Annotated in this window: 205 protein-coding genes, 2 pseudogenes and 2 riboswitches (1 of these 209 cut by a window edge); of the genes and pseudogenes, 113 read left to right on the top strand and 94 right to left on the bottom strand. The window is 71.4% G+C overall.

Going from position 1 to position 224,899, the window contains the following annotated elements; genetic code table 11:
• Positions 1 to 697: the 3' portion of an alpha/beta fold hydrolase gene (locus ACZ7J0_RS06105; protein WP_470884486.1), read on the top strand. 200 nt of this gene lie to the left of the window's left edge; the window shows 697 of its 897 coding nt (coding positions 201-897); the start codon falls outside the window, past its left edge; it ends in the stop codon at positions 695 to 697.
• Here ACZ7J0_RS06105 and ACZ7J0_RS06100 read toward each other — a convergent pair.
• The 4 genes from ACZ7J0_RS06100 to ACZ7J0_RS06085 form a co-directional block, all read right to left on the bottom strand.
• A complete protein-coding gene (locus ACZ7J0_RS06100; RefSeq protein ID WP_470884485.1) occupies positions 660 to 1,079 on the bottom strand; it encodes a CBS domain-containing protein in 420 nt (139 codons plus the stop codon). The two genes, ACZ7J0_RS06105 and ACZ7J0_RS06100, sit on opposite strands and share 38 nt — an antisense overlap.
• Before the next feature lie 182 nt (positions 1,080 to 1,261).
• Positions 1,262 to 1,921 (bottom strand): DUF305 domain-containing protein, encoded by a 660-nt coding sequence (locus ACZ7J0_RS06095; RefSeq protein ID WP_470884484.1) that lies wholly within the window; start codon positions 1,919 to 1,921, stop codon positions 1,262 to 1,264.
• Positions 1,918 to 2,568 (bottom strand): DUF3105 domain-containing protein, encoded by a 651-nt coding sequence (locus tag ACZ7J0_RS06090; RefSeq protein WP_470885145.1) that lies wholly within the window; start codon positions 2,566 to 2,568, stop codon positions 1,918 to 1,920. Before ACZ7J0_RS06090 ends, ACZ7J0_RS06095 begins: the two co-directional genes overlap by 4 nt.
• A 66-nt stretch (positions 2,569 to 2,634) precedes the next feature.
• Complete coding sequence (locus ACZ7J0_RS06085; RefSeq protein WP_470884482.1) at positions 2,635 to 3,039, bottom strand: hypothetical protein; 405 nt, start codon at positions 3,037 to 3,039, stop codon at positions 2,635 to 2,637.
• A gap of 221 nt (positions 3,040 to 3,260) precedes the next feature.
• On the opposite strand from ACZ7J0_RS06085, the gene ACZ7J0_RS06080 reads away from it, so the two are divergent.
• Together ACZ7J0_RS06080 and ACZ7J0_RS06075 are read left to right on the top strand one after the other, a co-directional pair.
• Positions 3,261 to 4,622 carry a glutamine synthetase family protein gene (locus ACZ7J0_RS06080; RefSeq protein WP_468705279.1) on the top strand — a complete coding sequence of 454 codons (1,362 nt, stop codon included), beginning with the start codon at positions 3,261 to 3,263 and terminating at the stop codon, positions 4,620 to 4,622.
• A gap of 127 nt (positions 4,623 to 4,749) precedes the next feature.
• Positions 4,750 to 5,256, top strand: coding sequence for a GNAT family N-acetyltransferase (locus tag ACZ7J0_RS06075; RefSeq protein ID WP_470884480.1), 507 nt, complete (start codon positions 4,750 to 4,752; stop codon positions 5,254 to 5,256).
• Between the two features lie 7 nt (positions 5,257 to 5,263).
• On the opposite strand, the gene ACZ7J0_RS06070 is transcribed toward ACZ7J0_RS06075, so the two are convergent.
• The 3 genes from ACZ7J0_RS06070 to ACZ7J0_RS06060 form a co-directional block, all read right to left on the bottom strand.
• A complete protein-coding gene (locus tag ACZ7J0_RS06070; protein WP_470884478.1) occupies positions 5,264 to 5,695 on the bottom strand; it encodes a VOC family protein in 432 nt (143 codons plus the stop codon).
• 33 nt (positions 5,696 to 5,728) lie between these two features.
• Entirely contained in the window at positions 5,729 to 6,229 is a 501-nt protein-coding gene (locus tag ACZ7J0_RS06065; RefSeq protein WP_470884477.1) for a pyridoxamine 5'-phosphate oxidase family protein, read from the bottom strand.
• A gap of 76 nt (positions 6,230 to 6,305) precedes the next feature.
• Complete coding sequence (locus tag ACZ7J0_RS06060; RefSeq protein ID WP_470884475.1) at positions 6,306 to 8,465, bottom strand: PIG-L family deacetylase; 2,160 nt, start codon at positions 8,463 to 8,465, stop codon at positions 6,306 to 6,308.
• Positions 8,466 to 8,793: 328 nt separating this feature from the next.
• Between ACZ7J0_RS06060 and ACZ7J0_RS06055 the strand changes: the two genes are divergently transcribed.
• Positions 8,794 to 11,781 carry a bifunctional [glutamine synthetase] adenylyltransferase/[glutamine synthetase]-adenylyl-L-tyrosine phosphorylase gene (locus ACZ7J0_RS06055; RefSeq protein WP_470884473.1) on the top strand — a complete coding sequence of 996 codons (2,988 nt, stop codon included), beginning with the start codon at positions 8,794 to 8,796 and terminating at the stop codon, positions 11,779 to 11,781.
• 187 nt (positions 11,782 to 11,968) lie between these two features.
• A pseudogene (locus ACZ7J0_RS06050) lies at positions 11,969 to 12,386 on the top strand (amidohydrolase family protein); the annotation flags it as partial.
• On the opposite strand, the gene ACZ7J0_RS06045 reads toward ACZ7J0_RS06050, so the two are convergent.
• From ACZ7J0_RS06045 to ACZ7J0_RS06035, 3 genes are read right to left on the bottom strand one after another with little or no spacing between them, the layout of a single operon-like run.
• Positions 12,370 to 13,299 (bottom strand): phosphatase PAP2 family protein, encoded by a 930-nt coding sequence (locus tag ACZ7J0_RS06045; protein WP_470884471.1) that lies wholly within the window; start codon positions 13,297 to 13,299, stop codon positions 12,370 to 12,372. The pseudogene ACZ7J0_RS06050 and the gene ACZ7J0_RS06045 sit on opposite strands and share 17 nt — an antisense overlap.
• Positions 13,300 to 13,334: 35 nt before the next feature.
• On the bottom strand, positions 13,335 to 14,405 hold the full coding sequence (locus tag ACZ7J0_RS06040; protein ID WP_470884470.1) for a LacI family DNA-binding transcriptional regulator: 1,071 nt from the start codon (positions 14,403 to 14,405) through the stop codon (positions 13,335 to 13,337).
• Between the two features lie 25 nt (positions 14,406 to 14,430).
• On the bottom strand, positions 14,431 to 16,089 hold the full coding sequence (locus tag ACZ7J0_RS06035; RefSeq protein WP_470884468.1) for a glycoside hydrolase family 13 protein: 1,659 nt from the start codon (positions 16,087 to 16,089) through the stop codon (positions 14,431 to 14,433).
• 344 nt (positions 16,090 to 16,433) lie between these two features.
• Between ACZ7J0_RS06035 and ACZ7J0_RS06030 the strand changes: the two genes are divergently transcribed.
• The 7 genes from ACZ7J0_RS06030 (at position 16,434) to pulA (ending at position 29,733) form a co-directional block, all read left to right on the top strand.
• Positions 16,434 to 17,711, top strand: coding sequence for an extracellular solute-binding protein (locus tag ACZ7J0_RS06030; protein WP_470884466.1), 1,278 nt, complete (start codon positions 16,434 to 16,436; stop codon positions 17,709 to 17,711).
• A 24-nt stretch (positions 17,712 to 17,735) separates the two neighbouring features.
• On the top strand, positions 17,736 to 18,746 hold the full coding sequence (locus tag ACZ7J0_RS06025; protein WP_470884464.1) for a carbohydrate ABC transporter permease: 1,011 nt from the start codon (positions 17,736 to 17,738) through the stop codon (positions 18,744 to 18,746).
• 5 nt (positions 18,747 to 18,751) lie between these two features.
• The gene (locus ACZ7J0_RS06020; RefSeq protein WP_470884462.1) at positions 18,752 to 19,615 is read left to right on the top strand and encodes a sugar ABC transporter permease; all 864 of its coding nucleotides are present in this window, start codon (positions 18,752 to 18,754) and stop codon (positions 19,613 to 19,615) included.
• Positions 19,616 to 19,715: 100 nt separating this feature from the next.
• Entirely contained in the window at positions 19,716 to 21,362 is a 1,647-nt protein-coding gene (locus tag ACZ7J0_RS06015; protein WP_470884460.1) for a glycoside hydrolase family 13 protein, read from the top strand.
• Positions 21,350 to 22,426, top strand: a complete 1,077-nt coding sequence (locus tag ACZ7J0_RS06010) for a LacI family DNA-binding transcriptional regulator (RefSeq protein WP_470884458.1) — start codon at positions 21,350 to 21,352, stop codon at positions 22,424 to 22,426. The genes ACZ7J0_RS06015 and ACZ7J0_RS06010 overlap by 13 nt, the downstream gene beginning before the upstream one ends.
• Before the next feature lie 153 nt (positions 22,427 to 22,579).
• Positions 22,580 to 24,289 carry a carbohydrate-binding module family 20 domain-containing protein gene (locus tag ACZ7J0_RS06005; protein ID WP_470884456.1) on the top strand — a complete coding sequence of 570 codons (1,710 nt, stop codon included), beginning with the start codon at positions 22,580 to 22,582 and terminating at the stop codon, positions 24,287 to 24,289.
• 95 nt (positions 24,290 to 24,384) lie between these two features.
• Positions 24,385 to 29,733 (top strand): pullulanase-type alpha-1,6-glucosidase, encoded by a 5,349-nt coding sequence (gene pulA, locus ACZ7J0_RS06000; RefSeq protein ID WP_470884454.1) that lies wholly within the window; start codon positions 24,385 to 24,387, stop codon positions 29,731 to 29,733.
• Between the two features lie 75 nt (positions 29,734 to 29,808).
• Here pulA and ACZ7J0_RS05995 read toward each other — a convergent pair whose 3' ends face one another.
• The gene (locus ACZ7J0_RS05995; protein ID WP_470884452.1) at positions 29,809 to 30,318 is read right to left on the bottom strand and encodes a GNAT family N-acetyltransferase; all 510 of its coding nucleotides are present in this window, start codon (positions 30,316 to 30,318) and stop codon (positions 29,809 to 29,811) included.
• A 29-nt stretch (positions 30,319 to 30,347) separates the two neighbouring features.
• Positions 30,348 to 31,064: a TetR/AcrR family transcriptional regulator gene (locus ACZ7J0_RS05990; protein ID WP_470884450.1), complete on the bottom strand. Its 717-nt coding sequence runs from the start codon at positions 31,062 to 31,064 to the stop codon at positions 30,348 to 30,350.
• Positions 31,065 to 31,102: 38 nt separating this feature from the next.
• On the opposite strand from ACZ7J0_RS05990, the gene ACZ7J0_RS05985 reads away from it, so the two are divergent.
• Positions 31,103 to 31,396 carry a hypothetical protein gene (locus ACZ7J0_RS05985; protein WP_470884449.1) on the top strand — a complete coding sequence of 98 codons (294 nt, stop codon included), beginning with the start codon at positions 31,103 to 31,105 and terminating at the stop codon, positions 31,394 to 31,396.
• A gap of 1 nt (position 31,397) precedes the next feature.
• Here the strand turns inward: ACZ7J0_RS05985 and ACZ7J0_RS05980 are convergent, their stop codons facing one another.
• Both ACZ7J0_RS05980 and ACZ7J0_RS05975 read right to left on the bottom strand, forming a co-directional pair.
• Complete coding sequence (locus ACZ7J0_RS05980) at positions 31,398 to 32,456, bottom strand: PDR/VanB family oxidoreductase (protein ID WP_470884448.1); 1,059 nt, start codon at positions 32,454 to 32,456, stop codon at positions 31,398 to 31,400.
• Positions 32,457 to 32,459: 3 nt separating this feature from the next.
• Positions 32,460 to 33,344, bottom strand: coding sequence for a metal-dependent hydrolase (locus ACZ7J0_RS05975; RefSeq protein WP_470884446.1), 885 nt, complete (start codon positions 33,342 to 33,344; stop codon positions 32,460 to 32,462).
• 93 nt (positions 33,345 to 33,437) lie between these two features.
• Here ACZ7J0_RS05975 and ACZ7J0_RS05970 point away from each other — a divergent pair, with 93 nt between their 5' ends.
• Positions 33,438 to 33,989, top strand: a complete 552-nt coding sequence (locus ACZ7J0_RS05970; protein WP_470884445.1) for a DinB family protein — start codon at positions 33,438 to 33,440, stop codon at positions 33,987 to 33,989.
• Positions 33,990 to 34,240: 251 nt separating this feature from the next.
• On the opposite strand, the gene ACZ7J0_RS05965 is transcribed toward ACZ7J0_RS05970, so the two are convergent.
• The gene (locus ACZ7J0_RS05965) at positions 34,241 to 36,190 is read right to left on the bottom strand and encodes a hypothetical protein (RefSeq protein ID WP_470884444.1); all 1,950 of its coding nucleotides are present in this window, start codon (positions 36,188 to 36,190) and stop codon (positions 34,241 to 34,243) included.
• A 56-nt stretch (positions 36,191 to 36,246) separates the two neighbouring features.
• Positions 36,247 to 37,050 (bottom strand): tyrosine-protein phosphatase, encoded by an 804-nt coding sequence (locus ACZ7J0_RS05960; RefSeq protein ID WP_470884443.1) that lies wholly within the window; start codon positions 37,048 to 37,050, stop codon positions 36,247 to 36,249.
• Between the two features lie 111 nt (positions 37,051 to 37,161).
• On the opposite strand from ACZ7J0_RS05960, the gene ACZ7J0_RS05955 reads away from it, so the two are divergent.
• Positions 37,162 to 37,611 (top strand): hypothetical protein, encoded by a 450-nt coding sequence (locus tag ACZ7J0_RS05955; protein ID WP_470884441.1) that lies wholly within the window; start codon positions 37,162 to 37,164, stop codon positions 37,609 to 37,611.
• A 73-nt stretch (positions 37,612 to 37,684) separates the two neighbouring features.
• On the opposite strand, the gene ACZ7J0_RS05950 is transcribed toward ACZ7J0_RS05955, so the two are convergent.
• From ACZ7J0_RS05950 to ACZ7J0_RS05935, 4 genes are all read right to left on the bottom strand, one after another.
• Entirely contained in the window at positions 37,685 to 39,175 is a 1,491-nt protein-coding gene (locus tag ACZ7J0_RS05950; protein WP_470884439.1) for a DUF1996 domain-containing protein, read from the bottom strand.
• Between the two features lie 117 nt (positions 39,176 to 39,292).
• Positions 39,293 to 39,946 carry a response regulator transcription factor gene (locus ACZ7J0_RS05945; protein ID WP_470884437.1) on the bottom strand — a complete coding sequence of 218 codons (654 nt, stop codon included), beginning with the start codon at positions 39,944 to 39,946 and terminating at the stop codon, positions 39,293 to 39,295.
• The gene (locus ACZ7J0_RS05940) at positions 39,931 to 41,193 is read right to left on the bottom strand and encodes a sensor histidine kinase (protein WP_470884435.1); all 1,263 of its coding nucleotides are present in this window, start codon (positions 41,191 to 41,193) and stop codon (positions 39,931 to 39,933) included. Before ACZ7J0_RS05940 ends, ACZ7J0_RS05945 begins: the two co-directional genes overlap by 16 nt.
• Positions 41,194 to 41,333: 140 nt before the next feature.
• Positions 41,334 to 42,323 carry an NAD-dependent epimerase/dehydratase family protein gene (locus ACZ7J0_RS05935; RefSeq protein WP_470884433.1) on the bottom strand — a complete coding sequence of 330 codons (990 nt, stop codon included), beginning with the start codon at positions 42,321 to 42,323 and terminating at the stop codon, positions 41,334 to 41,336.
• 352 nt (positions 42,324 to 42,675) lie between these two features.
• Between ACZ7J0_RS05935 and ACZ7J0_RS05930 the strand changes: the two genes are divergently transcribed.
• Together ACZ7J0_RS05930 and ACZ7J0_RS05925 are read left to right on the top strand one after the other, a co-directional pair.
• Positions 42,676 to 43,296 (top strand): hypothetical protein, encoded by a 621-nt coding sequence (locus ACZ7J0_RS05930; RefSeq protein WP_470884431.1) that lies wholly within the window; start codon positions 42,676 to 42,678, stop codon positions 43,294 to 43,296.
• 47 nt (positions 43,297 to 43,343) lie between these two features.
• A complete protein-coding gene (locus ACZ7J0_RS05925) occupies positions 43,344 to 44,774 on the top strand; it encodes a PepSY-associated TM helix domain-containing protein (RefSeq protein WP_470884429.1) in 1,431 nt (476 codons plus the stop codon).
• Between the two features lie 41 nt (positions 44,775 to 44,815).
• Here the strand turns inward: ACZ7J0_RS05925 and ACZ7J0_RS05920 are convergent, their stop codons facing one another.
• Entirely contained in the window at positions 44,816 to 45,355 is a 540-nt protein-coding gene (locus ACZ7J0_RS05920; RefSeq protein ID WP_470884427.1) for a winged helix-turn-helix domain-containing protein, read from the bottom strand.
• A 302-nt stretch (positions 45,356 to 45,657) separates the two neighbouring features.
• Entirely contained in the window at positions 45,658 to 46,569 is a 912-nt protein-coding gene (locus ACZ7J0_RS05915; RefSeq protein ID WP_470884426.1) for a DUF6891 domain-containing protein, read from the bottom strand.
• 76 nt (positions 46,570 to 46,645) lie between these two features.
• Between ACZ7J0_RS05915 and ACZ7J0_RS05910 the strand changes: the two genes are divergently transcribed.
• Entirely contained in the window at positions 46,646 to 47,950 is a 1,305-nt protein-coding gene (locus ACZ7J0_RS05910; RefSeq protein WP_470884424.1) for a hypothetical protein, read from the top strand.
• An 87-nt stretch (positions 47,951 to 48,037) separates the two neighbouring features.
• Here ACZ7J0_RS05910 and ACZ7J0_RS05905 read toward each other — a convergent pair whose 3' ends face one another.
• The 4 genes from ACZ7J0_RS05905 to ACZ7J0_RS05890 all read right to left on the bottom strand — a co-directional run bounded on the left by ACZ7J0_RS05905 (position 48,038) and on the right by ACZ7J0_RS05890 (position 52,720).
• Positions 48,038 to 48,799, bottom strand: coding sequence for a polyprenol monophosphomannose synthase (locus ACZ7J0_RS05905; protein WP_470884422.1), 762 nt, complete (start codon positions 48,797 to 48,799; stop codon positions 48,038 to 48,040).
• A gap of 157 nt (positions 48,800 to 48,956) precedes the next feature.
• Positions 48,957 to 49,988 (bottom strand): glutamine synthetase, encoded by a 1,032-nt coding sequence (gene glnII, locus ACZ7J0_RS05900; RefSeq protein WP_470884420.1) that lies wholly within the window; start codon positions 49,986 to 49,988, stop codon positions 48,957 to 48,959.
• Positions 49,989 to 50,093: 105 nt separating this feature from the next.
• Positions 50,094 to 51,272: an ARPP-2 domain-containing protein gene (locus tag ACZ7J0_RS05895; protein ID WP_470884418.1), complete on the bottom strand. Its 1,179-nt coding sequence runs from the start codon at positions 51,270 to 51,272 to the stop codon at positions 50,094 to 50,096.
• Positions 51,269 to 52,720: a hypothetical protein gene (locus ACZ7J0_RS05890; protein ID WP_470884416.1), complete on the bottom strand. Its 1,452-nt coding sequence runs from the start codon at positions 52,718 to 52,720 to the stop codon at positions 51,269 to 51,271. The genes ACZ7J0_RS05895 and ACZ7J0_RS05890 overlap by 4 nt, the downstream gene beginning before the upstream one ends.
• A gap of 202 nt (positions 52,721 to 52,922) precedes the next feature.
• On the opposite strand from ACZ7J0_RS05890, the gene ACZ7J0_RS05885 reads away from it, so the two are divergent.
• A complete protein-coding gene (locus tag ACZ7J0_RS05885; RefSeq protein WP_470884414.1) occupies positions 52,923 to 53,828 on the top strand; it encodes a Gfo/Idh/MocA family protein in 906 nt (301 codons plus the stop codon).
• 71 nt (positions 53,829 to 53,899) lie between these two features.
• On the opposite strand, the gene ACZ7J0_RS05880 is transcribed toward ACZ7J0_RS05885, so the two are convergent.
• The 4 genes from ACZ7J0_RS05880 to ACZ7J0_RS05865 form a co-directional block, all read right to left on the bottom strand.
• Complete coding sequence (locus tag ACZ7J0_RS05880; protein WP_470884412.1) at positions 53,900 to 54,370, bottom strand: hypothetical protein; 471 nt, start codon at positions 54,368 to 54,370, stop codon at positions 53,900 to 53,902.
• A 116-nt stretch (positions 54,371 to 54,486) separates the two neighbouring features.
• Complete coding sequence (locus tag ACZ7J0_RS05875; RefSeq protein WP_470884410.1) at positions 54,487 to 55,173, bottom strand: RlpA-like double-psi beta-barrel domain-containing protein; 687 nt, start codon at positions 55,171 to 55,173, stop codon at positions 54,487 to 54,489.
• A gap of 62 nt (positions 55,174 to 55,235) precedes the next feature.
• On the bottom strand, positions 55,236 to 56,684 hold the full coding sequence (pdxR, locus tag ACZ7J0_RS05870) for a MocR-like pyridoxine biosynthesis transcription factor PdxR (protein WP_470885144.1): 1,449 nt from the start codon (positions 56,682 to 56,684) through the stop codon (positions 55,236 to 55,238).
• 92 nt (positions 56,685 to 56,776) lie between these two features.
• Positions 56,777 to 57,232 carry a MarR family transcriptional regulator gene (locus ACZ7J0_RS05865; protein ID WP_470884408.1) on the bottom strand — a complete coding sequence of 152 codons (456 nt, stop codon included), beginning with the start codon at positions 57,230 to 57,232 and terminating at the stop codon, positions 56,777 to 56,779.
• 59 nt (positions 57,233 to 57,291) lie between these two features.
• Between ACZ7J0_RS05865 and ACZ7J0_RS05860 the strand changes: the two genes are divergently transcribed.
• Entirely contained in the window at positions 57,292 to 58,143 is an 852-nt protein-coding gene (locus ACZ7J0_RS05860; RefSeq protein ID WP_470884406.1) for an alpha/beta fold hydrolase, read from the top strand.
• On the opposite strand, the gene ACZ7J0_RS05855 is transcribed toward ACZ7J0_RS05860, so the two are convergent.
• Complete coding sequence (locus tag ACZ7J0_RS05855; RefSeq protein WP_470884404.1) at positions 58,144 to 58,503, bottom strand: arsenate reductase family protein; 360 nt, start codon at positions 58,501 to 58,503, stop codon at positions 58,144 to 58,146. It abuts the gene before it with no gap.
• Positions 58,504 to 58,660: 157 nt separating this feature from the next.
• Between ACZ7J0_RS05855 and ACZ7J0_RS05850 the strand changes: the two genes are divergently transcribed.
• A complete protein-coding gene (locus ACZ7J0_RS05850; RefSeq protein WP_468705182.1) occupies positions 58,661 to 58,936 on the top strand; it encodes a hypothetical protein in 276 nt (91 codons plus the stop codon).
• Between the two features lie 92 nt (positions 58,937 to 59,028).
• On the opposite strand, the gene glnA is transcribed toward ACZ7J0_RS05850, so the two are convergent.
• Positions 59,029 to 60,438 carry a type I glutamate--ammonia ligase gene (gene glnA / locus ACZ7J0_RS05845; RefSeq protein WP_470884402.1) on the bottom strand — a complete coding sequence of 470 codons (1,410 nt, stop codon included), beginning with the start codon at positions 60,436 to 60,438 and terminating at the stop codon, positions 59,029 to 59,031.
• Positions 60,439 to 60,658: 220 nt separating this feature from the next.
• On the opposite strand from glnA, the gene ACZ7J0_RS05840 reads away from it, so the two are divergent.
• Positions 60,659 to 61,126 carry an RDD family protein gene (locus ACZ7J0_RS05840; protein WP_470884400.1) on the top strand — a complete coding sequence of 156 codons (468 nt, stop codon included), beginning with the start codon at positions 60,659 to 60,661 and terminating at the stop codon, positions 61,124 to 61,126.
• 112 nt (positions 61,127 to 61,238) lie between these two features.
• Here ACZ7J0_RS05840 and ACZ7J0_RS05835 read toward each other — a convergent pair whose 3' ends face one another.
• The 4 genes from ACZ7J0_RS05835 to lipB form a co-directional block, all read right to left on the bottom strand.
• A complete protein-coding gene (locus ACZ7J0_RS05835) occupies positions 61,239 to 61,946 on the bottom strand; it encodes a DUF4191 domain-containing protein (protein ID WP_470884398.1) in 708 nt (235 codons plus the stop codon).
• 10 nt (positions 61,947 to 61,956) lie between these two features.
• Positions 61,957 to 62,169 (bottom strand): SCO2195 family GlnR-regulated protein, encoded by a 213-nt coding sequence (locus ACZ7J0_RS05830; RefSeq protein ID WP_470884396.1) that lies wholly within the window; start codon positions 62,167 to 62,169, stop codon positions 61,957 to 61,959.
• Positions 62,170 to 62,439: 270 nt separating this feature from the next.
• Entirely contained in the window at positions 62,440 to 63,405 is a 966-nt protein-coding gene (gene lipA, locus ACZ7J0_RS05825) for a lipoyl synthase (RefSeq protein ID WP_469118224.1), read from the bottom strand.
• 101 nt (positions 63,406 to 63,506) lie between these two features.
• On the bottom strand, positions 63,507 to 64,316 hold the full coding sequence (gene lipB / locus ACZ7J0_RS05820; RefSeq protein ID WP_470884394.1) for a lipoyl(octanoyl) transferase LipB: 810 nt from the start codon (positions 64,314 to 64,316) through the stop codon (positions 63,507 to 63,509).
• A gap of 231 nt (positions 64,317 to 64,547) precedes the next feature.
• Between lipB and ACZ7J0_RS05815 the strand changes: the two genes are divergently transcribed.
• On the top strand, positions 64,548 to 65,990 hold the full coding sequence (locus tag ACZ7J0_RS05815) for a regulator (protein WP_470884392.1): 1,443 nt from the start codon (positions 64,548 to 64,550) through the stop codon (positions 65,988 to 65,990).
• Between the two features lie 96 nt (positions 65,991 to 66,086).
• Here the strand turns inward: ACZ7J0_RS05815 and ACZ7J0_RS05810 are convergent, their stop codons facing one another.
• Together ACZ7J0_RS05810 and ACZ7J0_RS05805 are read right to left on the bottom strand one after the other, a co-directional pair.
• Complete coding sequence (locus ACZ7J0_RS05810) at positions 66,087 to 67,475, bottom strand: NAD(P)/FAD-dependent oxidoreductase (RefSeq protein ID WP_470884391.1); 1,389 nt, start codon at positions 67,473 to 67,475, stop codon at positions 66,087 to 66,089.
• A 167-nt stretch (positions 67,476 to 67,642) separates the two neighbouring features.
• Positions 67,643 to 68,566, bottom strand: coding sequence for a TIGR01777 family oxidoreductase (locus tag ACZ7J0_RS05805; RefSeq protein ID WP_470884389.1), 924 nt, complete (start codon positions 68,564 to 68,566; stop codon positions 67,643 to 67,645).
• A 33-nt stretch (positions 68,567 to 68,599) separates the two neighbouring features.
• On the opposite strand from ACZ7J0_RS05805, the pseudogene ACZ7J0_RS05800 reads away from it, so the two are divergent.
• Positions 68,600 to 68,944: pseudogene (locus ACZ7J0_RS05800) on the top strand (precorrin-6A/cobalt-precorrin-6A reductase); the annotation flags it as partial.
• Complete coding sequence (locus ACZ7J0_RS05795; RefSeq protein ID WP_470884387.1) at positions 68,941 to 70,497, top strand: serine hydrolase; 1,557 nt, start codon at positions 68,941 to 68,943, stop codon at positions 70,495 to 70,497. The pseudogene ACZ7J0_RS05800 and the gene ACZ7J0_RS05795, both read left to right, overlap by 4 nt.
• 73 nt (positions 70,498 to 70,570) lie before the next feature.
• Here the strand turns inward: ACZ7J0_RS05795 and ACZ7J0_RS05790 are convergent, their stop codons facing one another.
• On the bottom strand, positions 70,571 to 71,224 hold the full coding sequence (locus ACZ7J0_RS05790; protein WP_470884386.1) for a TetR family transcriptional regulator: 654 nt from the start codon (positions 71,222 to 71,224) through the stop codon (positions 70,571 to 70,573).
• Positions 71,225 to 71,332: 108 nt separating this feature from the next.
• Here ACZ7J0_RS05790 and ACZ7J0_RS05785 point away from each other — a divergent pair, with 108 nt between their 5' ends.
• The gene (locus tag ACZ7J0_RS05785) at positions 71,333 to 72,118 is read left to right on the top strand and encodes an SDR family NAD(P)-dependent oxidoreductase (RefSeq protein ID WP_470884384.1); all 786 of its coding nucleotides are present in this window, start codon (positions 71,333 to 71,335) and stop codon (positions 72,116 to 72,118) included.
• A gap of 57 nt (positions 72,119 to 72,175) precedes the next feature.
• On the opposite strand, the gene ACZ7J0_RS05780 is transcribed toward ACZ7J0_RS05785, so the two are convergent.
• Positions 72,176 to 72,694 carry a DUF4240 domain-containing protein gene (locus tag ACZ7J0_RS05780; RefSeq protein ID WP_470885143.1) on the bottom strand — a complete coding sequence of 173 codons (519 nt, stop codon included), beginning with the start codon at positions 72,692 to 72,694 and terminating at the stop codon, positions 72,176 to 72,178.
• Positions 72,695 to 72,793: 99 nt separating this feature from the next.
• On the opposite strand from ACZ7J0_RS05780, the gene ACZ7J0_RS05775 reads away from it, so the two are divergent.
• Positions 72,794 to 73,714 (top strand): SDR family oxidoreductase, encoded by a 921-nt coding sequence (locus ACZ7J0_RS05775; RefSeq protein ID WP_470884382.1) that lies wholly within the window; start codon positions 72,794 to 72,796, stop codon positions 73,712 to 73,714.
• Positions 73,715 to 73,766: 52 nt separating this feature from the next.
• Here the strand turns inward: ACZ7J0_RS05775 and ACZ7J0_RS05770 are convergent, their stop codons facing one another.
• The 6 genes from ACZ7J0_RS05770 to ACZ7J0_RS05745 form a co-directional block, all read right to left on the bottom strand.
• Complete coding sequence (locus ACZ7J0_RS05770; protein WP_470884380.1) at positions 73,767 to 74,729, bottom strand: helix-turn-helix transcriptional regulator; 963 nt, start codon at positions 74,727 to 74,729, stop codon at positions 73,767 to 73,769.
• Positions 74,730 to 74,796: 67 nt separating this feature from the next.
• Positions 74,797 to 77,499, bottom strand: coding sequence for a pyruvate dehydrogenase (acetyl-transferring), homodimeric type (aceE, locus tag ACZ7J0_RS05765; protein WP_470884378.1), 2,703 nt, complete (start codon positions 77,497 to 77,499; stop codon positions 74,797 to 74,799).
• A 206-nt stretch (positions 77,500 to 77,705) separates the two neighbouring features.
• Positions 77,706 to 78,329 (bottom strand): GntR family transcriptional regulator, encoded by a 624-nt coding sequence (locus tag ACZ7J0_RS05760; RefSeq protein WP_470884376.1) that lies wholly within the window; start codon positions 78,327 to 78,329, stop codon positions 77,706 to 77,708.
• Positions 78,330 to 78,442: 113 nt separating this feature from the next.
• The gene (gene sucB, locus ACZ7J0_RS05755; RefSeq protein ID WP_470884374.1) at positions 78,443 to 80,158 is read right to left on the bottom strand and encodes a 2-oxoglutarate dehydrogenase, E2 component, dihydrolipoamide succinyltransferase; all 1,716 of its coding nucleotides are present in this window, start codon (positions 80,156 to 80,158) and stop codon (positions 78,443 to 78,445) included.
• Positions 80,159 to 80,217: 59 nt separating this feature from the next.
• Positions 80,218 to 81,606: a dihydrolipoyl dehydrogenase gene (gene lpdA, locus ACZ7J0_RS05750; protein WP_470884372.1), complete on the bottom strand. Its 1,389-nt coding sequence runs from the start codon at positions 81,604 to 81,606 to the stop codon at positions 80,218 to 80,220.
• Positions 81,607 to 81,891: 285 nt separating this feature from the next.
• A complete protein-coding gene (locus ACZ7J0_RS05745) occupies positions 81,892 to 83,409 on the bottom strand; it encodes a leucyl aminopeptidase (protein WP_470884370.1) in 1,518 nt (505 codons plus the stop codon).
• A 311-nt stretch (positions 83,410 to 83,720) separates the two neighbouring features.
• Here ACZ7J0_RS05745 and ACZ7J0_RS05740 point away from each other — a divergent pair, with 311 nt between their 5' ends.
• The 5 genes from ACZ7J0_RS05740 to ACZ7J0_RS05720 all read left to right on the top strand — a co-directional run bounded on the left by ACZ7J0_RS05740 (position 83,721) and on the right by ACZ7J0_RS05720 (position 90,316).
• Positions 83,721 to 85,769, top strand: coding sequence for a hypothetical protein (locus tag ACZ7J0_RS05740; protein WP_470884368.1), 2,049 nt, complete (start codon positions 83,721 to 83,723; stop codon positions 85,767 to 85,769).
• Between the two features lie 118 nt (positions 85,770 to 85,887).
• Entirely contained in the window at positions 85,888 to 87,411 is a 1,524-nt protein-coding gene (pelF, locus tag ACZ7J0_RS05735) for a GT4 family glycosyltransferase PelF (RefSeq protein ID WP_470884366.1), read from the top strand.
• Entirely contained in the window at positions 87,408 to 88,886 is a 1,479-nt protein-coding gene (locus tag ACZ7J0_RS05730; protein ID WP_470884364.1) for a hypothetical protein, read from the top strand. Before pelF ends, ACZ7J0_RS05730 begins: the two co-directional genes overlap by 4 nt.
• Before the next feature lie 18 nt (positions 88,887 to 88,904).
• The gene (locus tag ACZ7J0_RS05725) at positions 88,905 to 89,522 is read left to right on the top strand and encodes a spherulation-specific family 4 protein (protein WP_470884362.1); all 618 of its coding nucleotides are present in this window, start codon (positions 88,905 to 88,907) and stop codon (positions 89,520 to 89,522) included.
• Complete coding sequence (locus ACZ7J0_RS05720) at positions 89,519 to 90,316, top strand: endo alpha-1,4 polygalactosaminidase (protein ID WP_470884360.1); 798 nt, start codon at positions 89,519 to 89,521, stop codon at positions 90,314 to 90,316. Before ACZ7J0_RS05725 ends, ACZ7J0_RS05720 begins: the two co-directional genes overlap by 4 nt.
• 16 nt (positions 90,317 to 90,332) lie before the next feature.
• On the opposite strand, the gene ACZ7J0_RS05715 is transcribed toward ACZ7J0_RS05720, so the two are convergent.
• Together ACZ7J0_RS05715 and cobS are read right to left on the bottom strand one after the other, a co-directional pair.
• On the bottom strand, positions 90,333 to 91,532 hold the full coding sequence (locus ACZ7J0_RS05715; RefSeq protein WP_470884359.1) for a hypothetical protein: 1,200 nt from the start codon (positions 91,530 to 91,532) through the stop codon (positions 90,333 to 90,335).
• 132 nt (positions 91,533 to 91,664) lie between these two features.
• Positions 91,665 to 92,429, bottom strand: a complete 765-nt coding sequence (gene cobS / locus ACZ7J0_RS05710; protein WP_470884357.1) for an adenosylcobinamide-GDP ribazoletransferase — start codon at positions 92,427 to 92,429, stop codon at positions 91,665 to 91,667.
• A 68-nt stretch (positions 92,430 to 92,497) separates the two neighbouring features.
• Between cobS and ACZ7J0_RS05705 the strand changes: the two genes are divergently transcribed.
• Entirely contained in the window at positions 92,498 to 93,262 is a 765-nt protein-coding gene (locus ACZ7J0_RS05705; RefSeq protein ID WP_470884356.1) for a hypothetical protein, read from the top strand.
• Here the strand turns inward: ACZ7J0_RS05705 and ACZ7J0_RS05700 are convergent.
• The 4 genes from ACZ7J0_RS05700 to ACZ7J0_RS05685 form a co-directional block, all read right to left on the bottom strand.
• Entirely contained in the window at positions 93,189 to 93,911 is a 723-nt protein-coding gene (locus ACZ7J0_RS05700) for a hypothetical protein (RefSeq protein ID WP_470884354.1), read from the bottom strand. The genes ACZ7J0_RS05705 and ACZ7J0_RS05700 overlap by 74 nt on opposite strands.
• Positions 93,908 to 95,701, bottom strand: a complete 1,794-nt coding sequence (locus ACZ7J0_RS05695; protein WP_470884352.1) for a phosphatidylglycerol lysyltransferase domain-containing protein — start codon at positions 95,699 to 95,701, stop codon at positions 93,908 to 93,910. The genes ACZ7J0_RS05700 and ACZ7J0_RS05695 overlap by 4 nt, the downstream gene beginning before the upstream one ends.
• Before the next feature lie 89 nt (positions 95,702 to 95,790).
• Complete coding sequence (gene cobT, locus ACZ7J0_RS05690; protein ID WP_470884350.1) at positions 95,791 to 96,885, bottom strand: nicotinate-nucleotide--dimethylbenzimidazole phosphoribosyltransferase; 1,095 nt, start codon at positions 96,883 to 96,885, stop codon at positions 95,791 to 95,793.
• Positions 96,886 to 96,971: 86 nt separating this feature from the next.
• Entirely contained in the window at positions 96,972 to 98,171 is a 1,200-nt protein-coding gene (locus tag ACZ7J0_RS05685) for a bifunctional adenosylcobinamide kinase/adenosylcobinamide-phosphate guanylyltransferase (RefSeq protein WP_470884348.1), read from the bottom strand.
• A gap of 92 nt (positions 98,172 to 98,263) precedes the next feature.
• Between ACZ7J0_RS05685 and ACZ7J0_RS05680 the strand changes: the two genes are divergently transcribed.
• Positions 98,264 to 98,470: a hypothetical protein gene (locus tag ACZ7J0_RS05680; RefSeq protein ID WP_468705106.1), complete on the top strand. Its 207-nt coding sequence runs from the start codon at positions 98,264 to 98,266 to the stop codon at positions 98,468 to 98,470.
• Between the two features lie 69 nt (positions 98,471 to 98,539).
• On the opposite strand, the gene ACZ7J0_RS05675 is transcribed toward ACZ7J0_RS05680, so the two are convergent.
• The gene (locus ACZ7J0_RS05675) at positions 98,540 to 99,613 is read right to left on the bottom strand and encodes a S1C family serine protease (RefSeq protein ID WP_470884346.1); all 1,074 of its coding nucleotides are present in this window, start codon (positions 99,611 to 99,613) and stop codon (positions 98,540 to 98,542) included.
• A 79-nt stretch (positions 99,614 to 99,692) separates the two neighbouring features.
• The gene (locus ACZ7J0_RS05670) at positions 99,693 to 100,376 is read right to left on the bottom strand and encodes a class I SAM-dependent methyltransferase (RefSeq protein WP_470885141.1); all 684 of its coding nucleotides are present in this window, start codon (positions 100,374 to 100,376) and stop codon (positions 99,693 to 99,695) included.
• On the opposite strand from ACZ7J0_RS05670, the gene ACZ7J0_RS05665 reads away from it, so the two are divergent.
• A complete protein-coding gene (locus ACZ7J0_RS05665) occupies positions 100,281 to 100,514 on the top strand; it encodes a hypothetical protein (RefSeq protein WP_470885183.1) in 234 nt (77 codons plus the stop codon). The genes ACZ7J0_RS05670 and ACZ7J0_RS05665 overlap by 96 nt on opposite strands.
• An 8-nt stretch (positions 100,515 to 100,522) precedes the next feature.
• On the opposite strand, the gene ACZ7J0_RS05660 is transcribed toward ACZ7J0_RS05665, so the two are convergent.
• A complete protein-coding gene (locus ACZ7J0_RS05660) occupies positions 100,523 to 101,119 on the bottom strand; it encodes a DUF3043 domain-containing protein (RefSeq protein WP_470884344.1) in 597 nt (198 codons plus the stop codon).
• A 285-nt stretch (positions 101,120 to 101,404) separates the two neighbouring features.
• Between ACZ7J0_RS05660 and ACZ7J0_RS05655 the strand changes: the two genes are divergently transcribed.
• The 5 genes from ACZ7J0_RS05655 (at position 101,405) to ACZ7J0_RS05635 (ending at position 107,841) form a co-directional block, all read left to right on the top strand.
• Positions 101,405 to 102,208: a PspA/IM30 family protein gene (locus ACZ7J0_RS05655; protein WP_470884342.1), complete on the top strand. Its 804-nt coding sequence runs from the start codon at positions 101,405 to 101,407 to the stop codon at positions 102,206 to 102,208.
• 11 nt (positions 102,209 to 102,219) lie between these two features.
• Positions 102,220 to 102,501 carry a PspA-associated protein PspAA gene (pspAA, locus tag ACZ7J0_RS05650; protein ID WP_470884340.1) on the top strand — a complete coding sequence of 94 codons (282 nt, stop codon included), beginning with the start codon at positions 102,220 to 102,222 and terminating at the stop codon, positions 102,499 to 102,501.
• 105 nt (positions 102,502 to 102,606) lie between these two features.
• Positions 102,607 to 103,863 carry a sensor histidine kinase gene (locus tag ACZ7J0_RS05645; protein ID WP_470884338.1) on the top strand — a complete coding sequence of 419 codons (1,257 nt, stop codon included), beginning with the start codon at positions 102,607 to 102,609 and terminating at the stop codon, positions 103,861 to 103,863.
• On the top strand, positions 103,860 to 104,546 hold the full coding sequence (locus tag ACZ7J0_RS05640; RefSeq protein ID WP_470884336.1) for a response regulator: 687 nt from the start codon (positions 103,860 to 103,862) through the stop codon (positions 104,544 to 104,546). The genes ACZ7J0_RS05645 and ACZ7J0_RS05640 overlap by 4 nt, the downstream gene beginning before the upstream one ends.
• 169 nt (positions 104,547 to 104,715) lie before the next feature.
• Positions 104,716 to 107,841, top strand: coding sequence for an efflux RND transporter permease subunit (locus ACZ7J0_RS05635; protein WP_470884334.1), 3,126 nt, complete (start codon positions 104,716 to 104,718; stop codon positions 107,839 to 107,841).
• A gap of 92 nt (positions 107,842 to 107,933) precedes the next feature.
• On the opposite strand, the gene nadA is transcribed toward ACZ7J0_RS05635, so the two are convergent.
• Complete coding sequence (nadA, locus tag ACZ7J0_RS05630) at positions 107,934 to 109,115, bottom strand: quinolinate synthase NadA (protein ID WP_470884332.1); 1,182 nt, start codon at positions 109,113 to 109,115, stop codon at positions 107,934 to 107,936.
• Between the two features lie 243 nt (positions 109,116 to 109,358).
• Between nadA and ACZ7J0_RS05625 the strand changes: the two genes are divergently transcribed.
• The gene (locus ACZ7J0_RS05625) at positions 109,359 to 109,715 is read left to right on the top strand and encodes a HesB/IscA family protein (protein WP_018848827.1); all 357 of its coding nucleotides are present in this window, start codon (positions 109,359 to 109,361) and stop codon (positions 109,713 to 109,715) included.
• Positions 109,716 to 109,792: 77 nt separating this feature from the next.
• Here the strand turns inward: ACZ7J0_RS05625 and ACZ7J0_RS05620 are convergent, their stop codons facing one another.
• Together ACZ7J0_RS05620 and ACZ7J0_RS05615 are read right to left on the bottom strand one after the other, a co-directional pair.
• Positions 109,793 to 111,286, bottom strand: a complete 1,494-nt coding sequence (locus ACZ7J0_RS05620) for a hypothetical protein (protein ID WP_470884330.1) — start codon at positions 111,284 to 111,286, stop codon at positions 109,793 to 109,795.
• 87 nt (positions 111,287 to 111,373) lie between these two features.
• A complete protein-coding gene (locus ACZ7J0_RS05615) occupies positions 111,374 to 111,574 on the bottom strand; it encodes a hypothetical protein (RefSeq protein ID WP_470884328.1) in 201 nt (66 codons plus the stop codon).
• Positions 111,575 to 111,752: 178 nt separating this feature from the next.
• Here ACZ7J0_RS05615 and ACZ7J0_RS05610 point away from each other — a divergent pair, with 178 nt between their 5' ends.
• Complete coding sequence (locus tag ACZ7J0_RS05610) at positions 111,753 to 112,727, top strand: carbohydrate kinase family protein (protein WP_470884326.1); 975 nt, start codon at positions 111,753 to 111,755, stop codon at positions 112,725 to 112,727.
• Between the two features lie 21 nt (positions 112,728 to 112,748).
• Here ACZ7J0_RS05610 and ACZ7J0_RS05605 read toward each other — a convergent pair whose 3' ends face one another.
• Positions 112,749 to 114,176 carry an aminotransferase class V-fold PLP-dependent enzyme gene (locus ACZ7J0_RS05605; RefSeq protein ID WP_470884324.1) on the bottom strand — a complete coding sequence of 476 codons (1,428 nt, stop codon included), beginning with the start codon at positions 114,174 to 114,176 and terminating at the stop codon, positions 112,749 to 112,751.
• A gap of 272 nt (positions 114,177 to 114,448) precedes the next feature.
• Here ACZ7J0_RS05605 and ctaC point away from each other — a divergent pair, with 272 nt between their 5' ends.
• The 4 genes from ctaC to ACZ7J0_RS05585 all read left to right on the top strand — a co-directional run bounded on the left by ctaC (position 114,449) and on the right by ACZ7J0_RS05585 (position 118,908).
• A complete protein-coding gene (ctaC, locus tag ACZ7J0_RS05600) occupies positions 114,449 to 115,414 on the top strand; it encodes an aa3-type cytochrome oxidase subunit II (protein WP_470884322.1) in 966 nt (321 codons plus the stop codon).
• Positions 115,411 to 117,147, top strand: a complete 1,737-nt coding sequence (ctaD, locus tag ACZ7J0_RS05595; RefSeq protein WP_470884321.1) for an aa3-type cytochrome oxidase subunit I — start codon at positions 115,411 to 115,413, stop codon at positions 117,145 to 117,147. The genes ctaC and ctaD overlap by 4 nt, the downstream gene beginning before the upstream one ends.
• Positions 117,144 to 117,542, top strand: a complete 399-nt coding sequence (locus ACZ7J0_RS05590) for a cytochrome c oxidase subunit 4 (RefSeq protein WP_470884319.1) — start codon at positions 117,144 to 117,146, stop codon at positions 117,540 to 117,542. Before ctaD ends, ACZ7J0_RS05590 begins: the two co-directional genes overlap by 4 nt.
• A gap of 112 nt (positions 117,543 to 117,654) precedes the next feature.
• Positions 117,655 to 118,908 carry a L,D-transpeptidase gene (locus tag ACZ7J0_RS05585; protein ID WP_470884317.1) on the top strand — a complete coding sequence of 418 codons (1,254 nt, stop codon included), beginning with the start codon at positions 117,655 to 117,657 and terminating at the stop codon, positions 118,906 to 118,908.
• Positions 118,909 to 118,910: 2 nt separating this feature from the next.
• Here the strand turns inward: ACZ7J0_RS05585 and ACZ7J0_RS05580 are convergent, their stop codons facing one another.
• Entirely contained in the window at positions 118,911 to 119,312 is a 402-nt protein-coding gene (locus tag ACZ7J0_RS05580) for a hypothetical protein (protein WP_470884315.1), read from the bottom strand.
• A gap of 166 nt (positions 119,313 to 119,478) precedes the next feature.
• On the opposite strand from ACZ7J0_RS05580, the gene ctaE reads away from it, so the two are divergent.
• From ctaE to ACZ7J0_RS05550, 6 genes are all read left to right on the top strand, one after another.
• Complete coding sequence (gene ctaE / locus ACZ7J0_RS05575) at positions 119,479 to 120,099, top strand: aa3-type cytochrome oxidase subunit III (RefSeq protein ID WP_468705068.1); 621 nt, start codon at positions 119,479 to 119,481, stop codon at positions 120,097 to 120,099.
• A gap of 65 nt (positions 120,100 to 120,164) precedes the next feature.
• Positions 120,165 to 120,974: a cytochrome bc1 complex diheme cytochrome c subunit gene (gene qcrC / locus ACZ7J0_RS05570; RefSeq protein WP_470884312.1), complete on the top strand. Its 810-nt coding sequence runs from the start codon at positions 120,165 to 120,167 to the stop codon at positions 120,972 to 120,974.
• A complete protein-coding gene (qcrA, locus tag ACZ7J0_RS05565; RefSeq protein ID WP_470884310.1) occupies positions 120,971 to 122,023 on the top strand; it encodes a cytochrome bc1 complex Rieske iron-sulfur subunit in 1,053 nt (350 codons plus the stop codon). The genes qcrC and qcrA overlap by 4 nt, the downstream gene beginning before the upstream one ends.
• A complete protein-coding gene (gene qcrB, locus ACZ7J0_RS05560) occupies positions 122,020 to 123,648 on the top strand; it encodes a cytochrome bc1 complex cytochrome b subunit (protein WP_470884308.1) in 1,629 nt (542 codons plus the stop codon). The genes qcrA and qcrB overlap by 4 nt, the downstream gene beginning before the upstream one ends.
• A gap of 147 nt (positions 123,649 to 123,795) precedes the next feature.
• Complete coding sequence (gene trpD / locus ACZ7J0_RS05555; protein WP_470884307.1) at positions 123,796 to 124,860, top strand: anthranilate phosphoribosyltransferase; 1,065 nt, start codon at positions 123,796 to 123,798, stop codon at positions 124,858 to 124,860.
• Between the two features lie 91 nt (positions 124,861 to 124,951).
• Positions 124,952 to 125,069, top strand: a riboswitch (SAM riboswitch).
• Between the two features lie 220 nt (positions 125,070 to 125,289).
• Positions 125,290 to 126,696 (top strand): aminotransferase class V-fold PLP-dependent enzyme, encoded by a 1,407-nt coding sequence (locus ACZ7J0_RS05550; protein ID WP_470884305.1) that lies wholly within the window; start codon positions 125,290 to 125,292, stop codon positions 126,694 to 126,696.
• 364 nt (positions 126,697 to 127,060) lie between these two features.
• Here ACZ7J0_RS05550 and ACZ7J0_RS05545 read toward each other — a convergent pair whose 3' ends face one another.
• Both ACZ7J0_RS05545 and ACZ7J0_RS05540 read right to left on the bottom strand, forming a co-directional pair.
• Positions 127,061 to 127,342 carry an Lrp/AsnC family transcriptional regulator gene (locus tag ACZ7J0_RS05545; RefSeq protein WP_470884303.1) on the bottom strand — a complete coding sequence of 94 codons (282 nt, stop codon included), beginning with the start codon at positions 127,340 to 127,342 and terminating at the stop codon, positions 127,061 to 127,063.
• Positions 127,339 to 128,076: a rhomboid family intramembrane serine protease gene (locus tag ACZ7J0_RS05540; protein ID WP_470884301.1), complete on the bottom strand. Its 738-nt coding sequence runs from the start codon at positions 128,074 to 128,076 to the stop codon at positions 127,339 to 127,341. The genes ACZ7J0_RS05545 and ACZ7J0_RS05540 overlap by 4 nt, the downstream gene beginning before the upstream one ends.
• Before the next feature lie 196 nt (positions 128,077 to 128,272).
• Between ACZ7J0_RS05540 and ACZ7J0_RS05535 the strand changes: the two genes are divergently transcribed.
• From ACZ7J0_RS05535 to ACZ7J0_RS05515, 5 genes are all read left to right on the top strand, one after another.
• Positions 128,273 to 128,515, top strand: coding sequence for a hypothetical protein (locus ACZ7J0_RS05535; RefSeq protein WP_468705051.1), 243 nt, complete (start codon positions 128,273 to 128,275; stop codon positions 128,513 to 128,515).
• A 67-nt stretch (positions 128,516 to 128,582) separates the two neighbouring features.
• Complete coding sequence (locus tag ACZ7J0_RS05530; protein ID WP_470884299.1) at positions 128,583 to 129,947, top strand: NYN domain-containing protein; 1,365 nt, start codon at positions 128,583 to 128,585, stop codon at positions 129,945 to 129,947.
• 318 nt (positions 129,948 to 130,265) lie between these two features.
• Positions 130,266 to 131,294, top strand: coding sequence for a C40 family peptidase (locus tag ACZ7J0_RS05525; RefSeq protein ID WP_470884297.1), 1,029 nt, complete (start codon positions 130,266 to 130,268; stop codon positions 131,292 to 131,294).
• A 204-nt stretch (positions 131,295 to 131,498) separates the two neighbouring features.
• Entirely contained in the window at positions 131,499 to 132,533 is a 1,035-nt protein-coding gene (locus tag ACZ7J0_RS05520; RefSeq protein WP_470884295.1) for a C40 family peptidase, read from the top strand.
• 16 nt (positions 132,534 to 132,549) lie between these two features.
• A complete protein-coding gene (locus tag ACZ7J0_RS05515) occupies positions 132,550 to 133,776 on the top strand; it encodes a hypothetical protein (RefSeq protein WP_470884294.1) in 1,227 nt (408 codons plus the stop codon).
• 132 nt (positions 133,777 to 133,908) lie between these two features.
• Here ACZ7J0_RS05515 and ACZ7J0_RS05510 read toward each other — a convergent pair whose 3' ends face one another.
• Complete coding sequence (locus tag ACZ7J0_RS05510) at positions 133,909 to 134,433, bottom strand: PadR family transcriptional regulator (RefSeq protein WP_470884292.1); 525 nt, start codon at positions 134,431 to 134,433, stop codon at positions 133,909 to 133,911.
• A gap of 76 nt (positions 134,434 to 134,509) precedes the next feature.
• On the opposite strand from ACZ7J0_RS05510, the gene ACZ7J0_RS05505 reads away from it, so the two are divergent.
• Positions 134,510 to 135,829: an MATE family efflux transporter gene (locus tag ACZ7J0_RS05505; RefSeq protein ID WP_470884290.1), complete on the top strand. Its 1,320-nt coding sequence runs from the start codon at positions 134,510 to 134,512 to the stop codon at positions 135,827 to 135,829.
• Here the strand turns inward: ACZ7J0_RS05505 and ACZ7J0_RS05500 are convergent.
• The gene (locus ACZ7J0_RS05500) at positions 135,793 to 137,034 is read right to left on the bottom strand and encodes a glycosyltransferase 87 family protein (protein WP_470884288.1); all 1,242 of its coding nucleotides are present in this window, start codon (positions 137,032 to 137,034) and stop codon (positions 135,793 to 135,795) included. The two genes, ACZ7J0_RS05505 and ACZ7J0_RS05500, sit on opposite strands and share 37 nt — an antisense overlap.
• Positions 137,035 to 137,134: 100 nt before the next feature.
• Between ACZ7J0_RS05500 and ACZ7J0_RS05495 the strand changes: the two genes are divergently transcribed.
• The gene (locus ACZ7J0_RS05495; protein ID WP_470884286.1) at positions 137,135 to 138,277 is read left to right on the top strand and encodes a glycosyltransferase family 4 protein; all 1,143 of its coding nucleotides are present in this window, start codon (positions 137,135 to 137,137) and stop codon (positions 138,275 to 138,277) included.
• A gap of 265 nt (positions 138,278 to 138,542) precedes the next feature.
• Here ACZ7J0_RS05495 and ACZ7J0_RS05490 read toward each other — a convergent pair whose 3' ends face one another.
• Positions 138,543 to 140,339 (bottom strand): AMP-dependent synthetase/ligase, encoded by a 1,797-nt coding sequence (locus tag ACZ7J0_RS05490; RefSeq protein WP_470884284.1) that lies wholly within the window; start codon positions 140,337 to 140,339, stop codon positions 138,543 to 138,545.
• 300 nt (positions 140,340 to 140,639) lie between these two features.
• On the opposite strand from ACZ7J0_RS05490, the gene ACZ7J0_RS05485 reads away from it, so the two are divergent.
• The 6 genes from ACZ7J0_RS05485 to ACZ7J0_RS05460 all read left to right on the top strand — a co-directional run bounded on the left by ACZ7J0_RS05485 (position 140,640) and on the right by ACZ7J0_RS05460 (position 145,751).
• Entirely contained in the window at positions 140,640 to 141,395 is a 756-nt protein-coding gene (locus ACZ7J0_RS05485; protein WP_468706209.1) for a metallophosphoesterase family protein, read from the top strand.
• A gap of 118 nt (positions 141,396 to 141,513) precedes the next feature.
• The gene (locus ACZ7J0_RS05480) at positions 141,514 to 141,963 is read left to right on the top strand and encodes an SRPBCC family protein (RefSeq protein ID WP_470884282.1); all 450 of its coding nucleotides are present in this window, start codon (positions 141,514 to 141,516) and stop codon (positions 141,961 to 141,963) included.
• 79 nt (positions 141,964 to 142,042) lie between these two features.
• The gene (locus tag ACZ7J0_RS05475; protein WP_470884281.1) at positions 142,043 to 143,200 is read left to right on the top strand and encodes an ArsA family ATPase; all 1,158 of its coding nucleotides are present in this window, start codon (positions 142,043 to 142,045) and stop codon (positions 143,198 to 143,200) included.
• Between the two features lie 79 nt (positions 143,201 to 143,279).
• Positions 143,280 to 143,735, top strand: coding sequence for a DUF5304 domain-containing protein (locus ACZ7J0_RS05470; protein ID WP_470884279.1), 456 nt, complete (start codon positions 143,280 to 143,282; stop codon positions 143,733 to 143,735).
• A 66-nt stretch (positions 143,736 to 143,801) separates the two neighbouring features.
• Positions 143,802 to 144,743, top strand: a complete 942-nt coding sequence (locus tag ACZ7J0_RS05465) for an ROK family glucokinase (RefSeq protein ID WP_470884277.1) — start codon at positions 143,802 to 143,804, stop codon at positions 144,741 to 144,743.
• A 255-nt stretch (positions 144,744 to 144,998) separates the two neighbouring features.
• Positions 144,999 to 145,751 (top strand): endonuclease/exonuclease/phosphatase family protein, encoded by a 753-nt coding sequence (locus ACZ7J0_RS05460; protein WP_470884275.1) that lies wholly within the window; start codon positions 144,999 to 145,001, stop codon positions 145,749 to 145,751.
• A 48-nt stretch (positions 145,752 to 145,799) separates the two neighbouring features.
• Here ACZ7J0_RS05460 and ACZ7J0_RS05455 read toward each other — a convergent pair whose 3' ends face one another.
• The gene (locus ACZ7J0_RS05455) at positions 145,800 to 146,411 is read right to left on the bottom strand and encodes a hypothetical protein (protein WP_470884274.1); all 612 of its coding nucleotides are present in this window, start codon (positions 146,409 to 146,411) and stop codon (positions 145,800 to 145,802) included.
• Positions 146,404 to 147,183, bottom strand: a complete 780-nt coding sequence (locus tag ACZ7J0_RS05450; protein WP_470884272.1) for an alpha/beta hydrolase — start codon at positions 147,181 to 147,183, stop codon at positions 146,404 to 146,406. Before ACZ7J0_RS05450 ends, ACZ7J0_RS05455 begins: the two co-directional genes overlap by 8 nt.
• 216 nt (positions 147,184 to 147,399) lie before the next feature.
• On the opposite strand from ACZ7J0_RS05450, the gene ACZ7J0_RS05445 reads away from it, so the two are divergent.
• The 5 genes from ACZ7J0_RS05445 to ACZ7J0_RS05425 all read left to right on the top strand — a co-directional run bounded on the left by ACZ7J0_RS05445 (position 147,400) and on the right by ACZ7J0_RS05425 (position 151,476).
• Positions 147,400 to 148,131, top strand: a complete 732-nt coding sequence (locus ACZ7J0_RS05445) for a lysophospholipid acyltransferase family protein (protein WP_468706208.1) — start codon at positions 147,400 to 147,402, stop codon at positions 148,129 to 148,131.
• Between the two features lie 36 nt (positions 148,132 to 148,167).
• A complete protein-coding gene (macS, locus tag ACZ7J0_RS05440; protein WP_470884270.1) occupies positions 148,168 to 149,367 on the top strand; it encodes a MacS family sensor histidine kinase in 1,200 nt (399 codons plus the stop codon).
• Positions 149,367 to 150,044 (top strand): response regulator, encoded by a 678-nt coding sequence (locus tag ACZ7J0_RS05435; RefSeq protein WP_470884268.1) that lies wholly within the window; start codon positions 149,367 to 149,369, stop codon positions 150,042 to 150,044. Before macS ends, ACZ7J0_RS05435 begins: the two co-directional genes overlap by 1 nt.
• A 149-nt stretch (positions 150,045 to 150,193) precedes the next feature.
• The gene (locus tag ACZ7J0_RS05430; RefSeq protein WP_470884266.1) at positions 150,194 to 151,222 is read left to right on the top strand and encodes a 6-phosphofructokinase; all 1,029 of its coding nucleotides are present in this window, start codon (positions 150,194 to 150,196) and stop codon (positions 151,220 to 151,222) included.
• Between the two features lie 80 nt (positions 151,223 to 151,302).
• Complete coding sequence (locus ACZ7J0_RS05425; protein ID WP_470884264.1) at positions 151,303 to 151,476, top strand: CsbD family protein; 174 nt, start codon at positions 151,303 to 151,305, stop codon at positions 151,474 to 151,476.
• Between the two features lie 68 nt (positions 151,477 to 151,544).
• Here ACZ7J0_RS05425 and ACZ7J0_RS05420 read toward each other — a convergent pair whose 3' ends face one another.
• Positions 151,545 to 152,597 carry an SRPBCC family protein gene (locus ACZ7J0_RS05420; RefSeq protein ID WP_470884262.1) on the bottom strand — a complete coding sequence of 351 codons (1,053 nt, stop codon included), beginning with the start codon at positions 152,595 to 152,597 and terminating at the stop codon, positions 151,545 to 151,547.
• 4 nt (positions 152,598 to 152,601) lie between these two features.
• Complete coding sequence (locus ACZ7J0_RS05415; protein ID WP_470884260.1) at positions 152,602 to 153,558, bottom strand: histone protein; 957 nt, start codon at positions 153,556 to 153,558, stop codon at positions 152,602 to 152,604.
• Between the two features lie 227 nt (positions 153,559 to 153,785).
• Here ACZ7J0_RS05415 and ACZ7J0_RS05410 point away from each other — a divergent pair, with 227 nt between their 5' ends.
• From ACZ7J0_RS05410 to ACZ7J0_RS05375, 8 genes are read left to right on the top strand one after another with little or no spacing between them, the layout of a single operon-like run.
• Entirely contained in the window at positions 153,786 to 154,148 is a 363-nt protein-coding gene (locus ACZ7J0_RS05410) for a gas vesicle protein GvpO (protein WP_470884258.1), read from the top strand.
• A gap of 37 nt (positions 154,149 to 154,185) precedes the next feature.
• Positions 154,186 to 154,656, top strand: coding sequence for a gas vesicle structural protein GvpA (locus ACZ7J0_RS05405; RefSeq protein ID WP_470884256.1), 471 nt, complete (start codon positions 154,186 to 154,188; stop codon positions 154,654 to 154,656).
• A gap of 3 nt (positions 154,657 to 154,659) precedes the next feature.
• Positions 154,660 to 155,373 carry a GvpL/GvpF family gas vesicle protein gene (locus tag ACZ7J0_RS05400; protein WP_470884254.1) on the top strand — a complete coding sequence of 238 codons (714 nt, stop codon included), beginning with the start codon at positions 154,660 to 154,662 and terminating at the stop codon, positions 155,371 to 155,373.
• A gap of 12 nt (positions 155,374 to 155,385) precedes the next feature.
• Positions 155,386 to 155,637: a gas vesicle protein GvpG gene (locus tag ACZ7J0_RS05395; protein ID WP_470884253.1), complete on the top strand. Its 252-nt coding sequence runs from the start codon at positions 155,386 to 155,388 to the stop codon at positions 155,635 to 155,637.
• 38 nt (positions 155,638 to 155,675) lie between these two features.
• On the top strand, positions 155,676 to 156,134 hold the full coding sequence (locus ACZ7J0_RS05390; RefSeq protein WP_470884251.1) for a gas vesicle protein: 459 nt from the start codon (positions 155,676 to 155,678) through the stop codon (positions 156,132 to 156,134).
• Positions 156,131 to 157,021, top strand: a complete 891-nt coding sequence (locus ACZ7J0_RS05385) for a GvpL/GvpF family gas vesicle protein (protein WP_470884249.1) — start codon at positions 156,131 to 156,133, stop codon at positions 157,019 to 157,021. The genes ACZ7J0_RS05390 and ACZ7J0_RS05385 overlap by 4 nt, the downstream gene beginning before the upstream one ends.
• Positions 157,018 to 157,233: a gas vesicle protein gene (locus ACZ7J0_RS05380; RefSeq protein WP_470884247.1), complete on the top strand. Its 216-nt coding sequence runs from the start codon at positions 157,018 to 157,020 to the stop codon at positions 157,231 to 157,233. The genes ACZ7J0_RS05385 and ACZ7J0_RS05380 overlap by 4 nt, the downstream gene beginning before the upstream one ends.
• Complete coding sequence (locus ACZ7J0_RS05375; RefSeq protein WP_470885138.1) at positions 157,223 to 157,636, top strand: gas vesicle protein K; 414 nt, start codon at positions 157,223 to 157,225, stop codon at positions 157,634 to 157,636. The genes ACZ7J0_RS05380 and ACZ7J0_RS05375 overlap by 11 nt, the downstream gene beginning before the upstream one ends.
• A 23-nt stretch (positions 157,637 to 157,659) precedes the next feature.
• On the opposite strand, the gene ACZ7J0_RS05370 is transcribed toward ACZ7J0_RS05375, so the two are convergent.
• Both ACZ7J0_RS05370 and ACZ7J0_RS05365 read right to left on the bottom strand, forming a co-directional pair.
• Positions 157,660 to 159,561, bottom strand: a complete 1,902-nt coding sequence (locus ACZ7J0_RS05370; RefSeq protein ID WP_470884245.1) for an anthranilate synthase family protein — start codon at positions 159,559 to 159,561, stop codon at positions 157,660 to 157,662.
• A gap of 90 nt (positions 159,562 to 159,651) precedes the next feature.
• Entirely contained in the window at positions 159,652 to 159,717 is a 66-nt protein-coding gene (locus ACZ7J0_RS05365) for a trp operon leader peptide (protein ID WP_469118904.1), read from the bottom strand.
• Positions 159,718 to 159,811: 94 nt separating this feature from the next.
• On the opposite strand from ACZ7J0_RS05365, the gene ACZ7J0_RS05360 reads away from it, so the two are divergent.
• Together ACZ7J0_RS05360 and ACZ7J0_RS05355 are read left to right on the top strand one after the other, a co-directional pair.
• A complete protein-coding gene (locus tag ACZ7J0_RS05360; protein WP_469118146.1) occupies positions 159,812 to 161,164 on the top strand; it encodes a class II 3-deoxy-7-phosphoheptulonate synthase in 1,353 nt (450 codons plus the stop codon).
• Positions 161,165 to 161,298: 134 nt separating this feature from the next.
• A complete protein-coding gene (locus ACZ7J0_RS05355; RefSeq protein WP_470884243.1) occupies positions 161,299 to 161,595 on the top strand; it encodes a (2Fe-2S)-binding protein in 297 nt (98 codons plus the stop codon).
• Here ACZ7J0_RS05355 and bfr read toward each other — a convergent pair whose 3' ends face one another.
• Positions 161,596 to 162,075, bottom strand: a complete 480-nt coding sequence (bfr, locus tag ACZ7J0_RS05350; protein ID WP_469118144.1) for a bacterioferritin — start codon at positions 162,073 to 162,075, stop codon at positions 161,596 to 161,598.
• Positions 162,076 to 162,230: 155 nt separating this feature from the next.
• Between bfr and ACZ7J0_RS05345 the strand changes: the two genes are divergently transcribed.
• Positions 162,231 to 162,863 carry a sulfite oxidase-like oxidoreductase gene (locus tag ACZ7J0_RS05345; RefSeq protein WP_470884240.1) on the top strand — a complete coding sequence of 211 codons (633 nt, stop codon included), beginning with the start codon at positions 162,231 to 162,233 and terminating at the stop codon, positions 162,861 to 162,863.
• Positions 162,864 to 162,897: 34 nt separating this feature from the next.
• Here the strand turns inward: ACZ7J0_RS05345 and ACZ7J0_RS05340 are convergent, their stop codons facing one another.
• From ACZ7J0_RS05340 to thiO, 6 genes are all read right to left on the bottom strand, one after another.
• Positions 162,898 to 163,473 carry a DUF4396 domain-containing protein gene (locus tag ACZ7J0_RS05340; protein ID WP_470884239.1) on the bottom strand — a complete coding sequence of 192 codons (576 nt, stop codon included), beginning with the start codon at positions 163,471 to 163,473 and terminating at the stop codon, positions 162,898 to 162,900.
• Between the two features lie 76 nt (positions 163,474 to 163,549).
• On the bottom strand, positions 163,550 to 164,404 hold the full coding sequence (locus tag ACZ7J0_RS05335) for a deoxyribonuclease IV (RefSeq protein ID WP_470884237.1): 855 nt from the start codon (positions 164,402 to 164,404) through the stop codon (positions 163,550 to 163,552).
• A gap of 6 nt (positions 164,405 to 164,410) precedes the next feature.
• Entirely contained in the window at positions 164,411 to 166,423 is a 2,013-nt protein-coding gene (pknB, locus tag ACZ7J0_RS05330) for a Stk1 family PASTA domain-containing Ser/Thr kinase (RefSeq protein ID WP_470884235.1), read from the bottom strand.
• 113 nt (positions 166,424 to 166,536) lie between these two features.
• Positions 166,537 to 167,331, bottom strand: coding sequence for a thiazole synthase (locus ACZ7J0_RS05325; protein WP_470884233.1), 795 nt, complete (start codon positions 167,329 to 167,331; stop codon positions 166,537 to 166,539).
• A gap of 3 nt (positions 167,332 to 167,334) precedes the next feature.
• The gene (gene thiS / locus ACZ7J0_RS05320; RefSeq protein ID WP_470884231.1) at positions 167,335 to 167,565 is read right to left on the bottom strand and encodes a sulfur carrier protein ThiS; all 231 of its coding nucleotides are present in this window, start codon (positions 167,563 to 167,565) and stop codon (positions 167,335 to 167,337) included.
• The gene (gene thiO, locus ACZ7J0_RS05315) at positions 167,562 to 168,740 is read right to left on the bottom strand and encodes a glycine oxidase ThiO (RefSeq protein WP_470884229.1); all 1,179 of its coding nucleotides are present in this window, start codon (positions 168,738 to 168,740) and stop codon (positions 167,562 to 167,564) included. Before thiO ends, thiS begins: the two co-directional genes overlap by 4 nt.
• A riboswitch (TPP riboswitch) is annotated at positions 168,738 to 168,850 on the bottom strand. (Overlaps the previous gene by 3 nt.)
• A gap of 51 nt (positions 168,851 to 168,901) precedes the next feature.
• Between thiO and ACZ7J0_RS05310 the strand changes: the two genes are divergently transcribed.
• From ACZ7J0_RS05310 to ACZ7J0_RS05285, 6 genes are all read left to right on the top strand, one after another.
• Positions 168,902 to 169,243 (top strand): avidin-fold protein, encoded by a 342-nt coding sequence (locus tag ACZ7J0_RS05310; protein ID WP_470884227.1) that lies wholly within the window; start codon positions 168,902 to 168,904, stop codon positions 169,241 to 169,243.
• 28 nt (positions 169,244 to 169,271) lie between these two features.
• Positions 169,272 to 170,546, top strand: coding sequence for an NAD(P)/FAD-dependent oxidoreductase (locus tag ACZ7J0_RS05305; protein ID WP_470884225.1), 1,275 nt, complete (start codon positions 169,272 to 169,274; stop codon positions 170,544 to 170,546).
• Between the two features lie 123 nt (positions 170,547 to 170,669).
• On the top strand, positions 170,670 to 171,035 hold the full coding sequence (locus tag ACZ7J0_RS05300; RefSeq protein ID WP_470884223.1) for an Rv2175c family DNA-binding protein: 366 nt from the start codon (positions 170,670 to 170,672) through the stop codon (positions 171,033 to 171,035).
• A gap of 144 nt (positions 171,036 to 171,179) precedes the next feature.
• A complete protein-coding gene (thiE, locus tag ACZ7J0_RS05295) occupies positions 171,180 to 171,830 on the top strand; it encodes a thiamine phosphate synthase (RefSeq protein WP_470884221.1) in 651 nt (216 codons plus the stop codon).
• A 145-nt stretch (positions 171,831 to 171,975) separates the two neighbouring features.
• Positions 171,976 to 172,893, top strand: coding sequence for a methylenetetrahydrofolate reductase [NAD(P)H] (gene metF, locus ACZ7J0_RS05290; protein ID WP_470884219.1), 918 nt, complete (start codon positions 171,976 to 171,978; stop codon positions 172,891 to 172,893).
• A gap of 52 nt (positions 172,894 to 172,945) precedes the next feature.
• Entirely contained in the window at positions 172,946 to 173,800 is an 855-nt protein-coding gene (locus ACZ7J0_RS05285; RefSeq protein ID WP_470884217.1) for a hypothetical protein, read from the top strand.
• A gap of 123 nt (positions 173,801 to 173,923) precedes the next feature.
• Here the strand turns inward: ACZ7J0_RS05285 and ACZ7J0_RS05280 are convergent, their stop codons facing one another.
• The 5 genes from ACZ7J0_RS05280 to ACZ7J0_RS05260 all read right to left on the bottom strand — a co-directional run bounded on the left by ACZ7J0_RS05280 (position 173,924) and on the right by ACZ7J0_RS05260 (position 180,098).
• A complete protein-coding gene (locus ACZ7J0_RS05280) occupies positions 173,924 to 175,405 on the bottom strand; it encodes a phytoene desaturase family protein (protein ID WP_470884215.1) in 1,482 nt (493 codons plus the stop codon).
• Positions 175,406 to 175,437: 32 nt separating this feature from the next.
• Entirely contained in the window at positions 175,438 to 176,055 is a 618-nt protein-coding gene (locus tag ACZ7J0_RS05275) for a DUF4126 domain-containing protein (RefSeq protein WP_470884213.1), read from the bottom strand.
• 389 nt (positions 176,056 to 176,444) lie between these two features.
• Positions 176,445 to 177,053: a TetR/AcrR family transcriptional regulator gene (locus ACZ7J0_RS05270; RefSeq protein WP_468706201.1), complete on the bottom strand. Its 609-nt coding sequence runs from the start codon at positions 177,051 to 177,053 to the stop codon at positions 176,445 to 176,447.
• Positions 177,054 to 177,073: 20 nt separating this feature from the next.
• Positions 177,074 to 179,161, bottom strand: coding sequence for a YhgE/Pip family protein (locus ACZ7J0_RS05265; RefSeq protein WP_470884211.1), 2,088 nt, complete (start codon positions 179,159 to 179,161; stop codon positions 177,074 to 177,076).
• Positions 179,133 to 180,098: an ATP-binding cassette domain-containing protein gene (locus tag ACZ7J0_RS05260; RefSeq protein ID WP_470884209.1), complete on the bottom strand. Its 966-nt coding sequence runs from the start codon at positions 180,096 to 180,098 to the stop codon at positions 179,133 to 179,135. Before ACZ7J0_RS05260 ends, ACZ7J0_RS05265 begins: the two co-directional genes overlap by 29 nt.
• 165 nt (positions 180,099 to 180,263) lie before the next feature.
• On the opposite strand from ACZ7J0_RS05260, the gene ACZ7J0_RS05255 reads away from it, so the two are divergent.
• From ACZ7J0_RS05255 to ACZ7J0_RS05245, 3 genes are all read left to right on the top strand, one after another.
• Entirely contained in the window at positions 180,264 to 180,803 is a 540-nt protein-coding gene (locus ACZ7J0_RS05255; RefSeq protein ID WP_470884207.1) for an SAV_6107 family HEPN domain-containing protein, read from the top strand.
• A 66-nt stretch (positions 180,804 to 180,869) separates the two neighbouring features.
• Entirely contained in the window at positions 180,870 to 181,658 is a 789-nt protein-coding gene (locus ACZ7J0_RS05250; RefSeq protein WP_470884205.1) for a methyltransferase domain-containing protein, read from the top strand.
• A gap of 267 nt (positions 181,659 to 181,925) precedes the next feature.
• Complete coding sequence (locus ACZ7J0_RS05245) at positions 181,926 to 182,318, top strand: DUF3040 domain-containing protein (protein ID WP_470884203.1); 393 nt, start codon at positions 181,926 to 181,928, stop codon at positions 182,316 to 182,318.
• Between the two features lie 99 nt (positions 182,319 to 182,417).
• Here the strand turns inward: ACZ7J0_RS05245 and ACZ7J0_RS05240 are convergent, their stop codons facing one another.
• The 4 genes from ACZ7J0_RS05240 to ACZ7J0_RS05225 all read right to left on the bottom strand — a co-directional run bounded on the left by ACZ7J0_RS05240 (position 182,418) and on the right by ACZ7J0_RS05225 (position 187,988).
• Positions 182,418 to 184,838: a transglutaminase TgpA family protein gene (locus ACZ7J0_RS05240; protein WP_470884201.1), complete on the bottom strand. Its 2,421-nt coding sequence runs from the start codon at positions 184,836 to 184,838 to the stop codon at positions 182,418 to 182,420.
• Entirely contained in the window at positions 184,835 to 186,202 is a 1,368-nt protein-coding gene (locus ACZ7J0_RS05235) for a DUF58 domain-containing protein (protein WP_470884200.1), read from the bottom strand. The genes ACZ7J0_RS05240 and ACZ7J0_RS05235 overlap by 4 nt, the downstream gene beginning before the upstream one ends.
• Positions 186,202 to 187,230 (bottom strand): AAA family ATPase, encoded by a 1,029-nt coding sequence (locus tag ACZ7J0_RS05230; protein WP_470884198.1) that lies wholly within the window; start codon positions 187,228 to 187,230, stop codon positions 186,202 to 186,204. Before ACZ7J0_RS05230 ends, ACZ7J0_RS05235 begins: the two co-directional genes overlap by 1 nt.
• A gap of 215 nt (positions 187,231 to 187,445) precedes the next feature.
• Positions 187,446 to 187,988 carry a beta-class carbonic anhydrase gene (locus tag ACZ7J0_RS05225; protein ID WP_470884196.1) on the bottom strand — a complete coding sequence of 181 codons (543 nt, stop codon included), beginning with the start codon at positions 187,986 to 187,988 and terminating at the stop codon, positions 187,446 to 187,448.
• 393 nt (positions 187,989 to 188,381) lie between these two features.
• On the opposite strand from ACZ7J0_RS05225, the gene rsmH reads away from it, so the two are divergent.
• The 16 genes from rsmH (at position 188,382) to ACZ7J0_RS05145 (ending at position 206,250) form a co-directional block, all read left to right on the top strand.
• Complete coding sequence (gene rsmH, locus ACZ7J0_RS05220; protein WP_470884194.1) at positions 188,382 to 189,335, top strand: 16S rRNA (cytosine(1402)-N(4))-methyltransferase RsmH; 954 nt, start codon at positions 188,382 to 188,384, stop codon at positions 189,333 to 189,335.
• 62 nt (positions 189,336 to 189,397) lie between these two features.
• Positions 189,398 to 189,886, top strand: a complete 489-nt coding sequence (gene ftsL / locus ACZ7J0_RS05215) for a cell division protein FtsL (protein WP_470885136.1) — start codon at positions 189,398 to 189,400, stop codon at positions 189,884 to 189,886.
• Between the two features lie 16 nt (positions 189,887 to 189,902).
• Entirely contained in the window at positions 189,903 to 191,855 is a 1,953-nt protein-coding gene (locus ACZ7J0_RS05210) for a peptidoglycan D,D-transpeptidase FtsI family protein (protein ID WP_470885134.1), read from the top strand.
• 17 nt (positions 191,856 to 191,872) lie between these two features.
• Entirely contained in the window at positions 191,873 to 193,561 is a 1,689-nt protein-coding gene (locus tag ACZ7J0_RS05205) for a UDP-N-acetylmuramoyl-L-alanyl-D-glutamate--2,6-diaminopimelate ligase (RefSeq protein ID WP_470884193.1), read from the top strand.
• A gap of 3 nt (positions 193,562 to 193,564) precedes the next feature.
• Entirely contained in the window at positions 193,565 to 195,010 is a 1,446-nt protein-coding gene (locus tag ACZ7J0_RS05200) for a UDP-N-acetylmuramoyl-tripeptide--D-alanyl-D-alanine ligase (RefSeq protein ID WP_470884191.1), read from the top strand.
• Positions 195,007 to 196,077, top strand: coding sequence for a phospho-N-acetylmuramoyl-pentapeptide-transferase (mraY, locus tag ACZ7J0_RS05195; protein ID WP_468704928.1), 1,071 nt, complete (start codon positions 195,007 to 195,009; stop codon positions 196,075 to 196,077). Before ACZ7J0_RS05200 ends, mraY begins: the two co-directional genes overlap by 4 nt.
• A complete protein-coding gene (murD, locus tag ACZ7J0_RS05190; RefSeq protein WP_470884189.1) occupies positions 196,074 to 197,492 on the top strand; it encodes a UDP-N-acetylmuramoyl-L-alanine--D-glutamate ligase in 1,419 nt (472 codons plus the stop codon). The genes mraY and murD overlap by 4 nt, the downstream gene beginning before the upstream one ends.
• 50 nt (positions 197,493 to 197,542) lie before the next feature.
• Entirely contained in the window at positions 197,543 to 199,105 is a 1,563-nt protein-coding gene (gene ftsW / locus ACZ7J0_RS05185) for a putative lipid II flippase FtsW (protein ID WP_470884188.1), read from the top strand.
• Between the two features lie 6 nt (positions 199,106 to 199,111).
• Complete coding sequence (murG, locus tag ACZ7J0_RS05180; RefSeq protein ID WP_470884187.1) at positions 199,112 to 200,206, top strand: undecaprenyldiphospho-muramoylpentapeptide beta-N-acetylglucosaminyltransferase; 1,095 nt, start codon at positions 199,112 to 199,114, stop codon at positions 200,204 to 200,206.
• Between the two features lie 13 nt (positions 200,207 to 200,219).
• On the top strand, positions 200,220 to 201,017 hold the full coding sequence (locus tag ACZ7J0_RS05175; protein WP_470884186.1) for a cell division protein FtsQ/DivIB: 798 nt from the start codon (positions 200,220 to 200,222) through the stop codon (positions 201,015 to 201,017).
• A 279-nt stretch (positions 201,018 to 201,296) separates the two neighbouring features.
• Entirely contained in the window at positions 201,297 to 202,496 is a 1,200-nt protein-coding gene (gene ftsZ / locus ACZ7J0_RS05170; protein WP_470884184.1) for a cell division protein FtsZ, read from the top strand.
• A gap of 17 nt (positions 202,497 to 202,513) precedes the next feature.
• Positions 202,514 to 203,230, top strand: coding sequence for a peptidoglycan editing factor PgeF (pgeF, locus tag ACZ7J0_RS05165; protein WP_470884183.1), 717 nt, complete (start codon positions 202,514 to 202,516; stop codon positions 203,228 to 203,230).
• A 6-nt stretch (positions 203,231 to 203,236) separates the two neighbouring features.
• The gene (locus ACZ7J0_RS05160; RefSeq protein ID WP_470884182.1) at positions 203,237 to 203,956 is read left to right on the top strand and encodes a YggS family pyridoxal phosphate-dependent enzyme; all 720 of its coding nucleotides are present in this window, start codon (positions 203,237 to 203,239) and stop codon (positions 203,954 to 203,956) included.
• A 124-nt stretch (positions 203,957 to 204,080) separates the two neighbouring features.
• On the top strand, positions 204,081 to 204,704 hold the full coding sequence (locus ACZ7J0_RS05155; RefSeq protein WP_470884180.1) for a cell division protein SepF: 624 nt from the start codon (positions 204,081 to 204,083) through the stop codon (positions 204,702 to 204,704).
• Between the two features lie 69 nt (positions 204,705 to 204,773).
• Positions 204,774 to 205,064 carry a YggT family protein gene (locus tag ACZ7J0_RS05150; RefSeq protein ID WP_470884178.1) on the top strand — a complete coding sequence of 97 codons (291 nt, stop codon included), beginning with the start codon at positions 204,774 to 204,776 and terminating at the stop codon, positions 205,062 to 205,064.
• Between the two features lie 55 nt (positions 205,065 to 205,119).
• Positions 205,120 to 206,250, top strand: a complete 1,131-nt coding sequence (locus tag ACZ7J0_RS05145; RefSeq protein WP_470884176.1) for a DivIVA domain-containing protein — start codon at positions 205,120 to 205,122, stop codon at positions 206,248 to 206,250.
• A 610-nt stretch (positions 206,251 to 206,860) separates the two neighbouring features.
• Here the strand turns inward: ACZ7J0_RS05145 and ileS are convergent.
• Complete coding sequence (gene ileS, locus ACZ7J0_RS05140; protein ID WP_470884175.1) at positions 206,861 to 209,989, bottom strand: isoleucine--tRNA ligase; 3,129 nt, start codon at positions 209,987 to 209,989, stop codon at positions 206,861 to 206,863.
• Positions 209,990 to 210,551: 562 nt separating this feature from the next.
• Between ileS and ACZ7J0_RS05135 the strand changes: the two genes are divergently transcribed.
• The 5 genes from ACZ7J0_RS05135 (at position 210,552) to ACZ7J0_RS05115 (ending at position 215,642) form a co-directional block, all read left to right on the top strand.
• Positions 210,552 to 211,805 (top strand): TraR/DksA family transcriptional regulator, encoded by a 1,254-nt coding sequence (locus ACZ7J0_RS05135; protein ID WP_470884173.1) that lies wholly within the window; start codon positions 210,552 to 210,554, stop codon positions 211,803 to 211,805.
• 79 nt (positions 211,806 to 211,884) lie between these two features.
• Positions 211,885 to 212,451, top strand: a complete 567-nt coding sequence (lspA, locus tag ACZ7J0_RS05130) for a signal peptidase II (RefSeq protein ID WP_470884171.1) — start codon at positions 211,885 to 211,887, stop codon at positions 212,449 to 212,451.
• 30 nt (positions 212,452 to 212,481) lie between these two features.
• Positions 212,482 to 213,423, top strand: a complete 942-nt coding sequence (locus tag ACZ7J0_RS05125; RefSeq protein ID WP_469118106.1) for an RluA family pseudouridine synthase — start codon at positions 212,482 to 212,484, stop codon at positions 213,421 to 213,423.
• Positions 213,420 to 213,926, top strand: coding sequence for a GNAT family N-acetyltransferase (locus ACZ7J0_RS05120; RefSeq protein WP_470884169.1), 507 nt, complete (start codon positions 213,420 to 213,422; stop codon positions 213,924 to 213,926). Before ACZ7J0_RS05125 ends, ACZ7J0_RS05120 begins: the two co-directional genes overlap by 4 nt.
• Before the next feature lie 129 nt (positions 213,927 to 214,055).
• Positions 214,056 to 215,642 carry a Na+/H+ antiporter gene (locus ACZ7J0_RS05115; protein ID WP_470884167.1) on the top strand — a complete coding sequence of 529 codons (1,587 nt, stop codon included), beginning with the start codon at positions 214,056 to 214,058 and terminating at the stop codon, positions 215,640 to 215,642.
• 9 nt (positions 215,643 to 215,651) lie between these two features.
• Here the strand turns inward: ACZ7J0_RS05115 and ACZ7J0_RS05110 are convergent, their stop codons facing one another.
• Positions 215,652 to 216,821 carry a mechanosensitive ion channel family protein gene (locus tag ACZ7J0_RS05110; RefSeq protein WP_470884165.1) on the bottom strand — a complete coding sequence of 390 codons (1,170 nt, stop codon included), beginning with the start codon at positions 216,819 to 216,821 and terminating at the stop codon, positions 215,652 to 215,654.
• A 31-nt stretch (positions 216,822 to 216,852) separates the two neighbouring features.
• Here ACZ7J0_RS05110 and ACZ7J0_RS05105 point away from each other — a divergent pair, with 31 nt between their 5' ends.
• Positions 216,853 to 217,422: a dienelactone hydrolase family protein gene (locus ACZ7J0_RS05105; protein ID WP_469118900.1), complete on the top strand. Its 570-nt coding sequence runs from the start codon at positions 216,853 to 216,855 to the stop codon at positions 217,420 to 217,422.
• 21 nt (positions 217,423 to 217,443) lie between these two features.
• Here ACZ7J0_RS05105 and ACZ7J0_RS05100 read toward each other — a convergent pair whose 3' ends face one another.
• The 5 genes from ACZ7J0_RS05100 to ACZ7J0_RS05080 all read right to left on the bottom strand — a co-directional run bounded on the left by ACZ7J0_RS05100 (position 217,444) and on the right by ACZ7J0_RS05080 (position 223,550).
• Positions 217,444 to 218,439, bottom strand: coding sequence for a zinc metalloprotease (locus ACZ7J0_RS05100; protein WP_470884163.1), 996 nt, complete (start codon positions 218,437 to 218,439; stop codon positions 217,444 to 217,446).
• Positions 218,440 to 218,764: 325 nt separating this feature from the next.
• Positions 218,765 to 220,444, bottom strand: coding sequence for an alkaline phosphatase D family protein (locus ACZ7J0_RS05095; protein ID WP_470884161.1), 1,680 nt, complete (start codon positions 220,442 to 220,444; stop codon positions 218,765 to 218,767).
• A 123-nt stretch (positions 220,445 to 220,567) separates the two neighbouring features.
• Entirely contained in the window at positions 220,568 to 221,383 is an 816-nt protein-coding gene (locus ACZ7J0_RS05090) for a thioredoxin domain-containing protein (protein WP_470884159.1), read from the bottom strand.
• Between the two features lie 74 nt (positions 221,384 to 221,457).
• The gene (locus ACZ7J0_RS05085) at positions 221,458 to 222,141 is read right to left on the bottom strand and encodes a hypothetical protein (protein ID WP_470884157.1); all 684 of its coding nucleotides are present in this window, start codon (positions 222,139 to 222,141) and stop codon (positions 221,458 to 221,460) included.
• Positions 222,142 to 222,224: 83 nt separating this feature from the next.
• Positions 222,225 to 223,550, bottom strand: coding sequence for a DUF2252 domain-containing protein (locus tag ACZ7J0_RS05080; RefSeq protein WP_470884155.1), 1,326 nt, complete (start codon positions 223,548 to 223,550; stop codon positions 222,225 to 222,227).
• Between the two features lie 168 nt (positions 223,551 to 223,718).
• Here ACZ7J0_RS05080 and ACZ7J0_RS05075 point away from each other — a divergent pair.
• Positions 223,719 to 224,899 (top strand): PHP domain-containing protein (locus tag ACZ7J0_RS05075; RefSeq protein WP_470884153.1); only part of this gene is annotated, 1,181 nt, incomplete at its 3' end.

The raw sequence follows: 224,899 nt of genomic DNA, 5'->3' as shown, positions 1-224,899 counted from the left end.
GACCGCCGTCGGGGAGGCCGACCGCATCGCCGCGCTCCTCGACGCGCTGGCCCTGCCCGGCAGGGCCACCGTCGTCGGGCACTCCATCGCCGGCTTCCACGCCGAGGCGTTCGGCCGCCTCCACCCGGACCGGGCGGCCGGGATCGTCCTGGTCGACACGTCCATCGAGGAGCACGCGCGCGTCCCGGCCGCACCCGCCGTACGCACGGCCCTCGCCCGCGGTCTGGGCAGGGCCCTCACCGCCGTCGGCGCGCCCGCCGCGCTCGGCCCGCTCACCCGGCGCGCCACGGTCCGGCTCTCCCGCGCCGGAGGAGGCGACCCGGCCCCCGCCGACCTCGTACGCCGCTGCTACGCGACCTCACGGGTGATGCGCGGCGCCCTCCTCGAGAACACCCACTACCGTGCGGTCGCCGCCGAGCTCCTTGCCCTGCGCGAGCGCCACCCGCTGCTTGAAGACCTTCCCGTCACGGTCCTCGCGGCGCCCGACGGATCACGCCGCTGGGCCCGCCGCCAGTACGCACTGGCCCGACGGCTCGGCGCCCGCTTCGAGGCGGTCGAACCGTCGGGTCATCTGATGATGCTGGACCGCCCCGACGCGGTCGCGGAGGCGATCCTCGCTCAGGAGCCGGGGACCGAACGGCCCCACCGCTCACCCGCGCTCACGGAATCGCGTAGACCTTCTCGACGAACTCCTTGATCTGCTCGTCCGACAGATGCTGGGCGAGATCCGCCTCGCTGATCATCCCGACCAGCCGCTTGTTCTCGATCACCGGCAGGCGCTTGATCTGGTGGCTCTCCATCTCCTCCAGCACCTCGCTGATGTCGGAACTCGCCTCGATCCAGCGCGGCGTCCCCTTGGCCATCTCACCGCAGGTGATCCTTGCCGGGTCACGGCCCTCGGCCACACAGCCGACGACGATGTCACGGTCGGTGATGATGCCGCAGAGCCGTTCGTCCTCGTCGGCGATGGGCAGGGCGCCCACGTTGAGATCCCTCATCAACTGCGCGGCACGGTCCAGGGTCTCGTGCCGGGGGATCCACTGGGCGCCCGGGTGCATGATGTCTTTCGCGGTAGTCATGGGGTGCGTACCTCCGTAGGGCGTCGTACGTCCCCGAGCGCATCCATCATCGTCCGTCGTGCGGGTGCACGCGACCGCTGGCCGGGGCGCGGCCCCCGTGGGGCGCCCCACGGACGGCGAAGGCCGCCGGGAGCGCTGGGCACCCACGGCGGCCGTCACCCTCCGTCAGTCGTCGCCGGACCTCAGCCGCGCGGCTTCGCGCCGCGCCGCTGGAGCAGATCCGCCATCAGCAGGATCTCCGACTCCTGGGCCTCGACCATGCCCTGGGCCAGCTTGCGCTCCACACCGACGGCGCACTTGTCCGCGCAGCCGCGCGCCATGTGCACCCCGCCCTTGTGATGGTCGGTCATCAGCTGCAGGTACAGGATCTCGGCCTGCTCGCCGCGTGCCTCGCGCAGCCGGTCCAGCTCGGTCCTGGTCGCCATGCCGGGCATCAGCGCGCCGTCCGCGGAGACGTCCTGCGCGCCCGCGCCGCCATGACCGCCGTGGCCGCCGCCCATGCCCATCCAGGCCATCGGCTCGCTGTCCGGCGAGACCTTCGGCAGGCTCCACATGTCCAGCCAGCCCAGCATCATGCCGCGCTGGTTGGCCTGGGTGTTGGCGATGTCGTAGGCGAGGCGGCGCACCTCCTCGTCGTCCGTGCGGTCCCGCACGATGAAGGACATCTCGACCGCCTGCTGGTGATGCACCGACATGTCGCGGGCGAACCCGGCGTCCGCCGAGTCCCCCGCCGGAGCGGCGGCCTTCGGCTCGTCGCGCTGCGCCGAGGTGACCGTCGCGGCCCCGGCGAACAGCAGCGCCAGCACGACCGCCGTGACCGCCGCCCAGTGGGTACGGGTCACTGGGCGCCCATTCCCTGCGTGCACGCGGCGCCGGGCTCAGGGGTCTGCGGGCCCTGGACGTACTTCGTGAAGAAGGCGTTGACGCGCGGGTCGTCGGCGCTGTCCACCGTGACCTGCTTGCCCCAGGCGCTCAACATGATGGCCCCGGTCTGGTCCTTGACCGGGCTCATCAGCGTGTACGGCGTCTTGTCGACCTTCGCGGCGAGCTTCTTCACGTCGGCCTGCGGGGCCTTGTCGTTGTACGTCACCCAGACCGCGCCGTGCTCCAGCGAGTGCACGGCGTTCACCTCGGGAATCTTGTCCTTGTAGACGTCGCCGTCGCAGTTCATCCACGTCGGGTGGTGGTCGCCGCCGACCGGGGGCTTCATCGGGTAGGTGACGGCCTGGGTGACGTGGTTGCGGCCCAGCTTCTTGGCGTCCCAGGACTTCTCGTCCTTGATGGGCGCCTTCGCCACCGTCTCTTCCTTCTGCTTCTTCTCCGACTGGTTGTTGATCACGTAGGCGCCGAAGCCGACGAGGCCCGCCACTAGGACGCCGCTGAGGCTGTAGATGATGATGTTGTTGCGGCGCTCGCGGGACTTCTCGGCGCGGCGCATCTCCTCTATTCGGGCGCGGCGGTCGGAGGTGACGTTGCGGTTGGCGGCCATGGTGGTGTCCTTCATGTTCGGAAAGGGCTGGACGGGCATGTACGGGCGGCTGCGGGCGTGGCCCGGCTATGTCCGCAGGACCTGAAGGACGTGAAGATCCGGCGCCCGGGGCCGGGCGCCCACGAGGACCGGCCCCCCGCCGCCGTGCGCGGGGGCGAGGCGCGGCAGCCGCCCGTCCGCATGGAGCGGCGGATCGAGGGGAGGAGCGGTGAGAACGGCGGGGCTGAGCGACGGGAAGAGGCCGCAGTCACCCCTGTCGTACGGACAGACGTAGGAGGTCGAACCGGCCTGCGCCGGACCGGTCGCGGCGGCCGGGAAGGGGCCGGGCATCCCGTGGTGCGGAGCCTCCCCGGCGGCGGCCTCGGTGGCGCTCAGGCACAGCAGGAGCGCGGCGAGCAGCGTCGCCATGGCGCTCACCAGCGCCACGGGACGCGCCGTGCGCGAAGTGCGTATCAGCCGCAGGCCCCCCATGGGGGCCGATCGTAATGGGCGTACCCCCGGCGTACGCCAGACGGGTGAGGATCGTGGCCGGGAATTGGCGGGGGGCGGCCATTACATGCGCCACACCTGAGCAGGCAGTATGGGTCCGCAACCTGGACGAAACCGTGTGGTGGGATGCTCATGGGCCCCCCGGTGTGTGCGTGGCGGTGGGACAGGCGGCCTGACCAGCAAGGATGGGTAGGAACGTAGACATGGACAAGCAGCAGGAATTTGTGCTCCGCACGCTCGAGGAGCGCGACATCCGGTTCGTGCGCCTGTGGTTCACCGACGTGCTCGGCTTCCTGAAGTCGGTGGCGGTGGCGCCGGCCGAGCTGGAGCAGGCCTTCGACGAGGGCATCGGCTTCGACGGCTCGGCGATCGAGGGCTTCGCCCGCGTCTACGAGTCCGACATGATCGCCAAGCCGGACCCGAGCACCTTCCAGATCCTGCCGTGGCGCGCCGAGGCCCCCGGTACGGCCCGGATGTTCTGCGACATCCTGATGCCCGACGGCTCCCCGTCCTTCGCCGACCCGCGCTTCGTCCTGAAGCGGATCCTGGCCAAGACCTCGGACCTGGGCTTCACCTTCTACACCCACCCCGAGATCGAGTTCTTCCTCCTGAAGGACAAGCCCCTCGACGGGACCAAGCCCACCCCGGCCGACAACTCCGGCTACTTCGACCACACCCCGCAGAACGTGGGCATGGACTTCCGCCGCCAGGCCATCACCATGCTGGAGTCGATGGGCATCTCCGTCGAGTTCTCCCACCACGAGGGAGCGCCCGGCCAGCAGGAGATCGACCTGCGCTACGCCGACGCGCTCTCCACCGCGGACAACATCATGACGTTCCGCCTCGTCATGAAGCAGGTGGCGCTGGAGCAGGGGGTGCAGGCCACCTTCATGCCGAAGCCGTTCAGCGAGTTCCCCGGCTCGGGCATGCACACCCACCTCTCCCTCTTCGAGGGGGACCGCAACGCCTTCTACGAGTCCGGCGCCGAATACCAGCTCTCCAAGGTCGGCCGCTCCTTCATCGCGGGCCTGCTGAAGCACGCAGCGGAGATCTCGGCCGTCACCAACCAGTGGGTGAACTCCTACAAGCGCATCTGGGGCGGCTCGGCCCGCACCGCCGGCTCGGGCGGCGAGGCCCCCTCGTACATCTGCTGGGGCCACAACAACCGCTCGGCGCTCATCCGTGTCCCGATGTACAAGCCGGGCAAGACCGGCTCGTCCCGCGTCGAGGTCCGCTCGATCGACTCCGGAGCGAACCCCTACCTGACGTACGCGGTCCTGCTCGCCGCGGGCCTCAAGGGCATCGAGGAGGGCTACGAACTCCCGGCGGGCGCCGACGACGACGTCTGGGCCCTCTCGGACGCCGAACGCCGCGCGATGGGCATCGCCCCGCTGCCGCAGAACCTGGGCGAGGCGATCGACCTGATGGAGCGCAGCGAACTGGTCGCCGAGACGCTGGGCGAGCATGTCTTCGACTTCTTCCTGCGCAACAAGAAGCAGGAGTGGGAGGAGTACCGCTCGGAGGTCACTGCCTTCGAGCTGCGCAAGAACCTGCCGGTGCTGTAGCCCCTCAGGGCTACTGCCCTGCCGCCCACGGCCGTTGGTTCCGGTGCGGTCGCACCGGCCGGCGGCCGTCGGCGTTGGCGGGAAAAGGCCCTGCGGGGCGGTCGGCGTGCGTGATACCTCAGCTGTCATGGACGATCTTGTGACGGCACGTCTCACCCTGCACCCGCTCACCCCCGCCGAGGCGGCCCGTGTCGTGCGGCAGGAGCCCGGGAGCGGGGATCTGTGGGCGGTCGGCTATCCCGCCGAGGGGGACGTGGCCGGGGCGCGGGGGTTCCTTCGGGTCTGTGAGGAGCTGGGCGATCCCCGGCCGTTCGGGGCGTACGAGATACGGCGGCGCGGCGACGGACGGGCCATAGGAGGGATCGGGTTCCACGGCGCTCCGGACGCGCGGCGGCACGTCACCATCGGGTACGGGATGATCCCGCAGGTCCGCGGTCAGGGGTACGCCTCCGAGGCCCTGCGGGCGCTGCTCGCCTTCGCGCGGGAGCGCGGGATCGCCTGTGTGAGGGGCGACGCCGATCTGGACAACGTCGCCTCGCAGCACGTGATGACCGCCGCCGGCATGCGCGTCGTCGCGGAGGACGAGCGGGTGAGGTACTACCGGGCCGAGTGGGCAGGGAGCCCGCGCTTCTGACGCCGGCTCAGCGTGCGGAGAGCTCCGAGGGGGCCTCCTGGACCACCCAGCTGTTGCCGTCCGGGTCCTCGAAGGTCATGAAGGAGTTCCAGGTGTCACCCTTGCCGTCCTCCCAGCCGCTTGCCCCGACGTGCCGGACAGGACTGACGTCCACGCCCCGGTCCACCAACTGCGCGCGCGCCGCCTCGATGTCCGTGACGCACAGCTGAAGACCGTGGAGGGTGCCCGGGGCCATCACCCTGGTGCCGGGCGCCGCCGGCATGTTCTCGAGCATCGCGATCGAACAGCGCGAGCCCGGGGGAGTGAGCTGGATGATGCGCATGCCGGGAGCGACCTCGTCGTCGAGGTCGACCTTGAAGCCGATCCTGTCGGCGTAGAACTCCTTCGACCGGTCCAGATCGGTGACGGGGACCAGGATGACTTCGAGCGTCCAGTTCATGGTCTCTCCTCGTGCAGTCGGGGCGATCGCCGTTCAGAAGGTCCAGCGCGTCTGGCCGAACGACTCGCCCTTGGCGAAGCCGAAGGCCGTGCGGGGCGCGACCGCGAACACCAGGGCCGTGCCGCCGTCGCCCTGGAACGCGCCGTCGCGTACGTCGAAGGTCCAGTCCGGACCGTACTTGGCGACATAGTCCCCGGCCAGCTCCGCCAGCCGCTTCTCGTCCGTCACCCGCACGGCCTCGCCCTCGACCACCACGTCGAAGCCCTCGCCGAGGGTGTTGGCGCCCGTGGTGAGGACGACCTCCCGATTGTGCGCGAGATTCCTCGCCTTGCGCTCGTCGGGGCCGGTGCAGAAATGCAGCGCGCCCCCGGACCAGACGGCGATCAGCGGGGTGACGTGCGGGCGGCCGTCCGGGCGGACGGTCGTCAGCCAGAACACCTCCGCCTCGGCGAGCCGCCCGGCCGCGTCCGACCAGTGGGCGGGCGACGCCGCGGGGTCGCTGTAACGGGAATCCAACGCGGTCTGCGGGTCCATGGCGCGGTCCTCTCGGCATCGGGGCACGGAGCCGTTTCCGTACCGCCGCTATGAGGACCGTGCCACGGCCCGGAACTCATCGGCGCGACGAGATCCAGTGCAGCCGGCCGTCCAGCCCGATCGCCCCGACGCCCTCCGGCACACCGCCGGGCGCGCCCGAGAAGAGGAACGTCCCCTGCTCCCACCGCGGCCGGGCGGCCCCGCCCGGACGCGTCGTCGCCAGTGCACCGGTGCGCGAGCGCACCGCCACCAGTCCCTTGCCGCCGCTCACCGGACCCCAGCCGGCCAGCGGGTTCGCCAGGTCGGTCACCGGCGAGGGGAGACCACTGCCGGAGAACCGGACACTGAGGACGTCGCCCGAGACGGGCTTGCGGAACCACAGCCGCACACCGTCCGCCCGCCCGCCGCCTGCGGGTCCGGCGCCCCGGTCCGCCGACCGACCCGAAGGCGCCGGTCCGCCCGGACGTGCCGATTCGCCCGGGCCGGCCGTGTCGTCCGGGGCGGCGCTCAGCGCGAGCGTCGTCGGCGGCAGCCCCGTCGCGACCGGGCCCGTCAGCGGACCGCCCGGCCTCTGCTGGGCCCACGCCAGGACCGTCTTCGGCGTGCTGGCGAAGACATGGGCACGGCCGGACGCGTCGGTGGAGGCCACCGGGTCGCCGTGCACGTTCTGCCCGCCGGCCGTGCGCCAGGGCGACCAGCCGCCGTCCGCCCGCTGGGCCCTGGAGGTGAGCCGGTAGTGGGCGTCCCGCAGATGGACGGTCATCAGACCCGCCGGGTCCACGGTCACGGCCGGGGCGCTGATGTCGGACGTACCGCTGCTGTCGTCGCGCTCCGGCGTCCCCAGGGAGAGCCACGGCCCGAACGCCCCGCCCACGCCGCGCTGTACCGCCGTCACCACGTCACGGCGGTACTCCCGGGCCGTGGCGCCGAGGGTCGTACGGGTGCCGAACACCGCGATCCGGCCGTCCGGAAGCCGTACCGACGTGATTCCCGCGTCCAGGCCCCCGCCCGCGCCCAGCTCGGGACCGTGCCACGCGCTCTCCTGGAGACCGCCGGGGTCGCCCGCCGCCTTCCGCCACACCGCCAGCCGCCCGTCGAGCACCGAGAACGCCCACAGGGTTCCGTCGCCGCCGCGCTGCACCCAGGAGGTGGAGGTGCCGCGCGTGTAGCGCACCGACTGCGCCCAGCCGTGCCCGGCGGGCCGCGCCGCGACCTTGCGGTCGCCGCAGCCGGCCGCGTCCTCGCAGTAGTCGGTGTGGTCCATCCAGGCGTACGTCCTGAGCGAGCGCAGTTTCTCCTCGGTCGACCGCGCGTCGAGGGTGTGGGGCAGGCCGCCGGTGAAGTACCCGAGGTAGTTCTGGACGCCGAAGGCCGGGCGGCCCGTCTCCCCGGCGTACCGGGCGAGTGCGGCCTGCGCGAACCGCGCGCCGTACATGTGGTCCTGGTGGTCGGCGTACCGTCCCGTCGTCGCGCTGCGCCCGGGCGTCGGGTCCTGCATCCGGACGAAGGTCGGCCGGAAGCGCTTCAGCAGGCCGGTGACCGTGTCGACCACTTGCTCCCGGGTGTACGAGAAGTCCTCGCGGACCGGCGTCCCGGCGGCGCGCTGGGAGGGGAGCGCCTCGATGCGGCCGTCCCACAGCCCGTGGAGGCTCACCGGCCGGTCGCCGCTGATGCTGCCCGCCTCGTGCAACTGCACCCAGACCAGGCTGATCTGCGGCTTCGCCCGCAGGGTGTCCAGCTCGGCCAGGCCGCCGCCCTCGGTCGGGACGGCCGTCCGGTCCCAGGGGCTCGTGCGGTTGCCGGTGGCCATTTCGGCGTAGGCCGCGCGGATGCCGTTCTGCCGGGCCTCCGAGTAGGCCGCCTTGTCCGCGCGGGGCTGGGGGGCGTCGTCCTTGCGGGCGTTGACGCCGTCGGACTCGCCCGCCGTCAGATAGACCGACGTGAGCGTGGAGCCGGACCGGATGGAGTGGCTCGTGTCCGGGTTCATGAAGAACAGGTCGTCGTCCGGGTGGGCCACGACCTGCATCACCGCCGTGCCCGCCGTACGGACCGGCTTCATCGCCGCCTCCACCGGCACGCCCCGGCTCGGCACGTCCGAGGCGTCCGAGGACGTCGAGGTGAACCAGAGGGTCCCGGCCGTGGCGCCCAGCAGTCCGGTGAGGGCGGCCGTGGCGACGAGGGCGGAGCGGCGCGGGCGTATCCGGCCGCGCGGGGAGCGACGGAAGCTCGGGGGCATGGGCGTGGTGCTTTCGTGTGCGGCCGGGGCGGACCGGATCGGGGCGGCGCTGATCCGGGCAGCGCGGACCGGGGCAGCGCTGATCCGGGCAGGGCGGATCGGGGTGGAGCGAGGGGGAAGACGGCGTTTCCATGAATACGGTTCATCGAGGACGAACCACGAAGAACATGGCGTATGTCACCCCCCGCGTCCCGCCCCTCGTCGCGCGACCTCGTCCGTGAGGCGCCGGGGGGCGCGCCGCCCACGGGCGGACCTGCGACTAGGCTCGGTCCTGGACCTTGATCGGAGACCCCGGGCAGCGGGACCCGGCGCGGAGGGAGACGACGGGATGACGGTGCCGGGGCGCAGGAGCAGTACCTTCACCCGCCTGCTGCGGCACGGCTTCACCGACCCGTCCGCCGCCGGACGCCTCCTGGACGCCCCCGAGCTGGCCGCCGTCCGTGACGACTCCGTCCTCCTCGACGCGCTCGGCGCCACCGCCGACCCCGACCTCGCCCTGCGGGGCCTGGTCCGGCTCGCCGAGGCGCAGCCCGCCGACGAGCGGCAGAGCCTGCTCTCCACGCTCATCGCCGCCAAACCGCTGCGCGACCGGCTCCTCGGCGTCCTCGGCGCGTCGGAGGCGCTCGGCGACCATCTGGCCCGCCACCCCCGCGACTGGCGGGCGCTGGTCACCTACGAGGCGTCCGATCTGCACCCCGGTGTCGCCGAGTTCGAGCAGGGCCTCGCCGAGGCGACCGACGCAGTCTCGCTGCGCGTCGCCTACCGCCGCTGCCTGCTGGCCATAGCGGCCAGGGACGTCTGCGGCACCACCGATGTCGCCGAGGCCGCCGCCGAGCTCGCCGACCTGGCCACCGCCACCCTGCGCGCGGCCCTCGCCATCGCCCGCGCCGCCGCCCCCGGCGACGCGGCGCAGTGCCGGCTCGCCGTCATCGCGATGGGCAAGTGCGGCGGCCATGAGCTCAACTACGTCTCCGACGTCGACGTGATCTTCGTCGGTGAGCCGGCCGACGGGGCGGACGAGGGCAGGGCGCTGCAGGCCGCGACCCGGCTCGCCTCCCACCTGATGCGGATCTGCTCCGAGACCACCGTCGAGGGGACCATCTGGCCCGTCGACGCGAATCTGCGCCCCGAGGGCAGGAACGGCCCGCTGGTGCGGACCCTGTCCAGCCATCTCGCGTACTACCAGCGGTGGGCCAAGACCTGGGAGTTCCAGGCGCTCCTGAAGGCCCGGGCGGTCGCCGGGGACGAGGAGCTCGGTGCCGCCTACATCGACGCGGTCTCCCCGCTCGTCTGGCAGGCCGCCGAGCGGGAGAACTTCGTCCCCGATGTCCAGAAGATGCGCCGCAGGGTCGTCGACAACATCCCCGCCGCGCAGATCGAGCGGGAGCTGAAGCTCGGCCCGGGTGGGCTGCGGGACGTCGAATTCGCCGTCCAGTTGCTGCAGTTGGTCCACGGCCGCAGCGACGCGACCCTGCACAGCGGCACCACCCTGGACGCGCTCGGAGCGCTGGCCGCCGGCGGCTATGTGGGCCGCGCGGACGCGGCCCAGCTCGACGACGCGTACCGCTTCCTGCGCGCCATGGAACACCGCATCCAGCTCCACCGGCTGCGCCGCACCCACCTGGTCCCGGAGGGCGAGGCCGATCTGCGCCGGCTGGGCCGCTCGATGGGGCTGCGCACCGACCCGGTCGCCGAGATCACCAAGGAGTGGAAGCGGCACGCGGGCGTGGTCCGAAGGCTCCACGAGAAGATCTTCTACCGGCCGCTGCTCGACGCCGTCGCACAGCTCGCCCCCGGCGAGACTCGGCTGAGCCCCAAGGCGGCGGGGCAGCGACTGGAGGCCCTGGGGTACGCCGACCCGGCCGCCGCCCTGCGCCATCTGGAGGCCCTGTCCTCCGGGGTCACCCGCAAGGCGGCGATCCAGCGGACGCTGCTGCCGGTGCTCCTCGGCTGGTTCGCGGACTCGGCCGACCCGGACGCCGGACTCCTCGGATTCCGCAAGGTCTCCGACGCGCTCGGCAAGACCCCCTGGTACCTGCGGCTGCTGCGCGACGAGGGCGCCGCGGCCGAGAACCTGGCGCGGGTCCTGTCCGCCGGGCGGCTCGCTCCCGACCTGCTGCTGCGGGCCCCGGAGGCGGTCGCGATCCTCGGCGACCCCGAGGGGCTGAAGCCGCGCGGCCGCGACCATCTGGAGCAGGAGGTGCTGGCCGCCGTCGGACGCGCCGACAACGCCGAGCAGGCGGTGGCGGCGGTGCGCGGCGTGCGACGGCGTGAGCTGTTCCGTACGACGGCGGCGGACATCATCGGCTCGTACGGCACCGAGGACAGCCCCGCCGAGGGCGACCCCGGCGCGCTCGTCGACCGGGTCGGCAACGCCGTCACCGACCTGAACGCCGCGACCATCGCAGGCGCGCTGCGGGCCGCCGTGCGCGGCGAGTGGGGGGACGAGCTGCCCACCCGCTTCGCGGTCATCGGCATGGGCCGCTTCGGCGGCCACGAGCTGGGCTACGGCTCCGACGCCGACGTCCTCTTCGTCCACGAGCCGCGCGAGGGGGTCGACGAGCAGGAGGCCGCGCGGGCCGCCAACACGGTGGTGGCCGAGATGCGCAGGCTCCTCCAACTGCCCACGGCCGACCCGCCGCTGCTCATCGACGCCGACCTGCGCCCGGAGGGCAAGAGCGGTCCGCTGGTCCGTACGCTCAAGTCGTACGAGGCCTACTACCGCCGCTGGTCCCTGGTCTGGGAGAGCCAGGCCCTGCTGCGCGCCGAGCCGATGGCGGGCGACTCCGAGCTCGCGGGCCGCTTCATCGATCTGATCGATCCGCTGCGCTACCCGGCCGAGGGGCTCGGCGACGACGCCGTGCGCGAGATCCGGCGCCTCAAGGCCCGGATGGAGACCGAGCGGCTGCCGCGCGGCGCCGACCCGACCCTCCACGCCAAGCTGGGGCGCGGCGGCCTGTCCGACGTGGAATGGACGGTCCAGCTCCTCCAGATGCAGCACGGCTGGGCGGAGCCCGGCCTGCGCACGACCGGGACGCGGGAGGCTCTGGCGGCCGCCCACGCGGCGGAGTTGATCTCCACGGAGGACGCGCAGATCCTCGACGACGCGTGGGTCCTGGCGACGCGCGTGCGCAACGGCGTGATGCTGGTGCGCGGCCGCCCGGGGGACACCTTCCCCTCCGACGGCCGTGAACTGGCCGCAGTGGGACGGTACTTGGGGTATGGCCCCGGACACGTCGGGGAAATGGTCGACGACTACCGCCGGATCACCCGCAGGGCCCGCGCGGTGGTGGAGGAGATGTTCTACGGGGCGTAGGGGCCGCACGGTGGAGCGGGCCGGGCCCGCGGCCCCCGGCAGTGCTCCAGGAACGCCTCCAGGGCCGGCTCGAACGCCGCGTCCGCGCGATTGGGCGCCCACCGCCGCCAGGCCTCGGCCAGGCGGGGGCGCGCTCTCGTCGGGGAGCTCCCACATCGGCTCGGGCGCCGCGAGGTCGAGCGCCGAGCACACCGCGTACACCCGCGCCGACCACACCGACGAATGGCCCAGGAGGCTGGGCGACGAGCGGCCGGCCGGGCCTGGCGCTGCCGGGACCTGCGCGACGCCGGCGCCCACCTCGCCCTCGGCTGCGACTGGCCCATCGCCCACTACGACGCGCGTCAGGTCCTCGCCACCGCATATCGCCCGCGCGGCGCCGCGGCCGCGGGCCGGGGGCTCACCGGTCGCATGGCACTGGGGGGCTGCACCTCGCACGCCGCCCTGGCGGCGGGGGAGAGGCCCGGCCGCGGGCCGGATCGCGAGCGGCTACCGGGCCGATCTCGCCGCGTTCACCGTCGACCCGGTCGAGGCGCCGGCCGACGAGACGGAAAAACGCGCCGGTGCGGCTGACCATGGCCGGAGGCCGCGTCACCTTCTGGAGCTGACCTTCCGCTCCTCGGGGTCCGCCTCCGCCACCGGGGGCGGACCCGCCGGCACGGCGGTCGCCGGACGGCGCCCCACCAGCCTGGGCAGCCGCTGCGGCAGCGAGCCGTACCAGAGCCGGGAGACGAGCAGCCCGAAGGACAGACACATCAGGCCGCCCACCGCGTCCAGCCAGAAATGGTTGGCCGTGGCCACGATCACGACCAGCGTCAGGGTGGGGTACAGCAGCCCCAGGATCCTCGCCCAGGGGGCCGACGCCAGTGCGAAGATCGTCAGTCCGCACCAGGTGGACCAGCCGATGTGCATCGACGGCATCGCCGCGTACTGGTTCGACATGTGCTTGAAGTTGCCCGAGGCCATCGAGCCCCAGGTGTGGTGGACCAGCACCGTGTCGACGAACTGCCCGCCGTTCATCAACCGGGGCGGCGCGAGTGGGTACAGGTAGTAGCCGAGCAGTGCCACACCGGTGGTGGCGAAGAGGACGGTACGGGTCGCCGCGTAACGGCCGGGATGCCACCGGTAGAGCCACACCAGGACACCGATCGTCACGACGAAGTGCAGCGTGGCGTAGTAGTAATTCATCCCCACGATGAGCCATGTGACCGAGTTCGCCGCATGGTTGATCGTCTGCTCGACGGCCATCCCCAGGGAGTGCTCCACCTGCCAGATCCAGTCGGCGTTGCGCAGGGCCGCGGCCTTCTGCTCCGGAACGGCGTTGCGAACGAGCGAGTACGTCCAGTAACTGACCGCGATCAGGAGGATCTCGAACCAGATCCGCGGCCGGCGCGGGGAGCGGGTCCGGTTGAGCCACGAGGAGCGGTCGTCGTCCGGCCGGTCGCCGTGCCCTTCGACCTCGTCGATGGGTGACAGCGGGGCCGTACGGCCTTCCAGAGTTCTCACGGTCGATTCACCCATGGGAGAAGGTTGCCAGTGACGGGTACCCCTACCGATCATCCGTCGGTCGGGTCTTCGGCGCGACCGCTCCGTCTGTCGGATGACCGCTGCCCCTGAGGGCCTGAGGCCGTGGAACCACGAACCACGAGCTCGGGGAGGAACACGAACTCGCTGTGCGGAGCGGGTGTGCCACCGATCTCCTCCAGCAGCGTCCGCACCGCCGCCTGCCCCATCGCCTGCACCGGCTGCCGGATCGTGGTCAGCGGCGGATCGGTGAAGGCTATGAGCGGGGAGTCGTCGAAGCCGACCACCGAGACGTCCCGGGGGACCTCGAAACCCTGCTCGCGGGCAGCACGGATGGCACCGAGGGCCATCATGTCGCTGGCGCACACCACCGCCGTGCAGCCCCGGGAGATCAGGGCCGAGGCGGCGGCCTGACCGCCCTCCAGCGTGTACAGGGAGTGCTCGATCAGCGCCGCCGACTCCTCCGCGGTCAGACCGAGCCGCTCGGCCATGCCGAGCTGGAAACCCTCGATCTTGCGCAGGACGGGGACGAAACGCTTGGGGCCGACCGCCAGGCCGATCCGGGTGTGACCGAGTGCCACGAGATGGGTCACGGCCAGCCGCATCGCCGCCCGGTCGTCGGGCGAGACGAAAGGAGCCTGGACCTTCGGCGAGAAGCCGTTCAGGAGGACGAAGGGAACGCCCTGGCCCCGCAGCTGGTCGTAACGCTGCGTGTCGGCGGTGGTGTCCGCGTGCAGCCCGGAGACGAAGATGATCCCCGAGACGCCCCGGTCCACCAGCATCTCGGTCAGCTCGTCCTCGGTGGAGCCGCCGGGGGTCTGGGTGGCGAGCACCGGGGTGTAACCCTGGCGGGTCAGGGCCTGGCCGATCACCTGCGCGAGCGCCGGGAAGATGGGGTTGTCCAGCTCGGGCGTTATCAGGCCGACCAGTCCGGCGCTGCGCTGGCGCAGCCGTACGGGACGCTCGTAACCGAGGACGTCGAGCGCGGCAAGGACGGACTCGCGGGTGGCGGTGGCCACACCGGGCTTGCCGTTGAGCACGCGGCTGACTGTGGCTTCACTGACCCCCGCCTGGGCTGCGATGTCGGAGAGCCGCGCGGTCATGGGATGGGACTGTACCGCTCGCACGTCAGATTGCCCACCACGTGCAGGAATCGGCGGGAATAAGGGCAGTGCCCCCCTCCGGGCCGTCCTCCGGCCGCTCCTGGGGCTCCCACGGAACGCTGGAGAGCACCCTCCTTCCGGGGCGGGGGAGTTGGATGTCGCGGCCCAGGGTGTTGAGGGTGCAGACGAGGCCCGGACGGGACAGCACCAGCACTCCTTCGGGGCCCGGCAGCCACCGCATCGGGCCGCTGTCCGGTCCGGGCAGGCCGCGGCGCAGGGCGAGCGCCGAGCGGTACAGCTCCAGGGTCGAGAGCGGGTCGCCGGTCTGTGCCGCGACGGACAGGTCGCGCCAGGACTCCGGCTGCGGCAGCCAGCTCCCGCCGGGGCCGAAGCCGTACGGCGCCTCGCTGCCGGACCAGGGGATCGGGACGCGGCAGCCGTCGCGCATCCCGTCCTGGCCGGAGCCGCGGTGGAACGCCGGATCCTGGCGCACCTCGTCGGGCAGCTCGGTGACCTCGGGCAGGCCGAGCTCCTCGCCCTGGTAGATGTAGGCGGAGCCGGGCAGTGCCAGCATCAGCAGCGCGGCGGCCCGCGCCCGGCGCAGACCGGTGACCCCGTCTCCGTAGCGCGTGGTGTGACGTACCACGTCGTGGTTGGAGAGCACCCAGGTCGTGGGCGCGCCCACGGAGGCGGTGGCGGCGAGGGAGTCGTCGATGACGCCCCGCATCGCGGCCGCGTCCCAGGGGCAGTTCAGGAACTGGAAGTTGAAGGCCTGGTGCAGCTCGTCGGGGCGTACGTAGAGGGCGAGCCGCTCGGGAGTCGGAGCCCAGGCCTCGGCCACGGCGATCCGCTCGCCCGGGTAGGAGTCGAGCAGCCGGCGCCAGCCGCGGTGGATCTCGTGGACCCCGTCCTGGTCGAAGAAGGGGAGCACCTGTGTGCCGATCAGGCGGGCCTGTTCGGTGTGGCCGATGTCGGGCAGGCCGGGGGCCTTGACCATGCCGTGGGCGACATCGACACGGAAGCCGTCCACACCGAGGTCCAGCCAGAACCGCAGCACCGACTCGAACTCGTCGCGCACCTCGGGGCAGTCCCAGTCGAGGTCGGGCTGCTCGGGCGCGAAGAGGTGGAGGTACCACTCGCCGTCCGCGACACGTGTCCAGGCGGGGCCTCCGAAGACCGACTCCCAGTCGTTGGGGGGCAGTTCTCCGGCCTCGCCCTTGCCGGGGCGGAAGAGGAAGCGGGACCGCATCGGTGACCCGGGACCCTCGGCGAGCGCCTGGCGGAACCAGGCGTGCCGGTCCGACGTGTGGTTGGGGACGATGTCGACGATGACCCGCAGGCCCAGGGTGTGGGCGGCCCGGACCAGGTCGTCGGCGTCGGAGAGGTCCCCGAAGAGCGGATCGACGGCCCGGTAGTCGGCCACGTCGTAGCCGCCGTCCGCCTGCGGGGAGGCGTAGAAGGGTGTCAGCCACACGGCGTCGACTCCGAGGTCGCGCAGGTGCGGGAGCCGCTCGCGGATGCCCCGCAGATCGCCGACGCCGTCCCCGTCGCTGTCGGCGAAGGACCGGACGTAGACCTGATAGATGACGGCGTCGCGCCACCAGTCCTGTTCCGCTTCCCTGCCGGAGGGGCTCGCGAGGCGCTGGTCCGGCATCGGGGCCGAGGAGGTGAGGTCATGAGTCATGTGCGGTGTCCTCGCTTGTCAGAGCGGCTGACCTTGTAACGACATGAGGGGTGGCCTTGAAACGGTCCTGCAAGTGCTTACGAAAAGGCTTGCAGAGCCTCCCGGGGCCTGGCAACCCCGCCCCGCCCTGTTCAGGCCCGTTCGGGCGCCTCTGTCAAGCTCCCCCATGGCAACCGTAAGGACACGCGGATGTAACGAATCGCTGCCCTTGCAGAAAATTGCCGCAAGGTCTTTCGGCTCATTTGCATCCCTGTTACGTTCCTGGCAACCCGGAGCCGAGGCGGCCCCGGAGGTCCCCCGGGGCGAGGAAGCTTCCGGGGGAGGGACCTGTTGAAGGAGTTCACATGCGGCGTGGCATAGCGGCCACCGCGCTGGTCGCGGCCCTCGGCCTGACGATGGCGGCGTGCGGTGGGGACGGCGACACCCAGAGCGACAGCGCCAAGAAGGGCGGCAAGCTCTCCGGCACCGTCACTTACTGGGACACCTCGAACGAGGCGGAGAAGGGCACCTACCAGGCGCTCGCCGAGGGCTTCGAGAAGCTGCACCCGGGTGTCGACGTCAAGTACGTCAACGTCCCCTTCGGTGACGCGAACTCCAAGTTCAAGAACGCCGCCGGCGGCAACTCGGGAGCGCCCGACGTGATGCGCACCGAGGTCGCCTGGGTCGCGGACTTCGCCAACCTCGGATACCTCGCCCCGCTGGACGGCACCGCGGCGATCGACAAGGCGGAGGACTACCTCCCGCAGGCAGCCGCCTCCACGAAGTTCAAGGGCAAGACCTACGCGGTCCCGCAGGTCATCGACACCATGGCCCTCTTCTACAACAAGAAGATGCTCAAGGACGCGGGTGTCGCCACGCCGCCGGCCACCATCGCCGAGCTGAAGGCCGCCTCCGCCAAGATCAAGGACAAGACCGGCAAGACCGGTTTCTACATGCGCGGCGACGACGCCTACTGGTTCCTCCCCTTCCTCTACGGCGAGGGCGGCGACATGGTCAACGCCAAGGACAAGCAGATCACCGTCGACGACGCGGCCGGTGTGAAGGCGTTCGCCACCATCAAGGACCTCGTCGACTCGAAGGCGGCCATCACCGACGCCGCCGACGGCTGGAACAACATGCAGAACGCCTTCAAGAACGGCGAGGTCGCGATGATGCTCAATGGCCCCTGGGCCATCGAGGACTCCCGCGCCGGCAAGCAGTTCACCGACAAGTCGAACCTCGGCATCGCTGCGGTCCCGGCCGGCAGCGTCAAGCAGGGCTCTCCGCAGGGCGGCTGGAACCTCTCCGTCTACGCGGGCTCCAAGAACCTCGACGCCTCCTACGAGTTCGCCAAGTACATGAGCTCCGCGACGGTGCAGCAGCAGACCACCGAGAAGCTCAGCCTGCTGCCGACCCGTACGTCCGTCTACGCCGCCCCGTCGGTCTCCGGCAACGAGATGGTGAAGTTCTTCAAGCCGGCCGTCGACAAGGCCGTCGAGCGTCCGTGGATCCCCGAGGGCAACTCGCTCTTCGAGCCCCTCAAGGTCGAGATGGCCAAGGTGCTGACCGGCAAGGCGACCCCGGAGCAGGCCGCGAAGAGCAGCGGCGAGGCCTACGGCAAGCTGCTCAAGGACTACAAGTAAGTCACGGGAAGGGCTGACCGACCAATGGCTGTCGAGACCAGCCAGTCGGTGACGCAGGCCGCGGGCGCCCCAGGCGCCCGCGGTCGCGGCCACCGCACTGACAAGAACCCGGGCCGGCTGCGCAGGGCGCTGTCCACCCACTGGTACGCCTGGAGCATGGTCGCCCCGGTGGTGGTCGTGATCGGCTTGATCATCGGCTATCCGCTGGCGCGCGGCATCTACCTGTCGCTGACCGACGCCAACGAGGCCAACGTCGAGCGCACCATCGGCGTCAATCACATCCCGGCGACCTACGAGTACGTCGGTCTCGACAACTACCAGGCCGTCCTCACCGACAGCGTCTTCTGGGACCGGCTCGGCTGGACCGTCGTGTGGACCGTCAGCTGCGTCGCGATCTCCTTCACCCTCGGCCTCGTCCTGGCGAACATGCTCAACCGGAAGATCAAGGGCCGCGGCTTCTACCGCATGGCGCTGATCCTGCCCTGGGCGGTGCCGGCCTTCGTCTCCGTCTTCACCTGGCGGCTGCTGTTCAACGAGCGCGGCGGTCTCTTCAACAAGCTGCTCACCGGCGGCGGCTTCGACGGCGTCTCCTGGCTGAACGACCCCACCTGGGCCAAGATCTCCGTCATCGCGGTCAACGTCTGGCTCGGTGTCCCCTTCATGCTCGTCGCGCTGCTCGGCGGCCTGCAGTCCATCCCCGGCGAGCTGTACGAGGCCGCCGAGATGGACGGCGCGACGGCCTGGCAGCGCTTCCGCCACATCACCCTGCCCGGGCTGCGCTCGGTGAGCAGCACGGTGATCCTGCTCAGCGCCATCTGGACCTTCAACATGTTCCCGGTGATCTTCCTGCTCACCCGGGGCGGCCCCGGTGACGCCACCGAGATCCTCGTGACCTACGCGTACCGGCTCTCCTTCGTCGTCAGCCCCCGCGACTACGCCGGATCCGCCGCCTGGGGCGTGCTGATCCTGCTGCTCCTGTCGCTCTTCGCCGTGGTCTACCGCCGCGCGCTCCGCAAGCAGGGAGAGGTGTGGTGACCTCCATGACCACGCACACGCAGGCCCCGAAGAAGGTCCGGGGGCGCGGTGAACGCTCCCCGCTGGCCTCCGTCGGACTCCATCTGACGCTCCTGGTCGCCTCCGTCATCGCGGTGTTCCCGCCGCTGTGGCTGGTGGTCACCTCCTTCAAGCCGAAGTCCGAGGCATTCGACACCTCGCTGGTCAAGGACTTCACCCTCGGCAACTACAGCCATGTCATCAACGACACCGCGTTCCTGTCCTGGCTCGGCAACTCGCTGATCGTCGTCGGTCTGACCACGGTGATCGGCGTGTTCATCTCCGCCACCACCGGCTACGCCGTCAGCCGCTTCCGGTTCCCCGGGATGCGCCCGCTGATGTGGATGCTGCTGATCACCCAGATGTTCCCGGTCGCCGTGCTGATCGTGCCGCTGTACAACCTGCTCGCGAGCCTCGGCCTGCTCAACCAGCCCATCGGCCTGGTCATCACCTACCTCACCATCGCCGTGCCGTTCTGCGCCTGGATGATGAAGGGGTACTTCGACGGCATCCCCGTGGAGATCGACGAGGCGGGCCGGGTCGACGGGCTCAACCCCTTCGGCACGTTCTGGCGGCTGATCCTGCCGCTCGCGAAGCCAGGGCTCGCGGTCACCGCCTTCTACAGCTTCATCACCGGCTGGGCCGAGGTCGCCTACGCCTCCGCCTTCATGACCGGCGAGGAGAACCTCACGCTCGCCGGCGGCCTGCAGAGCTTCGTCAACCAGTACACCAGCGACTGGGGTTCGCTGACCGCCGCCGCCGTGATCATCGCGGTGCCCGCGGCGATCGTCTTCGGACTCGCCCAGCGCCATCTCGTCTCCGGGCTGACGGCCGGCGCGACCAAGTCCTGACCCCCGCCGCGCCTTTCGCCCGTACGCGATCCACGTCTGCGGTGCCGGTCCGGCCGTCCCCGGGCCGGCACCGCTCCCACTTCCGACCACCAGGGAAGACATGACCCAGCACCTCGCTGCCCCCACCGACCCGACCACCGGGATCCAGCCCGGCTGGTGGCGTGACGCGGTGATCTACCAGGTCTATCCGCGCAGCTTCGCCGACGGAAACGGCGACGGCATGGGCGACCTCGAAGGGGTGCGCAGTCGGCTGCCCCACCTCAAGGACCTCGGCGTCGACGCCGTCTGGCTGAGCCCCTTCTACGCCTCTCCGCAGGCGGACGCGGGCTACGACGTCGCCGACTACCGCGCCATCGACCCGATGTTCGGCACCCTGCACGATGCCGACGCCGTCATCCGCGAAGCTCACCAGCTCGGTCTGCGCATCATCGTCGACCTCGTCCCCAACCACTGCTCCGACCAGCACGAATGGTTCAAGCGGGCACTGGCCGAGGGCCCCGGCTCACCGCTGCGCGAGCGCTTCCACTTCCGCCCCGGCCGCGGCGCCGACGGCTCCGAGCCGCCCAACGACTGGGAGTCCATCTTCGGCGGCCCCGCCTGGACACGCGTCGCGGACGGCGAGTGGTACCTCCACCTCTTCGCGCCCGAGCAGCCCGACTTCAACTGGGACCACCCGGCCGTACGGGACGAGTTCCGCTCGATCCTGCGGTTCTGGCTCGACATGGGCACCGACGGCTTCCGGATCGACGTCGCCCACGGGCTCGTGAAGGCCCCCGGCCTGCCCGACCTCGGCCACAGCGAACAGCTCAAGCTCCTCGGCAACCAGGTGCTGCCCTTCTTCGACCAGGACGGGGTCCACGAGATCTACCGCTCCTGGCGCAAGGTCCTCGACGAGTACTCCCCCCGAGCCTCCGGCCTGGGAGGTGCCCCCAGCGACCGCATCGGCGTCGCCGAGGCCTGGACCCCCAGCGCCGAACGCACCGCGCTGTACCTGCGCCCCGACGAGCTGCACCAGGCCTTCAACTTCCACTACCTGGGCACCGGCTGGGACGCGTCGGCGCTGCGGGCCGCCATCGACGAGTCACTGGACGCGATGCGCCCGGTCGGCGCGCCCACCACCTGGGTGCTCTCCAACCACGACGTCGTCCGGCACACCACCCGGTTCGCCGAGGAAAGCGCCGAGCAGGGCCTGCGCCGGGCGCGGGCCGCCGCGCTGCTGATGCTGGCGCTGCCCGGCTCCGCGTACATCTACCAGGGCGAGGAGCTCGGCCTGCCCGAGGTCACCGAGCTGCCAGACGAGGTGCGCCAGGATCCCTCCTTCTTCAAGGAGAACGGTCAGGAGGGTCTGCGCGACGGCTGCCGCGTCCCCATCCCGTGGACGACGGAGGGCACGTCGTACGGCTTCGGCAGCGGAGGCAGCTGGCTGCCGCAGCCCGACAGCTGGGCCGCGCTCAGCGTCGAGGCGCAGACCGGCGACCCGAACTCGACGCTGGAGCTGTACCGCAGCGCGCTGGCGCTGCGCCGGGAGCTCCGGGCGCTCGGCGCGGGTGAGTCGGTCGACTGGCTGGACGCGCCCGAGGGTGTGCTCGCCTTCCGCCGGGACGACTTCGTGTGCACGGTGAACACCACCGGCGCGGCGATACGGATACCGGCCCCCGGCCGGCTGCTCCTCGCCAGCGCGGAGCCCGGCCTCGCGGACGGCTCCGCCGAACTGCCCGCCGACAGCGCCCTGTGGTGGGCGGTGTGACGATTCCCCGGCCGCGGGGCGCCGAGACGGGCGCCCCGCGGCTCGCGGACATCGCGGCCCAGGCGAATGTCAGCGAGGCCACCGTCAGCCGTGTACTGAACGGAAAGGCGGGCGTCGCCGGCCCCACCCGGCACCGCGTCCTCGCCGCGCTGGACGTGCTCGGCTACGAGCGTCCCGTACGGCTGCGCCGGCGCAGCGCGGGTCTGATCGGCCTGGTGATCCCGGAGCTGACCAACCCGATCTTCCCGGCCTTCGCGCAGGTCATCGAACAGACCCTGGCCGGCCACGGCTACACCCCGGTGCTCTGCACCCAGATGCCGGGGGGAGCCACCGAGGACGAACTGGTCGAGCAGCTGGAGGAGCGGGGCGTCACCGGCATCGTGTTCCTCTCCGGGCTGCACGCCGACACCGCGGCCGATCCCACGCGCTACGCCGAACTGACGGCCCGCAAGGTGCCTTTCGTCCTCATCAACGGCTTCAACGAACGCGTCAGCGCGCCCTTCGTGTCGCCCGACGACCGCGCGGCGGCGCGCATGGCCGTGCGCCATCTCGTGGAGCTCGGCCATGAACGCATCGGCCTGGCCGTCGGGCCGACGCGCTATGTGCCCTCGCGGCGCAAGGCCGAAGGCTTCGTCGCGGCGATGCGCGACCTGCTCCGCGTCGACCGCGACGAGGCCGAACTCCTCGTCCAGCAGACTCTGTTCACCGTCGAGGGAGGCCATGCCGCGGCCGGGTCCCTGCTGGACCTGGGCTGTACCGGCATCGTCTGCGGCAGCGACATGATGGCGCTCGGCGCGGTGCGCGCCGTGCGCGGGCGCGGCCTCGACGTGCCCGGGGACGTCTCGGTCGTCGGCTTCGACGACTCGCAGCTGATCGCCTTCACCGACCCGCCGCTCACCACCGTGCGCCAGCCCGTGCAGGCCATGGCGACGGCCGCCGTCGGCGCGCTCCTCGAGGAGATCGACGGAAACCCCGTGCAGCGCACGGAGTTCGTCTTCCAGCCTGAACTCGTGGTCCGCGGATCGACCGCGCAGGTGAGCCGAGGACGCCGCCAGAAGGGTTGACCGGCGCCCGGGCGGCTCGTACGGTCACGTCTGAAATAAATTTCTGCTGTCTTGCAGAAAGATTTCTCAACCGTTTCACGTGAACGCGCGGCCCCGTGGCCCGGGCGAGCCGCCCCGCACGAGGCCGTATCCCCCTCACGCAGGAGGCTCCACATGGCCCGCAGAAGTGCCAGAGCCCGCATACCGGTCGCCGCCGTCCTCGCCCTCGCGGCGGGAGCGGCGGCCGGAGTGCTGATCCCCGCCCCGGTGGCCCAGGCCGATCCCCCCGGGGGCAAGGACGTCACCGCCGTCCTCTTCGAGTGGAAGTTCAGCTCCGTCGCCCGGGCGTGCACCGACTCGCTCGGTCCCGCCGGCTACGGCTACGTCCAGGTCTCCCCGCCGCAGGAGCACATCCAGGGCAGCCAGTGGTGGACGTCGTACCAGCCCGTCAGCTACAAGATCGCCGGACGGCTCGGCGACCGCACCGCGTTCCGCGACATGGTGAACACCTGCCACGCGGCCGGCGTCAAGGTCGTCGCCGACACCGTCATCAACCACATGGCGGCCGGGCCCGGTGTGGGCACGGGCGGCTCCTCGTACGAGAAGTACGACTACCCCGGCACCTACTCCGGCGCCGACATGGACGACTGCCGCAGCCAGATCGGCAGCAACTACGGCGACCGGGCCAACGTCCAGAACTGCGAACTCGTCGGCCTCGCCGACCTCGACACCGGTGAGGAGTACGTGCGCGGCCGTATCGCCGGCTACCTCAACGACCTGCTGTCGCTGGGCGTCGACGGCTTCCGGATCGACGCGGCCAAGCACATCCCCGCGGGCGACCTCGCGAACATCAAGTCCCGGCTCACCAACCCCGGCGTGTACTGGAAGCAGGAGGCGATCTTCGGCGCGGGCGAGGCCGTCTCGCCCGGTGAGTACACCGGCAACGGCGACGTGCAGGAGTTCCGGTACGCCCGCGACCTCAAGCGGGTCTTCCAGAACGAGAACCTCGCCTACCTGAAGAACTACGGCGAGGCGTGGGGCTATCTGCCGTCGGGCAAGGCCGCCGTCTTCGTCGACAACCACGACACCGAGCGCGGCGGCGACACCCTCACCTACAAGGACGGCGCGAACTACACCCTGGCGCAGGTCTTCATGCTCGCCTGGCCGTACGGCGCGCCGGACATCCACTCCGGCTACGAGTGGACGGACAAGGACGCCGGGCCGCCGGCCGGCGGGACGGTCGGCGCCTGCTACACGGACGGCTGGAAGTGCCAGCACGCGTGGCGGGAGATCGCCTCGATGGTCGCCCTGCGCAACGTCTCGACCGGGCAGTCGGTCACCGACTGGTGGGACAACGGCGGCGACCGGATCGCCTTCGGCCGGGGCACCAAGGCCTACGTCGCCCTGAACCACGAGACGTCCCCGCTCACCCGCACCTTCCAGACCTCCCTGCCGTCCGGCACCTACTGCGACGTCCAGTCGAACACCCCCGTCACGGTCAGTGCCTCCGGCCAGTTCACGGCCACCCTCGCCCCGGACACGGCGCTCGCGCTGCACGCGGGGGCGCGGAGCTGTGGCGGAGCGACGACCGCGTCGGGCGCGTCCTTCGCCGTGAACGCCACGACGACGCCCGGCGAGAACATCTATGTCACCGGTGACCGGCCGGAACTCGGCAACTGGTCCCCGGCGGTCGCCCTGAAGCTGGACCCGGCGAACTACCCCGTCTGGAAACTCGACACGTCCCTCCCGGCCGGGACGGCCTTCGCGTACAAGTACCTCCGCAAGGACGCCTCCGGGAACGTGGTCTGGGAAACCGGCGCCAACCGCACGGCCACCGTGCCGCCGACCGGCAAGGTCACCCTCAACGACACCTGGCGCGGCTGACGCCGGGTGTCCCTCCGACGGCCGCTCCGCGCGCTCATCCCCGCTGCGCGCGGAGCGGCGACTCCTCCTTCTCGTCCCTGATCAGGAGCACCCCTGTGACACAGCCCCCGCGCGGCAGGCGCAGAACCACCGCGGCGGCGCTGGCCGCCGCCCTGTGCGCGGCGCTCGCGCCCGCTCTCCCGGCCGCCGCCGCACCCCGCCCGCCCGCTCCGCCCTCCGACCGCGCTCTCGCCTCGCAGCCCGCGCGGCACGACGTGACCCGGGAGCAGTTCTACTTCGTCCTGCCCGACCGGTTCGCGAACGGCGACCGCGCCAACGACCGCGGCGGACTGACCGGTTCCCGGCTCGAGACCGGGTTCGACCCGGCCGACAAGGGGTTCTACCAGGGCGGCGACCTCAAGGGGCTCACCCAGCGCCTCGACTACATCAAGGGGCTCGGCACCACGTCCATCTGGATGGCGCCGATCTTCAAGAACCGGCCCGTGCAGGGCGCCGACAAGGGGGGTACCTCCCAGGCCGAAGGCTCTGGGGGAGCCTCGGCCGGCTACCACGGCTACTGGATCACCGACTTCACCCAGGTCGACCCGCACTTCGGGACCAACGCGGACCTGGAGCGGCTCATCGACAAGGCCCACGCCAAGGGCATGAAGGTCTACTTCGACGTCATCACCAACCACACCGCCGACACCGTCGACTACGCCGAGAAGACGTACGGCTACCGCCCCAAGGGCTCCCATCCGTACCTGGACAGGAACGGCCGCCCCTTCGACGACCGCACCACCCCGGGCACGGTCGACAAGGACTCCTTCCCCTACACGCCGACCACCGGGACGGACCCCGGCGGCAAGGTCCCGGCCTGGCTCAACGACCCGACGATGTACCACAACCGAGGCGACTCCACCTGGGTCGGCGAGAGCGCCGAGTACGGAGACTTCTCCGGTCTCGACGACCTGTGGACCGAGCGCCCCGAGGTCGTCGACGGCATGAAGAGGATCTACGAGAAGTGGGTCCGCGACTTCGACGTCGACGGTTTCCGGATCGACACCGTGAAACACGTCGACATGGACTTCTGGACCCAGTGGGCGACCGCCCTGGACGCCTACGCCGCACAGCGCGGCCGCGACGACTTCTTCATGTTCGGCGAGGTCTACTCCGCCGACGCCTCCGTCACCGCCCCGTACGTCACCCGCGGCCGGCTCGACGCCACCCTCGACTTCCCCTTCCAGGACGCGGCCCGCGCCTACGCCTCCCAGGGCGCCGGAGCGGACCGGCTCGCCAAGGTCTTCGCCGAGGACTACCGGTACACCACCGACAAGGCCAACGCCTATGAGCAGGTCACCTTCCTCGGCAACCACGACATGGGACGCATCGGGACCTTCCTCCGGCAGGACCACCCCGGCGCCGACGACGCCGAACTGCTGAAGCGCTCCCGGCTCGCCAACGAGCTGATGTTCCTCAGCCGCGGCAACCCGGTCGTCTACTACGGCGACGAACAGGGCTTCACGGGCGCCGGCGGCGACAAGGACGCCCGCCAGACCCTCTTCGCCTCGAAGACCCCCGACTACCTCTACGACGACCAGCTCGGCACCGACCGCACCCACGCCGACGACGCGTACGACCCCGCCCACCCCACCTACCGGGCGATCGCCGCGCTCGCGAAGCTCACGCGAGAGCACCCGGCGCTGCGCGACGGCGTCCAGCGCGAGCGCTACGCCAAGGACTCCGTCTACGCCTTCTCCCGTACGGACACCCGGGCGGGCGCCGGAGCCACGGAATACGTCGTCGCCCTCAACAACGCGACCACCGAGAAGACCGTGACCCTGCCGGTGGACTCCGCCGACTTCCGTGTCCTGTACGGGGGTCCCGGCACCGTCCACGCCACCGACGGGAAGATCACCGTCACCGTCCCGGCCCTGGCGTCGCTCGTGCTGCGCGCCGACAAGCCCGTGGCCCGCCCGGCCTCCGGCCCGTCACTCACCCTCCACGCCCCCGCCGTCGGCGCCACCGGCACCGTCGAGATCTCCGCCGACGTGGACGGCGGCCCGCTCAACCGGGTCGTCTTCGCCGCCCAGGCCGGCTCCGGCGCCTGGAAGGTCCTCGGCTCCGCGGACCACGCGCCGTACAAGGTGACGCAGCACATCACCGCGCCGGAGGGCACCGCCCTGCGCTACAAGGCCGTCGCCGTCGACACCCTCGGCCGCACCGCGAGCGCGCTCGCCGCCACCACCGCCGGCCGGACCCCTCCGCCCGCCAAGCCGGTCGCCGTCGAGCGCGACCACGCCGTCGTCCACTACCGACGGGCCGACGGCGCCTACGACGGCTGGAAGCTGAGGGCCGAGGGCCGGGACGCGGCCTTCACCGGGCGGGACGCGTACGGCGCGTTCGCCTGGGTCAAGCTGCCCGAGGGCGCCACGACCGTCCCGTACACCGTCGAGAAGGACGGGACCGCCGACGGCCCGCGGCGCACGATCACCCTCGCCCGCACCGGCGAGGTCTGGATCGAGCAGGGCAAGGACGGCCAGGCCGACACCGCCCCCGACGGCGCGAAGCCGCCCCAGGACCCGGCCAAGGCCGTCCTTCACTACAACCGCCCCGACGGCGACTACGACGGCTGGGGCCTGCACACCTGGACCGGCGCCGCCCAGCCCACCGACTGGTCCAAGCCGCTGACGCCCGTGCGCGAGGACGCGTACGGAGTCACGTTCGAGGTACCGCTGGCCGACGGCGCGACCTCGCTCAACTACATCCTCCACAAGGGCGACCAGAAGGACCTGCCGAGCGACCAGGCCCTCACCTTCGGCACTCACGGCCGTGAGGTCTGGCTGCTCGCCGGGCAGCCGGCGTACCTGCTCCCGCAGACCGGGGGCACGCCCTCGCTCGACCTGGCCAAGGCCGAGGCCCAGTTCATCGACCGCACGACCGTCGTCTGGAAGGTGAAGGCGACCGAGGCCACGAGCCAGCAGCTCGTGTACGCCCCCGACGGCTCCCTGCGGGTCGTGGACGGGGCGCTCGGCGACGAGGGGCAGTGGCTGCGGCTGAACCCGGGCGCCCTGAGCGACGCCCAGAAGGCGAAGTACCCGCACCTGAAGGACTACCCCGCCTTCACCGTCGACCCGCGCGACCGCGACCGGGTCACGGACGCCCTGCGCGGACAGCTCATCGCCACCCAGCGGGCGGCCAACGGCGCACTGCTGGCCGCCACCGGCGTCCAGATCCCCGGCGTGCTCGACGACCTCTACGACGCGACGGACGCGAAGCTCGGCCCGGTCTTCACCCGGGGTCGCCCGACCCTGTCCGTGTGGGCCCCCACCGCCCGCAAGGTCTCCCTCGACCTCGACGGGAAGACCGTGCCGATGCGCCGCGACGACACCTCCGGCGTCTGGTCGGTCACCGGTCCGCCGAGCTGGCGCGGCAAGCCGTACCGCTACAACGTCACGGTGTACGCGCCCAGTGCGCGGAAGATGGTCACCAACCAGGTCACCGACCCGTACGCCACCGCGCTGACCACCGACTCGGCCCGCAGCCTCGTCGTGGACCTGGCCGACCCGAGGCTCGCCCCCAGCGGCTGGTCGGCCCTGAGGAAGCCCGCGGCCGTCGAGCTCAAGGACGCCCAGATCCAGGAGCTGCACATCCGCGACTTCTCCGTCGCGGACCGCACCAGCGCCCACCCCGGCGGCTATCTCGCCTTCACCGACCGGGAATCGGCCGGGATGAAGCACCTGAAGGCCCTCGCCGACAGCGGCACGTCGTACGTCCACCTGCTGCCCGCCTTCGACATCGGCACCATCCCCGAGAAGGCGTCCGACCAGGCCACCCCGGCCTGCGATCTGAAGGTGTACGCCCCCGACTCCGACGAACAGCAGGCGTGCGTGGCCCAGGCCGCCGCCAAGGACGCCTACAACTGGGGATACGACCCGCTGCACTACACCGTGCCCGAGGGCTCGTACGCCTCCGACCCGGAAGGCACCCGGCGCACGGTCGAGTTCCGGCGGATGGTCCAGTCCCTCAACGGCACCGGACTGCGCGTCGTCATGGACGTCGTCTACAACCACACCGTCGCGAGCGGCCAGGCGGAGAAGTCGGTCCTGGACCGGATCGTCCCCGGTTACTACCAGCGCCTCCTCGCGGACGGCACCGTCGCCACCTCCACCTGCTGCGCCAACACGGCGCCCGAGAACGCCATGATGGGCAAGCTCGTCGTCGACTCCGTCGTCACCTGGGCGAAGGAGTACAAGGTCGACGGATTCCGCTTCGACCTGATGGGACACCACCCGAAGGCCAACATCCTCGCCGTGCGCAAGGCCCTCGACGCGCTCACGGTCGAGCACGACGGCGTCGACGGCAAGAAGATCGTCCTCTACGGCGAGGGCTGGAACTTCGGCGAGATCGCCGACGACGCGCGTTTCGTCCAGGCCACCCAGAAGAACATGGCCGGGACGGGCGTGGCGACCTTCTCCGACCGGGCCCGCGACGCCGTGCGCGGCGGCGGCCCCTTCGACGAGGACCCCGGAGTCCAGGGCTTCGCCTCCGGCCTCTACACCGCCCCCAACTCCTCCAAGGCCAACGGAACCCCAGCCGAGCAGAAGGCCCGGCTGCTCCACTACCAGGACCTGATCAAGGTCGGCCTCACCGGCAACCTCGCGTCCTACACCTTCACCGACACCAGCGGCCGTACGGTCAAGGGCTCCGAGGTCGACTACAACGGCGCCCCGGCCGGCTACGCCGCCGCCCCCGGCGACGCGCTCGCCTACGCCGACGCCCACGACAACGAGTCCCTGTACGACGCGCTCGCCTTCAAGCTCCCGGTGGGCACCTCGCCCGACGACCGGGCGAGGGCGCAGGTCCTGGCCATGGCGACGGCCACCCTGTCCCAGGGGCCGGCGCTCTCCCAGGCGGGCTCGGACCTGCTGCGCTCCAAGTCGCTCGACCGCAACTCCTTCGACAGCGGCGACTGGTTCAACGCCCTTCACTGGGACTGCCGCGACGGCAACGGCTTCGGGCGGGGGCTGCCGCCCGCCGCCGACAACCGGTCCAAGTGGCCGTACGGAAAGCCGCTGCTCACCACCGGCTCGCCGAGCGTCGGCTGCCCGCAGATCGAGGGGGCGTCCGCCGCCTTCCGGGACCTGCAGAAGATCCGTTCCACCGAGAAGGCGTTCGACCTCGCCTCGGCGGCCGACGTCCAGTCGCGGCTCTCGTTCCCGCTCTCCGGGGCGGACGAGACCCCGGGCGTGATCACCATGCGCCTCGGTGAGCTCGTGGTCGTCTTCAACGCCACTCCGGAGACGAGCACACAGCGCGTCCCGGCGCTCGTGGGCACCGGCCACACCCTGCACCCGATCCAGGCGCGGGGCGCGGACCCGGTGGTCAGGAGGGCTTCGTACGACACCGGTTCGGGCACCTTCACCGTCCCGGCCCGCACGGTCGCGGTGTTCACCCGCGACTGACCCACCACGAGGGCGGGGCCCCACGGCCCCGCCCTCAACGGTCACGGCCCGGCCGTGGCCAGCGCCACGGTCAGGTCAGAGGGCCTTCTCGAGCAGTGTCACCCCGTACAGCGTGCCGTCCGCGGCGACCTTCCCCGGCTCCTCGCCGACGACCCGGTATCCCGCGTCCTCGTAGTACGCGCGCAACCTGTGGCCGTGCGCCACGCAATCCAGCCGGGCGAGCGTCCGCCCCGCCGCCGCCATCCGCTCCTCGGCGTGCGCCAGCAGCATCCGTCCCGTGCCGGCGGGCGCCGCCTCCCGGTCGGTCATCAGCCGGTGCACATACCCCGCGACGGGCGGCTGCGGCCCCCATGCCGGCTCGTCGTCCCACCACAGCTCGTACGCGCCGACGACCTGACCGTCCACCTCCGCGAGCCACACCTCGCCCTCGGCGATCCACCGCCGGAAGTGCTCGACGCCCTTGTCACCCGGCTTCCACTGGTCGATACCGAGGCGCCGCATCCAGTGGGCCGCGCCGTCGAAGAGGCCGACCAGCGTGGGGAGATCGCCGTCGCCGGCCGTGCGGAAGGTGAGAGGCAGAGGCATGATGATCACTGTAATCGGCGGCGCCGGCCTCACTGGCCCGTGTGCTGGGCCGGAACTCCCGGGGCCAGTCCGATGAGCCGGCCGACCAGGTCACCGAAGGGGCCGTCGGCGGGTTCGTGCGCCAGGATGCCGGTCAGGATCGACGCCATCTCCCCGTCGTAGGCGGCGCTCACCGCGGCCAGTGCCCCGAAGTCGTGCACCAGCTGCAGTTCCAGCTCCGCGCGCGGAATGCGGCGCCCGTCCAGCCAGATCAGCGCCGTCGACTCGGCGAGCGACACCCAGGACCGTACGACCAGTTCGAGACGGGCCGGAGGGTCGGTGATCCCGATGTGGGCGAGGATCTGCTCGTACGCGGCCTGCCGCACCTCGTCGATCATCGCGTTCGTCGTCGAGGACCCGACGGCCGGGCCGCCGCGCATCAGCGCCGAGAAGCCCGGACCGTGGTCCTCCACGAAGTCGAAGAACCGGCCCATCACCCGCAGCAGCCGTACGCCCAGCGGCCCTTGGTGCGGCTCGACGAACCGGCCCGCCAGATCGTCCGCCGCCCGCCGCAGCGCGGCCTCGTACAGGCTCTGCTTGCCCGGGAAGTAGTGGTAGACGAGCGGCCGCGAGATCCCCGCGGCCGCGGCGATCTCGTCGATCGACACCTCGTCGGGGGAGCGGTGGCTGAACAGCTCGAGCGCCACCCCGATCAGCTGCTGCTTGCGCTCCTCGACGCCCATTCTGCGGCGTACCCCGGTCGTCATGCGAACAGCCTAACGGGCGTCCGTTACGCTCCCCTCACATGAGCGCTTCCGATCGGGACACACCCGCACCGACCGAGGGGATGAGCCCCCAGCAGGCCCGCCGTCTGAGAATCGCCGCAGCGTCCGTGCTGTTGGTGACGATGGCGGTGGTGCTGGTGGTCCGGCTCGCCAGCCGGACCTCCGTCCTGGTGGTCGGCGTGTACGGGCTCGCCATGATCCTGTGCGGAGTCGTGATCGAGCTCTCCCGCAACGGCCGCACCCGGCTGGGCACCTGGCTGCTCGCCGGCGGCCTGCTCGCGGCGCTGGCCGCCGACTGGCTGCTGCTCCCCTGACCTACAGGTCCAGGACGAGCCGGTCGCCGAGGCACCGCGACACACAGATCAGCATGGAGTCGTCCCGCTCGGAGTCCGTCAGCAGCTCGTCACGGTGGTCGATCTCGCCCTCCAGGACCCGCTGTTGGCAGGTCCCGCAGAACCCCTGCTCGCAGGAGTACGAGACATGGGGCAGCTCCGCGCGGACGGCGGCGAGCAGGGTCTGGTCCGCCGCCACCTCCACCGTCCGCCCGGTGCGCCGCAGTTCCACCTCGAAGGGGCCACCGGGCGTCGCGGCCGTGGGCGCGAACCGCTCCAGATGGAGCTCACGGCCCTCGGGCAGCGCGGCGGCGACCGCGGCCATCAGCCCGTCCGGTCCACAGCAGTAGACGGCCGCCCCGGCCGGCACGGAGCCCAGGAAGGCCAGATCGGGCAGCCCCGACTCGTCCTGCGCGACGACCGTGACGCGTTCGCCCTCCGTGCCCAGGCGCTCGATCTCCGCCAGGAACGGCATCGAGGCGCGGCTCCGCCCGCAGTACAGCAACCGCCAGTCGGCGCCCCCCGCTTCGGCCGCGCGCAGCATCGGTAGTACGGGCGTGATGCCGATACCGCCCGCGACGAAGACATACGCGGGGGCCTCCACCAGCGGGAAGCGGTTGCGGGGACCGCGGATCTCGATCTCGGCCCCTTCGTGGAGGAGCTTGTGGACCTCGAGGGAGCCGCCCCGCCCGTCCTCGAGGAGCCGCGTCGCCACGGTGTACGTGTCCGAGTCGGCCGGGTCTCCGCACAGCGAGTACTGGCGGACCAGGCCCGACGGAAGGACGAGGTCGAGATGCGCGCCGGGCTCCCAGGGCGGCAGGTCGGTGCCTTCCAGACGCAGCTGGACCACTCCGTCGGCGGGGGCGGTCCGCTCGGTGACGAGGACCCTGCGGACGCTCGTCCTGCGGCGGCCGCGGCCCGACACCGGCTCCTCGAGGGCGAGCATCGGCCACAGCGGGGAGCCGCTGATCCGGCGGCGCATCGCCCGCCTGGCGAGCAGGGCGGCCGCGGCGACGAGGACGAGGGTGCGGGTACGGGGCATGGCTCAGTGACCTCCGTTGGCGCCGGGTGAGGCGGCGAGATAGGCGACCGCCTGGGCCGTGCTGCCCTCCTGGGAGGGGTGGTAGGCGCGGCTCAGATAGCGCGGGATGGACCGCAGCATCGCCGTCGTGGACGGCAGCAGACCCTCGCGGCCCTTGGCGACGAGCTGCGCGACGGACGCCTTTCCGTCGAGGAGCGAGGGGTCGTTCTCCATGAAGAAGCGGGCGCCGCGCTGCCAGAGGAAGACCAGTGCGCTGAAGGCGGTGGCCCAGGTGCGCGCGCGGCGGCGGTAGCTGCCGTCGACGTGCATGAACAGGTCGAAGGCGACCGAGCGGTGCTCGACCTCCTCGGCGCCGTGCCAGCGCAGCAGATCCAGCATCACCGGGTCGGCGCCGCGCCGGTCCAGCTCCTCGGCGTTGAGCACCCAGTCGCCCAGGAAGGCGGTGTAGTGCTCGATCGCGGCGATCAGCGCGACCCGCTCCATCAGCCACCATTCGCGCGCCCGGCCCGGCGGCAGCGTCCGGTCGCCGAGCAGCTTCTCGAAGAGCCAGTCGACCTGGGCGGTGTAGGGGGTGGGGTCCAGACCCTGCGCGGCGAGGTGGGGGAGTACGTCGTCGTGGGCCTGGGAGTGCATGGCCTCCTGGCCGATGAACCCGAGGACGTCCTCGCGCAGCCGGTCGTCGCGGATGTACGGCAGCACCTGCTTGTAGACGTGCACGAACCAGCGTTCGCCGGCCGGGAGCAGGAGGTGGAGCACATTGATCGTGTGGGTGGTGAAGGGGTCGCCGGGAACCCAGTGGAGCGGGGTCTTCTCCCAGTCGAAGGAGACCTTGCGGGCCTTGAGCGCGATGTGTTCCGACGCCACCGGTGCAGGCTGCGTATTAGACATGGCGTCAATGTACTGACGGGTAAGCGGTTGGCAACAGGGTCGTGCACCGGATTTCGACCCGTGCCGCCCCGCGATTGACCGATGATCGTGTGCATGGCCAACCCCACGAGAAGAGCAGAGATATTCGGCGCCGCCGAGGGCGACCCCCGGTTCAGCACTCCCGCCACCGGTGACGAACGCCGCGTCCTGCTGGGTGTCCTCGGGGCCCAGCGCGCGACGCTGGAGCTGAAGTGTTCCGGGCTCGACGTGGAGCTGTCCCGGCGGGCCGTGGAGCCGTCGACGCTCTCGCTGCTCGGCCTGGTCCGGCATCTCGCCGATGTCGAGCGGCGCTGGTTCCGGCAGGTACTGGCGGGCCAGGACGCGCCGCTCCTGTTCTCGTCCGAGGCCGACCCGGACGGGGACTTCGACGGCGCGGTGTCCACCCCCGAGGCCGTCACGGAGGCGTGGAAGGCCTGGCGCGGCGAGGTGGCCTTCGCCGAGGACTTCGCCGTCGGGGCACCCGACCTCGACGTCGAGGGTGAGGACGCGTGGCGCGGGGCGGTGTCGCTGCGCTGGGTGCTCATCCACATGATCGAGGAGTACGCCCGGCACAACGGCCACGCCGACCTGCTGCGAGAGCGGATCGACGGAGCGATCGGCGTGTGAGGACGGCTGCGCCGGGGCCCTGCGACTGGCGGAGGGCGCCCGGGGCGTCCGGCTCGCCGGGCGGGTGTCACCTGCGAATCGCCGGCTGAGCGCGCCCCGGGGCGTCCGGCTCACGGGGCGGGTGACGCCCCGCGAATCGCCCAGGGTGGAGCGCCTTGGGGACCGGGCGCATGGGGCGGGTGCCGCCTGCGAATCGCCGGCGGAGGGCGCTCGGGCACCGGGTCGACGGGCGGGTGACGCCCCGCGAATCGCTAGCGGAGCGCGCCCACTCGGGTGCCGTCCTTCAGGCTGCCCTCCAGCTGGGCGCGGGCGCCCGCCTTCGCCCTCACCGCCAGCAGGTGACCGTTCGCCCGGCCGCTGACCCCGCCCGAGGTCCGCAGGGACGTGAACTGCGGGCTGCCGGCCGCCAGGACGTACCACTGCCCGCCCCGCGCCTGCCACAGCACGCCCGCGAGCACCCGCGGATCACGGGCCCCGCAGGCGGGCGAGTCCTCGGCCCTCGCCGCGACGACCCCGGGAGCCCCCGGCTGCGGTGACGCGGCCTGGATCTGCGCGAGCACCCTGCTGCCGGTGCCCCGCCAGGTGTCCGCGCGGGTGCACAGCCAGGCCGCGCTGCCACTAGCCTCGGGCAGCCGCTGGCGTGCGAACTGCCAGGAGTTGACGGATCGGACGCCGTGCGCGCGCATCACCGGCAGCAGACACGCCGTCCGCGCCCATGCCGCCCGCGCCGGGGCGTCCCCGACATCGGCGGGCGCGGCCGGCGGCCCCCAGGTGAGCCGGGCCGGCGTCAGCTCCCCCAGATCGGCCAGCAGCCGTACCGCGAGGTCGTCCCGCACCTCCAGGGCGTCCCAGGTGCGGCACGCGCCCGACTCGGCCGGACTCGGCACCGGATCGGTCACGCCGTACGCGTCCCGCTTCAGCGGACGGACGCCGCCCCGGGGGTCCAGAAGGTCCCGGACCGCGGTGTCCCGCACCCAGGGAGCCGTCAGATAGCGCACATTGCCCTGGTCGCGCCCGACCACCAGCGCGCCCGAGGTGGCGACGTCCGCGCCGTCCGTACGCGCGAAGTCGAGGGCCGCGCCACTGGTGTCGCCGACGGGCTCCGCGTACCGCACGACCCGCAGGCCGTCGTGGAAGAGCACCACGCGCGCGGCGTCGACCTGCCCCGCGAAGAGCAGCTGCGGCGCGCCCATGGGCGGCCCGGGCGGGGTGCCGGGGGTGGCGGACGTGCGGACCGTGCCGCCGGGTCTGGCCCAGACCGCGAGCGCGCGGCGCAGCAGCGCACTGTCACCGGTGAGACCGCCCCGTACCGGCCACACCGAGAAGTCCGTGCGCGTCGAGCGCTGCCAGACGGCCGGGGCCACCCGCCGCAGCTGTGTGGGGTCGAGGGCCGCCTCGGCGGCGGGATTGCGCGCGTACGACGGCGCCGCCGCGCCGCTGGGTCCCCAGCCCTCGCCCGGCAGTCCCAGCAGCGCCCCGCAGACCACCACCGCCGCCGCGGCCGCCAGTGCCGCCCTGGCGTGCTGGCGGCGCCGCATCAGATCCGTGGGCCGTGCCTGCAGTGAGCACGGGTCGAACTCGGGGGAGTCCAGGAGCCCGGCCATGCCGATCCCCTCCGGCGCCTCGACGCCGTCCGCCTCAGCGAGCGCGGCGCGCGGGTCCTCCACCCCGGCGGCGGCGAGCACCCGCCGGACCTCCGCGTCGCCCTGGCGCTCCAGACCGCGCAGCACGTACGCGGCGCGGCCCGGCCCGGAGAGCGCGGACAGCCGCTGGTCCAGCGCCAGTTCGTCGGCGCCGCCCGCACGGGGGAACAGCCGCAGCCCCCAGACCTGCGGCAGCAGCGGCGGGAACTGCGCCCGGTGCGGCCAGGCCCGCCGCCGCAGCGGCAGCCCCGCGATCAGCGCCTGCCGCAGCACCTGACCGCGTACGTACGCGTAGCCGGGGTCCACGGCGTCCTCGGGGCGCCGGGGGGCAACGACGGACGCGGCTCCGCCGGTACGGCGGCGCGGCAGGGACCGCTGGACGAGCGAATGCGCGGTGAGCACCCGCCGGTTGCGTCCCAGGGAGGGCGGCAGCACGAGGTACGCGATGCGGACGAGGCGGGGATAGTGCTCGACCAGGGCGGCCTCGGCCTGCTCGACGTCGATGGGGAAGGGGGCGAGTTCCTGGGCGCTGACGCGGGTGCTTTCCTGGGTGCTCACATTCAGCTGAACGAGCGAATGGTGCGATGGTCACCCCGCCATGGGACGGGTGAGGCTCAGGGTGCCGTGGTGACGAGCTGCTCGCGGATGCGGTGCACCGTACGGTCCGGTACCCCGAGCCCCTCCCGTACGTACTTCTCCATCGAACCGTGCCGCACCGCGACCTCGTCGAGACCGGCCTCCAGGTACTCCGGAACCACTCCGATCATCGCGAGGGCCAGCTCGGGGTCGCCGCCCTGCGTGACGAACCCCTCGATCATCGGCGCGAAGGCCTGCCGGACCGCCGGATTGACCGACAGGTACTCCTCCCGGACCGTCTCCTCGTCCGCGCCGAGCAGGCTGAGCACGATCGTCGCCGCCCAGCCCGTGCGGTCCTTGCCCGCCGTGCAGTGGAAGAGCAGCGGCCCGGACTGCGGATCGGCGAGCTCGGTCAGGAAGGCGCGGTAGGAGGTGCGGGCCGACTCCGTGGTGACGAAGGCCCGGTAGGTGTCCTCGAACGCCGCCCGTGCCTTGCCGCCGCCCAGGTGCTGTTCGGCGAGCGCGGGGTGGGAGAGCAGGGTCTTGAGCCGTGCGGCGGGCGGCAGCCCGCTGGCGGCGAGCCGGTCGGCCAGGACGTCGGCGACCAGCAGCCGCCCGCCCAGGGGGACGTGGTCGGGCCGCTCGGCCCGCTCGGCGGCTGTCCGGAAGTCGACCACCGTACGGATGCCCAGCGCGCCCACCGCCGTGTCGACGGCGGGGTCCAGCCGGTCGAGCTGCCCGGAGCGGAAGAGCAGCCCCGACCGGACGAAGCGCCCTCCGGGCAGGGGCGTGGCGCCGAGGTCGCGGAGGTTGGCGACGGTGGTGGCGGGGATGGCTGGCATGGCGACGGTTCCTCCGTATTGGTCTATTTCGTACGAAACCGTAACTGACCGGAGGGCGCCATTCCTGGTGTTCGGCCCTCGAACGGCGGGGCGAACCGGCACGATGGGCGGATGCGTACGGAGCGAACCGCAGTGACCGTCCTGGCCGTCCTGGCCCTCGTGGCGGGGTGCAGCGCGGGCGGCGACACGACGTCCGACGATGCGCCGGAACCGGCCACCGGCAGCCTGGAGCAGCTGGCGGCGAAGGTGGAGTGCGAGCCCAACATCCAGACCGACGCCAAGGAGCTGCGGCAGGCCAACTGCCGTACGGGCGACGGGGCCTATGTGCTGACCACCTTCGCCACCGACCGCGGCCAGCGTGAGTGGATCAACGAGGCCAAGGACTACGGCGGCTCCTACCTCGTCGGCAGGAAGTGGGTCGCCGTCGGTGACGCGAAGGTGGTCGCGGCACTGCGCGGCCGGCTCGGTGGGACCGTGGAGACCGCATCGCCGCACCACTCGGGGAGTAGCGGTGCCAGTGGGGGGAGCGAGGGGGGCCACTCGGGTCACCACGCGAGCTGACCGCGCAGATCGAGGGGGAGACCGCCGGCGGAGGGCCGCCGGCGGTTCTCCGGGTGTGGGGGGAGGGGGTGGGTCAGCGGCAGGCGCGGCCGCCGTTCACGCAGTCCACCACCTTCCTCATGAGCCGCGCGTCGAAGACGTTGATGAAGTCACCGTGGTCGGTGATCGGCTTGTGGAGCTGCTCGGGGAAGGAGTCCACCGCGAAGCCGGGACCCGGCGGGACGTCGTAGACGATCCGCTGGACAAGCTGCGGAATGGCCTTGAACCCCTGCTTGCAGCGGCCGTTCCCGTCGGCGAAGGCCACATGGGTGCGGTGGTTGGCGCTGTCGGTGTTCTGGCCGTCCCAGCAGCTCTGGAACGCGAACGTCCGCACCACCTTGCTGCCCTGCGGACAGATCGGGTATTTGTCCTTGAGCTGACGGTCCTCGAAACCGGTGCAGCTCCAGGACGCGTTCGCGTTGGCGTCACCATTGGTGAAGGCCTTCGCGTCGCCGGTGATGATCCGCAGGAATCGGGGCATCGCGGTGACCTTGGAGACCGGACTTCCGACGAATTTCAGGGTGACTTGTGCGGGTGTCTGGATCTCTCCTACGTTCTGGTCCTTTCCGCCACCGTCGGCCTGGGCGTCGTTCTCGTTCTGCCCGTTCTGCAGCCGCAGCACGGGCCAGTAGTACGTGGACTTGTCACCCTGATTCCGGCAACTGGTCTGCCCGGCGGCGAGGTCGTCGTCACTGGCGAAGGCGTCATTGGCCTGATTGCCGACATAGTCGTGCATATGGTGGGCACCATTGCTCACACCGGGGGCGACGATGACATTGTCCGGATTGAACTTTCCATTCTCGTTCCGCCCGCAATCGGTGGTGAAGGTGCCCTTGGAAGCGCCGCGGCGCTGCTGCGGCTTTCTGACATTGGGCTGTACGGACTGAATGTCGACGAAGTCCGAGGCCTCGGGGCCGTTGCCGACCTGACCCTGGTCGTCGTCCTGGCCGCCGCCCTGGTCGTCACCCTCGTCGTCATCACCCTGGCCGTTGCCCTGGTTGTCACCGCCCTGGTTCTGGCCGCCCTGGTTCTGGCCCTGGCCGTTGTCGTCGTCATCGGCGCGCAGGGTGCAGGCCGCCAGTCCCTCCAGTCCCTGAGGCCGTTCGGCCTCCCGGTCGATGAGGGCGACGATCCGCTGGAGGATGACAAGCCGTTCATTTTTCAAAGGGGCCAGAATCTGTTGCTCACCGAACTGCGGATCCTTCTCGATCCGCTCCTTGTTCTCGGCGAACCGCTGATAGGCGGTGGTGATCTGGGTGTCCAACGTGGCGAGTTCGCGGTCGACCGCCCCGCGCACCCCTTGAGGCACGTCGGGCAGTTCATTGGCGACCTCGGGGCAGTCGATCGTCGTCACCGCATTGCCGGCGTTCTGGCTCTGGCTCTGCCGCGGTCGCTGATTCGACCAGCCTTCACCCGCCGATGCGTAGACATTGACCGCTACCAGTCCACCCCCGCCCAGTACCAGTGCGGCCGAGGCGGCAATCGCCCGGTTGGCCAGCGTCGAGCGTTTTCGTGTGCGTCCCATGGAACTCCAATCCCGGGGAGGGGAGAAGCGCTCCGTTCCATACGTACGCCGCACGCGAGCCGTTCAGCCCGTCTTCGAATTCGTAGAAATCTCCGAATGCGAGGAAGGGCGCGGGCGTCAGGCCCGGCCCCGGTCCAGGTAGGCCAGGACCGCGAGAACCCGCCGATTGTCGTCGTCCGACACCGGAAGTCCCAGCTTGGCGAAGATGTTCGACGTGTGCTTCGCCACCGCCCGTTCCGTGACGACGAGTTGCCCGGCGATCGCGGCGTTGGACCGGCCCTGCGCCATCAGCTCCATGACCTCCAGCTCACGCGGGGTCAGGCCGCCCAGCGGCTTGTCCTGCGCGCGCCGGGAGAGCAGTTGGGAGATCACCTGCGGGTCCATGGCCGTACCGCCGCGCGCCACCCGGCGCACCGCGTCGATGAACTGATCCGCGTCGAACACCCGGTCCTTCAGCAGATACCCGACCCCGCCCTCGCCGTCCGCGAGCAGCTCGCGCGCGTACAGCTGCTCCACGTGCTGCGACAGGACCAGCACGGGAAGCCCCGGCCGCGCCCGGCGGGCGGCGAGGGCGCACTGCAGGCCTTCGTCGGTGTGCGACGGCGGCAGCCGGACATCGACGACCGCGACGTCCGGCTCCAACTCCTCGAGCGCCTTGGCCAGTTCCGGCCCGCTCTCGACCGCGGCCAGGATCTCGAAGTCGTACGCCTCCAGCATCCTGACCAGTCCGTCGCGGAGCAGGAAGAGATCTTCGGCTAGGACAACTCGCAAGGGATCTCCATGGTGACCATGGTGGGACCGCCCGCGGGACTGCTGACGGCCAGGACGCCGTCGAATGTACCGAGCCTGCGTTCGACACCGCTCAGACCCGAGCCGCCACCGATCCGCGCTCCGCCCGAACCGTTGTCGGTCACCGAGACGCGCAACATTCCCTCACGGGACGTGATGTCGACCCAGATCCGGTCCGCGCCCGCGTGCTTGACCGCGTTGGTGAGGGCCTCACTGACCGCGAAGTACGCCGCCGACTCGACAGGTGCCCCCGGACGGTCCGGCAGCTCCACGGTCACATCGGTCGCCACCGGCAGTCGCAGCGCGAGCGCCCTGACCGCGTCGCCGAGGCCCCGTTCGGCGAGGACCGGCGGGTGGATGCCGCGGACGAGGTCACGCAGCTCGGTCAGCGCCTCCGCGGAGTTCTGCCGGGCCTTCGCGATCAGCTCCTTCGCCTTGGCGGGGTCCTTCTCGACGAGCGCCTCGACGGTACCGAGGTCCATGCCCATGGCGACCAGCCGGGCCTGCGCCCCGTCGTGCAGATCCCTTTCGATCCGGCGCAGTTCGGCCGCCGAGGTGTCCACCGCGTCGTGCCGCGTCTCGGTGAGCCGGCCGATCCGCTCGGTCAGCTCGGACTCCAGGGGCCGGTCCATCAGCGCCTTGGTGAGCGCGAAGTGAGCGCGGAGCACGGAAGCGTTGTACCGCAGTCCCACGGCGAGGACGCACAGCCCGAGCGCGAGCGCCGCGAACCCGTCGGCCTGGCTGTCGACCGGGATGAAGGCGTACCAGTACGCGTCGTCCTCGAACACCCGCCACAGGCCCGCCGCGAGCACCAGCCCCTCGACCGGGAAGATCACCAGTACGGCCGGCAGCAGCGCGGTGAGATACCCGGCCGACATGTCGACGAACAGCCAGCGCAGGTCCCGCCAGGTCGCCGGGTCCTTGAGCATCAGGGAACAGCGCTCGACCTGCCCGGTGACCCCGCCGCGCAGATCGGCGGGGAGGGGGCGGTAGGTCCGGGGAATTCGGATGTCCGTCCATCGCCCGGCCAGTACACGCCGTCGGTCGGCGTGGATCCGCACCCACGTGAGGACGACCGGCGTGGTGAAGACGCCGACACCGACCGGTATCAGCGCGATCGACGTGATCGCGAAGGAGAAGAGGGCCGCCGATCCGGCGATCGCGAGGAACGACAGGGCAAACCCCCGGACGGCGGCCAAGAGGGAGTCCCGCACGCGTGTCGCGCTCATGGTGATCAAAGCCCTTTCCCCCGGCGGGCCTTCCGCCGAGCGTGACCCTCAGTCTCCGAGGTAAGGACCTCGCAGGTCACGGGGTTTCCCACCCGGGCGGGGGTGTACCTGGCACCACCCCCGCCCGGTGCACCCCTCGGTCACGAAGCGAGGAGCTTCGCCTCCACCTCCGGGGACAGTCCAACGGGGTCCCTGTCCGGACGCTGCGGCGCGACGCCGCCGAGGGAGGTGAGCCACGCCCAGGTGTCGGCGACCGTCTCCTCCAGCGGACGGCACCGCAGGCCCGTCGCGACGGCCTTGGAGACGTCCGCGTCGTGCATCGCGTCGTACAGCTCACCCGGCGGGAGCCACACCGGCAGGTCCGACCACGGCGCGACGCCCGCGCCGAGGATCACCTCGGGCTCGGTCCAGCGCAGTTCCGCGTCGGAGCGGCTGACTTCCACGCAACTGTCCAGGAGCCCGCCCATGGTGGCGTGCCCCTTCGGGCACACCACGTTGTACGGGCCCGAGAGCCCCGCCTCGGCCGCGTCGAGCGTCCACTCGGCGAGGTCACGGACGTCGACGTACTGGAACGGCAGGTCGCGCGGGCCGGGCGCCAGTACGGGGCCGCCGCGCGCGACGCGGTTCAGCCACCAGGGGAGGCGCCCGATGTTCTCGTACGGACCGAGGACCAGGCCCGCGCGCACCAGCAGCGCACGGTCGTCGCCGAACGCCTCGACGGCGGCCAGCTCCCCGCCGCGTTTCGCCTCCCCGTACGGCACCTCGCCCCCCGCGTCCGGGGACGATTCGACGAGCGGTCCGGACTCGTCCAGACCGGCCGCCGGGGGCCACGCGTACACGGAACGGCTCGACACATAGACAAAACGACCGACCCGCCCGGCGAGCAGCCGCGCCGCGTCCCGCACGACGGACGGCGCCGCCGACCAGGTGTCGACCACCAGGTCCCACCCGCCCTCGCCGAGGGCGGCGAGACCGCCCGGCGCGGTCCGGTCCCCGTGCAGCGAGGTCACACCGGTCGGCGGCTCGTGCCGCCCCCGGTGAAAGACCGTCACCTCCCATCCCCGCCCGACCGCGGCCTCCGCCAGTGCCCGGCCGACGAATTCCGTACCACCAAGAATCAGAAGTCTCATGGGCCCGACTCTGCCCAGCGGGTGAAGGCGCGGACAGTGTTTCCGCTGCGGGGGGAATCGCCAGAAGCGAACCCGTGGCCCGCGCGGCCCACGCGCCGCGAGCCGCCGGGGGCGGGCGGGTTGGAGGCGCCCCCTCTCCGTGGGGCCGTGCCGCCCGAGGAGCGTTCGGCGGGCTTGCCCCGCGCCGTGGGCTCCGTGCCCCGCACGGCCGGCGGTTCGGGGACGGCCCCGTCTTCGTGGCCCTGCCGACCGGGAAGGCGCGGGCGGCAGGGGTGCCGCGCCCCCAGGGCGCGCGGCCCGTTCCCGGGCGGACTCCCTTGCGCCCCGCCCAAGATGGCACCATGAGCGCACCATGACGGATACCCGGTCGCCGATGCGCGCCCTACGAGCCGCGCTCTTCGCGGCGGTATGCGTCACCTTGGCCGCGACAGGGCATTCGTCCATGTCCGCCCATGATGTTCCGCTCGGCTCCCTCCTCCTCGCCTTCGGCGTGACGGGCGTCCTCGCCTGGACCGCCGGAGGGTGCCGTCGGGGCGCGCCGGCCATCGCCACGGGGCTGCTCGCCGTTCAGGGAGCCCTTCACCTGATCTTCTCGGCCGCGGAACCGCACGGCGCGATGCCCGCCCACCACCCCGGCATGGCCATGCCGACCGGAACGGACATGCCCGCAGCGAGCCACGGCTCCAGCGGCATGATCGCCGCGCATGTCCTCGCCGCCGCGGTCTGCGGGCTGTGGCTGGCCCGCGGTGAGGCCGCGTTCTTCGCGCTGGCGTACGCCGTCTCCACCCTCGCCTTCACCCCGCTGCGACGGCTGCTGACCGCCGTCCGGCTTCCCGCCACGCCCCGGCCGCCGCGGCCGCGCACCCGAACCGTCCGCCGCCACCGCGGCGTCGTCCTCGCTCACACCCTGTCGCGGCGCGGGCCGCCCGTGCTCCCCGTACCCCGCGCCACGGCCCTCGGAGCGCTCGTCTGACCTGGGGGCCGCCTTCCCCATGTCACACGCCGACTCCTAGGACAGCCATGGCCATTGACGACCCCGTACGGGGAACCAACACCGGAGCGGACCAGGCGGCCCCCGCCCCCGCCGAACCGTCCGCCTGGAGCGCACTGCGCCCCCTGGTCCTGCGCATCCACTTCTACGCGGGCCTGCTGATCGCCCCGCTGCTGCTCATAGCCGCCACCAGCGGTCTGCTCTACGCACTCTCCTTCCAGGCCGAGAAGATCATCTACAGCCATGAGCTGGAGGCGCCCGTCGGCGACCGGGTCCTCCCGCTCTCCACCCAGGTCGAGGCCGCTCGCAAGGCCAACCCCGACGGCACGGTGACCGCCGTCTGGCCCTCCTCCGAGGCCGGCGCCACCACCCGCGTCCTGATGGCCGACCCGGAGGTCGAGGAAGGTACGTCGCTCGCCGTCTTCGTCGACCCGTACACCGCGCGGGTACGGGGACAGCTGCCCAGCTTCGGCAGCTCCGGCGCCCTTCCGCTGCGTACCTGGCTCGACGAGCTCCACCGCGATCTGCACCTCGGTGACCTCGGCCGCAACTACAGCGAAATGGCCGCCAGTTGGCTCTGGGTCGTCGCCCTCGGCGGCCTGCTGCTCTGGGTCGGCCGCAAGCGCTCGGCCAGGCGCGCCCTGTTCCTCCCCGAGGGTGGCCCCGCCTCCCGCCGTCGCACCCTCTCCTGGCACGGCTCGGTCGGACTGTGGGCCGTGGCCGGCCTGGTCATCCTCTCCGCCACCGGCCTGACCTGGTCCCGTTACGCCGGCGAGAACATCGGCGAGGTCCAGGACCGGCTCGGCGGCGCCACCCCCGTACTGACGGCGACCGTCGGCTCCGGCGGCGGCGCGTCCGAACACGAGGGGCACGGCGGCGGCCACCAGCCGGCGACCCCGGCGAGCGGCCCGGACATCGGGATCGACAAGGCCGTCGAGGCCGCCCGCGCGGCCGGGGTCGGCGCGGACGGCGGCAGGATGTCCGTGATCCTGCCGGCCGAGGGCAAGGGCTATGTCGTCAAGGAGACGGACACGACCGTCCCCGTCCACCTCGACTCGGTCGCCGTCGACCCCGCCGACGGACGGGTGATGGACCAGCTGCGGTTCGCCGACTACCCGCTCCTCGCCCAGCTCACCCGCTTCGGCATCGACGCCCACACCGGCGTCTTCCTCGGCCTGGCCAACCAGCTGGCCCTCGCCGCGCTCGCCCTCTCCCTGATCCTGCTGATCGTGTGGGGCTACCGCATGTGGTGGCTGCGCAGGCCGACGAAGGACCGCGTCCTGAGCGTCGGCCGGCCGATGCCGCGCGGCGCCTGGCGCAAAATCCCCGTGACGATGCTGCTGGTTGCGGCCGCGGCGACGGCGCTGATCGGCTGGTTCGTCCCGATGCTGGGCATCAGCCTGCTGGTGTTCCTGGCGGTCGACATCGCGCTGGGCGCGGTGGCCCGGGCGCGGTCCTGACGAGGGGGGAGGCAGGCCGGGAGCCGGCCTCCCCCACCCGGTCAGGGCGCGTACTTGTAGCCCACCCGCCGCACGGTCTGGATCGTGTGGCGGTGCTGGGCGCCGAGCTTGCGGCGCAGCCGGGCGACATGCACGTCCACGGTCCGGCCGTCGCCCACGTGTCCGTACCCCCACACCGTGGTCACCAACTGGTCGCGGGTGTGCACCCGGTGGGGATGCGCGACCAGATGGGCCAGCAGCTCGAACTCCAGATACGTCAGGTCCAGCGTCTGGCCGTCGACCAGCGCGGTGCGCCGCGTGCTGTCGATGGCCACCGGGCCGCCCTCGTCCTCGGCGGCCGGCGGGGCGGCCTGGAGCGGCGGCTGCTGATCCGCCGGTACGAGGACGAGGTAGCCGATCATCGGCGGCTGCCCCGGGAGGGAGGGCAGGGTGTGCTGCGGGGCGGGCAGCCAGGTGGCACCCGGCGGCAGGAAGTCCGCGACATCGACCACCTCGTCCCGGTCGACGGCGCGGAGTCGGTGCCGACCGGTGTGGCCGAGGGGCAGGGTGGACGGGGCGGGGAGGGTACGGGCATTCGCCATGAGAGGTCAGCTCTTTCGCGCGAAGGGACGGACGTACGTACGTCGTGCGCGTGGGCCGAAGGCCGGAGGATCGACGGTGTCGATCGGGCTTTAGAGGGCCGACGCGTTCCTCGCGCGGCAACACACCCGGTCGAAGTCGTGGTGCTGACGGGAAGGCCAGAACGGCTCGAGGTCACTCCGACCTGTCGCGATGTGCTGGATACCGACCATGCGCCCATTGAAGCAGACGCCCGCGCGCCGCAGCATCGCCCTCTCAAGGGCCGGACACCACCTTGACGCGAACGTGACCGCTTCCGCCGTCCTCAACCTGTCAGCCGCTTACGCCAGTCCAGGTTGGTGACGACGATCGCCGAGCTCGGCGAACCGTCCCATTCCACCGACAGACCTTCACCGCGCACCGCCGCGACGACCTCCCGGCCCACGGCGGCCGTCGTCTCCTCGGAGCCGTCGAATCCGCCGTACAGCAGGTAGAGCCCGCCGCCGCTCGCGGCGCCCTCCGTGCACTGCGAGTGGAAGAAGACGAACCCCCGGGCGTCCTCCGGGCCTTCGGCGCCTATCTCGGTGGTGCCGCAGCTGCGGCAGCAGGTGAAGTTCTCCCGGGCGGTGATGCCGCTCTCCTCCAGCACGGTGAAGGCCGCGCTGATCCGCTCCGGATCGGTCGTTCCCGTCCACCCGGCCTGCTCGTCGAGCCGCTCGAGCCACAGCCGGTCCACCGTCTGCCGTGCCTGTGGCTTCGACACCGGCCGTTCGTCGCCATCGACCAGCCACTCCTCGGCCGCCTCCGCCAACTGGGCCCGGTCGAGATAGCCGCACCGGATCAGGCCGCGTACATGCTCCTCCACCCGCTCCCGGACCTCATCGCCGAGCGGGGGCACCGGCTCCGGCGCCGGCAGGTCGGCGGGCTTCCACACGAGCGCGCCGTCCCACCCCGGCTCCCGCCGTGCCCACCGCTCCATCACCTCGGCGACGTGCTCCCCCCGCTCGACCTCGACCACGAAGTGCCGCTCGGCCGACCCGTCCCGGTGCTCCAGCTGATAGCCGCCCCCGTCCTCGTGCCATACCTGGATGAATACGTCCGGAAGGTCTGGTATGCGCTGAACGACCAGATACCGATCCCCGTCCCCGCCGACGCGCAGCACCAGGTCTCGAAGCTGCCGCTCCGAAATGCGGGCGTGCTTCTGCCAGTTCTCGGTCTCCACCTTGATTGCGAGCATGGGACCACCGTGACAGATGCCACTGACAACGGGCGGGACGGAAGGCGACCCCGATGGGCAGGTAATATGACCGGCTGTGATACGTCCCCAGAGCCTCACTGCTGACGCCCCGCGCGACGCAGGCGCCGGCACGGAGCCCTCCGGGACTCGCCGGAAGAAACGATCCTCCCGGCGCTGGGCCCTGCCGCTGCTGATCGCGGTCGCCTATGTACTGCTGCAGTTCATCGGCAAGCCCGCGCTTCCCCCGTCCAACGACGGCTTCCTCTACGCCCGGGCCGCCCTCGAAGTGCTCGGAGATTCCCGCGAAGAGGCCCAGGCGAAGGCCCAGGACGCGTTCTGCGGCACGCAGGCCCGCCACCTCGTCCGCGGAGCGGAACTCAACCCGCTGGCGCTGCGCAACAACCGAGGTCTCGACGAGGACGCGCACCGCGCCCGCTGCGAGGCCAAGCCGCCCAACGGGTTCAATCCGGCCAGCCCGCGCTACCAGCGCATATTCGAGACCCGTCCCGGGTTCCCCGTACTCGCCGCACCGGCCGTCGCCGTCCTGGGACCGATCACCGGACTGGTGGCCACCTCCGTCCTCTTCACGGCCCTCGGCGGCCTGCTCGCCCACCTCCTGCTCCGCTCCGCCGGAGTGCCGTCAGGGGCGGCCGCGGCCGGGCAGGCCCTCCTCTACCTGTGCCCGATCGGCTGGTGGGGCGGCTATCCGGTGGCCGAGGGACCCGTGATCGCCGCGACCGTGGGCGCCCTCCTCGGTGCCTGGTGGCTGATCCAGCGCCGGTCGGCCGCCGGTACGGCCCTGCTCGCCGGCTCCCTGATCCTCGGCGCGTCCGTGAAGTACTCCACCTTCCTCCTCATCGCCGCGGCGCTCGCCGCCGCGGCGATGATCTGCCTGCTCCGGGTCCCCCTCACCCGCCATCGCGGCACCGCCCTGCTGATCGGGACGACACTGGCCTGCGCCGCGGGTATCGCCGCCCTCAGTGCCCACTTCCACCTCCCCGGCAGCACCGAGACGCTCCAGGACACCTTCACCGGTCACTTCGCCCTGCGCGACGTCGCCGACCCCTGGCGCCTCCTGCTCGATCTGAACGGCAACTTCTGGGGCCAGTGGTTCCAGGAGCAGGCGCGCGCTCCCTGGCTGCCGCTCGCCGCGGGCCTCGGCGCCTGGGCCCTGTTCCGCAACAGCCGCGCCCTGTTCTGGACCGTCCTGGCGGTCGGCGCGACCGGAGTCGCCACGGTGATCGCCCACCCCGTCGGCAGCGAGAGCGAGCGCCTCATGCTCACCGTCTGGCTCCTGCCCGTCCTCGGCCTGCCGCTGCTGCTCCAGCAGCTCACCGGCTCCCGCCGGGGCGGCGACCGGACGCTCGCACGCACCCACTGACGCGGGATCCGGCCCTCCGTACGACGAACGGCCTCGGAGCTCGCCGCCGCGAGCCCCAAGGCCGTTCGTCATGCTGTGATCCAGGGCTCAGCGGCGACCCGTCAGAGCCCGGAACCGGCTCCCCACGCCCCAGGCCGTGACGCGCCACAGCGCCTCCGCCACGATCGTGCGGCTCATCTTGCTGTCGCCCCGCTCACGCTCCACGAACGTGATCGGCACCTCGACCACCCGGTAACCGGCCTTCACGGTGCGCCACGCCAGGTCGACCTGGAAGCAGTACCCCTGGGAGGCGACCTCGGCCATGCCGAGCCCCTCGAGGGTTTCCCTGCGGAACGCCCGGAAGCCGCCGGTGACGTCACGGATCGGCACGCCCAGCATCAGCCGCGAGTAGAGACTGCCGCCCCGGGACAGGAACTCGCGGGACTTCGGCCAGTTCACCACGCTGCCCCCCGGTACCCAGCGGGACCCGAGGACGAGATCGGCTCCGGGCAGCGCGTCCAGCAGCCTCGGCAGCTCCTCGGGCCGGTGCGACCCGTCGGCGTCCATCTCGACGAGCACGCCGAAGCCGTTGTCGAGGCCCCACCGGAAGCCGGCGAGATAGGCCGCTCCGAGGCCCTCCTTGCCCTTGCGGTGCAGCACATGGATGTGGTCGTCGTCCGCCGCCAGCTCGTCGGCGATCTTGCCCGTGCCGTCCGGGCTGTTGTCGTCCGCGACAAGGATGTGCGCGTCCGGCACCGACGCACGCACCCGTGAGGCGATCGAGTCGATGTTCTCGGCCTCGTTGTACGTCGGGATGATCACCAGCACCGTGCCCAGAGGGCCGGTGCTTCGCTGACCGTCGTCTACCACTGCTTGATTCACCTCGCGTGCTCGCCGATCGGGCGAGCGGGGCCCCTACTGGTCCCCGAGAGCATACGGGCGGGCCGGGACCGGCCCACCCGGTGGGATGCCAAGAAGGGCGGCCCACCGGAAACCGGGGGACGCCCTTCTTGAATCGAACGGGGGATCAGACCTGGCCGGCCTTCTCCAGCGCCTCGCAGCAGGTGTCCACCAGGAGGCGGGTCACCACGTACGGGTCGACGTTCGCGTTCGGGCGGCGGTCCTCGATGTAGCCCTTGCCGTCCTGCTCGACCTGCCACGGGATGCGGACCGAGGCGCCGCGGTCCGAGACGCCGTAGCTGTACTCGTTCCACGGGGCCGTCTCGTGCAGACCCGTCAGACGGTCGTCGATGCCCGCGCCGTAGTTCTTGACGTGGTCCAGCGGCTTGGAGCCCTCGCCCAGCGACTCGCACGCGGTGATGATCGCGTCGTAGCCCTCGCGCATCGCCTTGGTCGAGAAGTTGGTGTGCGCGCCCGCGCCGTTCCAGTCGCCCTTCACCGGCTTCGGGTCCAGGGTCGCGGAGACCTCGAAGTCCTCGGCGGTGCGGTAGAGCAGCCAGCGGGCGATCCACAGCTGGTCCGAGACCTCCAGCGGCGCCAGCGGGCCGACCTGGAACTCCCACTGGCCCGGCATGACCTCGGCGTTGATGCCGGAGATGCCCAGGCCCGCCTGCAGGCAGTTCTCCAGGTGCGCCTCGACGACGTCACGGCCGAAGATCTCGTCGGCGCCGACACCGCAGTAGTAGCCGCCCTGGGCCGCCGGGAAGCCGCCCTCGGGGAAGCCGAGCGGGCGGGAGCCCTTGAAGAAGGTGTACTCCTGCTCGATGCCGAAGATCGGCTCCTGCGCGGCGAACCGCTCCGAGACCTCGGCCAGCGCGGCACGGGTGTTGGAGTCGTGCGGCGTCATGTCCGTGTTGAGGACCTCGCACAGCACCAGGACGTCGCCGCCGCCGCGGATCGGGTCCGGGCAGGTGAAGACCGGCTTGAGGACGCGGTCCGAGGCGTGGCCCTTGGCCTGGTTGGTGCTGGATCCGTCGAAGCCCCAGATGGGGAGCTCGGCGAGGTCGGCGAAGGAGCCCGTCATGATCTTCGTCTTCGAGCGAAGCTTCGCGGTCGGCTCGGTGCCGTCGATCCAGATGTACTCAGCCTTGAAGGTCACGGGGTCTCATCCTCTGCGGGCGCTGCGGGGTGCTGCTGCGGGTATGAGCGCAGCTTCGCAATACGGGATTTCCCTTCCGTTGCTCGAATGTGAACCCCGTGTTACTCAGGTTTCCTTCGTTTCCCGGATGTGCCGGCCGACCGCGTGGGCGTTGAGCAGCGACGCGAAACCGGCCCCCCGGATCCGGCGCACCAGCTCCTCGTAGCCGGTGCCCAGCGCCTGCGCCGTACGCCCGAGATGCCAGTCGTGATCGGCCAGGCTGCGCAGCAGGTGGCCGCGCCGGACCTGGTTCTCCGAGAGGCGGAAGGTCTTGAGATAGGCCGCGCGGCCCTTGTGGTCCGTTATCAGCTCGCCGATGTGCTGATCCCGCTCTCCGCGGTGGAAGGGCGGCAGGAAGCGGTGCAGGGCGTACTCGCCCATGCGGTAGACCCGCTCGAAGGCGTACGGCGTCTCCAGCAGACCGTCCGCCATCAGCGCGCCGTGTGCCTCCGTCCAGGCCCGCTCCTGCGCCGTCGCCGCCGCCCGGAGATCCGCGAGGGTCCGCAGATGGGGCGTGTCCCGGATACGGGCGCCGAACTCCGGGACCGGCGCGCCGAAGAAGGCGTACTGGTGCACCAGCTCGCCGTACAGGTCCTGCACGAGCGTGGGGTGCAGCAGGCGGTAGTCGTCGGGGTGCGGGACGACGAAGGCCGCGGCCAGGGCGTCGGAGGCGTACACCATCACACCGCACTGTCCCGGGTGGATCTCGAAGACCCGCAGCGCCTCTCCGAGACCGCGCACCTCCCACCCCGCGTACGCGTCCTCGGCGCGCGGGGAGAGGCCCTGGCGTACCGCCTGCTGGGACCACTCTTCCCAGACCATGGACGGCCCGCCGAAGTGCAGCGCCAGATAGCCCTCCAGGGCGAGATGCAGCGGGAGGAAGCGCAGCCGGTTCTCCGGGCCGTTCTTGCTGTTCCTCCCGCTCCTGCCGCCCTTGGCGCGCAGCCGCTTGGCCATGCGGTGGTGGCGGCGTACCGGCACATGGTGGTGTGCCATGTCACCGAGCTGTGTGCCGTAGGACGCCGACTGTCCGCCGTCGCCCGACCAGTCCGCGACGAAGCCGTGGGGGATGTACGAGGTGTAGGCCGTACCGTCGCCGACCTCCACCCAACCGGCGCCGCCGTAGACCTCCCGGCGCAGCCGCAGCCCCTCCACGGGCCGCTCACGCACGAGCGGTACGAGACGGATCCCGCCCCACACCTGGGAGGGGCGGGCCGACAGGCCCGTCAGATCGATCCGCGTCACGACGGCGTCCCTTCCCCCACGAAGCGGTCGACGCGCCGGTCCAGATACGCCCGGAGCTCGGGCAGGCCCGTACGGCCCTCCGCGAACTGCGCGATCTCGACCAGCGCCGGCAGGTCCTCCGCGTCCCTGATCCCCGCGGTCGGCACGCTCGGCGCGAGGCGCCGCACATCGAAGCCGTCGGCGTCGTATACGGGGTTCAGATGAACCACGCTGGTCAGTCGGCCGGGGTCGAGGCGCGTACGCCAGACACGCAGGACCTCGCCCGCGAGGCCCGGCGGCGCGTTGTCCCAGCCGTCCGAGACGACGACGAGCCGCTGCGGCCGGTGCTCCAGAGCGTCGATGATCCGCGTACCGAGCGGCGTCGGACCCCACGGGCGCACGAGCAGCGGGTCACGGTCGCCCGAGGTCCACAGCGGCGTGTACGTCTCCGCCAGCGCCTCCAGGAGGAAGTGGCAGCCCAGCGCCACCGCCAGCGGACGGCGGCGCTTCACGCCCGAGCCGGAGGCCGAGTAGCTGTCGTCCAGGACCGCGGCCACCCGGCCCCAGGTCCCGGCGTGCGGGCCGGCCGCCCGCCGCGCGGCGGCCCGCAGCGCGCGCGTCAGCTCCGCGCGCCGGGCCACCCGCTCCTCGAACCCGAGGGAGAGGACGAAGAGCGCGAGCCGGGTCAGCGGTATGGCGGTGCGGTTGATCCCCGGGCCGGTGCGCTGCGTCCGCAGCCGTTCGAGCCGGGTCATCCGGGGCGCGATCCGCTCCATGAAGACCTCGCGGCGCACCCCGTGTTCCGCGGCGAACCCCTCCGCGACCGTGAACGGCAGCTCGTACAGCGCGGACTGCTCGAAGTGCGCCCGCCGGTGGGCGTCCAGGAAGGCGTGCTCGTAGCGGACCCGGCGGCCCGGCGCGAAGAGGAAGTCACCGTACTCACCCGCGCCCGCCGGAGTGCTCGCCCCTTCGGCCTCGCCGTCACGCAGGTTGAGGTGCGCGTGACGGGCCGCCGTCTTGAGGCCCGCCCGGTACTTCACGGCGTCATGGCCGAGATCGGGACGCGCGGCCAGCCAGTCGCGGACGATCGCGCGGGTGCGGCGGTTGTTGACCTTGGCGGCGCGCAGCGCGCGGAAGATCCGGTACACCCGCTGCGGCGGCAACAGCGCCAGCCGGGCCGCGATCAGCCGCCCCTCCACCCGCTTCTGCTCCGCGTCCGCCTCGTCCGACGTCCGCAGCAACTGCTCGATGATCAGGCAGGCGTTGTGGTCGTTGATGTCCAGGGCGAGCGAAGCCGCGTACAGCGCGCGGTAGTTGACGCGGACGTACTCGTGCACGAAGGAGAGCGACAGCCGCTGCTCGTACGCCTCCGAACGGAACTCCCGCTGTCCGGTCGAGGTCACCGCCGAGTTCACGAAGAGCAGGACGTCCTCGGCCGCGACCAGATCGGCGAAGGTCTCGACGGCCATGCGTGCCCCCGTATGCCGCTGGAGAAGGAGGAGGCCGACCGGGGAATGGGGGCGCGATCAGCGAAATCACTGCTTCATAGGCAAGTCCCGGAAGTCGCACCGGAGTCCCGCGGCCGGCTCCCAGAACGTAACACGGGACAGGGCGGGCGCCCCATCGCTTTTGTCCGGTGGGTGGAGCGGCGCGCGGGGCAGACTGGCCCGTATGACCAAGCCGCGCATCGGACTTCTCGGCACGGGCCCCTGGGCGGAGCGCACCCACGCGCCCGCGCTGGCCGGCCACCCCGGCATCGAGTTCAGCGGTGTGTGGGGCAGACGCGCCGACGCCGCGGCCGCGCTCGCCGCCGTCCACGGCACCCGGGCGTACGACGACGTGGACGCCCTCTTCGCCGCCAGCGACGCGATCGCCTGCGCGCTGCCGCCCGACGTCCAGGCGCTGTACGCGGCCCGCGCCGCCGCGGCCGGATGCCACCTCCTCCTCGACAAACCGGTCGCCACCACCGTGGCCGGGGCGCGGGAGGTGGCGGCCGCGGCGGAGAGCGCCGGGGTCGCCTCCGTGGTCTTCTGCACGCTGCGGTTCGCCGAGGAGACGGCGGACTGGATCGACGAGCAGGCGGCGGTGGGCGGCTGGTTCCTCGGGCAGGCCCGTTGGCTGGGCGCGCTGTTCGTCCCCGGCGCGACGAGCGCGTACGCCGCCTCGCCCTGGCGGCGGGAGAAGGGCGGCCTGTGGGACGTGGGCCCGCATGTGCTGTCCGTGTTCCTGCCCGTACTCGGTGACGTGTCACAGGTGACGGCGGTGGCGGGACCCGCGGACACCCGCCATCTCGTCCTGGGCCATGCCTCGGGAGCGGGGAGCACGGTCACCCTCGGTCTGAGCGCTCCTGTGGAGGCGGCGGGCGTGGGCATCGGGCTGTTCGGCGAGCACGGGAGGGCGGAGCTGCCCCTTTGGGGGGACGCGATCGGCTCCTTCGGGGCCGCCGTGGACGCGCTGCTGGAGTCCGTACGCACCGGGCAGGCGCATCCGTGCGACGCGCGCTTCGGGCTGCGGATGACGGAGATCCTCGCCGAGGCCGAGGCCTCGGTGCGGGCCCAGACCCCGTCACGGGAGTAGGGGGCGCGAGCCCGGAGGTGAGCGCTGCCCGGCTCGCCCAGGACGCACAGCGTCCCGACGGCCCGGACCGGCTACTTGATCAGGGCGTTCGCCACGGCGATGGCCAGACCGATCGCCGCGTCCGCCGCGCCGACCAGGACCGCCGAGCGGCGCCGGTAGCCCGCCTTGAGCGCCGCGAAGGTGCCCAACGCGGCCAGCAGCGCGGCGTTGATGATCAGACCCGTCGTGCTGACCGGCTGCTCCTCCCAGCCGGCCATCCCGGCGATCAGCAGAAGCAGCACGGTCGGCACGCAGGCGGCCACGACCGGCCACTCGTCGAACAGCGCCCGCAGCAGCCGCCGCCAGCGGATCGCACCGGTACCGGGCTGGTGGGTCGACATGTGGTGGGCGTAGCCGTGGACCAGGGCGGCGGCGACAGCCGTCACCAGGATCCAGGCCGAGTCGTAGTAGGGGGTGTATTGCTCGCCCTCGCTGTGCAGAGCGGCCAGCAGGGCGCTGGCCAGGACGGTGCCGTACACGCCTCCGAACATCCAGTTGCGCATGAATGCCACCGTACGGTGACAAAGCGGTCTATCTGTCCTCGCTGAGGACCATTGGTTCCGCTGATGTCGACCCTGCGGAGGACAACGGCACTGCCCCGGATCGCGTCGGCCCCCGGTCAGCCGACCCGCTCGATCCGCGCCTTGCGGATGAGGAACTTGCCGGGCTCGCGGACCTGCTCGAAGGCCTCGTTGTTGAGCAGGGCGCAACTGCCGGACACCGAGGTCACCTCGACGGTCGTGGACTTGGCGTTGTCCAGGTTGGTCACCTTGAGGCGGGTGCCGATGGGGAACTGGTTGCTGGACGCGGCGGGCGCACCGCCCTCGCCCGAGAGGGTGACGGTCGAACCGGCACAGACGACCTCGCCGGCCGCTCCCTCGCCCGGCTGCTGAGCGGGCGGCTCTTCGGCGGGCGGGTCTTCGGCGGCGGGAGGCTGCTCGGCCATGGGCGGCTGCTCGGCGGCGGGGGGCTGTTCCGCGGCCGGTGGCTGCTGGGCCATGGGCGGCTGCTCGGCGGCCGGCGGCTGTTCCGCCTCCCCGTCACACCCCGAGGCCGTCTGCTTCCGCCTGATCTCCGCGATCACTGCCTCCCGATTGGCGATCCGCGCCGACGACAGCGCGTCCGGGTTCGCCCGCTGATCGGCGATGAACTTCTCGTTGTTGCTCAGCGCGGTGGCGAGGCCGTCGCAGGCCACGGAGGCCTGGCTCGTACCGGTCATCAGCACCGCCGTACCGCCGACCAGCACGGTCGCGCCGACGAGCAGCGCCACCTTCTTCTTGCGGCTGAGGATTTTCCTGCGTGACACGTGGGGCACTTGAGGCTCCTGTTCCCGGCCGAGGACGGCGGCCGGATCGGTTCCGTGTGCCGTTACGTACGAGTAGCAAGGCGGTTCTGCTCAACTGCCCCAGGAATCACTTCCGTACCAAAGCCCTCCCGGGCGGCCGCCAGTGCCCGGCAGAGCGCGTCCAGGGCCGCGCCGTAGAGGTGCTCCGGCGGCGTCGCGTAGCCCACGACCAGGCCGTCCCGCCCCGCCGCCGCGGCCGCCGGATGCAGATAGCCGCTCAGCCCCTCCACCGCCAGCCCATGAGCCGCCGCCGCCTCCAGTACGCGCCGCTCGCTGCCCGGCGGCAGCTCCAGTACGGCGTGCAGCCCCGCCGCGATCCCGGTCACCCGGACCTCCTCCGGCACCCGCTCGGCCAGCGCCGCCACGAGCCGGTCGCGCCGCCGCCGATGGCGCTGGCGCATCTTCCGTACATGGCGGTCGTACGCCCCCGACTCGATGAAGTCCGCGAGCGTCAACTGCTCGGTGGCGGAGGCGTACTGCTCGCGCAGGCCCTTCGCCGCCACCACGGCGTCGACCAGCGCCTCGGGCAGCACCATCCAGCCGATCCGCAGGCCGGGCGAGAGACTCTTGCTCACCGACCCCATCAGCACCACCCGCTCCGGGGAGAGGCCCTGCAACGCGCCCACGGGCTGGCGGTCGTACCGGAACTCCCCGTCGTAGTCGTCCTCCAGGACAAGACCGCCCGTCTCCCGCGCCCACTGCACGGCGGCCGCCCGCCGCCGCGCGTGCAGCGGGCCGCCGGTGGGGAACTGGTGCGCCGGGGTCAGCAGCACCGCGCCGGGCCGACCGGCCAGCTCGTCGACCCGGGCGCCGTGCCCGTCGACCGTCACCGGCACCGTACGGACGCCCGCCTCGGCCAGCAGGGCACGGTGGAAGGGCAGCCCGTACGACTCCACCGCCCACCGACCGCCCACCACGCGCGCGAGGAGCCGCAGCGCGTGGGCGGTACCCGAGCAGAGCACGATCCGCTCCGGATCCGTCCGCACCCCTCGGACCCGCGCCAGATACCCGGCGAGCGCCCTGCGGAGCTCCACGCGCCCGCGCGGGTCGCCCGGCCCGAAGGCGTCGTGCGGCGCGGCGGTGAGCGCCCGGCGGGCGGAGGCGAGCCACGCGGTCCGCGGAAAGGCGGCCGGGTCCGGCTTGCCCTGCGTGAGGTCGTACGGGAGCGGGGGAGGGACCGCGGTGGGCGCGGGCGGCGGCCGGAGCGCCTCGGCGCGGGTTCCGGCGACCCGCGTCCCCGAGCCCTGCCGGGCGGTCAGCCAGCCCTCGGCGACGAGTTCGGCGTAGGCGTCGGCGACGGTGTTCCGCGCGAGCCCCAGATCGGCGGCGAGGGAACGGTACGGCGGCAGCCGGCTCCCCGGCGCGAGGCGGCCGCTTCGCACGGCCTCCCGCACCGCCCGCATCAGCACCGCCCGCCGGCTGCCCGACCCGGTCAGCTCCAGATGCAGATCGGCGCCGAGCGCCTCCGCCATGTCGACCCATGTACCCGCCACGTCCGGATTGGTACCAGACAGCCGGGCCCCCCGTCCGGCCACCCCCCTAGGTGTATTGATCACGAGCGTTGTTAACACTCGGCGCCGAGGATCTCTCCCACGCCCAGCAGGAAGCGCCGCACCGCCGCGACCTCACCCTCCTCGAAGCCGCGCAGCAGCGCCTCCGTGTCCGCGATCAGCGGGCCGAAGTACGCCCACCCCAGCTCCTTCGCCCCGTCCTCGACACGCAGCAGCACCCGTCGGCGGTCCCGTTCGTCCCGTACGCGGGCGAGGAGGCCCAGGCGCTCCAGCCGGTCGATCAGGGCCGTCGTGCCTGCGGAGTTGAGACCGAGCTGGGCCCCGAGCCGGCCGGCCGTGGCGTCCGTACCGGCGCGCTCGGCGTCCAGCAGGCAGATCAGCGCGCGTACGTCGGTGGGGTGCATGCCGTTGCGGCTCGCGAACTCCGCCTGTCGCAGGCCGAATTCGACGGTCACCGCGCGCAGCAGATGAAAGATCTCCCTCTCGGGTTCTTCGGTCGGACGATCCATCTCTCTCCTATTATCTCGTTCAGCGAGATTATCGCCCAGCGAGCATTCTGGAGGAACCCATGGCCGCCACCGCCCCCACCGACGCGTTCCTTCGGGCCTATGACGTCGTGCTCGCCAAGTGGCCCGCGCACACCACCCACCGCGACCTCCGCACGCCCTACGGCACCACCCACGTGCACAGCCACGGCCCCGAAAGCGGACGGCCCGTGGTCCTCCTGCCCGGCGGCGGCGCCACCTCCACCGTCTGGTACGCCACCGCCGCCGCGCTGGGCCGTACCCACCGCGTCCACGCCGTCGACCTGGTCGGCGACCCCGGCCGCAGCGTCCCGGGCGGCCGGCCCCTCCGCGAGGCCGGCGATCTGGCGGGCTGGCTCGACGCGTTGCTCGACGGCCTCGGCCTGTCGTCCACGGCGCTCCTCGGGCACTCGTACGGTGCCTGGATCGCCGTGCACTTCGCACTCCGGACGCCCTCCCGGGTCGACCGGCTCGTCCTGCTGGACCCGACGAACACGTTCACCGGCTTCAGCCCGCGCTACCTGCTGCGCGCCCTGCCGATGCTGGTGCGCTCCACCCCGGCCCGCATCCGGTCCTTCCTGGAATGGGAGACCGACGGCGCGCCCCCCGACCCCGAGTGGACGCGGCTCGCCGCCCTCGCCGCCGACTTTCCGACCATCAGGCCCGTCGCCGGCCCCCGCCCGGCAGCCGAGGCCCTGCGCGGCCTGACGCCGCCGGCCCTGCTGCTGCTCGCCGAGCACAGCAGGGCCCATGACGTACGCAAGGTCGCCGCCGTGGCGGCCGGGCTGCTCCCGGACATGGAGACGCTCACGCTGGCGGGGACCACCCACCACTCACTGCCGATCGCCGTGCGCGAGGACGGGCACCGCCGGATCGCGGAGTTCCTGAGCGGCTGATCAGCGGGACAGGGCGTCCCGTACCGCCTCGTCCGTCCGCGCCACCAGCGCCGTGCCGTCGTCCGCCGTGATGATCGGCCGCTGGATCAGCTTCGGGTGGGCGGCCAGGGCCCCGATCCAGCGGTCGCGCGAAGCGGCCTCCCTCGGCCACTCCTTCATGCCGAGCTCCTTCGCCGCCGCCTCCTGCGTCCGCGTGATGTCCCACGGCTCGAGCCCGAGCCGGTCGAGGACCTCCTTGATCTCGTCCGTGGAGGGCACGTCCTCCAGGTAGCGGCGCACGGTGTACTGCGCGCCCTCCTCGTCGAGCAGATTCACCGCACTGCGGCACTTGGAACACGCGGGATTGATCCAGATCTCCATGCCGCCACGGTACTCCCACGGGTCTCCCCAGCACCTCCCGCCCACCCCGCAAAGCCCTTCTGGCCAGGGCCGATTGTCAGTGCCCCCCAGTAAAATCGGGGGTGAAGGTGAGGGTCCCGGGGAGGGCCCTCACCCCCCGCGCGCCAGGAGGTCGCCGATGGCTGTTGCCGCACTCACGACGCTGCCCCTCGAACCCTGGAAGCCTCTGCAGAGGAAGCCACTCCCGGCGGGACTGCCCCGCGAGTGGTACGTCACCCACAACCGCCGCCTCAAGGCCATGCGTCTGGCGATCGCCCTGCTCGACTCGGGCGTCTACGACACGGCGCAGGCCCACAACCGCACGATACGGAACACGGCGGAGCGCATCGGCGTCCACCCGCCGTCCGACACCACCTGCCGGATGGTCAGGGCCCTGATCCGCTACGGCCGCTGACGCGGCAGGGCGCATGACGCGCCGAGGCCCCGCCGCTCTCGGGGGAGAGCGGCGGGGCCTCGGTCACGAACAGGTCGTACGACCCGCGGTGTTTAGAGGTCGAAGTAGAGCTCGAACTCGTGCGGGTGCGGGCGCAGCTGGATCGGGGCGATCTCGTTGGTGCGCTTGTAGTCGATCCACGTCTCGATCAGGTCGGAGGTGAAGACACCGCCGGCCTGCAGGTAGTCGTTGTCCGCCTCGAGGGCGTCGAGGACCGCCGGGAGGGAGGTCGGGACCTGGGCGACGCCCGCGTGCTCCTCCGGGGCCAGCTCGTAGAGGTCCTTGTCGATCGGCTCGGCCGGCTCGATCTTGTTCTTCACACCGTCGAGGCCGGCCAGCAGCAGCGCCGAGAAGGCCAGGTACGGGTTGGAGGACGGGTCCGGCGCGCGGAACTCGACGCGCTTGGCCTTCGGGTTCGAGCCCGTGATCGGGATACGCATGGCCGCGGAGCGGTTGCGCTGCGAGTAGACCAGGTTGACCGGGGCCTCGAAGCCGGGGACCAGGCGGTGGTAGGAGTTCACCGTCGGGTTGGTGAAGGCGAGCAGCGACGGGGCGTGCTTGAGGATGCCGCCGATGTAGTAGCGGGCGGTGTCCGAGAGGCCCGCGTAGCCGGTCTCGTCGTAGAACAGCGGGTCGCCGTTGGCCCACAGCGACTGGTGCACGTGCATGCCCGAGCCGTTGTCACCGAAGATCGGCTTCGGCATGAAGGTCGCGGTCTTGCCGTTGCGCCAGGCGACGTTCTTCACGATGTACTTGAAGAGCATCAGGTCGTCGGCCGCGGCGAGCAGCGTGTTGAACTTGTAGTTGATCTCGGCCTGGCCGGCGGTGCCGACCTCGTGGTGCTGGCGCTCGACCTGGAGGCCGACGTTCTCCAGCTCCAGGGAGATCTCGGAGCGCAGGTCGGCGAAGTGGTCGACCGGCGGGGCCGGGAAGTAGCCGCCCTTGTAGCGGACCTTGTAACCACGGTTGTCCTCGACCTTGCCGGTGTTCCAGGCGCCGGCCTCGGAGTCGATGTGGTAGAAGCCCTGGTTCGCCGAGGTCTCGAAGCGCACCGAGTCGAAGACGTAGAACTCGGCCTCGGGACCGAAGTACGCGGTGTCCGCGATGCCGGTCGACGCGAGGTAGGCCTCGGCCTTCTTGGCGATGTTGCGCGGGTCACGGCTGTACTGCTCGCCCGTGATCGGGTCGTGGATGAAGAAGTTGATGTTGAGCGTCTTGTCCTTGCGGAACGGGTCGAGCCGCGCCGTCGACAGGTCGGCGCGCAGCGCCATGTCGGACTCGTGGATCGCCTGGAAACCGCGGATCGACGAGCCGTCGAAGGCGAGCTCCTCGGACGGGTCGAACGCCGTCGCCGGGATCGTGAAGTGCTGCATCACGCCCGGAAGGTCGCAGAAACGGACGTCCACCATCTTGACGTCGTTGTCCGCGATGAACTTCTTGGCGTCGTCGGCGTTCTGGAACATCCAACTCCTCCTACTCCCGACCCGGGAAGGGCGGGGTTGTAGCTCGGTCGTGCGGCCAGTGCGGTGGCACACGCTGGACCCGACCATAGGCAGACGGGATTTCTCAAGCATGACCCATTTGTTTCTACCAAGTTAACCGGGCCGGGTGCGCGTGTGCCTTTCGAGCCACGGCGCGGACCCGGGCCGAAGTGATCAAAAACGGGCGCAGTACCGTGGTCGGGTGGACAACAGGCAAGCAATCGGATCTTGGCTCTCCGGACCGCGCGCGGCGGCCGAGGACATGGGCGTCGACTTCGGTTACCGGGGCCGGCGCCTCGGTCTGCCCCAGGAAGGCCCCGGCTCCATCGCGCCCCTCGGGCGCCGCTTCGGGGCCGTCTTCATCGACTGGGCCCTGTGCATGCTGATCGCATACGGGCTGATCGCCCGGGGTCACTGGAACGCGGCAGGCAACTGGGCCACGCTCGTCCTGTTCGTCCTGAGCGTGCTGACGGTGGGCACGATCGGCAGCACCCCCGGCAAGCGGCTGATGGGTCTGCGCGTCATCTCCGCCGACGGCGGCCGCCTCGGCGCCGTCCGGGTGGTCGTCCGCAGCGCCCTGCTCTGCCTGGCGATCCCGGCGCTGATCTGGGACCGGGACGGCCGCGGCCTGCACGACCGACTCGCCCGCGCGGTCCAGGTACGGATCTAGAAGCGCGGCACCGAACAGCAGACACAGAGCAGGCGCCAGAAGAGCAGGCACAGAAGAGGGGCTCCCCGGTCCGGACCGGGGAGCCCCTCTCTTGTGCTGCGCTTTCGGCGCGTCAGCGCATCTTTCCGCCGCGCGGCATCCGCATGCCCTTGGGCATCGGGCCCTTCGGCAGCGGCATGTTGCTCATCAGGTCGCCCATCGCGCGCAGCCGGTCGTTGGCCGCCGTGACCTGGGGGCCGGAGAGCACCCGGGGCAGCTTCAGCATGGTCGTACGGACCTTCTTCAGCGGCACCTGGCCCTCGCCGTTGCCGACGATGATGTCGTGCACCGGCACGTCCACCACGATGCGGGCCATCTTCTTCTTCTCCGCGGCCAGCAGGGTCTTGAGCCGGTTCGGGTTGCCCTCGGCCACCAGCACGACACCGGCCTTGCCCACCGCCCGGTGGATGACGTCCTGGCTGCGGTTCATCGCCACCGCGGGCGTCGTCGTCCAGCCGCGCCCCACGTTCTGCAGGACCGCGGCGGCGGCGCCCGGCTGCCCCTCCATCTGACCGAAGGCGGCCTTCTCGGCGCGACGGCCGAAGACGATCGCCATCGCGAGCAGAGCCAGGATGAAGCCCAGGATGCCCAGATAGACGGGGTGACCGATCACGAAACCGATCGCGAGGAGGACGCCGAGAGTGACGATGCCCACACCTGCGACGACAAGACCGACCTTCGGATCGGCCTTGCGGGTCATCTTGTACGTCAGAACGACCTGCTTCAGTCGCCCGGGGTTCGCATCAGCGTCAACGCTGTCTGTGTTTGCCTTCCTCGCCATGTCTGGAAGTTTACGTGGCCCGCGAAGCGCGACCAGCCACGGCCTCCATTACGTGCTGAGCCTCGACCCGGTCCTTCGCCCGGCGGCGGTCCTCCAGGACGGACGTCCAGGCGTTGCGGCGGGCGGTCCGCTGACCGCTGCCCAGAAGCAGCGCCTCCACGGCGCGCAGGGCACCGGTGACGGACGGGATGGCGTGGGCGCGTACATGCGTCGCGGCCTGCATGGTGGTGGGTCCTCCCTCAAGGCGGATGAGACGAGGTGGGGGGTCGCGGCAAAGGTCGCGGCGGGGTGTCAACCAAGGCTCACTGATTGGTGTTACCAGGGCGTGACCGGACGGTCAAACACCAATGAATCCTTGATACCGAGCCTCCGCATGCCGACGTGGCCCATACGAGCGCCCCTACCTGCGGGGACCGTACGGGCCACGTCGAACCGGCCATTACTGGCGGGTAATAGCTTGTGCGCCGATTCACACGGCGCGGGGGTGCGGGAGCTAGCCGGCCTGGGGGGCGGCCGTCGCGCCGCGCCGCTCCATCGCCTGCTGGAAAAGCCGCCCGGCGCGGTACGAGGACCGGACCAGCGGCCCCGACATCACACCGGAGAAGCCGATCTCGTCGGCCTCCTCCTTCAGCTCCACGAACTCCTGCGGCTTCACCCAGCGCTCGACGGGGTGGTGGCGCACGGAGGGGCGCAGGTACTGGGTGATCGTGATCAGCTCGCAGCCCGCGTCGTGCAGGTGCTGCAGCGCCTCACTGACCTCCTCGCGGGTCTCGCCCATGCCGAGGATCAGGTTCGACTTGGTCACCAGGCCGTAGTCCCGGGCCTTGGTGATGACCTCCAGCGAACGCTCGTAACGGAAACCGGGACGGATCCGCTTGAAGATCCGCGGCACCGTCTCGACGTTGTGCGCGAAGACCTCGGGGCGCGAGGAGAAGACCTCGGCCAGCAGCTCCGGCACCGCGTTGAAGTCGGGGGCGAGCAGCTCGACCTTCGTCCGGCCCTCGGCGCGGTCCGCCGTCTGGGCGTGGATCTGGCGCACGGTCTCCGCGTACAGCCAGGCGCCGCCGTCCTCCAGGTCGTCGCGGGCGACGCCGGTGATGGTGGCGTAGTTCAGGTCCATGGTGACGACGGACTCGCCGACGCGGCGGGGCTCGTCACGGTCGAGCGCCTCGGGCTTGCCCGTGTCGATCTGGCAGAAGTCACAGCGCCGGGTGCACTGGTCACCGCCGATGAGGAAGGTGGCCTCGCGGTCCTCCCAGCATTCGAAGATGTTCGGACAGCCGGCTTCCTGGCAGACCGTGTGCAGGCCCTCGCTCTTCACGAGGCTCTGCATCTTGGTGTACTCGGGACCCATCTTCGCCCGGGTCTTGATCCACTCGGGCTTGCGCTCGATGGGGGTCTGGCTGTTCCGGACCTCCAGGCGCAGCATCTTGCGTCCGTCGGGTGCGACTGCGGACACATCGGCTCCCTGTAGCTTCGATTCTTCGGCGCACACCAGGGTACGCCCGTTGTTCCTGCGGCCTTACGTCTGGCCAACCTGAGGCCAGAGCTCGGCATTCCCTAGGCGCCGGCCGTCTCCGCCGCGCGCTCGATCTCACGGGGCCTGAGCTCCGCGTGCTCCAGTACGTCCCGCAGGTGCTTCTCCACGACGGGCAGCACCTGCGCGATCGTGATGTCGCGGCCCAGCTCGCTCGCGAGCGAGGCCACGCCGGCGTCCCGGATGCCGCACGGCACGATCCGGTCGAACCAGGTGTTGTCCGGATTCACGTTCAGCGCGAAGCCGTGCATGGTGACGCCCTTGGCGACGCGGATGCCGATCGCCGCGAGCTTGCGGTCCTCACGGCGCTGGCCGGCGTTGGACGGGGCGTACTCGGGGCCGTTGAGCCGCGGGTCGAACTCCTCGTCGTGGAGTCGCGGGTCGAAGTCCAGCGAGAGGCCGCCGACCGACGGACGCTCCTCGACGGGGTCGCCCAGGACCCAGACACCGCTGCGCCCCTCGACCCGGCTGGTCTCCAGGCCGAACTCGGCGGCCGTGCGGATCAGCGCGTCCTCCAGGCGGCGGACGTGCGCGACGACGTCCACCGGGCGGGGCAGCTTCAGGATCGGGTAGCCGACGAGCTGGCCGGGGCCGTGCCAGGTGATCTTCCCGCCCCGGTCCACGTCGACGACCGGGGTCCCGTCCAGGGGGCGCTCGCTGTCCTCCGTGCGCCGTCCCGCGGTGTAGACCGGCGGGTGCTCCAGGAGAAGACAGGTGTCCGGGGTCTCGTCGGCGAACCGGGCCGCGTGCACCTCGCGCTGCTTGTCCCACGCCTCCTGGTACTCGACGGCGTGTTCGCCGAAGCCCAGATGGACGAATCGCAGCTCACTCACGGCAATGCCTCCCTAGCAACTGCACCGTGCACTTAACGCGCCCCCGCCACTGTACGGCGGCGGTACGAAAGACGGACCGGCAGGTCGTTCCCGTCAGCGCCGCCCCCAATCCTCACACGATCGGATGAATGTGGGGCGAAGGTGGTGGTTTGGGCGATCGGGGCCGCTAAATTCGCGCCGTTCCATGAGGGCTGCACCCCGGGGCCCGGAAGGCAGGAGACCGCACAGCTGATGACGGAACGACCCCCGCAGCGCACCCCGAACCGCCAGCTCGCCGCGCTCATCGCCGAGGCCGGATTCTCCAACGCCGGACTCGCCAGAAGGGTCGACCAGCTCGGCCTCGAGCACGGCCTCGATCTCCGGTACGACAAGACCTCCGTGACCCGCTGGCTCCGTGGCCAGCAGCCGCGCGGCACCACGCCCGCCCTGATCGCCGAGGTCTTCACCCGGCGCCTGGGCCGGCGGCTGTCCGCCCAGGACCTCGGCCTCGACGCCTGCGCCCCGGTCTACGCCGGTCTGGAGTTCGCGGCCACCCCCGAGGAGGCCGTCGACATCGTCGGCGGCCTGTGGCGCAAGGACTCCGGAAGCCACGCCGAACTCCGCAAGATCGCCTTCACGCCGGCGGGGCTGGTGGTGCCGAGCCGCGACTGGCTGATCGGGCGGGCCGACGACCGGGTGGGCCGCGGCGAGCCCGCCCCGCACGCCGCCCGCATCCCGGTCCAGGGCCGCCCCTCCGTACCGCGCCAGCGCACCACCGACCGCGGGCCCGGCCAGCGCGTCTCCGGCGGGGACGTCGCGGCGCTGCGCTCCGTCGGAGAGCTCTTCCGCACCCTCGACCACGCCTACGGCGGAGGGCACGCCCGTCAGGCCCTCGTGCGCTATCTGGAGCACGAGGCGGAGCCGATGCTGCGCGGGACGTACGGCGAGACCGTCGGACGGCGCCTGTTCGCGGCGGCCGCCGATCTGACCCGGCTCGCGGGCTGGACCTCGTACGACATCGCGGCACACGGACTGGCCCAGCGCTACTTCGTCCAGGCCCTGCGGCTCTCCCAGGCGGCCGGCGACCGGGCCTACGGCTCGTACGTCCTGATCACCATGAGTCGGCAGGCCGTCTATCTCGGGCACGGACGCGAGGCGGTCCAGCTCGCCCGGGTCGCCCAACAGGGCCTCGGCTCCGCCGCGCCGCCCGTCGTCCAGGCGTTGCTCCACGCGGTCGAGGCGCGCGGACACGGGGTCCTCGGCGACGTACGGGCGTGCAGCGCCTCGCTCGCGCGCGCCGAGCGGGCCCTCGAAGCGGCCAGACCCGGGGACGAGATGCCGTACTGGGCGCGGGCCTTCGACGAGGCGCAGCTGGCCTCCGACTTCGGCCACTGCCACCGCGATCTCCAGCAGTACCGGGCCGCGGCCCAGCACGCGGAGCGCTCGCTGCAGCTCCGCTCACCCGCCTACGCCCGGAGCCGGCTCTTCAGCCGGGTGGTGCTGGCCTCGGCCCGGCTCGGCCTCGGCGAGCTGGACCAGGCGTGCGCCCTGGGCGCGGAGGCGGCGCAGCAGGCCTCGGAGATGCGCTCCGCGCGGGCCGTGGAGTACGTACGCGACTTCGAGCGCAGGCTGGAGCCGTACCGCGACGCCTCCGCCGTGCGGACCTACCGGGACCGCGTGGCGGCCATCGGCTAGAAGGGCGCGTGCGACCCGGCGCGGGGCCGCCGGGAAGGCGGCCCCGGCCTCCGTACGGGTGGCATGCCTCTCCTCGCCGAGCAGCGCAGGGTGGTCCTAGGCCGCCGCCGTTTCCAGGGCGGCGGCGCCGTAACCGGCCTTGATGCCGAAGTCGCGCAGGACCGCGTGCGCCGCGCGGCGGCCCGAGAAGAGGGCGCCCTGGACCGTGCTGGTGTCCCGGTGGTCCCCGCAGACGTACAGCCCGGCGAGCAGGCGCACCGGGCGGCGCGGGTCGTGCGGTGGGGGCATCGCCGGGACCGCCTCGGGGTCGTGGTGGAGGGCGAGCAGCTCCCAGTCGTCAGTGGGGACGCCGTACAGCCGGGACAGATGGGCGCGGACCCTGCGGTCCAGCTCGTCCGGCGGGGCGCCGAGGACCGTCGAACTGATCAACACCCGGCCCTGGGGGGCGCGTGACGGGTCGACCTCGCTCATCACGGCGGTGTGGGCGACCGGCCCGGCCGGGTCCGCCTCCAGCAGCAGCGCCGGATCCGCCATCGGGGGAACGGGCGCGGTGTGATGGAGCACCGTCACGCTGTGGAACGACGGTACGCGCAGCCCCGGGAGCAGTTCGACGGCGGCGCGGGCGCCCGTCGCGACGACTACCGACCGGCAGGCGAAGGTGCCGTGCTCCTCGGTGACGACCCCGCTGATCGACGCGTCCCGCACCCTCACGCCCGTGTGGACCGTCCCCGGAGGCAGGGCGTCCGCCAGCAGCTCCGGCAGGGCGGAGGCGCCGCCCTCCGGGACGCACAACCGGCCGCGCGCGAAGCCCCGCAGCGCGAGATCGGCGCACCTGCTGGAGGTGGCGAGATCCGGATCGCACAGCAGCGCCGCCAGCAGTGGCCGCAGGAAGCCCTGGACGGTACGGGACGGCAGCCGGGCGGTCAGCGACTCCAGGGAGGTCCGCTCCGGGCGGGCCAGCAGGCGCGGGGTCGGCGTACCCGCGAGGCGGGCGAACATCGCGGACAGGCGGGCCTGGTCGAGCGAGCGGGGGGCGCTCGCGAGGGCGCGCGCCACGGTGAAGGCTCCCCCTACGCCCCAGGGGGCGTGGGGGGACCCCCTCCCTACGCCCCAGGGGCCGTGCGCGGCTCCCTTCGCCGCGCCCCGCAGCGCGTGCGGTGCGGCCCATCGGGCGCCGCTCCCTTCGCCCGTGCGGACATACCGGCCGTCGGTGTGCACCAGCACCCCCGGCGAGAAGGTCCGCATGACCGCGCCGTCCAGGCCCGGGGTGCGCTCCAGCTCCGGGTAGGAGGTGTTGAGCAACTGCCCGATCCGGTCGAGCCGGAAGCCGTCGATCACCTCCGTGGTCATCCGGCCCCCCACCCGGGGCGCGGCCTCCAGGACCCTGACGGTGACCCCGGCGCTGGTCAGCTGATGAGCTGCCGAAAGTCCCGCGATCCCTGCTCCGACAATGACGACGTCCGTATGGCGTGCGGTGGTGAGCACGTGCCCCTCCCCGAGGTCGGCCCGGCTGGTGGGAGGCTCATGCCCCCAACAGGCCCCCGGAATGCCCGAGTTCCGGTCGAGCCTAGAAAGCCTTCCGGAGCGGGGGAGTCGCACGCCACCGGATCACCGGAGCACAGGGGGTCGCACGGATGTACGGACCGGGGCGGTCACGCCCGTGCGGCCGCCCGGATCGCCTCGTCGATGCGCGGGAACGCGAAGCTGAACCCCGTCTCCAACAGCCGCCCCGGCAGCACCCGCTGACTGCCCAGCACGTCCTCGGCGAAGTCGCCGAGGACCACCCGCAGGGCGAGCGAGGGGACCGGGAGGAGCGTGGGGCGGCGCAGTACCCGGCCCATCGCCGCCGTCACCTCACCGTTGGTGACCGGTTCCGGCGCCGTCAGATTCACCGGCCCGGCCAGCTCGTCGGTGTCGATGATGTGCCGCAGCGCCGCGATCTCGTCGTGAAGCGAGATGAAGCTCCAGTACTGCCGGCCGGACCCCATCCGACCGCCCAACCCGGCCCGGAACACGGGGAACAGCCGCCCCCAGGCGCCGCCCTTCCGGGCCACCACCAGACCGGTACGGGCGAACGCGACCCGGATGCCGGCCTCCTCGGCCGGCGCCGCCGCGGCCTCCCACTCCACGCACACGGACGGCAGGAACCCCTCACCGGCCGGGGCCGTCTCGTCCACCGCTCGGGTGCCCGTGTCGCCGTAGTAGCCGAGCGCGGTCCCGCAGACCAGCACCTTCGGCGGCTCCGCCAGGGAGGCGAGGGTCCGCGCCACGGCGGTCGTGCCCAGGACCCGGCTGTCGCGGATCTCCCGCTTGTACGCCGCGGTCCAGCGGCGCTCGCCGACACCGGCCCCGGCGAGATGGACGAACGCCTCGCAGCCGACGAGGCCGGCGGCGTCCACGTACAGCCGCCTCGGGTCCCACTCGACCTCGTCGGCCGTACGGGCCGGGCGGCGCACCAGGCGGAGCACCTCGTGGCCGTCCGCGCGCAGGGAGCGCACGAGGGCCGAGCCGATGAGTCCGGACGCGCCGGTGACCGCGATACGGGTACGGGGAGCCGAGGAGTGCATGCACGTCATCCTGCCCTGCCTGGGGCACGTATCGGGTTGTGATCAACGAGAGGGCCGCCGCCGCCCCTCGACGGACTCGGGGACCGCGGCCCGGGCCGCTGCCACCACCTCCCCCTGGAACGCGGGCCGTTCACCCTCGACGGAGAGCGCGCACTGCTCGCCCGGCACCGGATCGACGTCCTGGTCACGAAGGACTGCGGCGGCGACGCGACCGCCCCCCAACTCGCCGCTGCCCGCGAAGGGGGCGCCCCGGTCGTCCTCGTGCGCCACCCGCCGGCCCCGGAGGGTGTGGCGACGGCGGCGACCCCGGAGGAGGCGGCCGTCTGGGCACGGGCCCGCGACCAGCGCGCGACAGACGCGGCCGCAGGACTTTCAATGGAGAAATGAGCACCGTTCGATGGCTGCCCGCAGCGGGACTCACGGCGCTTCTGGGCGCCACGGCGCTCCTGGGCGCCACGGCCCCGGGACCTTCGCCGCCCCCGGCCGAGCCGCCGTCCCAGCTCGACGACGCGGACGTGCGGCGGGCCGTCGACCGGCTGGACGGAGTGGTCGAGGCGGCCATGAAACGCACCGGCGCACCGGGCGTGGCCATCGCCGTCGTCCACGACGGCAAGGTGGTCAAACTCCAGGGGTACGGCGTGCGGAAGGCCGGCGAGAAGCCCACCGTCGACGCCGACACCGTCTTCCAGCTCGCGTCCGTCTCGAAGCCGATCGCCTCCACGGTGGTCTCCGGCGCCGTCGGCGTCGACGGCTGGACGAAACCCGTCGCCCCGAACGTGCCGGACTTCCGCCTCAAGGACCCGTGGGTCACCTCGCACATGACGGTCGCCGACCTGTTCTCGCACCGCAGCGGCCTCCCCGACCACGCCGGGGACCTCCTCGAAGACCTCGGCTACGACCGGGCGTACATCCTGTCCCACCTGCGCTACGAGCCCCTCACCCCGTTCCGGGCGAGCTACGCCTACACCAACTTCGGCCTGACGGCCGCCGCGCAGGCCGTGGCGGAAGAGAAGGGCGTGCCGTGGGAGAAGCTGTCCGCCGACACCCTGTACAAGCCTGCCGGCATGGACCACACCAGCTCCCGCTTCGAGGACTTCGTGAACGCCCCCGACCGCGCCTACGGGCACGCGAAGGCCGCCGACGGCACCTGGAAGGCGCAGTACGTACGCGACCCGGACGCCCAATCCCCGGCCGGCGGCGTCAGCTCGTCCGCCCGTGACATGGCGACCTGGCTGAAGCTCCAGCTCGGCGACGGCAAGCTGGACGGGCGGCAGATCATCGCCGCCGACGCCCTGCAGCGCACCCACTGGCCCGAGGCGATCTCCAACCCGCCCCAAGCCCCGGCCGCCCGGACGGGCTTCTACGGCCTGGGCTGGAACGTGAGTTACGACGACGCGGGCCGGCTCAAGCTGTCGCACACCGGAGGGTTCGCCCTGGGTGCGCACACCAACGTCACGATGCTGCCGGGCGAGCAGCTCGGCATCGTCGTCCTCACCAACACCTCACCGGTCGGCGTCGCCGACGCCGTCGCGCTCGACTTCTTCGACATCGCGGAGCACGGCCGGCCCACCCGCGACTGGATACCGCTCGTCGACCAGGTGTACAAGCAGCAGACGGACGCGCTCCGGTCGAAGACCGACTACGCCCACCCGCCGTCCGGCGCCGCGCCCGCCAAGGCCGCCGACACCTACACGGGCAGGTACCGCAACGCCTACTACGGCTCGGCCGAGGTCGTCGCCGCCACCAACGGCACCCTGACCCTCCGGCTCGGCCCGAAGTCCCAGTCGTACCGCCTGACGCACTACGCCGGCGACACGTTCAGCTTCGAGACCGCCGGTGAGAACGCCATCGGGCGCACCGGGGTCACCTTCACCCCGGACGGGAAGTCGTTCACCGTCGAGTACCTGAACGCGGAGGGGCTGGGGACGTTCACCCGGTAGTACCCGGTAGTGCCTGGCAGTCCCCGCGGGTGTCCGCGGGGACTGCCGCTTCTCCCTCGCGGCGTCACACTCCCTAGGGCCCCGGCGCCTCCCGGGGCGCCAACGGGCGCATTCCGCCCATCAGTTCACGCAGGCAGCGGACGGCGAGCGCGGCGGGGGAGCCCGGGCCCGTCACGGGCGCGTCCGCCTCCGCCCACGCTTCCAGCGCGATCCGGATCGCGTCCGTCGCCGCGGCGGCCGCGAGCCGTACCTCCAACGGGTCCGCGCCGGGACCGGCCAGCGCGGAAACCACCGGAAGCAGCTTCTCCTCCGACTCCTGGTTGACCCGGTACCAGACGGCGCGCAGCGCCGCGTCGTCCGCCGCGGCGCGCAGCAGTCCGCGCGTCCGGCGCAGCCCCTCGGCGGCCTCCTCGTCCCGGCCGGACAGCGCCTCCTCGATGGACGCCTCCAGCGCGGCGGGCACGGCCGAGCCCGGCCCGGCCGCCGCGAGCGACTCCCGCCAGCGGTCCGCGCCGACCGCGAGGAGCGGTGCGACCGCGTCCTGCTTGCTGCGGAAGTAGCGGTAGAAGGTGCGCAGGGCGACCCCCGCCCGGTGTGCGATCTCCTCGGCCGTGGTGCCGTCGGGGCCGTGTTCGGTGAAGAGCTCGGCGGCGGCGCGGGCGATGTCGAGCTGGGTCGCGGCCTTGCGGCGCTCGGTCAGCGAGAGGGGCGGCTGCTTGGTGCTCACCGGACGAAGCGTACGCCCGCTCTGCCGCATCGGCATGTCATGCAATGATGGCAAAACGTGCCATGCAGGCGTACCGTGGAGCCTCCACCACCGAGAGGCTCCAGACACATGAACCGCTACGAAGGCCGCCGCGCGCTCGTCACCGGCGGCGGATCCGGCATCGGCCAGGCCACCGTCCTGCGCCTCCTCGCCGAGGGCGGCACCGTCGTCGCCGCCGATGTCAGCGAGGCGGGCCTCAAGGACACCGTCGAGAAGTCGGGTGCCACGGCGGAGCGGCTCACCACCCTCGTCCTCGACATCTCCGACGAGCAGGCGGTTCGCGAGGGCGTGGCGGCGGCCGTCGGCGCGCTCGGCGGGCTCGACGTACTCGTCAACGCGGCCGGAATCCTGCGCTCCGGACACACCCACGAGACCAGCCTCGCCGACTTCAACAAGATCATCGCGGTCAATCTGACGGGCACCTTCCTGATGATCCGCGAGGCGATACCCGCGCTGCTCGACGGGCACGACTCCGCCGTCGTCAACTTCAGCTCCACATCGGCGGCGTTCGCCCACCCGTACATGGCGGCCTACGCGGCCAGCAAGGGCGGCATCCAGTCCATGACCCACGCCCTGGCGAGCGAGTACGGAAAGCAGGGCATCCGCTTCACCGCCGTACAGCCCGGTTCCATCTCCTCCGGCATGACCGACGGCAGCGGAGCCAGCAGGTCCAGCGTCGGCCCGGGCCTGCCCGCCGACGCCGACATGTCCCTCTTCATGAAGCTGGCCCCCGCCCTCGGTCAGGGCTTCGCCGGTCCCGAGACCGTGGCGTCCGTCGTCGCGATGCTCGCCTCCGCCGACGGACGGTTCATCACCGGCACCGAGGTCCGCATCGACGGCGGAACCCACTTCTGACGTCGTCGGCTCCGCCGGACCGGCGCCGGCGGAGCCCGTACACGCCCGGACGCGACCTCAGCGCGCGAACCGCTGCCACAGCCGGGGGAAGCGCTCCGCCAGCACCGCCTCGTCCTCCAGGTCGAACGGCGAGCCCTCCGGCTCGGCGCTTTGCGGCGGGATTCCCAGATCCGGCGCCACCACTCCGGTCAGCTGTTCGTACGCCTCGTCGGCCGCGTACCCCAGCTCCTCGCCGTCCCCGTCGATCTCCTCGTCGAAGTCGTCCAGCAGTTCCGCGAGCGCGTCCGGGTCGTGCACCGCGCCCTCGAAGACCTCCCGGCCCTGGCCGATGAGCCAGCAACGGAAGTAGTCGAAGACGTCGTCACTCGCGCCCTCGAGCAGTACGGCGGCCGCGCCCCACAGATCCCAGCGGTACGCGCGGTTGTACCGGGCCTCGAAATGCCGTGCGAAATCCAGCACGGAGTCCGGATCGAACTGCAGCAGCCGCTCGACCAGTAGGTCGGCCTGTTCCTCGGGATCACCCTCGGCGGCTTCGCGAGTACCGTCCACGATCTCCCAGAACTCCGTCTCGTCCATCACGGCACAAGCATCGGCCTTGGCGGAGGGCGGCGCACGCGGAGCCACCGAAATGAAACCGGACAGCAGATGTCGGGTTTCCGTGTGACCGTCGATTCCATGACGACAGACACACCACTCGACGGACGGATCGCACTGGTCGCGGGCGCGACCCGGGGCGCCGGCCGGGCCATCGCCGTCCAGCTCGGCGCGGCGGGCGCCACCGTGTACGTCACCGGCCGCACCACCCGCACGCGGGTCAGCGAGGTCGGCAGGCCGACCGAGACCATCGAGGAGACCGCCGAACTGGTCACGGCGGCAGGCGGCGAGGGCATCGCCGTCCCCACCGACCACCTCGAAGTCGACCAGGTGCGGGCCCTGGTCGATCGCATCGACCAGGACCACGGCCGCCTGGACGTTCTCGTCAACGACGTCTGGGGCGGCGAGCACCTGATCGTCTTCGGCAAGAAGCTCTGGGAGACCGACCTGGACAGCGGCCTGCGGATGCTGGAGCTCGGCGTGAAGACCCACGCGATCACCAGCCGCCTCGCGCTGCCCCTGCTCATCCGCAACCCCGGGGGGCTGGTGGTCGAGGTCACCGACGGCACGGCGGAGTACAACACCCGCTTCCGGGAGAACTTCTTCTACGACCTCACCAAGAACGCGCCGATCCGGATGGCCTTCGCGCTCGCCCACGACCTGGAGTCGGTGGGCGGCACGGCGGTGGCCCTGACGCCCGGCTTCCTCCGCTCCGAGCAGATGCTGGAGACGTTCGGGGTGACGGAGGCGAACTGGCGCGACGCCATCGCCGAGGTGCCGGACTTCGTGATCGCGGAGTCGCCGGTGTACGTGGGCCGCGCGGTGGCGGCGCTGGCGGCGGACCCGGACCGGGCCCGGTGGAACGGCCAGTCGCTGTCGAGCGGCCAACTCGCGAAGGAGTACGGCTTCACGGACGCGGACGGCTCGGCGCCGGACGCCTGGGGCTTCATCATGGCGAACGAGTCCACCGAGACGAAGCCGGACCCTGCGGACTATCGGTGACCCACCCGTGGGGGCGTGTGCCCGCCCGGCAGGTCGCACGCCCCCGCGGGCGTCACCCGTACAACCGCCCAAGCCCCCTCGCCGCCTCCGCGAACCGCTCCCGCAGAGGCGCCGGTTCAAGGATCTCCGCCTCCGGCCCCAGGCCGAGCAGCTGGCCGTACGCGACCTCCTCCGACTCGACGCGCAGGCGGACCGTGAGCCGGCCGCCCTCGTCCGTCACGCCCGCGGACACCGCCTCCTGGGCCGCCGCGCGGTCCGTGGCGTACGGGAGACGGCGCGCCCCGGCCGGAGAGAGGCGGAGCACCACCTCCGTCCTCAGCAGCGACCGGGCGAACTCCGCCGCCCGTTCCTCCCAGAAGCCGGTCAGATCGAAGGTGCCGGCCCGGACGAAACGCTCCCCACCGAGCGCGACGGCGGTGAACCGGTCGATCCGGTACACCCGGAACGACTCGTCCGCGCGGGCGCACAGGTACCAGACGCCCGCCTTGAGCACGAGGCCGTGCGGCGCCAGTTCCCGCTCCACCTCCCGGTCCTGCCGCCGGTAGCGGGCGCGGATCAGCCGGTCCTCCCACACCGCCTCGGCGACGACCGGCAGCAGCTCCGGCGTCTCGGGCTCCTGGTACCAGCCGGGCGCGTCCAGGTGGAAGCGCTGCGCCGCCGTGTCGGAGGCGTCCCGCAGCGACGGCAGGAGTGCGGCCGACACCTTGAGCCGGGCCGCCGAGGCGGCGTCGTCCAGACCCATCTCGCGCAGCGCCCCCGGCACCCCCGACAGGAACAGCGCCTCGGCCTCGCCGCGGGCGAGACCCGTCAGCCGCGTCCGGTATCCGCCGATCAGGCGGTAGCCACCCGCGCGGCCCCGGTCCGCGTACACCGGAACCCCCGCCTCCGAGAGGGCGAGCGCGTCCCGGGTGATGGTCCGCTCGGACACTTCCAGCTCCCGCGCCAGCTCGGCGGCGGTCATCGACGGCCTGGACTGGAGCAGGAGCACCATCTTGATGAGCCGGGCAGCGCGCATGCCCACATCATGCAGGAGGCCCCCGCCGGGCCTGAGCCGGGCGGGGGCCTCCTGCGACGACGCGGCCCTACAGGCCGTAGCGCTCCCGCGCCTCCTTCACCGCCGAGGCAGGCACCTCACCCCGACGCGCCAGCTGCGCCAGCGCCGCGACGACGATCGACTGCGCGTCGACACCGAAGTGACGGCGGGCCGCCTCCCGGGTGTCCGACAGGCCGAAGCCGTCCGCGCCGAGCGAGCTGTAGTCCTGCTCGACCCACTGCGCGATCTGGTCCGGAACCTGCCGCATGTAGTCGGACACGGCCAGGACCGGCGACTCCACACCCTCCAGAGCCCGGCGCACGAACGGCACGCGCTCCTCGCCGCGCAGCAGCGCCGCGTCGGCCTCCAGCGCGTCGCGCCGCAGCTCGGTCCAGGACGTCGCGGACCACACGTCGGCGGCCACGCCCCACTCCTCGGCGAGCAGCCGCTGCGCCTCCAGCGTCCAGTGGATCGCCGTGCCGGACCCGACCAGCTGGATCCGCGAGGCGTTCGCGTCCACGGTCAGCCCGGCGGACTCCGCCGTGTTGAACCGGTAGAGGCCCTTGAGGATGCCCTCGTCGACGCCCTCGGGCTTCGCCGGCTGAGGCATCGGCTCGTTGTAGACCGTCAGGTAGTAGAAGACGTTCCGGTCCTCGCCCGGGGCCGCCTCGCCGTACATCCGGCGCAGACCGTCCTTGACGATCGCGGCGATCTCGTACGCGAACGCGGGGTCGTAGGACAGCGCCGCCGGGTTCGTCGCCGCGATCATCGGGGAGTGGCCGTCCGCGTGCTGCAGGCCCTCACCGGTCAGGGTCGTACGGCCGGCGGTGGCGCCGACGAGGAAGCCGCGGCCGAGCTGGTCGCCGAGCTGCCACATCTGGTCGGCCGTGCGCTGCCAGCCGAACATCGAGTAGAAGATGTAGAAGGGGATCATCGCTTCGCCGTGCGTGGAGTACGCGCTGGCCGCGGCGATGAAGTCCGCCATCGAACCGGCCTCGGTGATGCCCTCGTTGAGGATCTGGCCGTTCTTGGCTTCCTTGTAGTACATCAGCTGGTCGCGGTCGACCGGCTCGTACGTCTGGCCCTTGGGCGAGTAGATGCCGAGCGACGGGAAGAGCGACTCCATACCGAACGTACGGGCCTCGTCCGGCACGATCGGAACCCAGCGCTTGCCGGTCTCCTTGTCGCGGACCAGGTCCTTGACCAGACGGACGAACGCCATCGTCGTGGCGACCGACTGCGAGCCGGACCCCTTGTCGAAGGCGGCGAACGTCTTGTCGGCGGGAGCGGGCAGCGGGGCCAGGGGCTGGACGCGCCGGGCCGGGGCCGGGCCGCCGAGGGCCGCGCGGCGCTCCTGGAGGTAGCGGACCTCGGGGGCGTCGGCGCCGGGGTGGCCGTAGGGCACCACACCGTCGACGAACTGCGCGTCGGAGATCGGCAGGTCCAGCAGGTCACGCATGTTCTTGAACTCGTCGACCGACAGCTTCTTCATCTGGTGGTTCGCGTTCTTGGACGCGAAGCCCTCACCGAGGGTGAAGCCCTTGACGGTCTGCGCCAGGATGACGGTCGGGGCACCCTTGAACTCCAGGGCCGCCTTGTACGCCGCGTACACCTTGCGGGGCTCGTGGCCGCCGCGGGAGCGGTGGAAGCACTCGAGGATCTTGTCGTCGCTGAGCAGCTTCGCCATCTCGACGAGCGCGGGGTCCGTGCCGAAGAAGTCGGCGCGGATGTAGGCGGCGTCACGGGTCTGGTACGTCTGCACCTGCGCGTCCGGGACCTCGCGCAGCCGGCGGATCAGCGCGCCGGTGGTGTCGAGCTGGAACAGCTCGTCCCAGGCGGAGCCCCAGAGAGACTTCACGACGTTCCAGCCGGCGCCGCGGAACTGGGCCTCCAGCTCCTGAACGATCTTGAAGTTGGCGCGTACCGGACCGTCGAGGCGCTGCAGGTTGCAGTTGATGACGAAGGTCAGGTTGTCCAGGCCCTCACGGGCGGCGAGCGCGAGGGCCGCGGTCGACTCGGGCTCGTCCATCTCGCCGTCACCGAGGAACGCCCACACGTGGGAGGCGGAGACGTCCTTGATGCCGCGGTGGGTCAGATAGCGGTTGAAACGCGCCTGGTAGATGGCGGAGAGCGGGCCCAGACCCATCGAGACGGTCGGGAACTCCCACAGCCAGGGGAGGCGGCGCGGGTGCGGGTAGGACGGCAGGCCGTTGCCGCCCGACTCCTGCCGGAAGAGGTCGAGCTGCTGCTCGCTGATGCGGCCGTCCAGGAAGGCGCGGGCGTAGATGCCGGGGGAGGCGTGGCCCTGGATGTAGAGCTGGTCTCCCGAGCCGGGGGAGTCCTGGGATTCCTTGCCGTGGAAGAAGTGGTTGAACCCGGTCTCGTACAGCCAGGCCGCGGACGCGAAGGTCGCGATGTGGCCGCCGACGCCGTGCTTGGCGCCGCGGGAGACCATGGCGGCCGCGTTCCAGCGGTTCCAGGCGGTGATCTTCCGCTCCATCTCCTCGTCACCGTCGAGCGCGGGCTCGGCGGACGTGGGGATGGTGTTGACGTAGTCGGTCTCCAGCAGGGTGGGCAGGGCGAGGCCCGCCCCCTCGGCGTGCTGGAGGGTTCGACGCATCAGGTACGCGGCGCGGTGCGGGCCGGCGGCCTTGGTGACGGCGTCCAGGGAGGCCGCCCATTCGGCGGTCTCCTCGGGGTCACGATCCGGGAGCTGGTCGAGCTCACTCGGAAGCTTTACGGGGTCGGTCATGATCGCCGCCTTCCGGACAGGAGGGGGGTGGAGAAAAAGCCTTGTCTGGCAGGACAGGGCGTGGGCCGGGGTGCGGCCCGCCGTCGACTGTAAGTCGCTGATCGATGATCGATCAAAGGGGGACGGCAAAAAACTTCTCCGTACACCGAAATTGGCATTCCGTGCCGCGAAAGTGGGCACCGGGTGCCGCGACGAAACGGACTAAATCAGGCGCGCGGTGCACACCCGAGTACGTGCTCCTTCACCAGAGCGCCGATCCGCGGGTCCTGCCGCCGGAAGGCGTCGACGAGCTCCTGATGCTCCTCCGCGTACGACTTCTGCACCGTCCCGAGCCAGCGGATCGACAGTGCCGTGAACACCTCGATGCCCAGGCCCTCCCAGGTGTGGAGCAGGACGCTGTTGCCCGCGGCCTTCACCAGCTCCCGGTGGAAGGCCACCGTGTGCCGCACCTGCGCCGTGCCGTCGGCGGCACGGTCGGCGTCGTAGAGGGCCGCCACGTGCGGCTCCAGGGCCGAACAGTCGGTGGCGAGCCGCGTGGCCGCGAGCTCCGCGGCGATCTGCTCCAGCCCCGCTCGGACCGGATAGCTCTCCTCCAGGTCCGCCGCGGTCAGATTCCGCACCCGCACGCCCTTGTTGGGGGCTGACTCGATCAGGCGCAGTGACTCCAGCTCGCGCAGCGCCTCCCGTACGGGCGTCTGGCTGACCTCCAGCTCCGTGGCGATCCGGCGCTCGACGATCCGCTCGCCCGGCTTCCAGCGGCCGCTCACGATGCCCTCCACGATGTGCTCGCGGATCTGTTCGCGCAGCGAGTGGACGACGGGCATGCTCATGAAGCCGCTCCTTAGGGGGAGGCATTGACGTCTACGACAATACGGCGGCGCCCCCTTCCGGAAGTACTCCCGGAAGGGGGCGCCGCTGGTGAGGCTGGTTACACGTCAGTAGCTCACAGACCGAGCTCGACCTCGAACTCGCCGGCCTCGAGGATCGCCTTGACCGCCGTCAGGTAGCGGGCGGCGTCGGCGCCGTCCACCAGACGGTGGTCGTAGGAGAGCGCGACATAGGTCATGTCGCGGATCGCGATGGTCTCGCCGAGGTCCGGGTGGTTGATGACCACGGGACGCTTGACGGTGGCGCCGATGCCCAGGATGGCGACCTGGTTCGGCGGCACGATGATCGTGTCGAACAGCGCACCGCGCGAACCGGTGTTGGAGATGGTGAAGGTCGCGCCGGAGAGCTCGTCCGGCGTGATCTTGTTGCCGCGGACCTTGGCCGCCAGATCGGCGGTGGCCTTCGAGATGCCGGCGAGGTTCAGGTCGCCCGCACCCTTGATGACCGGCGTCATCAGACCCTTCTCGGAGTCCACGGCGATGCCGATGTTCTCCGAGTCGAAGTACGTGATGGTGCCCTCGTCCTCGTTGATCCGGGCGTTGACGACCGGGTGGGCCTTCAGCGCCTGGGCCGCCGCCTTGACGAAGAACGGCATCGGCGAGAGCTTGACGCCCTCGCGGGCCGCGAAGGAGTCCTTCGCCTGGGCGCGCAGCTTCATCAGCTTGGTGATGTCGACCTCGACGACCGAGGTCAGCTGGGCCTGGCCGTGCAGCGCCTTCATCATGTTGTCGCCGATGACCTTGCGCATGCGGGTCATCTTGACCGTCTGACCGCGCAGCGGGGACGCCTCGAGCGAGGGGGCCTTCGCGGCGGCGGGGGCGGCGGCGACCGGCGCCGGGGCGGCGCTGGCCGCCTTCGCGGCCTCGGCGGCGGCGATGACGTCCTGCTTGCGGATACGGCCGCCGACGCCACTGCCCTTGACGGCCGAGAGGTCGACGCCGTTCTCGGAGGCGAGCTTGCGGACCAGCGGGGTGACGTACGCGCCGTCGTCCGCCGGCTGTGCGGCGGCGGGGGCGGCGGGTGCCGGGGTGACCGGGGCCGGAGCGGCAGCCGGGGCGGCGGCCTGCACCGGAGCGGGCGCGGCGGCCGGAGCGGCCGGAGCCGGGGCGGCGGCCGGAGCGGCAGCGGGGGCGGCGGGGGCCGGGGCAGCGGCGGGAGCCGCGCCCGGGGCGCCGATCACGGCCAGCTTGGCGCCGACCTCGGCGGTCTCGTCCTCGGCGACGACGATCTCCAGGAGAACACCGGCGACCGGCGCCGGGATCTCGGTGTCGACCTTGTCCGTGGAGACCTCGAGCAGCGGCTCGTCGGCCTCGACGGACTCGCCGACCTCCTTGAGCCAGCGGGTGACGGTGCCCTCGGTGACGCTCTCGCCCAGCGCGGGCAGAACGACCTCGGTGCCCTCGGCGGCACCACCGGCGGGGGCGGCGGCGGGAGCCTCGGCCACGGGGGCGGGAGCCGGGGTGGCGGCGGGAGCCTCGGCGGCCGGGGCGGGCTCGGCGGCCGGAGCGGGGGCGGCGGCGGCCGGCGCACCGGTGCCGTCGTCGATGACCGCCAGCTCGGCGCCGACCTCGACGGTCTCGTCCTCGGCGACCTTGATGGAGGCCAGGATGCCCGCGGCGGGCGCCGGGATCTCGGTGTCGACCTTGTCGGTCGACACCTCGAGCAGCGGCTCGTCGGCCTCGACGCGCTCGCCCTCGGCCTTCAGCCAGCGGGTGACGGTGCCCTCGGTGACGCTCTCGCCGAGCGCCGGCAGGGTTACGGAAACCGACATGGTTTCAGTTGCTCCTAACGAATTTGCGGAAAGTGGTCGTCGCGCCCGGGACTGACGGCTCAGTCGTGGGAGTGGAGGGGCTTGCCGGCCAGGGCCAGGTGGGCCTCGCCGAGCGCCTCGTTCTGCGTCGGGTGGGCGTGGATGAGCTGCGCCACCTCGGCCGGCAGCGCCTCCCAGTTGTAGATCAGCTGGGCTTCGCCGACCTGCTCGCCCATACGGTCACCGACCATGTGGACGCCGACCACGGCACCGTCCTTGACCTGGACGAGCTTGATCTCGCCCGCGGTCTTGAGGATCTTGCTCTTGCCGTTGCCCGCGAGGTTGTACTTCAGGGCGACGACCTTGTCCGCACCGTAGATCTCCTTGGCCTTGGCCTCGGTGATGCCGACGGAGGCGACCTCGGGGTGGCAGTACGTCACCCGGGGCACGCCGTCGTAGTCGATCGGGACGGGCGTGAGACCGGCCAGACGCTCCGCGACCAGGATGCCCTCGGCGAAGCCGACGTGCGCGAGCTGAAGGGTCGGGACGAGGTCGCCCACGGCCGAGATGGTCGGCACGTTGGTCCGCATGTACTCGTCGACCACGACGTAGCCGCGGTCCATCGCGACGCCCTGCTCCTCGTAGCCGAGGCCGGCGGAGACGGGGCCGCGGCCGATGGCGACGAGCAGCACCTCGGCCTCGAAGGTCTTGCCGTCGGCCAGAGTGACCTTCACACCGCTGTCGGTGTACTCGGCGCTCTGGAAGAAGGTGCCCAGGTTGAACTTGATGCCGCGCTTGCGGAACGCGCGCTCCAGGAGCTTCGAGCTGTTCTCGTCCTCGACCGGGACCAGGTGCTTGAGGCCCTCGATGACGGTGACGTCGGTGCCGAAGGACTTCCACGCCGAGGCGAACTCGACGCCGATGACGCCGCCGCCCAGGATGATCGCGGACTCCGGGACCCGGTCCAGGGTCAGCGCGTGGTCCGAGGAGATGACGCGGTTGCCGTCGATCTCGAGGCCGGGGAGCGACTTCGGTACGGAGCCGGTGGCGAGGAGGACGTGGCGGCCCTCGACCCGCTGGCCGTTGACGTCGACGGAGGTCGGCGAAGTGAGACGACCCTCACCCTCGATGTATGTCACCTTGCGGGAGGCGACCAGTCCCTGCAGGCCCTTGTACAGGCCGGAAATGACGTCGTCCTTGTACTTGTGGACGGCCTTGATGTCGATGCCCTCGAAGGTCGTGAGGACACCGAACTGGTCGGCCTCGCGTGCCTGGTCGGCGATCTCGCCGGCGTGCAGCAGGGCCTTCGTGGGGATGCAGCCGTTGTGCAGGCAGGTGCCGCCGAGCTTGTTCTTCTCGATCAGTGCGACGTCCAGGCCCAGCTGCGCTCCGCGCAGCGCCGCGGCGTAACCGCCGCTACCGCCGCCGAGGATCACTAGGTCGAAAACGGTGCTGGCGTCGTTCGCCACGTCACGTCCTCCATGCATGTGCGCCGGGCGCCGGGTCCCTTTTCTCGGGGGACGACCGGCCGGTCGGCTGGTGTTCGGCCGCTGTTTCTTCGGCCCTGTGGTGGGGGCCCTGTCCTGCCGAGAACCCATCTTCGCACTTGTTGCCGGACGGCGGGACGCGGGGCCGGGGTCTGAGACGGCGGATCCTCCGTCCCGGGGTGTTACTCAGGCGTACGAACGTACGGATTTCGTTGCAGGCGAACGGCCCCGGGGCAGTGCCCCGGGGCCGTTCCGCGTCGAAACCGATCAGCCCAGGTCGCCCGCGGCGGTGCGCTCCGCGAGCTTCACCAGGGTGCGGACGGCCGAGCCGGTGCCGCCCTTGGGGGTGTAGCCGTACGGCGCGCCCTCGTGGAAGGCCGGACCCGCGATGTCCAGGTGCGCCCAGGTGATGCCCTCGCCGATGAATTCCTGCAGGAACAGACCGGCCACCAGGCCGCCGCCCATCCGCTCACCCATGTTGGCGATGTCGGCGGTCGGGGAGTCCATGCCCTTGCGCAGGTCGGCGGGGAGCGGCATCGGCCAGGACTGCTCGCCGACCTCCTCGGCGATCTCGTGGATGGAGGTACGGAAAGCGTCGTCGTTGGCCATGATCCCGAAGGTGCGGTTGCCCAGCGCCAGCACCATGGCGCCGGTCAGGGTCGCCACGTCGACGATCGCGTCCGGGTTCTCCTCCGACGCCTTGGCCAGCGCGTCGGCCAGCACCAGACGGCCCTCGGCGTCGGTGTTGAGCACCTCGACCGTCTTGCCGGTGTACATCCTCAGGACGTCGCCCGGACGGGTCGCGGAGCCGGACGGCATGTTCTCGGCGAGCGCCAGCCAGCCCGTGACGTTCACGGCGAGGCCGATACGGGCGGCCGCGACGACCGCGGCGAACACCGCGGCGGCGCCGCTCATGTCGCACTTCATCGTCTCGTTGTGGCCGGCCGGCTTGAGCGAGATGCCGCCCGAGTCGTAGGTGATGCCCTTGCCGACGAGGGCCAGGGTCTTCTCCGCCTCGGGGTGCGTGTAGGCGATCCGGACCAGCCGCGGCGGGTTCTGGGAGCCGACGCCGACGCCGAGGATGCCGCCGTAGCCGCCCTTGGCGAGCGCCTTCTCGTCGAGCACCTGCACCTTGAGGCCGTGCTCCTTGCCGGCCGCGGTGGCGGCGGCGGCGAAGGCGGCGGGGGTGAGGTCGTTCGGCGGCATGTTGATGAGGTCGCGGGCGCGGTTGACCTCCTCGCTCAGTGCGAGCGCGCGCTCCGCCGCGGCCTTGAACGCCTTGTCACGCGGCTTCCCGCCGAGCAGCGCCACCTCGGCGAGCGGCTTCTTGGCGTCCTTGCCGTTGGCCGACGACCGGTAGACGTCGAACGAGTAGGCGCCGAGGAGCGCGCCCTCGGCGATCGCCTCGGCGTCCTCGACGGCCTCGACGGGCAGGGCGAAGGCGGCCTTCTTCGCACCGTTGAGGGTGCGGGCGGCCACGCCGGCGGCGCGGCGCAGCGCCTCGGCGGAGTACCCCTCGTCGTCGGCAGGTGCGGCGCCCAGGCCGACGGCCAGGATCACCGGCGTCTTCATGCCGGCGGGTGCGGGCAGCTTGGTGGCCTCACCTTCGGCACCGGAGGCGCCCAGGGTCTCCAGGACGGCGGCGAGCCTTCCGTCGAACGCCGAGTCGACGGCCTCGGCGCCCGGCGCTACGACGAGCCCCTTACCGCCCTTGGCGACGCCGACCACGAGGGCGTCGGCGCGCAGCGTCGCCGCGCCGGCAGTGCTGAGAGTGAGAGCAGTCACGGTGGTGAAATCTCGCTTCCGTTGAGTTTGTGGCGGTCTGTGCGGTCGGAGGGGTGGCCGACCGCGCCCCGCCGCATCGTAATTCGGCCCGAGTAGCGCCGAGAACGAGCCTACGCGCGGTCCAGGGGTTCGCTCACGCCGCCGGTGGTTCACTCATCCGTGGCGTCTCTTTCATGTTTACCCCGCAGACTCCGAGGGCTCGGTCACACTCGCCTCATTCACGCAAGGGCGGCGGTGGCCCCTTTGCATCATCTCCACAGGTCCTCCGTGTGCCGACGGCATTCGGGGCCTGCCGAGGGGGGACATCAGGGATGTACGCACACCGGTTCAGTACGGCCAGGACGCTGGGGGCGTTCATGGCCGCCGCGCTCCTCGCGACCGGCACCCCGGCCGCGGACGCGACCGCGGCCACCACCCCGCCCCGCATCGACCTCACCGTCCTCGTCGTGGACGACGGCGGCAGTGCGATCGAGGCGATCACGTCGGAACTGAAGGGCTCGGGCGTGCCGTTCCGCACCGTCCGGCTCGGCCAAGCCGACCGGCCCGTCATCGACGCCGCCTTCCTCAGCGACCCGTCCGACAGCGCGACCGGTCGGCCCCGCGCCAAGTACCAGGGCGTCGTCCTGCCCCACGAGGCCCCCTTCGGCGCCGACTCGGCGGAGCAGGCCGCCCTCACCGCGTACGAGACGGCCTTCGGCATCCCGCAGGTCGACGCCTACACCTGGGCGCACCCCGGGGTCGGCCTCGACTACACCAGCGAGGGCGGCCGGTCCGGGACCCTCGACGGGGTGACGGCCGCCGTCACCACCGCCGGGAAGTCGGGGCCCTTCCGCTACCTCGACGGGCCCCTGACCTTCGAGGACAACGCCCCGGAGGTGTCCGAGAGTTACGGCTACGCGGGCCGGCCCCGGGCCGGCTACACCAGCTTCCTCGACATCCCCGCCGACGGCGGCGGACGCGCCAGCCTGATCGGCGAGTACGCCCACGACGGCCGCCGGGAACTGGTCGTCACCTTCGCCTACAACGCCTATCAGCGGCAGTTCCGGGCGCTCTCCCGGGGCATCGTGGAGTGGCTCACCCAGGGCATCCACCTCGGCCAGAGCCGCAGCTACCTCTCCGTCCACGTCGACGACGTCCTCGCGCCCGACGCCCGCTGGGACACCGCCCGCGACTGCACCCCGGGCGACTTCGACTGCCCGGGCGGCGACGGCGAGGGTGCCGCTCCGATCCGGATGACCGCCGCCGACGCCCAGTACGCGGCCGCCTGGCAGCGCTCCGCCGGATTCACCTTCGACATGGTCTACAACGCGGGCCAGGGCGAGGCGTGGAAGACCGAGAACGGCGGCACCGACCCGCTCGCCACCCGGCTGCTCGCCGACCGGGCCGCCTACCGCTGGATCAACCACACCTACACGCACCCCTTCCTCGGCTGCGTCCAGGACAACTCCACCGTTCCGTGGCAGTGCGCCAAGAACGCGAGCGGCGCCACCCTGTGGATGAGCAGGGCCGAGATCGCCGCGCAGATCCGGGACAACCACAACTGGGCCGCGGCCAGGGGCATCCCGATCGACCGGAGCGAACTCGTCACCGGTGAGCACTCCGGCCTCAGGACCCTGCCGCAGCAGCCCGACGACAATCCCCATCTGGCCGGCGCGCTCGCCGACAACGGCGTCAAGTGGACGGGCTCCGACAACTCCCGCGAGCCGCAGCAGCGTTCCGTCGGCACCGCGCTGACCGTGCCGCGCCACCCGATGAACGTCTACTACAACGTCGGCACCGCCACCGAGATGGCCGACGAGTACAACTGGATCTACACCTCACGGGCCGACGGCGGCAGCGGAGCGTGCGAGTCCAACCCCGCCTCCACCTGCCTGGCGGCGCCGCTCGACACGACCACCGGGTACGCGTCCCACATCGTCCCGCAGGAAGCGCGCATCGCCCTGTCCCACGTCCTCGCGAACGACCCGCGCCCGCACTACGTCCACCAGTCCAACCTCGCCGAGGAGCGCATCCTCTATCCCGTCGTCGAGCGGATCCTCGCCGACTACCGCGCCCTCTTCGCCGACAACGCCCCCCTGGTCAACCCGCGCCAGCGCGAGGCCGGTCTGGAGCTTCAGCGCCGGACGGCCTGGGACAGGGCGCTGGCCGACGGCAAGGTCACCGCGTACCGCGTCGGCACCACCGTCACCATCAAGGCCCCGTCGGGCGTGACCGCACCGGTCACCGCGCCGGAGGGGACGCGCAAGCGGATGCTGCTCGGCACCGCCGCGTTCGGCACCGCCTACGCCGGGGCGCGCTCGGCCTGGACCACGCCGGAGGCGCTCCAGTCCGCGATCACGCTCACGCTCCCGACCGCCTGAGGCCACGACCGTCCGGCGGCCCCCACATGACGTGACGGCCGCCGGACCGACCGAAGGCGACTCGCCGGCCCGCTGACCGCTTGACTGCCTGACCATTTTTCTTCCGGGGGGAACATCGATGCCGAGCAGTGGCCGCCATGTCACCATGCTCACCGAAGGCACCTATCCACATGTCCACGGCGGCGTCAGCACCTGGTGCGACCAGCTGGTACGCGGAATGCCGGAGGTCGACTTCCAGGTCCTCGCCCTCACCGGCAGCGGCCGTGAACCGGTCACCTGGGAGCTGCCGTCCAATGTGTACCGTCACACGTCGTTCCCGCTCTGGGGGCCGGGCCGGGGAACCGCCACCCGGCGGCCCCCGCTGGGCCGCGACCGCCGCCGGTTCACCGACGTCTACGAGCGCTTCCTGCTCTCGATACTGGACCCGCAGGCCGGGTGCGACTTCGGCGAGGGGCTCTACGCCCTCGCCGCGCTCGCCCGCCGGGGCAAGCTCTCCGCGGCCCTGCGCTCCGAGTCGGTGCTGCGCTCCCTGATGTGGATCTGGACCATGCCGCACCTGCCGACGGCAGCCGCCCGCCCCACCGTCCACGACGCGCTCACCGCCACCGACCTGCTCGAACACGCGCTGCGCCCGCTCGCCGCCCGCATACCCGACGACTGTGTCGCGCACGCCGTCAGCAGCGGCCTCGCGACCCTCCCCGCCCTGACCGCCCAGCACTTCGAGGGCGTGCCGTTCCTGCTGACCGAGCACGGCATCTATCTGCGCGAGCGTTACCTCGGCTACCGCACCGAGGCCCAGCGCTGGCCCGTCAAGGCCCTGATGCTCGGCTTCTACCGGGAGCTGAACTCCCTCGGCTACCGCAAGGCCGACCTCATCACCCCGTGCAACCAGTACAACCGCCGCTGGGAGGAGCGGGGCGGCGCGCCCGCCGACCGGATCCGTACCGTCTACAACGGCGTCGACCCGCGGGCCTTCCCGTACGCCGGACCCGAACCGGGCGTCCCCACCCTCAGCTGGGCCGGGCGCATCGACCCCATCAAGGACCTGGAGACCCTCGTCCGGGCCTACGCCATCGCCCGCGCCGAACTCCCCGAGCTGAGGCTGCGCCTCTTCGGCGGGGTCCCCGACGGCGGCCAGGACTACAAGACCCGCCTGGAGAAACTCGCCGCCGAACTCGGTGTCACCGACGGCATCAGCTACGAGGGCCGCGTCGACGACGTGGCCCGCGCCTACGCCGCGGGGAACGTGGTGATGCTCTCCTCCATCAGCGAAGGGTTCCCCTTCTCCCTCATCGAAGCGATGTCGTGCGGCCGCGCCACCGTCTCCACCGATGTGGGCGGCGTCCGCGAGGCGGTCGGCGACACGGGGCTCGTGGTGCCGCCGCGCGAACCCGCCGTGATGGCCGAGGCGGCCCTGACACTGCTGCGCGACGACGAACGCCGCGCCGAACTGGGCCGACGGGCCCGCCAGCGGGTCGTCGACCGCTTCACCCTCCACCGTTCGGTCGACGGATTCCGCCGGATCTACCGCGAGCTCGCCGGACTGCCCGACACCCCGGCGGCCCCGGAGCCCCGCGACTGGACCGTCCGCGTCACCGACCCCTGGTACCGCGACCTCGCGGCGGACGGGAGCCTGTGGTGAGCGGCTCCCTCTGGCTCAAGAACGGCACCATGCGGGACACCCTCCCCTACATTCCGCGCCAGCCGGCCGGTCCGGCCACCGGCGCCTGCGCCGCCGACCCCCTCGACGAACTCACCGCCCGGCTGCACGACCTGATCGCCGCCGCCGTCCACCCCGACGAGATAGCGGCCATCCTCGAGTCCGACGGCATGACCGACGACCACATACGGCTCACCTACGGCCGCCAGGACTCCTTCGCCCTCGCCGAGGACCTCTACGCGCGCGTGGAGCGGGCCCACTCCGACGACGCCTCGCCCGCCGCCCCCGGCGGAGGGACCACCGGGCACTCACTGCTGGTGGACTGCCTCCTGCGCGGCCTCGTCTTCGCGCTGCCCGGCCTCGCGTACGTGCTGGGCGCGCCTCTTCTGGCGGGCCCCCGGGGGGCGTTCGGACTGCCCTCCGGCACGGTCCCGCTGCTCGCCGGCGCGGTCACCGGATGGGTGTGGAACCAGGCGCTTTCCCATCGGGCGTACTCCTGGCTCGGTCTCGGCGACCGACAGGCCGCCGCACGCACGCTGCTGACCGGTGCCCCCGCGGGCGCGCTGCTCGGCACGGTCGTCGCGATCGCGGCGACCGGCCCCGGCGAATGGTCCGCGACCGCCTTCGCCGCGGGGCAGTCGCTCTATCTGGCCGCCGCGACCGTCCTGCTCGTGCTGAACCGCGAACGGGCCCTGCTGCTCGCCCTGTTGCCGCTGGCCGGCGGCGCGCTGCCCGCCCTCCACCACGACCTGCCCGTCCCGGCGTGCGCCGCCCTGCTGCTGGTCTCGCTGGCGGCGACGGTCGGCCTCGCCGTCCACGTCCTGGTGCCGGGCACCGCCCCAGGGACGCCCGGCCGGGTCGCGCCCCGGCTCGCCGCGTCCGTGCCGTACGGCCTCTTCGGCCTCGGTACCGGCCTCCTCGTCCTCTACGCGGCGATCGGCGACGTCCTCGCGACCGGGCCCGGCCCCGGCGCCGTGGTCGCCGCGCCGTCGGCCGTCGCGCTCACCCTGTCCATGGGCCCCGCCGAATGGCTGCTGCACCGCTTCCGCAGCGAGAGCCTCGCCGGGCTGCGGGCCAGTACCACCGCCGGCGCGTTCCGCCGCACCACCGCCGCCGCCCTGGCGCTCTGCCTCGCCGGATACCTGACGGCCCTGCTGCTCCTCGCGGCGGTGGCGACGCTGCTCTGGCCGGACGCCCCCGAACTGGCGGGCGTACGGCTGCTGTCGCTGATCCTCATCGGAGGGGTGCTGTGGACGGCGCTGCTGCTCCAGTCGTTCGGCGCGGTCATGAGCGCGGCGGTGGTGTGCGGGCTCGCCGCCGCCGCCCAGACGCTGGCCCTGCTGACCGGCGTGGGCGACCCGAGGCTCGCCGGACCGGTGGTGGCGGGGACGGCGGCCGTCGCTCTGGGCGCCCTCGCCTGTGTTCTGCTGGGACGGCCGACCGCACACCGCGCATGATCCGAGGAACCGAACCCTGTGAACTCCTCCCTCCTTGTGCCCTTCTACGACCATCCGGCCGAGCGCCCCGACGCCTGGGCGGCGGTGATCGAGGCGGCGCCCCGGCTGTACGGCGTCGTGCTCAACCCCGCGAGCGGCGCGGGACCGGCTGCCGACCCGGCCTTCGCCGACGTCGCCGCCCGGCTGCGGAACGCGGGCGTACGCGTCCTCGGCTACACCGACACCGCCTACGGCCGGCGCCCGCACGCCGAGGTCGTCGCCGATCTGCTCCGCCACCGGGACTGGTACGGCGCGGACGGCGCGTTCCTCGACCAGGTGCCGACCGGGTCCGAAGCGCTCGCCCACTACCGGCGCCTCGCGGTCGCGGCCCGAGCGGCGGGCGCCCGCACTCTGGTGTTCAACCACGGGGCGCACCCCGACCCCGCGTACGCCGCCCTCGCCGAGCTGCTGGTCACCTTCGAGGGTCCCTGGGACACCTACCGCCGCCTCGACCTCCCCGTCGCCGACCACTACTGCCACCTGGTCTACGCGGCCCCACCGGACGCCCGGATCACCACACCGGTCCACTGCTCCGTCCCCGGTGCGGGAGCGCACCCCTGGGGCACCCTGCCGCACCGCCTGGAGCCTGCCCGATGAGACGCCCGCGGATCCTCGCGGCCTTCCTCGCCGCCCTGCTGCTGCTCGCCGGCTGCACGAGCGGTGACCCCGACGACCCCAAGGGGCCGGCGGGGGAGCGCTGGCTGCCGAAGCCGCGGACGGCCTGGCAGTGGCAGCTCAGCGGACGCCTCGACACGAGCGTGGACGTTCCGGTCTACGACATCGACGCCTTCGACCACCCGGCCTCCACGGTCGCGCGGCTGCACCGCGACGGCCGCAAGGTGATCTGTTACGTCTCCACCGGAGCCTGGGAGGACTTCCGGCCGGACGCGGACCGCTTCCCCTCGTCCGTCCTCGGCCGGGGCAACGGCTGGAAGGGCGAACGCTGGCTCGACATCCGCCGCACGGACGTGCTCGAACCCCTGATGGCCGAGCGCCTCGACATGTGCCGGAAGAAGGGCTTCGACGCGGTGGAACCCGACAACATGGACGGCTACAAGAACGCCACCGGCTTCACGCTGACCGCCGCCGACCAGCTCCGCTACAACCGCCTGATCGCCCGTCTGGCCCATGCCCGGGGCCTCTCGGTGGGCCTCAAGAACGACCTGGACCAGATCCCGCAGCTCGTCGGCGACTTCGACTTCGCGGTCAACGAACAGTGTGCCCAGTACAAGGAGTGCACCACGCTCAGCCCGTTCGTCACGGCGGGCAAGGCGGTCTTCCACGTGGAGTACGAACTGTCCACGCGCGCGTTCTGCCCGCAGTCGCGGAAGCTGGGACTCAGCTCGATGCTGAAGAAGTACGAGTTGGGGGCGTGGCGGCAGGCCTGCTAGGAGTGCCCCGTCCCCTTCAGCCCGCCTCTCCCTGACCGGTGACGACGTAGCAGGTGGCGCGGCCGCCGCCCGGCTCCGACCACTCGCGTGCGGACGCCCACGTGAACCAGAACCGGTCGGTGCTCGCGGATCGGTCGCACTCCTTCTCCGCCTGCTTCCGTGCCTTCTCGGTGCCCGGGTAGTCCCCGTCGAGCGAGGCCTGCGCGAAGACCTGGCCGTCGTGCCGGCCGGCGCACGGGACACGGACGACCATCCGGCTGTGCCGCAGGCCGGTGTTGAAGTCCAGGCATTCACCCGCCCTGGCGTCGAAGCTGGAGATCACCGCGGCGCCCGCGTCCAGGATCCGCCCCGGCGGCGAGGCGGAGGCGGCCGGCTTCGACGTGCCGAAGCCGTCGAGGGAGAGCTCGACGCGCACCCCCGTCACCTCGGCGAGGGCGCTGGGGGTCACCCTCGTGTCCCCCTTCTTCGCGAGGACGGACGACACGTCGGCCACGGCGTGGGTGATCCTGCCGTCGCTGTCCACGTCCAGGGTCACCGGGACGGTGGACCCGTCGTCGCGGAGGGGGATCGGGGCGAACTCCTGCCGCAGGTCGTACGGGAAGAGGTTCATGGCGACGATGCGGGAGAAGTCGGCCCGGTAGGTCCGGCCCGCCGTCCCCTGCTGCGAGGTCGCCTCGGCGCCGCTCAGTGCCTCCAGGAGCGTGCCGCCGACGGGCGCCTCGGTGCCGCGCAGATGGGTGATCGAGTCGATGCCCCAGAGCGGTTTCGCGTCGGCCGCCCCGTAGCTCAGCCAGTAGGCCGAGGACGCGGCCCGGTAGCGGATGGTCTGGTTGTCGACGACGTACCGGCCGGACGCGTCGGCGGTCCCGCGCCCCTGCGTCGCGCCGAGGACCGCCTCCCTGGTCTCCGTGGGGAAGCCGCTCGGCACCTTCCAGGAGCTCGTCGCCTCGCCCCGGCCGCTCGCGAAGTCCAGTCTGCCCGTGAGCGTCTGGACCACCGTGCCCTTCTTCGACGTGAACGTCACCGTCTGGGTGAATCCCGCGCTGCCCGCTTTCTGGGTCCGGCGCACCGCCAGGAAGACCTGGCGGCCGAGGGGCTGCGAGAAGACGGGGTGCGAGGAGGGGGCGGCCTTCGGCTTGTCGCCGCCGTCACAGGCGGAGAGGCACAGAGCGGTGGCGGCGAGAGCGGCGACGAGCGCGGGCGAACGTGTGATCACGGCTTCATGACCCGCGCGCCGAGCGGAAGGTTGCCCTCCACAACGTCACGGAACGATCACCTCAGCGCACGGTTGGCGCAGGGTCACGTCAGAAAATGACCAGCTCGGCGAAACGAGCACCTCGACGACCGGTCACCCCAGCGTCAGTGCCACCAGCGCGACCGTCGCCGCAGTCTCCTCCACCGCGCCGAACACGTCGCCCGTCACCCCGCCGAACCGCCGCACGCAGCGCCGCAGCAGCAGCTCGGCCGCCAGCAGCGCGGCCGCCGCCGCGAGGAGCGCCCGTAGGGGCCCGTACGCGTCGAGGACAGTGCCCGACACCGCGCACGCCGCGAGGACCAGGACGGTCACGGCGGCGGCGGGACCCGCGGGGACCGTTCCCGCGACCATCGCGCCCAGGCCTTCGGGGCGGGCCGCCGGGACGCCCGTGCGGGAGGCGAGGGTCAGGGCGAGGCGGGAGACGGTGGCCGCGAGGGCGGCGGCCACCAGTCCGTGGGCCCACCCCTCGCCGTACAGCTCGAACAGCGCCGCGACCTGGGCCAGCAGGAAGAAGAGCAGTGTGATCACACCGAACGGTCCGATGTCCGACTGCTTCATGATCCGCAGCGCGTCCTCGGCGGGCCGCGCGCTGCCCAGGCCGTCGGCCGTGTCCGCGAGGCCGTCCAGATGCAGCCCCCGGGTCATCGCCGCCGGGACGGCCACCGAGAGGACGGCGGCGAGCAGCGGGCCCGCGCCGAGCAGCAGGGCGAGGCCACCGGCCGCCGCCGCGGCGAGGCCCACCACGAGTCCCGCCACCGGCGCGCGGAGCATCCCGGCGCGCGCCGCGTCCCGGTCCCAGCGGGTGACACGGGCGGGGAGCACGGTGAGCGTGCCGAAGGCGAAGCGGATGCCGTCCATTCGGGGCAGAGTAGTCGCCGTACGGCCCGGCTAAATTACGCATAACGCGCACATGGGAAGCGGGTGGCATGGGTCACTGGTTCTATCGCAACGTCGTCGAGCCCGGGAAGCTGCCGCTGCTGCTCGCCCTGGCCTCCTTCGTGCTGACGTTCCTGCTCACCCGGACCGTCACCCGGCTGATCCGGGCGGGGAAGGGCCCGTTCGGGAACGTGAGTTCCGGCGGGCTCCACATCCACCATGTGGTGCCCGGGGTGATCCTCACGGTCATCGGCGGTTTCGGCGCGGTCGCCACCGGCCGGGAGGGGTGGGCCGCCGGCTTCTTCGCCGTCGTCTTCGGGCTCGGGGCGGGTCTGGTGCTCGACGAGTTCGCCCTGATCCTGCACCTCGACGACGTGTACTGGAGCGATCAGGGCCGCAAGAGCGTCGAGGTCGTCGTACTGACCGCCGCGCTGGTGACGCTGGTGCTGGGCGGCTTCTCGCCGCTCGGGGTCAATGAGCTCAGCGCCGGCGAGCGGGAGAACCGGGCCACCGTGATCCTCACCCTCGCGGTGAACTTCCTCTTCGTCCTCGCCGCCCTCTTCAAGGGCAAGTTCAGGCTGGCGATCATCGGCACCCTGGTGCCGTTCGTCGCCATTTTCGGAGCCCTCCGGCTCGCCCGCCCCGGCTCCTTGTGGGCCCGCCGGATCTACCGCCGGCGGCCCAAGGCGCGCGCCCGCGCAGGGCTGCGCGCCTACCATCACGACCGCCGCTGGAACGGGGTCAGTCGCCGCTTCCAGGACCTGATCGGTGGGTTCCAGGAGCGGGTGCCGGGCCACGGCCCACGCCGCCACTGATCCCGTCCCGCTTCCGCTCCCGCCACCCCGAGACCGCGCACACCACCAGGACGGCGGCGATGGCCGCCAGGTGCTCCTTGCCCGCGAGGTTGTTCTTGACCAGCACCTCGATCACCATCGCGAGGGTCACCAGCCCCCCGGTCAGCCACGCCCGGTAGCGCCAGGAGACGAAGACCGCGAGACCGACCACCGCCGCCGACGGACCGGTGTCCACGACCAGGGAGTCCGAGGAGGGCAGCCCCAGGGGGCTGTCCGGCCCGAGCGCGATGCCCACGCGGGCGTACATGGTCCCGGCGAGCGTCGCCAGGTAGGCCAGGGCCAGGGTCCGCCACCGGCCCAGACAGATCTCGGCGATACCGAACACCAGCAGCACCTGCCCGAGCGCGCCCCACACCGGCAGGTCCAGCGCGGGGACGAACAGCGACAGGGGGGTCCGCAGCAGCGCGAGCCACAGCGGATCCTCGGCCCGTACGGAACCCGTGTTCTGGACGGGCTCGTAGCCCCAGTCCTGGTTCTGCACGAGCTGGAGCAGCGCCGTCAGACAGACCGCCGTGAGCGTCATCGGGATCGCGCGCCACCTCCTGGCGACGAGCGCCGCGCGCACGATCTCGTACAACGCCCCCCATTCGCGGCGCGCGAAGGCTCTCAACGCCGGCCCTCCAGATGTCTGCGGTGCAGCCACTTGGGCAGGCCGGGGGCTTCGAGGAAGCCCTCCGCGCGGCCGGCGGCGACGCCGATGCGCAGCAGATCGGCGCTCTTCTCGAAGAGCATGAAGCGGGGCTCCCAGATCGGTCGGTACTTGGCGTTGGCGCGGTACAGCGACTCGATCTGCCACCAGCGGGAGAAGAAGCTGAGCAGCGAGCGCCACAGCCGGAGCACGGGACCGGCCCCGAGCTTCGCACCACGTTCGAAGACCGACCGGAACATCGCGAAGTTGAGCGAGACCTGAGTGATCTTGATCTCCCTCGCCTGCTGGAGGAGTTCGATGACCATGAACTCCATCAGGCCGTTCTCGGAGTCCCGGTCACGCCGCATCAGATCCAGCGACAAGCCCTCGGGGCCCCACGGGACGAACGACAGCACCGCCCGCAGGTCGCCCCGGGCATCCGTGCACTCGAGCATCACGCACCGCCCGTCGGCCGGGTCGCCGAGCCGTCCGAGCGCCATCGAGAAGCCGCGCTCGGTGGCGCCGTCGCGCCAGTCGTCGGCCTTCCGCAGCAGCTCGGCCATCTCGTCGGCGGGGATGTCCTCGTGACGGCGGATCCGCACCCGGTACCCGGCCCGCCTCACCCGGTTGTACGCCTGCCTGACCGTGCGCATCGCCCGGCCGTCCAGGGTGAACTCGGCGGTCTCCACGATCGCCTCGTCGCCCAGCTCCAGGGCGTCCAGGCCGTGCCGTGCGTAGATCGTCCCGGCCTCCTCGCTCGCGCCCATCACGGCCGGGATCCAGCCGTGCTCGCGCGACTCGGCCAGCCACGGCTCGATCGCCCCCGGCCAGGCCTCCGGGTCGCCGATCGGGTCACCCGACGCGAGCGAGACCCCGCCGACCACGCGGTAGACGACGGCGGCCTTCTCGCTGGCCGACCACACCGCGCTCTTCTCGCGGCGCAGCGCGAAGTAACCGAGGGAGTCGCGCTCCCCCTGTTTGTCGAGGAGCGCGCGCAGCTTCTCCTCGTCCTCCTCGGAGAGCGGATCGACGGCCCGGCGCGAGCGGAACGCCGCGAACAGCACGGCGAACAGCAACAGCGTGGACAGGACGTTGATGGTGACATCGACCCAGCCGGGAGTGGCGATGCCCGCGACCCCGGAGTCGTCGGGCACGAGCGTCACCAGCCGCATCACGCCGTAGCGCCACCGGTCGAGGAAGCCCGCTGAGGAGGTCGCTGTGTTGGTGACGGTGACCAGGACGGCCGCGAGCAGCGAGGCCACGAGCAGCCCGGCGGCCGCCACGGCGGCCGCGAGACGGGGGTTGGACCGGTCGCCCCGCGCGTAGAACTCCTTGCGGCCGAGCAGCAGTGCGAGGACGAAGGCGGCGGTGAGGACCAGGGAGAGCCAGTTCTGCGGGTAGCGCCGGATCTCGGGGAAGGCCATCGCGAAGGCGAAGAGCAGCAGGAACAGCCCGCTGAGCACGGTGTTGAGGATCCACGCGGCACGCTTGCGGCGGCGCATGGTGATCGCGAGGAAGAGCGTGAAGGCGCCGGAGGCGAAGCCCGCCGTCAGCAGGTACGGGGTGAAGTAGTCGTCCGTGTTGTGCCGGCGCAGGTCCTGGCCGAAGGAGACCCAGACGGCGCTCAGGAAGTTGATGAACGTGACGACGCGCAGGTACCAGACGGCGAACGCGGCGGCGCGTCGCGAGCGACGGCTGCTCCGGGGCGCCCCTTCGGCGGTCGTACGGTCGGCACGAACGGCGCGGTCGGTAGACAAAAGGACCTCTCCCATGAAACGTGATCATATGGGGCATCACATGTCATGACGGACGCCGGTCCGGCCGCCGACGACGAGTGGCGGCCGTACCGGCGCTCGGTCCGTTACTCCTCCGCCTTGTCCTCTGTCACGTCCTCCGCCTTCTGCTCCGCCGCCGGGGGCTCCGGCAGTTCGGGCAGCTCCGCGGCGAGCGCGGCGGAAGCCTGGACAAGGGGAAGGGCCAGCAGTGCCCCGGTTCCCTCTCCCACAGTGACGCCGTGGTCGAGCAGGGGGTTGAGTGCCATCCGGTCCAGCGCCTTCACCTGCGCCGGCTCACCGGTCACCTGTCCCGCCAGCCACCAGTCCGGCGCCCGGAACGCGGCCCGCTGGGCCACCAGCGCGCAGGCCGCCGAGACCACACCGTCCAGAATGACCGGCATCCGCCGCACCGCGCTCTGCAGCAGGAATCCGGTCGTCGCCGCCAGATCCGCGCCGCCGACCGCCGCCAGCAGCTCCAGCTGGTCGCCGAGCACGGGACGGGCCCGCCGCAACGCGTCACGGATCGCCGCGCACTTGCGCATCCAGGCCAGATCGTCGATGCCCGCGCCCCCGCGCCCGGTCACCACCGAGGCGTCCGTGCCGCACAGCGCCGCGATCAGCGCCGAGGCGGGCGTGGTGCCGCCCACGCTCAGATCGCCGAGCACCACCAGGTCGGTGCCCGAGTCGGCCTCCTCGTCGGCGATCGCCATGCCGAGGCGCACCGCACGCTCGGCCTCCTCGGCGCTCAGGGCGTCCTCGATGTCGATACGGCCGCTGCCGCGCCGCACCCGGTGGCGCACCACATCGGCGGGCAGCAGCTCCGGGTCGCAGTCCAGACCCGCGTCGACCACCCGCACCGGAACGTTCATGCGCCGGGCCAGGACCGCGACCGGGCTCGCGCCGTCCAGCACGGACCGTACGAGCTCATGGGCCGTCCCGGCCGGCCGGCCCGAGACACCGAGACGCGCCACACCGTGGTCGCCGGCGAACAGCACCACACGTGGCTGTTCGATCGCCTTGACCGGTACCGAGGCCTGCGCGGCCGAGAGCCACTCGCCCAGCTCGTCGAGCCGCCCGAGCGTGCCGGGGGCCACGGCCAGGCGCGCACGGCGCTCCTCGGCGTCGCGGCGCATCCCGTTGTCGGGGCGTTCGATCAGGTCGGAGAAGTCGTCCAGGTTCACAGGGTTCCGCCTTGAGACGTCATCAGCAGCCAGCACATTCGTCGAACAGTACCGGCAGCCCGCGTCCGCCCGCGGAGTCGGCGGAGTCAGCCGCGCAGCGGCAGCGCCTGACCCGAGACGACCAGCAGGACGTGCTCGCACTCATCGGCGAAGGCGGCGTTCAACCGGCCCAGTTCGTCACGGAACCGGCGGCCCGACGCCGTGGCGGGCACCACCCCGGAACCGACCTCGTTCGTCACCGCGACGATGGTCCGGGGCGTCGCCCGCACCGCCGCCACCAGCTCGTCCACGCGCTCCCGCAGGGCGTCCTGACCGCCCTTCAGCCAGGTGTCGTCGTCCCAGGCGCCCGCCCGGTCCATCGCGTCCGTGAGCCACAGCGACAGACAGTCGATCAGCAGCGCGGGCCCCTCGCCGGTGAGGAGCGGGACCAGGTCGCAGGTCTCGGCCGTACGCCAGGAGGACGGCCGGCGCTCGCGGTGCAGGCTCACCCGGGACGCCCACTCGGCGTCCCCGTCCCGGCTGCCGCCCGTCGCCACGTACACCACCTCGGGAAACGTCTCCAGGCGCCGCTCCGCCTCCAGCGACTTGCCCGATCTGGCCCCGCCCGTCACGAGCGTGCGCCGGGGCACGTCGGGCACGTCCTGGTACTCGCCGACGAGCAGCGTGGTCCCGTCCGGGACGGCCCGCGCCCCGGCCGCCGCCAGCCGCCTGGCCAGCTCGGGCCCCGGCGGCACGTCGTGGTCCAGGTGCACGGCGACGACATCCGTCGCCGGACCGACGGCGCCCGTGGCCCGCAGCCGCGCCAGGCCGTCGGGCCGGCCGGTCACATCGGCGACGACCATGTCGTACGTGCGGTGGTCGTCCGGCAGCCCCGCCGGGGCGCCGCCCGGCGGCAGATAGAGCAGCCGTTCGCCCTCCGGCGAGGTCACCTCGTACCCCGTGCCCGGCGAGTCCATCGCCACCGCCCGCACCCGGTGCCCGCTGATCAGCGTCAACTCCGCGCCGTCCGGCACCCGCCCGGCGGCCGGCAGCGCGGCGGGCAGCTCCATGGCGGGCCCCTCGTGCGGATGCGTCAGCAGCACCTGCCGCACGCCCACGAGCGAATGCCCCGACCGGGCGGCGGCCAGCGCGGCCCCAGGTGTCAGATCGAGCAGCAGCGCACCGTCCACGAGCAGCGCGGTGGCGGCCCGCGCGAACGCGCCTCGGGCGGACGCGCACGCGGCGCAGGGGCAGTCGGGGCGGGGGAGCCCGCCGGGGGCTCCGGTGCCGAGCAGAGTCAGTTCCACGAGAACGATCCTCCCGCGTCACCGCGCCGGGTGCGCGCCCGGCTACGCTGCGGGCAGGAAACTGATCACCTGGCGGGACTCGGGAGGCGGACATGGCATGGACGTGGCGGTTCGAGAAGTCCGACGGGACGGAGGTCCAGCCGGCCGTGGAGCCGGAGGAGTTCACGACGCAGGGGGACGCGGAGTCGTGGATCGGTGAGACCTGGAAGGCCCTGCTGGACGGCGGGGCGACGCAGGTGACGCTGTTCGAGGACGCGACGAAGATCTACGGCCCGATGAGTCTGAACCCTGAGTCGTAGGCAGCGGCCCTGCTCGCGCCGGGGCCTCCTGCCCGGAGACCCCGGCGCCCCGCCGGACCCGTAGCCCCGTCAGATCTCGCCCAGGACGACCGCGGCCGTCCTCGAGGCTCCTCCGCGTGTGTAGGCCACGGTGACCTTCTGGCCCGGCTCGGCGGAGGCCAGCGCCTCCGAGAGGGAGGTGATCGTCGTGATCGGCTCGGAGCCGAGCTTGGTGATGATGTCCCCGGGCCGCAGCCCCGCCTTCTCGGCCGCGCCGCCCCGCGTCACCTCGACGATGGCCACCCCGGCCGGCTGGTAGGCGTCGTCGAGCACCGTACGGCCGGTGATGTTCAGTGCCGCCCGGCCCGAGTCCGTCACCTTGCCGTCCTTGACGATCTGGTCGGCGACGGTCCTGACCATCGACACCGGGATCGCGAAGCCGATGCCCGGCGCCGCGCTGCCGCCCAGCTCAGGGTCGGTCGCCGCGAGCGTCGGGATGCCGATGATCTCGCCGTCCAGGTTCACCAGCGCGCCCCCGCTGTTGCCCGGGTTGATCGCGGCCGAGGTCTGCACCATGTTGGCGATGGTCGCGCCCGTGCCGCCGGCCGTCCGGCCCTCGCTGACCGTCCGGCCGGTGCCCGACACGATGCCCTGGGTGACACTGCTGGACAGACCGAGCGGCGATCCCATCGCCAGGACGATCTGCCCGGCCTCCACCTTGGAGGAGTCGCCGAACTTCGCCGGCTTGAGCCCCTGCGGCACGTCGTCCAGCTTGATGACCGCGAGATCCTGGTCGGGATAGCTGGAGACGAGCTTCGCGGTCAGCGCGGCCCCGCCCGTGGCGACGGTGACCTTGAAGGTCCGCTCCTCGCCCACCACATGCGCGTTGGTGACGATGTGTCCCTTGGCGTCGTAGATGATTCCGGACCCGAGGCTGTTGCCCGCCTCGATCTGCACGACCGACGGCAGCACGTCCTTGATCACGGTCTGGTAGTCGGTCTCCAGCTCGTTGTCGGCCATCGGGGCCGCCGCCTGCGTCGAGGGCCGGCCCGCCTCCTCGGCGGAGCCGCCGGAGCAGCCCGCGACAAGGGCGACGGCGCAGACAGCCGCCGTCAGGGGCGGCAGGGCGCGGGCACTGTGTCGGACGAGCGCAGAGGAATCCATGCCTGAAGTGTCACTTCGGTCCCCCCGACACGTCCTGACTTAGACCGCCGATCAGGCGTCGGTCGTCCCGCCACCGCTTTCAGCCGCGCACGCCGCACAGATGCAGCAGCGCCGCGATCCTGCGGTACGGCTCCGTGCGCCCCGCCCGGTCCTCGGCCGCCAGCAGCCGCTCCAGCTCCGCGGCGGCGGGCAGCCCCACGTCGTTCGGCACACCGTCGGTGAAGACCCGTACGCCGTACCAGGCGTGCAGGGGCGCCGCGATCCCGGCGAGCGTCGAGGTCAGCGCGTCCAACCGGTCGGCGCGGACCTTCTGGCCCAGCCGGTCGGCGTACGTGTCCGAGTCGAAGGCGGCGGTCGCGCCGGCCCAGTCCCCTGCCAGGCCCGGCCGCATGGCCAGCGCCTCCGCGTTCCGTACGACCAGGGACAGCAGGCCGCCGGGCGCCAGCATCCGGGCCAGGCCCGCGAGCAGCGCGTCCGGCTCGTTCACGTACATCAGCACGCCGTGGCAGAGAACCACGTCGAAGCTGCCCGGCAGGAAGTGCACCCCGGTCTCACGGCCGTCGCCCTCGATCAGCCGGACCCGCTCGCGGATGCCGGCGGGCTCGGTGGCGAGGGCCTCACGGGCCGCCTTCAGCAGTTCCGCGTCGGCCTCCAGGCCGGTCACGGTGTGTCCACCCCTGGCCAGACGCAGGGCCTGGGTGCCCTGGCCCATGCCGACGTCGAGTATCCGCAGCCGCTGCCCCACGGGGTAGCGGGCGGCTATCTGCTCGTCGAGCTGGCGGGCGACGAGCTCCTGGCGGACGGTGTCGCGCAGCCCGCCGGAGCCGGCCGCCCAGTGCGCCGGAGCGCCTCCGAAGCCGGAGAGCTCACCGGGCGTGCCGGTCTCACCGGAGTCGCATAGGTGGGTGCTCAGGGCCGCTCTCCGCGCTTGACCTGGGGCTTCGGCAGCCGCAGTCGACGCATCTGGAGCGTACGCATCAGGCCGTAGGCGACAGCGCCGCGCTTCGACTCGTTCGGGAAGCGCTCGTTCAGCTGCTTCCTGAGCCGGATCGTGATGCCGATCGAGTCGATGACGATCATCACGATCACACCGAGCCACAGCAGCAGCGAGATGTTCTGCAGCTGACCGACCCTGATCATGGACAGGACCAGGATCACCACGGCCATCGGGAGGAAGAACTCCGCGATGCAGAAGCGCGAGTCGACGAAGTCGCGCACGAAGCGGCGGACCGGGCCCTTGTCGCGAGCCGGCAGATAACGCTCGTCACCGCTGGCCAGCGCCTCGCGCTGCTTGGCGAGATCGACACGGCGGGCCTCGCGCTGGCGGCGCATGGCCTCCTTGCGGTCGGTCGGTGCCGTCGACGTACGGCGGCGCTGGGTCTGGGCCTCACTCCGCTTCGGGGTCGGGCGGCCCTTGGGGGCCTCGGGGTCGCGGGGCTGCTTGGAGAGGTCCGCCGTCACCTTGTCGGTGGGGGCCTTCTCTTCCTTGGAACGGCTACGGAACACAAAACCCAAGGGTACGGGGTAGGACGCATGGACCCCACCCCGGCGGGGAACGATCCGGCAACGAGCTGCGTCCCTACCAGCGTCCGTACCGGGCCAGAACGGACGGCACCGCACGGGATCCCTGAGGGCCGCCTACTCCTCGCGCCGGAGCGGACCCCGTACGCAGTCGTCCTTGGGGAGGAGCACATCCGTCCTCGAACAGTGCGGTAATGGATGCAGGGCCCGTACTGTGGGTTCTGTTGGAGTGCTTGAGCCGAGTCCGTCAGAAGGGGGCGCGCGAAGCCCATGAGCGGTGTCATGAAGCGTATGGGGATGATCTTCCGCGCGAAGGCAAACAAGGCCCTTGACCGGGCCGAGGATCCGCGCGAGACCCTCGATTACTCCTACCAGAAGCAGCTGGAGCTGCTCCAGAAGGTGCGCCGGGGCGTCGCCGACGTGGCGACCTCGCGCAAGCGCCTGGAGCTGCAGCTGAACCAGCTCCAGGGCCAGTCCTCCAAGCTGGAGGACCAGGGCCGCAAGGCGCTGGCGCTCGGCCGCGAGGACCTGGCGCGCGAGGCGCTGTCCCGCAGGGCGGCGCTGCAGCAGCAGGTCACCGACCTCGAGGTGCAGCACCAGACACTGCAGGGCGAGGAGGAGAAGCTGACGCTCGCGGCGCAGCGGCTCCAGGCCAAGGTCGACGCCTTCCGCACGAAGAAGGAGACCATCAAGGCCACGTACACGGCGGCGCAGGCGCAGACCCGGATCGCGGAGTCCTTCTCCGGCATCTCGGAGGAGATGAGCGACGTCGGCGTCGCGATCCAGCGCGCCGAGGACAAGACCGCGCAGCTGCAGGCGCGGGCCGGCGCGATCGACGAGCTCCTCGCCTCGGGCGCGCTCGACGACCAGTCCGGCCTCCAGAAGGACGACATCCAGGCGGAGCTCGACCGGCTGTCCGGCGGTACGGACGTGGAGCTGGAGCTCCAGCGGATGAAGGCGGAGCTGGCCGGGGGCCCGACGTCGCAGCAGGCCATCGAAGGCGGCGCGGCCGGCGGGGCGACCCCGCAGGACCAGCCCCAGCAGTCCTCCCACCCGAAGTTCGACAAGCAGTAAGGGACGGCGTCATGATCGTGAGGATCATGGGGGAGGGCCAGGTGAGGCTGGCCGACAGCCACCTCGCCGAACTGGACAAGCTCGACGACGAGCTGCTGCGGGAGATGCAGGGGGGCGACGACGACGGATTCCGCCGCACGCTCCACGCACTCCTGCACCGGGTCCGTGAGCTGGGCGACCCGCTCCCGGACGACGCCCTGGAACCCTCCGAACTGATCCTCCCGGCCCCGGACGCGACCCTCGAAGAGGTGCGCGCCATGCTGGGCGACGAGGGTCTGATCCCCTCCTTCTGACCGGCCCCACCTCCAACACCCGCAGCGCCCCCGAGGCCCCAGGCCACGGGGGCGCTGCGGTTCGAGGGGAGGGGCGCCCACGGCCGCTCCGCGCACGCCGTACCGTTGCTTGGCGTGACGACCTCGACCGCCCTCGGCAGTGGGCTCACGCGGACCCGGTGCTGGCTGCGGGCGCACCCGCTCGCCTTCGACGGGGGCCTGGCCCTCGCCGTGCTCGTGTGCATGGTGGCCGGGTCGTTCGCCGACCCGCACGGGCCGCACGGGCCGACCTTCGGGACCCGGACGCCGGAGATCCGCAGCCTGCTGCTGATGCTGCTCGGGGCCGGCGCGCTCGTACTGCGGCGGCGCAACCCGCTCGGCGTGCTCCTCTTCACCGGCGCCGTCAGCGTCGTCGAACTGGTGGCCGGCGGCGACCCGCCCGCCCCGGTCGCGATGAGCGCGGTCATCGCGCTCTACACGGTCGCCGCCCGTACCGACCGCCCCACCACCTGGCGCGTCGGCCTGCTCACGATGGCCGTGCTCACCGGCGCCGCGATGTTCTTCGGCACCACCCCCTGGTACACCCAGGAGAACCTCGGCATCTTCGCCTGGACCGGCATGGCCGCGGCCGCCGGGGACGCCGTCCGCAGCCGCCGTGCCTTCGTCGACGCGATACGCGAGCGCGCCGAGCGGGCCGAACGCACCCGGGACGAGGAGGCCAAGCGCCGCGTCGCCGAGGAGCGCCTGCGGATCGCCCGCGACCTCCATGACGTCGTCGCCCACCACATCGCCCTGGTCAACGTCCAGGCCGGCGTCGCGGCCCACGTCATGGACAAGCGTCCCGACCAGGCCAAGGAAGCCCTCGCGCACGTGCGGGACGCCAGCCGCTCCGCCCTGAACGAGCTGCGGGCCACCGTGGGCCTGCTGCGCCAGTCCGGCGACCCGGAGGCCCCCACCGAGCCGGCACCCGGTCTCGGCGTCCTCGACGGACTGCTCGACACCTTCCGGCACGCCGGGCTCCCCGTCGATCTGGCTCGCACCGACCACGACACCCGGCTGCCCGCCGCCGTCGACCTCGCCGCCTACCGGATCATCCAGGAGGCGCTGACCAACGTACGCAAGCACGCAGGCCCGGACGCCAAGGCCGAGGTGAGCGTCGTCCGGGTCGGCAGGACCGTCGAGGTCACCGTCCTCGACAACGGCGCCTCCGAGGCCCCCGGCCGGCAGGCTCCCGGCCGGGACACCGGCGGCCACGGACTCATCGGCATGCGCGAACGCGTCACCGCGCTCGGCGGCACCCTCACCGCCGCCCCCCGCTACGGCGGCGGCTTCCGCGTCCAGGCGATACTGCCCCTCAAGGCCCATCCGGAGGGGGACGCATGACGATCAGGGTGCTGCTCGCCGACGACCAGGCGCTGCTGCGCAGCGCGTTCAAGGTCCTCGTGAACTCCGAGCCCGACATGGAGGTCGTCGGGGAGGCGGCCGACGGGGCCGAGGCCGTCACCCTCGCCCGCTCCGAGAAGGCCGACGTCGTCCTCATGGACATCCGGATGCCGGGCACCGACGGCCTCGCCGCCACCCGCCTGATCAGCGCGGATCCGGAGCTGTCGGACGTACGGGTGGTCATGCTGACCACCTTCGAGGTCGACGAGTACGTCGTGCAGTCGCTGCGCGCGGGCGCCTCCGGCTTCCTCGGAAAGGGCGCGGAGCCGGACGAACTCCTCAGCGCCATCCGGATCGCCGCCGCCGGTGAGGCACTGCTCTCGCCCGTGGCGACCAAGGGACTGATCGCCAAGTTCCTCGCCCAGGGCGGAAGTTCGGAGCCCGGCCAGGATTCCAGCGCCCACTCGGAGCGGCTCGCCGCGCTGACCGTACGGGAACGGGAGGTCCTCGTCCTCGTCGCCGGCGGGCACTCCAACGACGAGATCGCGGACCGCCTGGAAGTCAGCCCGCTCACCGTCAAGACCCATGTGAACCGTGCGATGGCGAAACTCGGCGCGCGCGACCGTGCCCAATTGGTGGTCATCGCGTACGAATCGGGCCTGGTACGTCCAAGGGTGGAGTAGGAGGCGCTGCCGGCGTACTCCAGGCGCGGTATGCGGGACGTAAGGAATCTGGACCTGCGGCCGACGGATACCCCCCGGGAATGGCAGATCGTATAAGCGGGCCATTGGTGCCCACGGACGGGCCGCCTCAGGTGCCCACCTGCCGAGTACGCCACAGAAGAGAGACCCCATGTCCTGGCTGTCCAGATTCAGCCTCGCGCAACGGGCCCTGATAGGGCTGATCTCGATCGTCGCGATCGTCTTCGGAGCGATCGCCATCCCGCAGCTGAAGCAGCAGCTGCTGCCCTCCATCGAACTCCCGATGGTCTCGGTCCTCGCCCCCTACCAGGGCGCGTCCCCCGATGTGGTGGAGAAGCAGGTCGTCGAACCGCTCGAGAACACCATCAAGGCCGTCGACGGCATCAAGGGCATCACCTCCACGGCGTCCGAGGGCAACGCCGTGATCATGGCCACCTTCGACTACGGGGACGAGGGCACCAAACAGCTCGTCGCCGATGTCCAGCAGGCCGTGAACCGCGCCCGGATCCAGCTCCCGGACACCGTCGACCCGCAGGTCGTCGCCGGTTCGACGGACGACATCCCGACCGTCGTCCTCGCCGTGACCTCCGACAAGGACCAGCAGGCTCTCGCCGATCAGCTGGAGCGGACGGTCGTCCCGGCGCTGGAGGACATCGACGGGGTCGGCCAGGTCTCCATCGACGGCGTCCAGGACCTCCAGGTCTCGGTCACCCCCGACGACACGAAGCTCGCGGCCGCCGGAATCACCTCCATGGCGCTCGGCGAGGCCCTGAAGTCGGGCGGCGCGACGATCCCGGCCGGCTCCTTCTCTGAGGCGGGCAAGAGCCGTACGGTCCAGGTCGGCGGCGGCTTCACCTCCCTGAAGCAGATCGAGGACCTGCGGATCGCCCCGGCGGCACCCGGCAAGGGCACGCCGGTCCGCCTCGGGGACATCGCCACCGTGAAGCAGCAGGAGTCCCAGCGGGTCTCCCTCACCCGGACGAACGGCAGGCCCAGCCTCGCCGTGATGGCCACCATGGACAACGACGGCAGTGCCGTCGCCATCTCCGAAGCGGTCAAGGACAAGCTGCCCGGGCTCCGCAAGGACCTGGGCGCCGGCGCCGAGCTCACGGTCGTCTCCGACCAGGGCCCGGCCGTCTCCAAGTCCATCTCCGGCCTCACCACGGAGGGCGCGCTCGGCCTGGTCTTCGCCGTCCTCGTCATCCTGGTGTTCCTGGCCTCGCTGCGCTCCACCCTGGTCACCGCGGTCTCCATCCCGCTGTCGGTGGTCCTCGCCCTCATCGTGCTGTGGACGAGGGACCTCTCCCTCAACATGCTGACGCTGGGCGCCCTGACGATCGCGATCGGCCGGGTCGTCGACGACTCGATCGTGGTCCTGGAGAACATCAAGCGGCACCTCGGCTACGGCGAGGAGCGCCAGGCGGCGATCCTGACCGCCGTCCGCGAGGTCGCCGGCGCGGTCACCTCCTCCACGCTGACCACCGTGGCCGTGTTCCTGCCGATCGGCCTGGTCGGCGGCATGGTGGGCGAGCTGTTCGGCTCGTTCAGCCTGACGGTGACCGCGGCCCTGTTGGCCTCGCTGCTCGTCTCGCTGACGGTCGTCCCGGTCCTCTCGTTCTGGTTCCTGCGCGCCCCCAAGGGCACCTCCGAGGACCCCGACGAGGCGCGGCGCGTCGCCGAGGAGAAGGAGAGCCGCAGCAGGCTCCAGCGGATGTACGTCCCGGTGCTCCGGTTCGCCACCCGCCGCCGCCTCACCAGCGTCGCCCTCGCGATCGTGGTGCTCGTGGGCACCTTCGGCATGGCGCCGCTGCTGAAGACGAACTTCTTCGACCAGGGCGAGCAGGAAGTCCTCTCCATCAAGCAGGAGCTCGCGGCCGGCACCAGCCTGGAGGCGGCCGACGCGGCGTCGAAGAAGGTCGAGAAGGTGCTGGCCTCGGTCGACGGGGTGAAGGACTATCAGGTCACCGTCGGCTCCTCCGGCTTCATGGCTGCCTTCGGCGGCGGTACGGGCGCCAACCAGGCCTCGTACCAGGTGACCCTGGAGGACTCGGCGTCGTACGAGAAGACCCGCGACCGCATCGACGAGGCGCTGGGCAGGCTCGACGGCATCGGCGACACGACGATCGCGGCCGGCGACGGCTTCGGCAGCCAGGACCTGAGCGTCGTGGTGAAGGCGCCGGACGCGCAGACGCTGAAGAAGGCCTCCGAAGAGGTCCGTGCCGCGGTCTCCAAGCTCGACGACGTCACCGACGTGCAGAGCGATCTGTCGCAGTCGGTGCCGCGGATCTCGGTCAGGGCCACCGCGAAGGCGGCGGAGGCCGGCTTCAACGAGGCGACCCTCGGCATGGCGGTGGCGCAGGCGGTCCGCGGCACCCCGTCGGGCAAGGCGATCCTCGACGACACCGAGCGGGACATCGTCATCACGTCGGCCCGGCCGGCGAAGACGCTGGACGAGCTGAAGGCGCTGCCCCTCGGCCCGGTGAAGCTGGGCGACATCGCCGAGGTGAAGCTGGTCCCGGGCCCGGTCTCGATGACCAGGATCGACGGCTCGCGGGCCGCGACGATCACCGCGAAGCCGACCGGGGACAACACCGGTGCGGTGAGCTCGGCGCTCCAGTCGAAGATCAGCTCGCTGGACCTGCCGGAGGGCGCCACCGCCTCCATCGGCGGTGTCTCGGAGGACCAGAGCGAGGCGTTCCTGAAGCTGGGCCTCGCGATGCTGGCGGCGATCGCGATCGTGTTCATGCTGCTGGTCGCGACCTTCAAGTCCCTGGTCCAGCCGCTGATCCTGCTGGTGTCCATCCCCTTCGCGGCGACGGGCGCGATCGGTCTGCTGATCCTGACCGGAACGGCGATGGGCGTCCCGGCGATGATCGGTCTGCTGATGCTCATCGGCATCGTGGTGACCAACGCGATCGTCCTGATCGACCTGATCAACCAGTACCGGGCCCAGGGTCTGGGCGTCGTCGAAGCGGTCGTCGAGGGCGGCCGCCACCGGCTCCGCCCGATCCTGATGACGGCCCTGGCGACGATCTTCGCGCTGCTGCCGATGGCCCTGGGCGTCACCGGCGAGGGCGGCTTCATCGCGCAGCCGCTGGCGGTGGTGGTGATCGGCGGTCTGATCACCTCGACGCTGCTGACGCTGCTGCTGGTCCCGACGCTCTACGCGATGGTCGAACTCCGCAAGGAGCGCCGCGCGAAGAAGAAGGCGGCGAAGCGGGAGCGGAAGTCGGGCGCCGCGACCCCGTCGGAGTCCCCGGAGCCGGCCAACGCCTGATCCCCCGGCGCCGGCCCGCCTTCGGGCCGGACACGTGTGAGGGGCGCTCCGCGACGGCGGGGCGCCCCTCATTCACGTACGACCGCTTCTGGCTACGGAAGCGCCAGCATCCGCTCCAGGGCCAGCTTCGCGAAGCTCTCCGTCTCCCGGTCGACCTGGATCCGGTTGACCAGGTTGCCCTCGGCCAGTGACTCCAGCGTCCACACCAGGTGCGGCAGGTCGATGCGGTTCATCGTCGAGCAGAAGCAGACCGTCTTGTCGAGGAAGACGATCTCCTTGTCGGGGTGCGCGTTCGCCACCCGGCGGACCAGGTTCAGCTCGGTGCCGATGGCCCACTTGGAGCCGGCCGGGGCCGCCTCCAGCGTCTTGATGATGTACTCCGTCGAGCCCACGTAGTCCGCGGCGGCCACGACCTCGTGCTTGCACTCGGGGTGCACCAGCACGTTGACGCCCGGGATCCGCTCCCGCACGTCGTTGACCGAGTCCAGGGAGAACCGGCCGTGCACCGAGCAGTGGCCGCGCCAGAGGATCATCTTGGCGTTGCGCAGCTCCTCGACGGTCAGACCGCCGTTGGGCTTGTGCGGGTTGTACAGCACGCAGTCCTCGAGCGACATGCCCATCTCGCGCACCGCGGTGTTCCGGCCGAGGTGCTGGTCCGGCAGGAACAGCACCTTCTCTCCCTGCTCGAAGGCCCAGTCCAGGGCCCGCTTGGCGTTCGAGGAGGTGCAGATCGTTCCGCCGTGCTTGCCGGTGAAGGCCTTGATGTCGGCGGAGGAGTTCATGTACGAGACGGGCACGACCTGCTCGGCGACGCCGGCCTCGGTCAGCACGTCCCAGCACTCGGCGACCTGCTCGGCGGTGGCCATGTCGGCCATCGAGCAGCCCGCCGCCAGGTCGGGCAGCACGACCTTCTGGTCGTCGGACGTCAGGATGTCCGCCGACTCGGCCATGAAGTGCACACCGCAGAAGACGATGTACTCGGCCTCCGGCTTGGCGGCCGCGTCCTTCGCCAGCTTGAAGGAGTCGCCGGTGACGTCCGCGAACTGGATGACCTCGTCGCGCTGGTAGTGGTGCCCCAGGACGAAGACCTTGTCCCCGAGCTTCTCCTTGGCCGCACGGGCGCGCTCCACCAGGTCCGGGTCGGACGGCGAGGGAAGGTCGCCGGGGCACTCCACGCCGCGCTCGCTCTTCGGGTCGGCCTCGCGGCCGAGAAGCAGCAGCGCGAGGGGCGACGGCTGGACATCCAGGGGCTGGGCGGTGGTCACGTCACGCACCTTTTCTTCTCTGCAGACAGGCCTTCTCGTCTATTTGACGCTATCTATCATAACTGCTTCACGTCACTTTGACGATGGCCATAGTGTCGATGTGACACATCACCTCTCCACGGACCGGTGCTTGCCCAGGGCGGGGTGTGCGAGCATGAAAGGGAAACGCAAGCCTCGGCTTGGAATGAATCCGCGGCCCCGCCGGTTGCAACCGTCGGCAAGCAGTCTCCGTACAACCCGGGAGAGAAGCAGATGTCCGTATCGGACGAGAAGACCACTGTCAGCGACGGCATCCTCCTGTCTGACGCCGCCGCGGCCAAGGTCAAGGCCCTGCTCGACCAGGAAGGCCGCGACGACCTGGCACTGCGTGTCGCCGTTCAGCCCGGCGGCTGCTCCGGCCTTCGTTACCAGCTGTTCTTCGACGAGCGTTCGCTCGACGGTGACGTCGTGAAGGACTTCGACGGCGTCAAGGTCGTCACCGACCGCATGAGCGCCCCGTACCTGGGCGGCGCCTCGATCGACTTCGTCGACACGATCGAGAAGCAGGGCTTCACGATCGACAACCCGAACGCCACGGGCTCCTGCGCCTGCGGCGACTCGTTCAGCTAAGCGGCGACGCGTCGGCGGCGGCCCCCGGTCCACCGGGGGCCGCCGCTTTCGTGCGTCCGGACAGGTGCCGCGCGGGCTCAGCCCACCTGCGGGACCCGTGAGCCGCTCGCCGCGTCCACGACCTGCCGGCCGCCCAGCGGCTCCTTGAGCGTGACCGTCTTCGTCACCTCCACCGCCATCGCGATACAGGCCCGGTCGTGCTTGAGGGGCGTCTCCGTGATGGTCAGCGAGACCCGCGCCGCGCTTTCGTCCGCCCGGACGGCGTAGTTACTGCACACACCGCCCCAGAAGGTGACGGAGAGCGTCCGGCCCTCCACGGAGTACGACTGGATCTGCCGCGGCGGCGCCGCGTCGTCGGACGGCACCGGGACCGGTGTCGGGGTCGGCGTGGGCCTCGGCGACAGATACCGCGGCGCCACGGCGGTCTGCGCCACCGTGAAGGGCCGGGCCCCGGCCTTCGGCTCCACCTCGAACAGCCAGGACGGCACGAGCGCCTGCCGGCCGTCCACCAGCTGCGCGGCCAGACCGAAGACCGCCTTGGTGACCGTCATCTCCTGAGGCGCGATCCGGTCGGGCGCCACCTGGCACGGCGCCGCCGGGGTGGTCGGCGCCGCGAGGCCGGCCGTTCCGGACAGACCCGCGGGCTTCTCGTCCTGCGCCGCCGGGGGATCCGTGGCGCAGCCGCCGATGTCGCCCGGGCCCGCTCCCCGTGCCGCCTCGTTCAGCTGCTTCAGCGCCTCGGCAGCGCCGATCACCGGATAGACATCGCCCTTGACCGGCTTCTCCAGCCGGCCGCTTCCACCCACCAGCCGGCCGTCGGGACCGACATGGACACCCGTCGACCAGCCGTAGGTCGGCAGCCCGCCGACGACCGGATCGGCGTTCACCACCCGGACCGCGCCCATCACCTGGCTCGCGTCCAGCTCGGCGTCCGGCTGCCCCACCGCCTTCAGTACCCCGGCCGCGGCCTTCTTCGCCGCCTCCTCGCTCACCGGCGTACCGCCCGTGCCCGGCGTCGTACCGCCACCGCACGGCTTGCCCTTCAGGCAGTTGTCGTCGCGGGGCCCACCGTCGTACTGAGTGAACGACCATGTCCCGGGCGCTTCCGCCCGGACCTCCAGCAGGGGCCCGAAACCGTCCTTCGGCGGGGCGATCTTCCACACCGGGCCCTCCAGCCGCGGCGTGCCCCCCACTCCGAGGGCCTTCGCCAGGCGCGCCACCTCGTCCTGGGTGACCCGGCCCTTCGCCCGGTGGACGGGGGCCGACTCCGGGCCGGCCGGCAGCTTGCCCTTGGCCCGGTAGACCGTCCCGGACGGATCCGGCTCACCCGGCGCGATACCGGGCCCCGGCCCGTCACCCGACCCGTCGAGACGCAGTGGCGGGGGAGTGCGCCCCGCGTCGGCCGCGCCGGGCCGGTCGTCCGTACGGCCACCGTCGGACGCGGCCGTCGTGAAATACACCCCGCCGCCCCCGGCGAGCAGGACCGCCGCGGTCACCGAGGCGACCACGAGCGGCGACCACCTCCGCCGCGGCTTCTCCGGCGTGGACTGCGTGGGCTCCGTACCGCTCACCGCATCGCTCCTTCATCTGTCGTGTTCCCTTGACGGGAGACACCGATGGGACGGAACGCGGCAGCGCACGGTTCCCCGCGTGCGCCGTCAGGGGTTCATCAGGGGCTCGATCAGCCGGGCCGACGCGGGCGGCACGACGACGCCATGGATCAGCGAGGGAGGCACCGGCGCGGGGGAGCCCACCGCCGGCACAGCCCAGTGGCGCACCATGCGCGCGCTGTCCCCGCACAGCTGCGCGAGAGTGATCTCGGTCTCCTGCTGCTCACGAAGAGCGGTGTGCTTCGCCATAGCCGCACCGTACGCACGCCGGGCCCACGGAAAAAAGGCCTACTCTGGGGTAGTTTCCGCACTTCAGGCGGGCCTTTCGGCCAGGTAGCCTCAATTGGCAACTCCCGCCGTCACTCACCGCCTCCCTTGCAGGAGCGCCGCGCGCGCTCCTTTTCAATTCCACAGGAGCGCCTCGCCGATGCGTATCGCAGTCACCGGCTCCATCGCCACCGACCACCTCATGACCTTCCCGGGCCGGTTCGCGGACCAGCTCGTCGCGGACCAGCTGCACACGGTCTCGCTCTCGTTCCTCGTCGACAACCTCGACGTACGCAGGGGAGGCGTCGGCGCCAACATCTGCTTCGGCATGGGGCAGCTCGGCGCCCGTCCGATCCTCGTCGGCGCGGCCGGCTCGGACTTCGACGAGTACCGCGCCTGGCTCGACCGCCACGGTGTCGACACCGGCTCGGTCCGCATCTCCGAGGTGCTGCACACCGCGCGCTTCGTCTGCACCACCGACGCCGACCACAATCAGATCGGCTCCTTCTACACCGGCGCGATGAGCGAGGCCCGGCAGATCGAGCTGAAGGCCGTCGCCGACCGCGTCGGCGGCCTCGACCTGGTCCTGATCGGCGCGGACGACCCCGAGGCGATGCTGCGCCACACCGAGGAGTGCAAGGCCCGCGCGATCCCCTTCGCGGCCGACTTCTCGCAGCAGATCGCCCGGATGAACGGCGACGAGATCCGCACCCTCCTGGAGGGCGCGACCTACCTCTTCTCCAACGAGTACGAGAAGGGCCTCATCGAGTCCAAGACCGGCTGGACCGACGAGGAGATCCTGGGGAAGGTCGGCCACCGGGTCACCACGCTGGGATCACGCGGCGTCCGCATCGAGCGTCTCGGCGAGGACCCGATCGAGGTCGGCTGCCCGGAGGAGGAGCGCAAGGTCGAGCCCACCGGCGTCGGCGACGCCTTCCGGGCGGGATTCCTCTCCGGCCTCTCCTGGGGCGTCGGCCTGGAGCGCGCGGCCCAGGTGGGCTGCATGCTCGCCACGCTGGTGATCGAGACGCTCGGCACGCAGGAGTACACCCTGCGCCGCGCCAACTTCATGGAGCGCTTCACCAAGGCGTACGGCGACGTGGCCGCTTCCGAGGTCCAGAAGCACATCCCGTAGTCCGGCGGCGCGCCCGCGCCGTCACGCGACCCGGCGGACCACGTACGCGACACCGCGGTCCGCCGGCCGCTCGCCGACGTACTCCTGCCCGCGCATCTCGCACCACGCGGGGATGTCCAGCCGGGCCGCCTCGTCGTCCGAGAGGACCGTGACGGTCCCGCCGACGGGTACGTCCCCGATCACCTTGGCCAGCTCGATCACCGGGATGGGGCAGCGCCTGCCGAGCGCGTCCACGACGAGGCTGCCGGCGACGGGGGAGCCGCCCGGGGCGTCGGCCGTTCGAGGGGCGCCGGCGGTGGCCGGGGCGGAAGCGGCGGAGGCCGGCACGCCCAGGTTCTGGCGTACGCCCGCCACCACCCCCGGCAGGACCTCCAGGAAACGGTCCACATCGCCGGCCGCGGTCCCCGGCGGCAGGGACACCCGCACGTTCCCCTCGGACAGCACCCCCATCGCCCGCAGCACATGGCTCGGCGTCAGTGTGGAACTCGTACACGACGAACCGGATGAAACGGAGAAACCCTCCCGGTCCAGCTCGTGCAGCAGCGTCTCCCCGTCGACATAGAGACACGAGAAGGTGACGAGGTGCGGGAGCCGGCGCCGGGGATCGCCGACCACCTCGACATCCGGCACCAGCTCCGGCACCCGGGTACGGATCAGGTCCACCAGCGCCCGCAGCCGGACGCCCTCCTCCACCGCCTCGGCGCGCACCGCCCGCAGCGAAGCCGCCGCCGCCACGATCGCCGGGATGTTCTCGAAGCCGGCCGCCCGCCCCGACTCCCGCTCGTCCGCCGGGCCTTGGACGGCGAACCGCACTCCCTTGCGCACCGCGAGCAGCCCCACGCCCGCAGGGCCTCCCCATTTGTGGGCACTTGCCGCCAGCAGCGACCAATCACCTTCCACCGGGCCCCAGGCGAGCGACTGCGCCGCGTCCACGAGAAGCGGGACGCCCGCCGCCCGGCACGCCTCGGCGACCCGCGCCACCGGCTGCTCGGTACCCACCTCGTGGTTGGCGGACTGGAGGCAGGCCAGGGCGGTGTCCTCGCGCAGCGCCGCCGCGTACCCGGCCGGGTCCACCGCCCCCTCCCGGCTCACCGGCACCTCGGTCACCGTCCCGCCGGCCAGCTCGTGATCGGCGGCGGCGTGCAGGACGGAGGAGTGCTCCACGGCGGACACCACCAGATGGTCCCCGACACGCCGACGCCCCGCGAGGGCTCCGGAGATCCCCGAGTGAACCGCGCGCGTCCCCGAAGGAGTGAAGACGAGTTCGTCGGGACGGCACCCCACGGCCTCGGCGGCGGCCTCCCGGGCGGCGTCCAGCAACAGCCGGGCGCGCCGCCCCTCGCGGTAGAGCCGGGCCGGGTCGGCCCAGCCCTCGTCGAGCGCGGCCTGCAGGGCCTGGCGGGCCACGGGGTGCAGCGGAGCGGCGGAAGCGGCATCGAAATAGGGCACGTGTCCACGCTAACCCCCGCCCTGGAGGGGCCGTCAGATGGGCGCGTCCGAGGGCCGGTCGGTCCCCCCTCGGAGCCCTGCGGAACCATGGAGTCCACCCCTTCGGGGAGTCGGGCGGCGCGTTGGGCACCCTCCCCGCGCGACCCCAAATAGCGTCCAGTAGGGTTTGGTCCGCATAAACATCCAAACCCCTGCCCGCGGCCAGGGCGGCGACCGACCAGCGAGACGGCCGTAGCCGACCAGCGCGGGCGAGACTCTCGGGAAGGCGCTACGTGAGTCCCAACGGCTCCGACCGCTCGTCGCGGCGCCCGATGCGGCGGAAGCTGCCGCAGGTGCTGACTGCGGGCCTGATCCTGGCTACCGCCTCCGGTTGCTCGTACAACTGGGAAGATTTCCCCCGCCTCGGAATGCCCACCCCAGTGACGGAAGAGGCTCCTCGGATCCTCTCCCTCTGGCAGGGCTCGTGGGCGGCTGCGCTCGCCACGGGCGTGCTGGTCTGGGGTCTCATCCTCTGGGCGGTCATCTTCCACCGGCGCAGCCGTACCAAGGTCGAGGTTCCGCCTCAGACCCGGTACAACATGCCCATCGAGGCGCTGTACACGGTGACGCCGCTCATCATCGTCTCGGTGCTCTTCTACTTCACCGCGCGTGATGAGTCGAAGCTCCTTTCGCTCTCCGACAAGCCGGCCCACACCGTGAACGTGGTCGGCTACCAGTGGAGCTGGGGCTTCAACTACGTCGAGAACGTCCCCGGCTCCACGGGTGACGCGACGAAGGACAAGAACCTCAAGGCCATCCCGGACAGGTTCCAGCAGGACTTCCCGGCGAACGCCGGCGGTGTCTACGACGCCGGTATCCCCGGCACGCGGAACCCGCAGAACGGCAACCCGGGTCCGACCCTGTGGCTGCCCAAGGGAGAGAAGGTCCGGTTCGTCCTGACCTCTCGTGACGTCATCCACTCCTTCTGGGTGGTCCCCTTCCTGATGAAGCAGGACGTCATCCCGGGTCACACCAACTCCTTCGAGGTGACCCCGACGCGCGAGGGCACCTTCATGGGCAAGTGCGCCGAGCTCTGCGGCGTCGACCACTCCCGGATGCTCTTCAACGTCAAGGTGGTCTCCCCGGAGCGCTACCAGCAGCACCTGAAGGAGCTGGCCGAGAAGGGGCAGACCGGCTACATCCCGTCGGGCATTGAGCAGACGGACCCGGCCAGGAATGCGGAGACGAACAAACTGTGAGCATCCTCAACGAACCCCAGGGTGCCGCCGCGGCTGAAGACTCTTACGAGAACGAGCTGCCGGTACGGCGCAAGCAGCCGGGCAATGTGGTGGTGACGTGGCTGACCACCACCGACCACAAGACCATCGGCACGATGTACCTGGTCACCTCGTTCGTGTTCTTCTGCATCGGCGGTCTCATGGCGCTCTTCATGCGCGCCGAGCTGGCCCGTCCGGGTACGCAGATCATGTCGAACGAGCAGTTCAACCAGGCGTTCACGATGCACGGCACGATCATGCTGCTGATGTTCGCGACGCCGCTGTTCGCCGGATTCGCGAACTGGATCATGCCGCTGCAGATCGGCGCGCCCGACGTGGCGTTCCCGCGGCTGAACATGTTCGCGTACTGGCTGTACCTCTTCGGCTCGATCATCGCGGTGGCCGGCTTCCTCACCCCGCAGGGTGCGGCCGACTTCGGCTGGTTCGCCTACTCCCCGCTGTCGGACGCCGTCCGCTCGCCGGGTGTCGGCGCCGACATGTGGATCATGGGTCTGGCCTTCTCCGGCTTCGGCACGATCCTCGGCTCGGTCAACTTCATCACCACGATCATCTGCATGCGCGCTCCCGGCATGACGATGTTCCGGATGCCGATCTTCACCTGGAACGTGCTGCTGACCGGTGTGCTGGTCCTGCTCGCCTTCCCGGTGCTGGCGGCCGCGCTGTTCGCCCTGGAGGCGGACCGCAAGTTCGGTGCGCATGTCTTCGACGCCAGTAACGGCGGCGCGTTGCTGTGGCAACACCTCTTCTGGTTCTTCGGACACCCAGAGGTGTACATCATCGCCTTGCCGTTCTTCGGAATCGTCTCCGAAGTCATCCCGGTGTTCAGCCGCAAGCCGATGTTCGGTTACATCGGTCTGGTGGCCGCGACCATCGGTATCGCCGGCCTGTCCGTGACCGTGTGGGCCCACCACATGTACGTCACCGGCGGTGTGCTCCTGCCGTTCTTCTCCTTCATGACGTTCCTCATCGCCGTACCGACCGGCGTGAAGTTCTTCAACTGGATCGGCACGATGTGGAAGGGCTCGCTGTCCTTCGAGACACCGATGCTCTGGACCATCGGCTTCCTGGTCACCTTCACCTTCGGTGGTCTGACCGGTGTCATCCTGGCCTCGCCCCCGATGGACTTCCACGTCTCCGACTCGTACTTCGTCGTCGCGCACTTCCACTACGTCGTCTTCGGCACCGTGGTCTTCGCGATGTTCGCCGGATTCCACTTCTGGTGGCCGAAGTTCACGGGCAAGATGCTGGACGAGCGCCTCGGCAAGATCACCTTCTGGACGCTGTTCATCGGCTTCCACGGCACGTTCCTGGTGCAGCACTGGCTGGGTGCGGAAGGCATGCCGCGCCGGTACGCGGACTACCTCGACGCCGACGGCTTCACCGCGCTGAACACCATCTCCACGATCAGCTCGTTCCTGCTGGGCCTGTCGATCCTGCCCTTCCTGTACAACGTCTGGAAGACGGCGAAGTACGGCAAGAAGATCGAGATCGACGACCCGTGGGGCTACGGCCGCTCGCTGGAGTGGGCGACGTCCTGCCCGCCGCCGCGGCACAACTTCCTCACGCTGCCGCGGATCCGTTCCGAATCCCCGGCGTTCGACCTGCACCACCCGGAGATCGCCGCTCTCGACCAGCTCGAGCACGCCGGCCACGGTGCCAGTGCCCTCGCTGGTGACAAGGAGGCCGGCAAGTGAAGATCCAGGGCAAGATGTTCATCTGGCTGAGCGTCTTCATCCTCGCCATGGCGATTCTCTATGGCGTGTGGTCGAAGGAGCCGGCCGGTACGACGGCGCTCTTCCTGGCCTTCGGCCTGAGCATCATGATCGGCTACTACCTGGCCTTCACGGCCCGGCGAGTGGACGCCATGGCTCAGGACAACAAGGAGGCCGATGTCGCGGACGAGGCCGGTGAGCTGGGCTTCTTCGCCCCGCACAGCTGGCAGCCGCTGTCGCTGGCCATCGGTGGCGCGCTCGCCTTCCTGGGCATCGCCATGGGCTGGTGGCTGGTGTACTTCTCCGCGCCGCTGATCCTCGTCGGCCTGTTCGGCTGGGTCTTCGAGTTCTACCGCGGTGAGAACCAGAACCAGTAGCGGACGCAGTACCGAGAAGGACCCGGGCCACCCCCCTCCAGGGGGTGGCCCGGGTCCTTCGTTTGCAGTCACTCCGCGCGCTGGAACGGGCGAATCTTCATACCGTGAGCTCATGAACCACACGCCGCGCATCCGCACCGTTCTCAGCTGCACCCTGCTGGTCGTCGCCGTGGGCGCGAGTGCCACGGCGTGCGGTGATTCGGACAAGAACCCCCTCTCGGCGCCGCCGTACGACGCCGGGCAGCAGGTCGTCGTCAACACGCCCGCCGGCAGTGCCAAGGCGGACCCGGACAAGCCCCTGGAGGTGACCGCCAAGGGCAAGGAGGGCCGCATCACGGACGTGACGGCCGTGGACGAGGCGGGCCACCGGGTGGCCGGCGAACTCTCCGCCGACGGCAGTCGCTGGCGTTCCACCGCCCCGCTCGCGGCCGGCGCCCACTACACACTGAAGGTCCTGACCGAGGACGAGGAGGGCGCTCCCGGCGCCCGTACGCTCACGTTCGCGACGTCACCGGCCAAGCGGGTCCTCAAAGTCGCATTCGGCCCGCAGGCGGGCACATATGGCGTCGGGCAGCCCATCACGGCGGAGCTCAGCCTTCCGGTCAAGGACAAGGCGGCCCGCGCGGCGATCGAGCGGTCCCTGAAGGTGCGTTCCACACCCGCCGTCGAGGGCGCCTGGCACTGGGCGGACGACAAGAAGCTGCACTTCCGCCCCAAGGACTACTGGCCCACCGGAGCGACGGTCACCGCGACCAGCAATCTCGGCGGCGTGAAGGTGGCGAACAAGCTCTACGGATCCGCCACCAAGCCCCTGAAGCTCACGATCGGCGACCGGCTCGAAGCCATCACGGACGCGGCGAGTCACCAGATGACGGTGCTGCGCAACGGAGAAGTGATCAATACCATTCCGATCACCACCGGGAAGCCGGGCTTTTCCACCCGCAACGGCATCAAAGTGGTCCTCGGCAAGGAGCGGTACGTCCGGATGCGCAGCACCACGGTGGGCATCTCCGCGGGCAGCAGCGAGTCCTACGACCTGCCCGTCTACTGGGCCACCCGGGTCACCTGGAGCGGTGAGTACGTCCACGCCGCGCCGTGGTCCGTCGGTGCCCAGGGCTACGCCAACGTGAGCCACGGCTGCACCGGCATGTCCACCAGCAACGCCGCCTGGTTCTTCGAGAACGTCCGCGAGGGTGACATCGTCAAGGTCATCAACAGCTACGGCGCCGAGATGGACCCGTTCGGCAACGGCTACGGCGACTGGAACCTGAACTGGGACAAGTGGCGCAAGGGCAGCGCCCTGCTGGCGGGCACCCGCGACGGCAGCAGCCCCACCGACCAGGCGAGGCTGCGGCCCGCGGTCTAGCGTCAGGCCCGGACGGCCGGCCGGGTGCGCAGCAGGGCCGCCAGAGCGGCCGCGAACTCGACCGGTTCGACGGGGAGGGTCACCGCGGCGTCCGCACGGCTCCAGGTCGCCAGCCAGGCGTCCTGGGGGCGCCCCATCAGCAGCAGCACGGGGGGACAGTGGAAGATCTCGTCCTTGATCTGCCGGCACACGCCCATACCGCCCGCGGGCACGGCCTCGCCGTCCAGCACGCAGACGTCGATGCCGCCGCCGTCCAGCTGCTCCAGAACCGCCGGGAGTGTCGCGCACTCGATGAACTCGACCGGGGGAACATCGGCAGCGGGCCTTCGCCCGGCGGCCATCCGCACCTGCGCACGGGTGTTCGCGTCGTCGCTGTAGACCAGAACCGTGGCGCTCGACTGCATCGTTCCTCCGTGAAGGTCATCAACCGATGGGCCGGATGCTACTCCGTCCCACGGCGTGTCAACACCGGTTCGGACACCGCTTCGATGGGCCGTTCGGGCTGGACACACCCCCCTGACACTCCGAACGGTACCCCCCGGAGTGAGGGCGGGATAAGCGACCGACATAATGTCGGTCGTGGCGACAGCAACGACAGTAGAAACCGGGCACGCGCACCCGTCGGTCAATCGACCGAACCTCACCAGCGTCGGAACCATCATCTGGCTGAGTTCCGAGCTGATGTTCTTCGCGGCCCTCTTCGCGATGTACTTCACCCTGCGATCGGTGACGGGTGCCGAGTTCTGGGCAGAAAAGGCCTCGGCCTTGAACTTCCCGTTCTCGGCTACCAACACCACGATCCTGGTGCTCTCCTCACTCACCTGCCAGCTCGGCGTCTTCGCCGCGGAGCGGGGCGACGTGAAGAAGCTGAGGGCGTGGTTCGTGATCACATTCGTGATGGGTGCGATCTTCATCGGCGGCCAGGTCTTCGAGTACACCGAGCTGGTCAAGCACGAGGGCCTTTCGCTCTCGTCGGACCCGTACGGCTCGGTGTTCTACCTGACGACCGGCTTCCACGGCCTGCACGTGACGGGCGGTCTCATCGCCTTCCTGCTGGTCCTCGGCAGGACGTACGCGGCCAAGAGATTCACTCACGAGCAGGCAACCGCCGCCATCGTCGTGTCCTACTACTGGCACTTCGTCGATGTCGTCTGGATCGGCCTCTTCGCCACGATCTACATGATCAAGTAGTCGGACCCGAAGTCCGGCACATCCAGCAAGCATCGACGCAGAAGATCCTGACACCGGGGTAATCCGTGAAAAAGCTCTCCGCACGACGACGCCATCCGCTGGCGGCGGTCGTCGTCCTACTCCTCGCGCTGGCGGCCACCGGGGGGCTGTACGCCGCGTTCGCACCTGCGGGCACGGCGAAGGCCGACGAGACCGCCCAGTCCCTTGCCATCGAGGAGGGCAAGAAGCTCTACTCCGTCGGCTGCGGCAGCTGCCACGGAGTCAGCGGTCAGGGGACCACTGACGGCCCGAGCCTGGTCGGCGTCGGCTCCGCAGCCGTGGACTTCCAGGTCGGCACCGGCCGCATGCCGGCGCAGCAGCCGGGCGCCCAGGTGCCGAAGAAGAAGGTCATCTACACGCAGGCCGAGATCGATCAGCTCGCCGCGTACGTCGCCTCTCTCGGCGCCGGCCCGATCACGCCGACCGAGGGGCAGTACAGCCCCGACGGCGCGGACATCGCCAAGGGTGGCGACCTGTTCCGCTCCAACTGCGCCCAGTGCCACAACTTCACCGGTGAGGGCGGCGCGCTGACGCACGGCAAGTACGCCCCGAGCCTCGAAGGCGTGAGCCCGAAGCACCTCTACGAGGCCATGCAGACCGGCCCGCAGAACATGCCCTCCTTCCCGGACACGACCATGCCGGAGAAGGAGAAGAAGGACATCATCGCGTACGTCAAGGCCGTCAACGGCGAGCAGTCCAAGAACCCCGGCGGTCTGACGCTGGGTGGTCTCGGACCGGTCCCCGAGGGCCTGTTCGCCTGGATCTTCGGGCTGGGCGCACTGATCGCAGTTGCCATTTGGGTCGCGGCCCACACCGCTAAGGCCAAGAAGTCATGAGTACCCAAGAGATTCCAGAAGAGAACCTGCCCGCTGAGCAGGAGACCGCGCACGGCGCGGTGAAGGTCGCGGACGACCCGTTCGCGGACCCGGGCCTCCCGGCCCACAAGCCGCGCATACAGGACATCGACGAGCGGGCCGCCAAGCGGTCCGAGCGAGCGGTCGCCTTCATGTTCACGCTGTCGATGCTGGCCACCGTCGGCTTCATCGCCTCGTACGTGATCTTCCCGGTCGACCAGATCGTGTACATCTGGCCGTTCGGCCGGGTGAGCGCGCTCAACTTCGCGCTGGGATGGACCCTCGGACTCGCTCTCTTCTTCATCGGCGCGGGCGCGGTCCACTGGGCCCGCACCCTGATGTCCGACGTGGAGATGTCCGACGATCGTCACCCGATCGCCGCGTCGCCCGAGGTCAAGGCCAAGGTCATGGCCGACTTCGCGGCCGGTGCCACCGAGTCCGCGCTGGGTCGGCGCAAGCTGATCCGCAACACGATGTTCGGTGCGCTGGCGCTGGTGCCGCTCTCCGGTGTGGTGCTGCTGCGCGACATGGGTCCGCTGCCGGAGGAGAAGCTCCGCAAGACCCTGTGGGCCAAGGGCAAGCAGCTCATCAACATGAACACGCATGAGCCGCTGCGTCCCGAGGACGTCGCCGTCGGTTCGCTGACGTTCGCGATGCCCGAGGGCCTCTCGGAGCACGACCACAGCTTCCAGAACGAGATCGCCAAGGCCGCCCTGATGATCGTCCGGCTTCAGCCGGAGGACATCAAGGACAAGCGCGAGCTCGACTGGTCGCACCAGGGCATCGTCGCCTTCTCGAAGATCTGCACCCACGTGGGCTGCCCGATCTCGCTGTACGAGCAGCAGACGCACCACGTGCTCTGCCCGTGCCACCAGTCCACCTTCGACCTGTCCGACGGCGCCCGCGTCATCTTCGGCCCGGCCGGCCACGCGCTGCCGCAGCTGCGGATCGGCGTGAACGACAAGGGCTTCCTCGAGGCGCTCGGCGACTTCGAAGAGCCCGTCGGCCCTGCCTTCTGGGAGCGCGGATGAGCACCGTGAACGAATCAAGCAACAAGAAGGCACCCGCGGGCGAGCGGGTCGCCGACTGGGCCGACGGACGGCTGGGCATCTACAGCCTCGCCAAGGCCAACATGCGCAAGATCTTCCCGGACCACTGGTCCTTCATGCTCGGTGAGATCGCGCTGTACAGCTTCCTCGTCATCATCCTCACGGGTGTGTATCTGACGCTGTTCTTCCACCCGTCGATGAACGAGGTGGAGTACCACGGCAGCTACATCCCGCTGCAGGGTCAGCTGATGTCCGAGGCGTTCAACTCGACGATGCACATCAGCTTCGACGTCCGCGGTGGTCTGCTCATCCGGCAGATCCACCACTGGGCGGCGCTGATCTTCCTCGCCGCGATGTTCGTGCACATGATGCGCGTCTTCTTCACGGGCGCGTTCCGCAAGCCGCGTGAGATCAACTGGCTGTTCGGCTTCCTGCTGTTCTTCCTGGGCATGTTCACCGGCTTCACCGGTTACTCGCTCCCGGACGACCTGCTCTCCGGCACCGGTGTCCGGTTCACGCAGGGCGCGATCCTGTCCATGCCGATCGTGGGCACCTACATCTCGATGTTCCTCTTCGGGGGAGAGTTCCCCGGTGGCGACTTCGTGGGCCGGTTCTACTCGGCGCACATCCTGCTGCTGCCGGGCCTCATGCTCGGTCTGGTGGTCGCCCACCTCATCCTGGTGTTCGTCCACAAGCACACGCACTTCCAGGGCCCGGGCCGTACGAACAAGAACGTCGTCGGCATGCCGCTGATGCCGGTCTACATGGCCAAGGCCGGAGGCTTCTTCTTCCTGGTCTTCGGTGTCATCGCGGTCATCGCGGCCATCGCGCAGATCAACCCGATCTGGGCCATGGGTCCGTACCGTCCGGACCAGGTGTCCACCGGCGCCCAGCCCGACTGGTACATGGGCTTCGCCGAGGGTCTGATCCGCTTCATGCCGGGCTGGGAGATCAACCTCTGGGGCCACACGCTCGTCCTGGGCGTGATGATCCCGCTGGTGCTCTTCCCGCTGGTGCTGGGCGCGATGGGGGTCTACCCGTTCATCGAGTCCTGGATCACGGGTGACAAGCGCGAGCACCACATCGCCCAGCGCCCGCGCAACGCGCCGACCCGCACCGCGTTCGGTGTCGCGTGGATCGCGGCGTACATGATCATGCTGATCGGTGGTGGAAACGACCTCTGGGCCACCCACCTCCATCTGTCGATCAACTCGATCACCTGGTTCGTCCGGATCTTCTTCATCGCCGGGCCGGTCATCGCGTTCATCGTCACCAAGCGGATCTGCCTGGGTCTGCAGCGGCGTGACCACGACAAGGTGCTGCACGGACGCGAGTCCGGCATCATCAAGCGGCTGCCGCACGGCGAGTTCGTGGAGGTCCACGAGCCGCTCAGCGAGGGCGACCGGTACAAGCTCACCGCGCACGAGCAGTACGCGCCCGCCGAGCTCGGCCCGACGGTCGACGAGAACGGTGTGGAGCGCAAGATCTCGCGCACGGAGAAGCTGCGGGTCAAGCTCAACAAGAGCTACTACGGCGAGGACAGTCAGATCGCCAAGCCCACCGCCGAGGAGTACCAGGAGATCACCAGCGGCCACGGCCACCACTGATCACCTTCCCCCTGGGGCTTCGCCCCGGGGGGACCCCCAAAGGTCGCCACGGCAGGAGCCCCGTCCATTCGCTGGACGGGGCTCTTTGCCGTCCCCCGCGCTCGATAGGGTGGAGACACCCTTATCCGTATGGACCCAGGAGCGACCATGAGCGCTGTGACCCCCGCTGGAGGACCTACCACGGCGGGCCGCTCCTGGCCGGCCGTACTGGAGGGACTGCTCACCGGGCGCGACCAGAGCGCCGAGGACACCGCCTGGGCCATGGACCGCATCCTGCGCGGCGAGGCCACCGACGCCCAGATCGCCGGTTTCGCGGTGGCGCTGCGGGCCAAGGGCGAGACCGTCGAGGAGATCTCCGGGCTCGTACGCACCATGTACCAGCACGCCCGCACCATCGAGGTGCCCGGCCCCAGCGTCGACATCGTCGGCACCGGCGGCGACGGCGCCAAGACCGTCAACATCTCCACGATGTCCGCGATCGTCGTGGCCGGCACCGGGGCCAAGGTCGTCAAGCACGGCAACCGTGCCGCCTCCTCGGCCTCCGGCGCCTCGGACGTACTGGAAAAGCTCGGCGTCAATCTGGAGCTGACGCCGGCGCGGGTCGCCGAGGTCGCCGAGGAAGCCGGGATCACGTTCTGCTTCGCCGTGAAGTTCCACCCGGCCCTGCGCCATGTCGCGGCGGCCCGCAAGGAACTCGGCATCCGGACCACCTTCAACTTCCTCGGGCCCCTCACCAACCCGGCCCGGGTCAAGGCGCAGGCCACCGGTGTCGCCGACGAGCGGATGGCGCCGATCATGGCCGGGGTGCTCGCCGAGCGCGGTTCCAGCGCGCTGATCTTCCGTGGCGACGACGGCCTGGACGAGCTGACGACGACGGCCACGTCACGCGTATGGGTGGTGCGGGACGGGGCGGTGCGCGAGGAGGCGTTCGACCCGAGAGACGTCGGCATCGAGCTCGTGCCGGTGGAAGCGCTGCGCGGCGCCGACGCGTCGTACAACGCGGATGTGGCCCGCAGGCTGCTCTCCGGGGAGGCCGGGCCGGTACGGGACGCGGTGCTGCTCAACTCGGCCGCGGCGCTGGTCGCGCTCGCCCCGACGGACGCGCCGCTGGCGGAGCAGATCAGGGCGGGGATGGCGAAGGCCGCCGAGTCGATCGACTCGGGGGCGGCCCGTGCGGCGCTGGAGCGCTGGGTGGCGGCGAGCAACGCCTGAGGAAACGCGGAGTGCTGTGCGCGTAGGGGCGCGGTCCAGATTCTGGACCGCGCCTTGCGCGTTTCCTCTCGTATGGCAAGATGCTCCCCAAGGTCATGAGTGACAGCGATTACGGCCCCGGCTCGCTGTCCGGCAACCCTCCGTCCGTGGCGGGGTGCCCCGGGTGAAGACCAGGCCGTAGGCAGCAAGGTCTACGGCAAGCGCGGGCCCCTGGACATCGTTCGATGTCACAGCCCCTGGGGTCCTGGTCCTCAAGGGAGCAGTCTCGTGAGCAAGCGAATGCGATAGGGCTTCACAAGCCCCTTCTTCAGCACACCCTCCATGCGGCGACTCGGCCGTGTGTTGAGGCAACCCCCGTATGCGGCACGGCCGTTGATCTGCCGCGCGGGTTCCTGAAGCCGTTCACCATTCCTGCCGGGAGATACCGCCATGTCCGCGTACCCGAACGCCGCCACTTCCACGACCTCCTCCTCTTGCTCCGCCGACGCCGGTGACCCCTGCTGCGCCGCGCCGCTGCCCGTCCTCGGCCGCGATGTCACCGTGCCGCTCGTGACGGGTGGCGAGGTCACCTACGCCGCGCTCGACTACGCCGCCAGCGCCCCGGCCCTCCAGCGGGTGTGGGACGACGTCGCCGCGTACGCCCCCTACTACGGCAGCGTGCACCGGGGCGCCGGGTACCTCTCGCAGCTCTCCACCGACCTGTTCGAGAACAGCCGTGTCACGGTCGCGGAGTTCCTCGGCTGCCGCCCGGGCGACCAGGTCGTCTTCACCCGGTCGACGACCGACTCCCTGAACCTGCTGGCCGCCGCCCTCCCGGCCGACTGCCAGGTCTTCGTCTTCGAGACCGAGCACCATGCCTCCCTCCTGCCGTGGCAGGACGCGCGGGTGACCTACCTCAACGCCCCCCGCACGCCCGGCCAGGCGGTGGAGACGCTGGAGCGGGCGCTGGCCGACCGTGACCCGTACGGCCCCGCGCTGGTCTGTGTCACCGGAGCGTCCAACGTCACCGGTGAACTGTGGCCGGTACGGGAACTGGCCGCCGCCGCGCACGCGCACGGCGCCCGGATCGTCCTCGACGCGGCGCAGCTCGCGCCTCACCACCCCGTCGACATCGCCGAGTTGGACGTCGACTGGGTCGCCTTCTCCGGGCACAAGCTGTACGCGCCGTTCGGCTCGGGAGTCCTCGCGGGCCGTGCGGACTGGCTGCAGAGCGCCGAGCCGTACCTCGCGGGCGGTGGCGCGTCGCGCAAGGTGGCGCGGCGGACGGACGGGGGCGTCGACGTCGAGTGGCACACGACCGCGGCCCGGCACGAGGCCGGTTCGCCGAACGTCATCGGGGTGTACTCCCTCGCCTCCGCCTGCAGGGCGCTGACCGAGGCCGGCTTCGACGGGCTCGTGGCGCGCGAACAGCACCTGATCGCGAAGGTCCGCGAGGGGCTCGCCGAGGTCCCGGAGGTCAGGGTCCTCTCGCTCTTCGGCGACGACGCGCCGCGCGTGGGCGTCATCTCGTTCGTCGTCGAGGGGTGGAACAGCTCGCACTTCGCCGCCGCGCTCTCGGCGGAGTACGGAATCGGCGTCCGCGACGGCCTCTTCTGCGCCCACCCGCTGGTCCGGACGCTGCTGGGCAGCGACCCGCAGGACATCGGCGAGTGCGGGGCGCCGGAAGCGGAGCCGGGCGGTGCCCCGGCGCTGAACGCGATCCGCGTGAGCTTCGGGGCGGGCACGCCGAACGAGCACGTGGAGCGGTTCGTGGGCGCGGTCAAGGAGCTGGTGCGGGAGGGCGCGAAGTGGAACTACCGCACGGAGGACGGCCGTTGCGTCCCTGCCCGCGGCTGAACCCCACGGAGCCGGGTCCCCCGTCCGAGTGAACGGCCGCGGCGGCGGGGGCGTACGCGGAGGTGCGGGTCTCCCGGTGGGTGCTTCCCGCCGTCGGCGTCCGCACCCGGTGTACGGCGGGTCGGCCTGCCGCCCGCCCGGTGCCTCCCGTCCGCCCCGCCCGTGCGGGAGGCGTGGGCAGGGTGCGGGCCTTCCCGCGGGGGTGCCGCGCCGTCGGCGTCCGGCCCCCGTGGATCTGTCCGCACGATGCGCGGGGGAGCGGGCGGCATGACGCCGTCCGGTGCTCCCACCTGCAGCGCCCGCGCGGGGGCCCGGACCGCAGGGTGTGGGACCCGCCCCATCCGGTCCGCCGCCCGCCCGAGGGCTACGCGTCGAGGCCGAGCGCGAACGCCGCTTCCAGGTCGTGCTGCGAGTACGTGCGGAACGCGACATGCGTGTCCGTCGCCTCGACGCCCGGGATTTTGCTGATCATGCCCGGGATGACGTCCGCCAGATCGTCGTGCTTGGCCACCCGCACCATGGCGATCAGGTCGTACGTGCCGGTGACGGAGAACACCTCGCTGACGCTGTCCAGCGCGGCGATGGACTCGGCGATCTCGGGGATCCGGTCCACGCTGGTCTTGATGAGCACGATCGCGGTGATCACGGCTGGCTTTCTCCCTCGGTCGCCGCGGCTTGGGCCTTCACTCTAGCCCCACCCCGGAGCCGTCCCCAGGCGTAGAGGAAGCCCAGCCCGAAGCCCACCAGATGCGCCAGATAGGCCACACCCGGCCCCGTCCCGGCGCTGCGGGCGGCCAGCCACTGGAGGACGAACCAGAAGACCAGCACGATCCATGCGGGAAAGCGCAGCGGCAGGAAGAAGAGGAACGGGAAGAGGCTCGTCACCCGGGCCTTCGGGAAGAGGCGCAGGAAGGCGCCGAGGATGCCCGAGATCGCGCCGGACGCCCCGACGAGGGTCTGCTCGGACGAGGCGTGGGCCACCGCGTACGCCAGGAGCGCGAGATAGCCGCAGCCCAGGCAGAAGAGCGCGAACCGCGCCGCACCCATCCGTTCCTCGGCCATCGCTCCGAAGACATGGAGGAAGAGCATGTTGCCGAGGAGGTGCAGCCAGTTGCCATGGACGAAGAGAGCGGTGAGGGGAGTCAGAAGCGCCCTCGGGTCGCCGCCCAGCAGCTCCGCCGGCACCACGCCCCACCGCCGGAAGTAGTCGTCCTGAGCCGCCAGCAGCGCGTCGCCGGTGCCGTACCCCGGATTGAGTCCGGACGCCGGGCTCACCAGGAAGATCAGACAGCAGGCGCCGATGAGGCCGTAGGTGACGGTGGGCCCGTCCACCACGCTCCGGGCCAGGCGTCGCCAGTCGATTCCCCGATGATCGATCATGAACAGATCATGGCGTAACCGGACCGAGCCGGACAGAGTGCCTCGCCGCGCCAACGGGTACCCTCCCCCAACCTCCGCTCCGCGTGAGCAGGGGGGACCCCCATGCCCGTAGGGTTACGGGCAGTACATCCGCAGTTCGACGGCGCACCGCGGCTCCCGCACCTGGTACGAGCGCACCATGAAAGAGGACGGACCGATGACGACGGTTCCACAGCCGACCGCCGAGACCCGCTGGCGCTGCACGCTCTGCGGCAATCTGACCCGCTTCGACGTGACCCGCTCGTCGAAGGTCGTCGAGTACGTCCATCTGGACCTGGCCGGTGAGCCGACAGTGGAGGAGCGCGAGGTGGTCAGTGAGACCATCGAGTCGGTCCGTTGCCGCTGGTGCAACGCGGTGGACCAGATCGAACTGGTGGACAGGCCGGGCTCCGCCTCCTGAGGGGATTCCTGCGGGAATCCGGGGAAGCGGCCCGGTAGGACGAGGACGGGTAGTGGGGTGACGGATCGTGGAGCAGCCGGAAAGCGGTGGTGAGCCGGCCGGCCGGGCCGACGACGCCGCCGAGGCGCTCGACCGCCCGCTGCCGGAAGGCGTACGGCGGCGGGTCGTCGCGCTGGTCTCGGACGCCTTCGGCGGTCTGACCGTCGCCGAACTGCCGCCGCCGCTGCGCCAGTACGCCCGTTTCACCCCGACTCGCCGGGCCAAGTTCGCGGGAAACGCGATGGCGGCCGCGCTGGAGAGTGACCCGCTGTTCCGCCAGCGGATCGGCGAGCGGCTCAAGGAGGCGCAGCCGGAGCTGACGGGGGCCGTCGAGGCCGGTTCCCCGCCCGCGGCCGCCGACCCCGTCGATGTGGCCGCGACCGCCTATGTGCTGCGTCCGGCCGGCTGGGTCAAGCTGGTCGCCGCGGCGGGCGAGGAGGCCCTGCGGGCGGACGCCGAGCGCGCCGACGAGGCGGGCCGGCGGGAGCTGGAGCGGCTGCGCCAGGAGCTCGCCGAGGCCCGGACGCAGACCCGCAGCGAGACCGAGCAGTTGCGTACGGAGCTGGAGGCGGCGCGCAAGGAGGCCGAATCGCTTCAGCGCAAGCTGCGCAGCGCTGTGAGCGACGTGAAGCGGGGAGAGGCCGCCCTGCGCCGCACCCACGCCGACATCGACGCCATCAAGGCGGAGGCCGCGTCGCACGTGTCCGCCGCGGAGAGCGAGACGCGCCGCCTCAAGGCCCGCCTGGGCGAGGTCGAGGCCGCTCTGGAAACCAGCCGCCGGGCCGCCCGTGAGGGGCGCTCGGTCGAGGAGATGCGCCTGCGACTGCTCCTGGACACCGTCCTGGACGCGGCCCAGGGGCTGCGCCGGGAGCTGGCCCTGCCGCCCGTCTCCGTCCATCCCGCCGACACGGTCGACGCCGTCGAACCGGGCCGGATGTCGCCCAAGGACATCGCCGCGCGCGCCCTGTCCGAGACGGACCCCGCCCTGCTCGACCAGCTGCTGGCGCTGCCCCAGGCGCATCTGGTCGTGGACGGCTACAACGTCACCAAGACCGGCTATCCGACGATGCCCCTGGAGAAGCAGCGGCTGCGGCTGCTCGGTGGTCTCTCGGCGCTGGCGGCCCGCTCGGGCGCCGAGGTCACCTGTGTCTTCGACGGGGCCGAACTGGCCGCTCCCGTCCTGCTCGCGCCGCCGCGCGGGGTGCGGGTGCTGTTCTCCAAGCCGGGTGTGACGGCGGACGAGCTGATCCGCCAGCTGGTACGGGCGGAGCCGCCGGGCCGGCCCGTGGTGGTCGTCTCCACCGACCGTGAGGTCGCCGACGGTGTGGCCAAGGCCGGAGCCCGGCCTGTCGCGTCCGCCTTGTTGCTGAAGCGGCTTTCGCGCGCATCCTGACATTCGTAACTCGTGGGCCTAATGCCCGAATTGAGGAAACGTAACGTCAAGTGCTCATTACTACGCGTGTGATGTGCGGAAATAATGTGTCGCCTGAGCAAGATTTTTCGCATGAGGATTTGAACTGATCACAAGATGGTCACTAGGGTCAGGGCTCAAACCTTCGCGCGGTTGATCATCCATCCGGGATGGCAGTGAAGGAACCGCCTAATTCGTGCAGTTCGGCCCGATTACGGGGGGTGCCGGACACCTTGCGCGGAGCCGGGGCATCGACCCCAACGGCCCGGTAGGCGGCTGAGGAAGAAGGAGCTCGCCTTCGTGGCGTCCCACCGTCGTCCCAAGCAGCCGAGCCGCACCCGTGTGACCGTGCTCGGCGTGACCGCCGCCGCGGCTGTCGCCCTGACCGCCCAGACCGGAGCTCAGGCCGCCCCCAAGCCGAGCAAGGACGAGGTCAAGTCCAAGGTCGACAAGCTCAACCACGAGGCGGAAGAGGCCACGGAGCAGTACAACCTGGCCGACGAACGACGCGAGAAGCTGCAGAAGGAAGTCAGCGCGCTCCAGGACAAGGTCGCCCGCGGCCAGGCCGAGCTCAACACCATGCGCGACAGCATCGGTTCGGTGGCCAGCGCGCAGTACCGCTCCGGCGGCATCGACCCGGCGATCCAGCTCTTCCTCTCCTCCGACCCGGACACCTACCTCGACAAGGCGTCCGCGATCGACCAGCTCGGTGCCAAGCAGACCGAGGTGCTCCAGTCCATCCAGGCCAAGCAGCGGACGCTCGCCCAGCAGCGCGCCGAGGCGACCGCCAAGCTCGCCGACCTCGAGGACGTCCGCAAGACGCTCGGCGAGAAGAAGAAGGCCTTCCAGGGCAAGCTCGCCGAGGCCCAGAAGCTCCTCAACACCCTGACCGCCGCCGAGCGCGCGAAGATGCGCGACGCCGAGCAGCGCGCCAGCCGCGACGCCGGCGACCGGATCGAACTCGGCAACGAGGTCCCGGCCTCGCAGCGCGGCGGCGCCGCGCTCTCGGCCGCCGCCACCCAGATCGGCAAGCCGTACGTCTCCGGCGCCGAGGGCCCCAACTCGTACGACTGCTCGGGTCTTACGCAGTGGGCGTACCGCCAGGCCGGGGTGGGGATCTCCCGGACCACCTACACCCAGCAGAACGACGGCGTGAAGATAGGCCGCAGCCAGCTCAAGCCCGGCGACCTGGTCTTCTTCAACAGCCTGTCGCACGTGGCTCTCTACGCGGGCAACAACACGATCCTGCACGCGCCCCACCCGGGCGCTTCGGTGCGCTACGAGAAGATGGACTACATGGGTACGTTCCAGTTCGGCGTACGCATCTGACCCGTCCGGCCCGTTCCGACACCTGCGGACCCGACGCCCAATCGGGCGAATTACCGCACCCTTCGCTGACGTGACGCCCCGCTGGTGACCTGTGGTCTCCGGCGGGGCGTCACTGTGCGTGCCCGCGACCCTCGTTGGTGAGGCCCTGGTCAACGGCTACTGTCTGCGGCGCACCAGCCTGTACTGCTGAAGGGAGCGCGGTCAGTGGCGTCCCATCGTCGGCCCTCGCCGACATCGGGTCTTTCCCGGAGCGCGAAGGTCACCGTTCTGTCCGCCGCCGCGGCCACGGCCGCCGCGGCCCTCGGCGCCGTACCGGCGACCGCGGACCCCCGCGACACGGCCGAGGCCACCAAGGCCGGTGTCGACCGGCTCTTCGAGGAGGCCGAGAAGGCCACCGAGAACTTCAACAAGGCCGACGAGCGCGCCGACATGCTGCGCGAGCGGGTCGCCCAGGCGCAGGACGGCCTGGCGCGCGGACAGGAGCGGATCAACCGGATGCGGGGCGCGCTCGGTTCGCTCGCGGGCGCGCAGTACCGCTCGGGCGGCATCGACCCGGCGCTCGCGCTGCTGCTCTCCTCCGAGCCGGACGACTACCTCGAGCGCGCCTCGGTCCTCGACCGGATCACCGCCCGGCAGGCAGGCGCGCTGCAGGAACTCCGCGCGGAGCAGCGGCGCCTGGGCCAGCAGCGGACCGAGGCCGGGCGTACCCTCGCCGAGCTGGAGCGCAGCCGCGCCGAAGTCGCCCGCCACAAGCGGACCGTCGAGGGCAAGCTCGCCGAGGCGCGGCGGCTGCTCGACGCGTTGCCCACCCCCGAGCGCGAGGCCTTCGACCGGGCGTCCCGGTCCGGGCGGGACGGCTTCCTGCCCCCGCTCTCCGACTCGCCCGCGGCATCGGCCCGGGGCGCCGCCGCCGTGATGGCCGCGCGGCAGGCCCTCGGCAAGCCCTATGTGTGGGGCGCCACCGGCCCGTCCGGCTTCGACTGTTCCGGCCTGATGGTGTGGTCCTACCGGCAAGCGGGGGTCGGTCTGCCCCGGACCTCGCAGGCCCAGCGGTACGCGGGGCGGCAGGTGCCGCTGTCGGAGGCGCGGCCGGGTGACCTGGTGACGTACCGCAACGACGCCAGCCACGTGGGCATGTACGCGGGTAACGGACAGGTGATCCACGCGCCCTATCCCGGCGCGGCCGTGCGGTACGACCCCGTGGGGATGATGCCGGGCGCCACGGTGACCCGCGTCTGACCGTACGATCGGAGGCGTGGCAGGCCAGGGGCGTGGAGTGGTGCGGCGGTGCGCGGGCGTGTGCCTGTCGCTCCTCCTCGTCGGCGTGGCCGGCTGCGCGGCTCCCTCGGTGCCGCAGGACACCGGCACCCGCGAGATCCAGGCACTGCTGGACCGGCGCGCGGCCGCCGTCCTCTCTCACGATCCGGACCGCTATCTGGCCGCCCTCGACCCGGCGGCGCCGGCCCTGCGGGCGTCCGGCGCGAAGGAGCTGTCGAACCTCGCGGACGTGCCGCTGAGTTCGTGGTCGTACCGGCTCACCGAGGTGGAGCGGACCGGTGACCGCGTCACCGCCCGGGCCGAACTGAGTTACCGCATCAAGGGCTACGACACCGGTCCGGTGACGGTCGGGCGCGTCCTCGGCCTGGCCCGGCGGGACGGCCGCTGGTACGTGACCGCCGACCGGCCGGGCGAGAACTCCCCGCAGCAGCTCTGGCAGCAGGGGGACATCGAGGTCGTACGGGGACGGCACAGCCTGGTCCTCGGCGTCGGCCAGAGCGCCGAACGGCTGCGCGGGATCGCGGCGGTGGCGGACGAGGCGGTCCCCGCGGTGTCGGCGGGCTGGCCGCGGACGTGGGCGGGACGCGTGGTCGTGCTGGTGCCGGCCTCGCTCGAGGCGATGGGCGGCTTGCTGGGGGCGCCGGCGGCCGGGTATCGCGGCATCGCCGCGGTCACGACCGGGGAGACCGGCGGGGCGCCGGACGCGCCCGCGGACCGGGTGATCGTCAACCCCGAGGCGTACGCGGTCCTCGGGGGCTTCGGACAGCGTGTGGTGCTCACCCACGAGACGGTCCATGTGGCCACCCGCGCCTCCACCTCCGGCGCGACCCCCATGTGGCTCTCGGAGGGGTTCGCGGACTGGGTCGCCTACCGGGGCAGTGGGCGCAGCGCGGTCCAGACCGCCCCCGAGCTGCGGGCGGCGGTCCAGTCGGGCGAGACCCCGGCGGCGCTGCCCACGGACAAGGACTTCGCCTTCGGCGGTGACGCGGACGCCCTGGCCCGCGCGTACGAGAGCGGCTGGATGGCGTGCGAGCTGATCGCCGAGCAGTGGGGCGAGGCGCGACTGACGGCGTTCTACCGGGAGGTGGGAACGCACCGAAGCCGCGCGGGGGCGGTGGAGAAGGCGCTGCACACCGTCCTGTCGACGACACCGGAGGCGTTCACGGCGAGGTGGCGGGAGTATCTGCGGGACCGACTGGGCTGAGGGGCCTCGGCGACTCCTCGGCCTCGCGGAACCCCCAGTCGGGGCCCCGGCCAGGGCTTGCGGAGCCGCTCCGGCCCGGTGCGCGGGAACCGGCCCGGTGCGCGGAATCGTCCCGCTCGCGCCCCGCCCCGCTCACGCCTCCAGGGACGCGATCGCCTCCGTCAGCCACTTCTTCTCCGCCGTGCCCGTCGCGCGGGCGATGCGGAGCATGCCCTGGCGGAACAGGTCCCCTTCGTCCTCGGCGCGGACCGGCGCGCCGTCGCGGTAGAAGAAGCTCGCCGGGGTGTGCAGGAACTCCTGACGGCGGCGCAGGACGGCCGCCTGCTCCACCCGGTCCGGCAGGTGGCCGAGGAAGGCCAGCAGGGTGAAGAAGCGCTGGCCGTCGGTGATCTCGGCGTCCTTGGGGGCGCGCAGCCGGTTCAGCAGCTCCTCACGGCCCGCGTCCGTGAGGGAGAGCGTGCGGCGGGGGGCCGCCCCCCGGCCCGCCTCGGTGTGCTGGGTCAGCAGACCGGCCTTCACGAGACGGGTGATCGCGGGGTAGAGCGCCCCGTCGCTCACGGGGCGCACATGGCCGCTCAGCCCGTGGATGCGCTCCTTCAACTCGTAGCCGTGCAGCGGGCCTTCGTAGAGGAAGCCCAGGATCGTCAGCTCCAGCAAGCGTCTCTCCTTGTCTCGACCGTCGCCGCCATGCTACCTCTTTTAGAGATATCTCGAATCGAGGTAATGGGGGATCGTGGTGTCTCACCGCAAACGGCTCGTCTCGCTCGCTTTTCCGGTCTACTTCGAGCTGCTCGCCGGCGTCGCCGCCGGCGTCATCAACATGGTCTGGGTCGCCCGCCTCGGCGGGGCCGCCCTCGCCTCCGTCGCCGTCGCGACCAATGGGGAGAACCTGCTGCTCGGCGTGATCCTCATGGCCGGGTCAGGCACCACCGTGCTCGTCGCCCGCGCCCGGGGCGCCGCGAGCCCAGGAGCCGTACGGGCCGCCGTTCGCGGTGGCTGGGCACTCTGCGCGCTCGTCGTGCCGCCCGTCGCGATCGGGGGCCTCCTCCTGCGAGAACCCCTCGCCCGTCTGGTCCTCGGAGGCGCCGACCCGACCGCCGTGGGCCTCGCCGCCGACTACTTCGCGGTGTCACTGCCCGGCATGGCGGTCTTCTTCGCCACGAACGTCCTCGACGGCATCCTCAAGGGCGCGGGCGACACCCGCAGCCCGATGCGTCTCGCCTTCCTCGCCAACGGCCTGATCCTGGTGCTCGACCCGCTGCTGATCCACCAGTACGGAGTCCAGGGCGCCGCCGTCGCCACGGTGACCGGCCGCTGTGCCGCGCTTGCGGCCGGACTGGTCGTCCTGCGCCGCAACCCACTGCTGCGCGCCGCCACCCAGGCGCCGCCCACCGAGAGCACACCCGCGGCCCTGCGCCGTACGGCCGTCACCGGACTGCCCATGTCCGTCGACTTCGTCGCCCGGATGGCGGGGGCGCTCGCCCTGGTCGCGGTCGTCGCGCGGCTCGGCACCACCACGGTCGCCGCCTACGGCGTCGCCACCAAGGCCATGTACGTGGCCACCATGGCCTTCTACTCCGTCCGCCAGGCCGCCGCGATCCACACCGCCCATCTGCTGGGCTCGGGCCGCGACGAGCGGCGCGCCGTCGGCCGCGAGGCCCTGCGCGTCTCGGGCACCCTGGGCGTGGTGGCCGCGGGGCTGCTGTTGACCGGCGCCCCCTGGGTGATGCGCGCCTTCGGCGCCGGGCCCGACGTGGCCGCGGCGGGCACCGTTTTCCTGCGCTGCCTCGGCCCCTACCTCGTCCTGCTCGCCTGCTTCATCGGCCTCGCCGGTGTCTTCGAGGGCACCGGCGGCAGCGCGGTGCCGGCCAGGATCACCATCGCCGGGGTCCTCGTCCAACTCCCGCTCGCGTACGCCCTGTCGGGCCTCGGTCTGCCCGGGATCTGCCTCGCGACGGGTCTGGCCATGGCGGCGCAGTGCGCGGCGCTCGGGGTGCTGTACCGGCGCACCGGTCGTCAGGAGCCGAGCAGGCTCCTGTCGCGGGTCGGCTGAGCCGGCACCCGCTCCTCCAGGCGGGTCCGCGGCTCGGCGACGGTCTGCTGCCACAGCACCCGGCAGGCCGCCAGCGAGGCGGCGACGAGGAGTCCGTTGCGCAGCAGCAGCAGCGCCAGACCCAGCGGGTCGCTGTCCACCACATGAGAGAACCAGACCGGGAACTCGAACTGGGTCACCGCGGTCGCGGCCACCACCAGATGCGCCGGCCGCCGCATCCTGCTCGACCGGTGGATCAGGCACACGGCGGCCAGGCCGACGAGCCAGATCATGTACTGGGGGCTGATCACCCGGCTGGTGGTGGTGAACAGCAGCACGGCCACGAACGCCGCGTCGCACACCGTCGTCGGCCCGAACGCCCGCGCCCTGACCCGCCACAGCAGCAGCCAGCCGAAGGCGCCCACGGTCAGCGCCAGCGCGGCCGTGCTGACCAGCGGGACGTACGGCCCGAGGAACTCGACCGAGCCGTAGTTGAGCAGCACCCGCCCCTCCCAGCCGAGATGGCGCGCCACGTGGAAGACCAGCGAGCCGAGCGACTCCACCTCGGTGCCCCGGTCGCGCTGGAAGGTCAGGAACGCCAGCGCGCCCGGCATGGCCGCGGTGCACAGCAGCAGCAGTCCGGCAGCCGTGCCCGCCGCCGTGGACCAGGAGCGGAAGGTCGCGCGGCCGCGCGGGGTGCCCGCGAGCAGGAGCACCGGCCAGACCTTCAGCATCGCGCCCACGCCGGTGAGAAAGCCCAGCACGCGCGGGCTGCGCCCCGCGGCGAGCAGCGCCGCCACGGCGAGCGCGGTGACCATCAGGTCGTACCGGGCGTACGAGGTCGGTCCGAGCAGCGGGACGCCCACGATCCAGATCCAGGCGCCCCGCATCGACCGGCCGGGACGTTTCGCCGTGTACATCAGCAGCGCGAAGACGAGCACGTCGCAGAGGAAGGCCAGGACGAAGAACGCGGAGGCGTAGTCGAGGAACGGCAGCAGGGCGGGCGAGAGCACGGCGGCCGCGGCGGCCGGCGGGTACTGCCAGGTGACGTCGTCCAACGGATAGGTGCCGGTCTTGAGTACCTCGTACCAGCCCTGGTAGATCACCGAGATGTCGCTGGTCACATCCGGGCCCGGCACGACGAGGACCTTGAAGACGCACAGGAGCAGGATGGCCCTGGTGAGGGCCCACACCAACAGCGGTCTTATGCCCGTTGCGCCGGTCATGCCTACCTCGTCCTCTTCATCCGTGGTCCCGGGTGTCGCGACGTCGGGCGGGTTGTGCCCGGGCCATCGCGTGGGGTCGTTCGGTACTGTCGGCGGTGCGATGCACAAGACCTTGATCGTAACCAACGACTTCCCGCCGCGTCCCGGTGGCATCCAGGCTTTTCTGCACAACATGGCGCTGCGCCTGGACCCCGAGCAGCTCGTCGTCTACGCCTCCACGTGGAAGCACAGCCGTGAGGGTATCGAGGCGACCGCGGCCTTCGACGCCGAACAGCCGTTCACGGTGGTCAGGGACCGGACGACGATGCTGCTGCCGACCCCCCGGGTGACCCGGCGCGCTGCCGCGCTCCTGCGCGAGCACGGCTGTGAATCCGTCTGGTTCGGCGCGGCGGCGCCGCTCGGCCTGATGGCGCCCGCCCTGCGCAGGGCAGGCGCACGGCGGCTGGTGGCCACCACCCACGGCCACGAGGCCGGATGGGCCCAGCTGCCCGCGTCCCGGCAGCTGCTGCGGCGGATCGGCGAGGGCACGGACACGCTCACCTACCTCGGCGAGTACACGCGCTCGCGGATCGCCGCCGCGCTCACCCCCGAGGCGGCCGCCCGCATGGTGCAGCTGCCGCCGGGCGTCGACGAGAAGACCTTCCACCCGGCCTCGGGCGGCGACCTCGTCCGCGAACGGCTCGGCCTCGCGGAGCGTCCCGTCGTCGTCTGCGTCTCCCGCCTGGTGCCGCGAAAGGGCCAGGACACCTTGATCCGCGCGATGCCCGCGATCCTGCGGCGGGTGCCGGACGCGGTGCTGCTGATCGTCGGGGGCGGACCGTACGAGAAGGACCTGCGCACCCTCGCCCGGACTACCGGCGTGGCCGCGTCCGTGCGCTTCACCGGCGCGGTCCCCTGGGAGGAACTGCCCGCGCACTACGGCGCCGGTGACGTCTTCGCCATGCCCTGCCGCACCCGTCGCGGCGGTCTGGACGTCGAGGGGCTCGGCATCGTCTACCTGGAGGCCTCGGCGACCGGACTCCCGGTGGTTGCCGGCGACTCCGGGGGCGCCCCCGACGCCGTACTGGACGGAGAGACCGGCTGGGTCGTGAGCGGCGGCTCGCCCGAGGAGTCGGCGGACCGCGTGGCCACCCTGCTCCTCGACCCGGAGCTGCGGCGGCGCATGGGGGAGCGGGGCCGGGAGTGGGTCGAGGAGAAGTGGCGCTGGGACCTCCTGGCGGAGCGCCTGAAGGCGCTGCTCTGACACCGACCGGCCCGACGCGGATCGCCTGGACCGATCGCCCGGCATGGACCGCCTCGACGCCGATCGTCCCCGAGGCCGGTTGCCTGGACGCCGATTGGCTCGGCACCGATCTCCCCGCCGCGGATCGGCCCGGCGCCGTGTGCCGGGCCGCCGGTTACGGGGACGCAGGTTGCCTGGAACGACCGGGGGGCCGGGGCAGCCGCCCCGGCCCCCCGGGCCGGCCATGCGCCCGGCCGCGGCCCCGAGGGCCGGCCGAGGTCCGCGCCTACGCGCGGTAGAGGCCCTCGATCTCGTCGGCGAAGTCCTTCGCCACCACATTCCGCTTCAGCTTCAGAGACGGCGTGATGTGACCGGCCTCCTCGGTGAACTGGGAGGTCAGGACGCGGAACTTGCGCACCGACTCCGCCTTGGAGACGGCCGCGTTGCCGTCGTCCACGGCCCGCTGGATCTCCGCCAGCAGATCGTCGTCGTCACGCAGCGACGCCGCCGTCGAACCGGACGGCTTGCCGTGCTCCGCCGCCCACCGGCCGAGGAACTCCTCGTCCAGCGTGACCAGCGCGCCGACGAACGGGCGGCCGTCGCCCACGACCATGCACTCCGCGACCAGCGCGTGCCCGCGGATACGGTCCTCGATCACCGCGGGAGCGACGTTCTTGCCGCCCGCGGTCACCAGGATCTCCTTCTTCCGGCCCGTGATGGCGAGGTATCCGTCCTCGTCCAGCGTGCCGATGTCACCCGTGTGGAACCAGCCGTCGGCCAGCGCCTCGGCGGTCGCCGCCTCGTTCTTCCAGTAGCCACTGAAGATGTGCTCGCCGTGCAGCAGCACCTCGCCGTCGTCCGCGATGCGCACGACCGAGCCGGGCAGCGGCTGGCCGACCGTACCGATCTTCTGGCGGTCCCACGGGTTGAAGGCGGTCGCGGCGCACGACTCGGTCAGGCCGTAGCCCTCGAGCACGGTGAAGCCGATGCCGCGGAAGAAGTGCCCCAGCCGCTCGCCGAGCGGCGCCCCGCCCGAGATCGCGAACTCGCCGCGACCACCGAGGACCGCCCGCAGCTTGCTGTAGACCAGCTTGTCGAAGACCTTGTGCTTGAGCTTCAGGCCCAGCGGCGCGCCCTGCGGCGTACCGATGGCGCGGCTGTACGCGATGGCCGTGTTCGCGGCCTTGTCGAAGATCTTGCCCTTGCCGTCGGCCTGCGCCTTGGCCCGCGCCGAGTTGTAGACCTTCTCGAACACGCGCGGCACACCGAGGATCAGCGTCGGCCGGAAGGAGGCCAGCTCGTCGGTGAGGTTCTTGATGTCCGGGACGCAGCCGAGCTTGATCGGCGCCATCACGGAAGCGATCTCGACCAGCCGGCCGAAGACGTGCGCGGCGGGAAGGAAGAGCAGGACCGAACACTCGCCCGTACGGAAGAGAGGCTTGAGGCGCTCGACGACGTTGCCGCACTCGGCGAAGAACGCCCGGTGCGTCAGGACACAGCCCTTCGGGCGGCCAGTGGTGCCCGAGGTGTAGACGATGGTCGCGATGTCGTCCGCGTGGGCCGCCGACATCCGCTCGTCGAGCAGCTCGTCGGAGATGTCGGCGCCGGTCGCGGTGAGCTGGGCCACCGCGTCGTCCTCGATCTGCCAGACGCCCTTCAGCTCCGGCAGGTTCGCCTGCACCGAGGCCACGGCCTCCTGGTGCGCGGGGGACTCGACGAGGGCGAGCGAGGCGCCCGAGTCCCCGAGGATCCACTGGATCTGCTCGGCCGAGCTGGTCTCGTACACCGGCACGGTCACCGCGCCGGCGCTCCAGATCGCGAAGTCCAGCAGCACCCACTCGTAACGGGTGCGGGACAGCAGGGCGACCCGGTCACCGGGCTCGATGCCGGCGGCGATCAGCCCCTTGGCAGCGCCGCGGACCTCGGCGAGGAACTGCTTGGCGGTGACGTCCGTCCAGACGCCGGCCACCTTGCGTCCCATCACGGCGACATCTGGGTGCTGAGTGGCATTGCGGCGGATCAGATCCGTCAGGTTGCCGTCCGTGGGGACCTCGTACAGGGCCGGAAGGCTGAACTCGCGCAAGACTGCTGCTCCTCATCGGGCTCCGGCGCCACGGCTCCGTGTGATGCACCGGCTGCGGTCCAAGATCGGGCAGGTGCTCGGTGGGGGTGAGCACGACTGGACTGCCCGGACGTTACCCACCAGTACTCGGTTCCCGATAGGGGGTCCTGGCCAGATGTTCTGTGCGTCACACGTCCGTCACAGCGGTGTGGCGGTACTTCGCGCACAGTAGTCCACACATGTGACCACTCGAAAGTAACCGCAGGTCCGGCCCCCTGGAGACGTTCTAAGGTGAACCCCATGCCAGGCATGAGGGTCAATGTGATCAGTGATGTGCACGGGAACACCAAGGATCTCGCGCGCGCCGGGGACGGCGCCGACGCCCTGATCTGCCTCGGTGACCTGGTGCTCTTCCTCGACTACGCCGACCACTCGCGCGGCATCTTCCCGGACCTCTTCGGGGTCGAGAACGCCCACCTGATCGTCGAACTGCGCACCGCCCGGCGCTTCGACGAGGCCCGTGAGCTGGGGAGACGGCTCTGGTCCGAGCTGGAGGTCGACCGCGAGACCGCGATCGAGTCGGCGGTGCGCGCGCAGTACGCGGAGATGTTCGCCGCCTTCCCCACACCCACGTACGCCACCTACGGCAACGTCGACATCCCAGGACTCTGGCCGCAGTACGCGGCCCCCGGCACCACCGTCCTCGACGGGGAGCGGATCGAGCTGGGCGGCCGGGTCTTCGGTTTCGTCGGCGGCGGCCTGCGCACGCCGATGCGCACGCCGTACGAGATCTCCGACGAGGAGTACGCGGCGAAGGTCGAGGCGCTCGGTGAGGTCGACGTGCTCTGCTCCCACATCCCGCCGGACGTGCCGGAGCTGACCTACGACACGGTGCCGCGCCGCTTCGAGCGCGGCAGCCGCGCCCTGCTCGACGCGATCCGCAGGACCCGGCCGCGGTACGCCCTGTTCGGCCACGTCCACCAGCCGCTGGCCCGCCGGATGCGGATCGGCGCGACGGAGTGCGTGAACGTCGGGCACTTCGCGGCGACGGGCAGGCCGTGGACCCTGGAGTGGTGACCCCGGCCTCGTGGCCCCGGAGTGGTGAGGGGGGCGCGACAGCCACGCGATAGCCTTCACGCGGCACACAGGTGCCCCGCAGACCCCCGCCTGACCGCACAGTGGAGGAGCCACAGCGATGGCCGAACACACCAGCTCGAGCATCACCATCGAGGCGGCGCCGGCCGACGTCATGGGGGTGATCGCCGACTTCGCCCGTTACCCGGAGTGGACCGGCGAGGTGAAGGAGGCGGAGGTGCTCGCGACCGACGACGCGGGCCGCGCGGAGAAGGTACGACTGCTGCTCGACGCGGGCGCGATCAAGGACGACCACACCCTGGCCTACACCTGGTCCGGCGAGAACGAGGTCAGCTGGACGCTGGTGAAGTCCCAGATGCTGCGGGCCCTGGACGGCTCGTACCGACTGGCTCCGACGGGCGGCGGCGACCGCACCGAGGTGACCTACCAGCTCACGGTCGACGTCAAGATCCCGATGCTGGGCATGATCAAGCGCAAGGCGGAGAAGGTCATCATCGACCGGGCGCTGGCGGGCCTGAAGAAGCGCGTGGAGTCCCACCCGGGCGTGTAAGGGGCTGGGGACAGCCGGTCGTCGAAGGGCGCCCGGCCGGGCGGCCGGGGCGTCGCGGCGGCCGGTACCGTTGACCGTCATGCGGATCATCCTTGTCACCGGAGCCGGCGGCGCCGGGCGGACCACCATCGCCGCGGCCACCGCGCTCGCCGGGGCCGGCCGGGGCGAGCGCGTCCTGCTGGTCTCGGGTGAGGCCGACCGGGTGCTCGGCGCGTCCGTCGGGACCCGGCCCGAGCCGGTGGCCGACGGGCTCTGGGCCGTCCGCGTCGACTCCGGCGCCGACTTCCGCCGCGAGCTGCTCAGCCTGCAGGAACGCGCGGGCGCCGCCCTCGACCTGCTCGGGGCGACCCCACTGGAGTCCGCCGAGCTGACCGAACTCCCCGGCAGCGAACCGTTCGCCCTGCTGCGCGCCCTGCGCGACGCCGCGCACGGCGACTGGGACACCGTCGTCGTCGACATGCCCCCCGTGCGCCAGGCCCTCGCCGTACTCGCCCTGCCCGAGCAGCTCCGCCGCTACCTGCGCCGACTCCTGCCGCCCGAGCGTCAGGCCGCCCGCGCCCTGCGCCCGATGCTCGCCCAGCTCGCCGGCGTCCCCATGCCCGCCCAGTGGCTCTACGCGACCGCGGCCCGACTGGAGGACGAGCTGGCCGAGGTGCAGACGGTCGTGGACGCGCCGACCACTTCCGTGCGGATGGTCCTGGAACCGGGGCCCGCCGCCGACGAGGCCCTGCGCGCCGCCCGCCTCGGCTGCGCCCTGCACGGCCTCGCGCTGGACCAGGTCGTCGCCAACCGGCTGCTGCCCGCCGAGACCCCCGACCCCTGGCTCGCCGGACTCGTCGCCCAGCAGCGAAAGCACCTCACCGAGCTGCGCGCGGAGCCGGGCGCGGTACGGGACGTACTCCACCTCGGGTGCGATCCGCGCGGCCTCGACGACCTGACCAGGCTGGACGCGGCCCCGGACGCGCCGCCCGTCACCCCGCCCCGGTGGACGGTCGAGGACCGCCGCGGCGAGGACGGCGTCCTCGTCTGGTGCCTTCCGCTGCCCGGAGCCGTCAAGAGCGAGCTCGGTCTTGTCCGCCGGGGGGATGAACTCCTGCTGCGCGCCGGACCGTTCCGGCGGAACGTCCCACTGCCGTCCGCCCTGCGCCGCTGCACCGTGTCCGGCGCCGGCCTCGCCGACGGGACCCTGCGGATCCGTTTCACGCCGGACCCCGGACTGTGGCCTCGGACGGACTGAACGCCGTACCACCGTTCGGGTAACGTCGAAGGTAGTCGAAGAAAAAAAAGAGCCCTCCGTCCCGCCGCAGGAGAACCCCATGAGCGATGCCACCGAGCGTCCCGCCGCCGACTCGGACGCCTGGGCGAAGGCCTGCGCCGAGGACCTGGAGGCGGAGAAGACGCGCCGCCGCACGGAGTACGGGCACCAGCCCGGCTCACCGGCCGAGGAATTCCGCAAGCTGTTCGACGCCGTCGCCGACAAGGTCTCGTCGATGAAGTCGCCGCTGCTCGGGATGGCCGCGCAGGGAACCGTGCAGCAGCTCGTGAACCAGGCGAAGGCCGCCGTCGAGCCGGTCATCGAGCGCAACCCGGAGGTCTTCGACCACCTCGCCGCCGCGGGCGGCGAACTGCTCGCCGCGTACCGCTCCGCCGTCGAGGGGCACGAGCGCCGCTGGACGCGGAACGAGACCTGGGGAGGTGGGGCGAAGAGGGACGAACCCACGACCAAGGACGACGAAGGCCCCGGTCCGGGCGAGCACATCGACTTGGACTGACAGGAGCCACCGCACCCCTCGGGTACGGTTGGCCTCAGCGGGGCTCGACCGAAAACTGAGGGACACATGGGACTCACCATCGGCGTCGACATCGGCGGCACGAAGATCGCGGCCGGCGTGGTCGACGAAGAGGGCAAGATCCTCGACACCCACACGGTGCCCACCCCGTCGACCGCCGAAGGCATCGTCGACGCGATCTGCGCGGCCGTCTCCGAGGCCGGCAAGGGCTACCAGATCGAGGCCGTCGGCATCGGCGCGGCGGGCTATGTCGACGACAAGCGCGCCACCGTGCTCTTCGCCCCGAACATCCACTGGCGGCACGAGCCGCTGAAGGACAAGGTCGAGCAGCGGGTCGGTCTGCCGGTCGTCGTGGAGAACGACGCCAACGCGGCGGCCTGGGGCGAATACCGGTTCGGCGCCGGCCAGGGCCACGAAGACGTCATCTGCATCACGCTCGGCACGGGCCTCGGCGGCGGCATCATCATCGGCAACAAGCTGCGCCGGGGACGCTTCGGCGTCGCCGCCGAGTTCGGGCACATCCGGGTCGTCCCGGACGGTCTGCTGTGCGGCTGCGGCAGCCAGGGCTGCTGGGAGCAGTACGCCTCCGGGCGCGCGCTCGTCCGGTACGCGAAGCAGCGCGCCAACGCGACCCCGGAGAACGCGCGGATCCTGCTGAGTCTGGGCGACGGCACCCCCGAGGGCATCGAGGGCAAGCACGTCTCCGCGGCCGCCCGCCAGGGCTGCCCGGTCGCCGTGGACTCCTTCCGGGAACTGGCCCGCTGGGCCGGCGCGGGCCTGGCCGATCTGGCCTCGCTCTTCGACCCGTCGGCGTTCATCGTGGGCGGCGGTGTGTCGGACGAGGGCGAGCTGGTGCTCGAACCGATCCGGAAGTCGTTCCGCCGCTGGCTGATCGGCGGCCAGTGGCGCCCCCACGCGCAGGTCCTCGCGGCCCAACTGGGCAACAAGGCGGGCCTGGTGGGCGCGGCGGACCTGGCACGCCAGGGCTGACCTTCGGGCGCCTGCCGCGCCCTCGGGGGCGGCAGGCGCGCGGCGACGGTCGGGTGGGGGTGGTGGCCGCGCGCCGCGCCCCTGGCCGCCCCGGTCCACCAGTCCATGAGGGGCCGGCCTCCAGACACCCGGGCGCCTCGGGGTTTCCCGCACTCCCGGGCGTGGGCCGTTCCCGCCCCCTGCCCCGCCCGCGCGCTCCCGCCGCGCCCCCGTGTCGCCCCCTCCCCGTCCCCCCGCTCCCGTATCTTGCTGCGCATGGCGATCACCGCGTTGCCCAACTCCCGCACCGAACCGGACGGTTCGGTCGTGGTCCGGGTGCTCAGCTACAACGTCCGGTCGATGCGGGACGACGAGGACGCGCTGGCCAGGGTCATTCACGCCTGCGCGCCGGATCTCGTGTTCATTCAGGAAGCGCCCCGCTTCTTCCGCTGGCGCAAGCACGCCGCCCGGCTCGCCGCGAAGAGTGAGCTCGTCGTGCTGAGCGGGGGCGCCACCGCCGCCGGGCCGTTGTTGCTCTGTTCGCTGCGGGCGACCGTGGAGCGGACCGAGGACGTACTGCTGCCGATCACCCAGGGTCTGCACCGGCGTGGCTTCGCCACCGCCGTCGTACGGATCGCCGGCGCCCGGATCGGGTTGCTCAGCTGCCATCTGAGCCTTCAGACCGAAGAGCGTCACGCCCAGGCCGGCATGCTCCTCGACCGGCTCGCCGCCATGGACGTCCCGCACGCCATCGTCGCGGGCGACATCAACGAGCGCCCCGACGGACGCGGCTTCAAGCGGCTGGCGTCCGAGCTGCAGGACTGCTGGGCCGTTCGCCCCTGGGGCGCGGAGTACACCTCGACCCCCGCCGACCCGCACCAGCGCATTGACGCGATCTTCGCCACGCCGGGCGTCGAGGTCCTCGGCTGCGGAGTGCCGCTCGGGCTGCCGGGCGTACGCGACGACGATCTCAGGGCGGCCACGGACCATCTTCCGGTCCTGGCCGCCCTGAGGGTGCCCGCCGTCTGACCGGAGCACCGGCCGATCACCGCCCGGCCGCCTCCGCCCCCACGCGGGCTACACCACCGCGCCGCGCCCCGGGTCGTCGTTCTCGTCGTCCTCGTCGTGGTTCATCCGGGCCACCAGCGTCGCGAAGCCGCCCAGGAAGCCGCCCACGCAGAGCGTCGCCAGCCACCAGGTCATGTCCCACTGGAGCAGCACCGCGACCAGCATCAGCACCGGCCCGCCCACCACACCCAGCCAGGCGAACTTGGCCGTCACGTCGGCCTCCGGCAGTGGCGGCGGCTCCGGCGGGACGAAGTGGCCCTCGTCGCTGTCGTCCCCGCCGCTCAGGTCGCCCTCGGCGGGCTCCGCCACGCTGTAGTCGCGCGGCCCGGCCGTGCCGACCCCGGGAGCGAAGGTCACCGAGCTCCCGAGCGGCTTGCCGGTCTCCGGCTCCGCCGGTCCCGTCTGCTCCTTCGGCGTCTCGTTGACGTCGTCCTCCAGCAGGCTCAGGTCCTCGATCGACTTGAACGGCTTGGCGCCCGGAGGATCGGCGGGCTCGTCGCCGTACCCGGCGACGATCGCCGCCCAGGCCGCCTCCTCGTCGATCGGCCGCGGCTCGCGGTCGCCCTCGTGGTCGGGTCCCTGAGGGTCCTGCGAGTCCTGCGAGTCCTGCTGCTCAGCCACCGGTTGGGCTCCCCTTCTTCGCGATGCCAGGAGCGAGTCGGCCGATGAACGTGTAACTCTCCTCGAAGATCCGCCCCGCATCATGGTCCAACGTCGCCACGTGGTAGCTCTGTTCCAGCAGGATCTCCTGGACGTCCGTCGAGGAGATCCTGCTCAGGATGCGGGCCGTGTCCGCCGGGGGCACGACATGGTCCTGCGGGCTGTGCAGCAGCACCACCGGCTGGGTGACCTGCGGCAGCTCCGCGTCGACCAGCCGGAAGAACTGCCGCACCGAGTGCGCCGCGTGCAGCGGCACCCGGTCGTAGCCGACCTCCGTCGCGCCCTCCAGGGCGATGTCGCTCGTCAGCCCCTTCGTCGTACGGACGAGGTGGCGGGCGACCGGCAGCGCGTACGCCGACAGGCCGTGGACCTTGTTCGCCGGGTTGACGAGCACGATGCCCGCCACCGCGTCCCCGTGCTTCGCGGCCAGCCGCAGGGTCAGCGCCCCGCCCATCGAGAGCCCGAAGACGAAGACCTGGGAGCAGCGGTCCACCAGGGACCGCAGCTCACGGTCCACCTCGGCGTACCAGTCCTGCCAGGTGGTGGCCTGCATGTCCTCCCAGCGGGTGCCGTGCCCGGGCAGCAGCGGCAGCGACACGGTGAGCCCGCGCTCCGCCAGATACTCGGCCCAGGGGCGCAGCGACTGCGGGGATCCGGTGAATCCGTGACAGAGAAGAACGCCGACCTCTCCGCCCTCATGGCGGTACGGCTCGGCTCCGGGGAGGACCGGCACCGGGGTCTCCTGTTCGGGGGGTTCGATGTGGCTCGGAAGGTGTACTTCACCGTACGCGACCGGACCGACACCCGACCAGGGCCGTCACGGACCCCGGTCGGCCCGGTTCGACACCGGTCGTCGTCGTCGCAGCCCCGCGAGCGGGGCCCCGGGCCCCTTACGGGATAAGGTCTGTTCCATGGAACACGGGAGGCACTCGCTTTGATCTACGGCGCTATGAAGTTCTCCATCGGAGGGTCGCTGAAGCTCGCCTTCAGGCCCTGGGTGGAGGGCCTCGAGAACATTCCCGCCGAGGGACCGGCGATCCTCGCGAGCAATCACCTCTCCTTCTCCGACTCCTTCTTCCTTCCGGCCGTCCTGGACCGCAAGGTCACCTTCATCGCCAAGGCCGAGTACTTCACCTCGCCGGGAGTGAAGGGCAAGCTCACCGCCGCCTTCTTCAAGGGCGTGGGCCAGCTCCCCGTGGACCGCTCCGGCGCCCGCGGCGCCGGTGAGGCGGCGATCAAGGCCGGCATCGACGTCATCGAGGGAGGCGGACTCTTCGGGATCTATCCCGAGGGCACCCGCTCGCCCGACGGCCGCCTCTACCGCGGCAAGCCCGGCGGTCTCGCGCGCGTGGCGCTCGCCACCGGCGCGCCCGTGATCCCCGTCGCCATGATCGACACGGAGAAGATCCAGCCGCCCGGCAAGGTCGTCCCGAAGCTGATGCGCCCGGGCATCCGGATCGGCAAGCCGCTGGACTTCAGCCGCTACCACGGCATGGACGGCGACCGGTTCATCCTGCGCTCGGTGACCGACGAGGTCATGTACGAGATCATGAAGCTCTCCGGCCAGGAGTACGTCGACATCTACGCGACGGCCGCCAAGCGCCAGATCGCCGAGGCGGAGAAGGCAGCCAAGGAAGCGGTCAAGGCGGAGATCGCGGCACGCGAGGAGTCCGGCGCGTAACCGCGCCGTTCGCAGAGCACCCAGGGGTGGGGGGAAATGGCCAAGCGCGAGCGTGTCGTGCGGATGTCGGTCGAGCAGCCGCTGTGGCGCGCGCTGACCGGCTACCGCGTGCTGACCATGATGTACGCAGTCTTCCTCTTCGTCTTCTCGCGCGAGCGGTACGAACGCCCCTGGGTGGCCGTCGTCTTCCTGGCCCTCCTCGCCGTGTGGACCCTCGCCACGCTCCCCAAGGTGGCGAGCGCCGCGCGGTGCACCAGGCGCTTCCTGGTCACCGACCTGACCGTCGCCCTCACCGGCATCCTGCTCACGCCCCTCGCCGACGCCCAGGCCCAGCAGGTCGACGGCCCCACCCTGCCGTCGATATGGACCGCCGGGGCCGTCCTCGCGTACGCCATCAAGGGCGGCTGGCGATGGGCCGGCTTCGCGTCCTCGCTGGTCGCGGTGGCCAATATCGTCGAGCGTGGAAGCCCCAGCCGGGACACCCTCCACAACGTCCTGCTGGTCTGGATCGCCTCGGTCGCCATCGGGTACGTCGTCGAGGTCGCCCGGGCCTCCGAACGCACCCTCGCCCGGGCCCTGGAGATCGAGGCGGCGACGCGTGAGCGCGAGCGGCTCGCCCGGGACATCCACGACAGCGTCCTGCAGGTTCTCGCGATGGTGCAGCGCCGGGGGACCGCGATCGGCGGCGAGGCGGCCGAGCTGGGCCGGATGGCCGGCGAGCAGGAGGTCGCGCTGCGCACCCTCGTCGCCGGGGGCATGACCCGGCCCTCGCTGGTCTCCGAGGACGAGTCCGAGGGGGCCGTCGTACGGATCGTGGAGGAGCCCGACGAGGACGGGCCGGTCGACCTGCGGACCCTGCTGGCGCCCCGCGCCGGGGCCCGGGTCACCCTCGCCGACCCGGGCGCACCGGTGCTGCTGCCCCCGTCGGCGGCCAGGGAGTTGGCAGCCGCCGTCGGCGCCGCCCTGGACAATGTCCGCGTCCACGCCGGTGACGGGGCCCGCGCCTGGGTCCTGGTCGAGGACTGGCCGGACGAAGTGATCGTGACGGTCCGGGACGACGGGCCCGGTATTCCGGAAGGCCGGCTCGCGCAGGCGGAGGGCGAGGGACGCATGGGCGTCGCGCTCTCCATCCGCGGCCGGCTCCGGGACCTGGGCGGCGCGGCCGAGCTGGTCTCGGTCCCGGGCCAGGGCACGGAAGTCGAACTGAAGGTCCCACGGGGGAAGGCGAGTACGTGATGAGTGAAGAGCGGCAGCTGATCAAGGTGATGGTGGTCGACGACCACCCGATGTGGCGGGACGCGGTCGCCCGCGATCTGGCCGAGGCCGGTTTCGACGTGGTCGCCACGGCGGGCGACGGCGAACAGGCCGTGCGCCGCGCTCCGGCCGCCGACCCCGACGTGCTCGTCCTCGACCTCAATCTGCCGGCGAAGCCGGGGGTCCAGGTCTGCAAGGAACTGGTCGGCGCCAACCCCGAACTGAGGGTCCTGGTGCTCTCCGCCAGCGGGGAGCACGCCGATGTCCTCGAGGCGGTGAAGTCCGGCGCCACCGGTTATCTGCTCAAGTCGGCCAGTACGGCGGAGCTGATCGACGCGGTGCGCCGCACCGCCGTCGGCGACCCCGTCTTCACCCCGGGCCTCGCGGGCCTGGTCCTCGGCGAGTACCGCCGGCTGGCCTCCGAGCCCGCGCCCGCCGCCGGTCCCGACGAGCCCAGGGCCCCTCAGCTCACCGAGCGCGAGACCGAGGTGCTGCGGCTGGTGGCCAAGGGGCTGAGCTACAAGCAGATCGCCGAGCGCCTGGTCATCTCCCACCGGACCGTGCAGAACCATGTGCAGAACACCCTGGGCAAGCTCCAGCTGCACAACCGGGTGGAGCTCGTGCGGTACGCGATCGAGCGCGGCCTCGACGACGCCTGACCCCACGCCCCTTTACACGTACGGGTGAACGAGTGGGCGTCAACTGCCGCTCTGCGTACGGGAATTCACCTTTCGTACCGTGCCGTAGTGACCTGCGTCACTACTAGCGTGACCCGCATACGTCACCAGCACGGCGAAGGGAAGGTTCCATGCGGGTCGGAGTACTGACCGGGGGCGGCGACTGCCCCGGACTCAATGCGGTCATCCGCGGCATCGTCCGCAAGGGTGTCCAGGAGTACGGCTACGACTTCACCGGCTTCCGGGACGGCTGGCGCGGTCCTCTGGACGGCGACACCGTACGGCTCGACATCCCCGCCGTGCGCGGCATCCTGCCCCGCGGCGGCACCATCCTCGGCTCCTCGCGCACCAATCCCCTCAAGGTGGAGAACGGCGTCCGCCGGATCAAGGACAACCTCGCCAAGGACGAGGTGGACGCCCTCATCGCGATCGGCGGCGAGGACACCCTCGGTGTCGCCGCGCGGCTCTCGGACGAGTACGGCATCCCGTGCGTCGGCGTACCGAAGACGATCGACAACGATCTTTCCGCCACCGACTACACCTTCGGCTTCGACACCGCGGTCGGTATCGCCACGGAGGCCATCGACCGGCTCCACACCACGGCCGAGTCGCACATGCGGGTCCTGGTCGTCGAGGTGATGGGCCGTCATGCGGGCTGGATCGCCCTGCACTCGGGCCTGGCCGGCGGCGCCAACGTCATCCTCATCCCCGAGCAGCGCTTCGACCTCGACCAGGTCTGCGCCTGGGTGACCTCGCGGTTCAAGGCCACCTACGCGCCGATCGTCGTCGTCGCCGAGGGGGCCATGCCCAAGGACGGGGAGATGGTCCTCAAGGACGGGACGCTGGACTCCTTCGGGCACGTCCGTCTCTCCGGCGTCGGCGAGTGGCTGGCCAAGGAGATCGAGAGGCGCACCGGCAAGGAGGCCCGCACCACCGTCCTCGGGCATGTGCAGCGCGGCGGCACGCCGAGCGCCTTCGACCGCTGGCTCGCGACCAGGTTCGGGCTGCACGCCATCGAGGCGGTGCGGGACGGCGACTTCGGCAAGATGGTGGCGCTGCGCGGCACGGACATCGTCCGGGTCCCGATCGCCGAGGCGACCTCCCGGCTGAAGACCGTCGATCCGGCGCTCTACGCCGAGGTGGGCGTCTTCTTCGGCTGACACGGTCGCCCCCGCATGACGGCCGCCGGGGTGGGCATGACCCTTATAGGCTTTTTGCCCACTTTTTGGAGGTGGCAGGGATGGCTGGCGGGAAGAAGATCAAGAACGCGGCCAAAAGCACCAAGGGGAAAGTGAAGGAGGGCACCGGCAAGGCCCTCGGCAACGAAAGTCTGGAGATGAAGGGCAAGGCCGAGCAGATCGCCGGTGACGCGAAGCAGACCGGTCAGAAGGCCAAGGACACCCTCAAGCACTGAGGCGCCCGGGCCGCACGGGCCGGGGCCGACGGGAGGACCGTCGGCCCCGGCCTCGTCGTGTGCCTGCCTCAGCGCCGTCGCCGGCGGGGCTGCTCTTCCTCTTCCTCTTCCTCTTCCTCCTCCTCGTACGCGCCTTCTTCCTCGCCTTCCTCGTCGCCCCCGTCTTCGTACTCGTCCTCGTACTCGCCTTCGGCCTCTTCGTCGGCCTCCTCGTCCGCGCCCTCCTCCTCGGGATACTCCTCGTCCGCCTCGTCCGCCTCGGCTTCCTCGTCCTCCAAGCCTTCGTTCTCCTCGTTCTCCTCCTCCTCGAGGGCTTCCTCGTGCGTCCGGACGACCTCGCCGTCGCGGATCTCACCGCGCCAGCCCTCGGGCTCCTCCGTGGAGAGAATGACGTGGCGGTTGAAGTTCTTGAGGTCCAGGCGCAGGCGCCGGCCCTGCGCCCGCCAGAGGTTTCCCGTCTTCTCGAAAAGCCCGCTCGGGTAGTACTCGACGACCACGATGACGCGGGTCAGGGACGGCGCGAGTTCGTGGAAGCTGACACAGCCGCGCGTGGTTCCCTTGGCGCCCTCCGAGCTCCACACAATGCGTTCGTCGGGTACCTGCTCTTCGACGGTGGCCTTCCAACTGCGGGTGGACGGCCCCACTTTGACCTTCCAGTCCGAGCTGGTGTCGTCCTCCTGGGAGACGCTGCGGACTCCCTTGGCGAACTGGCCGAAGTCCTCGTACTGCGTCCAGTGGTCATAGGCGGTGCGCAGGGGCACGCCGACATCCGTCGTCTCGACGATGTTGGTGACCTTGGGGCTGCTCTTGCGGCCCTTGCCCTTCCCGCCCCCGAGCAGGTTGGACGCCGTGCCGGTGATCTTGTCCTTGAGGCCGCCGAACTGCTCGCCGACCACCGCCTTCAGCGGCGAGTCTCCCTGGAGCAGCCGGCCGCCGATGCCGGCGAGGGAGCCCCCGCCCTCCGCGACGTCGCTCAGCTGGTCGGTGACGTCGCCGAGTTTGCCCGCGGCCTTGTCGGCCAGTTGCTCGGCCTGGGCGCCGAGATACCCGACCACCTCGTCCAGCAGCTGGTCGAGGACGGCCTGCGTGCCGCCTCCGCTGTCGCGGTCCTTGGTGGCCATGGCGCTACCTCCGGCTCGACGGCTTGCGAGCGGTCGTCTTCTTCGCCGCTGTCTTCTTCGCGGAGGCCGTCCGCGAAGGCCGGCCCGGACCGCTGGACTTCGCCGCTGTCTTCTTGGCCGGTGCCTTCTTGGCCGCCTTGGCGGGTGCCTTCTTCGCGGGCGCCTTCTTCGCCGGTGCCTTCTTGGCCGGGGCCCTGGACGCGGCCGGCTTGGCGGCCTTCTTGGCCGGTGCGCTTCGAGAGGACGTCGAGGACGACGAGGCCTTGCGCGCCGGTGCGGCCTTCTTGGCCGGTGCCTTCTTCGCGGGGGCGCGGGACTCCGCGGCCTTCTTGGCGGGGGCGGCGCGCTTGGAGGCCGACTCCCGTGCCGGTGCCCTGCGCCGGGGGGCCGGGGCGGTCTTGGCGGAGCGGGGCGAGGGCCGCGAGCGCCGGCGGGGCGCGGGCTCCGGTTCCTCCTCCTCTTCCTCTTCGGGTTCCTCTTCTTCTTCTTCTTCTTCTTCGGCCTCCTCCTCCGGTTCTTCCTCCTCGGCCTCTTCTTCGGCTTCGTCGGGCTCCTCGCCCTCGTAGGCCTCGTCTTCGTACGGTTCCTCTTCGTAGGCGCCCTCTGGCTCCTCGTAGTCCTGGTCCTCTTCGTCCTCTTCGTCCTGGCCGTTGGTCAGGCTCAGAGTGCGCTCGTGGAGGGAGTCCGCGAGCCCGGACAGCTTGCGGTTGGCGGTGGCCATCAGGGCCTTGCGGCCGGCGTCGAGGGCCTCACCGCGGACCTGCTCGCCCAGCTGGGCGACCTGGGGCATCTCGCCGAGCTTGCGCAGGCCCTGCGTCACGAGCTGACCCGGCTCGATGCCGAATCTGCGACCGGCCATGTACGTCGCCATGCTGAAGGCCAAGCGGCCCTTCTTCGCCCGCCCCAGTACGTAGCCGCCCGCCACGGCGGCCGCGAGGGCGATCTTCGACGTGTCCTGCATGGGCCTTTCCTTTCGCCAGGCGCCGCGGCCGCCGACAGCCGCTGAAGTCCCGATGCGCCGGGCTCGGAGGGGCGCCGGCGCTGTTCGCTCGGGCGGTCACTTGGGCCCCTGCTCTGAGAGGAACCGAATATGCCTCTATAGGATGAAAATCTGCGGTTCGCGAGGTATGGGCGACTCCTCTTCGGGGAGTCGCGAGGACAGAAGTCGCGGTTCGAGGGGAGAGCCATATGGCCGCAGCAGAACCGGCCCGCCGTCGACGGCCCCTCCCGGCCGACGACGCGGAAGCCGAACGCACGAGCAGTCGGCCCCCTCGGAGGGCCCCCGCCCGGCGGCACGGCTCCGTAGGCGCGGCCAAGGCGATGCGGTCGGCCGCCGAGCAGTTGTCGGAGCTGATCGGGCGGAGTCCCGAAGGGGTCTCCTCGCTGAAACCGACGGAAGACGGCTGGGAGGCCCAGGTGGAAGTGCTCGAACTGGAACGCATCCCGGACACCACCAGCGTGATGGCCAGCTACAAGGTCACGATCGACGAGGAAGGCGAGCTGGTCTCCTACGAACGGACCCGGCGGTACAGCCGGGGCATGATCGACTGACCGGCCTGAGCCCAGGCCGGCCCTGGAGGGAAGCGCCATGACCATGGTGCCGCAGAGCGGAAGCACGGTTGCCAGGGGCGGAGGAGGGGGTGGCACGAGCAGTCTGTACGACGTCCTCGAACTCATCCTTGATCGCGGGCTCGTCATCGACGTTTTCGTGCGCGTCTCCCTGGTCGGCATCGAGATCCTGAAGATCGACGCGCGGATCGTCGTCGCCAGTGTCGACACCTATCTGCGCTTCGCCGAAGCCTGCAACAGGCTCGACCTCGAGGCGGGCCGCAAGGCCCCCGCCCAGCTTCCGGAAGTGGTCGGAAACATGGTCGAGGGCGGGGCCAAGGGAAAGTCCAAGGGAGCGCTCAGCGGTGCCGTGGAAGCGGTGACGCAGTCCCTGGGCGGCAAGTCCGACGACGACGAGGACCGGGAAGAGGAGTACGCAGAAGAGGAAGCGCCGCCGCCGCGCCGCAAGCGACCGGCCGCCCGCCGTCCGGCCCGCCGGGAGAGGGAGTGACCGATGGCCCTCTACGTCTACGCGATCACGGCCGCCGACCATCCCCGTCACCTGCGCGATCTGACCGGCGTCGGCACCGAACCCCCCGCCCTGCGCTCGGTCTCCGCCGGTCCGCTGTGCGCGATCGTCAGCGAGGTCGATGAGGAGATCCGCCCCAAGCGCCGGGACCTGGCCGCCCACCAGGAGGTTCAGGACCGGCTGATGGCCGACGGGACCGTGCTTCCGCTCCAGTTCGGTTATGTGGCACCCGACGAGACCGCCGTGCGGCAGGTGCTCGAGGAGCGCGCGGACCTGTATGTCGAAGCCCTCGACCGGCTGAAGGGCTGCGCCGAGTACCACATCAAGGCGTCCCGCAACGAGGACGACCTGCTGCGCGAGATCCTCGAGGATTCCCCGGAGGCGCGCAGGCTGAACGACGAGATCCGGGCCGGCGCGACGGACCCGCGGCTCCCGATCGCGCTGGGAGAGCTGGTCGCGCAGCAGGTCCGCGACCGGCAGGAGGAGCTGGCCGCCGAGCTGGTCCGGGCGCTCCTGCCTCTCGCCCGGGACCACAGCGTCCACCCGCCGGCCGGCGACGACCTTCTCAGCCTCTCCCTTCTGGTGGAACGGGAACGGGAGGAGGAACTCCTGGCGGCGGAGGCCAAGCTGGGGCAGGAGAGGGACGACGTCGAGTTCCGATTCGCCGGCCCCCTGCCTCCGTACAGCTTCGTGCAGTGAAGGAGGTGCGTGATGGGGCTGTTCAGCGCCCTGCTGACCTCTCCTCTGGCGCCCGCACGCGCCGTGGTGTGGGTCGCACAGCGCGTCGCCGACCAGGCCGAGGCGGAGTACTACGACCCGGCGCCCGTCTGGCGCCGGCTCACCGAGCTGAACAGGAGGCTCGAGCAGGGGGAGATCGACGAGGAGACGTTCGAGAGCGAGGAGGACGCACTGCTCGCACGGCTCTCGGAGATCACGGAATTCCGGCAGCGGCAAGCGGAGTGAGAAGCAACCGCGCGCAGTGAGACGAGGGAGGTCCCGTCGTGACGGAGCCCATGTCCAACCGGTACGGTTCCCTGCCCTCCCGCGCCGGCTACCCCCAGGGGTCGTCCGCCAACCTCGCGGACATCCTCGAACGGGTTCTGGACAAGGGCATCGTCATCGCCGGTGACATCCGCATCAACCTCCTCGACATCGAGCTGTTGACCATCAAACTGCGCATCCTGATCGCGTCCGTCGACAAGGCCAAGGAGATGGGCATCGACTGGTGGGAGTACGACCGCTCCCTCTCCTCCCGGCACAGCGGCGACCCGCTCGCCGAGGAGAACCGCCGTCTGCGCGCCGAGCTGGAGGAGCTGCGGCGCGACCGGCTCGACGCCGGCCGGTCCACCGGCCGGCGCGCCATGGACGCGGTGGAGCGGCCGGCGGCCGAGCCCCAGGAGGTCGACGAGGCGGAGGGCGAGGAACCCGGCGACGGCACCGGGCGGAGGCGCCGGCGATGAACGGCCAGGATCCGCGGAGCCTCACCTATGTGTACGCCGTCGCCGCGCGTACGCCCGAACTCGGGAAGCTCGTCGCCGGTCTGCGCGGCGTGGCCGACGCTCCGGTCGCCGTCCTTTCCCCCGACGCCCCGGAGGCCCCCGGCGTTCCCGGGGCCTCCGGCACGGAGAGGGCGAACCCGCCCGCCTTCGTCACCAGTCAAGTGCCCTTCGCCGACTGGCGCGAGGAGTCCCTCAAAGCGAGGTTCGAGGACATCGAGTGGCTGGAGGCCACCGCCCGCGCCCACCACGAGGTCATCCAGGCCCTCGCCGCCGCCATGACCGTGCTGCCCCTGCGCATGGCCACCGTGTACCAGGACACCGACCGTGCTCTGGAGGCCCTCCGCGCCGAACAGGAGACGTTCACGGAGCGGCTCGGCCTGCTGACCGGACGGACCGAGTACGGCGTCAAGATCTATGTCCGCCCCGCCGCCGACCGCGCCGGTCCCGGACCCTCCGGAGACGAGCCGGCGCCCGTCAGTCCCGGCAAGGCGTACCTCCGGGCCCGCAGGGAACAGCACCACGCGCGCGAGGACCACTACCGGCAGGCCCAGGAGGCCACCGACCGCATCGCCGACATCGCCGCCCGGTTCGCGGACCAGCGCGTACGGCACCCGCCCCAGACCGGGGCGCTCGCGGGCGGCGACGCCGAAGACCGGGACGAGAACGTGCTCAACGACGCCTATCTGGTGGCGGACGAGCACGCGCCCGGGTTTCGCGCCGCCCTGAACGAGGCGGCCGACTCCCTGCCCGGGATCCGTATCGAGGTCACCGGCCCGTGGGCCCCGTACTCCTTCGCCATGCCACCCCCGGAGCCGGCCACCCCCGCCGAGCGGGAGTCGGAGCGATGAGCGTCACCGAGCACGACCCCGCCCTGCCCGGCCGTCAGGTGGCCCTCGTCGACCTTCTGGACCGGCTGCTGGCGGGCGGGGTCGTCCTCACCGGAGACATCGTCCTGTCGATCGCCGACATCGACCTCGTGCGGATCTCCCTGCGCGCCCTCATCACCTCCGTCACCCCCCTCGCGGAACCACCCCGAGCCGGTGAGCGGCATGACGGGTGACCGGCCGGCCCCCGGGGAGCGCCGCCGGCCACCGGGCGGCGAGCCGGACGACGTCGGCGACACGATGGCAGCCGCCTTCAGGCTGCTCCAGGCACCTCCCCCCACCCCGGGCGAGCCGCAGGTCCCCGCGCACCGGCTCCGCTCCGACCACGAGAAGGTGGGGGAGGACCTGCTCAAACTCGTGCTCACCGTGGTGGAACTGCTGCGTCAGCTCATCGAGCGACAGGCCCTGCGCCGGGTTGACGCCGGCGGCCTCACCGACGAGCAGGAGGAGGAGCTCGGAGCCACCCTGCTCGCCCTGCACGACCGCATGTCCGAGCTGTGCGCGGAGCACGGCTACGCCCTGGAGGACCTGAATCTCGACCTGGGCCCCCTGGGTCCCCTCCTGCCGCCGGCGGACTGACCCGGATTTCGGTGGCCGCGCCCTCAGACCAGGACGCCCGCCAGCAGGTCCGCCACCACCGTCGCGCCGTCCAGCGTCAGCACGGACTCCGGGTGGAACTGGACCCCGGCGAACCCGGGCCCCCGCAGCGCGTGCACTTCGTCCGTCGCCGGGTCGCGGCTGACCTCGACGCGGCGCAGGGCCAGCGCGGCCGCCGTCTCCTCGTCGCAGCGGGCCGTGAAGCTGTTGTAGAAGCCCACGGTCTCCTCGCGGCCGAACAGGTCGATCCGCACCTGTGCCCCCTGGAACGGTGTCCGCTTGCGCACGATCGACAGCCCGAGCTCGGCGGCGATCAGCTCATGACCGAGGCAGACGCCGAGCAGGCGCTGCGCCTGGCCCTGGACGAGGTCCGCGGTGAGGGCGCGCAGGAAACGCATCTTCGGGTCGGCGGGATCGCTCGGATCGCCCGGCCCCGGGCCCAGGACCACCGGCCCCGGGTGCGTGAGCGCCGCCTCCCGCAGCCCCGGCTCGTCGTAGCGGCGGACCGTGACCTCCAGGCCCGAGGAGCGCAGCAGATGGGCGAGCATCGCCGTGAAGGTGTCCTCGCCGTCGACGACCAGCGCATGGCCGGTCAGATCGGCCGACCGCGTCTGCATCTTCAGCCAGAACGGCGCGAGGTCGGCCCGGCGGGCGTCCAGCGCGGCCCGCACCCGTGGGTCGTCCGCGAGCCGGGGCCGTACGGATCTCCCCTCCGGCCGCCCCGCCCCTTCCGCGCCCTGCCGTGGCGGCAGGACCCCCAGCGCCGTCAGCACCCCCGCCGCCTTGGCATGCGTCTCGGCGACCTCGCCCGCCGGGTCGGAGTGGCGGACCAGCGTGGCGCCGACCGGGACGCGCAGCCGCCCGTCGGCGTCGATGTCGGCGGTACGGATCAGGATGGGGGAGTCGAGCGTCTGAGTGCCGCCCGCGTCCGTCCCGAGGAGCGCCAGCGCACCCGCGTAGTACCCGCGGCCCCCGACCTCATGGCGTTCGATGACCCGGCAGGCGTTCTGCACCGGCGAGCCGGTGACCGTGGCCGCGAACATGGTCTCCCGCAGGATTTCCCGTACGTCGAGGGAGGAGCGGCCCCGCAGCTCGTACTCGGTGTGCGCGAGGTGCGCCATCTCCTTGAGCCGCGGCCCCACGACCACCCCGCCCATGTCGCCGACCGTGCACATCATCTTGAGCTCCTCGTCGACGACCATGGAGAGCTCCTCGGTCTCCTTGCGGTCGGCGAGGAAGGTCAGCAGGTCCTCCGAGGTGGGGCCGCCGGCCGGATAGCGGTAGGTCCCGCTGATCGGGTTCATCACCACCGTGCCGCCCGCCGTCCGCACATGGACTTCCGGGCTCGCGCCGACCAGGGTGCGCTCGCCGGTGTGGACGACGAAGGTCCAGTACGCGCCCCGTTCTCCGGAGAGGAGCCTGGGGAAGAGCGCCAGCGCGTCGGCGCGGCCGAAGCCCGGGATGTCCCCGGTGTAGGTGCGGCGGATCACGAAGTTCGCGCCCTCGCCGCTGCCGATCTCCTCGTCGATGACCCGGCGGACGATCCCCGCGTACGCGTCGTCGTCGACGTCGAAGCCGCCGCCCTCGACCAGCACGTCGTGGGAGGGCAGCCGGTCCAGCGCCTCGGCCAGCGGCAGCTCGTACGTCTCGTCCGCGACCAGGACCGACAGCGGGGTGCCGTCGTCGCGTACGTCGAAGCCGCGCTCCCTGATCTGCCGGAACGGCACCAGCGCCAGCGACGGCAGCTCACCGACGGGCAGGTCGGCCAGCCGCTCGGCCTCGTGCACCCGGCCGATCAGGACCTCGACGGTGTCGTGGTCCCGGCCGGGGGTGCGCCGGCGGAGCAGGGCGAAGGGAGGGCAGGAGTCGTCCAGGAGCCGGGTGAGATCCAGCGGCGGGGTGTCCATGCGATGCGTTCCTTCCGAGTGGGAGGAACGGCCCGTCAAACGGAAGAAGGCCGCCCCTCGGGCGGCCTTCGCGTGTTCGTGTACGCGCAGTCAGTGGGCCGCCGGATGAGCGGTCCACCACCAGTTCTGGGTCATCTGGGTCTGCTGCGCGAACATGCGGCGAACCCTACCCCAAGGTCGTTCCCGGACGGCCGTCTCATCTGCTGAGCGGACGGATGGACGGAACGAAAGACCCCGTAAGGTGTTACAGGTGACCGTGAACGCTAAGACCACCGCAACCGGTGGCAACACCTGGCGAGACCTTCCCGCGGCGCAGCAGCCCGAGTACCCCGATGCCGAGGCTCTGCGCGATGTGATCGCGGACCTCGAGTCGTATCCGCCGCTCGTCTTCGCGGGCGAGTGCGACCAGCTGCGCGCCCGGATGGGAGCCGTCGCCAAGGGCGAGGCGTTCCTCCTTCAGGGTGGCGACTGCGCCGAGGCCTTCGACGCCGTTTCCGCCGATCACATCCGGGCCAAGCTCAAGACCCTCCTTCAGATGAGCGCCGTCCTGACGTACGCGGCCTCCGTGCCCGTCGTCAAGGTCGGCCGCATCGCCGGCCAGTACTCGAAGCCCCGCTCCAAGGGCACCGAGACCCGCGACGGCGTGACCCTGCCCACCTACCGGGGTGACTCGGTCAACGGCTTCGACTTCACCGAGGCCGCCCGCATCCCGGACCCCGAGCGCCTGAAGCGGATGTACAACGCCTCCGCGTCGACGCTCAACCTGGTGCGCGCCTTCACCACCGGCGGCTACGCCGACCTGCGCCAGGTGCACGCCTGGAACCAGGACTTCGTGAAGTCGTCCCCCTCCGGTCAGCGCTACGAGCAGCTGGCCCGCGAGATCGACAACGCGCTGAACTTCATGAAGGCCTGTGGCACCGACCCGGCCGAGTTCAAGGCCGTCGAGTTCTACGCCTCGCACGAGGCGCTGCTGCTCGACTACGAAGGCGCTCTGACCCGTACCGACTCGCGCACCGGCAAGCTGTACGACACCTCCGGCCACATGGTCTGGATCGGTGAGCGCACTCGTCAGCTGGACCACGCGCACATCGAGTTCGCCTCGCGGATCGCCAACCCGATCGGCATCAAGCTCGGCCCGACCACCTCGGTCGACGAGGCGCTCACCTACATCGACCGCCTGGACCCGGACCGCGAGCCGGGCCGGCTGACCTTCATCGTCCGCATGGGCGCCGACAAGGTCCGGGACAAGCTCCCGGAGCTGGTCGAGAAGGTCACCGCCTCCGGCGCGGTCGTCGCCTGGGTGACCGACCCGATGCACGGCAACACCTTCGAGGCCGCATCGGGCCACAAGACCCGCCGCTTCGACGACGTGCTCGACGAGGTCAAGGGCTTCTTCGAGGTCCACAAGGGCCTCGGCACCCACCCGGGCGGCATCCATGTCGAGCTGACCGGTGACGACGTCACGGAGTGCGTGGGCGGCGGCGACGAGATCTTCGTCGACGATCTGCACCAGCGCTACGAGACCGCCTGCGACCCGCGTCTCAACCGCAGCCAGTCGCTGGATCTGGCGTTCCTGGTCGCGGAGATGTACCGCGATCAGTAAGGACGTTCCTACGACGAGGGGGCGCGGATCCATGTGATCCGCGCCCCATCGTCGTATCCAGGGCTTTTCGAGGGCCCGAGGTGCCAGGTAAGGTTAGGTTCACCTTATCGATCACGCACTGATCCCGGCGGGAGGTGAACCGCGTGTACGTCTGCTCGTGCTTCGGTGTCACCGAGAAGCAGGTCCAGCAGCACGCCGACGCGGGAGCCTGTACGCCCCGCCAGATCGCGTCCGCCTGCAAGGCCGGCACCGACTGCGGCGGGTGCGTACGCCGCATCCAGGCCATCCTCGGCCGGGGCAACTGCCCGCGGCGTGATCTCGTCGACCAGGGCAAGCCGGCGCTCGCCGAGCTCGCCGAACTGGCCGTGGACCCGCAGGCGGGCCCGGGAGCCGGACCGTACGCGGCGCCGCGGCTCTCCGAAGCGGCCTGATCAGCTCTCCGGCTGCTCGATCAGCTGGGCGATGTAGAGGGCTTCACCGAGCTTCTCGACCAGCTCCAGCTGCGTGTCGAGATAGTCGATGTGGTGCTCCTCGTCCGCGAGGATCGACTCGAAGATGTTCGCCGAGGTGATGTCGCCCTTGGCCCGCATGACCTCGATGCCCCGCTTGAGCCGGTCGATCGCCTCGACCTCGACCTGCCGGTCCGCCTGGAACATCTCGGTGACCGTCTGGCCGATGCGGACATGGAAGAGCCGCTGGTAGTTCGGCAGGCCGTCCAGGAAGAGGATCCGGTCGGTCAGAACCTCCGCGTGCTTCATCTCGTCGAACGACTCGGCGCGCGTGTACTTGGCGAGCTTCGTCCAGCCGAAGTTCTCCTGCATCTTCGCGTGCAGGAAGTACTGGTTGATCGCGGTCAATTCGGCGGTCAGCTGCTCGTTGAGGAACTCGATGACCTCGGGGTCGCCCTGCATCGCAGAGGCTCCTTCCGCGCGTATGACTGGGCAGGATGGCCGCATCCTCGCACCGGGGGTGCGTGGCGTCCAGTAAGTGCACGCTTAGTAGGAGTTGCACCAATCCTGTAGGTCCTGGTCATGACCACCCCTCGCAGTCTGTCACCATGGATGGCATGGGTCAGCCGGAGAGCGGGGAACGCCGGACAGCAGAGCAGTCGGAGCTTCCGCCGGGGCAGCGGCTGCAGCGCGGCTGGCCGGTCACCCACTACGGCCCGGTCCCCAAGTTCAAGCCGGATCGCTGGGAGTTCAGGGTCTTCGGCGCCACGGCGGACGGCGACAAAAGGTGCTGGAACCACGAGGAGTTCTCGGCCCTGCCGTTCTCCACGGTCGTGGCCGATCTGCACTGCGTCACGAAGTTCAGCATGGTGGGGGCCGAATGGGGTGGGGTGCCCGCCCGTACGATCCTGGACCTCGCCCCGCCGGCGCCCACGGTCACCCATGTGATGGTCTGGGCGGAGTACGGCTTCAGCGCCAATCTGCGGCTCTCCGACTTCGCTTCGGACCGCTCCATTTTCGCCACCCACAAGGACGGTGAACTGCTCACCGCCGAACACGGCTTTCCGCTGCGCCTCGTCGTGCCGCATCTGTACGCCTGGAAGGGGCCCAAGTGGGTCCGGGGCGTGGAGTACATGACCGCCGATCGCCGCGGCTTCTGGGAGGAGCGCGGCTATCACAACATCGGCGACCCCTGGACCGAGCAGCGCTACTCCTATCAGGAGGAGCCGGGGGACGGCCCGGAGCTCTAGCGCCGCTCGTACCCCCTGCGGGTACTGGTGGAGATCAGTGGTACTGGTGGACCACCGCGTGGCCCTTGCCGCGGCCGATCATCCACTTGTTGACCGGGGTCGTGACGACGAAGGCGAGGGCGAGCGAGGAGATGAGCGCTCCCCAGAACAGGGCGTCGGAGAGGTGGGCGTCCATGGCGCCCGGCCACAGCGCGATCACGCCGTTGTCGATCAGTTCCATCACCGCGATGGAGAGCGTGTCGGCGGCGAGGGCGACCCGGAAGGCGGTCCTGAAGCCGACGCCCGCCTTGAGGACGCCGCGCAGGGTGAGCGCGTAACCGAAGAAGAAGGCCAGGATGATCGCCGTGATCATCGTCGGCATGTTGCCCCAGCCGAGGGCGGTGCCGATCACCATGCCGAGGATCTCGCCGATGGCGCAGCCGGTGAGGCAGTGGAGGGTGGCCTGGGCGGCCATGGACCAGCTGACCTTGCCGCCGCCGTGCTGGTGCGTATGCCCCTCATGGCCCTCGTGACCATGGCCCTCGTGGCTGTGCCCCTCGTGTCCTCGATGGCCGTGCCCTTCGTGCCCTTCATGACCTGTGTGACCGACGTGGTCCGCGTCGCGCTGCATGGCTCCCCCAGAGTTCGGTAGCGTTCCTGGCTACACCAGAAACGCTATACCCCCTAGGGGTATTCCTCAAGGGATTTCAGCCCTCGCGGAGCGCCTTCAACCGCTTGACGTCCGACGCGTGGCCCTCCTTCCCGCCGGGCGTCTCGATGATCAGAGGAACCCCCTCCGTGGCGGGGTGGCGCATCAGCTCGCGGAACGGCTCCTCGCCGATGTGACCCGAACCGATGTTCTCGTGACGGTCCTTGTGCGCGCCCACGACGTCCTTGGAGTCATTCGCGTGGATCAGTTTCAGCCGCCCCTCGCCCACGGTCTCCACCAGCAGATCGAGGGTCTGTGTCATCCCGTGCGGTCCGGCCAGATCGTGCCCGGCCGCGAATATGTGACAGGTGTCCAGGCAGACGCCCAGCTTGGGATGCCGGTCGAGCGCCTCGAAGTACGGCCCGAAGTCCCAGGTCCGCGAGCACAGCGAGAACCCCTGCCCGGCCGTCGACTCCAGGAGCAGGAACGGGTCGTCGTCGTGGGTCAGCTCGTCGAGGAGCGGCAGCATCCGCTCCCGTACCTGCCCCAGTGCCACCTCGCGCGACCGGCCACCGGTCGCCGAACCGGTGTGGACGACCACACCCAGCGCGCCGATCTCCCGGGCGCGCCGCAGCGAGTGGCGCATCGAGTCCACGGACCGGTCGGCGGTGGCCTCGGTGTGCGAGCCGAAGTTGATCAGGTACGGGGCGTGGACGTACGCCGATATGCCCTCGGCGGCGCACGCGGCCCGGAACCTCTCGTCCTGGTCCGGGTTGCCGGCCGGGGTGGCCCAGCCGCGCGGGTTGGCGACGAAGACCTGGACGGTCTCGGCGCCCAGCTCGCGGGCGTAGGTGAGGCCGGTCGTGGCGAGGCCGCCGGCCACGGGGACATGGCCGCCGACGGGGTTGCGCATGAGTTCTCAGAGTCCCTTGGTCTTGATGGTGATCGTGCTGCCCTCGGGGGCCTCGTCGCCGCCGTCCACCGACTGGCTCGACACGGTGTCGCCGAGGAACGGGAAGTTCTTCTCGACCTCCACCTCGAAGCCCTTGGCCTTGAGCGCGGCCGTGGCCTCGTCCACCTTCTGACCGGTCACATCGGGGACCTCGACCATCCGGGGGCCCTTGGAGACGGTCAGGGTGATCGTGTCGCCCCGGGCGGCCCGGCTGCCGTCGGCCAGGGACTGGTTGGCGACCGTCCCCGCGTCCTGGGGGGAGTGGACCTGCTCGGCGGCGACCTTCACGGTGAGACCGAGCTCCTGGAGCGTGCTGGTGGCCTCGGCGACGGAGTCCCCGGTCACGTCCGGGACGTCGACGGGCGCGCCCTTGCTGACGACCAGGGCCACCGCGGAGTCGGGGCTGCGCTCGGTTCCGGGCTTCGGATCCGAGCTGATCACGGCGTTCCGCGGGATGTCCTCGCTGAAGGCGGTGGTGATGACGCCCGGGGCGAGCCCGGCCTTGGCCAGTTCGCGCCTGGCCTCGTCGAGGGGGGTGCCCTTGAGGTCGGGGACCTTCACGATGTGCGGGCCGCGGGAGAGCGTGAGCTTCACCGAGCCGTTGCCCCGGATGCGGGCGCCGGGGGCCGGGTCGGTGCCCATGACGGTGCCGCGGGCGTACGTCTCGCTGAAAGCGCGCTCGACCCCGGCCACGTCGAGTCCGGCGGCGGTGAGGCGCTGGGTGGCCTTGGCCTCCGTCTGCCCGAGAACCGCCGGGACTCGGGTGAACTGGCCCGAGTTGATGTACCAGACGCCGGAGCCGACGCCGAGGACCAGCAGCACGGCGGCGATCACGGCGAGAACGCCGCGCCGGGGTGCTGCGAGCGCGCGCCGGGGACGGGCGCGCGGCGGCTCCGGCGGGGGCATCACGAGCCGGGCGGTGTGGTGCACGCCGTCCTGGCCCTGCTCGGCGGGCAGGACCCGGGGAATCACGCTTGTCCGGTCCTCGGGACCGCTGTCCCGCTGTTCGGACGCCGTCACGGCTGAGGGCGCCCGGTCGGAGGCGGCTGAGGACACTGCCCCGGACACGCCTCCGCGCACCGCCCCGGTGGCGGCCCCGGCCCGGGCCTGCGGCGGGGTCAGGTCCAGCTGCGCGTCGCCGAGCGCGGCGCGGGCCTCTCGGGCCTGGGCCAGGAGCGCCACGGCGTCGTGCGGCCGGATCTCCGGATTGCGAGCCGTGGCGCTCGCCACCAGCTCGTCGAGCTCGACGGCGAGGCCGGGGACGGCGGCCGACGGGGCGGGCACGTCGGCGTTGAGGTGCTGGTAGAGAACCTGCGCCGGGGTCTCGCCGGCATGCGGCTTGGCGCCCGTCAGCATCTCGTACAGCACCACGCCGGAGGCGTACACGTCGACGCGGGTGTCGGCGGTGCCGTTCTCGATCTGCTCGGGCGCGAGGTACGAGACGGTGCCGAGGAGGGCGCCGGTCGTGCTGGTCACGGAGCCCACGGCCCGTACGAGACCGAAGTCGGCGACCTTCACACGGCCGTCGTCCCCGATCAGTACGTTCTCCGGCTTCATGTCCCGGTGGACGAACCCGGCGCGGTGCGCCGCCCCCAGCGCGGCGAGCACCGGCTCCAGGATGTCCAGCGCCGCCCTGGGCTGCAGGGCGCCCCGCTCGCGCAGGACGTCGCGCAGGGTGCACCCGGCCACGTACTCCATGGCGAGGTACACATACGCGCCGTCGGCGCCCTGGTCGAAGACGCCGACGACATTGGGGTGCGTGAGCCGCGCGACGGACTTCGCCTCGCGGATGAACCGCTCGACGAAGGACGCGTCGGTGGCGAGCGCCGGGTGCATCACCTTGAGGGCGAGGACCCGGTCGAGCCGGGTGTCGACGGCCCGGTAGACCGTGGCCATACCGCCGACGGCGATACGCGCGTCGACGCGATAGCGGCCGTCGAGCAGCTGCCCGACGAGGGGGTCCTGAAGGGTCGTGTCCACGGAGCGAGTTTACGAGCCGCAGCCGACATCCCGGACGCCCCGGCGGAAACGGGGGCCGTACCGAAGCCGAGCTGTGACAGTCGGCGCGTGCGGCGGCCCCCCGCCCGCGGGGGTCAGAACGCCGGGCGCTCCGGGTCCAGGGCCGCCCGGCCCTCGACGGGGGACGAGGCCTCCGCGAAGTGACGGCGCGGGATCCGGCCCGCCCGGTGCGCCAGCCGGCCCGCTTCCACGGCGTGCCGCATCGCCTCCGCCATCAGGACCGGCTCCTGTGCCCGCGTCACCGCCGACGCCAGCATCACCGCCGCACAGCCCAGCTCCATCGCCAGCGCCGCGTCGGAGGCCGTGCCGGCGCCCGCGTCCAGGATCACCGGCACGCGCGCGTGCTCCACGATGAGCTGGAAATTGTGCGGATTGCGGATGCCGAGGCCCGACCCGATCGGCGAGCCGAGCGGCATGATCGCCGCGCAGCCGACATCCTCCAGCTTCCGGGCCAGGACCGGATCGTCATTGGTGTACGGCAGGACCGTGAAGCCGTCGTCCACCAGCGTCTCCGCGGCGTCCAGCAGTTCGATGGGGTCCGGCAGGAGGGTCCGCTCGTCGGCGACCACCTCCAGCTTGATCCAGTCCGTGCCGAGGGCCTCGCGGGCCAGCCGCGCGGTCAGGACGGCCTCGCCCGCGGTGAAACAGCCCGCGGTGTTCGGCAGGACCCGGATGCCGAGTTCGGTGAGGACGGACAGCACCGAGCCCTGGACCGTCGGGTCGAGCCGCCGCATGGCGACCGTGGTGAGCTCGGTGCCGCTCGCGACCAGGGACCGTTCCAGTACGTCGAGGCTCGGCGCCCCGCCCGTCCCCATGATCAGCCGCGACGAGAAGACGGTGTCGCCGAGGGTGAACAGATCGTCGGCCATGGTTCAGCCTCCCTGGACCGCGGTGAGGACCTCGACCCGGTCGCCCTCGCCCACCATGGTCCCGGACCACTGGCCGCGTGGGACGACCGTCTCGTTGACGGCGGCGGCGACGCCGGACGGCGCGGTGGTGAGGGTCGCGACGAGGGTGTCGAGGGTGGTCGGCCCGGACAGGTCACGGGCCTCGCCGTTCACGGACACGCGCACCGTCGTGGACGCGTTCACGGACTCGCTCATGCGGGCTGCTCCTGGGGTACGCGGGCGAATCGATGCGGGGTGAAGGCGCTCGCCTCGTCCGGCAGCACGCCCGTGACCAGCAGTTCGGCCATGACGTCACCGGTGACGGGCGTCAGCAGGACCCCGTTGCGGTAGTGCCCGGTGGCCAGCAGTAGACCGGGCAGGGCGGTGGGGCCGAGCAGCGGCGCGTTGTCCGGGGAGCCCGGGCGGAGCCCCGCCCGGGTCTCGGTCAGCGGCAGTTCCGTGATGCCCGGCACCAGCTCGTGCGCGTCGCGCAGCAGCTCGTACACGCCGCCCGCCGTGACCGTGGTGTCCCAGCCGAGCTCTTCGCTGGTCGCGCCGACGACCAGCTCGCCGTTCTCGCGCGGCACCAGATAGACATGGCTGCCCCGGACGACTGCCCGGACGGTCCGGGAGAGGAACGGCGCGTAGGCGGGGGGCACGGTGAGCCGCAGCACCTGCCCCTTGACCGGCCGGACCGGCGGCAGGACGTCGGCGGGCACCCCCGCGAACCGTCCGCTCAGGCTTCCCCCGGCGAGGACGACCTGGTCGGCGGAGAGCTCCGTGCCGTCGGCGAGCACGGCACCGGCGGCCCGGTCCCGAACCACCGAGAGCCGGTCCGCCCAGGCGCGGTGGAAGACGACCCCGGCCCGCTCGCACGCGGTGACCAGAGCCGCCGCGAGCCGCCGGGGATCGATCTGGTGGTCGCCGTCGACCCGCAGGCCGCCGCGCACACCGGGGGCCAGCATCGGCTCCAGACGGCGGCACTCCCGGCCGGTGAGCCACTCCGACTCCAGACCGGAGCGCCGTTGCAGCGCGTGCAGCTCGCGCAGATGGGCCCGGTCGTCGGAGTCCAGGGCGACGGCGAGGGTGCCGCACGCGCGGTAACCCGTGTCGTGGCCGGTGGCCTCTTCGAGCTCGGCCACGAAGTCGGGGTAGCGGCGCGCGGAGGCGAGATTGAGGCCGAGCAGGGTCTCCTCGCCGTAGTGCAGCTCGGTGACGGCGGCGAGCATGCCCGCCGCGACCTGGGCGGCGCCGCCGCCGGGCTCAGGATCGGCCAGGGCCGTGCGCAGCCCCCGCCGCGCCGCCCGCCAGGCCGTGACCAGGCCGATGATTCCGCCCCCGACGACGAGGACGTCGGTTCCCGTGTCGGATGGGCTCGTACGTGGATGCATGGGCGTCCAGCCCCTCCCTTCGCCGGCATGACCCGGATCAGGTTCGTACGGTCGGAGGCCGGCCAGCCTCCCTCTCAGCCCGGTACGCCCGGGCTCCCGCGAGTGCTCTTCGTCGGTCAGACTAACCTCCTCCTCCAACGCGCTGTAAGGGAGCCTTCATCGTGGCCCGCTCGCTCGACGGACTCGTTCTCGCCCCGGTGGCCGACCAGGCCCCCGGTCAGGTGGGTACGCGGACCCGGTTCACGTACCACCAACAGGACGGCCTGATCTGGGCCGAGTACGCCGGAGGGGATGTGGTCCGCGGCCATCTCGTGGGCACGCGCGCGGGGGACCGGCTGGACTTCCGGTACGTCCAGCTGAAGCAGGACGGATCCACTTCTTCCGGGCATTGCGTCTCCACGGTGTCGGAGCTCGCGGACGGGCGCGTCCGGCTGGACGAGACCTGGGAGTGGGAGTCCCAGGAGGGCAGCGGCACCAGCGTGGTGGAGCAGCTACCTTCCTGACGTTCCGTCAGGTGCGTAAGGTGATCGGGTGAGCGAGCAGACGCAGAATCAGGCGCAGGACCGGACGCCCGGCCAGGGACAGGCCGCACCCGGGCGGCGCGTCGTCATCGTCGGCGCCGGCATGGCCGGCGTGCAGACCGCCGTCGCCCTGCGCGAACAGGGCTACACCGGCGCGATCACCCTCATCGGCGCGGAGCCGCACCAGCCCTACGACAGGCCGCCCCTGTCCAAGGCGGTCCTGCTCGGCAAGGCCGAGGGGTCCGCCTTCGACGTCGACTTCGAGGCACTCGGGGTGGAGCTGCGCCTCGGCCTCGAGGTCACCGGGCTGCGGCCCGCCGTGCGCGAGGTGGACACCGAGGCCGGACCCGTCCCGTACGACGTACTCGTCGTCGCGACCGGCGCCGAGCCCATCACCCTGCCCGGGTCGGAGGGCGTCCCCGGAGTCCATCTGCTGCGCACCCTCGACGACGCCGAGCGGCTGCGGCCGGTCCTCGAGCGGCAGCACGACATCGTGGTCGTCGGCGCGGGCTGGATCGGCGCCGAGTTCGCGACCGCGGCACGGGACGCGGGCTGCGCCGTCACCGTCGTCGAGGCCGCCGAGCGGCCGCTCGCGGGCGCGCTGCCCGCCGAGGTCGCGGCCCCGATGGCCGACTGGTACGGCGAGAGCGGCGCCGAACTCCTCACCCGCGCGCGGGTGGCCCGCGTCGAACCCGGCGAGGTCGCACTGGAGGACGGCCGGCTGCTCCCGGCCGGCGCCGTGGTCGTCGGCATCGGGGCACGGCCCGCCACCGGCTGGCTGGCCGGTTCCGGTGTGGAGACCGCCCCGGACGGCTCCATCACCGCGGACAACCGGCTGCGCACCTCGGTCCCCGGGGTGTACGCGGTCGGCGACTGCGCTTCCTTCCCGTCCGCCCGCTACGGCGAGCGGCTGCTGGTGCACCACTGGGACAACGCCCTGCAGGGCCCGCGGGTGGTCGCGGCCGGCATCCTCGACGAGACGGCCCGGACCCCGCAGCCCCCGCAGCTCTACGACCCCGTTCCGTACTTCTGGTCCGAGCAGTTCGGCCGCTTCGTGCAGTACGCCGGGCACCACCCGGCCGCCGACACCCTGGTGTGGCGCGGCGACCCGGCCGCCCCCTCCTGGGCGGTGGTCTGGCTGCGGGAGGGCGCGCTGGTGGCGCTGCTCGCCGTCGGCAGGCCGCGTGACCTCGCGCAGGGGCGCAAGCTCATCGAGGCGGGCGCGCGGCTCGATCCGGCGCTGGCCGCCGACCCGGCCGTGGCCCTCAGGGCCGCGGCCGTCTGAGGGCCTCCCGGGGCGCGGTCCGGGAGGGCGGCGTCGCCGCAACGGCGGTGTCCCGTCACCCACCCAGACTCCTCCGGTGGGGCCCGACTACCGACTGTCAGTCCGGGATGGCACGCTTGTCCCGTGACCGAGATTGACGCAAAGACCGATGCTCTCGTCCCCGCCTGGCTCTACCTCCCCGACATCGCGGAACTCCTCGATGTCGAGGTGACGCGCGTGCGGCAGCTGGTCAAGGAGGGCCAGCTGATCGCCGTGCGCCGCGGTGAGAACAGGGCGCTCCAGGTGCCTGCCGCCTTCATCAAGGACGGCAAGGTCGTGAAGGGTCTCAGCGGGACCCTCACGCTCCTGAAGGACGACGGCTTCACCGACGAAGAGATGCTGGAGTGGCTCTTCACTCCCGATCCGACCCTGCCGGGTACACCCGCGGAGGCGCTCAGCGAGAATCGCGGCACGGAGGTGAAGCGCCGCGCCCAGGCGCTCGCCGTCTGACGACGCGCCGGATGAGGCGCCGACCCGGTGGCACCGACGCCGGGCCGGCATCACGCCGACGTTCCGCATGACACCGACACAGGTGGTGCGCGGGCCGGGGAGACCCGCTCCGCGCACCACCGCACCACACGGGGGGAACACCTCATGCCCACGCCTCGCGCGCTGCTGTCCGACGCCCGGCTCTATCTGTGCACGGACGCCCGCAAGCGGCAGGGGGACCTCCCCGAGTTCCTCGACGCCGTCCTCTCCTCCGGCGTGGACATCGTCCAGCTGCGCGACAAGGGGATGGAGGCCGGTGAGGAGCTCGAGCACCTCACCGTGTTCGCAGACGCCTGCCGTCGGCACGGCGTGCTGCTCGCCGTGAACGACCGGGCGGACGTGGCCCATGCGATCGGCTCCGGCGTCCTGCACCTGGGCCAGGGCGACCTGCCCGTCCCGGCCGCGCGCGCGATCCTCGGCGAAGAGGTGCTCATAGGTCGCTCGACCCACGCCGAGGCGGAGGTGGACGCGGCGGTCGCGGAGCCGGGCGTGGACTACTTCTGCACGGGCCCCTGCTGGCCCACCCCGACCAAGCCCGGGAGGTACGCGCCCGGCCTGGATCTCGTGCGCTACACCGCCTCCCTGGACCAGGACCGCCCCTGGTTCGCGATCGGCGGCATCGACGCGGGCAATCTCGACGAGGTGCTGGACGCCGGAGCCCGAAGGATCGTCGTCGTACGGGCCATCACCGAGGCAGAGGACCCGGCGGCGGCGACGGCCCTGCTGGCCAAGCGGATCCGCGAACGCTCAGCCTGACCGCTGTCCACATCGTGGACGGATCGGGTCCTTTTCGGGGTAGCTGTCCAGAAAAGTGTCCGAAGTGTGGACGGGAAACGGGCGAATCGGGCCAAATCCCCCTGCTCCGGTTGGGTGACGGGCACACCCTGGCTAACCTGCGGGTATGGCCCTTGGCACAGCTTCGACCAGAACGGATCGCGCACGCACCGTGCGCGACCTGCTCGCGACCGGCAAAACGTCGTACTCCTTCGAGTTCTGGGCGCCCAAGACCGAGAAGGGCGAGCGGAACCTCTGGAACGCGTTGCGCCGGGTCGAGGCCGTGGCCCCGAGCTTCGTCTCGGTGACCTATGGCGCCGGCGGCTCGACCCGCGCCGGCACGGTGAAGGCGACCGAGCAGATCGCCGCCGACACCACCCTGACCCCGGTCGCCCACCTCACCGCCGTCGATCACTCCATCGCCGAACTGCGCAACATGATCGGCCAGTACGCGGACGCCGGGATCCGGAACATCCTCGCGGTCCGGGGTGACCCGCCCGGCGACCCGATGGGCGACTGGATCAAGCACCCGGAGGGCGTCACCTACGCCGCCGAGCTCGTCCAGCTGATCAAGGAGTCCGGCGACTTCTGTGTCGGCGTCGCCGCCTTCCCCGAGATGCACCCGCGTTCCAGCGACTGGGACTCGGATGTCCGGCACTTCGTGGACAAGTGCCGCGCGGGCGCCGACTACGCGATCACGCAGATGTTCTTCCGCCCCGAGGACTATCTGCGGTTGCGTGACAGTGTCAGCGAGGCTGGCTGCGAGACCCCGATCATCCCCGAGATCATGCCCGTGACCAGCGTGAAGCAGCTGGAACGATTCCGGGAGCTCAGCAACGCCTCCTTCCCCGCCGAGCTGAAAGAACGCATCCTCGCCGTCAAGGACGATCCCGCCGCTGTACGCTCCATTGGCATCGAGTTCGCAACGGAGTTCTGCGCACGGCTGCTGTCCGAGGGTGTCCCCGGTCTGCACTTCATCACGCTCAACAACTCCACGGCGACGCTCGAGATCTACGAGAATCTCGGACTGCACAAGCAGTCGTGACCGGCCGTACCCGCCCCCACCGGGGGCGGGGGGCCGTTGGGGAGGGGCGGGCATGGGCTGGACGGTCCTCTACATCGCGTTCGGAATCGTCGCGCTGTGGCTGCTCGGTGAGGTGCTGCTGCAGTACAAGGCACGTCTGCGCTGGCGGTTGCTCGCCTTCACGGGATTCCTGGGGGTCGTCCTCGGCGTCCTCCTGCCGTCCGTCCTGGTGATCGTCGTGGGGGCGATCGCCTTCGCGGTCGGCCAGACGTACGTCACGCTCTCCTTCCGGCGCGGCTTCTCCACAGGCTGGGCGCTCGGCGGCAGCCCCGGAGCCAGCCGCCGGCGCAGATCCGGTGCCCCGGCCAAGGCGGCCGGAGCGAGTCTCGAGGTCACCGACCTCTCCTATGAGCCCGTGGAGCCGGAGACGTCGCCCGCGGAGACCACCGCGATCTACGAGCCGCAGCCGCTTCCCGACGACACCGGGCAGTACGGGGTCTACGACGACTCCGCCTACCGGCAGCAGGACCAGGGCGGTCAGGGGCGGGCCTCGACGGACGGCCAGGGCTCGTACGACCCCTACCTCCCCGGCTACGAACAGCCCGTTGGGCAGGACGCGTACGCCGCCGCCTACGACTACGGCGCCGGCCAGCCGCAATACGCCGCCTACTCCGACCCGTACATCGGCCCGACTCCGGACAGCGCGCAGTACAGCTCGTACGACTACGGCACCGGGCAGCAGCAGTACGCGGGTTACGCCGCCGCCGATCCGTACGGCCGGCCCCATGGCTACGACACACCGCCCGGCGGGGTGTGGGTCCCGCAGCAGCGCGACGGCGAGCAGGCCGCGCCGCCCATGCCCCAGGAACAGCCATCGCCCTACGGCTACGACCCCGGCCTCGGCGACCAGCAGCAGTACCGGTACTGACGGGCCCGGCTCCGGGATCCTCGAGCCGCTCGCCGGTGATGGCTCGGCGGTCACCGGGAGGGCCGGCCGCTCCCGCCGGCCCCGGCCCCGGCAGCTCCCGCGAGGCGGGCGCCGGGGGAGGGGCTACTGGGAGCCGCGGAAGTCCGCGCCCTCGACGATCAGCCCGGAGACCAGCGCACCCGACATCCCGCTGTGCGCCAGCCCGCCGCCCGGATGCGCCCAGCCACCCGCGAAGTACAGCCCCGGCAGCGGGGAGACGTTCGCGGCGGGCAGCAGCGCGCCGTCGGCGCCCGCCAGCGCCGGACCGGGGACCTCGGCCGCCCCCGTCTCGCGGAGGGTGTCCAGAGGGGTCCGTATCTCCCGCCACAGCAGCCGGTCCCGCAGCCCGGGGACGGCGCGCGAGGCGGCCTCCACCATCCGGTCGGCGAACGCCTCCATTCCCTCACCGGCTGCCGCCGTCGCCACGGTCGCCGTGACCGTCACCGCCTCGTGGCGGTCGTCGGGGCGCAGCCGCTCGTCGTCGGGGCGCAGGACCACCACGGTCGGCCGCGCGCAGAGCCCGCCACCGGCGAGCGCGGCCAGCTCCCCGGCGCGGTCGGCGGAATGGACCACCGTGCGGTGGGCCGCGCCGGCCGGCCGCGCGCCGCTGAGCGCCAGCAGGAGAGTGACCCGCCCGGTCCCCACGCCGGTGCGCCCGCGCTCCCGGACGCCCGCGCTCCCAGCGGGGAGGACACGGTCGCGGTAGAGGGCGGGCACCGGTGCGCCCGCGACCACATGGTCCGCCTCGATCAGCGCTCCGCCGTTCACCTCCACACCTGCCGCGCGGCCGTCCTTCTCCGGCACACCGGTCACCTCGGCACCGAAGACGAACTCGACCTTCCGGGCACGGCACCGCTCGTACACGGCGTCCGCCAGCGCGCGCATCCCGCCGCGCACGTACCAGGAGCCGAAGGTCTGCTCCATGTACGGCAGGACGGCGGCGGAGGCCGGGACGGTCGCCGGGTCGAAGCCGTATGCCAGCGCGTATCCGTCCAGCAGGGCGGCCAGCCGGGGATCACGCAGTTCGCGCCTGCCGACCTCGGCGAGCGTCGAGGCGGAACGCCGCAACAGCCCCGCCTTCAGCGCCGGGTACGGCTCGCGCCCGAGCGGCGAGGGGTCGTCCGGCTGAGGCTCTTCGAGCAGCGGGCGCCGCGTGCGGTCCCACGCCTCCCGCGCCCGGCCCAGGAACTCGCCCCAGCGCTCGCCCGCGCCGCCCCCCAGCGCCGCGTCGAGGGCGGTGACGACACCGGCCCGTGACGCGTTCGGCAGCGACACCTCCGTACCGTCGCCGAAGACATGACGGCTCGCCGGATCCACCTGGACCAGCTCCACGCTGCGCTCCAGAGGTTCCTTGCCGGTCTTGACGAACAGGTCGCGGTAGACGGCCGGAAGGTGCAGCAGACCGGGACCGGTGTCGAACGCGAACCCGTCGCGCTCGAACCGGCCGACCGAGCCGCCGTACGTCTCCGCGCGCTCGTACACCGTCACCCGGTGGCCTGCCACGGCCAGCCGGGCAGCTGCCGCCAACGCGCCCATCCCGGCGCCGATCACCGCAATCCGTGCCATGTCAGGGACTTTATCCGCCCCTACTGACACCCTCAGAAGGGTGGTCTGCGCCGGCCTGCCACCGCCAGCCGTTTCTCCTCGCGGCGCTGGGCCCTCCGCCGCAGGAACCGGCGGATCCGCGAGGCCAGGAAGACCAGTGTCACCAGCCCCAGCACCAGCAGCGTTCCCGCGATGATCGCGGCCGGGAGCGGATGGAAGACGGCGAAGGTGATGAGCGCGGCGACGCCCAGGTCCTCCGCCGTGCTGACTGCGATGTTGCTGAACGGCTCGGGCGACGTGTTGATCGCTATCCGGCTGCCCGCCTTGACCAGGTGGCTCATCAGAGCAGTCGAGCCGCCCACCGCACCCGCGGCAAGCTCCGGCAGGGAACCGCTCTGGCCCGCCAGCAGCGCTCCGACCACCGCGCCCGACACCGGCCGGACGACCGTGTGGACGGAGTCCCAGACGGAGTCCACGTACGGGATCTTGTCCGCCACCGCCTCGCACAGGAAGAGCACACCGGCCGCGATCAGGACGTCGGTGCGCTGCAGCGACTCGGGCACCTCGTCGGTGAGCCCGGTCGCGCCGAAGACGCCGAACAGCAGGACCACCGCATAGGCGTTGATCCCACTTGCCCAGCCGCTGGTGAAGACCAGGGGGAGTACGGACACGGACGCGATCGTAACCAGCGCGGGCGCCGCGCGTATGGGCCTTGGTGCGGAGACGTGAGTATCCGTACTCAGGGGCCCGGATGAGTAGCTGCGCGGATGGGGTTTCACCCGTGTGGACGACAGAGTGGAGACCACGGAAGGGACACCGCGCCGGTACCGCCGGCACGGGGCTGCGGAACGGCGCGGTGGACCAGCCGGCACGGGGGCACGGGGGTGCCACGGGGGAACGGAAAGAAAGCCGGTCCGGTGAGGCTCGGGGGGATCGAGCCTCACCGGACCGGCTCTTTCGCGCTCCGGCGCCGATCTCGTACCCGCGGATTCGTACCGCGACGTCGTACTCCGATTCGTACCGCGGTTCTCGTTGCGCGGAATTCCCGGAGCGAGCGCCGCTAGCGCCCGCTCACGCGTCCGTGCAGCAGCCGCGACAGCGCCGAGTGCACATCGTCTATCGACCGCTCGCGCTGGAAGGCCTGCCAGTCCAGCGCGGCCACCAGCACCATGCCGACCAGCGCCGCCGCCGTCAGCGGGATGTCGATCTCGTCGCTCAGCTCGCCGTTCGCGACACCCTCCCGCAGCACTGTCTCGACCACCGCGACCGCCTCCTGACGGACCACCAGCAGTGTCGACTGCCAGGCACGGTTGGTGCGCCACAGCTCGGCCACGTACAGCTGGGTGAAGGCCGGGTAGCGGTCGATGAAGACCAGGCCGGCCCGGATCATCGCGTCCAGCGCCTCGACCCGGGTCCCGCCGCGCTCCGCGGTCTCGTCGGCCGCGGAGCGCAGGGAGGCGGTGAGCAGGCCCACGCCGTGCCGCAGCAGCTCCTCGAACAGTTCGGTCTTGCTCTTGAAGTTGTAGTAGACCGTGCCCTTGGCCACCCCGGCCCGCTCGGCGATCTCGTCGACCGTCGTCGCCGAGAAACCCTGCTCGGCGATGAGGGTCACGGCGGCTTCGTAGAGCTTGGCGCGGGTGGCCCGGCGTCTGGTGCTGCTGCTGTCCATGCTCGTCACGCCTCCGATTCTCACAGGCTCAGATCCGGATGCAGACGGTCGAGGGTCCACACCTGCTTGCGGCGGGCCGAGACGGCGGTCAGCGCGAGGGCGCCGACGGTGAACGCGGCCAGGACCGCGCACGCCTGCCAGACCGGCCCGATGCCGCCGCCGGAGATCAGCCGGCGCAGGGCCTCGACGACGTAACTCATGGGCAGGTAGGGGTGGATCGCGTTGAAGAACTCCGGACTGGTCTGGACGGGGTACGTGCCCCCGGCCGAGGTCAGCTGCAGCATCAGGAACGCGAGCACCAGGATCCGGCCGGCCGCGCCGAAGCGGGCGTTGAGCCACTGGATGATCGCGGCGAAGCAGCAGGTCACCAGAGCCAGGAAGCCGACGGTGCCGGCGGCGCGGACCATCTGCAGACCCAGGCCCCAGTGCAGTACGGACATCAGGGCGGCGACCTGGAGGAGTCCGATCGCGGCAACCGGCAGCCAGCCCGCCAGCGCGATCCGCCAGGCGGAGGCACCGGCGGCCAGCGCCCTGCGGTTGAGCGGCTGGATCAGCATGTACGCCACCATGGCGCCCACCCACAGGGAGAGCGGGATGAAGTACGGGGCGAAGCCGGTGCCGTAGTTGGGCGCCTTGTGCAGTGACTGCGAGGCGAGTTTCACGGGGTCCGCCATCACTTCGGTGCGGCGGTCGCGGGCGTCCTGGTCGTAGTCGGGGATCTTGTCGACGCCGTCGTTGAGGCCGGTGGCCAGCTGGGTGGACCCGTCGGCGAGCTTGAAGAGACCTCCGTCGAGGTCACCGGCGCCCTTCCGCAGCTTGCCGACGCCGTTGTCGAGGTCGACGGACCCCTTCTTGGCGCTGGTCAGACCGGTGTGGAGCTGGTCGGCCCCGGTGGCGACCTTGTGGGCGCCCTTGTTCAGCTCGTTGATCTTGCCGACCGCGTACTCGAGGTCCTCGTCCAGATGGGGGGCGCGCTTGGCGAGGGCGTCGGCCTTCTTCTGGAGGTCGGCGAGTTCCTTGTCGAGCTTCTTGAGGTCGCCCCTGCTGTCCTTGGACAGTTCGTTCAGATCGTCCGCGATCTTCGCCACGTCGGCGGCCGCGACCTTGGCCTGCTTCGTCGCCGAGCAGAACTCGGGGTCGGGCGCGGGGTTGTTCACACAGCGCTTCTCGTACAGCTTGTCGAGCTTCTCCGCCGCCTTGTGGGCGCCGGTACGGGCGGCGGGGCCCGTCTTCACGATGAGCTCCAGGTTGTGGCGCATCGCCACCGACAGGTCGGAGACCAGCCGGGCGCTGTCCCCGATCTTCTTGCCGTTGTCCTTGAGGTACGGACGGACGTCACCCGCCACCCCGTTGACCTTGTCGGCGAGGACCTGGGTGCCGTCGGCGACGCGGCGGGTGCCGTTCTCCACGTCGCCCGCGCCCTTGTCGAGCTTCTTCAGGCCGGTGGCGAGGTCACCGCTGCCCTTCTTGGCCTTCCCGAGCCCGTCGGCGAGGTCCTTGGACCCCTTCTTCGCCTTGCCGATCCCGTCCTTGAGCTGGTCGGCGCCGTTGGCTGCCTTCTCCGTGGCGTCATGGATGTCGGAGAAGGAGATGAAGATCTTGTCGAGGAAGGACCGGGACGTCTTGGTGGACGCGGCGGTGCGCACCTCGGCGAACACGGTCCGCGAGATGGTGCCGACGATGTAGTTGTTGGCGTCGTTCGTCCGGACCTTGAGGGCGCCGGTCTCCGGGGAGTCGCCGGAGCTGGACGCGATCCGCGCGCTGAAGTCGGCGGGCATGGTGAGCGACAGGTAGTACGTGCCGTCCTCCACGCCCTGACGCGCATCGGCGTCGCTCACCTCGTGCCACTCGAAGACCTTGCTGTCGCGCAGGCGCTTGGTGATGTCGTCGCCCGCGGTGAGCTTCTTTCCCCCGGCGGTGGCGCCCTTGTCCTCGTTGACGAGCGCGACGGGTATCCGGTCGAGCCGGCTGTACGGGTCCCAGAAGGACCAGAGGTAGAGCGCGCCGTACAGCAGCGGCAGCAGCAGGATGGCGACGAGCGCGGCGCGCGGGAGCTTGCCCCTGCCGAACCGCTTCAGCTCAAGCGCGGCCAGTTTCGGCGATCGCATCGGCTGCCCCCTCCTCGGTGTCGGTGTTCTTGGTGTCGGCGCCGGCCTCGGCGGCGCTCGTCTTCTCTGCGTCCGTACGGCCCTCGGCGCGGGCGTCGGACTCGGTGCCGGGCTGGGCGTGCGGCTCGGCGTGCGTGGCGGGGTCCCGGGTCCGCTCGGAGTCCGGCTCGGCGTGCGTGGCGGGGGCCCCGGTCCGCTCGGCGTCCGGCTCGGCCTCCCCGGTCCGCTCGGCGCCGCCCGCCGTTGTGATCCGCAGTGCGTCCTCCGGCGCCTCGCTGCACACGGCGAGCACGGTCGTGCCGCTGTCCGCGACCGACCGGAGCAGGACCCAGGCCTCTGCGCGGTCCGCGTCCGAGAGCTTGAGGTCCGCGTCGTCCACGGCGAGCAGCCGGGGGCCGCCGATGAGCGCGAGGGCCACGGAGAGCCGCAGTGCCTCGAGGCGCTCCAGGTCCCGAACGGAGGTCCGGTCGGCCTTGGGCAGGGCGGCCAGGTCCAGTCCGGCGGCGTCGAGCGCCGCCTCGATGCGGCCCCGGGTCGCGGCGGCGCGTTCGCCGGGCGGGCGCAGCAGCGCCAGCGGCGGACCGTCGTACCGGCGCTGGAGGAGCGCTCGCTCGCGCAGGTGCTCGGCCACGGTGAGCGACGGGTCGAGTTCGCTCACCCCGGTGACCGGGCCGAGCGCGCTGATCCGGCGTACGGCGGCCATCTTGCGGGGCAGCCGGAATCCGCCGATCTCGGCGTGGCCCTCCGCGGGGCGCATACGGCCGGTGAGCGCGAGCAGAAGGCACGTACGGCCCGAGCCGGACGCGCCCTCGATCGCGACCAGCGAGCCGGGCTCGGCCCTGAAGGTCACGTCACGGAACACCCAGCCGCGCGGCCCCTTGAGCCCGAAGCCCTCGGCGATGACGGCGGCGCCGCGGGCTTGTGCGGTGGTCTCCACACACCCTCCCCTTTTGAACTGACCGGTCAGTGCAAAAACTATCGCGTCCTCCTGGTCGATGCAAAAACCGCAGATCAGAGGCGGGGCCCGGGGGACTGTCAGTGGTGGCCTGCACGATGGACACATACGGCCACAGCGCCGTCACACGACGACAGGAGGTTCGTCATGGCCAGCACCACCGCAGCAGCCGCCCAGCGGCGCCGCACCGGCGGCCCTGCCCCCTCACTGACCGGCCCCGCGAGCGACGTCCACCCCGTCCTGCGGCGCGCCTCGGCGCCGCCCGCCGCCCTCGCCCTGCTCGCCCAGGCCCGCGACGGCCTGGAAGAGGCGGCCACCCTTCAGGTCCCCAACGAGCGGTACGCGACCGCCCATCTCGCCGCCCTGCGCACCGCCGCCGCCGTGCTCGCCGCCCGCGGCCGCCCCGAGACCAGCGAGCGCAAACGCCGGCGCATAAGGAGCGCCTGGGAGGTACTCCCCGAGACAGCGCCCGAGCTCACCGAGTGGAGCGCCCTGTTCGCCTCCGGGGCCGAGCGCAGGGCGCGCGCGGAGGCGGGGATACGCGGCGCCGCCACCGCCCGTGACGCGGACGACCTGGTGCGCGACGCCGGCATGTTCCTGCGCCTGGTCGAACGGCTCCTGGTGCTCCAGCCGGTGCTGCCCCGGCCCCGGACGGACAGGCCGGAACCGGGGGAAGCCGCAGGGTGACGGCTCACGGCGCCCAAGGCCATAGGGTGGGGAGCGTTCGCACCCGTCGCCGAGGAGTCAACTGCCGTGTCGGACCCTTCCCCCGCCTTCGGTCGGGAGACCACATCGCGCCCTTCGCGCGCCTCCCTGCGTACCGCCGTGGTCTGGGACGTCCTCCAGGACGCCCTTGAGAACCGGGCCAAGGCCACCGGGAAGGACAGCCTCGATGTACTCGACACCGGCGGCGGTTCGGGGAAGTTCGCGGTGCCCGTGGCCCGCCTCGGTCACCGCGTCACCGTGGTGGACCCCAGTCCCAACGCGCTCTTCGCGCTGGAGCGGCGCGTAGCCGAGGCGGGGCTCGCCGACCGGGTCGGCGGAGTGCAGGGCGACATCCACGGCCTCTTCGACGTGGTCGAGCGCGGGGGATTCGACGCGGTGCTCTGCCACGGCGTCCTGGAGTACGTCGACGACCCCGCCGAAGGCGTACGCAACGCGGTGGAGGCCCTCAGGCCCGCCGGTGCGCTCAGCCTGCTCGCCGCCGGGCTCGGCGGCGCCGTCCTGGCCAGGGCGCTGGCCGGGCACTTCACCGAGGCCCGCCAGGCGCTGACCGACCCGGCGGGCCGCTGGGGTGCCGGCGACCCGGTCCCGCGCCGCTTCACCGCCGAGCAGCTCACCGAACTGGCCGACGCGGCCGGTCTCGAGGTCGGTTCCGTACACGGTGTCCGGGTCTTCGCCGACCTGGTCCCCGGTGTCCTGGTGGACACCGAGCCGGGAGCGATCGACGCCCTCCTCAAGCTGGAGGCCGCGGCGGCCGAGCTGCCCGCCTTCCACGCGGTCGCCACCCAGCTGCACATCCTGGGCGAGAAGCGCGTCTGAAGCTCCCCTACCGGGCTGATCAGCGGCGCAGCGGCAGAAGGAGTACGCCACACACCCCCCGATCGCGGGCTCGGCCCCGTATGATCGGGGGACACCATCCGGCATGACGGGTCGGCCGTCGGGGAATCTAGGCCTCAACAGCCGTACCGGCATGGCGGCCCGGACTGGCGATTGGCAAAGTGGGCGGGTTTCACGGGGGCGATTCCCTGCCTATCCTGAAAGGGCCGCATCCCGGTCGCCCCCGCGACCGACGACTAGGAGGACTCCGTGCCGCTCTCGGAGCACGAGCAGCGAATGCTCGAGCAGATGGAGCGAGCGCTGTACGCCGAAGATCCCAAGTTCGCGACAGCGCTCGAGGGAAGCGGGCTGCGTACGTACACCCGGCGACGGGTCTACCAGGCGGTCGCCGGCTTCTTGGTGGGTATCGCGCTCCTCATGGCCGGAATGGTCGCCCAGCAGATCTGGATCAGCGTGGTCGGCTTCCTCGTCATGCTCGGCTGCGCGGTCCTGGCCGTCACCGGGTGGCGCAAGGCACCCAAGCCGGGTGAACAGCAGGCCGCCGGAGGTCCGGCGGGCCGACCGGCCAGGCAGCGCCGCTCGATGATGCATCGGATCGAGGAGCGGTGGCAGCGCCGCCGCGACGAGCAGGGCGGCCACTGAACCGGGTCGGACCAGCTTGTGGAAAGGGTGAGGGGCGACCGCGAAGCGGTCGCCCCTCACCCTTTCCGTCGTACAAACCCTCTTGCCCGTCGGCCCGGCTCAGCCCTGCTGGCGCGACGGGCGGCGAACAAGGCCCCTCAGCCGGTCGGCCGCCCGGCGCCGCCGCGCCGCCCAGCCGTCCCACAGCGCCGTCCAGCGCTCGGAGACGGCCCACACCACCCGGACGGATGAGCGCGGAGCGAGCAGTGCCCGCAGCCGGCCCGCACGGCCCGCCACGGCGTCCAGCCCAGCCGCCACCAGGGCGACGTCCTCGGCGAGACCGGTCCCCGGACGGGGCTCCGGCGCGTACAGCACCTGCTCCACCGCCCTGGCCACGCGATGCACGGCATTGGCAGGGTCCCCGTCGAGCCGGCCCAGCCGCACGATGCGAGCGGCCGTCCTCCGGGGGGTCTGCGACTCGTCGGGCGTGACGCCATGGTCCCAGGCGGTGTCGATGATCTCCTGCCAGGCCGCCAGCGTCCGGGCCACCCCGTCCGCCGCCGAACGGCCCGTGGAGCCGAGGCGCCGGGCCCGGACCGCCCTGCGCCAGAGCAGGGGCAGCAAGGGCACCAGCAGCACCAGGGCCACGCCGAGCGTCACCAGGACGATCGTCCCGGCCGGAGTTCCGGCGTCGTCCGACGGCAGGGCGCCCTGCGGGGTCGGTCCACCGCACTCCCCGATGCGGCGCAGCTCCGCCGGGCAGCTCTCCGACGACGACGGCGCGCTGGACGGCGCTGCCGAGGCGCTCGACTCGGGAAGGGCCGGGCCGGTGGGCCCGCCCTCCGGCGTCTGCTCCCGGGTGTACTGCGGCACGGTGCCCCGCGTCGGCGTCGGCTCGAAGCGGGTCCAGCCGACGCCCTCGAAGTACAGCTCGGGCCAGGCGTGCGCGTCCCGGTTCGTGACCGACATGGCCCCGTCGGCGACCGGGCTGCCCGGTGTGAAGCCGACCGCGACCCGGGCCGGAATCCCCAGCGTCCGGGCCATCGCGGCCATCGAGAAGGAGAAGTGGATGCAGAAGCCCTCCTTCTGCTTGAGGAAACGGGAGATCGCCTGGACTCCCGTGCCCGACGCCACCTCGGTGTCGTAGCTGAACCCGCCGTCGACCGCGAACCAGTCCTGGAGCTTCACCGCACGCTCGTAGTCGTTGGCCGCCCCCTTGGTCACCTGGAGCGCCCTGGACTTCACGTCCGCGGGCAGCGAGTCGGGGACCTTGGTGTACTCGCGCAGCAGCGCGCCCGGCACGGGAGACGCCGTGGCCAGCTGCTCGGCCGTCGGGTTCACCCGCAGGCTGGTGACCTGGTACTGCGCGCCCTTGGTGCTCTGACCGTCGTCACCGACGAGCATCCGACCCGCCGGCTCGTAGCGCCAGCGTCCCCCGATCATCACGGACATCGCCGGGTAGGGCAGCGGCAGCCACTTCTGCTCATAGGCGCGCGCCGCCGAGATGTTCGTCCTGATCTCGGTCGTGCCGATGGAGCCGCGCAGGCCGTCCGGCCGGGGGAGCTGCTTCGGCACGTCCTGGATGGGGCGGACCGACGACTTCCAGGACGTGCCGTCGAACTGGTCCAGCGCGACGAGCCGCAGATACAGGTCCGAGGTGTCACCGGCGTTGGTCCGGTACCGCAGCCACTCGGTCTGCTGCGCCTGGTTGAGGCTGTCCTGCAGGGACACCAGCGGGTTGACGGCGGAGATCATGCCGCCGTTTCCGGAGCCGTTCCCCTTGCCCGAACCGCCGAGGAGCCCGCCGCTCAGCGCGGGCAGCGCCGCCGGTACGACCAGCGCGATGCCGAGCGCGAGGACGCCGATGCGGCGCCCGGTGCGGACCGGGGCGAGTGCCGGGCCGCTCGCCATGTCGAAGCCGCCCGAGGCTCCAGCGGACCTGGGCGCACCACCGAAGACCCGCCCCCACTGCGAGAGCCGGTCGCGGCTCTCGGCCAGGAGCAGCAGCAGATAGCCGGTGGCGGCCAGCAGGAACCAGAACCAGCTCGCGCCGCCGCCCCCGAGGCCGGCGGCCACCGAGTACAGGGCGAGCAGCGGCAGCCCGGCCGGCGCGGCGCTGCGGAAGGTCACCGCCAGGGCGTCCACCGCGAGGCCGATCACCACCACACCACCGACGACCATCAGCAGGATGCCGTCGGTGGCGGGCGCGGGGGTCGCGTACTGCCCGACGTCGTCCGCGCCCGCGCTCAGCAGGACGCCGAACTGCTGGAAGACCCCGGGACCGGGCAGCACCCCGAGCACCGCCTGCTCGCGGGCGAAGAACACCGTCAGCAGCAGCAGCGAGACGACGGCCTGGAGCGTGACCGTCAGGGCCCGGGCCAGCGGCACCCGCCGCGTCACCGCGCCGACGCCGCTCTGGACCGCCAGCAGGAACGCCGCCTGGACGATCCAGGCCGCTTCGTCGACCAGCGGCAACAGCGCGCCCGCCGCCATCAGCGTGGCGGCGAAGGCGCAGAGCGTCAGCCTCCCGCGACCGCTCATGACCATCCCCCAGAGAGTTCCGTCGTGCCACCGGCCGGAGCACCGGCGTCGGTGCCCTCCCGACCCGCACTGCGCCACAGGTCGGCGAGCGGCGTCCCGGGCCGCACGGCCATCGCCGTCCACCCCGCCTCGCGCAGCTGCCGCAGCCGCTCGGAGACCGCACCGGACACCGCGCCGCCCGTCAGCCACGTCCCGCTGTCCAGGAGGAAGGCGACGGCCGCGCCACTGCGCCGCCGCATCCGTGCGACCACGGCCGCCTGCTCCTCGTCCAGATCGCCGAAGAAGGCGACCAACAGACCTTCGTTGCCACCGCGGAGCACGTCGTACGCGCGGGAGAGCCCGGCCCCCTCGGAGTGGTCGACGACCGCGAGGGTGTCCATCAGCAGGCCCGCCGCCTCGGCGGACTGCTGATTCGAGCCGGCGAAACCGTCGGAGCCGTCACCGGGCACAGCGCTGCCCGTGTCCGTCACCAGACGCACCGCGAAGCCCCGCTCCAGCATGTGCACCAGCGCGGACGCCGCGCCCGACACCGCCCACTCGAACGCGGAGTCCGGCCCCGCGCCCTGGTAGGCGATCCGACGGGTGTCCAGCAGGACCGTGCACCGTGCGCGCTGCGGCTGCTCCTCGCGGCGCACCATCAGTTCGCCGTAGCGGGCGGTGGAGCGCCAGTGGACGCGGCGCAGGTCGTCGCCGTGCCGGTACGTGCGCGGGATGACGTCGTCGTCGCCGGCCAGCGCCAGCGAACGCTGCCGTCCGTCGCCGTACCCGGCGGCCTCGCCCGCGAGCCGCACCGGCGGCAGCGGTTCGGTCCGGGGGATGACGGTGAGCGTGTCGTACGAGCTGAAGGCGCGGGTCAGTTCGCACATCCCGAACGGGTCGCTCAGGCGCAGCTGCAGCGGACCGAGTGGATACTGGCCGCGCAGGTCGGAGCGGACCCGGTAGGACACCTCGCGCCGGCCGCCCGCCTCCACCCGGTCGAGGACGAACCGGGGCCGCGGTCCCAGGACGTACGGCACGTGGTCCTGGAGCATCAGCAGGCCCGTGGGCAGCCGCGAGACGTTGTCCATCCGCAGATGCACCCGGGCCTCGGAGCCCGCCGGCACCCGCTGTGGAGCCAGCCGCCGGCTGCTCGCCACCCGGTAGCGCGTGCGGTACAGCACGGCCACACACACCAGTGGCAGCACCGCGAGCAGCAGCCCGACCCGCAGCAGGTCGCCCTGGCCCAGGACATAGGCGCAGATCGCCGCCGCGATCCCGGCGGCGAGGAAGGACCGGCCGCGGGTCGTCAGACCACCGAGAGCGGCCCGCAGACCGCCCTTGCCCCTGCCCTCGCCGTCCGGGGCCTCGGCCCCGCCGGCCGCCATCACAGCCGCCGTACGCCGGGGTGCTGCTGGCCGTAGAGCGGGCCCCCGGGCGCCGAGGGCGGTGTCGCCGCGGGCACGGGGGTGCGCTGGAGGATGTCGAGGACGACCTGCTCCGCGGTGCGCCGGTTCAGCTGTGCCTGGGCGGTGGGCAGCAGTCGGTGCGCGAGCACGGGCACGGCCAGGGCCTGGATGTCGTCGGGAAGCGCGTACTCCCGCCCGCTGAGCGCGGCCGTCGCCTTCGCGGCGCGCAACAGGTGCAGGGTGGCGCGCGGGGACGCGCCGAGTCTCAGGTCGGGGTGGGTCCGGGTCGCGGCGACCACGTCCACCGCGTACCTCCTGACCGCGTCGGCCACATGGACCGAGCGCACCGCTTCGATGAGCTTGAGGATGTCGTGGGCGTGTGCCACCGGCTGGAGGTCGTCGAGCGGGGACACCGCGCCGTGCACGTCCAGCATCTGCAGCTCGGCCTCGGCGCTCGGGTAGCCGATGGACACCCGGGCCATGAAGCGGTCGCGCTGCGCCTCGGGCAGCGGGTAGGTGCCCTCCATCTCCACCGGGTTCTGGGTGGCCACCACCATGAACGGCGTGGGCAGCTCGTAGGTCTGCCCGTCGATGGTGACCTGACGCTCCTCCATCGACTCCAGCAGCGCCGACTGCGTCTTGGGCGAGGCGCGGTTGATCTCGTCGCCGATCACGATCTGGGCGAAGATCGCGCCGGGCTTGAACTCGAAGTCACGCCGCTGCTGGTCGTAGATCGAGACACCGGTGATGTCCGACGGCAGCAGGTCGGGCGTGAACTGGATGCGCCGCACCGAGCAGTCGATGGAGCGCGCGAGGGCCTTGGCCAGCATGGTCTTGCCCACGCCGGGGACGTCCTCGAGCAGGAGGTGCCCCTCGGCGAGCAGCACGGTCAGCGCCGTGCGTACGACCTCCGGCTTGCCCTCGATCACACTCTCCACCGACATGCGGACACGCTCCGCTGTGGTGGTCAGATCTGTGAGGCTCGCTCGATCGTCATAGGTCGTCACCCGGCCCTCCTCGGCCCGTTCCACGGGCCGAAGCGCAACAGACGGCCCGGCCCACCCCAAAACAACACCTGGCCCGGGTCGTTCCGGGGGGTGTCACACCCGCATTCTTGTTGCCGTTGCCGCGTTGTGTCACTCGCCTGTGGACAACGGGGTGGGATATGTCGGGGTTGCCGTGGTTTCTGCCCTCGGCCCTCGCGAAAATCCGAGTGTAAGGATCACTCCGTGGGGTCGATCTCCCGCACCAGGCCGGTGGTCACGTCGAAGACGAAGCCGCGCACATCGTCGGTGTGGACCAGGAACGGGGAGGTCCGCACCCGCTGCATCGACTGCCGTACGTCCTGGTCGACGTCGCGGAAGGCCTCGACCGCCCACGACGGCCGCTGCCCGACCTCGTCCTCGAGCTCGTGGCGGAAGTCCTCGGTGAGGGACTCCAGGCCGCAGTTCGTGTGGTGCACGAGCATCACGCTGCGCGTGCCGAGGGCGCGCTGGCTGATGGTGAGGGAGCGGATCACGTCGTCGGTGACCACACCGCCGGCGTTGCGGATCGTGTGGCAGTCACCGAGTTGGAGGCCGAGCGCGGCGTGCAGGTCGAGCCTGGCGTCCATGCAGGCGACCACGGCCACCTGGAGCACCGGCCGTGCGTCCATTCCCGGGTTCGTGAATTTGGCGGCATAGCGCGCGTTCGCCTCGACGAGACGGTCGGTGACCGTGCCGCCGGTGCGTATCGCGTCGGCGGGGGAGTGCGCGGAAGTCGACATGCCTAAGACGTTAATGGTCACAGGGGCTGGGGTCCTGCTGTGAGAGCGGACAAAAAACGTCAATGAGCGTTGTTGTGAGGTAATCCACAGGTGCACATAGGGGTCACCCGAACGGGTGCGGTGTCCCGATCGTCCTCTTGGTCCAGACGCCCCCGGCGACGCGCTGGCCGGTTGATTGACCGCGTGGGCCAGTGGACTAAAGTGACGCGAAGTTCACGGAGACATTGAGCATTTTCCGCAGTTTCTCCCCCGCGTGTGCGGCGAAACGTGCGGCTCGGCCTCCTCCCGCTCGCCGGTCGGCCGACGCCCTTTCCCGGCGCCGGCGGGCCTGTCCTTCCCGAGCGGGGTGGGGACCCGGCAGTACGTACGTCGCGCCGGATCTGAGAGGGCCCATTGAGCGACTCCCGACACGTCCCGGTGATGCTCCAGCGGTGCCTGGACATGTTGGCCCCGGCTCTGCGGCGCCCGGGAGCGGTGGTCGTCGACTGCACGCTCGGCCTCGGCGGTCACAGCGAGGCGCTGCTCCAGCAGTTCCCCGAGGCGCGTCTGATCGCGCTCGACCGTGACAAGGAGGCCCTGCGGCTCTCCGGCGAACGTCTCGCCCCCTTCGGTGACCGGGCCACCCTGGTCCACGCCGTCTACGACGAACTGCCCGAGGTACTGGAACGTCTGGACACCCCCAAGGTCGACGGCATCCTCTTCGACCTCGGTGTCTCCTCGATGCAGCTCGACGAGGCGGACCGCGGCTTCGCCTACGCGCAGGACGCCCCGCTCGACATGCGGATGGACCAGACGACCGGGGTGAGCGCCGCCGAGGTGCTCAACACCTACCCGGCGGGCGAGCTGGTGCGGATCCTGCGGTCGTACGGTGAGGAGAAGCAGGCCAAGCGGATCGTCTCCGCGATCGTGCGCGAGCGCGAGAAGGAGCCGTTCTCCTCCAGCGCCCGGCTGGTCGAGCTGATCCGCGACTCCCTGCCGCAGGCCGCCAAGCGCACCGGGGGCAACCCCGCGAAGCGCACCTTCCAGGCCCTGCGCATCGAGGTCAACGGCGAGCTGACCGTCCTGGAGCGGGCGATCCCCGCCGCCGTGGAGGCGCTCGCCGTGGGCGGCCGGATCGCCGTCCTCTCGTACCACTCACTGGAGGACCGGCTGGTCAAGCAGGTCTTCGCGGCGGGCGCGGCCACGACCGCGCCGCCCGGTCTGCCGGTCGTGCCGGAGCGCTACCAGCCGCGGCTGAAGCTCCTCACGCGCGGCGCCGAGCTCCCCACGGAGGAGGAGGTCGCGGAGAACCGGCGAGCGGCCCCCGCGCGGCTCAGGGGCGCGGAGCGCATCAGGGAGTCTGTGTGACGAAAGGGGTCAAGGGGGGCAAGGAGTCGCTGAAGGGGCCGGCCGCGCGGCTGTCGCGGCTGATGCCGTCCGGGCCCACCGCCGCCGCCCGCACCCCCTTCGTCCTGCTCGTCGTCCTGCTGCTCGGCGGCGGCCTCATCACCCTCCTGCTGCTCAACTCCTCGCTCAACCAGGGGTCCTTCAAGCTGAGCGAGCTCAGGAAGCAGACCACCGAACTGACCGACGAGCAGCAGGCGCTCCAGCGGGACGTGGACGACTACTCCGCCCCCGACGCACTGGCGCGCCGCGCCAAGGAGCTCGGCATGGTCCCCGGGGGCAGTCCCGTCTTCCTCGACCCGGACGGCACCGTCCGCGGCCGGCCCGGCAAGGCCTCCGCGCCGCCCCCCGACCCGACGGCCTCGGCCGGCCCGCCGTCGGCTCCGGCCTCTCCGCCCGCCCAGGGCCGGCCGTCCGCGACCCCCTCGACCTCGCCCTCGACCTCCTCCTCGGCCAGGACGCCCTCCCAGAAGCCCGCAGCCCAGCAGCCCGCCCCGACGACCTCCGGCAGGTGACGCAGTGCCCCCGGCAGTGCCCCCGAAGGATCAGCCGCGCCGCCGCGTACCGGGCCCCGCACGCCCCCGGCCCGCCGCCCGCCCCGCCCAGCGCCGCCCCCGCCCGGCGGGCGGGCCGGCCGCCCGGCCGCGGACGATCCGCCTGGGCAGCCCCCGCCCCCGGCTCCGTCTGGTCAGCCTCGGTCTGACCTTGGTGATGCTGGCCTTCGTCCTGCGGCTCCTCCAGGTGCAGGCCGTCGACGCCTCCGCCTTCGCCGCCAAGGCGGAGAAGAACCGTTACCTGAGCCACACGCTGAGCGCGGAGCGAGGCGAGATCACCGACCGCTCCGGCATCGCCCTGGCCGCCAGCGTCGACGCGTACGACATCACCGCCGACCCGAAGATGTTCACCCCCGAGGACAGCAAGGTGCCCGACGCGCCCGAACAGGCCGCGGCCCTCCTCGCCCCCATCCTCGGCAAGGACCCCACCGAGCTCACGAAGAGGCTCAAGGCCCCCAAGTCCCGCTACACCGTGCTGGCGCGCCGTCAGACCCCCCAGGTCTGGAAGCAGATCAAGGACCTGAAATACGTCTTCGCCGAGAAGGCGCGCACCGGCAAGGCGACGGGCGGCACCGGAGTCAGCGTGCTCGCGGGCATCTTCAACGAGACCAGCAGCAAGCGCGTGTACCCCAACGGGCAGTTGGCCGCCGGGATACTGGGCTACGTCAACGCCGACGGCCGGGGCGGCGGCGGCCTGGAGTCCATGCTCGACGAGCAGCTGGCCGGCAAGGACGGCGAGATCACCTTCGCGCAGGCCGGCGGACGCCGGGTTCCCACCGCCGGAGCGCGCGAGACCCCGGCCGTCCCCGGCTCCGACATCGAGCTGACCATCGACCGGGACATCCAGTGGGCCGCCCAGCAGGCCATCACCGAGCAGGTGCAGAAGTCCAAGGCCGACCGCGGGTACGTGATAGTGCAGAACACCAGGACCGGCGAGGTCCTGGCCATGGCCAACGCCCCCGGCTTCGACCCCAACGACCTCTCGCAGGCCAACTCCGCCGCGATGGGCAACGCCGCGCTCCAGGACGTCTACGAGCCGGGTTCCACCAGCAAGGTGATGTCCATGGCCGCCGTCCTGGAAGAGGGCAAGGCGGCCCCCGACACCCATGTCACCGTCCCCAACCGGCTCCACCGCGGAGACCGGCTGTTCAAGGACGACATCGACCACCCGACCTGGTACCTGACGCTCAACGGCGTCCTCGCCAAGTCCAGCAACATCGGCACGATCCTGGCCAGCGGCCAGCTCGGCGACAACCAGGCCGAGGCCAACGAGGTCCTGTACTCCTACCTCCACAAGTTCGGCATCGGCAGGCCCTCCGGGCTCGGCTACCCGGGCGAGACCTCCGGCATCCTCGCCAGGCCGAAGAACTGGTCGACCTCGCAGCAGTACACGATCCCCTTCGGCCAGGGCCTCTCGCTCAACGCCATGCAGGCCGCGTCGGTGTACTCGACCATCGCCAACGGCGGCGTACGCATCGCGCCCACGCTGGTCCGCGGCACCCGCGGACCGGACGGGCGCTTCACCCCCGCCCCCGCCCCCGAGCAGACGCGGGTCGTCAGCGAGAAGACCGCCAAGACCCTCGCCCAGATGCTCGAATCCGTCGTCGGAAACGAAGAGGGCACCGGCACCAAGGCCGCCATCCCCGGCTACCGCGTCGCGGGCAAGACGGGAACGGCCAACCGCGTCGATCCGGCCACCGGCCGCTACAAGGGCTACACCGCCTCCTTCGCGGGCTTCGCCCCCGCCGACAACCCCCAGATCACCGTCTACTGCGCCATCCAGAACCCCACCAAGGGCAGTTACTTCGGCGGTCAGATCTGCGGACCCATCTACAAGAAGGTCATGGAGTTCGCCCTCAAGACCCTGCACATCCCCCCGACCGGCACGCAGCCGCCCCGGCTGCCGGTCACCTTCAAGCCCAGTGCGTGAGCCCGCGGGAGGCACCAGTGACAACGATCACCCCGGAACCCGGGAACCGGAATCCCCGCCACGAGGCCCCGGGGGCCTCATTTCGCCCTGCGCCCGGTGGGCCCGGTACGCTCACCGCCGTGCCACACGCTGATCAGTACCGAACCGCCCCGCCCCGCCCGGACCAGGTCCGCCCGACCCCCCTCGGTGACCTGGCCGCCCGGCTCGGTGTCGAGACGCCGGGCAGCGCCGAGGTCACCGGCATCACCCACGACTCACGGGCGGTACGCCCCGGGGACGTGTACGCCGCACTGCCCGGCGCCCGGCTCCACGGCGCCGACTTCGCCGACCAGGCCGCAGGCCTCGGAGCCGTCGCGATCCTCACCGACCGGACCGGCGCCGAGCGCGCCGCCGCCACGGGCCTGCCGGTCCTGGTCGCCGACGATCCGCGCGGCCGGATGGGCGAGCTCGCCGCCGAGATCTACGACCGGCCGGGCGACGACCTCCTCCAGATCGGCATCACCGGCACCTCCGGCAAGACCACCACGGCCTACCTCGTGGAAGGCGGCCTGAGGGCGGCCGGCCGCAGGACCGGGCTGATCGGCACGGTCGAGATGCGCATCGGCGACGAACGCATCAAGTCCGAGCGGACCACCCCCGAAGCCACCGACCTCCAGGCACTGTTCGCGGTCATGCGCGAACGCGGCGTCGAATCGGTCGCCATGGAGGTCTCCAGCCACGCCCTGGTGCTCGGCCGCGTCGACGGATGCGTCTTCGACGTCGCCGTCTTCAACAACCTCAGCCCGGAACACATGGAGTTCCACTCCGACATGGAGGACTACTTCCGGGCCAAGGCGCAGCTGTTCACCCCGCAGCGCTCCCGCGAAGCGGTCGTCAACCTCGACGACGAGTACGGCAGGAGGCTCGTGAAGGAGGCGACTGTCCCGGTCACCACCTTCTCCGCCGAGGGCCACCCGGACGCCGACTGGCGCGCCGAGGGCACCGATCTGCGGCAGGACAGCAGCACGTTCACCGTCGTCGGCCCGAAGGGCGAGCGGATCTCCGCCACCGCCCCGCTGCCCGGCGCGTTCAACGTCGCCAACACGCTCGCCGCCGTGGTCACCCTCGCCGTCGCCGGAGTCGACCCGCAGACCGCGGCGGACGGCATCGCCGCCGTCCCCGGCGTCCCCGGCCGCCTGGAGCGCGTCGACGCCGGCCAGCCGTACCTCGCGGTCGTCGACTACGCCCACAAGACGGACGCCGTCGAATCGGTCCTGCGATCCCTGCGCAAGGTCACCGAGGGCAGGATCCACGTCGTCATCGGCTGCGGCGGCGACCGCGACACCACCAAGCGGCGTCCCATGGGCGCCGCCGCGGCACGCCTCGCCGACACCGCCGTACTGACCTCCGACAACCCCCGCTCCGAGGACCCCCTCGCCATCCTCGCCGCGATGCTCGCCGGCGCCGCCGAAGTGCCCGTGCACGAGCGCGGCGACGTGCTCGTCGACGCCGACCGCGCCGCCGCGATCGCCGCGGCCGTCGCCCGGGCGGAGCCCGGCGACACCGTCCTCGTCGCGGGCAAGGGCCATGAACAGGGCCAGGACATCCACGGAGTGGTACGCCCCTTCGACGACCGCCAGGTCCTGCGCGAGGCCATCGTGGCCCGTGCAGCCGGCCAGGAACGCCCGGCGGAGCGCGCCCATCGACCCGAGAACAGTCAGGGATAAGTTGTGATCGCCCTCTCCCTCGCCGAGATCGCCGCCATCGTCGGCGGGCAGTCGTACGACATACCGGATGAGACCGTCCAGGTCACCGGGCCCGTCGTCATCGACTCCCGTGAGGTGGAGACCGGCAGCCTCTTCGCCGCCTTCGTCGGTGAACAGGTCGACGGCCACGACTACGCGCAACGCGCCTTCGACGCGGGCGCCGTGGCCGTCCTGGCCGCCCGGCCCGTCGGCGTCCCGGCCCTCGTCGTCGACGACGTCCAGCGAGCGCTCGGCGCGCTCGCGCGCGCCGTCGTCGAACGCCTGGGCACCGACGTCGTCGCCCTCACCGGCTCGGCGGGCAAGACCTCCACCAAGGACCTGATCGCCCAGGTCCTGCAGAGCCACGCCCCGACCGTCTGGACGCCCGGCTCCCTCAACAACGAGATCGGGCTGCCCCTCACGGCGCTGCGCGCGACCGGGGAGACCCGGCACCTCGTCCTGGAGATGGGCGCGCGCGGCATCGGCCACATCCGGTACCTCACCGGTCTGACGCCCCCGCGCATCGGCGTCGTACTCAACGTCGGAACCGCGCACATCGGCGAGTTCGGCGGCCGTGAGCAGATCGCCGTGGCCAAGGGTGAGCTCGTCGAGTCCCTGCCGTCGGCGGACGAGGGCGGTGTGGCGGTCCTCAACGCCGACGACCCGCTCGTCCGTGCCATGGCGGCGCGGACGAAGGCGCGCGTGGTCCTCTTCGGAGAGGCCGACGAGGCCGCCGTACGTGCCGAGAATGTCCGTCTCACAGAGAATGGACAGCCTGCTTTCAAGCTTCACACACCCACCGGGTGCAGCGACGTGACCTTGCGCCTGTACGGTGAGCACCACGTGTCGAACGCGCTCGCCGCGGCCGCCGTCGCCCATGAGCTGGGCATGTCCGTCGACGAGATCGCCACCGCGCTCTCCGAGGCGGGCACCCTCTCCCGCTGGCGCATGGAGGTCACCGAGCGTGCGGACGGCGTGAAGGTCGTCAACGACGCCTACAACGCGAACCCCGAGTCCATGCGAGCCGCCCTGCGCGCGCTCGCGGCCATGGGCAAGGCCGCAGAGGCCCGAGGGGGTCGTACGTGGGCGGTGCTCGGTCCGATGGCCGAGCTCGGCGACTCTTCGCTCGCCGAGCACGACGCGGTCGGGCGGCTCGCCGTCCGGCTCAACGTCAGCAAGCTCGTCGCAGTCGGGGGCAGGGAAGCGTCCTGGCTGCAACTGGGCGCATATAACGAGGGTTCGTGGGGTGAGGAGTCGGTGCACGTGTCCGACGCGCGGGCGGCGGTCGACCTGTTGCGCAGTGAGCTGCGCCCGGGAGACGTCGTGCTGGTGAAGGCTTCCAGGTCGGTCGGGCTCGAGCGGGTCGCCCTGGCACTGCTCGAGAACACGGCGGCGTCCTTCGACAGCAGCGGAAAGGTCGCCGGACGATGAGGCAGATCCTCTTCGCGGGGGCCATCGGCCTCTTCCTCACCCTGGTCGGCACTCCGCTGCTGATCAAACTCCTGGCCCGCAAGGGATACGGGCAGTTCATCCGGGACGACGGCCCGCGCAGCCACGGCAGCAAGAAGGGCACGCCCACCATGGGCGGAATCTCCTTCATCCTGGCCACGCTGATCGCGTACGCGCTCGCCAAGGTCATCACCGGTGAGGACCCGACCTTCTCGGGTGTGCTGGTGCTCTTCCTGATGGCGGGCATGGGCCTGGTCGGCTTCCTGGACGACTACATCAAGATCGTCAAGCAGCGTTCGCTCGGTCTGCGGGCCAAGGCGAAGATGGCCGGCCAGCTGATCGTCGGCATCGCCTTCGCGGTGCTCTCCCTGCAGTTCGCCGATCTGCGCGGGCTCACCCCCGCCTCCACCAAGCTGTCCTTCATCACGGACTTCGGCTGGGCGATCGGGCCGGTGCTGTTCGTGGTGTGGGCGCTGTTCATGATTCTCGCGATGTCGAACGGCGTGAACCTGACGGACGGTCTGGACGGCCTGGCCACCGGCGCGTCGGTGATGGTCTTCGGCGCGTACACCTTCATCGGGCTGTGGCAGTTCCAGGAGTCCTGCGCCAACGCGGTGACCCTGACCAACCCCAACGCCTGCTTCGAGGTACGCGATCCGCTCGACCTGGCCGTCGTAGCCTCCGCGCTGATGGGCGCCTGCTTCGGCTTCCTGTGGTGGAACACCTCACCCGCCAAGATCTTCATGGGCGACACCGGCTCGCTGGCCCTCGGCGGCGCGCTCGCCGGTCTCGCCATCTGCTCCCGTACGGAGCTGCTGCTCGCCCTGCTCGGCGGCCTCTTCGTGATGATCACCATGTCCGTGGTCATCCAGGTCGGCTCGTTCAAGATGACCGGCAAGCGGGTCTTCCGGATGGCCCCCCTCCAGCACCACTTCGAACTCAAGGGGTGGTCCGAAGTCCTGGTGGTGGTCCGCTTCTGGATCATCCAGGGCATGTGCGTGATCGTGGGCCTCGGTCTCTTCTACGCGGGATGGGCAGCCGACAAGTGAGTACGCCGGACTGGCAGGGCAAGAAGGTCACCGTCGCCGGACTCGGGGTCAGCGGTATCCCCGCCGCCCGCGTCCTGCACGGCCTGGGCGCGATCGTCACCGTCGTCAACGACGGCGACGACGAACGGTCCCGGGCCCAGGCGGCGGAGCTGGAGGCCGAGGGGATCACCGTCCGCCTCGGCGACGGCGCCACCCTGCCGGCCGGCACCGAACTGATCGTCACCACCCCGGGATGGCAGCCCGGGAAGCCGCTCTTCGCGGCCGCCGCGGAGGCGGGCGTCGAGGTGTGGGGCGACGTCGAACTGGCCTGGCGGCTCAGGGGACCCGACGCGGCGCCCTGGCTCGCGGTCACCGGCACCAACGGCAAGACCACGACCGTGCGGATGCTCGCCTCGATCCTCGAGGCGGCCGGTCTGCGGACCGCGGCCGTCGGCAACATCGGCGTCTCGCTCCTCGACGCCGTCCTGGGCGAGGAGAGCTACGACGTCCTCGCCGTCGAACTCTCCAGCTACCAGCTGCACTGGGCGCCCTCCCTGCGCGCCCACTCCGGGGTCGTGCTCAACCTCGCCCCCGACCACCTCGACTGGCACGGCTCCATGGAGGCGTACGCCGCCGACAAGGGCCGTATCTACGAGGGCAACACGGTCGCGTGCGTCTACAACGTCGCCGACAGCGCCACCGAGGACCTGGTCCGCGAGGCCGACGTCGAGGAGGGCTGCCGCGCGATCGGCTTCACCCTCGGCACGCCCGGACCCTCCCAGCTCGGAGTCGTCGACGGGATCCTGGTCGACCGCGCCTTCGTCGAGAACCGGCAGAAGCAGGCCCAGGAACTCGCCGAGATCGGCGACGTCAACCCGCCGGCTCCGCACAACATCGCCAACGCGCTCGCCGCGGCCGCCCTGGCCCGCGCCTTCGGCGTCACGCCGGCCGCCGTACGGGACGGACTGCGGGCCTTCCGCCCGGACCCGCACCGCATCGAGCACGTCGAGGAGATCGACGGCGTCAACTACATCGACGACTCCAAGGCCACCAACACGCACGCGGCCGAAGCCTCCCTGGCGGCCTACGACCCGATCGTCTGGATCGCCGGAGGCCTCGCCAAGGGCGCGGCCTTCGACGAGATCGTCGAGAAGGCGGCGAAGCGTCTGCGCGGCGTCGTCCTCATCGGCGCCGACCGGGCCCTGATCAGCGAAGCCCTGGCGCGACACGCGCCCGAGGTCCCGGTCGTCGACCTCGACCGGACCGACACTGGGGCGATGTCCGCGGCGGTCCAGGAAGCGGCACGTCTCGCCCGGCCCGGAGACACGGTTCTGCTGGCCCCGGCCTGTGCCTCGATGGACATGTTCGTCAACTACAACAAGCGAGGCGAGGCGTTCGCGGACGCGGTCCGCGCTCTCGCCGCCACGCGCGGCTGACCAGCCATCAGGTCCGGCCGCGCCGGGCACGACTGGAGGGGACAGCGACCATGCCGCCGGACGACACCGCCCAAGGCCCCGCCGGTGGGCGTCCGCACGCCCCCGGGCACATGCGGACGGCCGGTCGGCGGGCGGCCCTCGAGGCCGCCCCGACGGGTGCCACGGACGCGGTACGCGCCGCTGCCCGCGCACTCGCCGACCGGGCCGCCGCGGCTCTCCGGGCCCTCGTCCCCGCCCCCGTCCCCGCGCTCGCGGGCGCGCCCGGCCTCGCCCTGCGCAGCGGCACTGCGGGCACCGGCAGGCCGCCCGCCGCCCGAGGCGGCGCCCGCGGCGCCGGCGGCTCCTCCGGCGGACCGCGAGGCAGCGGCGTCCGGCGCGCGTACGAGCAGGCGCGCCGGGCCTGGGACCGGCCCCTGACCGCGTACTACGTGATCCTCGGCGCCGGCCTCCTCATCACCGCCCTGGGCCTGGTGATGGTCTACTCCGCCTCCATGATCAAGGCGCTGGAACTGGCCAAGCCCGCCACCTACTTCTTCCGCAAGCAGTTCCTGGCCGCCGTCATCGGCACCGCACTGCTGCTCCTCGCCTCCCGGATGCCGGTCAAACTGCACCGCGCGCTCGCCTACCCCCTGCTGATGGGCACCGTCTTCCTGATGATCCTGGTGCAGATCCCCGGGATAGGAATGTCCGTCAACGGCAACCAGAACTGGATCTATCTGGGCGGCCCGTTCCAGCTCCAGCCCAGTGAGTTCGGCAAGCTCGCCCTGATCCTGTGGGGCGCCGATCTGCTCGCCCGCAAGCAGGACAGACGGCTGCTGACCCAGTGGAAGCACATGCTGGTACCGCTCGTCCCCGTCACCTTCCTGCTCCTCGGGCTCATCATGCTCGGCGGCGACATGGGCACGGCGATCATCCTCACCGCGATCCTCTTCGGTCTGCTGTGGCTGGCGGGGGCGCCCACCCGGCTCTTCGCCGGGGTGCTCGCGATCGCCGGTGTCGTCGGTGTGCTGCTCATCAAGACGAACGCCAACCGGATGTCCCGTCTCGGCTGCGTCGGCGCCATCGACCTCGGACCCAAGGGCGAGTGCTGGCAGGCCGTACACGGCATCTATGCTCTGGCGTCGGGCGGATGGTTCGGTTCCGGTCTCGGTGCGAGTGTGGAAAAATGGGGCCAACTGCCTGAACCGCACACCGACTTCATCTTCGCCATCACCGGGGAGGAACTGGGTCTGGCGGGGACGCTGTCGGTGCTCGCCCTGTTCGCGGCTCTAGGCTATGCGGGTATCCGCGTGGCCGGACGCACGGAGGACCCCTTCGTCAGGTTTGCCGCGGGAGGCGTGACCACCTGGATCACGGCCCAGGCCGTGGTCAACATTGGTGCGGTGCTCGGTCTGCTGCCGATCGCCGGTGTCCCGCTCCCGCTGTTCTCCTACGGCGGATCGGCCCTGCTGCCGACCATGTTCGCCGTCGGGCTGCTGATCGCCTTCGCGCGAGAGGAACCCGCCGCGAAAGCGGCCCTGGCCATGCGCCGGCCCGGAATGGGCAGGCGGGCCGGGATGAGATGGAAGTCGATGCGACGGCGCGTCAAGAAGCGTCCGTCCGGAGAGCGGTGAATTTCGGTGCATGTCGTACTCGCTGGTGGGGGGACCGCCGGCCACATCGAGCCGGCGCTCGCCCTCGCCGATGCCCTGCGCAGGCAGGACCCCAGCGTGGGGATCACGGCCCTCGGGACGGAGAAGGGGCTGGAGACCCGGCTGGTGCCCGAGCGGGGCTACGAGTTGGCGCTCATCCCCGCCGTGCCGCTGCCCCGTAAGCCCACCCCCGAGCTGATCACCGTGCCCGGACGGCTGCGCGGCACCATCAAGGCCGCCGAGCAGATCCTGGAGCGCACCAAGGCCGACTGCGTCGTCGGCTTCGGCGGCTACGTTGCCCTGCCCGGCTATCTCGCCGCCAAGCGGCTCGGGGTGCCGATCGTCGTCCACGAGGCCAACGCCAGGCCCGGACTCGCCAACAAGATCGGTTCCCGCTACGCGGCCGGGGTGGCCGTCGCCACGCCGGACAGCAAGCTGCGCGGCGCCCGCTACATCGGCATCCCGCTGCGCCACTCCATCGCCACGCTGGACCGCGCCCGGGTCCGCCCCGAGGCACGCGCCGCCTTCGGTCTCGACCCCGGTCTGCCGACCCTGCTCGTCTCCGGCGGCTCGCAGGGCGCCCGGCGCCTCAACGAGGTCGTCCAGCAGGTGGCCCCGGTGCTCCAGCGCTCCGGGATCCAGATCCTGCACGCGGTCGGCCCGAAGAACGAACTGCCGCGCGTCGACAACATGCCCGGGATGCCGCCCTACATCCCGGTACCGTACGTGGACCGGATGGACCTCGCGTACGCGGCGGCCGACATGATGCTCTGCCGCGCGGGCGCGATGACCGTCGCCGAACTCTCCGCCGTGGGCCTGCCCGCCGCGTACGTCCCGCTGCCGATCGGCAACGGCGAACAGCGGCTCAACGCCCAGCCGGTGGTCAAGGCGGGCGGCGGACTGCTGGTCGACGACGCGGAGCTGACCCCGCAGTGGGTCCAGGGCAACGTCCTGCCCGTGCTCGCCGATCCGCACCGGCTGTACGAGATGTCCCGCGCCGCCGCCGAGTTCGGCCGCAGGGACGCCGACGATCTGCTGGTCGGCATGGTGTACGAGGCGATTGCGGCACGCCGGCAGGCGTGAGAAGGCAGGGAGCATGGCCGGACCGACGACCGCCGAGCGGGGCGCAAGGACACCGAAGGGCTCGTCGGCCCGGCCGCCCCGCCAGGGGTCTCCGCCCCACCGCCCCCTGCTGCCCGCCGGCCGCGCGCTGCTGCTGACGGCGATCGCGATCGCGCTCACCGCGGGCGGAATCTGGCTCCTGTACGGCTCCTCGTGGCTCCGGGTGGAGCACGTGGAGACCTCCGGCGTACGTGTTCTGACGCCGGATGAGGTCGAGAGCGTCGCGGCGGTCCCGATCGGCGCGCCGCTGATTTCCGTCGACACGGGTGCGATTGAGGAGCGTCTGCGGGAGAAATTGCCCCGTATCGACTCGGTCGATGTCGTCCGTTCCTGGCCGACCGGTATCGGTCTGAAGGTGACCGAGAGAAAGCCGGTTCTCCTTGTCGAAAAGGGCGGAAAGTTCATCGAAGTGGACGCGAAAGGTGTGCGTTTCGCCACGGTGGACAAAGCCCCGCAAGGCGTCGCCCTGCTCCGGCTGAAGGCCGACGCGTCACCGAGCCTGCGCCGCTTCGACACCGCCCGGCTGCTGCGTGAGGCAGTAGGCGTGACGGGCGAACTCCCCGAGAAAATCGCCAAGGACACCCGTGTCGTCAGGGTGGTCTCGTACGACTCCATCACCCTGGAGCTGAGCGGCGGGCGCTCTGTGTTCTGGGGCAGTGGTGAGGACGGCGAGGCCAAGGCCCGGGTTCTGACCGCCCTGATGAAGGCGACGCCCAAAGCGGGGCACTTCGACGTCAGCGCTCCGAGTGCCCCCGCGGCGTCGGGGAGTTGACGCTCATCGGCGCTGGCCAGCACCCTGGTTGGTCAGCGCTATGGGTGATCACATAGGGTGAAAAGAAAAACGGGAGGTTCGGCGTGTTCGTTGAACGTGCGCCACTTGTCGACTTAGTGTCCTGTTCGGAAGAGTCCAGCGAACAGACACACTGGTAACCCTAAACTTCAACGTTAGGGTTTGGGTCGGCGTTTCGGACCGTCCCATCGGCATCCGTCGTCGCGACGCGACTAGCACCGCGCAGCGGCGACACGTAACTCGAGGCGAGAGGCCTTCGACGTGGCAGCACCGCAGAACTACCTCGCAGTCATCAAGGTCATCGGTGTCGGCGGCGGTGGTGTCAATGCCATCAACCGAATGATCGAGGTCGGCCTCAAGGGCGTCGAGTTCATCGCGATCAACACCGATGCGCAAGCTCTGTTGATGAGCGACGCCGACGTCAAGCTCGACGTCGGCCGTGAACTGACCCGTGGCCTCGGCGCCGGGGCCAACCCCGCAGTCGGTCGCAAGGCGGCAGAGGACCACCGTGAGGAGATCGAGGAGGTCCTCAAGGGGGCCGACATGGTCTTCGTCACCGCCGGCGAAGGCGGCGGCACCGGCACCGGCGGCGCACCCGTCGTCGCCAACATCGCGCGCTCGCTCGGCGCCCTGACGATCGGTGTGGTCACCCGCCCGTTCACCTTCGAGGGCCGGCGTCGCGCCAACCAGGCGGAGGACGGCATCGCCGAACTCCGCGAAGAGGTCGACACCCTCATCGTCATCCCGAACGACCGACTGCTGTCGATCTCGGACCGCCAGGTGAGCGTGCTCGACGCGTTCAAGTCGGCGGACCAGGTCCTGCTGTCCGGTGTTCAGGGCATCACCGACCTCATCACCACCCCGGGCCTGATCAACCTCGACTTCGCCGACGTCAAGTCGGTCATGTCCGAGGCCGGATCGGCGCTCATGGGGATCGGCTCCGCCCGCGGGGACGACCGCGCGGTGGCCGCCGCGGAGATGGCGATCTCCTCGCCGCTCCTGGAGGCGTCCATCGACGGCGCCCGCGGTGTCCTGCTCTCCATCTCGGGTGGCTCGGACCTCGGTCTCTTCGAGATCAACGAGGCCGCCCAGCTGGTGAGCGAGGCCGCCCACCCCGAGGCGAACATCATCTTCGGCGCGGTCATCGACGACGCGCTCGGCGACGAGGTGCGGGTCACCGTCATCGCGGCCGGCTTCGACGGCGGACAGCCGCCGGCCCGCCGGGACAACGTGCTGAGCTCCACCTCCACCAAGCGCGAGGAGCCGGCCCCCGCGTCGCGCACCGAGTCGCGGTCCCTCGGGCTCGGCTCGGTCACCCGCGACGAGCCGGTTCAGTCCGAGCCCGTTCCGGCGGCGGGCGACAGCTCGCTTCCGCCGGCCGTCCCGCCGGTGGTCCCGCCGGCCCGTCCCTACCCGGACACCCAGGCCGAAGAGCTGGACGTCCCGGACTTCTTGAAGTGATAGAGCAGCGCCCGCACGTGGGCACTGCGAGCGGCGCGCACTTCGCCTTCACCGACAGGTGGGGCGGGGTGAGCGCCGTTCCGTACGAAGAGCTCAATCTCGGGGGAGCCGTGGGCGACGACCCGGAGGCCGTACGCGTCAATCGCGAGCGTGCCGCCGGGTCCCTCGGCATCGACCCGGCGCGGGTCGTCTGGATGAACCAGGTCCACGGCCGGGACGTCGCGGTGGTCGACGGGCCGTGGGGTACGGGGGACATTCCTTCCGTGGACGCGGTGGTGACCGCGAGACGCGGACTTCCGCTCGCAGTCCTCACCGCGGACTGCACGCCGGTTCTGCTCGCCGACCCGGTCGCGGGGGTGGTCGCGGCGGCCCACGCAGGCCGGCCGGGCATGGTCGCGGGGGTCGTCCCGGCCGCCGTCGGGGCGATGGTCTCGCTCGGTGCCGAACCGTCCCGTATCACCGCCCGCACCGGGCCCGCCGTCTGCGGACGCTGCTACGAGGTCCCGGCGCGGATGCGGGCCGAGGTCGCGGCCGTCGAGCCGGCCGCCTGGTCGGAGACCAGCTGGGGCACCCCGGCCGTCGACGTCACCGCCGCGGTCCACGCCCAGCTCGAAGCGCTCGGCGTACGGGACCGGCAGGCGTCCGCGGTCTGCACGCTGGAATCGCGCGACCACTACTCGTACCGCAGGGACCGCACCACGGGGCGGCTCGCGGGATATGTCTGGTTGGACTGATAGGTGATGACGGATCGCAGGACTCAACTCGCCGAGAACCTCGCGCGGGTGGAGGAACGTATCGCCGCCGCGTGCGCGGCCGCCGGTCGCAAGCGGGCGGAGGTGACCCTGATCGTGGTCACCAAGACCTACCCGGCGAGCGACGTCCGGCTGCTGCACGAGCTCGGGGTGCGGCACGTCGCCGAGAACCGGGACCAGGACGCGGCGCCGAAGGCCGCCGCGTGCGCGGATCTGGACCTCACATGGCACTTTGTGGGTCAGTTGCAGACCAACAAGGTCCGGTCCGTGGTGGGTTATGCCGATGTGGTGCAGTCTGTCGACCGGGTCAAGCTCGTCACCGCGCTGTCCGGCGCGGCGGTGAAGGCGGAGCGGGAACTCGGCTGTCTGATCCAGGTGGCGCTCGACGCGGAATCGGGCGAGCGGGGCGAGCGGGGCGGGGTGGCGCCCGACGGGGTCGAGGAGTTGGCCGCGGCGATCGACGGCGCGCCCGGCCTGAGACTTGACGGGCTGATGACGGTGGCGCCGCTCGCGGGCCCCTACGCGGGCCGCCAACGTGCGGCGTTCGAGCGGTTGATGGAATTCTCATCCGGCCTGCGCGCGACTCGTCCGGCTGCGAACATGGTGTCGGCGGGGATGAGCGCGGATCTCGAAGAGGCCGTGGCGGCCGGGGCGACACATGTACGCATCGGTACGGCGGTACTCGGAGACCGACCCCGCCTCGGGTAACGTCGCCAAGCAAGTCGGACCACAGCAGAAAATATGGTCATTCCCGCTGGAAGGCGGGCAGGCCGAGTGGATCGCGGGCACTTGGTGACGAGGCCGATCCACCACAGAGCGGAGGACTCAGAGAATGGCCGGCGCGATGCGCAAGATGGCGGTCTACCTCGGCCTCGTGGAGGACGATGGGTACGACGGCCGGGGATTCGACCCCGATGACGACTTCGAACCCGAGCTGGAGCCGGAGCCCGAGCGGGACCGGCGACGCCACCAGCCCCCGCACCAGATCGAGCGGGAGGAACCGGTACGAGTCGTACAGCCTCCGGCCCAGCGGGAGTCGGTGCCTCACGCTGCCGCGGTACCCGTAGAAAGCGGACGTCCGGCGCGAATCGCCCCCGTGGCATCCATCACACCTGAACGCCCGAGCCTGGAGAAGAACGCACCGGTGATCATGCCCAAGGTCGTGTCCGAGCGGGAGCCCTACCGCATCACCACACTGCACCCGCGGACCTACAACGAAGCCCGTACCATCGGGGAACACTTCCGCGAGGGCACCCCTGTGATCATGAACCTCACCGAGATGGACGACACCGATGCGAAGCGACTTGTCGACTTTGCCGCGGGACTCGTCTTCGGCCTGCATGGCAGCATTGAGCGAGTGACGCAGAAGGTGTTCCTGTTGTCGCCTGCTAACGTCGATGTCACGGCGGAGGACAAGGCCCGCATCGCAGAGGGCGGATTCTTCAACCAGAGCTGAGAACAGACACCGGGAACAGCCCGGCCGCGAGGCCGGTAAGACGAGAGCCAGGGGAGAGGGAAGCACGGGATGGGCGTGGCACTGCAAGTGGTCTACATCGTGCTGATGTGCTTCCTCGTCGTGCTGATCTTCCGGCTGGTCATGGACTACGTCTTCCAGTTCGCCCGCTCATGGCAACCTGGCAAGGCGATGGTGGTCGTTCTCGAGGCCACCTACACTGTCACCGATCCACCGCTCAAGCTTCTGCGGCGGTTCATTCCGCCGCTGCGTCTCGGGGGCGTGGCACTCGACCTGTCCTTCTTCGTTCTGATGATCATCGTCTACATCCTGATCTCCATCGTGAGCGGCTTCGCGAGGTGAATGTGGACGATACGGTCTTGCCGACTGCCGACGACTACGTAGAGGTGAAGAAGAGATGCCGCTGAGCCCCGAGGACGTGCGGAACAAGCAGTTCACGACCGTCCGCCTCCGAGAAGGCTATGACGAGGACGAGGTCGATGCCTTCCTCGACGAGGTCGAAGCCGAACTGACCCGCCTGCTCCGCGAGAACGAGGACCTGCGCGCCAAGCTGGCCGCCGCGACCCGTGCCGCCGCGCAGAACCAGCAGCAGGGTATGCGCAAGCCGCCCGAGCAGCAGGACCGTCCCGTCGGTCCGGGCGCCCCCGTACCCGCCGCCATATCCGGACCGCCGGTCCAGCAGCAGCCCCCGCAGATGGGTCCGCCGCAGCTGCCGTCCGGTGCTCCGCAGCTGCCGGCCGGTCCCGGTCACGGCCCCGGCCCGATGCAGGGCGGCCCGCAGGGCCCGCACGGCCCCGGCCCCATGCAGGGCGGTCCGATGGGTGGCCCGATGGGCGGACCCATGGGCGGCACGATGGGTGGCCAGATGGGCCACGCGCCGCAGATGCAGCAGCAGCAGCAGATGCAGCAGATGCAGCAGCCCGGTCAGGGCCCCGGTGGCGACAGCGCCGCGCGTGTCCTCTCGCTGGCCCAGCAGACCGCCGACCAGGCGATCGCCGAGGCCCGCTCCGAGGCGAACAAGATCGTCGGCGAGGCGCGCTCGCGCGCCGAGGGCCTGGAGCGGGACGCCCGCGCCAAGGCGGACGCGCTGGAGCGGGACGCGCAGGAGAAGCACCGCGTCGCGATGGGCTCCCTGGAGTCCGCCCGCGCCACGCTGGAGCGCAAGGTCGAGGACCTGCGGGGCTTCGAGCGCGAGTACCGCACGCGTCTGAAGTCGTACCTGGAGAGCCAGCTGCGTCAGCTGGAGACCCAGGCCGACGACTCGCTGGCCCCGCCGCGGACGCCGGCGACCGCGTCGCTGCCGCCGTCGCCGTCCATGGCGTCGGCCGGTGCGAGCGCGCCGTCGTACGGCGGCAACCAGACGATGGGCGGAGGCCCGTCGATGGGTGGCCCCTCGTACGGGAACCAGCAGCAGATGTCGCCGGCGATGACCCAGCCGATGGCACCGGTGAGGCCGCAGGCGCCGCAGCCGATGCAGCAGGCACCGTCGCCGATGCGGGGATTCCTGATCGACGAGGACGACAACTGACGGGGGCGGGGCGCGCGGTGAGCGCGTAGCCGTCGGCAGGCTGAGGGCCGGGCCCGGGACACATGTCCCGGGCCCGGCCCTTTTCGCGGGTGGGGGCGGACGGGGTGCGGGGGCGCCTGCGGCGGGCCTTTCCCCCTCCCCGCCCCTTCCCGAAACCGGGCTCCGCCCGGACCTGCGGGGTGGGGACTTCGCCGGGCGGGCGCGGGGGGCACCCGGTCACGGGGGTGGCGCTTGGGGCGGCTGGTCCCCGGCTCGCTCTCTGACCGAGACTGGGCTCTGCCCGGTCGGCCCCGGTGGACAGCCACATACGCCCGCACCTGGCCGGGTACGTCCAAGGGCCCGAGGACCGGGCCAAGCCGGCGCGGGCCAGACCCCGCGGGGGGCGTGCCCTCACGCCGCGTCGGTGGCCCAGCCCTGCCGAGGGTGCTGGCTTGCGTGCCGTTGGTCCTACGGCTGAGCTACGGCCTCGCGCCCGCCGAGGCCCTCCGCGCCCAGGACCGCTCTCCGGGCCCTCCGCAGGCGCCGGGCTCGGTGGTGTTTTGGGAAGGGGCGGGGTGGGAGGAAGCGAAAAGGCCCGGCCCCCCTCGGGGCCGGGCCTTTCAGGAGGGCGTTACGCCTTGCGGAGGTGGAACGTCAGGGACAGGGACTCGTCCGTGAAGGCGGGACCGTAGGTGGAGTCGGCCGGGCCGGTGGCGTAGTCCGTGGAGAGGACCTCGTCCGCGATCAGGGCCGCGTGGGCCGTCAGGGCCTCCGTCGTTTCCGGGGAGTCGGACGACCAGCGCAGGGCGATGCGGTCCGCGACGTCCAGGCCGCTGTTCTTGCGGGCCTCCTGGATCAGGCGGATCGCGTCACGCGCCAGGCCCGCCTTCCGGAGCTCCGGGGTGATCTCCAGGTCGAGGGCCACCGTCGCGCCCGAGTCCGAGGCGACGGACCAGCCCTCGCGCGGGGTCTCGGTGATGATGACCTCCTCGGGAGAGAGGGTCACCTCCTCGCCGTTCACCGACACCGTCGCGGTCCCGGAGCGCAGCGCCAGGGAGAGCGCCGCCGCGTCCGCCGCGGCGACCGCCTTCGCGACGTCCTGCACGCCCTTGCCGAAGCGCTTGCCCAGCGCCCGGAAGTTCGCCTTCGCCGTCGTGTCGACCAGCGAGCCGCCCACCTCCGACAGCGACGCCAGCGAGGAGACGTTCAGCTCCTCCGTGATCTGTGCGTGGAGCTCGGTGGAGAGGGACTCGAAGCCCGCCGCCGCCACCAGGGCCCTGGAGAGCGGCTGGCGCGTCTTCACGCCCGACTCCGCACGCGTCGCCCTGCCCAGCTCCACCAGACGGCGTACCAGCGCCATCTGGGACGAGAGGGCCGGGTCGATGGCGTCCAGATCGGCCGCCGGCCAGGTGGAGAGGTGGACCGACTCCGGGGCGCCCGGCGTCACCGGCACCACCAGGTCCTGCCAGACCCGCTCCGTGATGAACGGCGTCAGCGGGGCCATCAGACGGGTCACCGTCTCGATCACCTCGTGCAGCGTCCGCAGCGCCGCCTTGTCGCCCTGCCAGAACCGGCGGCGCGAGCGCCGCACGTACCAGTTCGACAGGTCGTCGACGAACGCCGACAGCAGCTTGCCGGCCCGCTGGGTGTCGTACCCCTCCAGCGCCTGCGTCACCTGGTCCACCAGCGCGTGCAGCTCGCTCAGCAGCCAGCGGTCCAGCACGGGCCGGTCCGCCGGCGCCGGGTCCGCCTCCGACGGGGACCAGCCCGCCGTACGGGCGTACAGGGCCTGGAACGCCACCGTGTTCCAGTACGTGAGGAGCGTCTTGCGGACCACTTCCTGGATGGTGCCGTGGCCCACGCGCCGCGCCGCCCAGGGCGAGCCGCCCGCCGCCATGAACCACCGCACGGCGTCCGCGCCGTGCTGGTCCATGAGCGGGATCGGCTGCAGGATGTTCCCCAGGTGCTTGGACATCTTGCGACCGTCCTCGGCGAGGATGTGGCCCAGGCAGACCACGTTCTCGTACGACGACTTGTCGAAGACGAGCGTCCCGACCGCCATCAGCGTGTAGAACCACCCACGCGTCTGGTCGATCGCCTCGGAGATGAACTGCGCCGGGTACCGGCTCTCGAACAGCTCCTTGTTCTTGTACGGGTAGCCCCACTGGGCGAACGGCATCGAGCCCGAGTCGTACCAGGCGTCGATGACCTCCGGAACGCGCGTCGCCGTCTCCTGGCACGTCGGGCACGGGAAGGTCACGTCGTCGATGTACGGGCGGTGCGGGTCCAGCGACGACTGGTCCTCGCCCGTCAGCTCCGTCAGCTCGGCGCGCGAGCCGACGCAGGTGAGGTGGTTCTCCTCACAGCGCCAGATCGGCAGCGGCGTGCCCCAGTAGCGGTTGCGGGAGAGCGCCCAGTCGATGTTGTTGTTCAGCCAGTCGCCGAAGCGGCCGTGCTTGACCGAGTCCGGGAACCAGTTGGTGTTCTCGTTCTCCTCGAGGAGCCGGTCCTTCACCGCGGTCGTCCGGATGTACCAGGACGGCTGCGCGTAGTAGAGCAGCGCCGTGTGGCAGCGCCAGCAGTGCGGGTAGCTGTGCTCGTACGGGATGTGCTTGAAGAGCAGGCCCCGGGCGTCCAGGTCCGCGGTCAGCTTCTCGTCCGCCTTCTTGAAGAAGACGCCGCCGACCATCGGCACGTCCTCCTCGAAGGTGCCGTCGGGGCGGACCGGGTTCACCACGGGCAGGCCGTACGCGCGGCAGACCTTGAGGTCGTCCTCACCGAAGGCGGGGGACTGGTGGACCAGACCCGTACCGTCCTCGGTGGTCACGTAGTCGGCGTTGACGACGTAGTGGGCCGGGGCCGGGAACTCGACGAGCGAGAAGGGGCGTTCGTACGTCCAGCGCTCCATCTCGGCGCCCGTGAACGGCTGGCCGGTGGCCTCCCAGCCCTCGCCCAGCGCCTTCTCCAGCAGCGGCTGCGCGACGACGAGCTTCTCCTCGCCGTTCGTGGCGACGACGTAGGTGACCTCGGGGTGGGCCGCCACGGCGGTGTTGGAGACCAGGGTCCAGGGGGTCGTCGTCCAGACCAGCAGCGCGGCCTCGCCCGCCAGCGGGCCCGAGGTCAGCGGGAAGCGGACGAAGACCGACGGGTCGACGACCGTCTCGTAGCCCTGCGCCAGCTCGTGGTCCGACAGGCCGGTGCCGCAGCGGGGGCACCAGGGGGCGACGCGGTGGTCCTGGACGAGCAGGCCCTTGTTGAAGATCTCCTTCAGGGACCACCACACGGACTCGATGTACGAGGGGTCCATCGTCCGGTACGCGTCGTCGAGGTCGACCCAGTAGCCCATACGGGTCGTGAGCTCGGCGAACGCGTCGGTGTGCCGGGTCACCGACTCGCGGCACTTGTCGTTGAACTCGGCGATGCCGTACGCCTCGATGTCCTTCTTGCCGGCGAAGCCGAGCTCCTTCTCGACGGCGAGCTCCACGGGCAGGCCGTGGCAGTCCCAGCCGGCCTTGCGGGCCACGTGGTAGCCCCGCATGGTCCGGAAGCGCGGGAAGACGTCCTTGAAGACGCGGGCCTCGATGTGGTGCGCGCCGGGCATGCCGTTGGCGGTCGGCGGCCCTTCGTAGAACACCCACTCGGGGCGGCCCTCGGACTGCTCGAGGCTCTTGGCGAAGACCTTGCTCTCGCGCCAGAAATCGAGCACGGCGTGCTCGAGCGCGGGCAGGTCGACCTGGGCGGGCACCTGGCGGTACGTCATCGATCTTCCTCCGGCGGATGCTTCTCGTTCCGTCCGGAGGGACGAGAGCGCCGTGCTGCGCGGCTCCCGCGGTACCACCCTCCTTGGCCCCGGGCGCATGGCCCCGAGCCCCCTCATTGGGGCGCGATGCCGGGTCTACTTGCCGCGGGGGCGTCCCGTGGCGTTCTTCCGGCGGCTCCGGGGTGATGCTTCACATCGGGCTCGCCCCCGGGCTCTCACCGTCCCCGGGTCGCTCATGGCTGCGTACGACGCTACTCGTCCCCATCCAAGCCTTTCGCTGGGCCCAGTGTACGGGCCCGGGCGGGGGTCGGCCGACCGCGTTTCGGCGGGGCGTCCCCGGGTCCCGGCGTGACCCGAATGGTCATACGGGTGAGGGCGGGCTCCCGGGGGCCGGTGGGGCGGATTACAGGGCGGGGAGCTGGGCACAACGGATGCAGGCTCGCCTGCCTGGGGCAGGGGCGGGCCCCGACCGGCGGCGTGCCCCGTTGCCGCGGGGCTGGGGTCGATTTATCGTCCCAGCACGATGCGCGAGCAAGATCACAAAATGTGAAGGGGCCGCGACATGGTGGCGAAGAAGACCGCCGCGAAGAAGGTCGCCGAAAAGAGGACGCCCGCCGGGTCGACCGCGGCGGGCGCGACGGCCAAGGACGTGACCGGCAAGAAGAGCACGGTCGCGAAGAAGGCCGCCGCGAAGAAGTCCGCGGCTCCGAAGAAGACGTCGGTGGCGCGGGAGCGCGTCGCGAAGAAGACCACCTCCACGAAGCGCGCGGTGGCCCGGAAGGCCACCGGGAGCGCGGACGCTGCCGACGCGGCCGGCGGGCCGGGGGCGCCGCCCCCGGCCGGGAAGTCGCCTCCGACGTCTCCGTCGCACCCGGGGAAGACTGCGGAGGAGACCGAGGGGAAGAAGGCCGCGGGGAAGAAGGCCACGGCGAAGGCCGTGAAGAAGGCCGTGAAGAAGGCGGTGGCGAAGAAGGGCGCCGCGAAGAAGATCACGGCGAAGGCGCCCGCCAAGTCCGCCGAGAAGAAGACCGCCGAGAAGAAGGCCTCCGCGAAGGTCACGACCGAGAAGACCGCCGCCAAGAAGACCGCCAAGAAGACCGCCAAGAAGAGCGCCGCCTCGGCGAAGAAGGGCCCGTCCGACGGGGAGCCGGCCGAGCAGGCCGGGACCACCGCGCCGACCGAGTCCACGCCCAAGAAGACGCCAGCGAAGAAATCCCCAGCGAAGAAATCTCCAACGAAGAAGTCCGCGGCCAAGAAGTCCGCCGCCAGTAAGACCGCCGAGAAGGCCGCGCCTGCGGCCGTGGAGCAGACGGGAGCCAGCACGGTGGCAGCGAAGAAGACCGTGGACGTGACCACGACGGCCGACCTCGACGCCGAGGGGGGTGCGGCCGCGAGTGCCGTGCCGCCGGCCCGGGCTGCCGGAGAGCTCGCCGTACGCCCGGGCGAGGAGCCATGGACCCCCGAGGAGGTCGCCGAGGCGAGGGCCGAGCTGGAGAGCGAGGCGACCAGGCTCAGCAACGAGATCGCCGCGTCCGAGGCCGCGCTGACGGGCCTCATGCGGGACTCCGGGGACGGCGCGGGCGACGACCAGGCCGACACCGGTGCCAAGAACATCACGCGCGAGCACGAGATCGCGCTGGCCGCCAACGCCCGCGAGATGCTGGAGCAGACCGAGCACGCGCTCCAGCGGCTCGAAGCGGGTACGTACGGACTGTGCGAGATCTGCGGGAAGCCGATTGGCAAGGCCAGGATGCAGGCCTTCCCGAGGGCCACTCTCTGCGTCGAGGACAAGCAGAAGCAGGAGAGGCGGGGTTGAGAGGTCCCGGGTCGGGCCCGGTCCGTACAGGTGTGCCGTACCCTCGTGCACAGTCAGGCACCTAGGTTGAGGGACTCACGTGGCAGAGGCGGAGAGCGTCATCGGTACGCCGGATTCAGCAGGAGCCGACGAGGCCGCGGCGCCGGCCGAGCGCCCGAAGGGCAGGCGCCGGATCGCCGTGCTCTTCGCCGTGGCGACCGTCGCCTATCTCTTGGACCTGGTCAGCAAGATGATCGTGGTGGCCAAGCTGGAGCACCACGAGCCGATCGAGCTCATCGGTGATCTGCTGAAGCTCGCGGCGATCCGCAACCCGGGCGCGGCCTTCGGGTTCGGCGAGGCCTTCACCGTGATCTTCACGGTGATCGCGGCGTCCGTGATCATCGTGATCGCCCGGCTGGCACGGAAGCTGTACAGCCTGCCGTGGGCCATCGCGCTCGGACTGCTCCTCGGTGGCGCGCTGGGCAATCTCACCGACCGGATCTTCCGCGCCCCGGGCGTCTTCGAGGGCGCGGTCGTCGACTTCATCGCCCCCGCCCACTTCGCCGTCTTCAACCTCGCGGACTCGGCGATCGTGTGCGGCGGCTTCCTGATCGTGATCCTTTCCTTCAAGGGTCTCGACCCCGACGGAACCGTCCACAAGGACTGACGTGTCGGTGGCGTCCGGCATACTCGACGGGTGAGTACGAGTCCCGAGATCAGAACCCTGCCCGTTCCCGATGGCCTGGAGGGCGAGCGCGTCGACGCCGCCATCGCCCGTATGTTCGGGTTCTCCCGTACGAAGGCGGCCGAGCTGGCCGCCTCCGGGAAGGTCCAGGTCGACGGCTCGGTGGTCGGCAAGTCCGAGCGCGTGAGCGGCGGCGCCTGGCTCGAGGTGGAGATGCCCGGCGCGGCCGCGCCGGTGCAGATCGTGGCCGAGCCCGTCGAGGGCATGGAGATCGTCCACGACGACGACGACATCGTCGTGATCGTGAAGCCGGTCGGCGTGGCCGCGCACCCCAGCCCCGGCTGGACCGGGACGACGGTGATCGGCGGCCTCGCGGCGGCCGGGTACCGCATCTCGACCTCGGGAGCGGCCGAGCGCCAGGGCATCGTGCACCGGCTCGACGTCGGCACGTCCGGCCTGATGGTCGTCGCCAAGTCCGAGCGCGCGTACACGCTGCTCAAGGCGCAGTTCAAGGAGCGGGTCGTCGACAAGCGCTACCACGCGCTGGTGCAGGGCCACCCGGACCCCATGAGCGGCACGATCGACGCGCCGATCGGGCGGCACCCGAACCACGACTACAAGTGGGCCGTGACGGCGGAGGGCAAGCCGTCGGTGACCCACTACGACCTGATCGAGGCGTTCCGGGCGGCGTCGCTGCTCGACATCAAGCTGGAGACGGGCCGCACGCACCAGATCCGGGTGCACATGTCCGCGCACCGGCACCCCTGTGTCGGCGACCTGACGTACGGCGCCGACCCGACGATGGCCAAGCGCCTGGGGCTGACCCGGCAGTGGCTGCACGCCGTGCGGCTGGGCTTCGAGCACCCGTCGGACGGTCAGTGGGTGGAGTACGAGAGCGGCTACCCGGCCGACCTGCAGAGTGCGCTGGAGAAGATCGCGGCGGAGAGCCAGTGAGCACGGCGTCGACGCCCTCGCCCTCGCCCTCGCCCTCCCCCGCGTCCTTCGTCGTGCGGGAAGCCGTGGACCCGGCCGACCGGGAGGCCTGCTTCGCCGTCCGCAGGGACGTGTTCGTGGTCGAACAGGGGGTGCCGAGCGAGCTCGAGTACGACGCGTACGACGCGACGGCCGTGCACGTCCTCGCGGTGCGTGAGGACGGGCTGCCGCTGGGGACCGGGCGCCTGCTGCGCGGCGCCGACGCGGCCGGCAAGACGGGCGGCGACGAGGGCGTGGGCTCGCTCGGCCGGCTCGCCGTCTCGAAGGCGGCGCGCGGCCTCGGAGTCGGCGTGGCACTGGTCCGGGCGATCGAGGGCGCGGCGCGGGAGCGCGGTCTGACGGCGGTCGACCTGCACGCGCAGACGCAGGCGCTCGGCTTCTACGAGCGGCTGGGGTACGAGGCGTACGGTCCCGAGTTCTTCGACGCGGGCATCGCGCACCGCGCGATGCGCCGGCCCCTTTAGGCCCTGTCGGTGTGCGGAGTGTGATCGGCGTGACCGGCGTCGCAGGGGTGATTCATGGGGATACGGGAAGGCGCGTGGCAGGGTTGAGGCCCTGATCATCGACGTGCCGAAGGGCCGGAGGGCTTCCCCGTGGATCAACTGGCGCTGCTGTTCGTGCTGTTGCTCGGCGCCCTGCTGACCGTACCCCTCGGTGACCGGCTCGGGCTGCCCGCGCCGGTGCTCATGACGGTCGCCGGTGTCGTCCTCGCGTTCCTGCCCTTCGTGCCGAACGTCGACATCCCGCCGGAGCTGATCCTCCCGCTGGTGCTGCCGCCGCTGCTCTACGCCACCGTGCAGCGCACCTCCTGGCGGCAGTTCGCCGCCAACATGCGCCCCATCTTCCTGCTCGCCGTGGCGCTGGTCTTCGTCACGACGGCCGCCGTCGCCGCCGTCGCCAACGCGCTCGTCCCGGTGCTGCCCCTCGCCGCCGCCGTCGCGCTCGGGGCGCTCGTCGCGCCGCCCGACCCGGTCGCCGCCACCGCCGTCGCCGGGTCGCTCGGACTGCCCCGCAGGCTCGTGTCGATCCTGGAGGGCGAGGGGCTGTTCAACGACGTCACCGCCATCGTGCTGTACCACGTGGCGATCGCGGCCGCCGTCAGTGGGACGTTCTCCTGGCCCCGCGCGGTCGGTGAGCTCGTCCTGTCCGCCGTCGTCGCCGTCGTCGTGGGACTCGCCCTGGGCTGGATCACCAACAAACTGATGGGGCTGCTCGACGACGCCACCCTGCAGACCGGCCTGACGCTCCTCGTCCCCTTCGTCAGCTATGTCCTCGCCGAGGAGCTGCTGGGCTCCGGCGTGCTGGCCGTGCTGGTCACCGCGCTCTTCCTCGCCGAGCACGCCCTTGACGCCGACGACGTGATGGGACGGCTCGCCGGGCAGACCTTCTGGCAGATCGTCGACACGCTCGTGACCGGCATCGCCTTCGGTCTCATCGGGCTGGAACTGCACCATGTCTTCGGGCTGGCGGACGGCCGGGAGCTGGAGATGTTCGGCTGGGGAGCGGTGATCGTCGCCGTCGTGATCGGCGTACGGCTGCTGTGGCTGCTGCCCGCGACATGGGCCGCCAAGAAGCTGCACAAGCGCCGGGACTACGACGAGGAGATCCCCACGACCTGGCGGGAGACCGTCGTGATGTGGTGGTCGGGGATGCGGGGCGTGGCCTCGGTGGCGCTCGCCCTCGCCATTCCCCTCCGTACGGACACGGGTGAGCCGTTCCCGGGGCGCGACGAGATGGTCTTCATCGCCTTCTGCGTGATCATGACAACCCTGGTCGTCCAGGGCCTCACCCTGCCGTGGCTGGTGAGGAAGCTCGGCGTGCGCGCCGACACGGACGCCGAGCGGGAACTGGAGCGCGACCTCGCGATCCGCGCCGCCAAGGCCGCCAAGCGCCGGCTCAAGGAGATCGAGGAGGTCGAGGAACTTCCCGAGGAGGTGCAGGAGCGTCTGCTCCGCGGCGCCTTCGACATCGGGGCGCGGATCAGCCCGGACATGCTGGACGAGGAGCGGCGGGCGGCCCTCGCCCAGCGCGGCGAACGGTTCAAGGCCGTGCAGCGCATCCAGCGCGAGATGATGTCGGCCGCCCGCCACGAGGTGCTCTCGGCGCGCAGCGAGCCCGGCGCCGACCCGGAGGTCGTCGACCGGGTGCTGCGGCAGCTGGACGTACGCAGCCTGCGCTGAGGCCCGGAGTCAGCCCCGGCCGGTGCGCGGTGGCTCCCCGTTCTCCTTCGCGGCGGCGTCCACATAGGCGTCGGCGTTGTTGCTGTGGATCTCCGAGGGCCGGGGCGCCCGCATGTCGGGTCCCGCGCCGCCGCGCCGGGGCACCAGCGCGGCCTGCGCCGTCGCGACCCTGGGCAGCGCGTACGGGTGGATCTCGTGGAGCCAGGCGACCATCTGCTCGCGTACGGTGCACCGCACCGTCCAGACGTCGTCCGCGTCCTTCGCGGTGACCACGGCCCGTACCTGCAGGGTGGTGGGCGTCGTGTCGGTCACCGCGAGGCTCCAGTCGCGGCCGTCCCACGCCGCGCAGTCCGCGAGGATGTCCTTGAGCTTGTCGCGCATCTCGGGCAGGGGCGCGGAGTGGTCGAGGTGGAAGAAGACCGTCCCGGTCATCTGGGCTCCGCCGCGCGACCAGTTCTCGAAGGGCTTGCTGGTGAAGTACGACACCGGCATCGTGATCCGGCGCTCGTCCCATGTCCGTACGGCGAGGAAGGTGAGCGTGACCTCCTCCACCACGCCCCACTCGCCGTCCACGACCACGGTGTCGCCTATGCGCACCATGTCGCCGAAGGCGATCTGGAAGCCGGCGAAGAGATTGCCGAGCGTGGACTGCGCGGCCACACCGGCGACGATGCCGATGATGCCCGCGGAGGCCAGCATCGACGTGCCGATGGTGCGGAAGTCCGGGAAGGTCAGCAGCATGGCGGCGACGGCGACCACGGCGACCACGGCGGTCACGATCCGCATGATCAGGGTGACCTGGGTACGGACCCGGCGGACCCGGGCGGCGTCGCGGGTGGTGGACGCGTACCGGGCGTAGGTGGACTCGACGACGGCGGCGACGATACGGGTCACCAGCCAGGCGCCGGCGCCGATCAGTATCAGGGTGAGGAACCGGCCGATACCGGTCTCGTGCTCCTCGATCACCCGCCAGTCGCTCTGCCGGAACAGTCCCCGGAGCAGGCCGGTCAGCAGGACCACCTGGAGGGGCACCCGGCAGCGGCGCAGCAGCTCCCACAGGGGTGTGTCGTGATGCTTGGCGGCGACTCGGCGCAGCATCAGGTCGACGAGCCAGCCGACCGTGAGCGTGAGCAGGACCGAGCCACCGAAGACGGTCAACGGGCGCAGCACGTTATCCATGTCTCCGTCGCTCAATGGCAGGATGACCGGTATGGACATCATGCTCTTCCATTCGGTCTACGGTCTGCGCCCGGCCGTGCACGCGGCAGCCGAACGGCTGCGCGAGGCCGGGCACCACGTGCACGTGCCCGACCTCTTCGACGGTCAAACCGCCGAGACGATCGAGGAGGGTCTGGAGCTCAGGGAGCGGATCGGCAAGGAAGAGCTGCTGAAGAGGGCCATCATGGCCGCCGCGCCCTACTCGGAGCGCGGTCTCGTCTACGCCGGCTTCTCGCTCGGCGCGTCCGTCGCGCAGACGCTCGCGCTGGGCGACGACAAGGCGCGTGGACTTCTGTTGCTGCACGGCACGTCCGACCTCGCCGAGAACGCCTCGGTCGACGAGCTGCCGGTCCAGTTGCACGTCGCCGACCCCGACCCGTTCGAGTCGCACGACTGGCTGACCGCCTGGTACCTGCGGATGCAGAGGGCCGGCGCGGACACCGAGGTGTACCGCTATCCGGGCGCCGGGCACCTCTACACCGATCCCGATCTGCCCGACTACGACAAGGCCGCGGCCGAGCAGACCTGGACGATCGCGCTGGCGTTCCTGGAGAGCCTCTAGCGTGGTGGCCCTCCGGGAGGGTCAGCCCGCGCGGTAGGCGGTCCAGCTGTCGTTCATGCGCGTCACCTGGCCCGTGGTGAACTGGTACATGCAGGCGTCGTACGTGTAGTCCATGAAGTTGTGGATCGGGTCCACACCGGCCTTGGAGGCGCAGGTGTCACGGCCGGTCGGGCACTGGTACGCGGCGCTCTTCTCGGCCGGCGTGTCGGAGACGTAGTCCCCGTTTCCATTGCAGCCGCCCTGGAAGGTGTGGTAGAGCCCCATCCAGTGGCCGACCTCGTGGGTGGCCGTGTCGCCCTCGTTGTAGTTCGCGGCGGAACCGCCGGGCAGTGAGGTGTCGAGGACGACCACACCGTCCTGGGACGGGTTGGAGGCGTACGACGACGGGAAGGTCGCCCAGCCGAGCAGCCCGCCGCCGAGGTTGGCCGTGTAGAAGTTCAGCGCGCCGGCGCCGCCCTTGCGCAGGGTCGACTTCATCTGCTTCTCGGCGGTCGAGCCCGAGGTCAGGTTGTACCAGGAGGCGTTGTCGGTGTAGTCCGTCGCGGCCAGCGTGAACTGGAAGTTGGAGTTGACGTTGCCGGTGCCCTGGCCGGCGTAGGCCGCGTTGAGAACCGCCATCTGGTTGTTGACGGCGGTGGCGCTGAGCTTGCCGGTCGTACCGCTGTGGATGACGTGGAAGTAGACCGGGATGCTCGTGACGGTGGCCGCGTCGAGCGCGTTGCCGCTGAGGCGGCCCTTGGCGCGGGCCGCGTCGAGTCTCTTCTTCAGGTCCGCGTCCATGGCCTTGGCCTTGGCCTCGGTGACCTCGTTGGGCTCGTTGACGTGGGCGCCGCCCGAGGGGCGGGACTCACGGGCCGTGGCGCTCGCGCCCGTGCCCTCGGCGCACTCGTCGGAGGTGGTGCCCGTGGCGGCAGCGGTGGTCGGGGCCGAGGCGGCCGCTACTCCGGTGGGGGCGGAGAGCGGGGCCAGCGCCAGGGATCCGGCCAGGGCTGCCGTACCGAGTATGCGACGTGTCATACGCGGTGAAATTCGGGCAAGAGCACGCATGGTGACTCCTCGCGGGGGGTTTGTGGGAGGGCTTTCCTCGCCACCGCGGGGACATTACGGGGCCATGACAGATCTTGATGAGGAACGATCAGGCCCAATCAATCATGGGGGGAATAGGGACATCCGGAAGAAATTCTCTTGCCCGTTCCGGAGTTTGAGATCTGCACGTAACGAAACCAGCTACCGAGGCGGGTGGTGTGTCCGGATTCGATCGCTCGAACACGCCACCCGCCGTAGTGATGTGATCTCCTGTTAATAGAAGATCAACTGGCTGAAAATCGCCTCTGTCGACCCGTCAGTTCACCGGGCGGTACACCCGCTCGACCTTCTGCGTTCCACTCAGCGTCCGATAAGAGCGGATCCATGCCGCCGTGGCGTCCGGCTTCGCCTTGTCCGAGAGTGTGTAGTAGTCCATCTGCGCCTGGGCCGCCGTGACATCGAGTACGCCGTACCCGTGATGGTCCATGTCCAGCCACTTCACATGACGGTTGGCGGCCTTCACCGCGGTGGCCGCGACCAGCGAGACGGTCCCCGGCGCGACATGCAGGATGTCGTCGAGGTTGTCCGAGGTCACCGACGTCACCACGAACTCGGTGGCCGCCGACGGGGACAGCGGATACGTCGCCGCCTTCACCGGTACGTCATTGGCCCAGGCCATATGGATGTCGCCGGTCAGGAAGACGGTGTTCCGGATCCCCTGTCCGGTGAGGTGCGCCAGCAGCTCCCTGCGGTCGTCGGTGTAGCCGTCCCACTGGTCGACATTGACCGCCAGGCCCTCCTTGGGCAGCCCCAGCAACTCGCCGATCGGCCCGAGCAGATGGGCCGGCACGGACCCGAAGGCGACCGGCGAGATCATCACCGAGGTGCCGACCAGCTTCCAGGCCGAGTCCGAGGAGGAGAGCCCGGCCTTCAGCCAGTCCAGCTGCGCCCGGCCGGTGAGCGTGCGCTCCGGGTCGTCGACCTTTCCGCTGCCCACCGAGGCCTGCTGCGAACGGAAGGTGCGCAGATCCAGCAGATGCAGATCGGCCAGTCTGCCGAAGCGCAGCCGACGGTAGACCGTGCCCTCGGTGGAGGCGCGGACCGGCATCCACTCGAAGTACGCCTGCTTCGCGGCCGCCGCACGCGACGCCCACTCGCCCTCGGTGCCCGGCGTGTGGTTCTCCGCGCCGCCCGACCAGGCGTCGTTGGCGAACTCGTGGTCGTCCCAGATCGCGATGACCGGATGGGCGGCGTGCAGCGCCCGCAGATCGGCGTCCGTCTTGTAGTGGCCGTGCCGGGTGCGGTAGTCGGCGAGCGAGACGATCTCGTGCTTCGGCTCGTGCTGTCGTACGACGTACTTCTCGGCCGGGTAGCCGCCGGTCGCGTACTCGTAGATGTAGTCGCCGAGATGGATGACCGCGTCGAGGTCGGCGCGGGCGGCGAGGTGGCGGTAGGCGGAGAAGTGGCCCGACTCCCAGTTGGCGCAGGAGACCACGCCGAAGCGGACACCGGGCGTGGTGGCGTCGACGGCCGGGGTGGTGCGGGTGCGGCCCACCGGCGAGAGCGTTCCGCCGGCCGAGAAGCGGTAGTAGTAGGTGGTCGCCTGGCTCAGGCCCCTGACGTCGGCCTTGACCGTGTGGTCCGAGGACGCCGTCGCGGTGGCGGTCCCCCGGGCGGTGATCCGGGTGAAGCCCTTGTCCTCGGCGACCTCCCAGGTCACGTCGGTGTCCGGGCCCTTGCCCGAGCCGGGCACGGCGTCGGCGGACGGGGTGACGCGCGTCCACAGCAGGACGCCGTCGGGGAGCGGGTCACCGGAGGCGACGCCGTGGAGGAAGGCCGGCGCCGTGGTGCCGGCGACGGCGGGGGAGGCGGCGGCCGCCAGGACGGGGGCCGCGACGGCGGTGGCGGCAGCGGCCTTCACGACCGTACGGCGGCTGGGTCTGCTGCCGAGGCCCTCGTGAGCAGGGCGTATGTGGGGTATGTGTCGACTGGTCACGGGCAGTCAGATTACTCATGGGTAAGCCGAACGGGCAGGCGAAAACCGGAAGTTCGCCTGCCCGTCGGCCGAGAGAGGTGCCCCATGTACCCCGCTCGTCCCCCAGGATCGCCCCGAAGGGCCTCAGCCCTTGAGGGCCTTGGCGATCGCGGCGTTGTACTGCTCCACCGTCATGGGCGCGTTCTGGGCGCCCTCCGCGGTGATCGTCTTGCCGTCCATCTTCAGCGTCGGCGTGCCGGTCACGCCGCTGTCGTCGAAGGCGGCCGACATCTTCATGGCCCAGGCGTCGAAGGTCCCGTCCTCGACGTTCTTCCTGAACTCCGCGTTGCCCTTGAGCGCGGCGACCGAGTCGGCCACCTCCAGCAGGTAGGAGTCCTTGGCGAACTTGTCCTGGCTCTCCTCCGGGTGGAACTTCGCGGAGTACAGCGCGGCCTTGTACTGGAGGAAGGCGTCGGGGCTGACATTGAGCGCGGCGCCCAGCGCGGAGAGGGCGTTCTTCGAGCCCTCACCCTGGCCGGCGTTGTCGATGAAGGTGGCGCCGATGTACTTGATCTTGTACTTGCCGGCGTCGACGTCCCTCTTCACCGTTTCGCCGACCGCCTGCTCGAAGGTCGCGCAGATCGGGCAGCGCGAGTCCTCGTACAGCTCCAGCGTCTTCTTGGCCGTCGGCTTGCCGATGACGACGGTGGTCCCGTTGGTGCCCGAGGTGTTCTTCGGCGCGGTGACGCCGGTCTGCTTCTTGGCGGCTTCCCAGTGGCCCGGCTTGTTGGCCTGCGTCACGGCGTAGCCGATGCCGCCGGCGACGGCGAGGACACCGACGATCGACGCCCCGACGATGATCTGCCGGCGGGTCCTGTCCTTCTTGGCCTGGCGCTCGCGCTCGGCGCGCAGCCGCTCGCGGGCGGCGGCCTTGTTGGCGTGGCTGTTGCGTGCACTCATGATCGTGTTCTCCGTGGACGTGAAAAAGAGAGAAGAGGAAGGGCGGACCGCGGGTGCGTGGCGGACCGCGGTGCTCAGGCGAGGACGAACCCGGTGCGGGGAGGTCCTCGGCGTCCCACGGAGTGCACGAGGAAGCGGGTACGGGACGGGCGAGGCCGGTCCACCGGCCGCCCACCACGCCGTACGGCCGGGCGGGGCGCGCCGGACAGGGCAGCCACCAGCGACAGGGGCCGGAAGGCGAAGGCGGCCACGGCGCCGGCGAGCCGGACGAGCGCCGTCTCCCCGCGCCGCAGCCAGGCCGTGGCGACCAGGCCGACGGAGACGTGGGCGGCCAGCAGCAGCCAGGGCAGCGCCGGGTCCGGGGAGCTGAGCAGGGCCGCCGCGCCGCTGTCGGGCGCGACCACGCCGGGCAGCGGGGCGCCGACACCGCCGCCGCACAGCACGTCGACGCCGACGGACCGCAGCGAACCCGCCACGGGGCCGCCGGCCGGGCCGTAACAGACGTGTTGGCCGGTGGTGAACACGGTGTCGGCCGCGAGCTCCAGCGGGACGAGCAGCCCCGCGATGGGCCAGAAGCCGCGCTCACGGCCGGCCAGGCCGTACGCCACGGCGAAGACACCGGCCGCCACGAGCGCCACCGTCAAGAGCGGCAGCGGGACCCGGGACAGCAGCACATGGGAGGCGGCGGACAGCGTCACGACCACTGCCGTGAAGAGCGCCGCCCGCAGCCCCCTGAGCCGCGTCCCTGATATGTCCATCGGCGAGAGTGTGCCATGTCCGGCGGTAAGGGGTCCTTAAGAGAATCCTGAGGAAACCCTGAGAAACCCGCCGCTCGGCACGGCTACAGCCCCGGGATCCGCCCGTTGCGGAACAGGTCCACGAAGATCTGGTGATCCGCGCGCGCCCGGGCGCCGTAGCTGTGCGCGAAGTCCACCAGCAGGTCCCCGAAGCCGTCCTCGTCGGCGGCGATCGCCGCGTCGATGGCCCGCTCGGTGGAGAACGGCACCAGCGAGTGGCCGCTCTCGTCGTCCGCCGCCGCGTGCATCGTGGCCGTCGCGCGGCCGAGGTCGGCGACGGTCGCCGCGATCTCCTCCGGGTCGTCGACGTCGGACCAGTCCAGGTCCACCGCGTACGGCGAGACCTCGGCGACCAGCTGGCCGGAGCCGTCCAGCTCGGTCCAGCCCAGCCACGGGTCGGCGTGCGCTTGGAGAGCGCGCTGCGAGATCACCGTGCGGTGGCCCTCGTGCTGGAAGTACTCCCGAACCGCCGCGTCCGTCACATGGCGCGACACCGCCGGGGTCTGGGCCTGCTTCATGTAGATCACGACATCGTTCTCCAGGGCGTCGCTGTTGCCCTCCAGAAGGATGTTGTACGAGGGGAGGCCGGCCGAGCCGATGCCGATGCCGCGACGCCCGACGACGTCCTTCACACGGTACGAGTCGGGGCGGGTCAGGGAGGATTCCGGCAGCGTCTCCAGATAGCCGTCGAAGGCCGCCAGGATCTTGTAGCGGGTCGCCGCGTCCAGCTCGATCGAGCCGCCGCCGGAGGAGAACCGGCGTTCGAAGTCCCGGATCTCGGTCATCGAGTCGAGGAGCCCGAACCGGGTCAGCGAGCGGGCGTCGCGGAGTGCGTCGAGGAGCGGCCCCTCGGCGGTGTCCAGCGTGAAGGGCGGCACCTCGTCGTTCTTGGCGCCGGTCGCCAGCGAGTGGATGCGCTCGCGGTAGGCGGCGGCGTAGATCCGCACCAGCTCGGTGATCTGGTCGTCGCTGAGCGCCTTGGTGTAGCCGATGAGCGCCAGCGAGGCGGACAGCCGCTTGAGGTCCCAGGTGAACGGACCGACGTACGCCTCGTCGAAGTCATTGACGTTGAAGATCAGCCGGCCGTTGGCGTCCATGTACGTGCCGAAGTTCTCGGCGTGCAGATCGCCGTGGATCCAGACCCGGCCGGTGCGCTCGTCCAGGTACGGGCCGCCGTGCCGCTCCCGCTCCAGGTCGTTGTAGAAGAGGCAGGCCGTACCCCGGTAGAAGGCGAAGGCCGAGGCGGCCATCTTCCGGAACTTCACCCGGAACGCCGCCGGGTCGGCGGCCAGGAGCTGCCCGAAGGCGGTGTCGAAGACGGCGAGGATCTCCTCGCCGCGCTCGCCGGCCGTGGGCTGGTGGACCGACATCGCTGGGTGCCTCCTGGTGCAAGCTGTACATGACCGAACGGGACGGGTGCGCGTCCCTCTCCAACGGACGAAGGTACTCGCGAGTGCCCGGCGTCTGTCAGTGGGGCGACGTAGACTTCCACGCTGTCCCCCCAGACTGTCGCCCACTGTTTCCGGAGGCCTCGCACCGTGACCAAGCCGCCCTTCACGCACCTTCACGTCCACACCCAGTACTCCCTGCTGGACGGTGCCGCGCGGCTCAAGGACATGTTCAACGCCTGCAATGAGATGGGCATGACGCACATCGCCATGTCCGACCACGGCAACCTGCACGGCGCGTACGACTTCTTCCACTCGGCGAAGAAGGCGGGGGTGACGCCGATCATCGGCATCGAGGCCTATGTCGCCCCTGAGTCCCGCCGGAACAAGCGGAAGATCCAATGGGGACAGCCGCACCAGAAGCGCGACGACGTCTCCGGCTCGGGTGGTTACACCCACAAGACCATCTGGGCGGCCAACGAGAAGGGGCTGCACAACCTCTTCCGGCTCTCCTCGGACGCGTACGCCGAGGGCTGGCTGCAGAAGTGGCCCCGGATGGACAAGGAGACGATCTCCCAGTGGTCCGAGGGGCTCATCGCCTCCACCGGCTGCCCCTCCGGCGAGGTCCAGACCCGGCTGCGCCTGGGCCAGTTCGACGAGGCCGTGCAGGCGGCCTCCGACTACAAGGACATCTTCGGGGAGGGGCGCTACTTCCTGGAGCTGATGGACCACGGCATCGAGATCGAGCGCCGCGTCCGCGACGGGCTCCTGGAGATCGGCAAGAAGCTCGGCATCCCGCCGCTCGTCACCAATGACTCGCACTACACCTACGCGCACGAGGCGACCGCGCACGACGCCCTGCTGTGCATCCAGACCGGCAAGAACCTCTCCGACCCGGACCGCTTCCGGTTCGACGGCACCGGCTACTACCTGAAGTCCACGGACGAGATGTACGCCATCGACTCCTCGGACGCCTGGCAGGAGGGGTGCCGCAACACCCTTCTGGTAGCCGAGCAGGTCTCGACCGACGGCATGTTCGTCGCGAGGAACCTGATGCCGAAGTTCGACATCCCCGCGGGCTACACCGAGGTCACCTGGTTCCAGGAGGAGGTGCGCCGGGGCATGGAGCGCCGCTTCCCCGGCGGCGTCCCCGAGGACCGGCAGAAGCAGGCCGAGTACGAGATGGACGTCATCATCCAGATGGGGTTCCCGGGGTACTTCCTCGTCGTCGCCGACTTCATCATGTGGGCCAAGAAGCAGGGCATCGCGGTCGGCCCGGGCCGTGGTTCGGCGGCCGGTTCTATCGTGGCGTACGCCATGGGCATCACCGA

Source organism: Streptomyces sp. NPDC038280 (genome assembly GCF_055600045.1).
Note: the sequence above shows the minus strand (reverse complement) of the source record. Positions and strands in the feature narration are given on the sequence as shown.

Excerpts from the sequence above, each read along its gene's own strand:
- ACZ7J0_RS05285 (WP_470884217.1), top strand. The coding sequence starts at position 172,946 with ATGGGCTGGACGGTCCTCTACATCGCGTTCGGAATCGTCGCGCTGTGG.
- qcrB (WP_470884308.1), top strand. The coding sequence starts at position 122,020 with ATGAGCACCGTGAACGAATCAAGCAACAAGAAGGCACCCGCGGGCGAG.
- ACZ7J0_RS05705 (WP_470884356.1), top strand. The coding sequence starts at position 92,498 with ATGGGTCACTGGTTCTATCGCAACGTCGTCGAGCCCGGGAAGCTGCCG.
- ACZ7J0_RS05655 (WP_470884342.1), top strand. The coding sequence starts at position 101,405 with ATGAGCGGTGTCATGAAGCGTATGGGGATGATCTTCCGCGCGAAGGCA.
- ACZ7J0_RS05380 (WP_470884247.1), top strand. The coding sequence starts at position 157,018 with ATGAGCGTCACCGAGCACGACCCCGCCCTGCCCGGCCGTCAGGTGGCC.
- ACZ7J0_RS05110 (WP_470884165.1), bottom strand. The coding sequence starts at position 216,821 with ATGGATAACGTGCTGCGCCCGTTGACCGTCTTCGGTGGCTCGGTCCTG.
- cobS (WP_470884357.1), bottom strand. The coding sequence starts at position 92,429 with ATGGACGGCATCCGCTTCGCCTTCGGCACGCTCACCGTGCTCCCCGCC.
- ACZ7J0_RS05625 (WP_018848827.1), top strand. The coding sequence starts at position 109,359 with ATGTCCGTATCGGACGAGAAGACCACTGTCAGCGACGGCATCCTCCTG.
- ACZ7J0_RS05640 (WP_470884336.1), top strand. The coding sequence starts at position 103,860 with ATGACGATCAGGGTGCTGCTCGCCGACGACCAGGCGCTGCTGCGCAGC.
- ACZ7J0_RS06015 (WP_470884460.1), top strand. The coding sequence starts at position 19,716 with ATGACCCAGCACCTCGCTGCCCCCACCGACCCGACCACCGGGATCCAG.
- ACZ7J0_RS05830 (WP_470884396.1), bottom strand. The coding sequence starts at position 62,169 with ATGCAGGCCGCGACGCATGTACGCGCCCACGCCATCCCGTCCGTCACC.
- ACZ7J0_RS05890 (WP_470884416.1), bottom strand. The coding sequence starts at position 52,720 with ATGGCCGTCGAGACCTTCGCCGATCTGGTCGCGGCCGAGGACGTCCTG.
- ACZ7J0_RS05990 (WP_470884450.1), bottom strand. The coding sequence starts at position 31,064 with ATGACGACCGGGGTACGCCGCAGAATGGGCGTCGAGGAGCGCAAGCAG.
- ACZ7J0_RS06090 (WP_470885145.1), bottom strand. The coding sequence starts at position 2,568 with ATGGCCGCCAACCGCAACGTCACCTCCGACCGCCGCGCCCGAATAGAG.
- ACZ7J0_RS05335 (WP_470884237.1), bottom strand. The coding sequence starts at position 164,404 with ATGCGCAACCCCGTCGGCGGCCATGTCCCCGTGGCCGGCGGCCTCGCC.
- ACZ7J0_RS05780 (WP_470885143.1), bottom strand. The coding sequence starts at position 72,694 with ATGGACGAGACGGAGTTCTGGGAGATCGTGGACGGTACTCGCGAAGCC.
- ACZ7J0_RS05400 (WP_470884254.1), top strand. The coding sequence starts at position 154,660 with ATGGCCCTCTACGTCTACGCGATCACGGCCGCCGACCATCCCCGTCAC.
- ACZ7J0_RS05175 (WP_470884186.1), top strand. The coding sequence starts at position 200,220 with ATGGCCGGACCGACGACCGCCGAGCGGGGCGCAAGGACACCGAAGGGC.
- ACZ7J0_RS05105 (WP_469118900.1), top strand. The coding sequence starts at position 216,853 with ATGGACATCATGCTCTTCCATTCGGTCTACGGTCTGCGCCCGGCCGTG.
- ACZ7J0_RS05480 (WP_470884282.1), top strand. The coding sequence starts at position 141,514 with ATGGCCGAACACACCAGCTCGAGCATCACCATCGAGGCGGCGCCGGCC.
- ACZ7J0_RS05880 (WP_470884412.1), bottom strand. The coding sequence starts at position 54,370 with ATGCGCAACTGGATGTTCGGAGGCGTGTACGGCACCGTCCTGGCCAGC.
- ACZ7J0_RS05405 (WP_470884256.1), top strand. The coding sequence starts at position 154,186 with ATGACCATGGTGCCGCAGAGCGGAAGCACGGTTGCCAGGGGCGGAGGA.
- ACZ7J0_RS06040 (WP_470884470.1), bottom strand. The coding sequence starts at position 14,405 with ATGACCGCGCGGCTCTCCGACATCGCAGCCCAGGCGGGGGTCAGTGAA.
- ACZ7J0_RS05795 (WP_470884387.1), top strand. The coding sequence starts at position 68,941 with ATGAGCACCGTTCGATGGCTGCCCGCAGCGGGACTCACGGCGCTTCTG.
- ACZ7J0_RS05370 (WP_470884245.1), bottom strand. The coding sequence starts at position 159,561 with ATGGACACCCCGCCGCTGGATCTCACCCGGCTCCTGGACGACTCCTGC.
- mraY (WP_468704928.1), top strand. The coding sequence starts at position 195,007 with ATGAGGCAGATCCTCTTCGCGGGGGCCATCGGCCTCTTCCTCACCCTG.
- ACZ7J0_RS05675 (WP_470884346.1), bottom strand. The coding sequence starts at position 99,613 with ATGGATTCCTCTGCGCTCGTCCGACACAGTGCCCGCGCCCTGCCGCCC.
- thiO (WP_470884229.1), bottom strand. The coding sequence starts at position 168,740 with ATGCATCCACGTACGAGCCCATCCGACACGGGAACCGACGTCCTCGTC.
- ACZ7J0_RS05375 (WP_470885138.1), top strand. The coding sequence starts at position 157,223 with ATGACGGGTGACCGGCCGGCCCCCGGGGAGCGCCGCCGGCCACCGGGC.
- ACZ7J0_RS06005 (WP_470884456.1), top strand. The coding sequence starts at position 22,580 with ATGGCCCGCAGAAGTGCCAGAGCCCGCATACCGGTCGCCGCCGTCCTC.
- ACZ7J0_RS05865 (WP_470884408.1), bottom strand. The coding sequence starts at position 57,232 with ATGGATCGTCCGACCGAAGAACCCGAGAGGGAGATCTTTCATCTGCTG.
- ACZ7J0_RS05345 (WP_470884240.1), top strand. The coding sequence starts at position 162,231 with ATGGGTCAGCCGGAGAGCGGGGAACGCCGGACAGCAGAGCAGTCGGAG.
- ACZ7J0_RS05235 (WP_470884200.1), bottom strand. The coding sequence starts at position 186,202 with ATGGCGGCCGGCGGGGCCGAGGCCCCGGACGGCGAGGGCAGGGGCAAG.
- ACZ7J0_RS05155 (WP_470884180.1), top strand. The coding sequence starts at position 204,081 with ATGGCCGGCGCGATGCGCAAGATGGCGGTCTACCTCGGCCTCGTGGAG.
- ACZ7J0_RS05760 (WP_470884376.1), bottom strand. The coding sequence starts at position 78,329 with ATGAGCATGCCCGTCGTCCACTCGCTGCGCGAACAGATCCGCGAGCAC.
- ACZ7J0_RS05815 (WP_470884392.1), top strand. The coding sequence starts at position 64,548 with ATGACGGAACGACCCCCGCAGCGCACCCCGAACCGCCAGCTCGCCGCG.
- ACZ7J0_RS05925 (WP_470884429.1), top strand. The coding sequence starts at position 43,344 with ATGGCCATTGACGACCCCGTACGGGGAACCAACACCGGAGCGGACCAG.
- aceE (WP_470884378.1), bottom strand. The coding sequence starts at position 77,499 with ATGACCGACCCCGTAAAGCTTCCGAGTGAGCTCGACCAGCTCCCGGAT.
- ctaE (WP_468705068.1), top strand. The coding sequence starts at position 119,479 with ATGTCGGTCGTGGCGACAGCAACGACAGTAGAAACCGGGCACGCGCAC.
- ACZ7J0_RS05975 (WP_470884446.1), bottom strand. The coding sequence starts at position 33,344 with ATGTCTAATACGCAGCCTGCACCGGTGGCGTCGGAACACATCGCGCTC.
- ACZ7J0_RS05460 (WP_470884275.1), top strand. The coding sequence starts at position 144,999 with ATGGCGATCACCGCGTTGCCCAACTCCCGCACCGAACCGGACGGTTCG.
- glnA (WP_470884402.1), bottom strand. The coding sequence starts at position 60,438 with ATGTTCCAGAACGCCGACGACGCCAAGAAGTTCATCGCGGACAACGAC.
- ACZ7J0_RS05610 (WP_470884326.1), top strand. The coding sequence starts at position 111,753 with ATGCGTATCGCAGTCACCGGCTCCATCGCCACCGACCACCTCATGACC.
- ACZ7J0_RS05835 (WP_470884398.1), bottom strand. The coding sequence starts at position 61,946 with ATGGCGAGGAAGGCAAACACAGACAGCGTTGACGCTGATGCGAACCCC.
- ACZ7J0_RS05885 (WP_470884414.1), top strand. The coding sequence starts at position 52,923 with ATGACCAAGCCGCGCATCGGACTTCTCGGCACGGGCCCCTGGGCGGAG.
- ACZ7J0_RS05980 (WP_470884448.1), bottom strand. The coding sequence starts at position 32,456 with ATGCCCCGTACCCGCACCCTCGTCCTCGTCGCCGCGGCCGCCCTGCTC.
- ACZ7J0_RS06070 (WP_470884478.1), bottom strand. The coding sequence starts at position 5,695 with ATGAACTGGACGCTCGAAGTCATCCTGGTCCCCGTCACCGATCTGGAC.
- ACZ7J0_RS05720 (WP_470884360.1), top strand. The coding sequence starts at position 89,519 with ATGAGACGCCCGCGGATCCTCGCGGCCTTCCTCGCCGCCCTGCTGCTG.
- ACZ7J0_RS05740 (WP_470884368.1), top strand. The coding sequence starts at position 83,721 with ATGTACGCACACCGGTTCAGTACGGCCAGGACGCTGGGGGCGTTCATG.
- ACZ7J0_RS05465 (WP_470884277.1), top strand. The coding sequence starts at position 143,802 with ATGGGACTCACCATCGGCGTCGACATCGGCGGCACGAAGATCGCGGCC.
- ACZ7J0_RS05960 (WP_470884443.1), bottom strand. The coding sequence starts at position 37,050 with ATGCCAGCCATCCCCGCCACCACCGTCGCCAACCTCCGCGACCTCGGC.
- ACZ7J0_RS05985 (WP_470884449.1), top strand. The coding sequence starts at position 31,103 with ATGAGCGCTTCCGATCGGGACACACCCGCACCGACCGAGGGGATGAGC.
- ACZ7J0_RS05435 (WP_470884268.1), top strand. The coding sequence starts at position 149,367 with ATGAGTGAAGAGCGGCAGCTGATCAAGGTGATGGTGGTCGACGACCAC.
- ileS (WP_470884175.1), bottom strand. The coding sequence starts at position 209,989 with ATGACGTACCGCCAGGTGCCCGCCCAGGTCGACCTGCCCGCGCTCGAG.
- ACZ7J0_RS05395 (WP_470884253.1), top strand. The coding sequence starts at position 155,386 with ATGGGGCTGTTCAGCGCCCTGCTGACCTCTCCTCTGGCGCCCGCACGC.
- ACZ7J0_RS06035 (WP_470884468.1), bottom strand. The coding sequence starts at position 16,089 with ATGACTCATGACCTCACCTCCTCGGCCCCGATGCCGGACCAGCGCCTC.
- ACZ7J0_RS06100 (WP_470884485.1), bottom strand. The coding sequence starts at position 1,079 with ATGACTACCGCGAAAGACATCATGCACCCGGGCGCCCAGTGGATCCCC.
- ACZ7J0_RS06045 (WP_470884471.1), bottom strand. The coding sequence starts at position 13,299 with ATGGGTGAATCGACCGTGAGAACTCTGGAAGGCCGTACGGCCCCGCTG.
- ACZ7J0_RS05770 (WP_470884380.1), bottom strand. The coding sequence starts at position 74,729 with ATGCGCGCTGCCCGGCTCATCAAGATGGTGCTCCTGCTCCAGTCCAGG.
- ACZ7J0_RS05420 (WP_470884262.1), bottom strand. The coding sequence starts at position 152,597 with ATGGCCACCAAGGACCGCGACAGCGGAGGCGGCACGCAGGCCGTCCTC.
- ftsL (WP_470885136.1), top strand. The coding sequence starts at position 189,398 with ATGCCGTCCGGGCCCACCGCCGCCGCCCGCACCCCCTTCGTCCTGCTC.
- bfr (WP_469118144.1), bottom strand. The coding sequence starts at position 162,075 with ATGCAGGGCGACCCCGAGGTCATCGAGTTCCTCAACGAGCAGCTGACC.
- ACZ7J0_RS05430 (WP_470884266.1), top strand. The coding sequence starts at position 150,194 with ATGCGGGTCGGAGTACTGACCGGGGGCGGCGACTGCCCCGGACTCAAT.
- ACZ7J0_RS05635 (WP_470884334.1), top strand. The coding sequence starts at position 104,716 with ATGTCCTGGCTGTCCAGATTCAGCCTCGCGCAACGGGCCCTGATAGGG.
- ACZ7J0_RS05475 (WP_470884281.1), top strand. The coding sequence starts at position 142,043 with ATGCGGATCATCCTTGTCACCGGAGCCGGCGGCGCCGGGCGGACCACC.
- pdxR (WP_470885144.1), bottom strand. The coding sequence starts at position 56,684 with ATGGCGGAGGCGCTCGGCGCCGATCTGCATCTGGAGCTGACCGGGTCG.
- ACZ7J0_RS05415 (WP_470884260.1), bottom strand. The coding sequence starts at position 153,558 with ATGCAGGACACGTCGAAGATCGCCCTCGCGGCCGCCGTGGCGGGCGGC.
- ACZ7J0_RS05265 (WP_470884211.1), bottom strand. The coding sequence starts at position 179,161 with ATGCGATCGCCGAAACTGGCCGCGCTTGAGCTGAAGCGGTTCGGCAGG.
- ACZ7J0_RS05920 (WP_470884427.1), bottom strand. The coding sequence starts at position 45,355 with ATGGCGAATGCCCGTACCCTCCCCGCCCCGTCCACCCTGCCCCTCGGC.
- ACZ7J0_RS05805 (WP_470884389.1), bottom strand. The coding sequence starts at position 68,566 with ATGACGTGCATGCACTCCTCGGCTCCCCGTACCCGTATCGCGGTCACC.
- ACZ7J0_RS05955 (WP_470884441.1), top strand. The coding sequence starts at position 37,162 with ATGCGTACGGAGCGAACCGCAGTGACCGTCCTGGCCGTCCTGGCCCTC.
- ACZ7J0_RS05785 (WP_470884384.1), top strand. The coding sequence starts at position 71,333 with ATGAACCGCTACGAAGGCCGCCGCGCGCTCGTCACCGGCGGCGGATCC.
- ACZ7J0_RS05935 (WP_470884433.1), bottom strand. The coding sequence starts at position 42,323 with ATGAGACTTCTGATTCTTGGTGGTACGGAATTCGTCGGCCGGGCACTG.
- ACZ7J0_RS05995 (WP_470884452.1), bottom strand. The coding sequence starts at position 30,318 with ATGCCTCTGCCTCTCACCTTCCGCACGGCCGGCGACGGCGATCTCCCC.
- ACZ7J0_RS05860 (WP_470884406.1), top strand. The coding sequence starts at position 57,292 with ATGGCCGCCACCGCCCCCACCGACGCGTTCCTTCGGGCCTATGACGTC.
- ACZ7J0_RS05930 (WP_470884431.1), top strand. The coding sequence starts at position 42,676 with ATGACGGATACCCGGTCGCCGATGCGCGCCCTACGAGCCGCGCTCTTC.
- ACZ7J0_RS05470 (WP_470884279.1), top strand. The coding sequence starts at position 143,280 with ATGAGCGATGCCACCGAGCGTCCCGCCGCCGACTCGGACGCCTGGGCG.
- pelF (WP_470884366.1), top strand. The coding sequence starts at position 85,888 with ATGCCGAGCAGTGGCCGCCATGTCACCATGCTCACCGAAGGCACCTAT.
- ACZ7J0_RS05410 (WP_470884258.1), top strand. The coding sequence starts at position 153,786 with ATGGCCGCAGCAGAACCGGCCCGCCGTCGACGGCCCCTCCCGGCCGAC.
- ACZ7J0_RS05090 (WP_470884159.1), bottom strand. The coding sequence starts at position 221,383 with ATGAGTGCACGCAACAGCCACGCCAACAAGGCCGCCGCCCGCGAGCGG.
- ACZ7J0_RS05850 (WP_468705182.1), top strand. The coding sequence starts at position 58,661 with ATGGCTGTTGCCGCACTCACGACGCTGCCCCTCGAACCCTGGAAGCCT.
- ACZ7J0_RS05225 (WP_470884196.1), bottom strand. The coding sequence starts at position 187,988 with ATGTCGACTTCCGCGCACTCCCCCGCCGACGCGATACGCACCGGCGGC.
- macS (WP_470884270.1), top strand. The coding sequence starts at position 148,168 with ATGGCCAAGCGCGAGCGTGTCGTGCGGATGTCGGTCGAGCAGCCGCTG.
- ACZ7J0_RS05325 (WP_470884233.1), bottom strand. The coding sequence starts at position 167,331 with ATGGCCGACGATCTGTTCACCCTCGGCGACACCGTCTTCTCGTCGCGG.
- ACZ7J0_RS06085 (WP_470884482.1), bottom strand. The coding sequence starts at position 3,039 with ATGGGGGGCCTGCGGCTGATACGCACTTCGCGCACGGCGCGTCCCGTG.
- ACZ7J0_RS06030 (WP_470884466.1), top strand. The coding sequence starts at position 16,434 with ATGCGGCGTGGCATAGCGGCCACCGCGCTGGTCGCGGCCCTCGGCCTG.
- ACZ7J0_RS05385 (WP_470884249.1), top strand. The coding sequence starts at position 156,131 with ATGAACGGCCAGGATCCGCGGAGCCTCACCTATGTGTACGCCGTCGCC.
- ACZ7J0_RS05500 (WP_470884288.1), bottom strand. The coding sequence starts at position 137,034 with ATGACCGGCGCAACGGGCATAAGACCGCTGTTGGTGTGGGCCCTCACC.
- ACZ7J0_RS05615 (WP_470884328.1), bottom strand. The coding sequence starts at position 111,574 with ATGGCGAAGCACACCGCTCTTCGTGAGCAGCAGGAGACCGAGATCACT.
- sucB (WP_470884374.1), bottom strand. The coding sequence starts at position 80,158 with ATGTCGGTTTCCGTAACCCTGCCGGCGCTCGGCGAGAGCGTCACCGAG.
- qcrA (WP_470884310.1), top strand. The coding sequence starts at position 120,971 with ATGAGTACCCAAGAGATTCCAGAAGAGAACCTGCCCGCTGAGCAGGAG.
- ACZ7J0_RS05100 (WP_470884163.1), bottom strand. The coding sequence starts at position 218,439 with ATGACACGTCGCATACTCGGTACGGCAGCCCTGGCCGGATCCCTGGCG.
- ACZ7J0_RS05270 (WP_468706201.1), bottom strand. The coding sequence starts at position 177,053 with ATGGACAGCAGCAGCACCAGACGCCGGGCCACCCGCGCCAAGCTCTAC.
- ACZ7J0_RS05580 (WP_470884315.1), bottom strand. The coding sequence starts at position 119,312 with ATGCAGTCGAGCGCCACGGTTCTGGTCTACAGCGACGACGCGAACACC.
- ACZ7J0_RS05135 (WP_470884173.1), top strand. The coding sequence starts at position 210,552 with ATGGTGGCGAAGAAGACCGCCGCGAAGAAGGTCGCCGAAAAGAGGACG.
- ACZ7J0_RS06060 (WP_470884475.1), bottom strand. The coding sequence starts at position 8,465 with ATGCCCCCGAGCTTCCGTCGCTCCCCGCGCGGCCGGATACGCCCGCGC.
- ACZ7J0_RS06025 (WP_470884464.1), top strand. The coding sequence starts at position 17,736 with ATGGCTGTCGAGACCAGCCAGTCGGTGACGCAGGCCGCGGGCGCCCCA.
- ACZ7J0_RS05535 (WP_468705051.1), top strand. The coding sequence starts at position 128,273 with ATGACGACGGTTCCACAGCCGACCGCCGAGACCCGCTGGCGCTGCACG.
- thiE (WP_470884221.1), top strand. The coding sequence starts at position 171,180 with ATGCCCACGCCTCGCGCGCTGCTGTCCGACGCCCGGCTCTATCTGTGC.
- ACZ7J0_RS05680 (WP_468705106.1), top strand. The coding sequence starts at position 98,264 with ATGGCATGGACGTGGCGGTTCGAGAAGTCCGACGGGACGGAGGTCCAG.
- ACZ7J0_RS05255 (WP_470884207.1), top strand. The coding sequence starts at position 180,264 with ATGGCCAGCACCACCGCAGCAGCCGCCCAGCGGCGCCGCACCGGCGGC.
- pspAA (WP_470884340.1), top strand. The coding sequence starts at position 102,220 with ATGATCGTGAGGATCATGGGGGAGGGCCAGGTGAGGCTGGCCGACAGC.
- ACZ7J0_RS06065 (WP_470884477.1), bottom strand. The coding sequence starts at position 6,229 with ATGGACCCGCAGACCGCGTTGGATTCCCGTTACAGCGACCCCGCGGCG.
- ACZ7J0_RS05695 (WP_470884352.1), bottom strand. The coding sequence starts at position 95,701 with ATGGGAGAGGTCCTTTTGTCTACCGACCGCGCCGTTCGTGCCGACCGT.
- ACZ7J0_RS05240 (WP_470884201.1), bottom strand. The coding sequence starts at position 184,838 with ATGAGCGGTCGCGGGAGGCTGACGCTCTGCGCCTTCGCCGCCACGCTG.
- ACZ7J0_RS05540 (WP_470884301.1), bottom strand. The coding sequence starts at position 128,076 with ATGATCGATCATCGGGGAATCGACTGGCGACGCCTGGCCCGGAGCGTG.
- ACZ7J0_RS06055 (WP_470884473.1), top strand. The coding sequence starts at position 8,794 with ATGACGGTGCCGGGGCGCAGGAGCAGTACCTTCACCCGCCTGCTGCGG.
- ACZ7J0_RS05495 (WP_470884286.1), top strand. The coding sequence starts at position 137,135 with ATGCACAAGACCTTGATCGTAACCAACGACTTCCCGCCGCGTCCCGGT.
- ACZ7J0_RS05340 (WP_470884239.1), bottom strand. The coding sequence starts at position 163,473 with ATGCAGCGCGACGCGGACCACGTCGGTCACACAGGTCATGAAGGGCAC.
- ACZ7J0_RS05775 (WP_470884382.1), top strand. The coding sequence starts at position 72,794 with ATGACGACAGACACACCACTCGACGGACGGATCGCACTGGTCGCGGGC.
- trpD (WP_470884307.1), top strand. The coding sequence starts at position 123,796 with ATGAGCGCTGTGACCCCCGCTGGAGGACCTACCACGGCGGGCCGCTCC.
- metF (WP_470884219.1), top strand. The coding sequence starts at position 171,976 with ATGGCCCTTGGCACAGCTTCGACCAGAACGGATCGCGCACGCACCGTG.
- ACZ7J0_RS05940 (WP_470884435.1), bottom strand. The coding sequence starts at position 41,193 with ATGAGCGCGACACGCGTGCGGGACTCCCTCTTGGCCGCCGTCCGGGGG.
- ACZ7J0_RS05280 (WP_470884215.1), bottom strand. The coding sequence starts at position 175,405 with ATGGCACGGATTGCGGTGATCGGCGCCGGGATGGGCGCGTTGGCGGCA.
- ACZ7J0_RS05425 (WP_470884264.1), top strand. The coding sequence starts at position 151,303 with ATGGCTGGCGGGAAGAAGATCAAGAACGCGGCCAAAAGCACCAAGGGG.
- ACZ7J0_RS05145 (WP_470884176.1), top strand. The coding sequence starts at position 205,120 with ATGCCGCTGAGCCCCGAGGACGTGCGGAACAAGCAGTTCACGACCGTC.
- ACZ7J0_RS05080 (WP_470884155.1), bottom strand. The coding sequence starts at position 223,550 with ATGTCGGTCCACCAGCCCACGGCCGGCGAGCGCGGCGAGGAGATCCTC.
- ACZ7J0_RS05585 (WP_470884317.1), top strand. The coding sequence starts at position 117,655 with ATGAACCACACGCCGCGCATCCGCACCGTTCTCAGCTGCACCCTGCTG.
- ACZ7J0_RS05160 (WP_470884182.1), top strand. The coding sequence starts at position 203,237 with ATGACGGATCGCAGGACTCAACTCGCCGAGAACCTCGCGCGGGTGGAG.
- ACZ7J0_RS05970 (WP_470884445.1), top strand. The coding sequence starts at position 33,438 with ATGGCCAACCCCACGAGAAGAGCAGAGATATTCGGCGCCGCCGAGGGC.
- ACZ7J0_RS06020 (WP_470884462.1), top strand. The coding sequence starts at position 18,752 with ATGACCACGCACACGCAGGCCCCGAAGAAGGTCCGGGGGCGCGGTGAA.
- ACZ7J0_RS05085 (WP_470884157.1), bottom strand. The coding sequence starts at position 222,141 with ATGGACATATCAGGGACGCGGCTCAGGGGGCTGCGGGCGGCGCTCTTC.
- ACZ7J0_RS05855 (WP_470884404.1), bottom strand. The coding sequence starts at position 58,503 with ATGGAGATCTGGATCAATCCCGCGTGTTCCAAGTGCCGCAGTGCGGTG.
- ACZ7J0_RS05150 (WP_470884178.1), top strand. The coding sequence starts at position 204,774 with ATGGGCGTGGCACTGCAAGTGGTCTACATCGTGCTGATGTGCTTCCTC.
- ACZ7J0_RS06080 (WP_468705279.1), top strand. The coding sequence starts at position 3,261 with ATGGACAAGCAGCAGGAATTTGTGCTCCGCACGCTCGAGGAGCGCGAC.
- ACZ7J0_RS05445 (WP_468706208.1), top strand. The coding sequence starts at position 147,400 with ATGAAGTTCTCCATCGGAGGGTCGCTGAAGCTCGCCTTCAGGCCCTGG.
- ACZ7J0_RS06075 (WP_470884480.1), top strand. The coding sequence starts at position 4,750 with ATGGACGATCTTGTGACGGCACGTCTCACCCTGCACCCGCTCACCCCC.
- ftsW (WP_470884188.1), top strand. The coding sequence starts at position 197,543 with ATGCCGCCGGACGACACCGCCCAAGGCCCCGCCGGTGGGCGTCCGCAC.
- thiS (WP_470884231.1), bottom strand. The coding sequence starts at position 167,565 with ATGAGCGAGTCCGTGAACGCGTCCACGACGGTGCGCGTGTCCGTGAAC.
- ACZ7J0_RS05915 (WP_470884426.1), bottom strand. The coding sequence starts at position 46,569 with ATGCTCGCAATCAAGGTGGAGACCGAGAACTGGCAGAAGCACGCCCGC.
- ACZ7J0_RS05550 (WP_470884305.1), top strand. The coding sequence starts at position 125,290 with ATGTCCGCGTACCCGAACGCCGCCACTTCCACGACCTCCTCCTCTTGC.
- ACZ7J0_RS05950 (WP_470884439.1), bottom strand. The coding sequence starts at position 39,175 with ATGGGACGCACACGAAAACGCTCGACGCTGGCCAACCGGGCGATTGCC.